Raw genomic sequence first — 191,607 nt, forward strand, 5'->3', positions numbered from 1 at the left:
CGTTGTAGGTCTCGCCGCCGCGGCCCACGCCGACCGGCGCGATGACGGGGACGAACTCCGCGCGCACCAGCGTCTCGATCAGGCCGGGGTTCACCTGCACCGGCTGCCCGACGAAACCGAGGTCGAGCGCCTGCTCGATGCGGCTGTCGGGGTCGCGTTTGGTGCGGGTGAGCTTCTCGCACACCATCAGGTTGGCGTCCTTGCCGCTGAGGCCCACGGCGCGCCCGCCCTGGTGGTTGATCGCCGAGACGATGCGCTTGTTGATGGCGCCGGCGAGCACCATCTCGACGATCTCGACGGTGGCGGCGTCGGTGACGCGCAGGCCGTCGACGAACTCGCTCTGGACGTTGAGCTTCTTCAGCATCGCCGCGATCTGCGGGCCGCCGCCATGCACCACCACCGGGTGCAGGTTGCATTGCTTCATCAGCGTCACGTCGCGGGCGAAGCCGGCCATCGCCTCGTCGTCGCCCATCGCATGGCCGCCGAACTTGATGACCACGATCTGGTCGTCGTAACGCTGGAGGTAGGGCAGCGCCTCGCTGAGCGTGCGGGCGGTGGCGACCCAGTCGCGTTTCATGGCGCGTGACTTCTCCACTGGCGGGGCTCTCCCTTTTGACCAGCGGTGATTAGCGCACGCGCCCGACCACGGCAAACGGCGCAACGTGGGGCGCTCCGAAGCGCGCTCCGCCGCCGGGGCGGCGAAGCGCAGGGCGCCCGCAGTCCTGTCAGGCGGCGGTCGAGACGCTGGAACGGCGCAGGCCGGCGAGCGCCGCGACGCCGGCGATCAGCATCCACGCCGCGGCCGGCAGCGGCACCGGCGCGACGGCCTGGATCTCGCCCGCCGCCACCGGCAGGAACGTCTTGTAGCCGGCGACGCCGTTCGCCTCCTCGACGGGCCGGCCGCTGTCGATGCCGACCGCCCCGAGGAAGCCGCCATGGATCACGATCTCGCGGAAGGTCAGCGGCATGAGGTCGCCCATGTTGAAGCCGTCGCCGAAATTGCCCGACGCCGCGAGGTCGTAGGTCTGCATGAAGCCGATCGAGCCGTCCGGCGCCATCGGGAAGGCCCCGGTCTCGTCGGTGAGGCTGAACAGGATCGGGCCGTAGGCGGGAACGCCCTCCAGCAGCTCGATGATCCCGTCGCCGTCGCCGTTCGGGGCGGCGTCGTCGGCGAGCGTCGGCGTGCGCGAGTCGCCGGGCGTCCCGTCGGCGTTGACGAGGCCGTGGATGTGCTGAACGTGCAGCTGGTTCGGGGCGAGGCCCGAGGCGCTGATCTTCACGGTCAGCGCATTGGTGAGCGTGTCCAACGCAAGATCGGCGCGGCCGGACACGCCAGAGCCGCTCAGCGGCGCGAGGTCCGCAAAGAATTTGATAGTGTTGGCGGCGGCAGGGGTGGTGGTCAGCGTCGCAAGCGCGACGGCGCCCAACAGGGGCGAGAAAACAAAACGCATCACAGGTACTCCACACAGATCACACAAGGCGAACAGCGCCTCGACGTGAGGAAAGCGCGATTCGAGGCTTCGCGCAACCGAAAGATGAATCGTGCGTGAAAATTCGCCCGCGAGCTCTTCGCCGTGCGGGCGATCATCGCAGGGGCGGGACATCGACCCGCCGCCGCGCTAAGACTTCGCCCAAAGGAGAACGCCCATGTCGGAACCCCGCGACCTCGCCGCCAGCGACGCCGGCCCGATCGCCGCACACCAGGCCGCCGCGACGCGCGCGACGGCCGAGCGCGCGCCAAGGGACCTCGGCGACCGCAGTCAGCGCCACCCCGAGAAGGCCCACCGCGCCGACAATCCCAGCCCGCGCAAGCCGCCCTGGATCCGCGTGCGTGCGCCGGGCTCGAAGGGCTATGCGCAGACCAAGGCGATCGTGCAGGAGCATCGCCTCTCGACCGTCTGCGAGGAGGCCGGCTGCCCCAACGTGGGCGAATGCTGGTCGCAGGGCCACGCCACCATGATGATCATGGGCGAGATCTGCACGCGCGGCTGCACCTTCTGCAACGTGGCCACCGGCAGGCCGAAGGCGCTCGACGTGTTCGAGCCGGGCCGCGTCGCCGACGCCGTCGCCAGGCTCGGCCTCAACCATGTCGTGATCACCTCGGTGGACCGCGACGACGTCGATGACGGCGGCGCCGCGCATTTCGCCCAGACGATCCGCGCCATCCGCCGCAAGGCGCCCTCGGCGACCATCGAGATCCTGACGCCGGATTTCCTGCGCTGCGGGCCCGAGGCGCTGGAGGGGGTCGTCGCCGCGAAGCCCGACGTCTTCAACCACAACCTCGAGACGGTTCCGGGCCTCTACCCCGAGGTGCGGCCCGGCGCGCGCTACTTCCATTCGCTGCGGCTGCTGCAGCGGGTGAAGGAGCTCGATCCGGCGATGTTCACGAAGTCGGGCCTGATGGTCGGCCTTGGGGAGACGCGCGGGCAGGTCGTGCAGGTGATGGACGACATGCGCGCCGCCGGCATCGATTTCCTGACCGTCGGCCAGTATCTCCAGCCTTCGGCCAAGCACCACGCCATCGAGCGGTTCTGGACGCCGGAGGAGTTCGCCTCGCTGGAGAAGACGGCCTACGCCAAGGGCTTCCTGATGGTCTCTGCGACACCGCTGACGCGCTCAAGCTACCACGCCGGCGAGGATTTCGAGAAGCTGCGCGCGGCGCGCCTCGCAAGGCTCGCCGCGGGTTGACGGGCTGGGCCGGCGCGCGGTCGCGCGCCGGCCCCGGGCCTGCTCAGGCGGCGCGGCGGCGGATCAGCGCAAGCCCGCCCAGCGCGGCGACCAGCATCGGCAGCGCGGCCGGAACCGGGATCGGCGCGACGTAGCCGTCGACCACCTGGCGGCCGAGATCGGGGTAGTCGGTGAACATCGCGTCCATGCCGAGAGCGATGTACTGGCCGAACAGCGTCTCGGCTGCCTCGATCGAGGTCGGGCGGAAGGTCCAGCCATGGACCTCGAGGCCCAGCGCATGGGCTGCGGCGAAGAAGCCCGCGTCAAGGTTGGGGCTGCCGAGCGTCACGCCGACGCCATGGGCGAAGGTCGCGACCTCCTCCAGCGGCGTGACGGTGTTGTTGGTGAAGTCGAACACGCCGTATACGGAGCCGTCGAAAACCGCCGCGCCCAGCGCGGCCACGGCGTTGTCCATGCCGAGCAGGTTCTGCAGCGCATAGATCTCGCGAGCGCCGTCATGGCTGAAGGTCTGGATGTAGCTGTTCTGGTCGCGGTTCACGAACCCCTTGGCCTGGAGCTCCTCGACGATCTTCACGCTCAGTTCGGACCGGTTGGGAACCTTCGACTCAGGGTAGACGCCGATCTTGTCGCCGGTGGCGGCGTTGTGGGCGTTCACGAAGTCCAGCACCTCGCCGAGCGTCGGCACCATGAACGGCTCGGGGGAGGAGGGGGTGAAGCCCGGATAGGTCGTGGAGGCCGGTCCGGTCGGCTCGACCGTCAGCGTCTTGATCTCGGCCAGCGTGAAGTCGGAGACGTTGTAGGTCCCGTTGCGCGGGGCGAACAGCGCCTCGACGTTGGTGGTGCGCGTCAGCGTCGTGTCGTGCATCGCGACGAGGAAACCGTCCGAGGTCAGCTGCACGTCGGGCTCGACGATGTCGGCGCCCATGGCGATGGCGAGCTCGTACCCGCCCAGCGTGTGCTCGGGCAGATAGGCCGGCGCGCCGCGGTGGCCGATGACCTGCGGCGCGGCGCCGCTCAGGGTGTTGAAGGCGGTGGCCCCGGCGGGCGCGGCGGCCATGAGGGCGGATGCCGCAGCGGCGGCGAGCATGAGGCGAAGCATGGGGGTCTCCTTCACTATGACGCGAACGCGGAGCGTCCCGTGCGCGTAAAGGTTGATTAACGGCGCCGCATGAAGCCTGTACGACCGGTTTGCGACGCTTCAGCAACGGCCGCGGGCGCGCGACGGCGCCCCGGGCGCGTCACATCCAGCGCGCGATCATGTCGTGCTGCACCTGGGCCTGCGCCGCGCGGCGGTAGAAGCCGATCAGGTCGCGGATCGGGTCCGCCATGCGCTGCAGCCCCGACAGGAACGCCACCAGCACGCCCACCGTCGTCTCTCCCGCGATCACGAGGAAGCCGCCGACCGCGAGCAGCCCCAGCGGCGCGGCGGCGTTCAGCAGGTTCAGGCCCGCCTTCATCGCCGCCTTCCACAGCTCGATGGCGATGCGGTTGCGGTAGAGGCTGCGGATCAGCCGGCGCGGCGCCGCGAGCGCCGTCTCGCCCTGCACGCAAGTCTCCGCGACCTCCGACCCGAACTCGCGCGCAAGCGTCAGCTGCCGCGCCATCAGCCGGTTGAGCCGCTGCTGCATCAGCGGCGCGAACAGCGCCTGCGGCGCCACCAGCGCCAGCCCCAGCGCCGCGGCGATCGGGTCGACCCACAGCATGTAGGCCGCCACGCCGATAAGCAGCGAGACGTCGGTGAGCGCCCCGCTCGGCCCCGTCCCCACGAAGCCCGCCAGCTTCTCGACCTCGGCGCCGAGGATCGACACCGCCTCGCCCGGCGGCGCGTCGCGCCCGGCCGAACCCTTTGCGTAAAGCCCGAGCAGATGGCGGCGCGTGTAGGCCGCGGCGCTCTCGGTCAGCCAGCCCTGCGTCGCCTGCAGCAGGAACTTGGCGAGCTGGTGCGCCGCGATCACGCCGGCGTAGATAAGCCCCAGCCGCCACAGCAGCTCGGGGTCCTTGGGCGTGATGGCGTCGTCGATCAGCCGCCGCTGCAACTCGATCGGGGCGAGGTTGAGGGCGGTCACGAGCAGCGCGAGCGCCGCCAGCGCGCACTGGCGCATCCCGCTCATGCGCCAGACATAACCCCAGACATTGGCCGCCGGGGTGTCGTCGCCGGTGCGTGCAACCGGAGCGGGCGTGATCGTGGTCATGGAGCGTCATCAAGCCCGTCGCGCCGGCCGCGGCAAGCTTCTATGACGCTGCCGTGAAGCGAACGGCGCCGATATGGGGAAGGTTCCGGTTGGCCTGCGCGTAGTCGATGCCGTAGCCGACCACGAAGGCGTCGGGGATCTCGAAGCCGATCCAGCGCGCCGAGACCTCGGTCTCGCGCCGCGCGGGCTTGTCGAGCAGCGCGATGATCTCCAGCCGCGCGGGCGCCCGCGCGCGCAGCAGGCGCTCGACCGAGGCGAGCGTGTGGCCAGTGTCGATGATGTCCTCCACGATCAGCACGTCGCGCCCGGCGATGTCGCCGCGGAGATCCTTGAGGATGCGCACGTCGCGGCTCGACGTCGTGGCGTCGCCGTAGCTCGACACCTCCATGAAGTCGATCTCCACCGGGACCGTCAGCTTGCGCGCCAGGTCGGCGATGAAGATGAACGAGCCGCGCAGCAGGCCGACTAGCACCAGCTTGCCGGTGTCGGCGAAGGCGGCGTCGATCTCCGCCGCCAGCGCCGAGACCCGCGCCGCGATCGCGGCCTCGTCGATCAGCGTGTCGATTTCATAAGGTTTCACTGGCATCCCCGACCGATGTTCCGGCGCCCGTTCTTGCGCCGGACGCCATCATGGCCCATCAGTCCGCGCGCCGCGACCGGCGGCGACGCACCGAGAGCGAGACCGTGAGCGCCTGATGCCGACCCACGCCGAAAAACGCCGCATGCCGCATTCCGCCGAGCAGATGTTCGCGCTGATCGCCGATGTGGAGCGCTACGCGGAGTTCCTGCCCTGGCTGGAGGCCGCTCGCGTGCGATCCCGCATGACCCAGCCGGACGGCTCGGAGGTGATCGACGCCGATCTCGTGGTGTCCTTCAAGGTGTTCCGCGAGCGCTTCGCCAGCCGCGTGACCCTGCGCCCGGGCGGAGAGGGGCGCCCCTGGGTGATAGACGTCGCCTATCTCGACGGCCCGTTCCGCTACCTCGACAACCACTGGGAGTTCACGCCCGACGGCCCGGACGCCTGCATGGTGGATTTCTTCGTGGACTTCGAGTTCAAGTCCCGCACGCTCCAGGCGATTATCGGCGTGGTGTTCAACGAGGCGATGCAGCGCATCGTGCGCGCCTTCGAGCGCCGCGCCGAGGCCCTCTACGGCGCCCCTGCCGGCTGACGCGCGCCGGCGCTCCCGCCGGCCGGGGGGATCCGAGTCCCCCGAAAACCCGCGCGGGCCGCGACGCAAACCCTCTCCACCGCTCCCGCTCCGGCTCTCGCGCGGTCACGTTTTGCGGCGTCGGCCCCGCGCCGCCATGCGACGGACGCAGGCGGCTGCTAGTTCTGTGAGGCGCCGCGACGGCGCCGCCTGCGCAGGAGAGGTCGCTCATGTCCCGCACGGATGCAGCAGGTCTGCCGCTAGAACTGGATTCGGCGGCGGCGGTCGACGCCTGGAACGGCTGCGTGCGCGGCTTCCTCGCGCATGCGGCGGAGACGCCGGCCCGCCTCGGCGCGGCGCTGACGGCTGCACCCGGCTTCGCGCTCGGGCATGCGGCGATGGGGTTTTTCCAGTTCCTGCTGGGTCGGCGTGAAACCCATGAGGCCGCGCGCGCGGCTCAGGCCCGCGCCGTGAAGGCGGCGGCCGGAGGCGGCGGCGACGCGCGGACCGCCGCCTATCTCGATGCGCTGGCCGACGCGCTCGACGGGCGGCTGTTCGCGAGCGCCGACCGGCTCGACGCGATCCTGCGGCGCTGGCCCGGCGACGCGCTCGCGCTCAAGCTGGGCCACGCGATCCGCTTTCTGCTGGGCGACGCCGCGGGCATGCGCCGCGCCGTCGAGGCCGCCGCGGCGGGCTTCGGCGAGGGCCACCCCTACGGCGGCTATGCGCTCGGCTGCCATGCCTTCGCGCTGGAGGAGACCGGCGCCTACGCGCAGGCCGAGGCGCAGGGCCGCGCCGGGGTCGCGCTCGCCGCCGACGACGCCTGGGGCCTGCACGCGGTCGCCCATGTCTGCGAGATGACCGCCCGGCCCCGCGACGGGGTGGCGCTGCTGCGCGGCGCCGCCGGGGCCTGGGCGCACTGCAACAATTTCGGCGCCCATGTCTGGTGGCACCTCGCGCTGTTCCATCTCGACCGCGGCGCCTTCGAGCCGGCGCTGCTGCTCTACGACGCCCGCATCCGGGCCGCGCGCACCGACGACTACCGCGACATCGCCAACGCCGCCTCGCTGCTGGCGCGGCTTGAGCTGGAGGGCGTCGGCGTCGGCGCGCGGTGGGAGGAGCTGGCGGAACTCGCCGCCGCCCGCGTCAATGATGGCGGCAACGTCTTCGCCGACCTGCATTACCTCATTGCTCTGGACCGCGCGGGTCGCCGCGCCGAGGCCGCGCGGCTCGCGGCGCGGCTGAAGGCCGACGGCGCGCGCGGGGCTGGCGACATGGACGCCGTGGCCGGCGAGGTCGGGGCCCCGGTCGCCGAGGGTCTGCGCCTTTTCGCCGACGGCGCCCACCGCGCCGCCTTCGCCAAGCTCCATGCGGCGAGCGACAGCCTCCAGCGTGTCGGCGGCAGCCACGCACAGCGCGACGTCTTCGCTCGGCTGATGGTCGCGGCCGCGCTCAAGGCGGGGCTCTGGGCGGAGGCCGAGCGCGCCCTGGCGCGGCGCCCCGGCCTGCGTCCGGCCGCAGGGGCCGACGGCTACATCGCCCGACGCCGCGCCGAGATCGCCCGCGGCGCGGCGCCCGACGCCGCCGGCCGAGACGCCGCCCAGCACGTCTCCCCGGCATACCGTCTGCACGCGTGATGGACGATTTGCACGCATGACGGTCGCCCGCTACCTGGCCGCGTCTTCGCGGCCAGGTAGCGGGCGACCGGCGGCGGACGACAGTTGGCAGGGAGGCGCGTCTCAGGGCGGGCCTCGCAGGGCGCGCGTCTCAGGGCGCGACCCAGCGCCCTGTCCAGCCCTCTCCCCGCACCTGGCCGCGCCAGTCGAACACCGCGCGCCGGTGGCCGCGCGCGGCGAGATAGAGCCATTCCACGCGGTCGACCGTCAGCAGGACGGCGCGGAAATTCTCGCGGCCCGCCTCGAGCGGCGCGGCGCGCATGGCGGCGGTCGGGTCGCCCTCCCGCGGCGCGTTCAGCGCCGCGCCCGGCGGCAGCGCGCGGTAGCAGAGCCGCGAGCCCGGCGACGAGCCCGCCCAGGCCGCGTCCGCCTCCGGCCCGTCGGCGGCGACGACGGCGGTCCCGCGCGCCCGGACCTGGATCTTGGCGCGGGGGTCGTAGGCGCAGAGCTCCACCCGCGCCTCGCGCGCGATCTCCTCGGCCTTGGTCGAGCGCGCGTCGGTGTGCACCCGCAGCCGCCGCGCCGCGCGCTCCGCCCCGCGCAGCACCACCGAGCGCAGCCGCGCGCCCCCGTCGAGGCCCACGCTCGCGAGCTGCGCGACATGCATCGCCGAGCGCCGGTCGGCCGCGCCGCGCGCCAGCAGCCGCCAGGCCTCCGCGAGGCTCTCGTCGAGGTCGTCGTAGAACCGCGCGTCGAGCGCGGCCTGCGGGTCTCGCGGGTTCGGCCCCTGCGGCGGGTTCGCCATCAGTCCCGTGCCGCCAGCGCCTCGGCCAGCACGGCGCGCGCCATGGCGGGGTCGGCGTCGCGCACCACGCGCGTCCGGCCGATGTCGTCGGCCAGCACGAAGGCGATGCGGCCGTCCCGCGCCTTCTTGTCGTTGGCCATCAGCGCCAGCAGCGCGTCGGCGTCGGGCAGCGGCCCCGGAATGTCGGCCAGCCGCGCCTTCGTCCCCATTGCTGCGAGATGCGCCGCCACGCGGCTCGGCGCCTCCTGCGGGCACATCCCCAGCCGCGCCGACATCTCGAACGCCAGCCCTAGCCCCACCGCCACCGCCTCGCCGTGGAGCAGTCGCCGCGAGTAGCCCGTCGCCGTCTCCAGCGCATGCGCAAAGGTGTGGCCGAGGTTGAGCAACGCCCGGTCGCCGGTCTCGAACTCGTCGCGCGCGACGATCTCGGCCTTCATCGCGACGCAGCGCGCCACCGCCGCGACCAGCGCCGCCATGTCGCCGGCCTTCAGCGCCGGCCCATGCGCCTCCAGCCAGGCGAAGAAGTCCGCGTCGCCCAGCAGGCCGTACTTCGCCACCTCGCCGTAGCCGGCGAGGAACTCCCGCGGGTCGAGCGTGCCGAGCGCGGCGGTGTCCGCCAGCACCAGCGCCGGCTGGTGGAACGCCCCGATCAGGTTCTTGCCCTGGGGCGCGTTGATCCCGGTCTTGCCGCCCACGGAGCTGTCCACCTGCGCCAGCAGCGTGGTGGGGATCTGCGCGAAGGCCACGCCGCGCTTCAGCACCGCCGCCGCGAAGCCGGCGAGATCGCCGATCACCCCGCCGCCGAAGGCGACCACCAGCTCCTCGCGCCCCAGCTTCAGGTCGAGCAGCCAGCCGAGGCAGCGCTCCAGCATCGCCATGGATTTCGTGGCCTCGCCCGGCGGCAGCGCCAGCGTCTCCGCCCGCAGCCCGCCGGCGGCGAGGCCGGCCGCCAGCGCCTCGCCGTGCAGCGCCGCCACCGTCTCGTCGGTGATCACCGCTACGCGTCCCGAGCGCGCCAGCGGCGCCAGCCGGGCGCCGGCCTCGGCGATCAGCCCCGGCCCGATCAGGACGTCGTAGGCCCGCGCGCCGAGCCCCACCCGAACCGTCTCGCGCCCCGCGTCGCTCATTCCAGCGCCCCGGCGGCGTCGAGCGCGGCGACGATCTGCGCCACCACCGCGTCGTGCGGCGCGTCCGACGCGCTCTCGACCGTCAGATCGGCCGAGGCGTAGGCCGGGTGGCGCTCGCTCATCAGTCTGGCGAGGATCTCGCGCGGGTCGCCCGCGCGCAGCAGCGGCCTGTCGTTCTTGCGCCCGGTCCGCTCCACCAGCGTGTCGAGGTCGGCGCGGATCCAGACCGAGACGGCGCTCCTGGCGATCAGGGCGCGGGTCTGCGCGTTCATGAAGGCGCCGCCGCCGGTCGCGAGCACATGGGGCGGGCCGTCGAGCAGCCGCGCGATCACCCGCCGCTCGCCGTCGCGGAACGCGGCCTCGCCGAGCTCCCCGAAGATCGAGGGGATGTCCATGCCCGCCGCCGCCGCGATCTCGTCGTCGCTGTCGTGGAACGCCGCGTCCAGCGTCTCGGCGAGGCGCCGGCCCACGCTGGATTTTCCCGCGCCCATCAGCCCGATCAGCACCACGGTGCGGCGCAGCCGTCGCCGCGCGCCGAGGGCGGCGTGCGTCTGGGGGGAGCGGGATGCGGCGTCTTCTGCCAAGATGTTCTCCGGTCGCGTGGCGCTTTTTCCGGCGCCGTTTCCCAAGGCGCGGCTTTCGCCGACCGCCTCGTTCCATGCGGCCTTTCCTGCGCGCATCCTGTGGTGTTACACCCCAAGCCGAGGCAGGTGAAGCCGCCGCGAGGCCGGCCCGCCCGCCGCCAGAATGGCCCGGAGCCGCCATGTTCGGACGTCTGATCCGCTATCTCGCCATCGCGGCCGTGCTCGCCGCGGCCTGCGGCGTGGTGTACGCGCTGGTCGCGGACCTGCCGCCGCCCTCGCGGCAGGTGGTGATCGACATTCCCGACCCGCAACTCAACTGAGTCGGGCGCAGGCGGGAGGCGCGGCGTGCGCGGCTGGATCACGCCTTTTCTGGACGCCATCGCGGCCGAGCGCGACGCCGCCGACAACACCCGCGAAGCCTACCGGCGCGATCTCGACGACCTCGCGGGCTGGCTCGCCGGGCTCGGGCGCGACGGCGCGACGGCGCGGCGCGCGGACATCGAGGGCTGGCTCGCCGCACAGGCGGCGCAGGGCGCGGCGCCGGCCAGCCGCGCCCGGCGGCTCTCCGCGGCGCGCAGCTTCTTCCGCTTCGCGCGCGAGGAGGGCTGGCGCGCCGACGACCCGGCCGCCCGCATCCCCGGCCCGCGCCGCGCACGCCCGCTGCCCGATGCGCTGAGCCCCGCGGCGGTGGAGGCGCTCTTCGCCGCCCTGCCGCGCGCCTTCCGGGGCGACGCGCTGGCGCGGGCGTCCTGCATCCTTGAGGTGCTCTATGGCGCGGGCCTGCGCGTCTCCGAGCTTGTCGATCTGCCGGTCGCAGCGGCGCGGGGCCGGCCCGCGGCGCTGCTCGTCCGCGGCAAGGGCGGGCGCGAGCGCCTCGCGCCGCTGACCCCGCCCGCCCGCGACGCGCTGGCCGCGTGGCTGGCGGCGCGCGACGCCGGGCCGGCCGCCCGCGCCTCGCCGTGGCTGTTTCCCTCGCGCGGGGCCTCGGGCCGCCTGACCCGGGCGCGGGTGTTCCAGATGATGCGCGCGCTGGCCGCGGAGGCCGGGCTCGACCCCGCGCGCGTCTCGCCCCACGCGCTGCGCCACGCCTTCGCCACGCATCTGCTGGAGAACGGCGCCGACCTGCGTGCGATCCAGGAGCTGCTCGGCCACGCCGACATCGCCACCACCGAGATCTACACCCATGTCGTGAGCGACCGCCTGCGCGAACTCGTCGCGCGCCATCCGCTGGCCGAGGACTGACGCCCGCCGCCGCCCGGTCGCGACGTTCCGATCAGCCCGGGCGATCGGGCCCGATGGGCCCGCCGTCCCAACTCCGCGACAGGGCGAAGGCGGCGCCGAGCCCCAGCGCCGCCATCCCCGCGCCGAGCCAGAACATGCCGGCGCTGTAGGCTGGATAAAGCGCCGCCGCGCCGAAGGTGCCGGCCGCCATCGCGGTTCCGCCGATCCCCGGCCCGATCAGGCCCTGCGCGCTGGCCGTCAGCCGCTCCGGCGCCGCGGCCCCGACGAAGGCGATCATCGCCAGATGCGCCGGCGCGAAGCTCAGCGCGTGGCTCGCCTGCCAGAACCACAGCCAGGCGCCCGAGGGCTCCGCCGCCATCGCCAGCCACCGCGCCAGCGCCGCGCCGCCTGCCAGCGCGAAGGCGCCGGCCGGGCCGATCCGCGCGACCAGCCGCCCGCCCACGGTCAGCATCAGCGCCACCTCCAGCGCCACGCCGAAAGCCCAGAGCGCGCCGATGGTCGCCCCGTCCAGCCCCTGCGCCGTCCACATCAGCGAGCCGTAGGCGTAGAGCGGCGCGTGCGAGGCCTGCACCAGCGCGCTCGCCAGCGCCGCCCACAGGAACGGCCGCCGCTGCGCCAGCGCCAGCGCCTCCGCCAGCCGCGGCCGCGCGTCGCGACCGTCCCGCGCGCCGCCGGGGTGCAGCCGCGCGGTCAGCGCCATCGCCAGCAGGCTCGCCACGATCCACCACAGCGCCGCGTCCGCGCCCCACTGCGTCACCGCCCAGCCGCAGCCGAGATTGGCCAGCAGGAACGCCGCCGAGCCGCTGGCGCGCACGCGGGCGTAGTCGAAGCCGTGCCTGCGGGCCGCTGCGGCGCACAGCGCGTCGCTGATCGGGATCGCGCCGGCCATCGCCGCGCCCGAGGCCAGCGTCAGCGCCACCAGAACCGCCGGGCTCGCCGCCGGCGCCATCAGCGCGAACAGCGCCGCGCCCGCCACGCCGAGCAGGACCAGCGCGAGCCGCCGCTGGCCGGTCGCGTCCGCGAACCACGGCGCCGCGACGCCCGCGGCCACGCGCACGCCGACCGCGGCCCCGAGCAGCAGCCCGACCTGCGCCTCGCTCAGGCCCCGCTCCGCCAGCCAGACAGGCCAGAACGGCATGTGCGCGCCGATGGCGAGAAACAGCCCTGCGAAGACGCCCACCGAGGCGAGCGCCGCCTTCGCGGCGCCCGGCGCCGCGCCGCCGGTCACAGCCCGAGGCTCGGGAAGCCGTGAAACGCCACCGGATCGCCGGGCTTCAGGTCGAGCGCGCCGTCGGGCAGCTCCGCCAGCCCCTCGGCCCAGGAAAGCCCGCCGATCAGCCCCGAGCCTTCTGAATGGAACGCCTCGACCGCGCCCGCCTCGGTCAGCCGCGCGCGCAGGAACTCCCGCCGCCCGGCCTTCTTGCGCTTGGCGAAGGCCGCGGGCAGCATCAGCGGCCGCGGCTCGGGCCAGTCCGCGCCGGCCATCACCGCCAGCGCCGGCCTTGCGAACAACAGGGCGCAGACGAACGCGGCCACAGGGTTGCCCGGCAGCCCGAACACCGGGGCGCCGCGCCACATCCCCAGCGCCAGCGGCCGCCCCGGCTTCATCGCGATGCGCCAGGAGCCGAGCGTGCCGGCCTCGCGCAGCGCGCGGCTCATGTGGTCCTCGTCGCCCGCGGAGGCGCCGCCCGAGGCGATGATGGCGTCGGCCCCGGCGGCGCCGCGGTCTAGCGCCGCGCGCACTGCGGCCGCGTCGTCCGGCGCGACGCCGAGATCCACCGGCTCGAAACCCATCCGCGCCAGCATCGCCAGCAGCATCGGGCGGTTGCTGTCGAAGACGGCGCCCGGAGGCGGCGCCGCGCCCGGCGCTGCGATCTCGTCGCCGGTCGAGAGCACGGCCACCCGCAGCCGCCGCCGCGCCCGCACCGCGCCCAGCCCGCCGGCGGCGATCTGCGCGAGGTCGGCCGGCGTGAGCCGCCGCCCCGCCGGCGCCGCCACTGCCCCCGCCGTCAGGTTCTCGCCCGCCCGGCGGCGGTTGGCGCCCGGCTTCAGCCTCGGCTCGAAGCGCAGCACGCCGCCCTCCGCCGTCGCGTCCTCGTCCATCACGACGGTGTCGGTTCCCGCCGGGAGCGTCGCGCCGGTGAGGATGCGCAGCGCCGCGCCGGGCGGCACGACGCCGGAAAAGGGCGCGCCCGCCGCCGCCCTTCCAGCCAGCAGCGGCAGCGCGCCGGCGCCCATCGCGGCGTGGGCGAAGGCGTAGCCGTCGACCGCCGCGTTGGGCTCGGGCGGATGGGCGCGGATCGCCAGCGCAGGCTCCGCCAGGATGCGCCCGTCGGCCTGCGCGAGGGCCAAGTCCTCCGCCTCGCAGACGCAGGCGACCCGCGCCCGCAGCCGCGCCAGCGCGGCGTCCACCGGCTCCCAGTCCACCCCCGGCGGCAGGGCGAAGCAGTCGTCCTTCAGCGCGCGCGGCCCGGGCGGCGCGAACGAGGCGCCGGCGCCGAGGATCCACGCCTCCTCCCGCGCCACCACCGCGCGCTCCTCGTCGGAGAGCCCGGGCCCGGCGGCGAACCGCGCCCCGAGCGCGCCGGCGGCGTCGAGCGCCGCATACGCCCCCGCGACCGCACGCACCTGAGCGGCGTCCTTCACCTCGCCCTCCTTCACCTCGGGCCTTAGCAGGGAGGGATAGATTTCCGCGAAGCACACCGGCGCCGATGGCGGGACCAGCCCGGTCTCGAAGGGCCAGACCTGGACATGGCCCGCCAGCGCCTCGCGACGGCGCAGCCGCTCCAGCGCCGCGACGCCGAGCAGCGCCTGCGAGCCGACCGAGCCGGTCGTGTAGAGCTTCCAGCACGGCTGGGCGCCCTTCACGACAGCTTCGACCAGCCGGCGCTCCGGCAGGCCGTGGCCATCGCGCGCGCGTCCCTTCTCGGGAACGCCCGGATGATCCGCCGTCGCGGGGCGGCCCCAGAACGGCCCGACGCCGGGCAGCTGCGCGTTGAGCCGCTCGGCCACGGCGAAACGGTTGTTGGAGTTGTCCGGCGCGTCCTCGACCGCGTCGGCCAGCCACGCCCAGAGGCCGAGCGCGGCGTCGTCCCCGGTCACGGCCCGCGCCAGCCCGCGCGGCCAGCCGAAGGGGAAGTCGAACCCCGCCAGAACGCGCCGCCCCGCCGCGATCTCCGCGCGCAGGAGCGTCGCGAGCCGGTCGAGACAGGCGGCGCGGGTGCGGAAATACTCGGGTTCGCCGACCTCGCCGCCGCGCGCCGCGGCCATCCACACCGCGTCGGCGGACGGCTTCGGCGGCGTCGGTTTCGCCGCGGCCGACCAGTCCACCATCACGATCATGTCGAACAGGCGGCCCACGGCCTCCTCCCTCACGCCAGTCCCGTCTCGCGCAGGATGAAGTCGGCGACCCGCGCCGGTTCGTCCAGCGGCAGCCACGGCGTCGCGAGGCCGGGCAGCGGCGCCGGGCTCGCCACCGCGCGCACCGTGGGGTCTCCGGTCGCGATCAGCGGTGCGCCGGTCTCGGGCCGATGGGCCTCGACCTTGAAATGCCGGTCGCGCTTGTAGCCCTCCACCAGCACCAGGTCGACCGGCGAGAGCTTCTCCAGCAGCGTCGCCAGCGGCGGCTCCTCCGCCCCGCGCAACTCGTGCAGCAGCGCCCAGCGCGCGCCCGAGCACACCAGCACCTCACGCGCGCCCGCGGCGCGGTGGCGGAAGCTGTCCTTGCCCTCGTGGTCCATGTCGAAGGCGTGGTGGGCGTGCTTGACCGTGGAGACCGAGACGCCGCGCCCGGTGATCTCCGCCACCAGCCGCTCCATCAGCGTGGTCTTGCCGGCGTTCTTCCAGCCGACGACGCCATAGACGCGCAGTCCGCTCACGTCGCGGCCCGTCGCGCCAGCGCCTCGGCGCGCCGCAGGTCGTCGGGCGTGTTGACGTTGAAGAACGGGTCGGGGCGCGGAGTTTCGGGCGGCCCGGCGTCGAAGGCGGCGCGGGCGCAGCCGTGCGCGTCGGTCCAGCGCACCACCTTGCGCAGGCCCGCCGCCAGCGCCGCGCGCAGATCCTGCGCCAGCGCGACCGGCCACAGCCCGAAGGTCGGATGGTCCCAGAGCCGCCCCTCCGCGTCCGGGGTCGCGGCGCAGGCCAGCGGCGTCCCGGCCGCCTGCGCCGCCGCGACCAGCCGCGCCGCGAGGTCGCGCGGGAAGAAGGGCGTGTCGCCGGCGGCGGTCACGACATGGCTCGCGCCCATCGCCGCCGCCGCCGCCATGCCCGCCAGAACGCCCGCGAGCGGCCCGTCTCCGGCGGCCGTCTCGTCGGCGACGACGGGCAGCCCCCAGTCCGCGAAGCGCGCCGCGTCGCCGTTGGCGTTGAGGATCAGCCCGTCGACCTGCGGCCCGAGCCGGTCGACGACATGGCCCAGCAGCGGCCGCCCGCCCGCCTCCAGCAGGCACTTGTCGCCGCCCCCCATCCGCGTGGCGAGCCCGCCGGCGAGCACGACGCCGACGATCCTTCCGGGCGGCGAGAGGCTCATCCGCGCAGGCGCCCCTTGTAGGCGTCGGGCAGCAGGGCGCGCACGCTCGCCAGCCGCATCTCGCCGCCGTCCTCCTCGACGCAGACCAGCGCCTCGGACCCGAAGTCCGTCAGCAGCTCGCGGCAGAAGCCGCAGGGCGGGATCACCTCGCCGCGCCGGTTCACCGCCACCGAGAACAGGATCGGCGCGCCTGGCTCCGCCACCGCAGCCATGCCGATCGCCACCGCCTCGGCGCAGACGCTCGCGCTCGGCAGCGTCGACTGAAGGTTGCAGGCGGTGTAGCGCGCGCCGGCCGTCAGCACCGAGCACGCCACATGGTGCCGCCCCTCCTGCTTCAGCGCCGCGATCAGCGCCCGCGCCGCCGCCAGCGCCTCGACCTGCGCCGCATGAACCTCAGTCGCGCCTTCGGCCATCACCAGCGTCTGGGCCATCCGCTCAGCCGTCATCGAAGCCCTCCTGCGCGCTCTTGCGGCGATGGCGCGGGCTCTCGTCCGCCACCGCGTCGGGGTCTGCGTCCCACACGACGCGCTCGGGGCCGGAGAGGCAGACGAAGCGCCGCCCGCGCATCCGCCCGATCAGCGTCAGCCCCACCTCGCGCGCGATCTCCACGCCCCAGCCGGTGAAGCCCGAGCGCGAAGCGAGCGCCGGGCAGCCCATCAGCGCGGTCTTGATCACCATTTCCGAGGTCAGCCGCCCGGTGGTGTAGAGCAGCTTGTCGCCCAGCTCCACGCCGTTGAGAAACGCCCAGCCGGCGATCTTGTCCACGGCGTTGTGGCGCCCGACATCCTCCATGTAGACGAGCGGCGCGTCCCCCCGGCACAGCACGCAGCCATGGATCGCCCCGGCCTCCAGATAGAGGCTCGGCTGGGTGTTGATGCGCCTGGCGAGCGCATAGAGGTGGCTGGCGCGCACCGTCGTCGGCGGCAGCGTCACGCCCTCCAGCGTCTCCATCATGTCGCCGAACACGGTGCCGACCGCGCAGCCCGAGGTGCGGGTCTTCTTTTTCAGCTTCTCCTCGTAGTTCGTCGCGCGCTCGGTGCGCACCACGACCGTCTCCAGCTCGTCGTCGTAGTCGACCGAGGTCACGACGTCGTCGGCCCGCAGCATCGCCTGATTGCGCAGGTAGCCCACCGCGAGCAGGCGCGGGTGGTCGCCGATGGTCATCGCGGTGACGATCTCCTGCCCGTTGAGGAAGATCGTCAGGGGCCGCTCCTCCACGACGCGGATCTCCACCGCGCGGCTGTCATGGTCCACGCCCGCAACGGCCCGCGTCAGGCGCGGGTCGGCGGGATCGGGCGCGATGAGGAACGCGCCGTCGGGGGGCGTCGCGAGATCGGACATAGGGCATCACCAAAGGCCATTGGCGGGCGGGGTCAAGATGCGTTAGCAGGCGAGAAGTCATCCCGATGGACTTCATGCGGTGTTTCTCAAGGCATTCTGGCGCGGCGCCCTCGCCGGTGCGCCGGCGCAGCTCGCGACTTTCCCGTTCGGCCTGATCTTCGGCGCGCTGTCGGTGCAGGCGGGGCTCGACGTCGGCCAGACCATGGCGATGACGGTGGTGGTGATCGCCGGCGCCTCGCAGCTCGCCGCGCTTCAGCTCATGGCGGACGGCGCGCCGGCGTGGCTGGCCGTGGCCACCGGCGCGGTGGTCAACCTGCGCATGGCGATGTACTCCGCCCACATCGCCCAGAAATGGCCCGGAGCGCCGCTGGCGACGCGCGCGCTCGCGGCCTACACTCTGCACGACCAGTCCTACGCCTTCTCGATCCGCCGCTACGCCGAGGCGCCGGACGAGGGGCTGACGGACCGATTCGGCTTCTATTTCGGCGTCGCGCTGGTCTGCATCGTCGCGTGGCTGGCGGGGTGCCTGACGGGCGCGCTGTTCGGCGCAAGGCTGCCCGAGGCCTGGGCGCTGGAGTTCGCCGTGCCGATCACCTTCATCGCCGTGTTCGCGCCGATGCTGCGCACCGCGCCGCAGGCGATCTCCGCCATGGCCTCGGCGGGCGGCGCGCTCGCCTTCGCCTTCCTGCCGCTGGGGCTGGGGCTGATGGCCGCCGCGGCGCTGGGGATCGCCGCGGGTCTGCTCGCCGAACGGGCGCTGGCGCGATGAGCGGGGCCGAGGCGGGCGCCGAGGCGGCGCAGGGCATGGATGGCGGCTATGTCTGGACGGTGATCCTCGGCCTCGGCCTCGTCACCTACCTGATCCGCTTCTCGGGCCTCGGCCTCCTCGGCGCCGGGGCCCCGCCGCCCTGGCTCGCGCGCGCGCTCGCCTATGTGCCGACCGCGGTGCTGCCCGCGATCATCGCGCCGCTGGTGGCCTTCGACCGCGCGACGGGGGGCGTCGCCGCGCCCCACGCCTTCATCGCGGCGGGGCTGGCGCTGGCGGTGGGCGCATGGCTGCGAAGCCTGCTCCCCGCCATCCTCGCCGGCATGGCGGCGTTCCACCTGCTCAGGTTCGCCGGGCTCTGAGTGCGCATCGGGCGCCACGCCCTGGCCTGGCCGACGTCCCGAGGCGCGCGCCGCCGGCGCGGGAGCGGCCCATGAATTCCGCCGACGCGACATTCCGCCGCCCGCCGCCGCCCGCCGCCGCTGCGGCGCCGACGGCCCTCGCCGTCGCGAACGCTGCGATCCTCGCCTGTCCGGACGCGCCGCCGACGCCGGAATGCCCAAATTTCTCCCGCCCGGCGCCAAGGGGGCTCCACGCGCGGTTGGGACAAAACTGCGGCGACTAATCCATTGCTCCGCTGCGAGGTTCATCATCGGGAAACCGCGTCCTGCGACACCGCGACGTCGGATCAGGATGGGAGCGCCCTGCGATGAAATGGCTGAAGTCGCTGCGCATGGCGCGGGCCGTCTGGCTGGCGCTGGTTCCGCTGACCATCGTGGTCCTGGCGCTGACCGCGCTGCGCGTCGCGGACGCCGTGGCGGAGATCCGCCGGGTCGAGAGGCTGTCCCAGGGACTGCCGGCGACGGTCGCGATGGGCGGCCTCATCGGCGCCCTGCAGAAGGAGCGCGGCATGTCCGCCGGCTTCACCGCCGGCGGCGGCGCACAGTTCGGCGACAAGCTCGCCGCGCAGCGCCGCGATACCGACGCCGCGCTCGACGCCTTCGAGGCGAAGCTCGCCGAACTGGGCGACGGGGCCCTCAGCCCGGCTCAGGCGGGGCGCGTCGAGACCGCCCTCGCCCAGCTTGCGCAGGTCGCCTCCCGGCGCGACGCGGTGGACGCCCTGTCGATGCAGCCGGGCGACGTCGTCGGCTACTACACGTCGATCATCCGCCCGCTGATCGACGCCGTCGGCGCGCCGATCGGCGCCAACGCCGACGTGGACGTCGCCAGGGGGCTCGCCGCGGCGCAGGGCGCCGTCGAGGCGATGGAGCGCACGGGCGTCATGCGGGCGATCGGATCGGCGGGCTTCGGGCGCGGCGCCTTCAGCAGCGGCGAGATCATGCGGCTCGAACGCCTTGCTGGCGAGCGCGACGCGTTTCTCGGCGTCGTGCGACAACTCGGCGGCGCCGGGCAGGTCGCCGCGCTCGACGGTCACGCGGCGTCCGAGGCCGTGCGGCGCAGCGAGGCGATGCTGGCGCTGGCGCGCGGGCAGGGCCTTGACGGGGATCTCTCCAGCCTGAGCGGCGCCGAGTTCTTCGACGCGATGACCGCGCGCCTCCAGGGGCAGGGCGCGATCGAGCGGGCGCTGCTCGACGGGGTCCGCGCGCGTCTCGACGCGATGGCGGAGGCGGCGCGGACCGCGCTGGCGGTGGCGGTGGCGGGAAGCGTCCTGGGCCTGGCGATCTCGCTGGCGCTTGCGATGGTCGTCGCGCACGCGATTCGGAGCGCGCTTGACGCGCTGACCTCCAGCGCGCTGTCGCTCGCCTACGGCGATCTGGACGCGCCGCTGCCCGACGCGACGCCCAACGAGATCGGCGAGATGGGCGCGGCGCTCGGGGTGCTGCGGGACAACGTGCTGGAGGCGGCGGCCGCCAAGCTGGCCCATGACGGCGAGGCGGCCGCCCGCGAGGCGAAGGACGCCGAGACGGCGCGCGAGCGCGAGGCGATGCTGCTGACGATCCAGAACGGCGTCGCCAGCACGCGCGACGCGCTCGACGCGCTCGCCCGCGGCGACCTCGACGCCAGGATCGAAGGCCATCACGATGGAGCCTTCGCCGACCTGCGGCAGAGCCTCGCCGCCACCGTCGCGATGCTTGGCGGCGCGATTTCCGAGATCGGCGACACCTCGGCCGCCATCGTGCGCAGCGTGCGCGACATCGAGAGCGGCTCCAGCAACCTCTCCCAGCGCGCCAGCGGTCAGGCCGCCTCGCTGGAGCAGATCGCGGCGACGATGGAGGAGATGGCCGCGACGGTGAAGACCAACGCCGACCGCGCGGCCGCCGCCGCGGGCCAGTCCGTCGAGGCCAAGGCCGCGGCGGATCGCGGCGGCGAGGCGTTGACGGACGCCGGCGCCGCCATGGAGCGCATCCAGCGCGAGACGGCCCGGATCGCGGAGATGGTGGACGTCATCGAAGGCTTCTCTTTCCAGACCAACCTTCTGGCCTTGAACGCCTCGGTCGAGGCGGCGCGCGCCGGCGAGGCGGGCCGCGGCTTCGCCGTCGTCGCCGCGGAGGTGCGCAGCCTCGCCGAACGCTCGGCCACGACGGCGCGGGAGGTTCGCGAGATCGTCAACGCCGCCGGCGAGCAGGTCGAAGAGGGCTCCCGGCTGATGTCCTCCGCCAGCAAGGCCCTCGGCGCCATCGTCGCGAGCATCGCAAGCGTCGCGGACAATGTCGGCGACATCTCCGGCGCGAGCCGCGAACAGTCGACCGGCGTGCAGGAGATCGCGACGTCGCTGGCCCAGCTCGACGCCACCACGCAGGAGAACGCCTCGGTCGCCGACGCCAGCGCGGCCTCCGCCCGGGGCCTCGCCGAACAGGCCGCGAAACTCGACGCGCTGATGTCCGGCTTCAAGCGCGCCAGGACGGCGCGCCGGGCGGCCTGAGCGCGGCCGTCAGGCCGCGAGCATGGCGTCGAGCCTGCCGGCGCGCTCCAGCGCGTGAAGCTCGTCGCAGCCGCCGATCGGTGCGCCGTCGATGAATATCTGCGGCACCGTGCGCCCGCCGCCCGAGCGCTGCGTCATCTCCGCGCGCTTGGCGGGGTCGGACATCACGTCGAACTCGGTGAAGCTCACGCCCTTGCTGCGCAGCAGTTTCTTGGCCATCGCGCAGAAGCCGCAGATGGGCGTGGTGTAGATCTCGACGGGCTTCATGGGCGGTCTCTCCTCGGGGCGACGCCCGTTGAGATAGCAATGTCGGCCGCGCGCTTAAAGCGCCCGCGCGCGGCCCGCATGCGCCCCGCGCGCGCAGAGAGGCCTGGGACGCGCGTCCTGCGCCCCGAAAGCCGGCGCGGGGCCGGGGTCGAGGCCGGGGCCTGGGACGTGGCCCGGCGTCCCTCAGCCGGTCCCGGGGCCGCGCGGCTCGCCTGCGCGCGCGTCTCCGCCCCGCGCCACCCGCGCCAGCGTCAGCGCGTCCACGCCCGCCGCCCCGGCCGCTCTCAGCGCCTCGGCGCAGGCCGAGAGCGTCGCGCCGGTGGTCAGCACGTCGTCGATCAGCAGCACGCGCCGGCCCGCCAGCGCGCCCGCCCAGCGCCGCCGCACCGCGAAGGCCCCCGAGACGTTCTCTATTCGCCCCGCCCGCGTGCGCCCCTCCTGGCTCGGCGTCGCGCGGGTGCGGCGCAGCAGGTCGAGCGCCAGCGCGTCGCGCCGCCCTGCGCGGATCGCCACCGCCCGCGCCAGCTCCGCCGACTGGTTGTAGAGCCGCCGCATCAGCCGCCAGCGGTGCAGCGGGACCGGGGCGATCAGGTCCGCCGACGCGACGAGGTCCGCCCCGGCGCGCAGCATCCAGCCCGCCGCGGCGGGGGCGACCTCGGCGCGGTCGGCGTGCTTGAGCGCCAGCGCCGCGGCGCGCGCCGCCCCTTCGTATAGCGCCGCGGCGCGGCCCCGGTCCCAGGCCGGGGGGGCATGGCGGCAGGCGTCGCAGGCCGCCTCCGGGGCGTCATGCTGCGCGTTCGGTGCGCCGCAGCGGTCGCAGATCGGCCCGGCGATGAACCAGGCGTCGCGAAAGCATGGCCCGCACAGACCCCCCGCCGCGCCGGTCTCGTCCCCGCACGCGACGCAGGCTGGCGGATAGAGCAGATCGACCGCGCCGCCGAAGGCCGAGCGCAGCGCCGAGCCGAAAGGCCCGCGCCCGCCAACCTCGCGCCCGCCAACCTCGCGCGCGCCAGGCCCGCGCCCGCCGACGTCGCGCATGAAAACCTCGCCCTCGGAAACCTCGCCACCGGAAACCTCGCGCCCGTCCGCGGCGCGCGCCGCGCCGGCGCCGTCGGGATCCCGCCCGCCGCCGCGCCAGCCGCGCCCATCCGCCGCGCCCCCGGTCGCCAAGCCCCGCCCGCCCCGCTATCTGTCGCGCCATGACGCCGATGCTCTTCGACGAGGCCGCACTGTCGCTGCGCGCCGCCCGCGCCGCAAGGCTCTGGCCGCGGGGCGCGTTCCTGCATGCCCGCGCGGCGGAGGGTCTGGCCGAGCGCGCCGCCGACGCCGCCCGGGCCTTCCCGCGCCTGCTCGTCCACGGCGCCGCCGCCGGCCTCTACGCCCACGCCCTCGCCGGCCGCGCCGGGGCCGGGGAGACGGTGCAGATCGAGGCCGCCCCGCTCGCGCCCCTCGCCGCGGCCGGCGCCCCCGGCGCCCGCACGCTGGCGGGAACCGAGCCGCTGCTGGCCGGCGAGGGCCGCTTCGACCTCTCCGTATCGGGCCTCGCCCTGCACCGCATGAACGACCCTGTCGGGGCGCTGATCCAGCTCAGGCGCGCGCTGAGGCCCGACGGCTTCTTCCTCGGCGCGCTCTTCGGCGGCCGGTCGCTGCACGAGCTGCGCGCCGCGCTCGCCGAGGCCGAGATCGCCGAGGAGGGGGGCCTGAGCCCCCGCGTCGCGCCCATGGCCGACGTGCGCGACCTCGGCGGCCTGCTGCAGCGCGCCGGCTTCGCGATGCCGGCGGCGGACGTCGAGCGCGTGACGGTGGACTACGCCGACCCGCTCGCCCTGATGCGCGACCTGCGCGCGATGGGCGAGGCCAATGCGCTGGCCGCGCGCCGCCGCACGCCCCTGCGCCGCGCCACGCTCGCCCGCGCCTGCGCGCTCTACGCCGAGCACTTCTCCCGGCCTGACGGGCGCGTGACGGCGACGGTGGAGATCGTCTACCTCGCCGGATGGTCCCCCGGCCCCGACCAGCCGACGGCCAAGCGCCCCGGCTCCGCGAGCGCCCGCCTCGCCGACGCGCTCGGCGCCGTGGAGCGCCCCGCCGGCGAGAAGGCCGGGTCTTAGCGCGCCGACCCGGGCGGCTCGACCGCCGAGAGGATCATGGCGGCTCGACCGCCGGGGGGATCCGGGCGGCTCGACCGCCGGGGGGATCCGGGCGGCTCAGCCGCCGAGAGGGATCGCGTCGAACAACTCGTAGCGCTCGGCGCCGACGTCGACGAAGCTGAGGTCGGCCTCGCGCCTCACGGAGAACGGCCCGTAGCCGTCGGCCTGGGACATGTCGGCGCCCACCGCCTCGCCATGGATGAAGAAGATCGCGCGCTTCGCGCCGCTCGGCCGGGTGACGATCACGGTCGCGTCGCCCCCGGTCCCGCGGGCCACGCCGAAGGGGCAGGGCGTCGCGGGCTGTTCGGGCGCCTCGGCGCAGGGGATCGTCCCGCTGGCGTTGAATTCGCCCCGGCCCGCGCGCAGCGCCGAATCGTCCTCGCCCATCGGCGTGTCGCCGTTCGGTCCGCGGGCGGGGCGAAGGTAGTCCGCGGCCGCGTAGCCGCGCGGGCCGCCGCGCATCGGCTGGACGTCGCACCACACCCGCCCCTCCGCCGGCGCGCAGCCGAGATTGGACAGGACCGCCCCGCGCGTCAGGCGGGCGAGAACCTCGGCGGACGAACCCGGCGCCGCGCGCAGGGCGAGCGTCCCGCTCTCGACCGAGACCTCGAAGCGCCTCGGCCCGCCTTCGGCGGGGCTCGCCGGCGTGGCGGCGTGCTGCGCGAGGACGGGTGAAGCGGCGGCGACCACGGCCCCGAGAGCGAGGGCGCGGAGGGCGGCGCGGCGCGTCTGCATCGGTCGAACTCCCCTGAAGGGCGGCTTCAGGCCAGCCTACGCCGATGCGGCGCGCGCGCCATCCGCCCCCGGCGCCGCAGCCGATTGCCCCCGGCCGCCCCGCGTCGCATAGTCCCGCCGCCCCGCGCGCGGCCCCGGCCCGCGCCCGATCCACGGACCGCGCCGCCGCCTCGCCTTCGCGAGCGCGCCCCGCGCCAAGCGACAGAGCCCCTCGTGACCGCCCCAGCGCCCGAAACCCTGACCCTGCCGCGCCCTGACGACCTGCACATCCACCTGCGCGACGGTGCGATGCTGAGGGTCGCCGCGCCCGAGGCCGCCGCCGCCTTCGCCCGCGCGCTGGTGATGCCGAACCTCACGCCGCCGGTCGTGACCGCCGCCGACGCCCGCGCCTACCGCGGTCGCATCATGGCGGCGCTGCCCGACGGCGCGGCCTTCACGCCGCTGATGACGCTCTATCTCACCGAGGCGACCGACCCGGACGACGTCGCCGCGGCGCACGCAGAAGGGCTGGTGACGGCGGTGAAGCTCTACCCCGCCGGCGCCACCACCAATTCCGACGCCGGCGTGCGCGACGTCCGCAAGGTCCAGCCCGTGCTCGACCGCATGGCCGAGATCGGCCTGCCGCTCTGCGTCCACGGCGAGGTGACGGACCCGGCGGTGGACATCTTCGACCGCGAGGCCGCGTTCCTCGACCGGGTGCTGAGCCCGCTGCGCGCGCGCACGCCCGCCCTGCGCATCGTGCTGGAGCACGTCACGACGCGGGCCGGCGTCGCCTGGGTGCGCGCGGCCGGCCCCGGCGTCGGCGGCACCATCACCGCCCATCACCTGATGCTGACGCGCAACGACCTGCTGGCCGGGGGCGTGCGCCCGCACTACTACTGCCTGCCGATCCTGAAGCGCGCCGAGGACCGCGCCGCGCTGCGCGAGGCAGCGACCGCCGGCGATCCGCGATTCTTCCTCGGCACCGACAGCGCGCCGCATCTCGACGGCGCCAAGCTCGCCCCTTGCGGCTGCGCAGGCTGCTACACCGCGCCGGTCGCCATGGCCTGCCTCGCGCAGGTGTTCGACGAGGAGGGCGCGCTCGACCGGCTGGAGGGCTTCGCCTGCCGCCACGGCGCCGCCTTCTACGGCCTGTCGCCGAACGAGGGGACCGTCACTCTCGAACGCCGGCCGACCCCGCCGCAGCCCGCCCGAGAGGTGGGCGACGGCCTGCTCACCGTGTTCGACCCCGGCGCCGCCCTGCGCTGGCGCGTCCGCCCGCAGGAAGCCCGCCCATGAGCCGCCAACCCGACCGCACCCCCCGCCAGGCCGAGATCGCCCGCGCGACCGCCCGCATGCTGCTGGAGGTGCAGGCGGTGCATTTCCGCCCGCACGAGCCCTTCACCTTCACCTCCGGCCTGCGCAGTCCGGTCTATGTCGACTGCCGCAAGCTGATCTCCTTCCCCCGCGTCCGCGCCGCGCTGATGGGCTTCGGGGTGGAGACGCTGAACGCGGCCGCCGGCTACGAGCGCTTCGACGCCGTGGCGGGCGGCGAGACCGCCGGCATCCCCTTCGCGGCCTGGATCGCCGACCGCCTCGCCCTGCCGATGCTCTATGTGCGCAAGAAGCCCAAGGGTTTCGGCCGCAACGCCCAGATCGAGGGCGCATTCGCCGAGGGCGCGCGCGTCCTGCTGGTCGAGGATCTTGCGACCGACGGCGGCTCGAAGCTGAACTTCGCCGGCGCCCTGCGCGAGGCCGGCGCCGAATGCGCCCACAGCTTCGTGGTGTTCTACTACGACATCTACCCCGACGCGCTCGCCGGCTCGGGCCTCAAGCTGCACTGGCTCGCGACATGGTGGGACGCGCTGGCGGAGGCGCGCGACGGCGGCGCGCTCGACGCCGCCGCCGTCGCCGAGGTCGAGCGCTTCCTCGGCGCCCCCGACGAGTGGTCCGCCGCCCATGGCGGCGCCGCGCCCGCGCGGGGGTAGCCCGACGCTCCGCCGGCTGCGCCTTCCTGCGACGACCACGCCCGATCCTGCGGCTCGAGCGGTCCGTCGGCGGCGCCGATCGCGCGACTTTCGCCGCCCCTGGGTCGAGGATCGCTTCGATGGCGCAATCCGGGCGATCCCCGCCATGCGCTAGTGATCCTAACGGACGTCGCAGCCGGCAGCGATCAGGGCGCGTCTGACACGTTCCGATTCCGCGCGTTCTTCCCGCTTGTAGCTGATGAACACATCGATCCGGCCGGTCATGATTCTCACTCGGGCGAAGCGGGTTCAAATGGTGACTGGTGCTGTTCGGCGTGGAGCCTAGCGCCTGCCGGCGCGCCTCGCCAGAGCGGCGTTCGACCCGACTGAGGCGGATCCGCCGCGCCACGGCGTCGTCTGGTGACGGACTTCCCGTCGCCGACTGATCCGGTCGGTTCCGAAGACGCTCCGGCGATGCGTCGCGCGTCGACGCCTCCCGCGCCATGTGCTGCGGCCGCCGCGCCGCGACGTACCGCCGACCGGGGAAGGGCGCGATCCCGGCCTCCGTCGCGTCGGCGGCGAAAAACCGCCTCCTGCGCCGGCGCGGCCCGGCGCAGTCTAGGCTGCGGCCTAGGCCGCGGGCCGGTCGTCGCGCGGCGGCGCGTCCTCGGCCGGGCCGCCGCGCAGCGCGTCGTAGAGGTTGCTGCGCAGCTTCGGGATGTCCTGCTGGAGCAGCTCGTCGAGCACCGTGCGATCGGCCCAGCGCATCTTCTTGAAAGACTGCAAACCCCGCTTCTCGGCGACCTCGCGCGCGTGCGGATGCACCTCGTCCCACATCGCGCGCAGGTCCTCCGCCCGGTCGCGCACCAGCAGCTCGCGGTCGTGGAGCTTCTCGAATATCTCGTCGAGCCGCCCGACGATGCGCCGCTTGGCGCCGGGCAGCGTCACGAGTTCGACGAGCGCGACCGCGGCGAGCGCGGCGACCGCCACCGCCGGCAGGGCGATGATCAGGCCGCTGAAGACGGCGCCGCCGGTCAGCGCCGCGAACAGCAGGAACAGGATGGACCGCCAGCGCGCGCGCAGCATGCGGAACCGGCTGGCGGCCGCGTCGAGGACGAGGGCGTGCAGGCGCAGCCGCTCGGCGAACGCCTGTAGCTGCGTGATCTGGTTGTCCATGCGGCGTGTCGGGATCCGCCGGATCTCCTCGATCAAATCCTCGCGCGCTTTCTCGAAATCGTCCATCGGCAACCTGGACTTGGGCTTCCCTTCGCGCGGCACGAAGGTGTTGTAGATCATCGGCAGGTCCTTGCGCTGCACCACCTTGCCGAGGTTCCAGCACAGCGCGCCGTAGGCGCGGGCGAAATCGTGCAGGTTGTCGAACTGGTCGACCTTGTTCAGGATGATCAACAGTTTGTGTTCGATCCCCGCGAGCGACTCCTTGAAGACCCGCAGCGTCTCGCCGGTCGTGCCCGGCTTGTCGGGGTCGAAGAACACCATCACGAGGTCGGCGCGCTCGGCGAACCAGCGCACGACGCCGGGAAAGTCATAGCCTCGGCCGTCCTCCGACTTCGCCTCGTCGATCATGCCGGGGCTGTCGATGAGCGTCACGGTGCGCAGCAGCTCCGCCGGGCGCAGCTTGAGCCGGACATGGGACACGAGCTGATCGCCGAAATGCCGCAAACCCTCATAGGGCAGGTCCGGATTGCTGACGACCGTCGGGCCGTCGCGGTCGGTCGAGACCTGACCGTATGTGACGATGGTGAAGCCGTCATCGGTCGGCGCCACGCCGGTCTTCTGCACCCCGGCCCCGAGCAGGTGGTTCACGAAGGTGGACTTGCCCGACGAGTGGTTGCCGAGCAGCAGCACCTGCGGAGGCCGCTGCAGTTCCCCGACCGTCGGCGGCCGCCGGAACATGAACTGCGTTGCGATGGGGTCCAGGGGGTCCCGATAGCACTCACGGATCTTCTCCGCGAACTGTTCCATCACGTGCTGCAAAGCTGTCCCTCTCGCTCAACCGACTGCGCGTCGACGCTACTCGCGCGACGCGGACCGCGGGCCTGTGAAGCCACAGCTCAGGGTCGGAGACAACCGTCCTCGCCGCTCGAACTGACGGATCGACCCCGAGGCGCCGGCCCCGGCGGCGCCCGCGAAGTCGCGCTCCGGCGATTTCGGCGCTGGCGACGTGATGCGGCGCGCCGCGAAAACGTCAAGGTCTGCGGAAGGCCCGAAGGCCGCCGAACGCCAGATTGCGCCCGAAACCCCGACATATGCGGCCGCAGCGGGCCTGCGCCGGCCCTCGCGCGCGGCCTAGCCCGCGCGCCATCCGCCGCATCCATCGTCCATGACGGAACAGTGGCGTTTCGCGGGCGCCCATGGCATCGTCAGCGCAACGACACGAAACCGAAGGAAGCGCCCCATGCGCCATGCGTCCCTGATCGCCGCAGCCGCGCTCGCCTGCGCCCCCGCCATGGCGCTCGCCGAATCGTCCTGGGACGGGCTGCGCGCCGAGCTCTACGGCGACCGCGCCATCGAGGCCGCCGTCGTATCGCTGCAGGCGCCGCTGCGCGCGACCGACGACCGGGCCGTGCCGATCTCCGTCTCCGCCGCGCTGCCCGACGGCCGCACCGTCCGCAGCGTCACGGTTGTGATCGACGAGAACCCCATGCCCGTCTCCGCGGTGGTCGAGATGCACAGGCCCATGGCGCATGTCGCCTTCGACTTCACCATGCGCCTGAACGGCCCCTCGCCGGTGCATGTCGTGGTCGAGGCCGACGACGGCCGGCTCTACATGGCCGAGCAGATGGTCAAGACCTCGGGCCTTGGCGCCTGCGCCGCGCCTCCCGTCACCGACGATGCGATGGCGCTGGAGACGCTGGGCCGCATGGAGCTCGCCGCCGCCGACCCGGCCGCCGTCGCCGTCAGCCGCCTGCGCGCCGCCGGCGCCGACGGTCGCGCGCGCCTGACCGTCAGCCATCCCCAGCATTCGGGGATGCAGATGGACCAGATCACGCTGCTCTACCGGCCCGCGCGCTTCATCGAGACGCTGGAGGTCTGGGCCGGCGAGGCCCCGCTGTTCACCCTCACCGGCTCGATCTCGCTGAGCGAGAACCCCGAGATCGGCTTCGACCGGCCCGCCGGCGCCGACGGTTCTGCGCCGCTGCGCGTGCGGATGACCGACACCGACGGGGCCGTTTTCGAACGCCGCTTCGGCCTCGAGAGCTGACGAGCCCCCGGAGCTGACGACCCGCAGAGCCGACGGCGAGCGGCTGCGCCGGTCAAACGGGCAGAGCGTCGCGTGGCGACCCCGAACCCCGCCCGACCGGGCCACGGCTCCCGCCATGCCGCGGCGTGCAGGGTTCATGACGCCGCGCTCAGCCCTCCGTCGGGTCCGACTTCGCGTCGAGCCCTTCGCGCGCGATCCGCATCGCCTCGGCGGGGAAGGGCGCCAGCAGCGCCGCCGCGGCGTCCGCGTCCCCGGCGAGCCAGGTCTCCCAGTCGTCGGGCGCGAGGATCACGGGCATCCTGTCGGGGTGGACCGTGCGCGCCAGCGCGTTGGGCGCGGTCGTCAGCATCGCGCAGGTCTCGATGTCCACCAGATCGTCGCGGTACCTGCCGCGATGCCGCTTCCATATCCCGGCGAAGGCGAAGGGCGGGCGCGCCGCCTCGCCGACCATGGCGAACCAGACATAGGTCGCGGGCTTCGTCCCCTTCGCCTCGCAGTAGGACGTGGCCGGCATCAGGCAGCGCCGGGTCTCGAAGCTCTCGCGCCAGAACCGCGAGGCCCGCATCGTGTCGTCGCGCGCGTTGTTGACCGCCTTGGGCAGGATCGGCGCGCCGGTCCGCTTTGAGACCTGCGGCAGCACGAAGCCCCAGTGCGCGAGGCCCAGCCGCCGCGCGCCGTCCTCGCCCCGCCGCACGATCACCGCGTCGTGGCGCGGAAAGATCGCCTCGGCCGGCGCGAAGTTGCCCAGGGCGTCGTCTTCGGGCGAGACGTCGAACAGCCGCCGCATCGCGTCCTGCGGCATCGTGTTGGCGTAGAGATTGCACATGGGGCCCCGCGCTCCGAGATCGGCCCCGCATCAGACACGCCGACGCCGCCAGAGGGCAAGCGCAAGCCGCTAGTGCGCGCCATGCGCCTGTCAAATAACTGATTCAACAAAACAAGTTCAGAGCCGCGCGCCTGTCCGAAGCACGCCCGGCGCTACTTCGTCACGTGGTCGCCATTGCTGAGGCGACGCCACGCAACAGGAGTTCAACCATGCTTCGCAGCACCGTCGCCGCCGTTTTCGGCCTCGCCATGGGCGCCTCGGTCGCCGCCGCGCAGGAGCAGGACATCGTCGAGATCGCGGCCGGCAACGCCGACTTCGAGACGCTCGTCGCAGCGGTTCAGGCCGCGGGCCTCGTCGACACGCTGAAGGGAGAGGGTCCGTTCACGGTGTTTGCGCCCACCGACGCCGCCTTCGCCAAGCTGCCGGACGGAACCGTGGCGAACCTGCTCCAGCCGGAGAACCGCGAACAGCTTGTCGCCGTGCTCACCTACCATGTCGTGCCGGGCAGGGTGATGTCCGCTGATCTCGCCGGCAAGACGCTCTCGCCCGAGACGGTGCAGGGCTCGACCGTGGACATCGACGCGACCAGCGGCGTGACCGTCGATGGCGCCTCCGTCGTCATGGCCGACATCGTGGCGAGCAACGGCGTGATCCACGTCATCGACACGGTGATCCTGCCGGACTGAGCCGGAGCGGGGGAGGGCCCACGCTCCCCCCCGGCCTCACGCTCCCTCCGGCCTCACGCTCCCTCCGGCCTCACGCCCCCGCCGGCCGCGCGCCGCCGGCGGGGCCCCAGCCGCGATCCGCCAGCAGGTCGGTCAGCGCGCCCCCGGCCCAGAAGCCGCAGAGCGCCAGCCACGCCGTCGCGGCGAAGGTCGAGCCGCCCGTGACCCCCGCGCCGATGGCGCAGCCGCCGGCGAGCATCGCGCCGAAGCCCATCAGCGCCGCGCCCACGAGGTAGCGCCGCATCGACGCCGCCCCCTCGAACCCTTCCAGCCGCCACTCGCCCGACAGCCGCGCGGCCGCCGCCGCGCCGATGAACACCCCCGCGATCAGCCCGATGTCGAAGTCGAGCGCGCCCGCCGGCGTCAGCGCAAACATCAGCATGTCGGCGGAGGGGCCGGAGAAGGTCAGGCTCTCCACCGCAACCGGCTCGAACGCCTGCGCCGCGATCTGCGAGGTCATCAGCCAGCCTAGCCCCACCGCGAAGCCCACGCCCGAACCGAACCACAGCGTGCGCCCCGAGACGCCCGCGCGCCGCGCCACCGCCAGCGCCGTCGCCGCGGCCAGCAGCCCGACCGCGAGCCCCGCCCAGTCCGGCAGCCCCAGCGCCGTGGTCAGCACGAGGTTCTCCGGCCCGGTGGTCCACAGTTCCGCCAGCTGGCGGCGCAGCGGCGCCAGCAGCCCGTCCATGCTCGCCTGCGCCGTCACCGCGAACACCAGCCCCGCCAGCAGAGCGCGCAGGTTTCCGCCCGCCGCAAGCACCAGAAGCCGCCCCGAGCAGCCCCGAGCCAGCACCATCCCCGCGCCGAAGATCAGCCCGCCGAGCGCCGCGCCCGAGAGCGAGCCGGTCGCGGCGACCGTCCGGCTCTGCGCCAGCGTCGCCAGCCCGGCGAGGTCGAACGCCTGGGTCCAGACCAGCGCCGTCGCGAAGCACAGCAGCCAGACCGCCACGCGCTCATCCAGCCGGCCGCGCGCGAAGGACACCACCGCCGCGCGCAGGCAGAACCGGCTGCGCTGCGCCGCGACGCCGAAGACGCCGCCGGCGAGCAGCCCCGCCAGCGCCGCGGCGTTGGCGTCTCCGGTCTTGTCCAGCAGCCATGTCAGATCGAACATCCCGGCTTCTCCCCGCGCTCCCGGACTTTGCGTCAGCCCAGCATGCGCCCTGGCGGGCCGCCTTGATCCATGTCAGTCGCGCCGCGAAGAACGCCCCCGAACTCGGTGACGGCCGCACTGATCGCCGGCCGGCGCCGGCGCATCATCGCGGGACGAATCAGATCACAGGAGATGTCGCCATGACCTTCGCGCCCAATATCGGAACCGCCGACCGCGCCCTGCGCCTCCTCGTCGGCCTCGCGCTCGTCGCGCTCGCCGCCACCGGCGAGATCGGCGTCTGGGGCTGGATCGGGGTCGTGCCGCTGGCCACCGCGTTCCTGCGGTTCTGCCCGCTCTACACGCTGATCGGCCTCAAGACCTGCCGCGAGTGCTGAGGGCTCAGGCGGCCGCCGCGGAAGACGCCGCCGCCGCCCGCGCGCGGGGCTGAGCGAACGCCTCGCGCAGCCCCGCCGCAAGCCGCTCGGCCAGCGCCGCCTTCGGCCCCTCGCCGAGATAGAGGTTGACGCGCATCTCGCCGAGGTCGGGCAGCGCCCCGCCATGGTCGATGCGCTCCACCCCCGGCGGAACCGGCTCGCCGCCCATCAGCGCATAGACCGCGAGATCGGCGGCCACCGAGGCCTCCCTCGCGCGCGAGCAGTCAGTCTCGATGCTCATCGTCCAGTCGACGCCGGCGGCTTCCAGAGCGGCCTGGACGATGGGTCTGAAAATGCAGTTGCGGGAATAGGCCAGGGGCAGGGGCCGGCGCCTCCACCCGTCTCCGCCCGCAGCTCCGCACCAGACGAGCGGCGAGAGGTCCAGCGTCTCGCCGCCCGCGTCGACGCTGCGCTCGGTCGTCAGCGCGACATCGACCGCGCCTGCGGCGAGCATCTCCTTCAGCCGCCGGGAATACTCCGACACCAGCGAGACCCGCACCCGCGGATGGCTGCGCGAGAAGGCCCCGAGCACGGCGGGAATGCGCGGATGGATCACGTCATGCGGCGCGCCGAGGCGCAGTTCGCCCTCGAAAGCCTCGCCGGTCATCCGCGTCAGCGCCTCGTCGTTCAGCGCCAGCATCCGCCGCGCATAGCTGAGGAGATGCTCGCCATGGGCCGTCAGCGTCACGCCGCGCCCTGAGCGGTCGAGCAGCGTCTGGCCGAGCGTCCCCTCCAGGCGCTTGATCTGCATCGACACCGCCGACTGCGTGAGGTTGAGCTGACCGGCGGCGCGCGTCACCCCGCCAAGGTCGGCCGCGGTGACGAAGCTGCGGAGCGCGGCGATGTCGAGATTGCGGGGCACTCATCGTCTCCCGTGATGGGCAGGATCACATCAATTCGTTTTTCTTATCGCAACCTCTGGAGCATATCAATATGCGATGGCCAGGCGGCCAGCCATGATTGAACCGGATGCCCCAGGAGGCCGACCATGCCCGCACTTGTCTCTCCCGCGTCCGCAGGGCGGACCGTCCTGCCCGCAGCCCGTCCCGCCGCGCGCCGCAGCTTGTGGCGCCGGCTCGCCGACCGGCTCGACCTGATCCGCCAGCGTCGCGCGCTGGCCGCGCTCGACGCCCGCCTGCTCGCCGACATCGGCCTCTCGCGCGAGGACGCCGAGGCCGAGGCCCGTCGCCCGTTCTGGGACGGACCCGTCCGCGGCTGAGCGCGGGCGGCGCAGGACGAAGGCGCCCGAAACGGGCGGCGTCGGGGCCATTGGCGGTTCGGTGATGTCCCCAGCCGGCCCCGGCCTCAAGCCGATGGTCTGAAACGGCGCTTCAGGATTTTCCCGCAGCCCCGAAGGCGACGCCCCGGCCGCGGCGCGACCCGGGCAGCCGGCAAGTCGCGCCGCGCCGGGGCCATTGTCGCCCCCGATGTTCGGGCCTGCGCCGCCGGGCCGGAGCGCTCCGCCGCTCGGCCGGTCAGGCCGCGCGACGCCGGCGCCCGCCGCGCTGCGGCGTCCGCCCGTTGACCTCGAACAGGCCGGCGAGCTGGTCGGTGATCGCGCCGGCGAGCTGTTCGGCGTCGGTGATCGTCACGGCGCGGTCGTAGTAGCGCGTCACGTCATGGCCGATGCCGATGGCGATCAGCTCCACCGCGCGCCGGCGCTCGATCATCGCGATCACGTCGCGCAGGTGCCGCTCCAGATAGTTGGAGGGGTTGACGGAGAGGGTGCTGTCGTCCACCGGCGCGCCGTCAGAGATCACCACCAGCGTCTTGCGGTGCTCAGGCCGCGCCATCAGCCGCCTGTGCGCCCATTCCAGCGCCTCGCCGTCGATGTTCTCCTTGAGCAGCCCCTCGCGCATCATCAGCCCGAGATTGCGCCGCGCGCGCCGCCACGGCGCGTCGGCGCTCTTGTAGATGATGTGGCGCAGGTCGTTGAGGCGGCCCGGATTCTGCGGCCGGCCCGCCTTCAGCCACGCCTCGCGCGCCTGTCCGCCCTTCCACTGCCGCGTGGTGAAGCCGAGGATCTCGACCTTCACCTGGCAGCGCTCCAGCGTTCGGGCGAGGATGTCGGCGGAGATCGCCGCGATCGAGATCGGCCGCCCCCGCATCGAGCCTGAGTTGTCGATCAGCAGCGTCACCACCGTGTCGCGGAACTCGGTGTCCTTCTCGACCTTGAAGCTGAGCGGCGTGGTGGGGTTGGCCACCACGCGCGCCAGCCTGCCGGCGTCGAGGATGCCTTCCTCGCGGTCGAACTCCCAGGCGCGGTTCTGCTGCGCCTGAAGCCGGCGCTGGAGCCGGTTGGCGAGCCGCGAGACCGCGCCCTTCAGCGGTTCGAGCTGGCGGTCGAGATAGCCGCGCAGGCGGTCGAGCTCGGCCTCGTCGCAGAGTTCCTCCGCTGTCACGATCTCGTCGGCGGCCTTCGAGAAGATGCGGTAATCCCGGCTGGCGAGGCTGTCGGGGGCCGGCGGCGGGGGCGGCGGCGTCTCGCCGTCCTCGTCCTCCGCGCTCTCGGCGTCCTCGTCGGCGTCGTCGAGATCCTCCATCGAGACGTCGGCGGTCGCCTGCCGCTGCTCGCGGCTCTGCTGCTCCTCCGGCGCGCTGTCCTCCTGATCGGACTGCTGCTGGTCGTCCTCGCCGCCGTCCTCGGGCGGGGTCTCGGGCGCGTCGCTCTCCTCGTCGTCCTCGCCCTCGGCGTCGTCGCCGTCGGGGTCGTCGGCGAGTTGGTCGCCGTAGCCCAGATCGGTGATGACCTGCCGCGCGGCCTTGGTGAAGGCCACCTGATCATCCGCCGCTGCGGCCAGCGCGTCGAGGCTGGCGTTGGCCTTGTCGTCGAGAAAGTTCTTCCACAGATCAAGCACATGGCCGGCTTCCGGCGGCGCGTCGCGACCGCTGATCCGCGCCCGCAGCGCCAGCGCCGCGGCCTCCGCCAGCGGCGCGTCGGCGGCCTCGCGCATCTGGGCGTAGCCGCGGCGGCGGGCCTCCTCGCACAGCCTGGCGTCGATGTTGTCGCCCACTCCCGGCATCGCGCGCGCGCCGAGCGCCTCGCAGCGCGCCGTCTCGCAGGCGTCATAGATCGCCCGCGCCATCTCGCCCGAAGGCGCATAGCGGTCATGCGCCGCGTCGCTGTGGTAGCGTCGCCTGAGCGCCGCCGCGTCCGCCGCGCCGCGCGCCTGCATCACCTCGCCGCGGGTCATGCGTCGGCTGATCTGGGGCAGCCGGAGGGTGTCGTTGCTCTGGCCCGGCGGATCGGCGGAGTAGGTCACGCCCATCTCGGCGTCGCCCGCCATGGCGCGGGTCGCCTCGGCCAGCGCCTTCTTGAACGGTTCCGCCGGGTTGTCGGGGCCTTTCGCCATCAGCGCAGTCCTCCTCGCGCGCGCCGCGGCGCGCTCTCGCAGGGGGTCGTCTCCAAGGTCGCCGGATCAGCTGGCGAGGCCAACGGCCGCCCCGATCCCGGCGCATTGCGGCTGCTCCGGGCCGAACGCCTCAACGGGCACGTCGCCGCGGGTGATCCAGCCGTAGCGCGCGCGCAGCTGCGCCAGCTTCTCGTCGCGCGCCCGCGCGACGGCGCGCTCCTGTGCGATTTCGGCCTCCGTGGGGAAGCCCGTGACAAGCCCCCGGTCAGGCGTCGACGCCATGCCGCGGCAGGCCTTCGCCGCATCGGTCAGCACGTCGTAGCGGCGCTTGAGGGACGCCTGCAGCGTCGCCGGCGCCGCCTTCTCCGCCGCGAAGGAGTAGAGGGCCTGCGCCTCGCCGGCGCACTGCGCCGCAAGCGCGAGGTCCACCGCCTCCGGCCCGCAGCTTCGCGCCGACTCGTCCGCGTTAACGCAGCCGAACACCGCGAGGCATCCCGCCAGCAGGGCTGCGCGGCGCGTCACCCGAGCGACACGCTCACGGCGCTCTCCGGCAACTCCTTGCCGAAGCAGCGCTGGTAGAACTCGGCGACGGTCTGCCGTTCGAGCTCGTCGCACTTGTTGAGGAAGGTCAGGCGGAACGCGAAGCCGACGTCGCCGAAGATCGCGGCGTTCTCCGCCCAGGCGATCACGGTGCGCGGCGACATCACGGTGGACAGGTCGCCGTTCATGAACGCCGACCGGGTCAGATCCGCCACCGTCACCATCCGGCTCACCGTCTTGCGGCCCTCGGCGTCCTGCAGCTCCGGGCGCTTGGCGAGTACGATGTTCACCTCGTCGTCGTGCGGCAGATAGTTGAGCGTCGCCACCATGGACCAGCGGTCCATCTGCCCCTGATTGATCTGCTGAGTGCCGTGGTAGAGACCCGTCGTGTCGCCCAGGCCCACGGTGTTCGCCGTCGCGAACAGCCGGAAGAACGGGTGCGGATGGATCACCTGATTCTGGTCGAGGAGCGTCAGTTTTCCGTCCACTTCCAGCACGCGCTGGATGACGAACATCACGTCGGGCCGCCCCGCGTCGTACTCGTCGAAGACGATCGCCACCGGGTTGCGCAGCGCCCAGGGCAGGATGCCTTCCTGGAACTCCGTGACCTGAACGCCGTCGCGCAGGCGGATCGCGTCCTTCCCGATCAGGTCGATTCGGCTGATGTGGCTGTCGAGGTTCACGCGCACGCAGGGCCAGTTGAGCCGGGACGCCACCTGCTCGATGTGCGTCGACTTGCCGGTGCCGTGGTAGCCCTGGATCATCACCCGACGGTTGTGCGAGAAGCCGGCGAGGATCGCGAGCGTCGTGTCTCGGTCGAAGCGGTATGTGTCGTCCCGGGCGGGAACACGGTCGGAACCCTCGGCGAAGGCCGGAACCTTCATGTCCACGTCGAGCCCGAAGGTCTCTCGCGCGTTGACGGTGCGGGAGGGCGCGCTTTCGGGCGTGAGGGCGCCATCGGCCATCTTGATGTTCCTCGTAACGGGGCTGCGGCGCAGCATAGGGCGCGCGCGTGCCAGCGCAAGCCGGCGGGCGTCAGTCGGTGATCTCGCGGCTGGCCTTGATCTGGTCCCACGCCCAGAGCACGCGCCTCAGCCGGCCCTCGTCGCGCCTGTCGCCGCCGTTCATGTCGGGGTGCAGGTCCTTCACCAGCGCCCGGTAGCGCCGCCGCATCTCGGATTTCTTCGCGTCCGGCGAGACGCCCAGCACTTCGACCGCGCTCATCAGGTTCGGCGGCAGCCGCCGCGCCCGCGGCTGCGGCGTCTCCCGGCCGCGCTTGCCGGGGTTGAGCGTCGCGTTGGCCCCGAGCACGTCGAGCGGGTCGGAGAAGCCGAAGCGCTCCCACGCCCGGCCGTCGGCGTGCGGCTGCGCGCCCATCGGCCCTTTCGGCTGTCCGCCCATGCGCCAGGTCGGCCGCTCCCACAGCCGCGCCGACTCCGCCTGCGCCTCGAAGGCGTCCTCGGCGACGCCGTCGAAGAAGTTCCAGCGCGCGTTGTACTCCCGCACATGGTCGAGGCAGAACCAGCGGAAGCTGTCGAGTTCGCTCGGCCCCTTCGGCGCGCGGTAGAGGCCCGGCCGGTCGCATTCGGGGTGCTCGCAGAGCCGCGCGGCGCCGTCCACCGCGCCGGCGAGGCCCGAGCGGCGACGCGCCCGCCGCGCCTTGTCGGCGGACACGCTGACGTCGTATTCGAGGGGCGGTCGATGGCGCACGCGTCGGCTCCGGCAACTCGGTCGCGCGCATTCTAGCGCGCCGCGCCGGCGGGCCAAGCGAAGGATGGATCGAATGGGACAGGTCGCCGACACCATGGCGCGGAAGCTGCGCGAGGCCTTTGCGCCGGAGGCTCTCGACGTCATCGACGAAAGCGAGCAGCATCGCGGCCACGGCGGCTGGCGCGAGGGCGGCGAGACCCATTTCCGCGTCCGCATGACCGCCGCCGCGTTCGACGGCGTGAGCCGGGTCGAGCGCCAGCGTTCGGTCAACCGGGCGCTGGCGGACGAACTGGCGGGGCCCGTCCATGCGCTGGCGCTGGAGCTGCGCGGCGCGGCGGAGTGACCGCCAGCCCCTTCGAGGTGCGGGTGTATTACGAGGACACCGACCTCGCCGGCGTCGTCTATCACGCCAACCACCTGAAATACATGGAGCGTGCGCGCACCGAGGCGCTGCGGAGCGTCGGCGTTGACCAGGGCGTGCTGAAGGCGGAGACGGGGATCGTCTTTCTGGTGACTCGCGTCGCGATCCACTACCTGCGCCCGGCCTTCTTCGACGACCTGCTCGCCGTCGACACCGCCGTGACCCGCCTCGGCTCCGCTTCGCTGACGCTCGGCCAGTCGATACGTCGCGGCGTCGAGGCGGTCGCGACCGCGGAGGTCCGCGTCGCCATCGTCGGAAGCGACGGCCGCGCCGCGCGCGCGCCCGGGCGGCTGCGCGAGGCCCTGTCGCGCTTGTGATGGCCGCCATGCGGCGCCGCGTCATTGATTTTTGCGCGCAGATGAACGATTCTGCGCAGCCAACGGAACACGGCCCGACGCCGTGGAGAAGGCGCGTCAGGGCGACAAGATCCTGCGCGGCATGAGGTTCGAGCGCGTATGGAGACCCAGGCCCTCGAGGCGCTTGGCGGGATAGACTTCTCGCTTGCGTCGATGTTCACCCGCGCGACGATCGTCGTGCAGGCCGTGACCGTGCTGCTCGCGCTCGCGTCGTTCTGGTCGTGGACCATCATCATCGACCGCTCGCTCGCGCTGCGCCGCGCCCGTCGCGACGCCGGGATGTTCGAGGACGCGTTCTGGTCCGGCCAGCCGCTCGACGCCCTCTATGACCGCATCGGCGCCAAGCCGCGCTCCGAGATCGAGCGCGTCTTCGTCGCCGGCATGGGCGAATGGCGGCGCAGCTTCGACAAGACCGGCGCGCTGATCCCCGGCGCGCGAGACCGCATCGACCGCTCGCTCGACGTCGCCCTCAGCCGGGAGACCGAGGCGCTGGGCTCCCGCCTGACGTTTCTGGCGACAACCGGCTCCATCGCGCCCTATGTCGGCCTGTTCGGCACGGTATGGGGCATCATGACCGCGTTCGAGCAGATCTCCATCCAGCAGAACACCAACCTCGCCACCGTCGCGCCGGGCATCGCCGAGGCGCTGGTGACGACGGCGATCGGGCTGGTCGCCGCCGTCCCGGCGGTGATCTTCTACAACAAGCTGACCGCCGACGCGCAGCGGCTTTCGGCGCGGCTGGAATCGTTCGCGGACGAGTTCTCCGTCATCCTGTCGCGCCAGATCATGCGGGGACAGGCGTGAGCCTCGGGGCCTTCGGCTCCATCGACGGCGCCGCCGTCGCCGCGGAGGACGCCGCCGGCGCGTCACGAAGGCGCCGCCGCGGCCGCGCGGCTAGGCCGGTGTCCGACATCAACGTGACGCCGTTCGTCGACGTCATGATGGTGCTGCTGGTGGTGTTCATGGTCGCCGCGCCGCTGCTCACCGTGGGCGTGCCGCTGCAGCTGCCGCGCACCGCTGCGGCGGCGCTGCCCATCGACCGGCAGGATCCGCTGACCATCAACATCGACGTGGAGGGGCGGCTCTTCCTGCAGCGGGATCCGGTTGAATTCTCCGACCTGCTGCCGGCGCTGTCGCGGTTGTCGCAGGAGCTGCAGACCGACCGCGTGTATCTGCGCGCCGACGCCGGGCTCGACTACGGGCGCGTGGCGGAGGTGATGGGGGCGCTCAACGCCGGCGGCTTTCGCAACATCGGGCTGGTGACCGACCCCGCAAGCGGCGGCGGGCGGCCCGCCAGCGCGTTCACGCCGGCGCAGTAGACGCGCCAGAGGCCGCGCGGACGTCGCGGCGCAACGATGTGGGAGGGGCGGCGCGTCGCGCCGGGCAATGCGGACTGGGGCGGTCATCTCCGCAGGCATGCACGCCGCGCTCGTCGCGCTGGCGGTGTTCGGCGCCGACCTGTTTCCGCAGGGCGGGGCGCGGGGGCTTGAGGTCAGCCAGGTGTCGTTGATCTCCTCCGCGGAGTTCGACGCCGCGATTTCGGGCCCGCCCGCGGCGGGGCCCGACGCCTTCACGCCGCCGCCCGTCCCGCAGGCGCCCGATGCGCCGCCGCCGCCGGCCTCGCGCGCCGCGCTTCCGGCGGCGGCGGCGGAGAGCGAGCCCGCGGCGGCGCCCTCGACGCCGCCGGTGGAGCCGCCGCCGACCGCGCAGGCGCCGGACCCCGCGCCCGAGACGGTCGCCGCCCTCGCGCCGCCGCCGGCGCCGCCGGCGCGTCCCGACGCCCCGCGGCCGCCGGCGCAGCGCGAGACCCCGGCCCGGACGCCGGCAGCGCCCGCCGAGGCGCCCGAGGCGCGCACGCCGCCGCAGGCGGCGCCCGTCGACGCCGCCGCGCCGCAGCCGGAGCCGCAGGCCGTCGCCGCCCCGCCCCGGGCGGCCGCCGCTCCGCGCGCCGGGGGCGAGGCGCCGCCTGTGGACGACGACGGCGATCTGCCGCCAGCGCCCGAAGCCCCGGCTCCGCCGCGGGCGTCGCCGGATCTCGCCGTCGCGCCGACGCCTGCGCCGCCGCCGCCGCCGCCGGCACGGCGGCCCGAGCGGATGGCCGAGATCGCGCAGGCGGCGCGCGAGGCCGCCGCGGCGCCGTCGGCCCCGGAGCCTGCGGCCGAGCCCGCGGCGGCGGCGTCGCCTGCCACGCCCGACGCGGATCGGCGCGCCGCAGAGCGCGCTGCGCTCGAGGCGGCGCTCGCTGCGGTCGCCGGGCGACCCCCGGCGGATCGGCCCGCCGCCGCGCCCGCCGCCGCGCCCGCGACGACGCCCGCGCCCGCCGGCGGCGCGAGCGGCCGCGCCGCGCCGATCCCCGGCTCGGTGGTCGCCGGCCTCGTCTCCGGCGTGAGACGCCATTTCTCGCCGGTGCAGGGCGGGCCGCAGGCGGCGGGCACGCGCGTGACCTTCCGCATGCAGATGTCGCCGCAGGGCCGCGTGGTCGGTCGGCCCGAGCTGATCGCGCCGGCGGGCCAGCTCGACCAGCGCCAGGCCGCCCTGCGCCGCGCCGCGCTCCGCGCGCTCATCCTCGCCGACGAGCGCGGCGTGTTCGCGGCGCTGCCGGCGAACGCCTATGATCGCTGGCGCGTCATCGACGTCAGTTTCACGCCCGAGGAGATCAGTTTCCCATGAGACGCCCTCCGCACCGCCCGGCCTTCCGAGCCGGATGCACGCGCCGCGCCGCGATGGCCTTCGGCCTCTCGGCCGCGGCGCTAACGGCGACGCCATGGGCCGCGAGCCGGGCGCTGGCGCAGCAGAGCCCGCTCGAGATCACCATCGCCGGCGGCGAGTTCAGGCCGATCCCCTTCGCGGTCGGCGGCATCTTCGGGGCTGACGCCGACACCCAGATCGTCGCGGACGAAGTGCGCGACATCGTCGAGAGCGACCTGACCAACTCGGGGCTGTTCGCCAATCGCCGCGCAGCCTCGCCCCAGCAGCTCGGCGGCTTCGACGCCCGGCCCAACTTCGAGGCCTGGCGCGGCGCCGGCGTCGAGGCGCTCGCGCTCGGCGACGTCCGCGGCGAGACCGACGGTCGACTGCGCGTGCGCTTCCGCCTCTACGACACCGCGAGCGGCGACCAGGTCGAGGGCTTCCAGTTCCTCATCGACCCCGCCGCGCGCCGCCGCGCGGGCCACAAGGTCGCCGACGCGATCTACACCGCGCTGACCGGCGAGAGCGGCTACTTCGACAGCCGGATCGTCTTCGTCGACGAGACCGGCGGCAAGGGCGACCGCGTGAAGCGCCTCGCGCTGATGGATCAGGACGGCGCCAACCTGCGCACCCTGACCTCGGGCAAGGATCTGGTGCTGACGCCGCGCTTCTCGCCGGTCGAGCAGACGATCCTCTACATCAGCTACGCCAGCGGGGAGCCGCAGGTCTATCTCTACAATCTGGACACCGGCCAGCGCGAGGTGCTCGGGCGCTTCCCCGGCATGACCTTCGCGCCGCGGTTCTCGCCCGACGGACGGCAGGTGGTCATGTCGCTGGCGCAGGACGGCAACACCGACATCTATCTCGTCGATCTCGCGACGCGGCAGATGCGGCGGCTGACCCGCGGCCCGGCCATCGACACCGCGCCGAGCTTCTCGCCCGACGGGGCGCAGATCGCCTTCGAGAGCGACCGCGGCGGCGGTCAGCAGATCTACGTCATGAGCGCGTCAGGCGGGGAGGCGACGGCCCAGCGCATCAGCTACGGCTCGGGCCGCTACTCGACGCCGGTATGGTCGCCGCGCGGCGACCTGATCGCCTTCACGCGCATCGCGAGCGGCCAGTTCCAGGTCGGCGTGATGGGCGTCGACGGCTCCGGCGAGCGTCTGCTCGACGCCACCTTCCACAGCGAAGGCCCCGCCTGGGCGCCCAACGGCCGAGTGCTGACCTTCTTCCGCGAGACGCCAGGTCAGAGCGGCTCGCCCTCGATCTGGAGCGTGGACGTCACGGGCCTGAACCTGCGCCGCCTGCCCACCCCCAACGCCGCGTCGGACCCCGCATGGTCGCCGCTGCTGCCCTGACGCGCGCGGTTGCGCGCGCAGGTGTTATGCCTCGACGCGCGCGGTTGCGCGCGCAGGTGTTATGCCTCAAACCGAAACCTGGGCCGAGACGGGCCCGACACAGGAGTTAGTCGAGTGACCACATCGCGCATCGCCCCCGCCGGCGCCGCCGGTCGCACAGTTCCCGCCCGCATCGCGCTGGCGATGGTCGCCGCGCTGGCGCTCGCCGCCTGCGCGTCAGACCCCGATCCCGCGACGCTCGCCGGGGCCGACGGCCTCAACGGCGCGGGCGGCGCCGGCGTCGGCGCGCTGGACCCGCGCTCGGCCGAGTACTTCAACGTCACCGTCGGCGACCGGGTCTTCTTCGACACCGACAGCGCGACGCTCGACGCAGGCGCCCGCGCCACGCTGACCGCCCAGGCGGCCTGGCTGACGCAGAACCCCGGCGTCGACGTCACGGTTGAGGGCCACGCCGACGAGCGCGGCACGCGGGAGTACAACCTCGCGCTCGGCGCGCGGCGCGCGCAGTCCGCGCGCGACTTCCTCGTGGCTCAGGGCGTCCCGGCGAGCCGGATGCGCACGGTGAGCTACGGCAAGGAGCGACCGGTCGCGCTCGGCTCCAACCCGGCCGCATGGGCGCAGAACCGCCGTGCGGTCAGCGTCGTCGCCGGCGCGCCGATCAGCTGAGCCAATGCGCCGCGCCGTTCTCGCACTCTCGCTGCTGGCCGCGCTCGCGGCCGGCGCCGGCGCGGCGCAGACGCCAGCGCAGCTCCAGCAGCGCATCGACGCCCAGGAGGCGGAGCTGCGTCGCCTGACGGCGCAGGCGGAGCAGCTGGGTTTCGAACTTCGGCGCCTGCGCGAGGCGCAGGAGGCGCGTCTACAGGATCTCGAATTCCGCATCATCGAGCTCGAGGGCGGCGACCCGACGGCGGCGTTCCGCACGGGCGACCAGCCGGAGGCCGCGACGCCGCAGGCCGGTGCGCCCTCTCCCGCGGCGGGGCTGGGCGCGCCCCCTGCGGCGCTCGGCTCCTTGCGGGGCTCGATCGGACCCGACGAGCGCGCGGCCTTCGAGGCCGCGATGCGCGACCTCGAAGGTCTCGGGCCCGATGCCGGCCGCCGCAGCGTCTCCGACTTCCTCTCGGCCTACCCGGACGGCGCTCTCGGCGCGGAGGCGCTCGCGCGCGTGGGCGCCGCCCTGGCCGCCGAGGGCCGGCACCAGGAGGCCGCGCGCGTCTTTCTCGAGGGCGTGCGCGACCATGGCGACGAGCCGGGCGCGCCCGAGGCGCTGCTCGGGCTCGCCCGTTCGCTGGCCGCGCTCGGCGCCGCCGAACAGGCCTGCGCCTCGTTTCGCGAACTCGCCGGCCGCGCCGACGCGCCGCCGAGCCTGAAGGCGACAGGGGCCGAGGCCGCCCGGCGCGCCGGCTGCCTCTGAGGCGGCGGCGCGTGCCCCGCGCGACAACGGGCGATCCGGAGGCCGCAGGGGCCGCCGCGCTCGACGCGCTCCATCCCGGCGGGGCGCTCGGACTGGCCGTCTCGGGCGGCGGCGACAGCGCCGCGCTGATGCGGATCGCGGCGGGGTGGGCGCAGGCGCGCGGCGTCGGCCTGCGCGCGGCCTGCGTCGACCACGGCCTCAGACCGGAGGCGGCGGAGGAGGCGGCGCAGGTCGCCGCCCTCGCCGCATCTCTCGGAATTCCTTGCGATACGCTGCGTTGGCGCGGCTGGGACGGCCGCGGCAACCTGCAGGCGGCGGCGCGCTCGGCGCGCTCGGCGCTGTTGTCGGCCTGGGCCGCCGAGCATGGCCTGTCCGCGGTCGCGCTGGGGCACACCCTCGACGACCAGGCGGAGACGGTGCTGATGCGCATCGCCCGCGGGGCCGGCGTGGACGGCCTCTCCGGCATGGCGCCCGCATCCGGGCGCGACGGCGCGCTGTGGCTGCGGCCTCTGCTCGGCCTGCGGCGCGCGGCGCTCAGGGAGTGGCTTGCGCGGCGCTCGGCGACGTGGATCGAGGATCCCTCCAACGACGATCCCCGCTTCGAGCGGGTGCGCGTGCGCGCCGCGATGACCGCGCTGGAGGCGGCCGGCGTCTCGGCCGACGCGCTCGCCGCCGTCGCCGACCGGATGCAGGCGGCGCGCGGCGCGCTCGACGCCCGCGCCGCGTCGCTGTGGTCGCAGGCCTCGCGCGTGGGGCCCTGCGGCGACGTCGCGCTCTCCCGCGCCGCGCTCGCCGACGCGCCCGAGGAGATCGGGAGGAGGCTGCTCGCCCGCGCCCTGCGACGCGCCGGCGGCGCGTGGACGCCGCGACCACGCGCCGCGGCGCTCGGCGCGCTGCTGGACGCCGCACGGTCCGGCGCGCTCGGGCGCGGCCGGACGCTCGCCGGGTGCGTCGCCTTCGACGCCGCAGACGCCGTGATTTTCGCGCGCGAGCACGCCGCCGCAGCGCGCGCCCGCGCCGAAGCCGATCTGTGGGATGGCCGCTGGCGCGTGCGGACCGACGCCCCCGGCGCCGTCGCGGCGCTCGGAGAGGCCGGCGAGGCGGCGCTGATGGCGGCCGCCCGGGCGGAAGGCTGGCGCGCGCCGCAGGCCTGGCGCGCCGCGCCGCGCGCCGCGCGGCTGTCGACGCCGGCGCTGTGGCGGGGCGAGGCGCTGGCCTGCGCGCCGCTTGCGGGCTACGGTGACGGTCTGATGGCGGTAGCGTATCAGCCCGACGTCGCGAGCTGAGTCGCGGCGTCGGGTCGCCGGCTTCGGCGACGACGCGTTGAATCCCGCCTGCGAGCGATTATCTGCGACGACAGCCGGGAGGAGACCCGGCGCAACGGGAGCATCTGACCGGTGGGCAACGCGAAAAACTTCGCTTTCTGGGCGGTGGCGATCTTGCTGCTGGTCATGCTGTTCAACGTATTCAGCGGAGGCGCGCCGTCATCCGGCGGCAGCCAGCTCGCGTATTCCGACTTCCTGACGCGCGCCGAGAACAACGAAGTGGCCGAAGTGCGCATCGACGGCGAGCGCATCACGGGGCGCCTTGTCAGCGGGGAGGCGTTCACGACCTACCAGCCGATGGGCGCGACGACGATGGACACGCTGCGCGCCACGCAGACGCGCGTCACCGTCGAGCCGCAGAACCAGGGCGGGCTGCTCTCCACGCTCAGCTTCTGGCTGCCCATGCTGATCCTGTTCGGCATCTGGATATTCTTTCTCAACCGCATGCAGTCGGGCGGTCGCGGCGCCATGGGCTTCGGCAAGTCCAAGGCCAAGCTGCTGACCGAGAAGACCGGCAAGGTGACCTTCGACGAGGTCGCCGGCATCGACGAGGCCAAGGAGGAGCTGGAGGAGATCGTCGAGTTCCTGCGCGACCCCCAGAAGTTCTCGCGCCTCGGCGGCAAAATTCCCAAGGGCGCGCTGCTGGTCGGCCCGCCGGGAACGGGCAAGACGCTGCTGGCGCGCGCCATCGCGGGCGAGGCCGGCGTGCCGTTCTTCACGATCTCGGGCTCCGACTTCGTCGAGATGTTCGTCGGCGTCGGCGCCAGCCGCGTGCGCGACATGTTCGAGCAGGCGAAGAAGAACGCCCCCTGCATCGTCTTCATCGACGAGATCGACGCCGTCGGGCGCCACCGCGGCGCGGGCTACGGCGGCGGCAACGATGAGCGCGAGCAGACGCTCAACCAGCTGCTGGTCGAAATGGACGGCTTCGAGGCGAACGAGGGCGTCATCCTCATCGCCGCCACCAACCGCCCCGACGTGCTCGACCCCGCGCTGCTGCGCCCCGGCCGCTTCGACCGTCAGGTGACGGTGCCGAACCCCGACGTGGGCGGCCGCGAGAAGATCCTGCATGTCCATGCCCGCAAGGTGCCGCTGGCGCCGAACGTGGATCTCAAGGTGATCGCGCGCGGCACGCCGGGCTTCTCGGGCGCCGACCTCGCCAATCTCGTCAACGAGGCGGCGCTGACCGCCGCGCGGCTCGGCAAGCGCCTCGTGACGATGGAGGATTTCGAGAGCGCCAAGGACAAGGTGATGATGGGCGCCGAGCGCCGCTCCATGATCATGACCGAGAAGGAAAAGACGCTGACGGCCTACCATGAGGCCGGCCATGCGGTGGTGGGCCTGAACGTTCCGGCGCACGACCCGATCCACAAGGCGACCATCATCCCGCGCGGCCGGGCGCTGGGCCTCGTGCTGAGCCTGCCCGAGCGCGACCACCTCAGCCAGACGCGCCAGATGCTGACGTCGAAGATCGCCATGGCGATGGGCGGCCGCGTCGCGGAGGAGCTGGTGTTCGGCGACGAGCAGGTGACGAACGGCGCCGCGTCGGACATCCAGCAGGTGACGCGCATCGCGCGCGCCATGGTGACGCAGTTCGGCATGTCCGACGAGCTCGGCGCCATCGACTACGCCAACGAGCGCGAGAGTTTCCTCGGCGTGCAGCAGGGCGGCGGCAACATCTCGCCCGAGACGCAGCAGAAGATCGACGCGGAGGTGCGCCGCCTCGTGGACGACGGCTACAAGCGCGCGCGGGAGATTTTGACCGAGAAGCGCGACGATCTGGAGAGGCTGGCGAAGGGCCTGCTGGAATACGAGACGCTGACCGGCGACGAAATCCGGCAGGTGCTCGCCGGCGAGGTCATCGACCGTTCCGACGACAGCGGCGGGGCCCCGCCCCCGGCCGAGCCCGGCGATAAGCCGCGGCTCGCGGCGGTTCCCAAGGTGCGCAAGCCCAGGTCCGACGGCGACGGCGGCCTCGCGCCCCTGCCTCACTGAGCATTCGCCTGACGCGACAGGCGTTCAAGGGCCCGGCGGCAACCTCCGCCGGGCCCTTTGCGCATCGCGCCATCGACGGCGCCGTGACCGTCCCCGCCTGCATCGCGGGATGCGGCGCCCACAAAAGCGGCGCAGCGACCCTCTTTGCGCTTGAAACGGCGCGAAGCCGTTGCGGCGCGGCCGTTTGCTTTGCAAGGATTGCGCGTTCGGCGGCGCGGCGCCGCGTCCGGGCGCGGGAGAAGTTCCAGTGTTCAGCCATACGCTCGCAGGCCAGCGCCACGCGTTCCAAGACCTCGCAACGCTGCTCGCCCGCGCCACGCCGCTGCGGTCGGGGGACTGCCTCGCCGGCGTGGCGGCCGGGACCGACGCGGAGCGCGCCGCCGCGCAGCTTGCGCTGGCCGACCTGCCGCTGAAGCATTTCCTGACCGAAGTCGTCGTCCCATACGAGGACGACGAGGTGACGCGGCTCATCATCGACGGGCACGACGCGGCCGCCTTCGCGCCGGTCTCCTCGATGACGGTGGGCCAGTTCAGGGACTGGCTGCTGTCGGACGCGGCCGACGGCCAGGCGCTCGCCGCGCTGGCGCCGGGGCTGGCGCCGGAGATGGCGGCGGCGGTCTCGAAGATCTGCCGCGCGCAGGATCTGGTGCTCATCGCCCGCAAGGCGGAGGTCACGACGCGGTTCCGCAACACCATCGGACTGCGGGGGCGGCTCTCGACGCGGCTTCAGCCGAACCACCCGACCGACGACGCGATCGGCGTGGCGGCGGCGGTGCTCGACGGCCTGCTCTACGGCTCGGGCGACGCGGTGATCGGCGTCAACCCCGCCACCGACAACGTCGCCGCCGTGGGCGCGCTGCTGCGCCTGCTCGACGACGTGATCCACCGGCACGAGATCCCCACCCAGTCCTGCGTGCTGGCCCATCTCACCACCACCATCGCCGCCATCGAGGCCGGCGCGCCGGTGGATCTCGCCTTCCAGTCCATCGCCGGAACCGAAGGGACCAATGCGAGCTTCGGCGTCTCGCTGGCGACGCTGCGGGAGGGGCGGGAGGCCGCGCTGTCGCTCGACCGCGGAAAGCTGGGCGACAACGTGATGTATTTCGAGACCGGGCAGGGTTCGTGCCTCTCGGCCGGCGCGCATCACGGCGTCGACCAGCAGACGCTGGAGGCGCGGGCCTACGCCGTGGCGCGGGCCTTCGAGCCGCTGCTCGTCAACACTGTCGTCGGCTTCATCGGCCCGGAATACCTCTATGACGGCAAGCAGATCATCCGGGCGGGGCTGGAGGACCATTTCTGCGGCAAGCTGCTGGGCCTGCCGATGGGCTGCGACATCTGCCACACCAACCACGCCGAAGCCGACATGGACGACATGGACGTGCTGCTGACGATGCTGGGCGCGGCGGGCGTGGCCTTCGTCATGGGCATTCCGGGTTCCGACGACGTGATGCTGAACTACCAGTCGACCTCGTTTCACGACGCGCTCTATGCGCGGCGGGCGCTGGGGCTGCGCCCGGCGCCGGAGTTCGAGGCGTGGCTGGAGGCGTCGGGCGTCATGGCTGCCGACGGGCGCTTCACGCCGCTGGAGGGCGGCGGGCGGTTCGCCGGCGCGCTCGCTAGGGCGGGGGCGGCGGCGTGAGCGTCGTCGTCGACCGCTGGTCGGGCCTGCGCCGCCACACGCCGGCGCGCATCGCGCTCGGGCGCGCGGGTGTGTCGCTGCCGACGTCGGAGGCGCTGGCGTTCCGCGCCGCCCACGCCGCGGCGCGCACGGCGGTCCACGCCGCGCTCGACGCCGACGCGCTCGGCGCGACGCTCGGCGCGATGTTTCCCGCCGTCGCGGTCCTCGCCTCGCGCGCCGAGGATCGGCCGACCTATCTGCGGCGGCCCGATCTCGGGCGACGTCTCGACGACGCCTCCCGCGAGGGCCTCGCGCTGGCCGAGCCTAAGGGCGCAGACGTCGCCGTGGCGATCTGTGACGGCCTGTCGGCGCTGGCGGTCGAGCGCAACGCGGCGCGCTTCCTCGCCGCCTTCGCGCCGCACGTTGCGCGGCACGGCTGGCGCCTGGCGCCGCTCGGCATCGCGCTGCAGGGCAGGGTGGCGCTGGGCGACGAGATCGGCGAACTGCTCCGGGCGCGGTTGACGCTGATGCTGATCGGCGAGCGGCCGGGCCTCTCCTCGCCCGACAGCCTCGGGGTCTATCTGACGCATGGGCCGCGCGTCGGGCTCACGGACGCCGCGCGCAACTGCGTCTCCAACATCCGCGACGGCGGACTGGCCCATGGCGAGGCGGCGCACCGCGCCGCCTATCTCTGCGCCGAGGCGCTGCGCCGGGGGCTCAGCGGCGTCGCCCTGAAGGACGAGACGGCGCCGGCGCCCGCGGCGCTCGGCGGCGGCGCCGCGGCCATCGGCCTCTGACGGCCGCAGGCGCGCCGCCTCCGCACCGAACCCGGGCCGCGTCGGCTCAGACGATGTTGTGCGCCGGGCCGTAGGGAAAGCCGGTGACGTTCTCGGCGCCGTCGGGGCCGACCACGAGGATGTCGTGCTCGCGATAGCCGCCGGCGCCCGGCGCACCCAGCGGCGCGGTCAGCATCGGCTCCATGGACACCACCATCCCCGGCGCCAGCGTCGTCTCGACGTCCTCGCGCAGCTCCAGCCCCGCCTCGCGGCCGTAGTAGTGCGAAAGCACGCCGAAGGAGTGGCCGTAGCCGAAGGTGCGCAGGCCGAGCAGCCCGCGTTCGTCGAGAAACGCGTTGAGCTCGGCGGTGATCGCGTCGCAGCGCGCGCCGGGGCGGATCAGCGACAGCCCGAGCTCATGCGTCGCGACGTTCGCCTCCCACAGCTTCAGGGAGGCGGCGTCGGGCTCGCCGAGAAACAGCGTCCGCTCCAGCGCGGTGTAGTAGCCGCAGGTCATCGGGAAGCAGTTGAGGCTGAGGATGTCGCCGGGCTCCAGCCTGCGCGTCGTGACCGGGTTGTGGGCGCCGTCGGTGTTGGGGCCGGACTGGAGCCACACCCAGCTGTCGCGCAGCTCGCTGTCGGGCAGGCGTTCGGCGATGGCGCGCTCCATCGCGTCGCGGCCGGCCATGGCCACGTCGATTTCGCGGACGCCGGGGCGGATCTCCGCCTTGCAGGCCGCGCCGCCGATGTCCGCGATGGCGGCGCCGGTGCGGATGAGGGCGATCTCCGCCGGCGACTTGATCATCCGCTGGCGCATCGCGGCCGCGGCGACGTCGACGGTCTCCGCGGCGCCGAGCGCCTCGCCGAGCGCATCGGCCTGCGCGAGTGTCAGCGCGTCGCGCTCCACGCCGACGCGCCGTGCGCCGCCCGCGACGCTTGCGACCGCGCGCCAGAAGTTGCCGCGCGCCCAGTCGGTGTAGGTCAGCGTCTCGCAGACGGCGCGGCGGAAGGGCTGGCCGTGGTCGATCAGCGCCGCCACGACCACGCAGCGGTCCTGCGTCACGACCGCCGCGTAGGATCTTCCGAAACTGCAGTACAGAAAGCCGGTGTAGTAGGCGACGCAGTGCATCGAGGTCAGCAGCGCCGCCTCGACCCCGGCCTCGGCCATGTGGGCGCGCAGGCCGGCGAGGCGGGCCGCGTATTCCTCGGGCGCGAAGGGCGGCGGCGCCTTGGGGCCGTTGCGGAGCGGCAGGAAGGCGGGACGCGAGGGGCTGGTCATGGGGCTCTCCGGTGCGTCGATCCGGGAGCCATGGGCGCCCGAACCGAAGGTCCGGGCGTGCAGGACGATGCGGCCGACCCCGATGGACCCGCCGCGGGCACGGCTTTCGCCTGAGACGACGCCATCGCCTCCGCCCGGCACCGATCTAGCGCCGCGCCGCCCCGCGAGTCCAGCCTGTCGCGTCGGCGCTCAGCTGGGCAAGGGCAGCGCCGTCTCGGCCTTGATCTCCTCCATCGAGAGCAGCGAGGTGACGTTGTAGATGCTCACCTGCGCGATCAGCCTTTGATAGAAGGCGTCATAGGCGCGCGCATCCGCCACGCGCACCTGCAGCACATAGTCGATCTCGCCCGCCAGCCGGTGCGCCGAGACGATCTCCGGCATCGACTTCACCGCCGTCACGAAACGCTCCAGCCAGCCCGGCTCGTGCTGCGCCGTGCGCACGAGTACGAAGAAGCAGGCGCCCAAGCCCACCGCCTCCGGGCGCAGGACGGCCACCTGGCGGTCGATCACGCCGGCGGCGCGCAGCTTGCGGATGCGGTTCCACACCGGCGTCTTCGAGGCGCCGACCTGACCGGCCAATTCGTCGAGGGACGCGGTCGCATCGCGCTGCAGCGCATCAAGGATTTTCCGGTCCAGCGCGTCCAGCGCGACGGGTTTCCCGGCCTCCGGGTCAGCCTTGGACAATGGTTTCGCGCTCCTGCCTCGCTGCGGACAGCGTTCCTTATTTCCTGCTCCACCTATCAGTTTGGCGAACAAAATTCTAGCTTCTCGTCATCGCCGCAAGGGCGTCGGAGGGCCGGGACATGCGTCATTTTCCTCTCTTTCGCGATCTGCGCGGGCGGCGCGTCATCGTGTCCGGCGGCGGCGAGACGGCGTCGGCCAAGCTGCGGCTGCTCCTTAAGACCGAGGCGACGCTCGTGGTCTACGCCGCCGATCCGGGCGAGGACGTCGCGCGCTGGGCCTCGGAGGGGCGCCTCCGGCTGGTGCGACGGCGGCTGGAGGAAGGCGACGCGCTCTGCGCCGCGCTGGTCTACGGCGCCAATGACGACGTGGCGGAGGATGCGCGCGCCGCGGCGATAGGCCGGCGCGCCGGGGCGCTCGCCAACATCGTGGACAATCTCGACGCCAGCGACTTCATCACGCCGGCCATCGTCGACCGCGACCCGCTGGTGGTGGCGATCGGCACCGAAGGCGCGGCGCCGGTGCTCGCGCGGCGCGTGAAGGCGGAGATCGAGGAGCGGCTCTCGCCTGCGCTGGGCGTGCTGGCGCGCATCGGGCAGGGCTTCCGCCATGCCGCCGAGGCTCTGCCGATGGGCCGTGCGCGGCGGCGCTTCTGGGCGCGCTACTACGACGACGCCGGCCCCCGCGCGCTGGCCGAGGGCGGCGAGACGGCCGTCGCGGCCACACTGCCGCGGCTGCTCGCCGAAAGCCTTGAGGAGACGACCGAGCCGGGGCGCGTCTTCATCGTCGGCGCCGGCCCCGGCGACCCCGAACTGATGACGCTGAAGGCCCGCCGCCTGCTGCATGAGGCCGACGTGGTGATCCATGACCGGCTGGTGCCCGCGGCGATCATCGAGCTTGCGCGCCGCGAGGCGACGATCGTGGAGGTCGGCAAGATCCCCGGCGGCCCTTCGTGGCGGCAGGAGGACATCAACGCCGCCATGGTCGGGCACGCGGCCGGCGGCGCCAGTGTGGTGCGCCTGAAATCGGGCGACCCCGGCGTATTCGGGCGGCTCGACGAGGAGATGGACGCGCTCGATGCGGCGGGCGTGGATTTCGAGATCGTCCCCGGCGTCACCAGCGCCGCCGCGGCGGCCGCCTCGATCCGCGCGTCGCTCACGCGGCGCGGGCGCAACAAGTCGTTCCGTTTCCTCACGGGGCAGGACGTGGACGGCTTCGCCGAACATGACTGGAAGGCGCTGGCGGCGCCGGGCGCGGCGGCGGCGGTCTACATGGGCGTGCGTGCGGCGCGCTTCCTGCAGGGCCGGCTGATGCTCCACGGGGCCGACGCAGGCACGCCGGTGACGGCGGTGGAGAACGCCTCGCGGCCCGATCAGAAGGTCGTGGCCGCCGCGCTCGACACCCTGCCCGAGGCGCTGGCGGAGGCGGGCGTGACCGGCCCCGCGATCCTCTTTGTCGGTCTGGCGCCGCGCGGCGCCATGGCGGCGCTGGAGAGGGTCGAGCCCTCGACCCTCTCGCTCGCGCTTGCGGCGGGAGCCTGACCGATGGCCAGGAGCTTCGTTCCCAGCATCGTCAGCGCCAACGACCTGATGATCGGCGACGTGGTCTATCTCGACGCGAGCGGCGGCTGGACGCGCAGCCTCGCCGAGGCCGCCGTCGCCCATGACGCCGAGACCGCCGAGCGCCTCGCCGCGCTGGCCGACCAGCCCGGCGCCGTCGTCGGCCCCTATCTCGCGGACGTGGCGCTCGACGGTCCGGTTCCGCGGCCCCTGCATTTCCGCGAGGCGTTCCGCGCCAGCGGCCCGTCCCACCGGCCCGATCTCAAGCGTCATTCGGAGTAAACCCAATGTATCGCTACGACGAATTCGACGCGGCCTATGTCCGCGAGCGCGTCGCGCAGTTCCGCGACCAGACGCAGCGGCGCATCGACGGCCGGCTGACCGAGGACGAGTACAAGCCCCTGCGGCTCCAGAACGGGCTCTACCTCCAGCTTCACGCCTACATGCTGCGCGTCGCGATCCCCTACGGCACGCTGTCGAGCCGGCAGATGCGGGCGCTCGCCGAGATCGCCGAGCGGTGGGATCGCGGCTATGGCCACTTCACCACCCGCCAGAACATCCAGTTCAACTGGACGAGGCTGAGCGACGTGGGCGACATCCTCGACCACCTCGCCGCGGTCGAGATGCACGCGATCCAGACCAGCGGCAACTGCATCCGCAACGTCACAGCCGACCATTTCGCCGGCGCCGCCGCCGACGAGATCGAGGATCCGCGCCCGACGGCGGAGCTGATCCGCCAGTGGTCGACGGCGCATCCCGAGTTCGCCTTCCTGCCGCGCAAGTTCAAGGTGGCCGTGACCGGCTCGCCCAACGACCGCGCCGTGACCAGGTCCCATGACATCGGCCTGCGGATGCTGCGCGACGCGAACGGCGCGCCCGGCTACGAGGTGATCGTCGGCGGCGGCATGGGCCGCACGCCCATGGTCGGCAAGGTGATGCGCGGCTTCCTGCCGCGCGCCGAGCTGCTGCCGTATCTCGAGGCGATCCTGCGCGTCTACAACCTGCACGGGCGGCGGGACAACAAGTACAAGGCGCGCATCAAGATCCTCGTCCACGAGACCGGCGAGGCGGAGATCCGCGAGCAGGTCGAGGCGGAGTTCCGCTCGATCCTCGCCAATGGCGGCGCCGCGCATCTGCCGGGCGAGGCGGAGCTGGCGCGGATCGCGGCCTATTTCGCGCCGCCCGCCCTGCCCGAGCGGTCCGCCGTCTCCGACCGCGAGGAGGACGCGCGCACCTTCGACCCCGTCTTCGCCGCCTGGGCGGAGGTCAACACCACGCCGCATGGCGTCGCCGGCTACGCCATCGCCACGGTTTCGCTGAAGGCCATCGGCGCCTCGCCCGGCGACGCGACCGCGAGCCAGATGCGCGCGCTCGCCGACATGGCCGACCGCTACAGCCAGGGCGAGCTGCGCATCAGCCACGAGCAGAACGTGATCCTGCCCCATGTCGCGCGCGACGACCTGCCGGCGCTGCACGCGGCGCTGCTGCGCGAGGAGCTTGCGGAGGCCAATTCCGGGCTGATCTCCGACATCATCGCCTGCCCCGGCCTCGACTATTGCGCGCTGGCGACGGCCCGCTCGATCCCCATCGCGCAGGACATCTCGCGCCGCTTTTCTGACGGGCCGCGGGCGCGGGCCATCGGCGAGTTCCGCATCAAGATCTCGGGCTGCATCAACGCCTGCGGCCATCACCACATGGGCCATGTCGGCATTCTCGGGCTCGAGAAGGCGGGCGTGGAGAGCTACCAGATCACGCTCGGCGGCGACCACACGGAGAACGCCGCCATCGGCGAGCGCGTCGGCCCCGGCCTCGGCGCCGAGGAGGTCGGCCCGGCGATCGAGCGGCTGGTGGACGCCTATCTCGACCTGCGCGCCAGCCCCGAGGAGCGCTTCGTGGACGTCTGCCGGCGGCTGGGACTGGCGCCCTTCAAGGCGGCGATCTACCGGGAGGACAAGCGCGATGCGGCATGATCCGACGCTCGGCCGGCGGCCCGGCCCCGACGATTACGAGCATCTGGGCGCGCAGGATGTGCTGGAGCGGGCGCTGCGGCGGGACTTCCCGGGGCGGATCGCGCTCGTCTCTTCCTTCGGGGCCGAGTCCGTCGTGCTGCTGCACATGCTGGCGCAGGTGGATCGCCATGCGCCGGTGCTGTTCGGGCAGACGCAGATGCTCTTTCCCGAGACGCTGGCCTATCAGCGCGAGGTCGCCGAGACGCTCGGCCTGACCGACGTGCGCCACATGACGCCCGACCCGGCGGAGACCGCCGTCCACGACCCCGACGGCGGGCTCAACCGGCGCGATGACGACCTGTGCTGCCACATCCGCAAGGTCGCCCCGCTGGAGCGGGCGCTGGCGCCCTTCGATGCGTGGATCACCGGGCGCAAGCGGGCGCAGTCGGCCACGCGGGCGGCGCTCTCGGTGATGGAGACCGACGCGGCGGGTCGGGTGAAGCTCAATCCGCTGGCGGACTGGCGGGCGGACGACCTGCGCGCCTACATGGCCGCGCACCGGCTCCCGCCGCATCCCCTGGTCGCGCAGGGCTTCCCCTCGATCGGATGCCTGCCCTGCACGACGCGCGTCGCGCCGGGCGAGAACCCGCGCGCCGGCCGCTGGCGCGGGCGCGACAAGGAGGAATGCGGCATCCACATCGTCGACGGGCGCGTGGTGCGCGCGCCCGGGGACGCAGGGCCGATGGACCGGCTGTGATGGAGACGCCCATGCTTGTCGTGACCGACGACGCCATCGCGGAGGACGCCGCGCCGCTCTCGGCGCCGCAGGACGCGCCCGCGGAGGGGCCGCTGCGGCTGGCGCTGCCCAATGACGCCGACCTCGCCGCGCTCGCGCCGCTGCTCGCCCGCGCCAGCCTCGTGGCGGTGGTGTTTCCGGGCTTTTCCGACGGGCGCGGCTTCAGTCTCGCAAGGCGGCTGCGCGCCGCGGAGTACAGGGGCCGCCTGCGCGCCGTGGGCGCCCTCATCCCCGACCAGTTCGCCTATGCAAGGGCCTGCGGCTTCGACGAGGTGGGGCTGACCCCGGCCCTGCTCGCGCGGCAGGGCGAGGGGGCCTGGGCCGCCGCCTCGCGGACGCCTGCGCCGCCCATGGCGCGGCGTCGCGCAGGCTGAGCGGCCGGTGCGGCGGCGCCGCAAAGCCGCGTGACTTCTTGTTGCGCTGCGGTATGATCGGCGGATGAACAGCATCCCGCCGCTCAACGCTGCGACGCACATGGCCCGCGAGGCCCGCGAGGCCCCAGAAGTGGTGGCGCGTCAGGTCGCGGAGGGCCTGCCCGCCTACCGCGAGATCGGCGCGCGGCTGCGCGCAGCCGATCCGCGCCTCGCGCTCACCTGCGCGCGGGGCACCTCCGACCACGCGGCCACCTACTTCCGTTATCTTTGCGAGATGCGCGCCGGGGTGCCGGTCGCGACGGTCGGCCCCTCCATCGGATCGGTCTATCGGGCGCCGCTGCGCCTTGAGGGCGCCTTGTGCCTGACGGTGTCCCAGTCCGGCGGAAGCCCCGACCTCGTCGCGCTGCAGGGGCTGGCGCGGGAGGGCGGGGCGCTCGCGGTCGCGCTGCTGAACACGCCGGACAGTCCGGTGGGGGCCGGCGCCGACATGGTCGCCCCGCTGCTCGCCGGCCCGGAGAAGGCGGTGGCCGCCACTAAGAGCTACATCGCCTCGCTCGTCGCCATCGCCGCCATCGTCGCGGAGTGGACGCAGGACGCCGCGCTGTCGGACGGTCTGGAGCGGCTGCCGGAGGCGGTCGGGCGGGCGATGGCCTGCGACTGGTCGGCGGCGATGACGCCGCTGGCGGGCGCGACCTCGGTCTTCACGCTGGGCCGCGGCCTGTCGCTCAGCGTCGCCAACGAATCGGCGCTGAAGTTCAAGGAGACGTGCCGGCTCCACGCCGAGGCCTACAGCGCGGCGGAGGTGCGGCACGGCCCCATCGCGCTCGCGGAGCGCCGCTTCGCCGCGCTGGTCTTCGGCGCGCGGGACGCCGGCCGCGAGAGCCTCGTCTCGGCGGTGACGGCCGTGCGCGAGGCCGGCGCCCGCGCCTTCTTCGCCGATCCCGAGGCGTCGGGCCCCGACGTGCTGCCGGTGGTCGCCGCGCCGCACCCCGCGCTCGACCCGATCTGCCAGGCGGCGACCTTCTACCTTTTCATCGAGGCGCTCGCGACGGCGCTGGGCGAGAATCCCGACGCGCCCAAGCACCTGAAGAAGATCACCGAGACGCTCTGATCCGGCTCAGCGGCGCGGCCCTCCGCCGCGCGGGACGCGCGCGGGCAGGGTGGTCGGGCGACCGGGCCGCACGCCGGGCGGCGGGCGCGGCCGATCCGGCAACGAGACGTCGACATCGTGATGGTGGTGGACCGAGTAGATCCCGTAGCGGAAATCATAGTCGTAGTAGGGATCGTTGTGGACGTAGCCGCCGCCCGACGAGCAGGCGCCGGCGAGCCCAAGCGCGATCGCCGCGAAGGCCGCGCGCCGCGAAGTCACCGTCCCGCCTCCGCCGGCGCGATGGAGTCGAGCGTGGCGGCGAGGGCGTCGCGATGCGCTTCCCGCGCGCCGGGGTCGCCGATGAACGCCGCCACCGCCACGCGCGCGCCCAGATCGACCGTCGCGATGCTGAAGGAAAGCGGCCGGCCCGCCCGCGCGCCTTCGCCGAGATAGAGCCTTCCGGGCAGCCCGCCCACGGCGATGTCCCGCGTCTCGGCCACCTCGGCCTCGTCCATCACGCCGGTCTTCAGCGCGTCGAGATAGGCGCCGGCGGCGTCGAGGCCGTCGATCGCCGGCGGCGACCACAGGCCCACCCACATGTCGCCGTCGCCCGCCTCCGGCATCAGGCTGACGACGCGCGGCGCCGGGACGACGCCCTCCGGCATCTCGTCGGGCGACGTGTCGACGCCGGTGCGCAGGGTCCAGCCCTCCGGCGCCGCGAAGGTGAAGATAGCCGCGCCCTGCGTGACGTAGGTCACGGGAAGGCCCTGCGCGACGGCGACGGACGAAGACGCCGCCACGGCGAACAGCACTGGGGCGAACAGCGCGGGGGCGAGCCGTGCAGCTGACGTCATGGAAACCCTCCCAAGCTTGCGCAGCCCACAGTCCACGCCGAGGCCGCGCCGCGCAAGCGCGCTGGCGTCCGCGCGCAGGACGTCTAGAGTGGCGCAATCCTGATGCGGAGCGCTCCATGGCCTACGCCGTCGCCAGACCGCTCGACGCGGCGCTGATCCCCGTCATCGACATCGGCCCGCTGCGCGACGGGTCGGACCCCGGCGCCGTGGCCGTCGCCCTGACGAAGGCGAGCCGGGAGGCCGGGTTTCTCTATGTCGTCAACCATGGCGTGGACGAGGCGCTGATCGACGCCGCGCGCGAGGAGGCGATGGCGTTCTTCCGCGCCGATCCCGCGGTCAAGGCCGAAGCGGCGGTCAGCGCGAAGCACCGCGGCTGGCTTGCGACGGGCGGCGCCCGGATGGCCGACGACGCGGCGCCGGACCTGAAGGAGAGCTTCGTCTGGGGCTACGAGGATGCGCGCGGACAAACGCCCGACGACCATCCGCTGCGCGGCGCCAACCGCTGGCCCGCGTCGCACCCCGCCCTGCGCACGGCCGCGCAGGCGTGGTTTCTGGAGGCGCACGGCGTCGCCGAGCAGCTGATGCGGGGCTTTGCGCTGGGTCTCGGGCTCGACGGCGAGGCGTTCCTCGAAAGCGTCGCGCGACCGATGAGCCGCGCCTCCTTCGTCTACTATCCGCCCCAGCCCGAGGCGCTCGGCGCAGGCCGGTTCGGGGTCGGGCCGCACACCGATTTCGGCGTGCTGACGGTGCTGGCGCAGGACGGCGTCGGCGGGCTTCAGGTGCAGGACCTCGCCGGCGACTGGGTGGAGGCGCCGCCGATCCCGGGCGCGCTGGTGGTGAACGTGGGCGATCTGCTGGCGCGCTGGACGGCGGGCCGGTGCCGCTCGACGCCCCATCGCGTGGTCAACGCGTCCGGCCGCGAGCGCCTGTCGCTGGTGCTGGCCTGGGACCCCGAGCCGCAGACCATGATCGACGCCGCCGCCCTGCTGGGGCCGGAGGGCGCCGAGGCGCCCATCGCGTGCGGCGACTATCTGGAGGCGCGCTTCGCCCGCGCCTTCGCCTATCGCGCGAAGCCCTAGCGCTCAGGCCCCGGCGTAGTAGCCGACGACGTCGCCCTCTGTCGTCACCCCGAGGCCGTTGAGCTGGCGATTGACATAGTTGAAGTAGCCCACGATCTGGTTCGCCTCGAGGATCTGGCCGTCGTCGAGCCCCGCCGCGCGCAGCGCCGCCACGTCGGCCTGCGCCATGGCGCCGGGCTCTCGGGTGAGCTTGCGGGCGTAGCGCATCAGCGCGAGCGCCGCGCCGTCGAGCGCCTGCTCGGGCGCTTCGGCCGCAAGCGCCGCCTCGATGGCGTCGGCCCGGGCCGCGTCGCCGATGAGATGGCGGGCGTTGGCCCAGTGGTTGGCGAGCGAATAGGGGCAGGCGTTCAGCATCGAGACATAGCTCGCGATGGTCTCCTGCAGCCATGGCGCAAGCGTGTTTGCGTCGTCGTGCAGGCAGGCGCGATAGAGCGCGACATGGCCGAGCAGGGTGGCGGGGCGCAGGCTGTGGACGCGCATCACGTTGTCCACCGTGCCGTGCGGCGTGCGCGCGAGCGCCAGCGCCTCGCGCAGCGCAGGCTCCGCGTCCTCGTCGGCGACCATGGCGATCCAGGCGGTCATGCGCGTCTCCTCATCGGGCGTCCTGCAGCCTGCCTCGCCGCTCCAGCCGCGCAAAGAGCCGCGAGAGGGCGAAGCACAGCGCGAAATACATCGCCGCCACGACGATCCACGTCTCGAAACGGCGACCGGAGGAGACGGCGAGCTCGGTGGCGGTGAAGGTCAGCTCCTGCACCGAGATCAGCGAGACGATGGCGGAGTTCTTGACCAGCATGATGAACTGGCCGGCCATCGGCGGCGTGACCGCGCGAAGCGCCTGCGGCAGCACCACCAGCCGGAAGGTCTGCGCCGCGTTCAGGCCGAGGCTGCGCCCGGCCTCGACATGGGCCGCAGGCACCGACTGCACGCCGGCGCGCACGATCTCCGAGATATAGGCCGCCTCGAACAGCGCCAGGCACAGCACGCCCGCCACGAGGTTCTCGAACAGCGCCGGCGGCCCGAGCAGCAGGCTCACCGCCGCCCGCTCCGCCGGGCCCATCTCGCGCGCCCAGACGTCGAGGCCCAGCGCGGGGGTGATCTGCGAGGAGATGAAGAAGTAGAACACGAACACGAACACCAGCGGCGGCATGTTGCGGATCAGCCCGACATAGGCGCCGGCGGCCAGTCGCGGCAGCAGCCGCCGCATGGTCGAGAGCGCCCCCAGCGCCACGCCGAGCAGGCTCGCCAGCGCCATCGCCCACAGCGACAGGCGGATGGTCGTCAGCAGCCCCTCCAGCAGCAGGTTGGGCTCAAGCCAACCGCCATCCCCCTCCCGCAGCAGAGCCTGCGGGAGGAAGCCCCAGTCCCAGCGGTAGACGAGCACCTCCGACACCCGCGCCGAAACGGCCCAGACCGCCGCGACGAGCGCGGCGACCACCAGCGCGTCGATCGGGCCGATGCGCCGAGGCGCGTCGGGATCGGGATACACCTCAGTTCGACGCGACCTGATCCGCCCAGGGCCTGCCGCCGAACCAGTAATTGTGGGTCTTCTCCAGCCAGCCGTTCGAGCGGTTCACGAGGATCCAGTTGTTGAAGAAGTTCAGCGCGTCCGGGTCTCCCTTGCGCAGGGCGAAGGCCTCGTTGCCCGGATTGATCTTGGCGTCGGTCGGCGCGAACAGCACGTCTGGGTTGTCGTAGACCTGGAAGGCGGGCAGCGGCTGCGAGCCGACGAGGGCGTGGGCGGCGCCGTTCAGCACTTCCTGCACGGTCTGGCCCTGGTCGTCGAACTGCCGCAGCGTCGCCTTGGGGAACGTCTCCTGGATGTAGGCGCAGGGCGTGGCTCCGCGGCGGCAGACGAAGGTGACGTCGGCGGAATTGAAGTCGTCGGGCCACTCCAGCCCGTCGGCCAGCGAACGGTTCGCCATCACGCCCAGCGACGAGTTCGCGTACGGGTCGGAGAAGTTGACCGTGAGGTTGCGCGCCGGCGTGATCGACATGCCGCCGATGATGACGTCGAACTTGCCGGCGAGCAGCGCCGGGATGATGCCGTCCCAGGCGGTCGGCACGAACTCGACCTCGACCTCCATTTCCTCGGCGAGCTTCTTCGCGACGTCGATCTCGAAGCCGATGAGTTCGCCGTTCACGTCGCGCATCGCCCAGGGCACGAAGGTTGACATGCCGACGCGGATGACGCCGCGCTGCTTGATGGTCTCGATCACGCTGGCCTGCGCCAGAGCCTGCGGGGCCTCCTGCGCCGGCGCCGCGGCCGGGGCGGCGAGCGCGGCCGCGGCGAGGGCGGCGGCGATGATGTTGGTCAGTCGCATCGTGTGGGTCTCCTTCTCGGTCAGGCGCTTCTGCGCCCAAGGCGATGTTCCAGCCAGGCGGCGAAGGCCGACAGGCTCACGGTTAGCGATAGGTAGATCGCCGCCACGGCAAGCCACACCTCGAAGCTCATGAAGGTGTCGGCGATGACGTTGCGCGCCTCGTTGGTGAGGTCGAAGATCGCGATGGTCGAGACGATCGCGGAGTTCTTGATCAGGTTCACCACCGCCGAGGTCATCGGCGGCGCCATCACCGGCAGCGCCTGCGGCAGCACGACGTCGCGATAGACGAAGCCGGGCTTCAGCCCGATGGCCGAAGCGGCCTCCCACTGTCCGCGCGGCACCGAGAGCACGCCGCCGCGGATGATCTCCGAGATGAAGGACGCCTCGAACACCGCGAGGCACAGCACCCCGGTCCAGAACCGGTCCACGCCCAGCATCGGCGACAGCACGAAGTAGAAGAGGTACATCTGCACCAGCAGCGGCGTGTTGCGCACCAGCTCAAGATAGACGGTCGCGACCGCATGGCCCGACCATGAGCGCGAGAGCCGAAGCAGGGCGGTGACAAGGCCGATCGCCAGCGCCAGCGGGGCCGCCCAGAGCGTGATCTCGACCGTCACCGTCAGGCCGCGCGCCAGCGGGCCCCAGACGATCTCGCCGTCGATGACGCGATAGACCTGGCGCGGCAGCCGGTACCACTGCCAGTTGTAGCCCATCGACTGCGCGCCGGCGTAGACCAGCCAGCCGAGCATCCCGCCGCCGATCAGGAACCCTGCCCAGTCCAGCAGGCTCCGGCCCGTCCTGCGCGCCGGGGGCGGCGGGAGCGCGGCAGCCATGGGCGCGCCGGCCCCGCCGTCTGTCGTCGCCTGCATCCCGCCGCCGCGTTCTTCGGACCCGATGGGGCGAGTTTTTTGCCTGAACGCGCCGATTGCAAGCTGTTTCGAGGGCCGTGCGCCGACGCGCGACCTGCCGCCGCTCAGTCGAACGCGCCGAGGGCGCGCGTCAGCAGCATGAAGGCGCGGCCCGAGCGCGTGTCGGCGGCGTCCGCCATCACCGCGCCGCCGCCGAGTTCGTCGTGGATGCGGGCGACGAGCCCGTTCCAGCGCCGCGCGAAGACGAGCGCCGCGTCGCGGAACACTGCGTCGGCGCGCAGCAGGGCGCGGGCGGCGTCCAGCCTTTCGGGCGTGCGCACCGCCCCCACGCCGTCGGCCGCGGCGCCGCGCGCGCCCTGCGCATAGGCCGCCCAGGCGCCGAGATCGGCGGGCTCGGGCGACAGATCCTCCATGTGCTGCCCCGAGGTCGCGAGAATGTTCAGCACGTCCTCCGCGGCCTGCAGGAGCTGGGCGATCTGCGGATCGGTCAGCGCGGCGCGCATCGCGCGAAAACCCTCCGCGTCGCCGTCGCTGCGCGGAAAATCGAGGGCGCGCAGGATGTCGGACCATGCGACCGGCTCGACCTGCGCGGCGGCGTCGGCGAAGGGCAGGGCGGGTTCGTTGGGCGGGCGCTGGGTCTGCGGGGCGGTGTGCGAGGGCCCCGGCCGCGCAGATTCTGCGGGCCGCTCGCGCCTCTCGGCGGCGTCCACCCCGGCGATTTCGGTGAGGGCCTTCACGCCGCGGCGGGTCTCCGCCAGCGCGGTCTCCAGCGCGGTCATGCGAACGCTCAGGGCGCGCGCCGTCTCGGCGGCCGCCGCGCGGGCGGCCTCGGTCGCGATGCGGGCCGCTTCTGGCGAGAGGCCGTCCGCATCCCGCCCTCCGAACCGCGGCGCGCGATCCGAGCCCAGCGCGACGACCAGCGCGGCCAGGGCGCCGGCCGGCGCGGCGGCCGCGATCAGCAGCATCAGCGCCGAGCCCGCCCCCGCGCCGGGGGCCGGCGTCGCGAAATAGCCGACCGCGTAGGCGGCGACCGCGGCGAGCCACACCACGCAGGCCGCCGCTCCCGCGAGCGCCGCCGCGTTCATCGGCCCGACCGCCGCCCCGCCCGCCGGCCGCTCAGACGTAGTCGATCTTGAGGACTTCGTAGCAGCGGCCGCCGCCCGGCGTCATCACCTCGACGCTGTCGCCCTCGGCCTTGCCGATGAGCGCGCGCGCCAGCGGGGAGCGGATGTTGAGCTTGCCGTTCTCGACGTCGGCCTCCACCTCGCCGACGATCTGGAACACCTTCTCCTCCTCGGTGTCCTCGTCGACCAGCTTGACCGTCGCGCCGAACTTGATGGTGTCGCCGGCGACCTTCACCGGGTCGATCACGTCGGCGCGCGACATCAGGCCCTCGATCTCCTTGATGCGGCCCTCCACGAAGGACTGCCGCTCGCGCGCAGCATGGTATTCCGCGTTCTCGCTGAGGTCGCCGTGCTCGCGCGCCTCCGAGATGGCCTCGATGATCGCCGGGCGCTCGGTTGTCTTGAGCAGCCGCAGTTCGGCGTCGAGCGCGGCGTAGCCGGCGGCGGTCATGGGCACCTTTTCCATGGCAAGGAGCTCCTCAGGCAACTGGCTCATTCGCTCCGGGCGGCGCCCGCAGCGGTGTTCTGATACAGTGAAGCCGCCCCGGCCCGGAGCGGCTCACATCGACTTGCATGAGCGTATTGCCGCCTCACAGCCTGCGCAAGAGGGGGCTCAGCGCGCCTCGGCGGCGGCGCGCGCGCGCGTCGCGCGGCGCGCGCGGGCCAGCGCGACGGCGAGATAGACCGCCGAAAGCCCCGCCAGCGCCACCGAAAGCCCGTGCGGCTCGATCACGTCCATCGCGGCGCCGACGACCAGCGGCCCCAGAAGCGCGCCGACGCCGTAGGCCACGATCACCGCCGCATTCGCCGAGATGAGCGTGGCCCCGCTGTAGCGCGCGCCGAGCTCGATGAGCGCGACGGTGTAGAGCCCCGCCGCCAGCCCGCCCCAGACGAAGAGCGCGGCCCAGAGCGGCCAGACCGTCCCCGCCAGCAGCGGCAGCAGCGCCGCCGCCGCCACGCAGGTCAGCGCGCAGAAGACGAGCAGCGCCCGGCGGTTGGCCTTGTCGGCGAGCGCGCCGAGCGGGATCTGCAGCGCGACGTTGCCGAGCACCAGCACGGTGACGAGAAACGTCGCCGCGTCGCGCTCCATGCCCGCCTTCACGCCCCAGACCGGCAGCAGCGCCATGACGCCGAACTCAACCACGCCGAACAGGATCACCGCGCCGAGCACCGTCGGGTCGGTGCGCAGGAAGCGCCAGGGCGGGATCGTCGCCACGTCGTCGTCATGGGCGCGCGGCGCGGCGTTCCATGCGGTCAGCAGCGGGGCGAGGCAGATCAGCGACAGCGCCGCGCAGGCGAGAAAGGGCGCGGGGCCGGCGAAGCCGACGCCGGTGACGATCAGCGGCCCCATCGCGAAGCCGAGCGAGAGGACGGTCGCATAGAGCCCAACGACCCGCCCGCGCGCGCCCGGCTCGGCGCCGGCCACGATCCACACTTCCGAGCCGACGAAAAGCGCGGTGGCCGCAGCGCCGTGGACGTAGCGCAGCGCGAGCCAGGCCCAGTAGTCGTCGGTCAGCGGAAACAGCAGCAGGATCGCCGCGGAGAGGATCGCCCCGCCGGTGAGGAACGCCGGCAGCCCGACGCGGCGGATCATGCGCGGCATCAGCGGCGCCAGCGTGAGCGCCGCCAGCGCGACCATCGCGCCGCTCAGCCCGATCATGCCCGAGGACCAGCCTGACAGCTCCAGACGGATCGCGAACAGCGGATGCGTCATGCCCTGCGCGACGCCGAAAAGCGCGATGCAGGCGATCGCGGCGATCAGCCCGCGCCCGTCCGCGCCGAGCCCGCCGGAGGCGACGCCGCCCGGCGCCGGCATCCGCGCGGCCGACGGCTGCGGCGCGTCCTCGCGACGGCCGGTCACGCGAGCGCGTCGATGTAGCTGCGCCCGGCCTCGTGGCGGAAGAACGGCGCGGGGCGGTCGTCGTCGTCGCGCTCCAGCCGCGCCTCGACTTCCGCGAGCACGACGGAGGTGATGAAGGGAAGATCGAGTGACCGGGCCTCGGCCAGCGTCAGCCATTGCAGGTGCGCAAGCTCCTCCTCCGCCCTGGAGAAGTCGTCGAGATCGCCGGCGATGTCGGCGACATCGGCCAGAAAGAAGCGCGCGTCGAAGCGCACCGGGCGGGTCGGCGGCGTCACGGCGCGGAAGATGAAGCGCAGGCGGCCGGTCGCCGGCGCCAGACCCATCGCCAGGAACCCGCGCCAGGCTTCGGGCGCCGCCACGGCCCGTTCGGCGACGCCGGCCTCGGCCGTCCCCAGGGCGAGACCGGCCTCCTCGAAGGTCTCGCGCACCGCGGCGCGGGCCAGCGCAAGGCCGTGGCCGGCGCCCTGCTCCGGCGCCGGCGACAGCGCCAGTCGGCGCGCGCAGGCGGGGCGCAGGCCGCCGCCGATGGACGGATGCGCGTCGGCGGCGTCCAGCGCGCCGCCCGGAAAGACGAACTTGGACGGCATGAAGCGCGCGCCGGCGCCCCGCTGGCCCATCAGCACGCGCGGCGCGCCGCCGTCGCTGCGGACGAGGATCAGGCTGGCCGCGTCCCGCGGGATCGCCGGCGCATCGGGAAGGGGTGACTGCGACATGCCGCGAAGGTCGCCGAGGCGGGCTGGCGTGTCCAGCGCCGCCGCGCCGCATCAGTCGTCGAAGCCGTGCATCCTGTGCGCCCACTGATAGCCCACGACCGCGCCCTTGATCCGCGGCAGCAGCAGCAGGCAGAGCGCGAGCGCGACCAAGGGCCAGCCGAGCGAGTGCGCCCATACGGGCACGTCCTCGAACGTCCGCGCGGCGACGATCGCAGGGACCATGAGGTGCCCGACGATGAGCATGGTCGCCCAGGCCGGCGCGTCGTCGGCGCGGTGGTGGTGCAGCGCCTCGCCGCAGTCGGGGCAGGCGTCCCGCACGGAGAGGTAGCCGGTGAAGAGCGCGCCGCGCCCGCAGGCGGGGCAGCGCCGGCGGAGGCCGCGCCCGAGGGCGGGACCGACGTCGCGGGGCGCGCGCGGAGGTGCCATGGTGTCCATGGAGCGCAAATAGGCCTGCGGCCGCTAGGATGCGCCGCGGCGCAGCGTCGCTGTCTGCCGTCGCGATTCTTCGGCAAGGCGGCGACGGAAACGCCTCGGCCGCGCGTTGAGGGGGGGCGAGGGCGAAGCGCGCCCCGCTGGAGATACGGAGACGATCATGCGGAATACGACCCTCGCGGCGGCCCTCGGCTGCCTCAGCCTCGTGGCCGGCGCCGTCGCCCTGCCCGCCGCCGGCGCCGGGGCCGGGGCCGGCGGCTCTGGCGACCGAGCGGAGGCATGGCGCCTCGACCGGATGTTCGAGCGCCTCGACGCCGACGGCGACGGCCGGCTCGTCAGGGATGAGATCGCCGCGTTCGGCGCGCGCGTCATGGAGGCCGATGCGGACGGCGACGGGCGGGTGACGCGGGAGGAGTTCGCCGCCGCGCGGGGCGAGCGCAGGGCGCAGGCGCGTTTCGGCCGCCTCGACGCGGACGGCGACGGCGCGATCAGCCGAGAGGAGTTTCTCGCGAACGCCGCGCGCGAGGCCGCGCGCGAGGAAGCCGACGTGGACCGGCCCCGCTCGCGCGGCGGGGACGGCGGCCGGGCGGAGCAGGGGGAGCGCCGCGAAGGCCGCGACTGGCGCGCCGACGCCCGACATCGCGGAGACCGGCGCTGCGGGATGGAGCGCGGCCGCGGCGCCGGGCTAGGCTTCGACCGGATCGACGCCGACGGCGACGGCGCGATCGACGCCGCGGAGGCCTCCGCCGCCGGCGAACGGATGGCCGAGCGCATGATGGCGCGTCTCGACGCCGACGGCGACGGCGCCGTGACGCGGGACGAGGCGCGGCGCGCGCGCCGCAAGGACGGCTGACCGCGACGACCGGCGCGGCGTCGTTCCGGAAAACGCGGCGGTGGCGCCGCCCTTCGAGCGCAGCGATCCGCCCGACGACGCGCCGTCGCCGCCGGGGCTGGCCTGCGCGCCTCCCGGTCACGGGGGCGACGCGCTGGACGCGGCGCTGCTCGCGCGCGCGTCGCTGGGCGAGGGCGGCGCGGCGCGGGCGCTGGCGGCCCGGCGCGCGCCGGCGCTGATCGCGGTCGCGACGCGGCTGCTCGGCGATGCGGCGGAGGCGGAGGACGTGGCGCAGGAGGCGTTTCTGCGCCTCTGGCGGGCCGCGCCCGATTTCTCCGGGGCGGGCCGCGAGGCCGGGGGCGGCTCGGTGGGGGGATGGCTGCGCCGGACGACGCGCAACCTGTGCCTCGACCGTCTGCGCCGCCGCGGCCGGCTCGCCCCGATGGAGGCGGCGCCGGAGCCCAGCGACCCGGCGCCTTCGGCGCTGGAGAGGGTGGTCGCCGCCGATCGCGCGGCGGCCCTGAGCGCTGCGATCGCGGCCCTGCCGGACAGGCAGCGCGTGGCCGTGACGCTACGTCACCTGGAGGGGCTGGCGAACCCCGAGATCGCTGAGGCGCTGGGCGTGGGCGTCGAAGCCGTGGAAAGCCTGCTGGCGCGGGCGCGACGCACGCTTGCGGCGCGTCTGGCGGCGCATCGGGAGGATCGGGAATGACCGGCGAAGATCGCAGTGACCACGCATCCGGGCTCGACGCGGCCTTCGCCGAACTCGCCGCGGCGCCGCCGCGGGAGGCTCCGGCGGCGTTTCTAGACGCCTGCGCGGCCGACGCGGCGCGTGTCGCGCTGGAGCGAGGGACGGCGGCGGCGGCCAACGGCCAGGGCGCGCGGCGACAGGCGCGGTTCGGGCGACGGTCCGTCGCTCGACCCTCGCGTGGTCCCTCGCCGCGGTCGCTGGCGATGGCCGCGGCGGCGGCGCTCGGCTTCGTCGTCGGCGCGTCCGGAGCGCTTGACGGCGTCGCCGGCCAGGACGCCGCTCAGGACGCCGCGCTCGCCGCCTTCGAGGGCGCCGACCTGCTGGGAGAGGCCGCCGCGCTGGACCTGACGCTGGAGGACGGATCGTGATCGGGTGGTTGAACAGGCGTCGCGGCGCGGCGCTGGCGGCGTCTCTCGTGCTCAACATGCTGCTGGCGGGCGTCATCGCCGGTCACGCGCTCCGCGGCGCGGCGATGGAGGATCGGCGCGGCCCGCGCTCCGAGGGGCCGGTGACGGTCGAACGTCTCATGCGCGGGTCCGACCGCGAACTGCGCGGCGAGGCGCGCGCCATGCTGAAGGCCCGCGGGCCGCGGGTGGCGGCGGCGCGCGAAGCGGTGCGCGAGGCCTCCGGCGGGGTCGTCTCGGCGGCGGGGTCCGAGCCGTTCGACGCGGCGGCGGTCTCCGCCGCGCTGGAGCGGCTGCGCGGCGCCGAGACGGCGCTCGCCGCCGAGCGTCACGGCGCGTTCGTCGATCTGCTCGCCCTTATGCCGGCCGAGCGGCGCGCCGACGCCATGGCGCGCGCCAGCGGTCGCCTGGAGCGCAAGGCGCGGCGGGGCTGGGGCGAGGGGTGGGACTGAGCGCGGCGGCGAGAGCGCTCTGGAGCGGCGCCGCCCGGCGGCCCGGCCCCGCCGCCTCTCAGGCGGCCGCCAGCGTCACGCGATTGCGGCCGGCGTTCTTGGAAGCGTAGAGCGCCGCATCCGCCCGCTCCATCAGCGCCTCGGGCGTGTCCGCGTGGCCGATGAACTCCGCGACGCCGACGCTCACCGTGACGTCGAGCAACTGGCCGCCGATGTCGAAGCCGGGCGTCTCCACCGCCTTGCGCACCCGCTCCGCCGCGATGCGGGCGTGGTTCAGCGAGGCCTCGGGCATCGCCACCACGAACTCCTCGCCCCCGATGCGCGCCACGAGGTCCACGCCGCGCGTGTTGTCGAGCAGCCGCTGGGCGAACTGGCGCAGCACCGCGTCTCCGGCGGCGTGGCCGTGCCGGTCGTTGACCGACTTGAAGCGGTCGAGGTCGAAGGCCATCAGACACAGCGGCGAATCGTCGTCGACGGCGCGGGCGGCGATGCGCGCGAGGTGCGCGTCGAGGTAGCGCCGGTTGCGCAGGCCGGTGAGGGGGTCCGTCACGGCCTGCCGCAGACCGTCCGACACCTGGGCGCGCAGCTGGTCGGCGTAGGCCTTGTAGCGCAGCTGGGTCCGCAGGCGCGCGGTCAGCTCCGCGGGGTCGAGCGGGTACATCAGGTAGTCGTTGGCGCCGGCGTCGAGGCTGTCGGCCGCGGTCTTGAGGTCGTCGGCCGCCACCAGCGTCAGGAGCGCGGCGCCGCGCGTCTCGGGCCGCTGCCGCAACGCCGTCGTGAAGGCGTTGGTGAAGTCCGCAAAGCCGACGCTGTCGACCAGAAGCGCTTCCGGCGGCGACGCCGCCGCGCTGAGGAAGGCTTCCTTCGCCGTCGTCACGGTCTCGATCCGCACGTCGAGGCGCGAAGCGAGAATGTCCTTTAGCATCGCCCCGTTTGCGTCGGACGTGACGCTGAGCACGCGCGCGCCCGGCGTGGGCATGATGAGGGCCGGCGGCGGGCTGTCCAGCAGTTGACGCATGGTGTCGTCGCGCAGACGCAGCTCGTCGGTCATCGCCTTCATGCGCAGGAGAGAGCGCAGCCGCGCAAAGAGCGCCAGTTCGCGGACGGGCTTGGTGAGGAAGTCGTCCGCGCCGGCGGCGAGCGCCGTAAGACGGTCGTCCTGCGCGCCGAGCGCGGTGACCATGACGACCGGAATATCCGCCAGCTCTGGGTCCGACTTCATCGCCCGGCACAGTTCGTAGCCGTTCATGCCGGGCATCATCACGTCCACGAGCGCCACGTCGGGACGGGTCCGCCGGGCGATTTCAAGGGCCGCGTGCCCATCGCCCGCCTCGTCGACGTCGTAGAACGCCTTGGAGAGCAGGAGCGACAAGAGCATCCGGTTCGTCGCGACGTCGTCGACGATCAGAATCCGGCCAGACATGAGCCCTCCAACCCTCTCGGCCGCCGATTGGCTGACCAGAACGGCGACGAAGCATGGTCTTGCGCCGCATTGCCGTCTTGACGGGAACGATAATCCGCTGACGCTTAACGCAGAGTTGCCCAGGCGGGGCGCCGGAGCGAGGCGGTGCGGATGCGAGGCTCGGATCGGAACGCCGGCGGCGTCGCCGCGGCGGAGGCGCTGGCGCTGGGCGGCCTCGGCTGGCTGGCCGCCGACCCCGAGCGGCTCGACGCGCTGATGGGTGCGGCGGGCCTCGCGCCGGCGGACCTCGCGGCGCGCGCCGCGGAGCCCGAATTCCTCGGCTTCGTGCTGGATTTCATCCTCGCCGACGAGGCGCGCGCGCGGGACTTCGCCGAGGAGAGCGGCCTCGGCCCGGAAGACGCGACGCGCGCCCGCATGGCGTTGCCTGGCGGAGACGTCGCGCACTGGACCTGAAGTCCCGGCGCCGCCTGCCGCCTGCGCAGGCTTGCGCCGGGGCCTGCGAGCGACGACCTTGACGCTATGGCGCTTCCCCCCGGATTCCTCGATGAGCTGCGCGCGCGCGTTCCGATCTCGGAGGTCGTGGGCCGCCGCGTGACGTGGGACATGCGCAAGTCCAACACGGCGCGCGGCGACTTCTGGGCCTGCTGTCCTTTCCACGAGGAGAAGAGCCCGTCGTTTCACGCCGACGACCGCAAGGGCTTCTACCACTGCTTCGGCTGCGGCGCGAAGGGCGACGCCGTCAGCTTCCTGCGCGAGCAGGGCAATCTGGGTTTCATGGAGGCCGTGGAGGAGCTGGCGCGCATGGCCGGCCTCCAGATGCCCGCGCAGGACCCCGCCGCCACGGAGCGGGCGCAGGCGCGCAAGGGGCTGGCGGAGTGGATGGAGGCGGCGGCGGCATTCTTCCGCACCCAGCTCGCCGGCGGACGCGCGGCGGACGCCCGCGCCTATCTCGCGCGCCGCGGGCTTTCGCGCACCGCGCTGGAGCGGTTCGGCCTTGGCTATGCGCCCGGCGACAGAAGGGCGCTGACGGAGCATCTGAGGGGCATGGGCGCGCCGGACCGCGCGCTGGCGGACGCGGGCCTCAGCATCGCGCCGGAGGACGGCGGCCCCGCGTTCGACCGTTTCCGCGACCGGGTGATGTTTCCCATCCGCGACGCGCAGGGCGCCTGCATCGCCTTCGGCGGCCGCGCCATGGGCGACGGCGCCAAGGCCAAGTATCTCAACTCGCCGCAGACCCCGCTCTTCGACAAGTCGCGCACGCTCTACAACCACGGCCCGGCGCGCGAGGCGGCGGGCAAGGCCGGCGCGCTGATCGCGGCGGAGGGCTACATGGACGTTATCGCGCTGTCCGAGGCGGGCTTCGCGCACGCGGTCGCCCCGCTCGGGACCGCCGTTACAGCGCCGCAGCTGGAGATGATGTGGCGCATGGCCGACGAGCCGGTGCTGGCGCTCGACGGCGACAAGGCGGGGCTGGACGCCGCGATGCGCGTGATCGACGTGGCGCTGCCCCTGCTGAAGCCGGGCAAGTCGCTGCGCTTCGCGCTGCTGCCCGAAGGCCTCGACCCCGACGACCTGATCCGCGCCGAGGGCGCCGGCGCCATGCGCGCCGTGCTGGAGGCCGCCGAGCCGCTGGTCGCGATGCTCTGGCGGCGGGAGACGGAGGGCCGGCCCGTCGACAGCCCCGAGCGCCGCGCCGCGCTCGACATGCGCCTGCGCGCCGCGCTGGCGAAGATCGCCGACCCCGACGTGCGCACGCATTACCGCGCGGCGCTGGCGGAGCGGCGCGCCGCGTTCTTCCGCCCGGCGCGCGAGGCGCGGGGCGGCTGGACGCCGGGCAGGCCGCGCGGCGCGACGGGCGGTTTCGGCGGCAAGGGGAGCATGGGGCGCGGCGGGGCCGGACGCGGGGCATGGGGCGCAGGGTTCGTCGACGCCCCGCTGGCCGAGACGAAGGCCAGCGCCCTGTTGCGCGGCGCCGAGACGCGGGCGCGGGAGGCTGCGATCCTGTTCGCGCTGTCGGGGCGCCCGGCGCTTCTGGAGCGCTTCGGCGAACAGCTCGCGGAGCTCTCCTTCGAATCCGCGGACCTCGAGCCGCTGCGCCGCGGGCTGGCGGCGCTCGCGCCGATGATCGCGGACATGGACGCAGAGGCGGCGGCGGCGGCCGTGCGGGCGGTGGTGGATCCGGCGCGGGCGGAGGATCTTGCAAATCGCGCGGGGGCGGCCCATCTCGGCTTCGCCGGGTCGGACTGCGATGCGGCGGAGGCCGAGGCCGGGCTCGCCGACGCGATCGCGCGGTGCGCCGCCGCCGCGCAGCTTCTTGCCGAGGTGCGGGATGCGGAGGTGTCCTTGGGCGAAGATGCGGACGCGTCGCTCGACATGCGGCTCAGAACGGCCTCGGCCATGGCGAATCGCCTGCGCGAAGGGGCGGTCAAGAGCGCCGATTCGGACGAGTCCCACTTGTCTGACGCCGTGCGTGCTGCAATTAGCGGAGAGATATGGGTGAAGAGACCCCGTTAGTCCGGGGTTTTGCGCGAATGATTCGCGCACGCCCCTCGCAACGGTCCGGCGGGACGTGCGACGAAGGCGGCGTGGGAAACAGGACGGAGCAGCGCATGGCGGCGAAAGACGTCGACGAGACTGCGGAGGTCGAGCACGCCGAGGCCCCGAGCCCGATGCTCGACCTCAGCCAGGCGGCGGTCAAGAAGATGATCGCCGCCGCTAAGGCGCGCGGCTACATCACGCTCGACGACCTGAACAAGGCGCTCCCGCCCGAACAGGTGTCCTCCGAGCAGATCGAGGACGTCATGGCGCTCCTGTCGGAGATGGGCGTCAACGTCGTCGAGAACGAGGAGGCCGACCCCGACGATCAGGGAGACGACGCGAAGGCCGAGAGCCGGGAGGTCGTCGCCAGCCAGCCGGCGGCCGCCGAGAACGACCGCACCGACGACCCCGTGCGCATGTATCTGCGCGAGATGGGCACTGTGGAGCTTCTGTCGCGAGAGGGCGAGATCGCCATCGCGAAGCGCATCGAGGCCGGCCGCGCCACCATGATCGGCGGCCTCTGCGAAAGCCCGCTGACGTTTCAGGCGATCACGATCTGGCTCGAGGAGCTGAACGAAGAGCGCATCATGCTGCGCGATGTGATCGACCTTGAGACCACGTTCGGCAAGGGTCTGGAGGACGACGAGGAGGAGGCGGTCGAAGTCGGCGCGGGGGCCGCAACGGCGCCGGCGGCCGAGAAGCCCGAGGCCGAGAAGCCCGAGGCCGACAAGCCCGAGCCGGAACTCGGCGACGACGGCGAGGACGGCGACGAGCAGGCCAACCTCTCGCTCTCGGCGATGGAGGCGGTCCTCCGTCCCCAGGTGCTGGAGAAGCTGGAGCGCATCTCCTCGGATTACGGGCGCCTGCACGAGATGCAGGGCAAGCGCCTCGCGGCCGCGCTGAGCGACTCCGAGGTCTTCTCCTCCACCTCGGAGCGCGAATACCAGCGCCTCCGCTCGGAGATCGTCGAGCTCGTCAACGCGCTGAACTTCCACAACAACCGCATCGAGACGCTGGTCGACCAGATCTACGGCATCAACCGCCGTCTGATGACGCTCGAAGGCCAGCTCGTGAAGCTGGCCGACGGCTACAAGGTCAACCGTCGCGAGTTCATCGACGAGTACCGCAACTCCGAGCTCGACCCGAACTGGCTCGACCGCGTCGCCCAGCTTCCCGGCAAGGGCTGGAAGGCCATGCTCGCCAAGGAGCGCGGCCGGATCGAGGAGATCCGCGAGGAGATCGGCGTCGTCGGCCAGACGGTCGGCGTCGACATCCCCGAGTTCCGCCGCATCGTGCAGACGGTGCAGAAGGGCGAGCGCGAGGCGCGCATCGCGAAGAAGGAGATGGTGGAGGCCAACCTGCGCCTCGTGATCTCCATCGCCAAGAAATACACCAACCGCGGGCTGCAGTTCCTCGACCTCATCCAGGAAGGCAACATCGGCCTGATGAAGGCGGTGGACAAGTTCGAGTACCGCCGCGGCTACAAGTTCTCCACCTATGCGACGTGGTGGATCAGGCAGGCGATCACCCGCTCCATCGCCGATCAGGCGCGCACCATCCGCATCCCGGTTCACATGATCGAGACGATCAACAAGCTGGTGCGCACGGGCCGCCAGATGCTCCACGAGATCGGCCGCGAGCCGACGCCGGAGGAACTCGCGCAGAAGCTCCAGATGCCGCTGGAGAAGGTGCGCAAGGTGATGAAGATCGCCAAGGAGCCGATCTCCCTCGAAACGCCCATCGGCGACGAGGAGGACAGCCAGCTCGGCGACTTCATCGAGGACAAGAACGCGATCCTGCCGCTCGACAGCGCGATCCAGTCCAACCTTAAGGAGACGACGACGCGGGTGCTGGCGAGCCTGACGCCGCGCGAGGAGCGGGTGCTGCGGATGCGTTTCGGCATAGGCATGAACACCGACCACACGCTCGAGGAGGTCGGCCAGCAGTTCTCGGTCACGCGCGAGCGCATCCGCCAGATCGAGGCCAAGGCGCTGCGGAAGCTCAAGCATCCAAGCCGCAGCCGCAAGCTTCGGAGCTTCCTGGACGAGTGAGTCGGTCGCAGGCGTCCGCCCGGCTGTCGCCCCTCCTGTCGATCTGCGTCTCGTTCAGCCCTTCGCCGAGACCGGCATGGGGCGGCTGAGGGGGGTTGGGCGGACGGTCCCCGCCTCCCGTCTGTGGGCCTGACTGACGTTCAGCGCCTTGGTGGCGACCGCCGAGCCGAGGAGAATGACCGTGAGCGCGCCGCCGAAGAAGAACTCCGCGCTCTGCGCCGCGTCGGGCAGCGGCGAGAATGTGGTGTAAACCTCGGCCAGCGCGAGCACGAGCGCCAGCGGCGCGATGCAGACGAGATCCCGGAAGATCACGAACTCCCAGGCGGCCTCGCGGTCCTGTGGCGAGCTTCCCCGCCCCAGCGCGATGTAGAAGTCGAGCGCGAAGTATCCGAAGACGGGCAGCGTCGAGACCCAATAGGCGTTGGCGCTGAACCAGATCAGCGCGATCTGGCCCGCCGGCGCGATCGTGACCATGGCGTGGTCATCCACGACGATCTTCACGACCATCATCAGCAGCACCAGCGCCGAGGCGCCGATGATCGCGAAGTTGATCGCGGAGACCTCGGGGCGATGGTCGATGTCGATGCTCTCCGGCGTCTCCCGGTTGGCGTAGACCAGCGCCAGAAGCGAGACGACCTTGCAGGCCGATACGATGTCCACCAGCGTCGGCGAGGCGACGAACAGCAGAACGAAACCGACGCCCAGGCCATACATCGCCACAAGCCAGATGCTGTGACGCATGACGGCCCCGACCAGCCTCGCCCCACGCTGCATCCCGTCCTCCCGATCCCCGCTCGCGGATAGATACGTCCATTCCGCAGAAATTAAACCTGTCCGTCGATTTTCGCAGGTCGCCGAGCGGCGAAATTTTTGTACCGCTGAAGCATGCGCCGGCGTTTCATCCGTAATCCTGCTTGATCACGAAAACGTAATCGGCGACCGGCTTCTCATGGCTGCGGAGCTTGGTTAACTTCAACGAGCGTGAGTATCGCGCTTGTGTGTGCACCTGTGTCTGGAGTGTGTGATGTATTTTGTCGCAAAGGCCGTTTTCGCGGCCTCTTCTTCCCTTGTTCTGTCGTCAGCCGCCATCGCTGCGCCGATCGGTCTGGCGCTTGGGAACAATGGGTCCACCCTCGTCACCATTGCCGACATCTCGACGGCCAGCGGGCTGTCGGGAAAGTCGATCCGCCTCGCCGACGGCTCGGCGGTGACGCTTGACGACATCGACTACCGACCGGCCACCGGAGAGGTGTTCGGCTACAACGATCAGGACGACACGGTCTATCGTGTCGACGTGTCGACGGGCGTCGCCACGGCAGTCGCGTCGCGGCCGGGCGGGACCAACGTTCCCACCAACGGCTTCGACTTCAACAATGTTCTCGATGCGGCGCGCATCGTGAACACGCAGGAGGCGAACCTCGTGTTCCGCCCCAACGCCACGCCGCCGGACATCATCGGGTCCGAGGCCGGCGTCATGCCGCTGCGCTACAACGACGGCGACGCGAATTTCGGCCGCGATCCCTCGATCTTCGCCAACGCCTACACCAACGCCTTCGCGGGCCCGGCGAGCACGCGGCAGTTCGTGCTGGACAGCGAGTGGGACATCCTCGCCACGCTCGACAACAACGCCGGCACGCTCAACACGATCGGGTCGGTGTTCTCCGACGGGATGGCGCTCGACTTCACCGAGAACGGCGGTTTCGACATCCTCTCCGCGATGATGGGCGAGAATGTCGGCTACGCGCTTCTGACGGACGCCGGCGGCGTGGGCCTCTACGAGATCGCGTTGGCGGCGAACGCCATGGGGCAGGTGGACGCCATGCTTCTAGGCCGCTTCGACGGCCAGTTCGGCGTGCTCGACGGCTTTACGGTGTTCGACGCCGGCGACGTCGCGCCGGTGCCGGTCCCGGCAGCCGCGGGTCTGCTCATCGCCGGCCTCGCCGGCCTCGCGGCCCTTGGTCGCCGCCGCCGGGCGGCCTGACCGCGCTCAGCCGCCGCCGATCGTTAGGTCGGCGGCGGCGCTTCCCGACGCCACCAGCCTTGCGTTCGGAAGATCGTTCTCCTCGATCTTCGCACGCGCCTCTGCGGCCGGGAGCGCCGCCCAGCGGGCTGCGAGCCGTGCGGCGAGAATGCTCTCCTCGCACGCTATCAGCGCTGTCAGGTCGAAGAATTGCGAGAGGCCCGACCAGGGCTCGGCCTTCAGCAGCAGATAATTGCCTTCGACGAGCGCCACCGCGGTCGTGCGCGGCACGAAGCGGGCCGCCGCGCGCGACAGCTCCAGCGAGCGGTCGAAGAGCGGGATGGCGATCTCGGGCTCCGCATTGGCCTTGAGCCGCGCGAGCAGCGCCGCGAGCCCGCCGACGTCGAAGGTGTGCGGCGCGCCCTTGCGCGCCCGCCAGCCTCGGGCGTTCAGGATGGCGTCGTCGAGATGGAAGCCGTCCATCGGCACGACGGCGCAGGTTTCCGGCGCGGCGGCGTTGAGGCGGGCGGCGACGGCCTCCGCGAGGGTGCTCTTGCCCGAACCGGGCGCCCCGGCGAGGGCCGCCAACACCCGCTCGCCGGGCCGGGCCCTCGCCAGCGCGACGAGTCGTTCGGCGAAGGCGTCGGCGGCGTCGATCACGCCGTCAGCGCGGCGGCCTCGGCCGCGAGCGCCTCGATGCGCGCCCAGTCGCCTTCGGCCACCGCATCCTTCGGCGCCACCCAGGAGCCGCCGACGCACAGGACGTTGGGCAGCTTCAGATAATCGCGCGCGTTCTCCAGCGACACGCCGCCGGTCGGGCAGAAACGCAGCTTCGCCAGCGGCGAGGCCCAGGCGCCGAGCGCCTTCGCGCCGCCATTGGCCTCGGCGGGAAAGAACTTCAAGATCGAGAGGCCGCGCTCCGCCGCCCGCATCGCTTCGCCCGGCGTCGCCACGCCAGGCAGCATCGGCAGGCCCTCCGCCTCCGCGGCGTCGAGAACCCGGTCGGTGCAGCCCGGCGACACGCCGAACCTCGCGCCCGCGGCCTTCGCCGCCCTGACGTCCTCGGGCGTCATCAGCGTTCCCGCGCCCACCACGGCGTCAGGCGCGGCGGCGACCATCGCACGGATGACGTCGAGCGCCGCCGGGGTGCGCAGCGTCACCTCGAGCGCGCGCAGCCCGCCGGCGCAGAGCGCCCGCGCCAGCGGCGCCGCGGTGGCGACGTCCTCCACGATCAGCACCGGGATGACGGGGGCGAGACGACAGACGTCCTCGACGCTCGGGTTCATGGCGTGGCGCCTTCCAGCTTGGTTTCGGCCTCCCCCGCCCATGCGCGGGCGAGGATGTCGGCGGTCGCGCGGTTGGTCGCGCAGGGGATGTCGTGGACGATGGCCATGCGCAGCAGCGCCTTGACGTCAACGTCATGGGGCATCGGGGTCATCGCGTCGGCGAAGAAGATGAGCGCGGCGATCTTCTTCTCGGTGATCATCGCGCCGATCTGCTGGTCGCCGCCGAGCGGGCCGGAGGCGACGCAGGTCACATCGAGCTTGGGGCAGAACTCCCGCACGACGCTGCCGGTCGTCGCGGTCGCCACGACGCCGTGGCGCATCAGCAGCGCCGCGTTGCGCGCGGCCCAGGCGGCGAGGGCGGATTTCTTCGCGTCGTGGGCGACGAGCGCGATGCGGCCGGCGTCGGGTCTCATGGCGCCGCGCCCCTTACACGACGACCGCCGCGCCCGTGCCGGCGGGGCCGACATGGGCGCGGAAGGCCGCGAAGAGTTCGCGGCCGATGCCGTGCTCGTTTGCGGAGAGGTCCGGCGCCACCGGCTCGCGCGCGGCGAACGCGGACGCCTCCACCAGCACCTCCAGGCGTCCGGCTGCGGCGTCGAGGCGGATCACGTCGCCGTCGCGCAGGCGGGCGATAGGGCCGCCGTCGGCCGCCTCGGGGCTCACATGGATCGCCGCCGGCACCTTGCCCGACGCGCCCGACATGCGCCCATCCGTCACCAGCGCGACCTTGAAGCCCTTGTCCTGCAGCACGCCGAGCGCCGGCGTCAGCGAGTGCAGCTCAGGCATGCCGTTCGCCTTGGGGCCCTGGAAGCGCACCACCACGATCACGTCGCGGTCGAGTTCGCCGGCCTTCCACGCGGCCTTCACGGCCTCCTGATCGTGGAACACCGCGCAGGGGGCCTCGACGACGTGCCGCTCGGGCTTGACGGCGGAGACCTTGATCACCGCCTCGCCCAGCGGCCCGTCGAGCCGCTTCAGCCCGCCGGACTTCTGGAACGGCGCCGAGACGGGGCGCAGGATGTCGGTCGTCAGGCTTTCGGAGGGACCGTTCTCCCAGACGAGTTCGCCGTCGGGCCCCAGCTTCGGCTCCTGCGTGTAGCGGCTGAGGCCGTCGCCGGCGACGGTGCGCACGTCCTCGTGCAGCAGCCCCGCGCCGAGCAGTTCGCCGATCATGAACTGCAGGCCGCCGGCGGCGTGGAAATGGTTCACGTCCGCGATGCCGTTGGGGTAGACGCGGGCCATCAGCGGCGTCGCCTCCGACAGCGCGGCCATGTCGTCCCAGTCGATCAGCACGCCGGCGGCGCGCGCCATGGCGATGAGGTGCAGGGTGAGGTTGGTGGAGCCGCCGGTCGCGTGCAGGCCGACCATGCCGTTCACGAAGGCGCGCTCGTCCAGCACCTCGGCGCAGGGCGTGTACTCGTTGCCGGCGGCGGTGATCTGGAGCGCCCGGCGCGTCGCGGCGCGGGTCAGCGCCTCCCGCAGCGGCGTGCCGGGGTTCACGAAGCTCGCGCCGGGCAGGTGCAGCCCCATGAACTCCATCAGCATCTGGTTGGTGTTGGCGGTGCCGTAGAAGGTGCAGGTGCCGGGGCCGTGGTAGCTCGCCATCTCGGCCTTCAGGAGTTCGTCGCGGCTGATCTCGCCCTTGGCGTAGCGCTGGCGCACGGCGGACTTCTCATCGTTGGGCAGGCCCGAGGTCATCGGGCCGGCGGGGACGAACACGGCGGGGATGTGGCCGAAGCTCGCCGCGGCGATCACCAGCCCGGGCACGATCTTGTCGCAGACGCCGAGGAAGATGGCGGCGTCGAAGCAGTTGTGGCTGAGCGCGACGCCCGCCGATAGCGCGATGACGTCGCGGGAGAAGAGGCTCAGCTCCATCCCCGGCTGGCCCTGCGTGACGCCGTCGCACATCGCGGGCACGCCGCCGGCGACCTGCGCGGTTCCGCCCGCGGCGCGGGCCGCGTCGCGGATCAGCTTGGGGAAATCCTCGAAGGGCTGATGGGCCGACAGCATGTCGTTGTAGGCGGTGACGATCCCGATGTTGCCGGTCGCCTCGCTGGTCAGCGCCGCCTTGTCGGCGGGGCCGCAGGCGGCGATGGCGTGGGCGAGGTTGCCGCAGGTGAGGCTGGCGCGCACCGGCCCGGCCTCGCCGGCGCGGCGCGCGCGGTCGAGATAGGCGGCGCGGACGTCGCGGGAGCGCTCTCTGATGCGGTCGGTGACGGCGGCGACGGTCGGGTTGAGGCCGTTCGTGGTTGGGGCGGGCATGGTCGCGCCTCCTCTCAGTCGGCGTAAAAGACGGTCAGCGGCTTGGTTCGGGTGAGCAGCACGCGCACGGGCGCGGTCTCCTCGTCGGTCTCGGCCTCGGCGCGGGCCAGCGCCTCGCGTTTCGCCGCGCCGACGATCAGCAGATAGGCGTGCGCGGCGCCGCGCAGCACCGGGGCGGTCAGCGTGACGCGGGGTTCCGGCGCGCCGGGGGCGCGCATGGCGAGCGCGGGCGGCGCGTCGGGGGCCAGCGCCGCGCGCAGCTTGTCGGCGCCGGGAAACAGCGAGGCGGCGTGCAGGTCTTCGCCCATGCCGCACACGACGACGTCCAGCGGCAGGACGAGCCGTTCGAGCGAGGCGCAGACGGCGTCCATTGACTGCGCCGGCTCGGCCGTGGCGCCGTAGAGCGGCGCGAACTCCGCCCCCGCGGCGGGGCCGCGGAACAGCGTCTCGCCGACGAGGCGCTGGTTGGAGCGGTCGGACGAGGTGGGAACCCAGCGCTCGTCGGTCAGCGTGACGGCGACCCGCTCCCAGTTCAGCGGCCTGGCGCCCAGCGCGGTCAGGAACGGTCCCGGCGTGGTTCCGCCGGGGACGGCGAGCGTCGCGCGGCCGCGCGTGTCAAGCGCGGCCTTGAGGTCCGCGGCGATGCGGTCCGCCAGCGCCCCGGCGAGCGCCTCGCGGGAGGGGTGACGTTCGACAGCGGTGGTCATGCGCGGTCTCCCCAAACAGCGTCAAGCCGGCAACCGCAATGGCGTGACGTCGACGCGCGTTCTGTAGACGTCGTTGAAGTCGGCCACGGTCTTTCTGATCATCGCGGGCGTGAGCGCGAACTTGGCGTCGGCGCGGACCGTCACGAGGGACTGCGCCAGCGCCTGGGCCGTGCCGTCGTCCAGCCCGCATGCGTCCTTGAGCAGCTTCACGATCTCCTCCGGCCGCGCCCGGCTCCACTCGAAGGTCGCGGGGTTGGTCTGGAAGCGCCCCGTCAGCGCATCGAGGGTGGTCGCGAGAATGGCGATGCCCTCCGGCGGCGTTCCCGACTGGGTGAGGAAGTCGCCGACCTTTGCATATTTGTCGCGCACCTTCCGGAGATCGGGCATCCCGAGCGCGCCGAACACCGATGCGCCAACCACCCAAAGCTTCTCGTCCGGCGTAGTGTAGGCCAAGAGGACAGCGTTCGGGTCGGTCTGGAACTGACTGTCCTTGGCGTAGGCGGCCCCGAGTTCGTCGCGGATTGACACCGAAAGAATGCTTCCTGGTCCGCCCGAACCCAGCGGGTCCGATCCCACGGCGTAGACAAGCTGGTGGGCGCGAAACGCCCTTGTCACATCCCCCGTCGCGTCGCGCTTGCTGACCAGGTCGCCGGTGCGGGCGTCTCTCTCATGGCCCGCGAAGGCGTAGACCTTCAACTCGATCATGAGGCGAGGCTCGCCGGGCCCGGCCCCGAGGTCGATTGCGATGTTCTTGATTTCGCCGGCCTCGATGAGGCCCTGCTTCACCGCCATCTGGATCACTTCGGAGTTGCGGCCAACCGGGTTGCCCTCAGTGCTGATCTGGTCGATGCCGCGGCGACACATCCACATCATGCGGCTCGCCTCGCCGATCTTCCACGCGTGGCTGCTGGCCCATGCGGAGGTGGCGGAGCCGCCATAGACAAGGACATCATGGCCTTTGGGCGGCTTGGTCTGGTAGTAGGTGACCGCGTCGACGATTTCGGGGTAGTCGCGAGGCTCTGCGTAGGCCTTGCCCAACTCCGCCTTCGCCAATTCGATGGGCGGCAGAGAGTTGGCCGGGCCAAGGCCGCTCGCGACGATCACCGATTTCGCCTCATAGACGTTTCCGCTGGAGGTCTTCACCTCGAAGCCGTTGCCCGCGCGCGCGACGCCGTTTGCGATGACGGTGTCGTTGGTGACGTAGAGCTTGCCATACATCACTTCATTGATCTGCTGACGCATCCGGTCGAGATAGCGGGTGAAGCTTCCCGCTGTTTCGTACTGCGCGGTCGGGAGGCCTGTGGGGCTGGGCGTCTCCGTGGCGGTCGACGGCGCGACGGGGCCGATTCTGCGCTCGAGGATGGCCGGGGTCTGTCCCAGCGCATGACCGCTCGGGGTCTGCGACCAGAGATCGGACTTGCCGATCACCAGAGTCTTGTCGCTCTTGAACTTCGCTTCGGAGCCAAGCATGGCGCTATGGATGAAGTGAACTGCGCTGCTGCCATTTCCGATCACAATCTGGTCGAACATGCGTCCTGTTCCTTTTCGTCTCACGCCCTGATGGGACTGACCTCGCCACTTATGCCCGTAGATGGCGACCGTGTCGCCGACGCAGATCCGACTGCCCTCACGCCTTGATCTCGCGCCAGCGGCGGTGGTCGCGGTGCATGAGCATCAGCGCGTCCTCCGGGCCCGAGGAGCCGATGTCGTAGGGGCGGGGCTTCTCGCTCGCGGCCTCCCACGCCGCGATGGCGGGGTCGATCCAGGCCCAGGCGGCCTCGACCTCGTCGCCGCGCATGAACAGGGTCTGGTCGCCGCGGATCACGTCCATCACCAGCCGCTCGTAGGCGTCGGGCATGCGCGTCATGGCGCCGAGCTTCTGGGCGAAGGTCATGTCGAGGTTCGCGTCGGTCAGGCGCATGCCGCCGGGACCCGGGTCCTTGATGGTCATGGCCAGCGTGATGCCCTCGTCGGGCTGCAGCCGGATCACCAGCATGTTCGGCCGCTCGGCGCCCTCGTCGCCGGGAAAGATCGAGTGCGGCGCCTCCTTGAACACGATCGCGATCTCGCTCATGCGCGCGCGCAGGCGCTTGCCGGTGCGCAGATAGAAGGGCGCGCCCGACCAGCGCCAGTTCGCCACCTCGGCCTTGAGCGCGACGTAGCTCTCGGTGCGGCTGTCGGGGTCGCCGGCGTCGTCGATGTAGCTCGTCGCGTTCCCGCCGTTGCGATACTGCCCGCGGACGATCTCGCGCGGGTCGAGCGGCGCGAGCGCGCGCAGCACCTTCAGCTTCTCGTCGCGCACCGTGTCGGCTGAGAAACGCGCCGGCGGCTCCATCGCGGTGAGGCAGAGCAGCTGGAGCAGGTGGTTCTGCACCATGTCGCGCATGGCGCCGACGCCGTCGTAATAGGGGCCGCGCCCCTCGATGCCGACGCTTTCCGCCACGGTGATCTGCACATGGTCGACGTGGCGTGCGTTCCAGAGCGGCTCGAAAAGGGCGTTGGCGAAGCGCAGCGCCATCAGGTTCTGGACCGTCTCCTTCCCGAGATAGTGGTCGATGCGGTAGATCCGGCTCTCGTCGAAGGCCTCCGCGAGCTGGGCGTTGAGCGCCCGCGCCGAGGCGAGGTCGCGCCCGAGCGGCTTCTCCACCACGATCCGGGCGCCGTCGCCGCCGAGCCCCTGGGCCGCTATGCGCCCGGCGATCGGGCCGAACAGCTTTGGCGCGACCGAGAGGTAGAATGCGCGCGGGCGACCTGCGTCGCAGCTCAGCGCGTCCGACAGCCCGTCCCAGCCGCCGTCGCCCATGGCGTCCACCGCGCGGTAGTCGAGCATCGCGAGGAAGCGCGCCACCGAGGCGCGGTCGCGCTCGGCGGCGGGCAGGAACTCCTCCAGCGCCTCCTCGGCCATGCGGCGGAAGCCGTCCGCGTCCATCTCGCTGCGCGCGGCGCCGACGATGCGGGCGCTCTCGGGCGCCTGGCCGTCGCGCATGCGGTGGTAGAGCGCCGGGATGAGCTTGCGGCGCGCAAGGTCTCCGGTGGCGCCGAACACCACGAGATCGAAAGGGTCGACTGGAACGACGCGGGCGACCATTGCCCTCTCCTCAGTTCTGGGACGAATGCGCGGCGCCGTCCGGCCCGGAGGCCGGCGCGGCGGGTTGCTTCGGCGCTTCGGGAAGCTGCGCGCGCATCGGCAGGTCCGCGCCGCGCTTCTCGCAGGTGAGCGCGGCCGCCTGCACGGCGAACTGCATCGCCCGCCCCAGCGGGCCCGCGTCAAGGCCGGTCAGCCCCTCGCGGCTGGCGAGGCCGGCTTCCGCGAGCGCCGTGACGAGCGCGGCGAGGAAGCTGTCGCCGGCGCCGACCGTGTCGACCACCTCCGCGCGCGGCGGCGCGGCCTCGACGTTGATCTCGTCGGTCCAGGCGCTCGCGCCCTGCCTGCCGCGCGTCACGACGACGAGCCGTGCGCCGCCGGTCAGCCAGCGCCGCGCGAGCGCCGCGGGGCTGACGCCGGGATAGAGCAGTGCGAGATCCTCAAGGCTGACCTTGATGAGGTCGGCGTGGGCGGCGAAGGCCTCCACGCGACTGCGCCAGCGGCCCATGTCCGGCTCGACCGTGGCGCGGATGTTGGGGTCGAGCGTCACCAGCGGCCCGCCCCTGGCCTGCTTTGCATAGTCGAGGAAGCTGTCGCCGGTGGGCTGCGTCAGCAGCGAGAAGCAGCCGAACAGCACGCCCCGGATGTCGTCGTCGAGGGCCGGCAGATCCTCCGGCTTCACAAGCCGGTCCGCCGCCCCGTCCGCGTAGAAGGCGTAGCGCGCGCCGCCGTCGCCGCCCAGCGTCACCAGCGCCAGCGTCGTCTTGGCGGATTTGAGCGCAAGGTGCGTCGTGTCCACGCCCTCCGCCGCCAGCGTCCTCGCGAGCTTCTGGCCCAGAGCGTCGGTCGCCACCCCTGTCACCATGGCGACGGGCTGGCCGAGCCTCGCGAGGCCGATGGCCACGTTGAAGGCCGACCCGCCCACCCGCGCGTCGAGCGCGAAGCCGCTGTCGGTCTCCGCATCCACGAACACGTCGTAGAGCGCCTCGCCGCACACCAGGAACGTCATGCCGTCTTCTCCGCCGTCTGCATCCGCTCGCCCACCAGCGCCGTCGTCCGCGGCGCGTCCTCCTCCACGGTGGGAAAGCGCGGGATCTCGCGCTCGAACTGGTTGTCCGCCCAGTCGTCGTTGACGCTGGAGACCTCGCCGACGACCACCGCGCCGCCTTCGCCGTGGAAGGCGTGCCAGATGTCGGGCGTCAGCGTCACGCTTTCGCCGGGGCGCAGGCGCAGCATACCGTCGGGGTCCGTCCGGCGCGGGCGGCCGTCGCTCAGGGCCTCCACCGGCTCGCCGCGCCTCGGGCCCGCCTCGCCGCCGGGCCAGAGTTCGAGCGCCAGCGTCGCGCCGGCGCGCACGATGATGTCCTCGACCTTGGAGCGGTGGCGGTGCATCGGCGCGAGCTGGCCGTCGCCGACCAGCATCAGCTTCTCCGCGTAGCAGAAGCCGCGGCCGGCGCGCAGCTCGCCGGCGAGGCCGTTGCGCAGCGTGAACAGCGTCAGGCCCAGCGCCTCGAAGGCGCCGCCGCCATAGTCGGTCACGTCCCAGCCGAGGCCGGCGCGCGCGGCGTGGCAGTCGCCCGCAGCGCGCCACTGCGCGTCGGTCCAGTCAGCGAAGGGCGGCAGGGCGAAGCCTACGCGCGAGAACGCCTCGCGCGCCGCCGTCACCGCCGCTTCGATCCTTGACCGCTTCACGCTGCGGCCGCTTCCGGCGGCTGCATCGCGCCGGTCATGATCGCGACGGCGTCCGACATCGTGAAATCCCCCGGCCTGATGACGCAGGCCCGCTTGCCAAGGCGGTGGATGTGGATGCGGTCCGCCACCTCGAAGACATGCGGCATGTTGTGGGATATCAGCACGATAGGCAAGCCGCGGTCGCGCACGTCCTTGATCAGTTCGAGCACCCGGCGGCTCTCCTTCACCCCCAGCGCGGCGGTGGGCTCGTCCATGATGACGAAGCGCTTCGCGAAGGCCGCGGCGCGGGCCACGGCGACGCCCTGGCGCTGGCCGCCCGACAGCGTCTCGACCGCCTGGTTGATGCTCTGCACCGTCATCAGGCCCAGTTCGGTGAGCTTGGCGCGCGCGAAGTCCCGCATGTGCTTCTTGTCGAGCATCCGCAGGTATTTGCCCATGAAGCCGGACTTGTAGACCTCGCGGCCGAGGAACATGTTGTCGGCGATCGAGAGCGCCGGCGACAGCGCGAGGTTCTGATAGACCGTCTCGATGCCGGCGTTGCGCGCCTCTATGGGGCTGCGGAACCGCGTGGGGACGCCGTCGATCTCGATCACGCCCTCGTCGAGCTGCACCGCGCCGGCGATGGCCTTGATGAGGGACGATTTTCCGGCGCCGTTGTCGCCGATGACGGCGAGGATCTCGCCGGGCATGAGGTCGAAATCGGCGTGGTCGATGGCGGTGACGCGGCCGTAGCGCTTCACGAGGCCGCGGCCCCTGACGACGGGGGTGACGTCATCGGTCATGCGGAGACCCTCCTGATCCACTGGTCGAGCGCGACGGCGACGATGATGAGCAGACCCACCGCGAAGCTCTGCCACAGCGGGTCGAAGCCCGAAAGCGAGAGCCCTGAGCGGAACACGCCGACGATCAGCGCGCCGAACAGCGTGCCGAACACGGCGCCGCGCCCGCCGAAGAGCGAGGTGCCGCCGATCACCACGGCGGTGATCGCGTCCAGGTTGCCCTCCGCGAAGCTCTGCGGCGAGGCGGAGCCGACGCGGCCGATGGCGGCCCAGCCGGCCAGCGCGCAGAGCGTGCCGGAGACGGCGTAGACCGAGAGCAGCACCCGGTCGGTGCGGATGCCGGAAAGCTCCGCGGCCTCCTTGTCGTCGCCTATGGCGTAGACGGCGCGGCCCCAGCCGGTCCAGTTCAGGACGTACCAGAGCCCCGCGAACACCAGCACCATCAGGAAGCTGCCATAGGTGAACTGCGCGCCGAGGATCTCGACTCGCAGGCCGAACACCTTGAGCAGCGAGGCCTCGGCGTCGATGCTCTGGCTGCGCACGGTCTGCCCGCCGGAGTACCACAGGCTCAGCGCGGCGAAGATCGACCAGGCGCCGAGCGTGGCGATGAAGGGCGGCAGGCGGAACTGCATCGACGGTCCCGCGGGGAGCTTCCCCGACATCGCCGCGCCGCCGGCCGCGAGCCCGAGCAGGATGCCGACCGGCGCCGCCCAGATCACCGAAAGCCCCGCCAGCGTCAGCAGCGCGACGGTCGCGGCTGCGGTGACGATCACGGGAACCACGCGCATCCGCGTCACCAGCGCGCCGTTGAAGAGGCCGCAGGCGAGGCCTGCGCCAAGGCCGATCAGCACCGCGACGACGTCCGGCGCGCCGCCCTCCACCCCGAGCCGCGCCATGATCATGTAGCTGAGCACCATGATCGCCGCGACGCTGAGATCGATGCCGGCGGTCAGGATGATGAGCGTCTGCGCCGCGCCCAGCAGCCCGATCACCGTCACCTGCTGGATGATCAGCGAGAGGTTGAAGGCGGTGAGGAAGTTGTTGGCCGTGGCGGCGAAGACGGCGACGCTCAGCGCCAGCACCATGATCGGCGCGGCCGTGGGGTTGGCGTGCAGGAAATGCTGGAAATGGTCGAGCGGCGACTTCGCCTTCACGTCGAAGGCGGCGACCGCGCTCTCGCGCGAGGCGGCGGTCTCGTAGTCCTGCGGCGTTCGGCCGGACGCCGGGCCCGGGCCCGATGCTGGGCCCGATGCTGCGCCCGCGGCGGCTGGAGCGTCTGTCATGGCGTCTCTCCCGACGGTTCTGGCGGCTTGGAGGAGGGCGGCGCACCGCCCTCCTCGAGGGTCAGGGCGCGGTCAGCCCCAGCACTTCGTCAGGGCTTCCTCCGAGGTGATCGAGGGCACGCCTTCCACGGGGTCGTCGGTCACCAGTTCGACGCCGGTGTTGAAGAAGTCGAGCCCTTCGGTGTTCTGCGGCTTCTCGCCGGTCTTCGCGTAGCGCACGACCGCCTCGACGCCGAGCGAGGCCATCAGCAGCGGGAACTGCATGGAGGTCGCGCCGATCACGCCGTCGCGCACGTTCTGAACGCCGGGGCAGCCGCCGTCCACCGAGACGATGAGCACGTCGTCGGCCTTGCCGAAGGCCTTCAGCGCCTCGAAGGCGCCGGCGGCGGCGGGCTCGTTGATGGTGTGGACGACGTTGATGCCGGGGTCGCGCTGGAACAGCGTCTCCATCGCGGTGCGGCCGCCCTCCTCGGCGCCGAGCGTCGGCTGGCCACCGACGATGCGGGGGTCGTCCTCGTCGTACATGACCTTGACGTTCTTCACGTCGACGCCGAAGCCCCGCAGGAAGCCCTGGTTGCGCAGCACGTCCACCGGCACCTGGCTCTCGTTGAGGTCGAGCGTGGCGATCTTGGCCGACGCCGTGTCGCCCATGGTCGCCGCGGCCCACTTCCCGATCAGTTCGCCGGCGAGGAAGTTGTCGGTCGCGAAGGTGGCGTCCACCGCGTCGGCGGGGTCGAAGGGCGTGTCGAGCGCGATCACGAGGATGCCGGCGTCGCGCGCGCGGGCGATGCTGTCGGTCAGCGCCTGCGGGTCGGAGGCGACGATCATGATGCCCTTGGCGCCGGCGGCGATCAGGCTCTCGATGCCCTCGATCTGCGCGCCGGTGTCGCCGTCATAGGCGCCGGCGAAGCTGCGCAGCTCGGCGCCCATCTCCTCGGCCTTCGCTTCGGCGCCCTCGCGCATCTTCACGAAGAACGGGTTGGTGAAGGTCTTGGTGACGAGGCCGACCAGCACCTTGTCCTGCGCGGCGGCGGGCTGGCTGGCGAGCGCGGCGGCGGCGACGAGCGCGCAGCCGAGCAGACGGGTTTTCAGCGACATCATGGAGGCTCCCTCCCGGGGGTTGGACCTTCGGCGCGCGTCTCTGGCGCGTCCGGGGCGGGCGTGAGGCCGCGCCCTGGTGCAGAGAACGCTCTCGGTTAATGATTCGTCAATAATTAAATCAATTTGCCTTTTTAAGTCGGGGCGCGCATCATCGGCATGTCGGGCAGGAGGTCGAGGGATGCGCGGGGGAGACGGCGCCGGATTGCGCGCCTATAACGAGCGGCTGATCATCGGCGCGATCCGCCAGTCCGGCGCGCTTTCCAAGGCCGAGATCGCGCGCGCGACCGGCCTCAGCGCGCAGGCCGCCTCGGTCATCGTGAACCGGCTTCTCGCCGAGCGCGTGCTGGAGAAGCGGCCGAAGCTGCGCGGCCAGATCGGCCAGCCGCAGACGCCGATCGCGCTCAACCCCGCCGGTGCCTATTCGGTCGGCGTCAAGATCGGGCGCAGCAGCGTCGAGGCGGTGCTGGTGGATTTCACGGCGAGCGTCGTCGCCCATCGCGTCAGCTGCCATCGCGCGCCCCTCGCGGCGCCCACGCTGGAGACCGCCGCCGCGCTCGTCCGCGCCGTGACGGCGCAGGCGCCGGCCGCGCGCATGGCTGGCCTGGGCGTCGCGATGCCGGGCCACATCCACCTCTGGGCGGAGGAGATGGGCCTTGCGCGCGGGGCGCTCGACGACTGGCGCGAGGCCGACCCCGCCGCCGCGCTCGCCGCCGCCACGGGGCTTGAGGCGACGCTCTGCAACGACGCGACGGCGGCCTGTGCGGCCGAGCTGGCGCTGGGAGAGGCGATCGGGCGGCGCTCGGCGCTCTACCTCTACCTCGGCGCCTTCGTCGGCGGCGGGCTGGTGCTCGACGGCCGGCTCTACGGCGGCGCGCAGGACAACGCCGGCGCTCTGGGGTCGATGCCGATGGCCGAGCGCGGTCGGCAGCTCATCCACGCGGCCTCGCCGCTGTTTCTGATGCGGGCGCTGGAGGCGGCGGGGCTCGACCCCGAGAGCGCCGCCGCGCCGGCGCCGCCGACCGCGGCCGATGGGGTGTTCTCGCAGTGGCGCGACGCGGCCGCCGACGCGCTCGCCCGCGCCATCGCCTCCGCCGCGAGCGTGGTGGACGTGGAGATCGTGGTCATGGACGGCTGGCTGTCGCCGCCCTGGCTGACGCAGGTGGTCGAGGCCACGCAGGCGGCGCTGGACGCCATGAACCTCAGCGGGCTCTCGCCCTTCGCGCTGAGCCGGGGCGGCATCGGGGCCCGGGCGCGCGTGCTGGGCGCGGCGATCCTGCCGCTTCAGGCCAAGTTCGCGCCGGACCCCGACCTCGTGCTGCGCGGGGCGGCCCGCCAGACGGAGGCCGCTCAGCCGGAGCTCGCGACGCCGAGATAGGCCGCCAGCGCCGGCGGCGGATCGGCGAAGAGGTCGTGCGCGGGGCGCGCGCCGTCGATCCGCCCGGCGTCCGGCCCGACCGCTTCGCAGAACGCGGCGAAGTCGGCCGCGCGCGCCTCCTGCGGCGCATGGGTGACCATCAGGGTCGTCGCGCCGGCGCGCCGCGCGGTGTCGCGGGTCAGCGCCAGCATCTCCGCCCGCTGGCCGGGGCCGAGCGCCGCGAAGGGCTCGTCGAGCAGGAGGACCGGGCGTTCGCGCAGCAGCGCGCGCGCGAGCGCCGCGCGCTGGCGCTGGCCGCCTGAAAGCATGTCGGGCCGCCGCGGGCCCAGCCCTTCGAGGCCCACCCGCGCCAGCGCCTCGGCCACGCGCGCCCGCTCCGCCCGGCTCAGGCTCAGCGAGGGGCGCAGGCCGAGGCCGACGTTCTGCTCCAGGCTCAGCGCGGGAAAGAGGTTGTTCTCCTGAAAGAGCAGCGTCACGGGGCGCTCCGCCGGGGGCAGGGCGGCGACGGGGCGGCCGTCGATCTCCGCGGTTCCCGCGATCGGCAGAAAGCCCGCAAGGCCGAGCAGCAGCGTCGACTTTCCCCCGCCCGAGGGTCCGATCACCGCGCAGAACGCGCCGTTCGGGACGTCGAGATCGACGCGCAGGGCGAAGCCGCCCGCCGTCACGGTCGCGTCGCGCAGGGCGATCATGCGCGCCCCAGCCGGTCGAAGACGACAAAAAGGCCGAAGCTCAAGCCAAGCAGCAGCAGCGCCGCCCCGGCGGCGGCGTCGAGCTGGCGGCTGGTCGCGAGCAGGTGCATCAGCAGCGGCAGGGTCGGAGCCTCGGGGGCCGAGAACAGCGCGATCACGCCGAGATCGCCCGCCGAGAGCGCCGCCGCGACGCCCGCCGAGAAGCCCAGCGGCCCGCGCAGCCGCGCAAGGTAAAGTGCGCGCGCGCGTGTCCGGCCGCCGAGCCCCAGGCTGTCGGCGAGCCGGCCATGGTCGGCCAGCGCCGCGCGCAGGGGCGGGGTCAGCATCCGCACCGCATAGGGCGCCGCCATCACGGCGTTGACCAGCGCCGTCAGTGGCAGCGCGAGCGCGGCGGGGTCGGCGATAGGGCGCAGCGCGACGAAAAGGGCGACGCCGAGCACGAAGGGCGAGACGGCCAGCGGCGCCAGCCCGGCCGCCTCCGCCAGCCGCCCCCGCGCGCCCGAGAGCGCGGCGGCGAAGGCCGAGAGCGGCAGGGCCAGCGCCAGCGCCATCGCCGCCGAGGCCACCGCGACGACGAGGCTGCGGGCGGCGGCCTCGCCGATGCTCGCCCAGGTCGCGGGCGCGACGGCCCCGAGCCCGGCGAGCCCCTTCAGCGCCACCGCCGCCAGCGGCGCGCCGAGAAAGAGCGCGGCCAGCGTCAGCGCCGCCGCGTCGAGCGCCCGCGCGCCGCGGCCGCCGCCGTCCCACCGCACGGCCTCGCGCGACAGGCCCGGCGCGGCGGCGAGCGGACCGGCGAGCGCGAGCGCCGCCAGCGCGCCGCCGGCGCAGACGGCGAGTTGCAGCAGCGCCAGCAGTGCGGCGCGGGAGAGGTCGAAGGAATAGGCCGCGGCCTCGTAGATCGCCAGCTCCAGCGTCGTGGCGCGCGGGCCGCCGCCGAGCGTCAGCGCCACGGCGAAGCTCGTCGCGCAGACCGCGAAGATCGCCGCCAGCGCCCCCGGCGCCGCGCCGCGCAGGGCCGGCCATTCCACGGCGCGCCAGAGCGCGCGGCCCTCGAGGCCGAGTTGCGCCGCCGCCCGCCAGCGCTCCGCGGGGATCTCGGCGTAGGCCTGCAGCAGCAGCCGCGCGGCGAGCGGCAGGTTGAAGAACACATGCGCCAGCAGCACGCCCGGCATCCCGTATATGTCGAGCCGCGGCAGGCCCAGCGCCGCCAGCCCGTCGCTGACCCAGCCGGCGCGCCCCCAGACGGCGGTGACGCCGAGGATCGCCACGACGACCGGCAGCAGGAACGGCGCGCCCATCAGGCCGACCATCGCCGCCCTGCCCGGAAAGCGGCGGCGCGAGAGCGCCCGCGCGACCGGCAGCGCGAAGGCGACCGACAGCGCCGCCGAGAGCGCCGCCTGCGTCACGGTGAACCGCGCCGCGCGCCAGTCGGCGGCTGACAGCGCGCCGGCGCGGTCGGCCGCCGCGGCGACGAGCGCGGCGGCGCCCAGCGAGAACGCCGCGATCAGCGCCAGCGCCGCCCAGCCCGCCAGCGCGACGGCCGGGCGCAGCGGCGCGTCGGGCGCGGGAAGGGCCGCCCCGCTCAGCGGCTGAGCCCCTCGCGCCAGGCGGCGACGGCCGCCTCGCGCTCCGCGTCGCCTGCGCCCTGCGGCGTGCCGAGCGTGGTCGGCGGCATCGGCAGGCCCTCGAACGCCGCAGGCAGCCCGCCCTCGGGCGTCACCGCCGGATACATCCAGTTGGTCTCCGGAATGGCCGACTGGAACGCCTCCTCCAGCATGAAGCCGAGGAAGCGCTCTGCGAGCGCGGGCTGACCGCTCGCCGCCAGCCGCCCCGCGACCTCGATCTGCATCGGGTGGCCCTCCTCGAAGATCGCGGCGCGCTTGGTCGCGTCGCCCTCGACCGCGACATGGTAGGCCGGCGAGGTGGTGTAGCTCAGCGCCATCGCGGCCTCGCCGTCGAGGAAGGCGGAATACGCCTCCCACCAGCCCTTTGTGACGGTCACGACGCGGGGCGCCAGCCGCTCCCAGACGTCCGCGGCCCCGTCGCCGTAGAGCGCCTGCACCCACAGCGCGAGGCCGAGGCCGGGCGTCGAGGTCCGCGGATCCTGCAGGATGAGGGTGACGTCCTCAGGCGCGTCGAGCAGGTCTGCGAAGCTCGTCGGCGGCTCGGGCAGGCGCGTCTCGTCATGCACGAAGGCGAACCAGCCCCAGTCATAGGGCAGGAAGATCGGGTCGGCCCAGCGCACGGGCAGCGCAAGCCGGCCCTCAGCCAGCGCCGCCGGGGCCAGACCGTGCGGCGCGAAGAGGCCCGAGGCGACGGCGGCGGGGATGAGGTTCGCGTCGAGCCCGAGCGCGACGTCGGCCTCCGAGCGCGCGCCCTCCAGCTTCAGCCGGCCGAGAATGGCCGCGCCGTCGCCGGCCGCCACGAGCCGCAGGTCGCAGCCGCAGACCGCCTCGAAGGCCGGCTCGACGGCGGGGCCGGGGCCGTACTCGGTTACAAAGCTGTCATAGGTGTACACGGTGAGGACCGGCTTCTCCTGCGCCGCGGCCGGGCCGGCGAAGGTCAGCGCGGCGCAGGTCAGCGCGAAACCGGCCGGCGCGGCGGCGCGCGATACGGTTTTCGAAACGAACGGCGGCGTCATCGGCGTCTCCTCCTGCGGCGGCGGAGAAGGGCGCGGCGCCTGACCGGCCGCGTCGCCTTCCCTCCGCCGGCATGATCCGGGTCAGGTTCTGCGGGTCCGCCGCTTGCGCGACGTCTCAGCCCTTGCGGGCGCCCCGAGGCGGAGCCGACGGTAGCAGCGGCGCGTCTTGGCGCAAGGCCCCGCCCGCCGCGAGCACCCCGCTCCCTTGCAACGCGCCGCCGCCCGTGTTCCGTTCCACCGCGAGAGACAGGGGCGCTTGCGGGCTTCCGCGGGCTGAGACGCACCCTTCGAACCTGAACCGGGTAATGCCGGCGGAGGGAGTCGCTCGGGCGCACTGGTCCTGCGGGATGATCCTCCCCCAAGCCTCTGCGCGCCGCGCGCCGTCCTTTTCCGGCGAAGCGAGGCGCGATGATCGACTGTGCAGACCATCTGGGCGCGATGCGGGCCGCGGCGCCGCTTGTGCACTGCGTGACGAATTTCGTCGCCATGGAGCCGACCGCCAACGCCCTGCTCGCCGCCGGCGCGGCGCCGGCGATGGCGCATGCGGTGGAGGAGGCCGGCGACTTCGCGACGGTCGCCGCGGCCGTCTCCATCAACATCGGCACGCCCTCGCCGCGCTGGGCGGAGGGGATGGCGGCGGCGGCCGGCGCGGCGGCGGCGCGGGGCGCGCCCTGGGTGCTCGACCCCGTCGCGGTCTACGCCAGCCCGTGGCGCGGCGAGCTCGCGGCGCGGCTGCTGGCGCTGAAGCCCACGGCGGTCCGCGGCAACGCCTCGGAGGTGCTGGCGCTGGCGGGCGGGGCAAGCGCCGGGCGCGGGCCCGACGCCGGCGACGCCGTCGCCGCGGCGGAGGACGCCGCGCGGCGGCTGGCGCGCGCGACCGGCGGCGTGGTCGCCGTCACCGGCCCCGAGGATTTCGTGACCGACGGCCGTCGCGATCTGCGCGTCTCGGGCGGCGACAAGCTGATGACGCGGGTCACGGCGCTGGGCTGCGCGCTGTCGGCGATGGTGGGCGCATTCCTCGCGACCGGCAGACCCCCGCTCGAGGCGACGGCGGCGGCGCTGGCGTACTACGGGCTCGCCGGCGCCCGCGCGGCGCGCGAAGCCTCGGGGCCAGGCAGCTTCGCGCCGCTTTTTCTGGACGCGCTGGCGGGCCTCGACCCCGCCGCCGACGCAGGCGCGCTCGCCGCCGCCGTGCGGGAGGGCGCATGATGCGAGGCAGGAGGCTCGGGTCAGCGGAACTGTCCGTCTACGTCGTGCTCGACCCGGATCTCTGCGCCGGGCGCGGGCTGGTCGAGACGGCGCTGGCGGCGGCGCGCGGCGGCGCGACCATGATCCAGCTGCGCGACAAGGCGGACGCGGCCCGCCGCCGCGCCTCGGCCTTCGCGCTGAGGGCCGCGCTGGCGGGCTCCGGCGCGCTGTTCGTCGTGAACGACGACGCGGCGCTCGCCGCCGAGGTCGGGGCGGACGGGCTGCACGTCGGTCAGGACGACATGGCCCCGGCGCAGGCGCGCGCGCTGATCGGGCCGCAGATGCTGCTGGGCCTGTCGGTGGAGACCGAGGCGGCGGCGCGCGCGGCGGACCCGGCGCTGGTCGACCATGTGGGCGCGGGCCCGGTGTTCGCGACGCCGACCAAGCCGGATCACAGGCCGCCGGTCGGCTTCGACGGGCTCGCGCGACTGGTCGCGGCGAGTCGCACGCCCGCCGTGGCCATCGGCGGCCTGAACGCGCGCCATGCGCCCGACGCGGCGCGGGCGGGCTGCGCCGGCCTCGCGGTCGTCTCCGCCGTCTGCGCGGCGCCGGACCCGGAGGCGGCGGCGCGGGCGCTGGCCGAGGCCTGGTGCGCGGCGCGACGGCAAGCGGGGAGGGCCTCCGCATGATCGCGACCGCGCTCAGCGTCGCCGGCTCCGACCCGTCCGGCGGGGCCGGCGTGCAGGCCGACCTCAAGACGTTCTCCGCGCTTGGCGTCTACGGCATGGCCGCGATCACGGCCCTCACTGCGCAGAACACGCGCGGGGTGACTGGCGCGCATGTCGCGCCGCCCGACTTCGTCGCGGCCCAGATCGCCGCGGTGCTCGAGGACATCCGCGTTGACGCGGTCAAGATCGGCGTGGTCGCGAACACGGGCGTGGCCGCCGCCGTGGCCGAAGCGCTGGCGACCTATCGCGGGCCGGTGACGCTCGACCCCGTCATGGTCGCCAAGGGCGGGGCGCGGCTGCTCGCCGAGGACGCCTCGGCCACGCTGGCGTCGCGTCTCCTGCCGCTTGCGACCGTCGTGACGCCAAACCTTGCGGAGGCCGCGGCGCTGCTGGGCGCGCCCGTCGCGCGCGACCGCGCCGCGATGGCCGAGCAGGCCCGGGCGCTGCTCGACCTCGGAGCGCAGGCGGTGCTGATCAAGGGCGGGCACCTCGACGGGCCGGAAAGCCCCGACGCGCTGGTTGCGCGCGACGGGCTCATCTGGTTCGAGGGGGTCCGGCGCGTGACGCGCAACACCCACGGCTCCGGCTGCACGCTCTCCGCCGCGCTGGCTGCCGAACTGGCCAAGGGCCGCGCGCTCGCCGAGGCCGTCGCCGCCGCCAAGGCCTATGTCGCCGGCGCCATCGCCGCGGCCGACCGGCTGGGCGTCGGCTCAGGCCACGGCCCGACCCATCACTTCCATGCAGTCTGGAGCGCGCCGTGAGCCTTCCCCTCGCCGAGCAGGTCGTCATCATTTCCGGCGCCGGGTGCGGGCTGGGCGCCGCCGTCGCGGCCGCCTTCGCGCGGGAGGGCGCGGCGGTGGTGTTGAACTGGCGGCGCAGCGGCGCCGCGGCTGCGGCGCTGGCGGAGCGGCTCGGCCCGCGCGCGCGGGCCGTCCGCGCCGACGTGACCGACCCGGCCGCCGTCGCGGCGATGGTCGCGGAGACCGCGGCGACGTTCGGGCCGCCGACCACGCTCGTCCACAACGCGCTCGCGGACTTCAGTTTCAACGGCTAAGCGCGGGCGACGCTGGAGACGCTGGCCTGGGAGGACGTCGCGGCGCAGGCGCATGTCGCGGTGGGCGGCGCGCTGGCGCTGGTCGCGGCCTGCGCGCCGGCGATGCGGCGGGCGGGCTTCGGCCGGATCGTGACCATCGGCACCAATCTCTTTCGCAACCCCGTCGTGCCCTACCACGACTATGTGGCCGCCAAGGCCGCGCTTCTGGCCTTCACGCGGACGGCGGCGAAGGAGCTCGGCCCTGCCGGCGTCACGGCGAACATGGTTTCCGGCGGCCTGCTGCGCACGACCGACGCGAGCGCCGCGACGCCCGAGGCCGTATTCGATCTCGTGGCGGCGTCCTCGGCGCTGGGCAGGGTGGCGGCGCCGCAGGACGTGGCCGATGCCGCGCTGTTCTTCGCGAGCCCGTGGGCGCGCGCGGTGACGGGTCAGGAGCTCACGGTGGACTGCGGCCTCACCTTCGGCTGAAGCGCCGCGCCCGCGGCGCCCCTCGACCGAGGGCGGAACGCTCCGCCGCCGAGCGCGTTCCCGCTCGTGGACGCTCTTGCGTTCACCTGCCGCGGCGGGTGGAGCCGGTGCCCTTCCGGCCTGTCCCGACCGCCCGACCGCGCACGGGGGCGCCAGGCCGCCGGCGCGAAAAGCGGCGCATCGAACGCCGCATGAAGAGGCCGCCCGTCCTGAAGCGACGCGTCGGCGCTCTTGAAAGGGAGTAGGAATTTTGGCCGGATCCGGAATCGGTTTGATCGACCTTGCGGTTATCCTTTTCTACTTTGCGGCGGTTCTCGCCATCGGCGTCCTTGTAGCCCGCGGCGTCGAGACCGGCGACGACCTTTTTCTCGCCGGGCGGCGGCTGAGCTGGCCCGAGATCGGCGGCTCGCTCTTCGCCTCCAACATTTCGTCCACGACGCTGATCGGTCTCGCCGGCGCGGCCTACACCAGCGGCATCGCGGTCTCGAACTTCGAGTGGATGGCGGGCGTCGTGCTCGTGTTCATGGGCTTCTTCGTGATCCCGATCTTCCTGAAGTCGCGGATCACGACGATCCCCGAGTATCTGCAGCTGCGCTTCGACCGCAGGGCGCGGCTGTATTTCTCGGCGATCACGATCCTGCTCACGATCATCGTCGACACGGCGGGCGGCATCTACGCTGGCGCGGTCGTGCTCCAGACTTTCTTCCCGGACCTGGTGCTGTGGCAGACCTGCTTCGCGCTGGCGCTGGTGGCGGGGCTCTACACCGCCGCGGGCGGGCTTGCGGCGGTGGTCTACACCGACGTGATCCAGACCGTCGTGCTGATCGTGGGTTCTACCATCCTCACGATCATCGTGTTCGGCCAGTTCGGCTACAGCTGGGAGGCGGCGAAGGCGGCGATCCCCGAGGGCCATCTCTCGCTGATCCGACCGCTCGACGACGACAGCCTGCCGTGGCTGGGGACGCTGGTGGGCGTGCCGGTGCTGGGCTTCTGGTACTGGGCGACGAACCAGTACATCACCCAGCGCGTGCTTGGCGCGCGCTCGGTGCGGCATGCGCAGTGGGGCGCCAACCTCGGCGGCCTGCTCAAGCTGCTGCCGCTGTTCATCATGGTGCTGCCCGGCGCCATGGCGATCGGCCTGTTTCCCGACATCGAGAACGGCGACGAGGTGTTTCCGACGCTGGTGAGGGAGATGCTGCCAGTCGGGCTGACGGGGCTGGTGCTGGCGGGGCTCGTCGCGGCGATCATGTCGTCCATCGACAGCACGCTGAACTCCGCCTCGACGCTGGTGATCAAGGATTTCGTGGAGGCGCCGGAGACGCCGATCGAGCCGAAGCGGGTCGGCCGCCTCGGGCGCATCACGACCCTGACGCTGATGCTGGTCGCGGCGGTCTGGGCGCCGCAGATCGCCAGTTTCGGCGGGCTCTGGAACTACCTGCAGCAGGCGTTCTCGATCCTCGTGCCGCCGGTCGCCGCGGTGTTCCTGCTCGGCATCTTCTGGGACCGGGGCGGGCGTCAGTCGGCGATCTGGACGCTGGTCTCGGGTCACATCGTCGGGCTGGCGCTGTTTCTCGCGACCGACGCCGGCTGGTGGCCGCTGCACTACACGGTGAATGTTGGCCTCATGACGGCGTTCAGCGTGCTGGTCTTCGTCGTCGTGGCGCTGAACGAGGGCTACCCCGAGCACGCCAAGACCGATGGGCTGACGTTCGAGCCCGGCATGTCGCCGGAGGACGATCTGGCGTTGTGGAAGAGGCCGGGCGTGCAGGGCTTCGTCATCCTCGCGCTCACCGCAGCCATGATCGTCGCGTTCTGGTGAGCGCGCACGCCGGCGCCCGACGAAGGGGCGCCGCCGCGCTGCGACGGGCCGGCTTGGCGATGGGGCGTTGCATCGGCCGCCGATCATGCGTTGATGGCGGCGGAGGCGCGCGAGACGCCGCGCCGATGAACTTGGGGGGCAGCGAATGGCCAAGGAGATCCTGTGCGGCTTCGGCGTGGACGTGGACGCGGTGGCCGGGTGGCTCGGCTCCTATGGCGGCGAGGATTCGCCCGACGACATCTCGCGCGGCATGTTCGCCGGCGAGGTCGGCTCGCCGCGGCTGCTGAAGATGTTCAAGCGGCTCGACCTGCGCACGACATGGTTCATTCCCGGCCACTCCATCGAGACCTTCCCCGAACAGATGAAGGCGGTGGCCGACGCCGGCCACGAGATCGGCGTTCACGGCTACTCCCACGAGAACCCCATCGCCATGACGCGGGCGCAGGAGACGGCGGTGCTCGACAAGTGCATCGACCTCGTCGAGAAGCTCTCGGGGCGCCGGCCCACCGGCTACGTCGCGCCGTGGTGGGAGTTCTCCACCGTCACCAACGAGCTGCTGCTGGAGCGGGGCGTCAAGTACGACCACTCGCTGATGCACGACGACTTCACGCCCTATTATGTGCGCGTCGGCGACCGCTGGACCAAGATCGACTACGCCGCGCAGCCCGACGACTGGATGAAGCCGCTGGAGCGCGGCCATGAGACGGGGCTCATCGAGATCCCGGCGAACTGGTATCTCGACGACCTGCCGCCGATGATGTTCATCAAGAAGGCCCCCAACAGCCACGGCTTCGTCAACCCTCGCGACATCGAGCAGATGTGGCGGGACCAGTTCGACTGGGTCTATCGCGAGATGGACTACGCCGTGTTCCCGATGACCATCCACCCCGACGTCTCCGGCCGGCCGCAGGTGCTGATGATGCTGGAGCGGCTGGTGGACTACATCCGCGGCCACGAGGGCGTGCGCTTCGTCACCATGGACGAGATGGCCGACGATTTCGCCCGCCGCTCGCCCCGCAAGGGCTGAGGGCGCGAGGGGAGGCGGGGACGATGTGCGCGCTCTGCGGCGTTCTGGGGGTCGAGGACCACTGGTCCGACGCCGTGGCGCGGCCCGGCGTCTACACCCGCAACGCCGACCCGCGGGCGCGCCGGGCCGAGCGCGCCCGGCGCATCCGCGCCGCCAACCGCATCCTCGCCGCCTGGCGCCTCACCCTGAGCGACTGGCAGGGGCGGGCCTACCTGCTCTCGACCGCCACCGGCAGGACCGAGGTGATCGAGACGCTGGCGCATCTGTGGCCGACCGCGGAGGCGCTGGCGGGCCGACCCTTCGACCCGCTCGATCCCGCGCTGCAGGCGCGGATCGGCCCATGAGCGCCGCAGGCGCGGAGCGGACCCAGAGCGCCGCAGGCGCGGATCGGACCCTTTGCGCCGCAGGCGCGGAGCCGGGCGTGAGCGCGGCGGTCGATGCGGCGCCCAAGCCGGCGGCGCCGCCGCCGCGCTTCACGCCGGCGCATCTGCTGACCGGCTTTCTCGGCTCGGGCAAGACGACGCTCCTGCGGCGGATGCTGAGCGACCCCGCGCTCGCCGGCGCGGCGGTGCTGATCAACGAGTTCGGCGAGGTCGGCCTCGACCACGACCTGCTGGAGCGCATCGACGAGACCACCGTGCTGCTGCAGTCGGGCTGCCTGTGCTGCACCATCCGCGGCGAGCTGGCCGACGCGGTGCGCGGGCTGCTCGACCGGCGCGAGAGCGGCGCGATACCCGCGTTCGACCGGCTGGTGATCGAGAGCACGGGGCTGGCGGACCCGTTCCCGATCCTCTCCACCCTGCGCGCCGACCCGATCGCGAGCCAGCATTTCCGCATCGGCGCGACCATCGCGACGGTCGATGCGGTCAACGGGGCGGCCGGGCTGGCGCACCGCGCGGAGCTGCGGCGCCAGGTGGCGGCGGCGGACCGCATCGTGCTCACCAAGTCCGACCTCGTGGCGCCCGAGGCCGCGTCGGCGCTGCTCGCGCGGCTTGCCGCGCTGAACCCCGCCGCCGTGGTGCGCGACGCCCATGACCCCGCCTGCGCGCCCGGCTGGCTGATCGCCGACGCAGACGCGTCGCCGCGCGACGCGGTCGCGCCGGATCACGCCCACGCCCACGGCGTCGGCGCGGTCGCCTTCGCCATCGAGCCGCAGGGCGCGGTCGACTGGACGGCCTTCGGCGTGTGGCTCTCGATGCTGCTGAACCGCCACGGCGACGGCATCCTGAGGGTCAAGGGCATCCTCGCCATCGACGGCGAGGATGCGCCGGTCGCGGTCCACGGCGTGCAGCGGCTCGTCCATGCGCCGACCCACATGGCGGCGTGGCCGGACGGCCGGCGCGCCTCGCGGCTGGTGTTCATCGTGGAGGGGATCGACCCGCAGGCCGTGCGCCGCTCCTTCGCCTGCTTCGTGGGCGGAGGCCGCGGCGTCGGCTGAGGCTGCGGGGCCGAAGCGGCGCTCGGCGTGGTCTGGTGCCCCGGGCCGGACTCGAACCGGCACGCCCTTTCGAGCGTCTGATTTTGAGTCAGATGCGTCTACCATTCCGCCACCGGGGCGCCGGGGGCCTTTGCGCGAGAGCTAACCGGTTTGCCGGCCCTCGCGCAACATCCGCCGTTCAGACGCTCGTCGAGGCGCTGTAGGTCTCGTCGAGCGCATAGCCGGAGGCGCGGACCGTGCGGATCGGGTCGCGCTCGCCGCGCAGGTTCAGCGCCTTTCGCAGCCGACCCACATGCACGTCCACCGTGCGGGCCTCCACATAGACGTCGCGGCCCCAGACGAGGTCGAGCAGCTGCTCGCGGCTGAACACGCGGCCGGGGCGCTGGAGCAGGCAGTCGAGCAGGCGGAACTCGGTCGGACCCAGATGCACCTCGCGGTCGCCGCGGCGCACGCGGCGGGTCTCGCGGTCGAGCATGATGTCGCCGAAGGTCGCCACGTCGCCGGAGAGGGTCGGTCGCGAGCGGCGCAGCACGGCGCGCACGCGCGCCAGAAGCTCGGTCATCGAGAAGGGCTTGGTGAGGTAGTCGTCGGCGCCGGTGTCGAGCCCGCGGATGCGGTCGTCCTCCTCCCCGCGCGCCGTCAGCATGATGATCGGCAGGTCGCGCATGTCGCCGCGGATGCGGATCTGGCGGCAGACCTCGATGCCGGAGACCTTGGGCAGCATCCAGTCGAGCAGCACGAGGTCGGGCTTCTCCTCGGCGACGGCAAGGATTGCTTCCTCGCCGTCCTGGCAGATGGAGACCGCGAAGCCCTCCTTCTGAAGGTTGTAGTCGAGCAGCGCGCTCAGCGCCTCCTCATCCTCGACCACAAGAATGCGTGCGCTCATTCGGTTTGCCCCCCTCCGCAACGAGCCGCCTGCAGGGGCGGAACCTTCGCGAGGGTGAACTATGGTATGTGTGCGAAGCAATTACGTCTGTCCGGTGACTGATTTGCGACACCCGCGGCGCGCTTCGGAAGTTGCGACATGCGGTTCCCGGCTCGCCGCGCGCGACGCGGGGAATCACCCGCGATCCGACCAGCCTTGAGCGCGCCCCAAGTCGTGAAGTTGCCGTCGCCGCGCAGGCCGGTCAAGCCGCCCGCGGCGTCGCGGTTTCGGCGGCGCAGGACGAAGTCGCCGAAGCCGGCGGAGCGCAGTCGCCGCGCCGTCACCACATCTTCTCGCGCGCCTGGGCGGGGTAGCCGCTGTCGTAGCTTTCGCCGTCGAAACCGGGCGTCGCCTCGCGGAGGAACTGGCCGGCGGTCGGCAGGCCCGCGCTTTCGTCGGGCGAGGACCAGAGCCGCGAGCGCATCAGCGCCTTGGCGCACTGGAAGTAGAGTTCCGCGGCGGTGACGACGAGGACCGTGCGCGGGCGCCGGCCGTCGCGCTCGAACAGCGCCGTGGTCCCGTCGTCCGCCGTCACCTGCGCCGCGCCGATCACGCGGACGACGTTATCGCTGCCGGGGACCATGAACATCAGGCTCACGCGCGGGTCGCGGACGATGTTGCGCAGCGTGTCGATGCGGTTGTTGCCGCGCCAGTCGGGCAGCAGCAGCGTCGTCGCGCCCTCGATCCGCACCACCGGCTCGCTGTCGCCGCGCGGGCTCGCGTCCACACCCTCCGGGCCGACCGTGGCGATCACGAGGAAGCGCGACGCCTCGATCCAGCGGCGATAGGCCGGCGTGATCTCGCGCGCCACCTTGGTCAGTGCAGCGGGGACGGGGTCGCCGTAGAGCGCCTGGAGCGCCTCCACGCTGTCGATGAACTGCATGGCGCGCGTCTCCTCCGTCCTCGGATGCGCCGTCGCCCGGGCGGGCGGCGGCGCGGGGTTCAGCCCTTCTTCAGCACCCGTCGGCCCAGCAGCTCGGCGATCTGCACCGCGTTGAGCGCGGCGCCTTTCCGCAGGTTGTCGCTGACGCACCAGAGGTTGATGGTGTTGTCGCAAGTGCTGTCGTCGCGGATGCGGCTGACGAAGGTGGCGTAGTCGCCGACGCACTCGACCGGCGTCGTGTAGCCGCCGTCCTCGCGCTTGTCGACGACCAGCACGCCGGGCGCCTCGCGCAGGATCTCGCGGGCCTCGTCGGCGTCGAGCGGCTGCTCGAACTCGATGTTGAGGGCCTCGGAATGGCCGACGAACACCGGCACCCGCACGCAGGTCGCGGTGATCTTCACCCTTGGATCGAGGATCTTCTTCGTCTCCGCCGCCATCTTCCACTCCTCCTTTGTGGAGCCGTCCTCCATGAAGACGTCGATGTGCGGGATGACGTTGAAGGCGATCTGCTTGGTGAACTTCTTCGGCGCCATCTCCTGCCCGGGCACGAACAGGCCCTTGGTCTGGAGCCACAGCTCGTCCATGCCCTCCTTCCCGGCCCCGGAAGTGGACTGGTAGGTGGACACGACGACGCGGCGGATGGTTGCGCGGTCGTGCAGCGGCTTCAGCGCCACCACCATCTGCGCGGTCGAGCAGTTGGGGTTGGCGATGATGTTCTTCTTCGCGTAGCCCATCACCGCGTCGGGGTTCACCTCCGGCACGATCAGCGGCACGTCGGGGTCCATCCGGTAGAGCGACGAGTTGTCGATCACCACGCAGCCGGCGGCGGCGGCCTTCGGCGCGTAGGTCTTGGTCGGGCCGGAGCCGATGGCGAAAAGGGCGATGTCGCAGCCCGTGAAGTCGAAGTCGTCGATGTCGCGCGTCTTCAGCGTCCTGTCGCCGTAGCTGACCTCCGAGCCCAGCGACCGGCGCGACGCGAGCGCGATCACCTCGTCGGCGGGAAACTCCCGCTCGGCGAGGATGTTGAGCATTTCCCGGCCCACGTTGCCCGTGGCTCCGGCGACGGCGATGCGATAACCCATGATTGACGCCTCCCTGCGGGCGCGACGCTTATCGCGCCGCGCGGCGGAGGGAAAGCGCGCGACGCGGCGCGACCGGGGCGAATCGTCCGGGCGCCCTGATCCGCGGCGCCGGGCCGCCCCGTCCGGCCGCGAAGCCCGCTCCGCCGCGCGGGGCGGGTGCGCGCGCGGGCGATCCGGGCTATGCTCCATGACATGCGCCATGCCGCCGCCCTGCTCGCCCTCGCCGCCTGTCCCGCCTTCGCGGGCGAGGCCGACGTGCTCTCGGCGCGCATCGAGCCTTCGGGCGACGGCTTCCGCGTCTCCGCGACCGTGGCCCATGCCGACGAGGGGTGGGACCATTACGCCGACGCCTTCCGCGTCGTGACGCTCGAGGGCGTCGAACTGGGGGTGCGGACGCTGTTCCACCCCCATGTCGACGAGCAGCCCTTCACCCGCTCGCTGGAGGGCGTGCGCGTTCCCGAAGGCGTGGCCCGAGTGCGGGTCGAGGCGCGCGACAGCGTCCACGGCTGGGGCGGCGAGGGCGTGACGCTGGACGTGCCGCGCTGAGGCGCGCCGCGCTCAGCCAAGCGTCGCGCCGAAGCTGCGCCCCGCCGCCTGCTCGTAGACCGCCAGCGTCGCGCGCTGCATCGCCGAGACCGTGAAGCGGCTGGCGACGCGCGCGCGCCCGGCCATGCCCATATGCGCCCGGGCCGAGGCGTCGAGCGACAGCGCGGCGTCCACCGCCTCGGCGAGCGCTGCGACGTCGCCTGGCGGGTAGAGCCAGCCGGTGCGCCCGTGCTCCACCGTCTCGCGCGCGCCGCCATGGTCGGTCGCGATGATCGGGCGGCCCATCGCCTGCGCCTCCACGGCGACCCGGCCGAAAGCCTCGGGCGCGGTCGACGCCGAGACGACCACGGAGGCGAGCTTGTAGGCGGCGGCCATGTCGTCGCAGCGCCCGCCGAAGCGCACCACGTCCAGCACGCCGAGGCTCTGCGCCTGCCGGAACAGCCTGCCGGCGAGCCCGGAGCCGCCGTCCTCGCCGACGATCAGGAACAGGAAGTCCGGTCCGCGCTTCGCCTTCAGCTTCGCGGCGGCGGCGATGAAGTCCTCCTGCCCCTTCCAGCGCGAGAGCCGCCCGGGCAGCATCACCACCGGCTCCGGGGCCTCGATCAGCGACCATGCGCGCGCCAGCGCGATGGCGCGTTCGGCGCCCACCGCGTCCTCGGAGAACACCGCCACGTCGGCGCCGCGGGGAATGATCACGAGCTGATCGGGCGGCAGGTCGCAGCGCGCGGCGATGTGATCGGCGATGAACTGCGAGATGGCGATGGTGGGGCGCCCCTTCGCCATGACGGCGTTATAGGGCCGCTTCAGGAAGCCCCTGTCGCCATAGACGCCGTGCCATGTCGTGACGAAGGGCGTGCGCGTCCGCCGCGCGGCCATCAGCGCGCTCCAGGCCGGGGCGCGGGACCGCGCGTGGATCACGTCCACGCCCTCGTCGGCGACCACGCGCGCGAGCCGGCCGGCGTTCGCCCAGATGGTGAGGGGGTTCTTGCTGGCGAAGGGGCCCTCGACGAACTCCGCGCCCATGCCCATCAGTCGCGGCCCCAGCCGGCCGCCTGCGCTGGCGATCATCGCCCGTCCGCCCGCCGCCAGCACGGCGCGCGCGATCTCCACCGCGCCGCGCTCGACGCCGCCGAGGTCTAGCCGCGGCAGCACCTGCAGCACGGTGAGCGGCCTGTCGGCGTTGCGCAGCGCGGCGGCGCCGCTAGGCTGGGGCGACCTGTTGGAAGGGCCAGGGGCCATGACGTCTCCAGAAGTTCTTGCGGCCCCCGGCGGCCGCCGCATCGCGTATCACAGAACGCGCGCCGCCGGGGAGGGCGCAAGCCGGCCCGGCGTGATGTTTCTCGGCGGCTATGCTTCCGATATGACAGGGACGAAGGCGACGCATCTGCAGGCCTGGGCCGAGGCGCGGGGCCGGGCCTTCCTGCGCTTCGACTACACCGGCCACGGCGCGTCCTCCGGCGCCTTCCGCGACGGCTGCGTGGGCGACTGGGCCGCGGATGCGGCGGCGGCGCTGTCGGCGCTGACCGAGGGCCCGCAGATCCTCGTCGGCTCCAGCATGGGCGGCTGGATCGCGACGCTGCTGGCGCGCGAAAACGGCGCGCGCGTCGCCGGGATGGTCGGCGTCGCCGCCGCGCCGGACTTCACCGAACTGCTGATGTGGCCGTCCTTCGACGCCGGGATGCGCGCGAGGCTGGCGGCCGAGGGCGAGATCGCCATCCCCAACCCCTATGGCGACGAGCCGGGCGTCGTCACCCGCCGCCTGATCGAGGACGGCCGCGCGCGTCAGGTGCTGACCGGGCCGCTGTCGCTGCCGTTCCCGGTGCGCCTGCTGCACGGGACGGCGGACGCGGACGTGCCGCCATGGCTGGCGTCAAGGCTCCTCGACCACATGGAGTGCCCCGACGCGCGGCTGACGCTGGTCAAGGGCGCCGATCACCGTTTCAGCGGGCAGGTCGAGCTGGGCCTGATCACGCTGGCGATCGAGGAGATCGGCTGAGGGCGGCGGCGACCGGCGCGGCGAGCGCCAGAAGCCCGTCCACGTCGAGATGCGCCTCCATGTGCTCGGAAAGCGCATCGAGCGTCGCGTCGACGTCCCCGGCGTAGTCGAGGCCCGATGTCGCGGCGCCGAGCCGCCGCAGGAACGCCGCGCGAAACCCGTCCGCGCCGAAGATCCCGTGCGCGTAGCCGCCGGCGATCCGCCCGCAGGCGGAGACCGCGCCTTCCGGGCGGCCCTCGATCTCCAGGAACGGGCGCGCGCGGTCGGAGCCCTCGGTTCGCCCCATGTGGATCTCGTAGCCCAAGACCGCCGCGCCGCTGGCGGGGCAGCGGCCCGTCACCGTCGCGAGCCGCTTGTCGCCGCCCATCACGGTCTCGACGTCGAGCAGGCCGAGGCCGGCGCTCTCCCCCGGTTCGCCGTCCACTCCCCCGGGGTCGGCGATGCCGCGTCCCAGCATCTGGTAGCCGCCGCACAGGCCGAGCACCCGCCCGCCGCGGCGCACATGGGCCGCGATGTCGACGTCCCAGCCCTGGTCGCGCAGGAAGGCGAGGTCGCCTCGCGTCGACTTCGTGCCGGGCAGGATCACCAGCGCCGCGTCGCCGGGCAGCGGGCGGCCGGGCGGAACCATCTCCAGCGCGACGCCGGGCTCCAGCCGCAACGGGTCGAGATCGTCGAAGTTGGCGATGCGCGACAGCATCGGGCAGGCGATGCGCAGGCGCCTGCCCGCGCGCTCGCGCGTCTGGACCGCAGGGCTCTCCAGCGCCACGGCGTCCTCCGCCGGCAGCCGCGCGGCGCCCGCGAACCATGGCAGCACGCCGAAGCCGCGCCAGCCGCTGCGGGCCTGCGTGAACGCATAGCCGTCGTCGAACAGGCGCGGGTCGCCGCGGAACCTGTTGACGGTGAAGCCTCTGACCTGCGCGGCGTCCTCGGGGTCCAGCACGGCGCGCGTCCCCACGATCTGGGCGATGACGCCGCCGCGGTCGATGTCGCCGATCAGCGCCACCGGCACGCCCGCGGGCCGCGCGAAGCCCATGTTGGCGATGTCGCGGGCGCGCAGGTTGACCTCCGCCGGCGAGCCCGCGCCCTCCACGATCACGAGATCGGCCGTCGCCGCCGTCGCCGCGAAGCTCTCCATGACGCGGGCGAGCAGGGTTTCGCGCAGGCGGCCGTAGTCGGCGGCCTCAATCGTGTCGAGCCGCCGGCCCTGCACGATCACCTGCGCGCCGGTGTCGGTCTGCGGCTTCAGCAGCACCGGGTTCATGTGTACGCTGGTCGCCCGGCCGCAGGCGCGCGCCTGCAGCGCCTGCGCGCGGCCGATCTCGCCGCCATCGGCGGTGACGGCGGCGTTGTTGGACATGTTCTGCGGCTTGAACGGCGCGACCGATAGCCCGCGCCGCAGCGCGGCGCGGCAGAGGCCCGCCACCAGCAGCGACTTGCCGACGTCCGAGCCGGTTCCCTGAAGCATGAGCGCGCGCACCGCCATGGCCGCGACCCTAGCGCGCGCCCCGGCCCGGCGCCATGCGACGGCGCTGGACATCGCCCGCCCCGAGGCGTTTCTCTCGGGCCCTGTCCCCGGGGAGCGCGTCCATGTCCGACCGAAGCGGCGAGGCCGACGCCAGGAGCGCGCCTGCGGGCGGCCCCGATCCGCTCGCCATGCCCGCGCTCGCGCCCGGGCGAAGCTGGGACGCGATGCGGCGCGACTTCCGCTGGCCGAACCCGCCGCGCCTCAACATCGCCGAGGCGATCTGCGACCGCTGGGCGCGGGCCGAGCCCGAGCGCCTCGCGCTGCGCCACCTCGGGCCGCGCGGCGCGGAGGAATGGAGCTACGGCCGGCTTGCGGCGGCGTCGCGCAGGCTGGCCAATGTGCTGTCGGCGGCCGGCGTGGCGCGCGGCGACCGGGTGGCGGTGCTGCTGCCGCAGTCGCCGGCCGCGCTTCTGGCGCATCTCGCGGCCTATCGCCTCGGCGCCGTCGCCGTGCCGCTCTTCACGCTGTTCGGGGCGGAGGCGCTGGCGTTCCGGCTCGCCGACAGCGGCGCGAAGGCGCTGGTGACGGACGCCGCCAACCGCCCGAAGCTCGACGGGCTCGACCTGCCGGGGCTGACCCGCGTGCTGACGGTGGGCGGCGCCGGCGCCGAGGACTTCGAGCCCGCGCTCGCCCGCGCCTCCGATCTTCACGAGATGGTCGCGACCGGCCCGGAGGATCCCGCCTTCATCTCCTACACCTCCGGCACCACCGGCCCGCCCAAGGGGGCGCTGCACGCCCATCGCGTGCTCATCGGTCATCTGCCCGGCGTGCGCCTGGCCCATGAGTTCCTGCCGCAGCCCTCCGACGTGATGTGGACGCCGGCGGACTGGGCGTGGATGGGGGGGCTGTGCAATGTGATGATGCCGGCGCTGTGTCTCGGCGTTCCGCTCGTCTCGCACCGCTTCGAGAAGTTCGACCCCGAGGCCGCCTTCGCGCTGATGGCGCGGGAGGGCGCTTCCTGCGTCTTCGCCCCGCCCACCGCGCTGCGTCTGATGCGGCAGGTCGAACGGCCGCTGCGCTTCTGGGAGGGCGCGCCCCGCCGGCTGCGCACGCTCGCCTGCGGCGGCGAGGCGCTGGGCGCTGAACTGCTCGACTGGGGCCGCGAGGAGTTGGGCCTGACCATCAACGAGTTCTACGGCCAGACCGAGTGCAACAAGATGATCGCCAACGCCGCCTGTGCGATGGCGGTGAAGCCGGGCGCCATGGGCCGCGCCGCGCCGGGCTTCGAGGTCGGCGTGATCGACGGCGAGGGGCGCGCGCTGCCCCCAGGCGAGAGCGGCGAGATCGCGGTGAAGCGCGGCGCGGCGCCGATGTTCCTCGGCTACTGGAACCGGCCCGACAAGACGGCGGAGAAGTTCGCCGGCGACTGGATGCGCACCGGCGACGAAGGGCGGATGGACGCGGAGGGCTATTTCTTCTTCGCCGCGCGCTCCGACGACGTGATCACCTCCAGCGGCTACCGCATCGGCCCGTCCGAGATCGAGGACTGCCTCTGCCGCCACCCCGCCGTCGCGATGGCCGCCGTGGTGGGCGAACCCGACCCGGTGCGCACCGAGGCCGTCGTCGCCCATGTCGTCGCCCGGCCCGGCTTCGCGCGCGACGACGCGCTGGCCGCCGCGCTGACGGACCATGTCCGCACGCGCATCAGCGCCCATGTCGCCCCGCGCCGCGTCGTGTTCGTGGAGACGCTGCCGATGACCGCGACCGGCAAGATCATGCGCCGCGAACTGCGCGGAACGGGTTGAGGCGGCGAACGGCGTCGGCCCCTTCTGCCGCCGCCGCGCGCAGCCCCAGCCGCGGCGACGGCGCGTCGCCCGAGGCGCTGTCGATGCTCCGCGGGTCGCCCGTGATCCCGCTATGTCGCCTGGTCATGTTGCGCCCTCGCCATCCCGCGCCCGCAGGCCGTCGGAGCAGGTCGGGCGGAACTGGATCACGCTGTCCGGCCTGTCCGGATGCATCACGCAGTCCATGGCGCCGTAATCGCAGCGCCCGCCCCGCCTGTCGTCGAGATGCGCATTGGCGGCGCCTTCGGGCGTGGTCGCGGGCGCAAGATCCGGCGCACGCCCCCGTCCGGTGGATCGAGGGCCGCGGTGGTCGTTGATCGCCCTCAGCCGCGCCGTCAAACCTCGGGCGGAAGCGGCGGCGGTCTCCGGCGCAGCGCGACAGGATCGCGCAGGTCGTTTCGCTCCATCCCTGCCCGTCGGCCGTCAGCACGGCGCCCTGAGCGCCCCAGGTCGGACAGAAGTTCGTGCGACACCCTGATAATGGGGCCGGCACCTCGCCGCGACGGGCGCGAGGCCAGGGGCCGAAGCCGCGGTCAGGAGACGCCGGCGATGATCTGGCGCAGGCGCCAGCGGCGCCCTTGCCTGCGCGCGATCTCAGGCTGCGCGGCGCTCCATGGCGATGATCGTCTTGCCCCCGGCCTCGTCGCGCTCGCCATAGAGCACGCCGTCCTTCACCCAGTAGACGAGCGAGGTGTCGCCGTAGCGCAGCCTGAGCTTGCCGTCCTTGCCGATCGTGGCGCGGCGGGTGAAGGCTGTGGCGCGCTTGCCCCACGGCGCGTAGGGCGCGTAGGTCTCGACCACCTGAACCTCGCCCGTCGGGGCGATGTTCAGAACATAGAGGTCGTGGCACCACTCGCCGGCCCACTTGCCGCCGCCCCAGCGCCCGGAGAACGCCTTCCAGTCGCTCGGCACCGATGGCGCCGGCGGCGTGATCTCCACATCGGTGAACAGATCCACCGTGTAGCAGCTGGAGTCGCGCGTGTGGGCGTAAGGATCGACCTCCGCCGTCTTCTCCCCGCCGGCGCAGCCGGCGAGCGTCGCGGCGACGGCGAGCGCCGCCGCGTATTTCGTCATTCTAGCCGGCCGCATGGATGCCCCCGCCTGCCTGTCCCATTTTTTCGGGAACTATAGGGCAAAGACGGGAGGCTTGCGAGCGGCAAGGCTGCCCAGAACTGCGCTCAGCGCTTCACGGTCATGCGCGTGAGCACGTCGTCGCGGTCGATGAGATGGTGCTTCAGAGCGGCGCCTGCGTGGATCGCGAGGAGAGCGGCCAGCGCGACGGCCGCGGCGGTGTGGATGGAGCTGAACACGCCTTCCAGGCCGCGGTCGCCGGGCACGAACGGATCGGGCAGTTCAAAGAGCCCGAACACCATGTTCTTCACGCCATACATGTCCTGCAGGTCCGAGGCCGAGGCCATCAGCCAGCCTGAGACCGGCATGAGGAACATCAGGAGATAGAGCGCGCCGTGGCTGACGCGCGCCGCCAGCTTCTCCCATGGCCTGCCGGCGGGCTCGGTCGGCGTTGGGTTCGCCAGCCGCCAGGCGACGCGCGCCAGCGCCAGCGCGAACACGACGAAACCCCAGCTCTTGTGGGTCTGCGTCAGCGCGAAGCGCGCCGCGAGATCGTCCACCCCGGTCATGTATGTCCCGACGATGAGCTGGAAGGCGATGATGAAGGCCATCGCCCAGTGCAGCGCCCGGGCGGGCCAGCCCCAGAGGGTCTGCGTGTTGCGAAGCGGCATGCCGTCGTCTCTCCACATTCTGTCCGGTCGCGCCGTCATTCTTCGCGGCGCGCGATGATCTCGAAGCTCACCGACGTCTCCGCGCCGATCGAGACGAAAAGCGTCGAAGGGCCGACGCCGACGCCGAACTCCCGGCGGTCGAAGGTCAGGGAACCCGTGGCGCGCGCCGCGTCGCCCTCGAAAGTCACCGTGACCGGGGTGCGGACGACCTTGAGGGTTCCCTTGATCGTGAGATCTCCGAGCGCCTCGAAAGTCGCGCCTTCGCGTTCCTGGAGCCGCGCCAGACGATAGCGCGCCACCGGGTGATTCTTCGCATCGAACCAGTCCGCTCCCTGCGCGAAACCGCTCTCCAGCGGGTCGCCGAGATCGAGGCTCGACACGTCGATGTCGAGCGTCAGCCGCGCGCTTGACGGATCGTCGGGGTCGAAGCGCGCCGATCCCGAGACCTCGGAGAAGCGCCCCTCGCGCGGCGCGCCCTCCACGGTCAGGTCGAACCTCACGACCGAGGCGGCCGGATCGATCCGCCACGTCGCCGGCCCCGCCGCGGCGGCCCCCGCCGCGGCGAGCGCGCCGATGAAGGCCGCCAGCGTGAAAGCCGCCGGCGTCGCCGCGCCCGCGCCCGCGCGCGCCCGCGCGTGCCGATCCTTCGTCCGGCCGCCGGCCACGCGGCGCGCCGCCGCCGCGATCAAGACGGGTTGGCCGGACTGATCTCGAGGTCGACCCGCACCGGGATCCGCGCGGCGAACGCGTCGCCGCCATAGGTCATGCCGAAGTCGGCGCGGGTGATCACGCCCTCGATCACGAAGCCGGCGATCGTCTGGTCGGGGTTGAACGGCGACGGGCCGAGCTTGTTCAGCGTGGCCTCGAAGCTGACCTCGCGGGTTTCCCCGATCATGGTCAGGTCGCCGGTTATGGTGGCGGTGTCGTCGCCGGTCTTCTCGACGCCGGTGGAGACGAAGGTGATCGTCGGATGCTCGGCGACATTCAGGAAATCCGCCGAGCGGATGTGCTCGTCCCGCTTCGGCCAGAACGTGTCGACGCTGGCGGCCTGCACCGTGAAGCTGACCTCGGTGGCCTCGATGTTCTCGGGGTCGAACATGATGTCGCCGTCGAACTCGCGGAACTGGCCCTGCACGACGGAGAAGCCGAGGTGATCGGCCTGGAACGAGATGTGGGCGTGGCTCTTGTCGATGTTCCACCGCTCGGCCGCGAACGCCGGGGCGGCGATGACGGCGGCGGCGAGGGCGGCGGCGCCGAGGGCGGCGGCGAGGGAGTTGGGACGCATGCGATGTCTCCTGCTGCGGGTGTCGTTCGAAGCCCTACATAGCCTGGGACCGGTCCGCTACAAACCGCCGCAGCGACCAACAGATCGTCATCAGATCGGGATCAATCGTGAGGATCGCGACGGTGCGTTCACGAAACCGCCACATCGCCGCATCGCCGCGCTTGAGCGGGCCGGGGGAAGGGGGTAGCGCTGGGGCATGGCCGATACGCACCCCGTCGAACGCGTGCGACCGGACGGCGAGCCCGCCCTCCTGTTCGTCTGCGACCACGCCAGCAACGCCGTGCCGCCGGAGATCGGCGATCTCGGCCTGCCGGCCGCGGACATGGCGCGTCACATCGCCTGGGATGTCGGCGCGCGGGGCGTGACGCTGGCGCTGTCTGACGCGTTCGACGCGCCGGCGGTGCTGTCGCGGTTCTCGCGGCTGGTGATCGACCCGAACCGCGGCGAGGACGACCCGACGCTGGTGATGAAGCTCTATGACGGCACGATCATCGCCGGAAACCGCCACGCCGACGCGGCCGAGGTGTCGCGGCGGCTTGAGCACTATCACCGGCCCTATCATGCCGCGGTCGCCGCGGCGCTCGATCGCGCGGTCGGGACTGGCGCGACGCCTGCGGTGATCGCCATCCATTCCTTCACGCCGCAGCTCAGGGGGCGGGCGCCGCGGCCATGGCATGTGACGGTGCTGCGCAACGGCGACGACCGCATCGCCGACCCGCTGCTGGCGCGTCTCAGGGCCGAGGATGAGCTCGTGGTCGGCGACGACGAGCCCTACACCGGATATCTGGAAGGCGACACCATGGCCCGGCACGGGCTGGCCCGCGGCCTGCCGCATGTGCTGATCGAGCTGCGCAACGATCTCATCGCCGACGCCGAGGGGCAGCAGGCCTGGGCGGCGCTGCTGGCGCGGTGCCTCGCCGACGTGCTCGACCTCGATCTCGCCGAGGCGGCGCCAGACATCCCGCGTTGACGGCCGGCCGGACCTCGCCCGACGGGCTGCGGCCCGGCGTCGGCCCGGCCCGCCCGCGCCGGGCCGGCTGACGGCGTGGCCGTCTTCGCCGACACGCCCGGCGCCCGCATCGCCCGCGGCGTCTGCCGCTGGCTGAGCGACGCAGGCGCAGCCCCGCTCACCGAGTTCTCGCCGGCGCCGGGCCTGCGCGTCGACGTCGCCGCGCTGGGGCCGGACGGGACGGTGTCGGTGATCGAGTGCAAGTCCTCGCTCGCCGACTTCCGCGCGGACCTCAAGTGGCGCGGCTACCTGCCCTGGTGCGACGCGTTCTGGTTCGCGGTCGGGCCGGAGTTTCCGGTGGAGGCGCTGCCGCAGGACGAGGGCGTGCTGGTCGCCGACGACTGGGGCGCCGAGCCTTTGCGCCTGCCGACGCCGCGACCGCTGGCGCCGGCCCGTCGGCGCGCGCTCACCCTGCGCATCGGCCGGGCGGCGGCGCTCAGGCTGCGCCGCTTCGAGGACCCGGGCGCGCCGCCGTCCGTTTGAGCGTCAGCGGCGCCTGCCGCCCTTCGGGCCGTCGCCGGCCTGTCGCGCCGCGGCCGCGGCGGCGGTCAGTTCCTCGGCGATGGACTCCGCTTCCTCGGGCGTGAAGTCCATCGGCCAGCCTTCGGGCCCGCGCTCGACGTAGAGCCTGACCATGCCGAGCGTGGTGGGGCCGATCTGAAGCGTGGCCTCCGCGTCGCTCTCGTCGTTGATGCCCATGGGCGGAACCTTTCGGCGGATGGATCAGGGCGCGCCCATCGCGGCGAGGGCGGCCTCGATGCGGGGGACGTCCACGGGATTGTTCAGCTCCCAGAACACGCGGCCGGGGGCGGAGACCTCGACGCAGGCGACCGGGACGCCGTTCTCCAGAAAGCGCAGCTGCTCCAGCCCCTCCAGCGTCTCCAGCGTCGCCTGCGGCCATTCGGCGTAGGCGGTCAGCGCGTCGGGACGGTAGGCGTAGAGGCCGACATGGTGGAAGACCGGGATCGGCCCGGCGGCGGGGTCCACGCCGTCGGAGAACGGCAGCACCTCCTTGGAGAAGTAGAGCGCCCGGCCGCGCGTGTCGAAGACGGCGGTCGTGCCGCCGACGCGGCCCTCGCGCCGGTCGGCGCGGAAATGCGACAGCGTCTCGGCGTCGCAGCGCAGCACGGGCGTCGCGACCGCCATCGACGGGTCGCCCGCCATGGCCTCGACCAGAGCGGAGACGAAATGCGGCGGCGTCAGCGGCGCGTCGCCCTGCAGGTTCACCACGAGGTCGGGCGCGGGGTCGAGCTGGCCGAGCGTCTCGGCGCAGCGTTCGGTGCCGTTGCGGCGGGCGGGGTCGGTCATCGAGACCTTGGCGCCGAAGTGGCGCGCATGGTCGGCGATGCGGGCGTCGTCCGTCGAGACGATCACCTCGGCGACGCCGGGAACCTCGCAGGCGGCGTCCCAGCTCCGCCGGATCAGGGATCTGGCCGCGCCGCCGGCGCCGCGCAGCTCGACCAGCGGCTTGCCGGGATAGCGCGCGCTCCGGTAGCGCGCGGGGATGACGATGACGGTGCGCATGGGCCTTCCTCGGTTCTGGCGAGGGTTTGGCGCCGCGGCGCGCCCGGCGCAAGCGGCGCCGTCACGTCCGCAGGCCGCGACGTCGGGACGCCCGCGCCTGCGGCCGGGCTAGGGGTCGGACTCGGTCTCGGGGCCGGGCTCGGGGCCGGGCTCGGGGCCGGGCTCGGGACGGGCGCCTCACGCGATGACCGCCTCGATGACGAACGGGCCGGGGCGCCCGGCGGCGTCGGCGATCGCGTCGCGCAGGGCGCGGGCGCAGTCGATGCGGACGCCGTCGACGCCCATGCCGCGGGCGAGGGAGACGAAGTCCACCGCAGGCCGGGCCATCTCCAGCAGGTCGAGCGCGCTGCGGCCGGGGTTGGCGCCGACGCGCAGCAGCTCCTGCTTCAGGATCTCGTAGCCTCGGTTGGCCAGGACGACGGTGGTGACGTTCGCGTTCTCGCGCGCGTGGCTCCAGAGCGCCTGGAGCGTGTACATCGCAGAGCCGTCGGCCTGCAGCGCCACGACCGGCCGGCCGCCGCCGCCGAGCGCCGCGCCGAGCGCCAGCGGCAGGCCGATGCCGATGGCGCCGCCGGTGATCGCCAGCCAGCTCATCGGCGGCGCGCCGGCGCAGGCGGCGTAGACGTCCCGCCCGGCGGTGATGCTCTCGTCGATGATGATCGCGTCGTCCGGCAGCGCCGAGGCGACGGCGGCGGCGAGCGTCCCGGCGGTGATCGGGCCCGGCAGGGGCGCGGCGGGGCGCGGCGCGTCGGACGCGGCGGCCGGTTTCACGCCGAGCGCGTCGGCCAGCGCCCGCAGCGCCGCCCGCCCGTCGCCGCGGGGACCGGCGAGCGTGGTCACGGCGCAGTCGGGCCGCAGCAGGAGGCTGGGCTTGTCGGGATAGGCGAAGAAGGCGACCGGCGGCGCCGCCTCGACCAGCACGGCGCGGTCGAAGGGCGCGAGGGCCTCAAGCGCCATGTCGACGGGGTAGGGCAGGCGCGCGACCTGCGCCCGGCCCGCGCCGTGCTCGATGCGGCGGTTCGAGGTGGGCGCCATGAGCCTCGCGCCGCAGGCCGCCGCGATCCCCGCCGCAAGCGCCAGCGACGCGGCGTCCTCCAGCGTGGAGCCGCCGACATGGAGCAGCGCGCCGGGCCGGCGCAGGGCGGCGACGGCGGCCTGCGGCGCGCCGGGCTCCATCGCGTCGCGGGGCGCCGGCGCGACCGGGGCGGCGACGACGCCGCCGGGGTTCCAGCCGATGTCCGCCGGCGAGACGAGCGCCGCGCCCTGTCCGCCGCGCGACAGGCTCGCCGCCAGCGCCGCGGCGGCGTCGGCGCCCAGCGTGGCGGGGTCGGTCGCCGTGCGCGTCCAGTCCGCGAAGGGGCGGGCGGCGCCGGCGACGTCGGCGGTGAGCGGCGCGTCGTGGACGAGGTGGCGCACGGCGTGGTCGCCCACCAGGGTCAGCATCGGCGTGCGCGCCTTGCGGGCGTTGTGCAGGTTGGCCGCGCCGTTGGCGAGGCCGGGCGCAAGATGCAGCAGCGTCAGCGCCGGCAGGCCCGCCATGCGCGCGAAGCCGTCGGCCGCGCCGGTCGCCACGCCCTCGTAGAGGCACAGGCAGCAGCGCATCAGCCCCGTGCGGTCGAGCGCGTCGACGAACTGCATCTCCGAGGTGCCGGGGTTGGCGAAGCACACGTCCACCCCGGCGCCATGCAGCGTGCGCACGAGCGCCTCTGCGCCGTTCATCGTGGAGGAGGCGACGTCTTGCATCGGGGGAACTCCGGGGGAGGGCTGACGCCCGCGATGAAGCCCGCGCGGGCGGCGCCGGTCAAGCGGCCCGGCGCTGCGCGGACGATCCTCCGCCCGGTGGGCGGCGCCCTCCCTCAAAAACCCCTTGCGGCGAGCCAGGCGGCGATCTGTTCGATCTCGCGGGTCTGCGTCGCCATGATGTCGCTTGCGAGTGCGCGGGTCTCGGGGTCAGTCCCGTGGTCGAGCACGATGCGCGCCATGTCGATCGCGCCCTGATGATGGGGGATCATGCCCCGCATGAAATCCACGTCGGCGTCGCCGGTCAGCGCGATCGCCATGTCGTGGTGCATCCTGTCATTGGCTTCGCGGAAGGCGCGCGACGCGGCAGACTCCTGGCCGCCTGTGGCGGCAGCGCCTGTCGAGGCCGCCATGTGCGAACCGTGTCCGGCGTCGCGCCCGGCCCCATGCGCCGAGCCGTGCGCCGGCTGGGCGCCTTGCGCATGCGCCGCGCCCGCCCCCAGAAGCCAAAGCGCCGCCGCCAGCGCCGCCTGCCGCTTGCCCATGCCCGTTCCCTCCCCGACGACGCCGCGACCTGCGTCACGCCTCGTCAGGCAAGGTTCGGGCTTCCGGCTGGAGGAAGGTCAAGCGGGAGGCTAGGTCACGTTTGCGCGATCTCGCGGCGCTCGCGCGGGCGGCGTCGGCGGCGGCCGCCGTGGCCGCCGTCGCAGGGCGCCGCATTCGCCGGGAGCCGGCCCGGCGCAAGCGGTTGGCGACGGTCCGACGCGTCAGGTCTCCGCAGCAGCCATCTCGTCGAGAAGACCCGCGTCGCAGGCGAGGTCGGCGAAGCTGAAGCGGTTGCGCATCTCGTGGGCGTGGCGCACCGCCTCGCGCCAGAAGTCTCGCGGGACGCCGAGCTCCCGCGCTGTCGTCGCGCCGCCGGCCGCCGCCAGCAGGCGCGTCATCTCGGCGACGGGGATGGTCATGGCGCCGCATTCCTCGCGGAGTTCCGGCCAGATCGCCTCCAGCCGCGCGTTGAGCTTCGCCGCGCCGTCAGCGTCGAGCGCCTTGGCGCGGTACTCCTCCAGGCACTGCCCGGAGATGGCCGGCCCCATGCGGCGCGCCATGTCCGCCGCGTCGATGTGGGTGGGCTTCAGTTTCGGCGGCGTCTCGCTGGCGAGCATCGCCTGCTGGATGCGGGCCATGGTCAGCGACGCGACGCCGACCTGCTGGCCGTGCAGCGTGCCCGGGTGACGCTCCCGCGCGAAGCAGTCGATGTAGTGGCTGATCTGGTGCTCGCCCATCGAGCCGTGATGCGAGACGCCGGTGAAGGAGATGCCGAGCCCGCAGAGCGTCAGCACCCGGTAGAGATAGCCGATGGCGACCGGGTCGCCCGCGCCGACGCCGGCCGCGCGGGCGTTCAGCGCCGCCTCGTCGGGCATCTCGATGAGGTAGGGCTCATGGTGGTAGGCGGCGCCGAGCAGGCGATGCGCCATCCACCAGTCCACCTGCGCCACCGAGCGGCAGAGGCAGTCGCCGAAGCCCGCCGCCGCCAGACGGCGGGGCGCCGCGGCGCTCACGCCGAGGTCGACGAAGAAGCCCGCCGGCGCGTGGGCCGGCAGCGACACCTTGAGGCCGCTGTCCAGCGTCATCGAGGCCGTGGTGGAGGTGTAGCCGTTCATCGATGCGGCCGTGCCGAAGACGGCGTAGCGCCGGCCGTCCTGCGCGGTGACGTATTTGGCGAGGTCGTTGATCGTGCCCGAGCCGACGGCGACGACGCCCTCGGCGCCCTTCAGCCTTTCGGCGAGCTTCCGCGCGGCGGCGAGGTCGGCGTGGGGGTGGTCGAGCAGCACCGGCTCCACCGGCCCCAGCCGTGCAAGCGCCGCGGCGACGCGCGCGCCCATCGCTTCCCAGGTGGCCCTGTCGGCGACGACGGCGAAGGGCGACCGCAGCCCGAGCGCGTCGATCAGCGCGGCCTCCTCGCCCTCCAGAGACCCGGCGATGACGATGCGCTCATAGGGCGCCGGCGGGGCCGTCGCGCCCGTGAGCGGGCTGACCCAGCGGCCCGCGAGCAGATCGTCGATCAGCGCCGTCCAGCCGCCGGGCGGCGGCCCGTCGCCGCCGATCGCGCCGCGTGTCCCCTCCGCCTCCGGTTCGCCCGCCATGCGTTCCCTCCGCGATGTGTTCATTTGAACACGAGCATTGCCTTTGTTCGAGTGCGAACGCCAGTCCCGCGTTGACGCGGGCGCGGCGGCGGGCCGAGCATCGCCGGAAAAACCGCGCCGACGCGGCGGCGCGAGCGGGAGGGAGGCGGCGCATGGCGCGCGATCTGGTGATCGGGCTCGACAGCTCGACGCAGTCCACCAAGGCCGTGGCGTGGAGCCGCGAGGGCGAGCCGGTCGCCGAGGGCCGCGCCGCGCATGCGATGCTGACGCCGAGGGCGGGCTGGAACGAGCAGGAGCCCGACGCATGGTGGTCCGCCGCCTGCGAGGCGCTGCGCGCGGTCGCCGGGGCCGTCGGCGCGGACCGTGTCGCCGGCCTCGCCATCTCCAACCAGCGCGAGACGACGGCGTTTCTGGGCGCCGACGGCAGGTCGCTGCGCCCGGCGATCCTGTGGCTCGACGAGCGCGGCCGCGAGCATCTCGCCGGGGTCGCCGCGGCGTTCGGGGCCGCGCGGCTCCACGAGATATCCGGCAAGCCGGTGGACCTGACGCCGGCGCTCTATCGGCTGGCGTGGATGCGCGAACATGAGCCGGCGACGCTGGACGCCGCGATGGTGCTCGACGCGCACGCCGCGCTGGTCTGGCGGCTGACGGGCCGGCCGGCGGCGAGCTGGACGAGCGCAGACCCCTCCGGCCTGTTCGACATCTCGGCGCGGGACTGGTCGCAGCCGATCCTCGACCATCTCGGGCTGAGGCCTGGCCAGCTCGCGCCCGTGGCGCGGCCGGGCGCCGGGGTCGGCGCGGTCGCGCCGGACGCCGCGGCGGCGACTGGCCTGCGCGCCGGAACGCCGGTCTTCGCCGGCGGCGGCGACGGCCAGTGCGCCGGCCTCGGGGCGGACGCCGCGCGGGCGGGCCGGGTGTACCTCAACCTCGGCACGGCGGTGATCGCCGGGGCCTGGGCGCCGGGGCCGACGCTCTCGCGCAACTGGCGCACGATGCTGTCGCCGACGGGCGAGGGCTATTTCCTGGAATGCTGCCAGCGCGCCGGGGCCTATCTCGTCAACTGGTTCGTGGACGGCTTCGCAGGCGGGCGCGCCGATCCCTCCGTCTTCGACCGGCTGGAGGCGCAGGCCGCAGCCCTGCCCGTGGGCAGCGAGGGCGTCGCCGTCTGCCCCTATCTGACCGGCTGCATGGACCCGCACTGGGACGTCTCGGCGCGCGCGAGCTTCACCGGCCTCGGGCCGGGCCACGGCGTCGCGCACCTCTACCGCGCCATGCTCGAGGCGATCACGCTGGAGAGCGCGCGCGGCGTCGCCGCGATGGCGGCGGAGGGTCTGGCGCCGGAGCGGATCATCGCCGTCGGCGGCGGCGCCCAGTCGGCGCTCTGGATGCGCATGGCGGCTGACGCGACCCAGCTGCCGGTCACGCGCAGCGCCTCGGTCGAGGCCTCGGCGCTCGGGGCGGGGATCTCGGCCGCGGTCGGCGCAGGCTGGTTCGCGGGCTTCGGCGAGGCGGCCGCCGCGATGTGCCGCGAGGGCGGGACGGTGGCGCCCGACCCCGGCGCGCGGGCCGCCTGGGCGCGCGCCGGCGCCGCGCAGGCGGCGGCCTACCGGCCGGGCGGCGCCGGCCCCGGCGGGACCAGCCCGGCCGACGCCGCGACGGGCTGAGACTCAGGTGGTCTCCACGATGAAGTCAGGGACGATCCCGGTCTCGCGGATCAGCGCGTGGTGGTCCAGCGCGCGCAGCAGGCCGTGGGCGCGCACCAGCACGGTGCGCCAGCCCTGCGCGGCGCCACCGAGGATGTCGGTGTGCAGCGTGTCGCCGACCATGGCGACGCGCTTCGGGTCGGTCCCCGCCGGCAGGCGCGCCGCGACCATGGCGAAGGCGTCCCGATAGGGCTTGCCGTGGAACTCCGGCGCCGCGCCGGTCTCGTCCCATAGCGCATGGGCGTAGAAGCCCGGCTCCAGCGACAGCCCGTTCTCGCGTGGGGCGACGAGGTCTGGGTTGCCGACCAGAACGGGCCGGGGCCTGTCCTTCAGCGCCGCGACCAGCAGCGCCTGCCGCGCGGGCGTCCAGTCGTTGGCGCTCAGCAGCGCGAAGCCCGTCGCGCGGGCGTAGTCGGCGGGGTCGTCGCCGAGCGCGAAGCAGCCCGGCCCGATCTCGTCGAGCTCCGAGGCCGCCGTCGCCGCCACCCCCCAGTTCAGCCGATCGGAGCGCCGGGCCATCGCCGCGGCCATCGCGTCGCGGCTGGAGACGATCTCCTCCGCCGCGAACCGCATCCCGAGCTTCCCGTATTTCCGCGCCGTCTCGCGGCTGGGCTGGGTGGCGCTGTTGGTCAGCACGACGAGGCGGCGCCCCCGCGCGCGCAGCGCCGCCATCCGCTCCGGCGCGTCGGGGACGGGCGCCTCGCCGATATTGAGCACGCCGAAGCCGTCGAGCACGAAGACGTCGATCTCGTCGGCCAGCGCGCCGAGATCGGCCAGCTCGACCGCGGCGGCGGGAAACCGCGCCTGCGGCAGGCGGGGACGAATCGCCTCGTAGCGGGCGCAGGCCCCGGCGGCGTCGAGGCGCGGTCGCGCGGTGGCTGCGTCGCTCATCGAAGGTCTCCGTAAGGCGCAGGCGCCGCTGGCGCGCGCGGGGGGTGGAGGCGGCGGCGTCGGGCGCGCAAGGGGCGCCGAACGCGGCCCTTGCGTCAACTCCTTCCTTGACATGGTGGACGATCTGAAAAAACATTCATATCAGAAAAAAAATGCAGGCCATGACCTGCCCATGACCTGCCGCGCCCTGGGGAGGGACGATCGACGTGACTGCTGACGGCGTCACACGTCTGGAGGCCATCGACGAGGACGAGATGTCCGCGCGCGCCGCATGGCTGCATCACGTCGGCGGCATGACCCAGAGCGCCATCGCCAAGCGCTTCGGCATTCCCGTGACCCGCGCCCACCGCATGATCGCCCGCGCCGCCCGCGACGGGCTCGTGCGCGTCTTCGTCGACGCCGAGGTGGCCGGCTGCATCGCGCTGGAGCACCGGCTCACGGAGCTCTTCGCGCTGCGCAGCTGCGTCGTGGCGCCGGAGCTCGGCGAGGGCGGGGCCATCCCGCTCAAGGCGCTGGGCGTCGCCGGCGCCAACCTGCTGATGGGGCTGATCGAGGGTGGCGAGCATCGCGTGATCGGCGTCGGCCACGGCTCGACCATGGCCGCGGCGGTGGCGATGATGCCGCGGCGCGAGGCGCGGGACGCGCGTTTCGTCTCGCTGCTCGGCGGGCTGACGCGGCGCTTCGCCGCCAACCCCTACGACGTGATCTTCCGGCTGGCGGAGCGCACCGGCGCCGAGGCGTTCCTGATGCCCGCGCCGCTGTTCGCCAACAGCGCCGCCGACCGCGACATCCTGCTCGCGCAGCCCGGCGTCGGCGAGGTGAGCCGGATGTGGGCCGAGGCGTCGGTCTGCCTCGTCGGCGTCGGCGCCGTCGACATGGCGGGCAGCATCGCCCGCGCCGACGTGTTCGATCCGGAGAACTCGCTGCGCGACCTGCGGGCGCAGGGCGCGCGCGCCGAGATCCTCGGCCAGTTCCTCGACGCGGAAGGCCGCCTGATGTCGACGCCCTATGACGGGCGGGTGATCGCGGCCGACCTGTTCTCGCTGAAGGGCCGCGAGGCGCACGCCATCGCCGGCGGCGAGACCAAGGCGCCCGCGCTTTCCGCCGCGCTGAAGAGCGGCGTGTTCACGGGGCTCATCACCGACGAGGCGACCGCGCGTCGTCTCATCGCGATCGCGGAGGGCGCCGCCCCCGCGGAGGAAGACTGCGACCAGAAACCATAAACGACGGAGGAAACGACGTGTACGAGAAGGAAAAGGGCCTCATCGACGCCTTCATCCGCGGCGATCTCAGCCGCCGCGGGCTGCTGCGCGGCCTCGCGGCGACGGGCGTCAGCGCCTCCGCGGCGAGCGCGCTGGTCAACATGGCCCAGAGCCGCGCGCTGGCCGCCGACTTCGACTGGAAGAAGCACAGCGGCACTGGCGTCAAGCTGCTGCTGAACAAGCACCCCTACGCCGACGCCATGATCGCCAACATCGAGACCTTCAAGGCGATGACTGGCATCGACGTCAGCTACGACGTGTTCCCCGAGGACGTCTATTTCGACAAGGTGACGGCGGCGCTCGCCTCCGGCTCGACCGAGTACGACGCCTTCATGACCGGCGCCTACATGACGTGGACCTACGGCCCCGCCGGCTGGACGGTCGACCTCAACGAATACATCATGGATCCGGCGAAGACCGCCCCCGGCTACAACTGGGACGACGTGCTGCCGGGCCTGCGCGCCTCGACGGCGTGGAACGGCGTTCCCGGCTCGGCGCTCGGCACCGAGGACGCCAAGCAGTGGTGCATTCCGTGGGGCTACGAGCTCAACAGCCTCACCTACAACCGCCGCATGTTCGACCAGGCCGGCGTGACGCCGCCGGAGAACATGGAGGGGCTGATGGAGGCCGCCGCCAAGCTCGGCCGCGACATTCCCAACGCCTATGGCGTCGGCGTGCGCGGCTCGCGGAGCTGGGCGACGATCCATCCGGGTTTCCTCTCGGCCTACGCCAATTTCGGCCAGAAAGACCTCAACGTCGGGGCCGACGGCAAGCTCTCCGCCGCGATGAACACCGCCGAGTCTAAGGCGTTTCACGCCCAATGGGTGAAGATGATCCAGGACAGCGGGCCGCGCGACTGGTCCACCTACACCTGGTATCAGGTCGGCACCGACCTCGGCGCCGGCGCCTCGGCGATGATCTACGACGCCGACATCCTCGGCTACTTCATGAACGGCGGCGACAACGCGGAGGCCGGAAATCTGGGCTTCGCCGCCTTCACGCCGAACCCCGCCGCCAGCGCCCCCACGCCGAACGTGTGGATCTGGTCGCTGGCGATGTCGACGTTTTCCACGAAGAAGGACGCCGCATGGTACTTCATGCAATGGGCCAGCGGCGTGGAGCACGGAACCTTCGGCGCGACCAAGATGGACTTCGTGAACCCGGTGCGGAAGTCGGTCTGGTCCAACGAGGACTTCCGCAACCGGCTGGAGGCGAGCTATCCGGGCTATGTCGCGCAGCATGACGCCTCGGCGCCGGGCGCGACGATCTACTTCACCGCCCAGCCGCTGTTCTTTGACCTGACGACCGAATGGGCGGCCACGCTGCAGCAGATGGTGGCGGGCCAGGCGCCGGTGGACGAGGGGCTCGACCAGCTCGCCGCCAGCGTCGACCGCCAGCTGAAGGAGGCCGGCCTCGGCTGAGGCCGCGCCGCTTCTCGCCCGCCGCCCGGCGCCTGCGAGGACCGGGCGGCGGTCCCGCACCCCTGCCAGTCGCCGCCCCGCGGCGCCGGAGAGGCCATGACCGCCGCTGACCCTGACCTGCAGAGCTTCGCGCCGCGCCGCCGCTTCCGCGTGGGCGCCCGCTGGCTGCCCTATCTGCTCAGCCTGCCGGCGCTGCTGGTGTGCATCGGCATCCTGATCCCGTTCGGCACGGCGGTCTTCTACTCGCTCCAGCGCTACCGGCTGAGCCAGCCCTGGGCGCGGCAGATGAACTGGGGCGAGAACTACCTCAACTTCATGAGCGACCCCGCGTTCTGGAACACGCTCCAGGTCTCGCTGACCTACGCCGGCCTGACGGTGTCGCTGGAGCTGCTGCTGGGCCTCGGCATCGCCATGCTGCTGCGCGAGAGCAACCGGCTCAACAACGCCATCTCGGTCATGCTGCTGCTGCCGCTGATGACCGCCCCGGCGCTGGCGGCGCTGATGTGGAAGCTGATGACCAACCCGAATTTCGGCGTGCTGAGCTACGGCGCCCGGCTGATCGGGCTGGAGGAGTTCAAGTGGGCGTCCGACCCCTCCACCGCGATGCTGACCGTGGTGATCGTCGATATCTGGGTCTACACGCCCTTCATCATGATCCTGCTGCTGGCGGGGCTGCGCTCGCTGCCCAAGCAGCCCTTCGAGGCCGCTGCGCTCGACGGCGTGCCGCCGCTGTTCGTGTTCTGGCGCATCACCCTGCCGATGCTGACGCCCTACATCCTCACCGCGACGCTGTTCCGCCTGCTGGAGAGCATCCAGCAGTTCGACATCATCTATGCGATGACCCAGGGGGGGCCCGGCGACACGCTGACGGTGTTCCAGGTCGAGGCCTACCTGAACTTCTTCCAGTCGACGAACGTGGGCCGCTCGGCGGCGCTGCTGATGATCCTGTGGGCCATCACCTATTTTCTGTCGTCGATCTTCATCAAGAACTGGCTGCGGCTGCGCGAACGCGCCCGCGGCGACGCGTGAGGGAGGCGAGCATGGACCACGCATCCCCGATGACGCGCTGGCTGAAGGGCCTCGCCCTGACGCTGGTGGTGATCTTCTTCATGTTCCCGATCCTGTGGATCGTGCTCATGAGCTTCCAGACCAACGAGACCATCCTGCGCATGCCGCCATCGGTGGTCTTCACGCCGACGCTGGAGAACTATCAGGCGCTGATCACCGGCAAGCTGGTCAGCAGCGCCGGCGTTCTCGAAATCCAGTTCATGCGCAACCTGATGAACTCGGTGATCCTGTCGGTGTGTTCGGTGGCGCTGTCGCTGCTGCTGGGCGTGCCGGCGGCCTATGCGTTCGCGCGCCACAAGTTCCGCGGCAGCGAGGACATCGCCTTCACGCTGCTGAGCTTCCGCTTCGCGCCGCCGCTGCTGGTGCTGCTGCCGCTGGCGCTGTACTTTCAGGATCTGGGACTCGCGAACACCTATATAGGGCTGATCTGGGTCTATCAGCTCATCTGCCTGCCGCTGATCCTGTGGATCGTGCGCGGCTATTTCGAGGACATCAGCCCGGACGTCGAACACGCCTACCGGCTGGCGGGCCATTCGTGGTTCTCGACCTTCCGCAGGATCGCGCTGCCGCTGGCGGGGCCGGGGATCGCGGCGGCCGGCCTGCTGGCCTTCATCTTCGCGTGGAACAACTTCGTCTTCGCGCTGGTGCTGGCTTCGGCGGACAAGCAGCCGGTGACGGTGGGCGCGCTGGCCTTCGTGACGGCCTCGGGCATCCAGTACGGCCAGATCGCGGCGGGGATCGTGCTGTCGATCGCGCCGACGCTGGCGCTGGCGCTCTATGCGCAGCGCTACCTTGTCGAGGGCCTGTCGCTCGGCGCGGTGAAAGGATGAACGCCATGACGGAGCGCAAGCCGCCGGCCATCGAGATCGACGCCGTGACCAAGCGGTTCAAGACCGACGTGGCGCTAGACGCGGTGTCGCTGAGCGTGGCCGAGGGCGAGACGCTGGCGCTGTTCGGCCCCTCGGGCGCCGGCAAGACGGTGCTGCTGCGGGTGATCGCGGGGCTCGTCGAGGCCGACGCGGGGCGCATCCGCATCGGCGGGCGCGATATGGACGACGTGCCGCCGGAGGAGCGCGGCGTCGGCATGGCGTTCCAGAACTTCGCGCTGTTCCCGCACATGTCGGCCTTCGACAACATCGCGAGCCCGCTGACCGCGCGGCGGCAGTCGGGCGAGGCGCTGCGGGCGGGCGTCGAGAAGCTGGCGACCATGCTGAAAATCGGCCATGTGCTCGGGCAGGCGCCGAAGGCGCTCTCGAACGGGCAGAAGCAGCGCACGGCGCTGGCGCGGGCGCTGGCGGGCGGGCCGCGCACGCTGCTGCTCGACGACCCGCTGCGCAACGTGGACGCCAAGCTGCGGTTCGAGATGCGGCTGGAGCTGCCAAGGCTGCTGGCGCGCGAGAAGGCGACGACGATCTACGTCACGCAGGACTATCGCGAGGCGATGGCGCTGGGCGACCGCATCGCGGTGCTGGAGGGCGGACGGGTGACGCAGCTGGGCACGCCCGAGGAGGTGTATCTCGCCCCCGCGACGCTCTCGGTCGCGCGGCTGTTCGGCGACCCGGCGATCAACACGCTGAAGGTGACGCCGCAGACCGACGGGCAGGGCCCCTTCGTGCTGCTGAGCGACCTGCGCGCGCCGCTCGACGACGGCCTCTCCCACGCCGCGGGGCGGCCTTGCGTGCTCGGCCTGCGGCCCGAGGCTGTGCGCTTCACCGAGGCGGGCGCGCCGGGGGCGGTGGCGGTGACGGTGGAGGCCGAGACGCCGCTCAACGAGAAGACCGTGACGCTGGTGACGACCAAGCGCGGCCGCGAGATTCTCGTCTCGCGCCCCGCCGGAACCCCCGGCCCCGCCGAGGGCGCGGCGCACATCGCGGTGGACAGCGCCCACGCGCTGCTCTTCGACGCCGAGACCGGCGCCCGCATCGCGCCGCGAGAGACCACGCGCAGGGGGGCCGCGGCATGAGCGCGCCGGCGCTGGAACTCGACCGCGTCTCCAAGATCTACGGCGCGAAGGCCGCGAGGCCGGTGCGCGCCGTCGATGCGGTGAGCATGTCGGTCGCGAAAGGGGAGATCGTGGCGCTGCTCGGCTCCTCGGGCTGCGGCAAGACCTCGACGCTGCGGATGGTGGCCGGTTTCGAGACCGTCAGCGAGGGCGCCGTGCGCATCGCGGGGCGCGAGGTCAACCGCGTCGCGCCCGCGAAGCGCAACGTCGCCATGGCCTTCGAGGGCTACTCGCTCTACCCGCCGCTGACGGTGCGCGAGAACATCGCCTTCGCGCTGAAATCCGCCAGGCTGCCGCGCGAGGAGGTGGCGCGGCGCGTCGCCGAGATCGCGCATCTGCTGGAGATCGAGCCGATCCTCGACCGCTACCCCGCCTCCATCTCCGGCGGCCAGCAGCAGCGCGCGAGCCTCGGCCGGGCGCTGATCCGCGAGGCCGACCTGCACCTGCTCGACGAGCCGATGGGGCAGCTTGAGCCGGCGCTCAGGGCGCTGCTGCGCGGGCGCATCAAGCACTTCGTCAAGGAGCGCGGGCTGACCGCCGTGCTCGTCACCCACGACCAGACCGAGGCGAACGCCCTGGCTGACCGCATCGCGGTGATGGAGGGCGGCGTGCTGCAGCAGTTCGCCAGCCCCGCCGAGCTTAAGGACCGTCCTGCGAACCTCTTTACGGGCACGTTCATCGGCGAGCCGCCGATGAACGTGTTTCAGGCGCAGGCGCGGGCGGAGGGCGACGCGCTGCGGCTGGGCTTGGGCGAGGGCGTGGCGCTTGACTACCCGGCCGCGGGCTTCGAGCCGGCGGTGCGCGAGACCATCCTCAAGCGCGGGCGGGTGACGCTGGGGGTCAGGCCCCATGCGGTGCGGCTCGATCCCGCCGGCGCGCCGGCGGAGGTGGCGGCGAACCAGTGGCTCGGCGACCAGTCCCACATCGCCGCGTCCTTCGCCGGCGGCACGCTGGTGACGGTGGAGCACGACCGCGCGCGGCTGCGGCCCGGCGACCGCATCGGCGTGCGCTTCGAGCCCGCCGATCTGCATGTCTTCGACGGCGAGACCGGCGCCGCCCTCAGCCATGGCGGGAGGGCGGCGTGAACGGAGAAGCCCCCGCCTTCATCGGGCTCGACGCCGGCACCTCCGTCATCAAGGCGGTGGCGTTCGAGGCGGACGGGCGGCAGATCGGCCTCGCCAGCCGCCCGAATGCCTACGCCGTGCTGGAGGGCGGCGGCGTCGAGCAGGACATGGCGCGCACCTGGGCCGACGCCGCGACGGTGGTGAGGGCGCTGGTGGACAAGACGCCTGGGCTGGCCGCGCGCTGCGCCGGGCTCGCCGTGACCGGGCAGGGCGACGGGACGTGGCTGGTGGACGCCGCGGGCGAGCCGGTCCATGACGGCTGGCTCTGGCTCGACGGTCGCGCGGCGCGCGAGGCGCGCGAGATCGTCGCCGGCGAGGGCGGGGGGCTGATCTTTGAGACGACCGGCGCCGGCGTCACCGTCTGCCAGATGCGCACCCAGCTTGTCTGGATGAAGCGCCACGCGCCGGAGCTGCTCGCCCGCGCCGCGACCGCGCTGCACCCCAAGGAGTTCCTCTACCTGCGCCTGACCGGCGAGCGCGCGACCTGCCCGACCGAGGGCGTGTTCACCTTCGGCGACTTCCGCACCCGCGCCTATTCCGACGACGTGATCGAGGCGCTGGGCCTGAGCGACCTGAAGCGCCTGCTGCCGCCCATCGTCGACGGCGCGCAGACCGCGCATCCGCTGACGGCGGCGGCGGCGGAGATGACGGGGCTGAAGCCGGGCCTGCCGGTGACGCTCGGCTATGTCGACGTGATGTGCTGCGCCTTCGGCGGCGGGCTGCACGACGCGGGCGCCGCGCCGGGCATGACCATCCTCGGCTCGACCGGCATCCACATGCGCTTCGTCCCAGACGCCGCCCAGGTGAGCCTCAGCCCTGCGCGCACGGGCTACGTGATGGCGTTCCCCGGCGGGGCGCTGGCGCAGATGCAGCTCAACATGGCGGCGACGCTCAACATCGACTGGATGCTCGACGCGGGGCGCGAACTGCTCGCGGCCCATGGCGTGAGCAGGGAGCGGGCGGAGATGCTGGCGGGGCTAGACGCGGCGGTGATGGCGGCGCGGCCCGGCGCGGCGCTCTACCACCCCTACATCTCGCCCGCCGGCGAGCGCGGCCCTTTCGCCGAGCCCGACGCGCGCGCCAGCTTCACCGGGCTGGCGCAGGGGACCGGCTGGTTCGACATGACGCGCGCCGTCTTCGAGGGCCTCGCCTTCGCGGCGCGCGACTGCTACGGCGCGATGGGGCCGGTCCCTGCCGAGGTGCGGCTTTCCGGCGGCGCCGCGCGCTCCGGCGCAATGCGGAGAATCCTCTCCGCCGCGCTCGGCGCGCCGACGCGCGGCGTGGCGCGGGAGGAGGCGGGTGCCGCCGGCGCCTGCATGATCGCCGCGCTGCGCGAGGGCCTCCACCCTGACGCGCAGTCCTGCGCCGACGCCTGGGTGGCGCCGCATCTGGGCGCGCTCGAGCCGCCCGACGCGCGGCTTGCCGACATCTATGCGCCGCTGTTCGAGGCGTTCCGCGCCACGCGCGAGGCGCTCGCGCCGGCGTGGGGCGCGCTCGCCGACGTCCGGAGGGGATCATGACCGTCGAGATCGCCGTGATCGGCGACCGCTTCATGCTGTCGTCGATGTTCGAGAGCGCCATCCGCGAGGCCTGCGGCGACGCCGTATCCTGCCGCCTGCTCGACCTGCCATGGCCCGACGAGCCGATGGAGCACGGATACGCGAAGCCGGGCATGGACGGGCTCAAGGAATACATGGGCGAGCCTGACGACGTGATCGCCCATGTCGGGAACGCGCCGATCCTCGTGACGCATCTCGCGCCGCTCTCGGCCGCGATGTTCGAGGCGATGCCGGCGCTGAAGCTGGTGGCGGTGTCGCGCGGCGGGCCGGTCAACATCGACATGGCCGCCGCCCGCGAACGCGGCGTGACGGTGGTCAACACGCCGGGCCGCAACGCCTCCGCCGTCGCCGAGTTCACCCTCGGCGCCATCCTCGCCGAGACCCGCAACATCACCCGCGGGCACGACGCGCTGCGGCGCGGCGAGTGGCGCGGCGATCTCTACCGCGCCGACGAGACCGGCGAGGAGCTGTCGGAGATGACCGTCGGCGTCATCGGCTACGGCGCCATCGGAACCCGCGTGGTGAAGCTGCTGCGCGCCTTCGGGGCGCGGGTGATGGTGGCCGACCCCTATGTGCAGCTCAGTGCGGCCGACGCGGCGGACGGGGTGAAGCTCGTCAGCCGCGAGACGCTGCTGGCGGAGGCCGACGTCGTCACCCTGCACGCCCGCGTCACGCCCGAGACCACGGGCTTCATCGACGCGCAAGCCTTAGCCGCCATGAAGCCGGGCGCAGTCTTCGTCAACACCGCCCGCGGCCCGATGGTCGACTATCCCGCGTTGACGGCGGCGCTGGAGAGCGGCCACTTGCGCGGCGCGATGCTGGAGACCTTCGCCGTGGAGCCCGCCGGCCCCGACGAGCGGCTGCTGTCGCTGCCCAACGTGACGCTGACGCCCCACATCGCCGGAGCGTCGCTCAAGACCGTGAAGATCGCCGCCGCGCAGGCGGCCGAGGAGATCCGCCGCCGGCTCGCGGGCGAACCGCCGCTTAACCCCTGTTGAGGACGCCATGAAGAAAGACGAGCTGAAGCTCCGCGAGGAGATCATCGCCCAGGCCCGCTGGATGAACGCCAGTGGTCTCAACCAGGGCACCAGCGGCAACATCTCCGCCCGCCATGGCGACACGATGCTGATCACGCCTTCGGCGACGGCCTATGACGCGCTGGAGCCGGAGATGATCGCCGCCATGCCGCTGGAGGGCGACTACGGGGCGTGGGAAGGCCCGCTCAAGCCTTCGACGGAATGGCGCTTCCACCTCGACATCCAGCGCGCCAAGCCGGAGGTGGGCGCGGTGGTCCACACCCACTCGACCTACGCCACGGTGCTGGCTATCGCCGGCAAGTCGGTGCCGGCCTGCCACTACATGATCGCTGCCTTCGGCGGCATGGAGATCCGCTGCGCGCCCTACGCCACCTTCGGCACCAAGGCGCTGTCGGACCACGCGCTGACCGCGCTCGACGGCCGCACCGGCTGCCTGCTCGCCAACCATGGCATGATCGCCACGGGCGCCAGCCTCGCCAAGGCGATGTGGCTGGCGGTGGAGCTCGAGACCATCGCCAAGCAGTACTACATGAGCCTGCTGATCGGCGGCCCGAACCTGCTGAGCGAGGCGGCCATCGCCGACACTGCCAAATCCTTCGGCAGCTACGGCCTGCAGGACGACGCGGGGAAGGCGAAGAAACCCGCGAAGGCGTCGGCCAAGGCCGGCAAGGGCAAATGAGCGCGGCGGGCGCGGCGGCGGTCGGCGCGGCGGCTGGCGGGGCCGTCGATCTGCTCGTCGTCGGCGGCGGCGTCAACGGCGCTGGCGTCGCCCGGGACGCCGCGGGGCGCGGCCTCAGCGTGATCCTGTGCGAAAAGGGCGATCTCGCCGAGGGCACCTCCTCGCGCTCGGGCAAGTACATCCACGGCGGCCTGCGCTACCTCGAATACTACGAGTTCCGGCTGGTGCGCGAGGCGCTGATCGAGCGCGAGGTGCTTCTGGCCGCCGCGCCGCACATCACCTGGCCGCTGCGGCTGATCCTGCCGCACAGCCCCGAGCAGCGGCCGCGCTGGCTGATCCGGCTGGGGCTGTTCCTTTACGACAACCTCGGCGGCCGCAAGCGCATTCCCGCCACGACGTCGATCGACTTCCGCCGCGACCCCGAGGGCGCCGCGATCCGCGACGCTTTCCGCCGCGGCTTCGCCTATTACGACTGCTGGGTGGACGACGCGCGCCTCGTCATCCTCAACGCCGTGGATGCGGCGCGGCGCGGCGCGGAGGTGCTGACGCGCACCCGCGTCGTCTCCGCCCGGCGCGAGGGCGAACTGTGGCGCGCGGTCCTGCGCGGGCCGCAGGGCGAGCGCGAGGTGACGGCGCGGGCGGTCTTCAACGCCGCGGGGCCCTGGGTGGAGGAGGTGCTGGGCAATGTCGCCGGCGTCAACGCGCAGCGCCATGTCCGGCTCGTGAAGGGCAGCCACATCATCGCGAAGAAATGGTGGGACGGCCCGCACGGCTACGTCCTGCAGAACGACGACCGGCGGCTGATCTTCGTGAATCCCTATTTCGACGACCTCGCGCTGATCGGCACCACCGACATCCCGTTCGAGGGCGCGCCGGAGACGGTGACGGCCGGCGAGGACGAGGTCGCCTACCTCTGCCGCGCGCTGAACCGCTACTTCCGCCATCAGCTGACGCCCGAGGACGTGGTGAGCAGCTATTCCGGCGTCAGGCCGCTGTTTGACGACGACAGCGCCAAGGGCGCCTCGGCGGTGACGCGGGACTATGTGTTCGACGTGGACGGCGGCGACGGGCGGGCGCCCATCGTCTCGGCCTTTGGCGGCAAGATCACCACTTTCCGCAAGCTCGCCGAGCACGGGCTGCATCGGCTGAAGCCGTTCTTTCCGGAAATGCGCGGCGACTGGACCGAGCGCGCGCCACTGCCCGGCGGCGCGATGCCGGGGGCCGATTTCGACGCGTGGTTCGCCGGCTTCCGCGCCGCGCGGCCGTGGCTGCCGGACGATCTCGCCCGCCACTACGCCCGCGCCTACGGGACCGACGCGGAGACGCTGCTGGAGGGCGCCGAGGGGCTCGACGACCTCGGCCGGCATTTCGGCGGCCTGCTCCACGAGCGCGAGGCGCGCTGGGCGATGGAGCGCGAATGGGCCTGCGCCCCGGAGGACGTGCTGTTGCGCCGCGGCAAGCACGGGCTGTTCCTCAGCGAGGCCGAGAAAGCAGGGTTCGAAGACTGGTTCTCCGGCCAGAGGGTTGCGGCGTGAGCGCGGCGGAGCGCTTCGCGGCGCTGCGCGCCGACCCCGCCTTCGCCCGGCTCAGGGCCGTCTCGGCGCGCCTGGGGGCAGACCCGCTGCAGGTGCAGGGCGCCGGCGGCAACACCTCGTTCAAGCGCGGCGACGCGATGCTCATCAAGGCGTCGGGCCTGTGGCTGGCGGAGGCGGAGGCGCGCGACGTGTTTGTTCCGGTGGACCTCGCCGGCCTGCGCGCCGCCGTCGCGCGCGACGACCCCGGCGCGGAGGCGGCGCTGGCGCAAGTGCCCCCCGAGGCCAACCCGGGCGGGCTGCGCCCATCCATCGAGACGACGGTGCACGCCGTCTGCCCCGCGCCCGTCGTGCTGCACACCCATTGCGTCGCGACCATCGCGGCGGCGATGCGCGCGGACGGCGAGGCGGTCGCCATGGCGGCGCTCGACGGTCTCGGCGCGATGTGGGTTCCCTACGTCAAGCCGGGCCTGCGGCTCGCGCGCGAGATCGCAGGGCGGCTGCGGCCCGACACGCGGCTCATCGTGCTCGGCAATCACGGGATTGTCGCCTGCGCGGACGACGCGGGCGAGGGCGAGTCGCTGCTGGCGGAGGCGGCGGCGCGCCTTGCTGCGCCGCTGGCGTTCGGGGGCGCAGCGCCGGCGCCGGGCCTCGCGGAGGCGCTTCGGGACGTGGACTACCGTCCGCTTGACGCGCCCGCGACGCAGGCGCTGGCGCGGGATGCGACGCGGCTGGCCCGCGCGGCGGCGGGGTCGTTCTGGCCCGACCATGTGATCTTCCTCGGGCGCGGGCTCGCCTGCGCCGCGCCGGGCGAGACGGCGGCGCAGGCGGCGGCGCGGCTCGGCCGGCCGGCGCTGCTGTTCCTGCCGGGCCTCGGCGCCGCCATGCGCGAGGACGCCTCCGCCGGCGCGCAGGCGCTCGCGGCCTGCGTCGGCGACGTGTTCGCGCGGGTTGCGGACGGCGCGCCGCTCAGGCCCTTCACCGCGACGGAGGAGGACGCGCTGCTGAACTGGGACGCCGAGAAATACCGCCAGAGCCTCGACGCCGGAGGCGCCGCGTGAGCGGCGATCTCGCGCTCGGCGTCGATCTCGGCACCGGCGGCGCGCGCACGGCGCTGATCGACCGCCACGGCGCCCTCATCGCGGCGGCGAGCGCGTCGCTGGCGGAGATCTGCCCCGACCGCCGCGACCCCGCCACATGGGAGGGCGCGGTCGCGCTGGCGCTCTCCCGGCTCGGGACGGAGGCCGACCTCGGCCGCGTCGGCGCGCTGGCGGTCGATGCGACCAGCGGGACGGTGCTGGCGCTCGACGCCGGCGACGCGCCGGTGGGAGCCGCGCTGATGTACGACGACGCGGTGGACGACCCCGCCATCCCCGCCGCCGTCGCCGCGCTCGCCCCGCGCGAGAGCGCCGCGCACGGTCCCGCCTCGGCGCTGGCTCGCGCCATCGTCCTGCAGGACCGGCCGGGCGTCCGGCGCATCGCGCATCAGGCCGACTGGATCGCCGACCTTTTCTCCGGCCCCGGCGGCCCCTCCGACGAGAGCGACGCGCTCAAGACCGGCTACGACCCGGTGGCGCGGCGCTGGCCCGACTGGCTCGCGCGCTCGCCGCTGCGCGCGGGCCTGCTGCCGGCGGTGCTGCCGGTCGGCGCCCGGCGCGGCGCGGTGACGGCCGCCGCGGCGCGCCGTTTCGGGCTGCCGCAGGGCGCGCCGGTCGCGGCCGGCCTGACCGACGGCTGCGCCTCGTTCCTCGCCACCGGCGCCGGGCGGCCCGGCGACGGCGTGACCGCGCTCGGCACAACGCTCACGATCAAGCTGCTCTCGGACCGCCCGGTGTTCGCCCCGGAATACGGGATCTACAGCCACCGCATCGGCGAGATCTGGCTCGCCGGCGGGGCGTCGAACACCGGCGGCGGGGCGCTGGCGGCGCAGATGGCGCCGGAGCGGATCGCCGAGCTTTCCGCGCGCATCGACCCCGAAGCCGACAGCGGGCTCGACTACTACCCGCTGGCGAAGCCGGGCGAGCGTTTTCCCGTCGCCGACCCCGCCTTCGCGCCGCGCCTGACGCCGCGCCCCGACGACGACGCGGCCTTCCTGCACGGGCTGCTGGAGGGCGTCGCGCGGGTCGAGGCGCTGGGCTACCGCCGCCTCGCGGAGCTTGGCGCGCCGCCGCTCGCGGCGATCCGCAGCGTCGGCGGCGGCGCGGCCAACGCGGTCTGGACGCGGATGCGCGCCCGCATCCTCGGCGTTCCCGCGCTGGCGGCGGCGTCGGACGCCGCGGCGGTCGGCGCCGCGCGCGTGGCCCTGCCGCTGCTGGCCGCGCCATGACGCCGCGCATCGCGGGCCTGCGCGAGATCGCCGACCGGTTCGACGCCGTGCTGCTCGACCAGTTCGGCGTTCTGCATGACGGGCGGACCGCCTTTCCGGGCGCCGTCGCCTGCGTGGCGGCGCTGAAGGCGGCGGGCAGGCGGCTCGCCGTCGTCACCAATTCCGGCAAGGGCGCGGGGCCCAACCGCGACCGCCTCGCCGCGCTGGGCTTCGCGCCGGACCTCTTTGACGCGGTGATCACGTCGGGGGACGTCTGCCGCGGCGCGCTGGCTGCGCTGCCGCAGAGCGCGTCGGTCTTCGTGATCGCGCGCGACGGCGACCGTTCGGCCCTCGCGGGCCTCGCCCTGCGGGAGACCGCCGACCCGCGCGAGGCGGACGCGGTGCTGCTCGCCGGCGCGGAGCCCGAGCGCATGACGCAGGACGGCTACCGCGCGCTGCTGGCCCCGGCGGCGGCGCGCGGCGCGCCGCTCTTCTGCGCCAACCCCGACCTGCGCATGTACGTCCGCGGCGGCACGGCCTTCGGCGCCGGCGCGGTGGCGCGCGACTACGCGGCGACCGGCGCACCGGTGCGCTGGTTCGGCAAGCCGCACCCGGAGATCTTCGCCGCCGCCCTCGCGGCGCTGGACACTGCGCCCGCGCGCGCGGTGATGGTCGGCGACAGCGCAGCGCATGACGTCGGCGGCGCAAAGTTGGCCGGTTGCGCATGGGTGCTGGTGGAGGGCGGCGTCTACGCGGGGGCCGCGCAGGACGTCCCCGAAAGCGGCGGCTGGGCGATGGCGTCGCTGGCCTGGTGAAGGCCCCTATGGGCCGCTGATGGGGGCGCTACTGGGCCGCCGTCCGCGAGCCGTCGCGCAGCGCGTCGGTCGCGGCCAGCAGCTCCGCCGTGATGCCCGGCTCGCTCAGGGCGTGGCCGGCGTCGCCCACCATGCGCAGCTCCGAGGCCGGCCAGGCGCGGTGCAGCATGAACGCCGAGGCCGGCGGGCACACCATGTCGTAGCGCCCCTGCACGATCATGCCGGGAATGTCCCGGATGCGGTCGATGTCGCGCAGGATCTGGCCGTCGCTTTCAAGAAAGCCGCGGTTCTGGAAATAATGGCACTCGATGCGGCTGAAGGCGCGCGCATAGGCGGCGTCGGAGAAGCCCGGCCTGAGCGACGGCTCGGCGCGCAGGGTGGCGGTCGCCCCCTCCCAGCGCGCCCAGATGCGGGCGAAGTCGGTCTGCTGCGCGAGGTCGCCCGACATCAGGCGGCGGTGGTAGGCGGCGATCAAGTCGCCGCGCTCGGCGGGGGGTATCGGCGCGACGAACTCCTCCCACAGCTCGGGGAAGAACTGCGCGGCGCCGCCGCCATAGAACCAGTCGAGCTCGCGCTGGCTCATCAGGAACACGCCGCGCAGGATCAGCTCGCTCACCCTGCGCGGGTGCGCCTCGGCGTAGAGCAGCCCGAGCGCGGCGCCCCAGCTGCCGCCGAACACCGACCAGCGCTCCACGCCGATGCGGCGGCGGATCGCCTCGATGTCGTCGATCAGGTCGCCGGTGGTGTTGCGCTCCACGCTGGCGTGGGGGCGCGAGCGCGCGCAGCCGCGCTGGTCGAACAGCACCACATGCCACGCCTCGGGGTCGAAGTAGCGGCGCATTCCCGGCGAGCAGCCGCCGCCCGGCCCGCCATGCAGCACGACCACCGGCTTCGCCCCGCGCGTGCCGCATTCCTCGACATAGAGGTCGTGGCCGCCCGGCACGCTCAGGCGGAAGCGGTTGAACGGCTCGATGGCGGGATAGAGGGCTCGGCGCACCGGCGTCATGCAGATTCCTCGGCTCGCCCATCCTCCATGGCTGTTCTATGTCATAGGGCGCGCAGGGGGGGAAGCCCACCGCCGCGCGGCATGACGATCACGCAAAGGGAGCGCGCGCATGGCCACGGTCGACGCTGCGGAAGTCGCCAAGTTCGAAGCGATGGCCGCCCGCTGGTGGGATCCGGAGGGCGACGCCGCGCCGCTGCACCGCCTCAACCCCTGCCGGCTCGACTACATCGCCGAGCAGATCGCGGCGCAGTTCGGGCGGGACCGCCGCGGCCGCTCGCCGCTCGCCGGGCTGTCGCTCGTCGACGTGGGCTGCGGCGGCGGGCTGATGGCCGAGCCGATGGCGCGGCTCGGCGCGACGGTGACGGGGCTCGACGCGGCCTCTGGCGCCGTCGCCGCCGCGCAGGCGCACGCCGCGGCGTCGCGGCTGGAGATCGACTACCGCGCCGAGACGGCGGAGGCGCTGGCTGCGTCGGGCGCCGCCTTCGACGTGACGCTCGCGCTGGAGATCGTGGAGCATGTGGCGGAGCGCGAGGCGTTCTTCGCGGCGTTGTCGGCGCTGACGAAGCCCGGCGGGCTGGTGATCCTCTCCACGCTGAACCGCACCGCGGCGAGCTTCGCCAAGGCCGTCGTCGGGGCGGAGTACGTCCTGCGCTGGCTGCCGCGCGGCACCCATGACTGGCGCCGCTTCGTCACGCCGGACGAGCTGGCGGCGGCGGCCCTGGCGGCGGGACTGACGCCGGTGGACCGCATGGGGATGGTCTTCTCGCCGCTCTCGGGCCGCTGGCGGCTCAGCCCCGAAGACCTGTCGGTGAACTACCTGCTGACCTGCGAGAAACCCGGCTGAGGGCCGGCGCGACCCGCGCCCTCACACCGTCAGCAGGCGCTTCACTTCGGGCGCGTCGAGCCCTGTAGCGTCGCCTGACAGGGCCACCTCGCCGCGGTCGAGGATGTAGAAGCGGTCGGCGAGCTCGCGGGCGAAGTCGAAATACTGCTCCACCAGCACGATGGCCATGTCGCCGCGCTCGCGCAGGTAGCGGATGGCGCGGCCGATGTCCTTGATGATGCTCGGCTGGATGCCCTCGGTCGGCTCGTCTAGCAGGATGAGCCGCGGTCGCGTCACCAGCGCGCGGGCGATGGCGAGCTGCTGCTGCTGGCCGCCGGAGAGATCGCCCCCGCGCCGGCGCATCATCTCCCGCAGCACCGGAAACAGGCTGAAGATGTCGTCGGGGATCGAGCGCTCAGTGCGCTTCAGCGGCGCATAGCCGGTCTCGAGGTTCTCGCGCACGGTAAGCAGCGGGAAGATCTCGCGGCCCTGCGGCGCGATGGCGACGCCGCGCCGCGCGCGCTGGTGCGGCGACAGGCCGTCAAGCGCCGCGCCCTCCCAGGCGATCGACCCGGCCGAGGCGCGTTGCTGGCCGATGATCGCCCGCATCAGCGAGGTCTTGCCGACGCCGTTGCGGCCCAGCACGCAGGTCACCTCGCCCGGCCGCGCCTCCATGGAGACCCGGCGCAGCGCCTGCGCGGCGCCGTAGTGCAGGTCGATGGCGTCCACCTTCAGCATCGCTCAGCGCCCCAGATAGACATCGACGACCTCCTGCACGGCGCTGACATGGTCGATGGAGCCCTCCGCCAGCACGGCGCCCTGGTGCAGCACCGTCACCTTCACGCCGAGCGCGCGCACGAACTCCATGTCGTGCTCGACCACCACCACCGAATGCGCGCCGGCCACCGCGCGCAGCAGTTCGGCTGTCTGCATCGTCTCGGCGTCGGTCATGCCCGCCACCGGCTCGTCGACAAGCAGCACCTTGGGGTCCTGCGCCAGCAGCATGCCGATCTCCAGCCACTGCTTCTGGCCATGGCTGAGATCGCCCGCGAGATCTCCGCGCCGCGCCTCCAGCCGGATCAGCGCCAGCAGTTCGTCGAGCCGCGCGGCCTCCTCGCCGGTCCGCTTCGCGAACAGCATCGCATAGACGTCGCGGCGGCCCTTCAGCGAGAGCAGCAGGTTGTCCTCGACGGTCTGGGTCTCGAACACGGTCGGCTTCTGGAACTTGCGCCCGATGCCGAGCCGCGCGACGCCCGCCTCGTCCTGCTTTGTCAGATCGACCTGGCCGTTGAACAGCACGTCGCCGCGATCGGGGCGGGTCTTGCCGGTGATGATGTCCATCATCGTGGTCTTGCCGGCCCCGTTGGGGCCGATGATGGCGCGCATCTCGCCGGGCTTCAGGATCATCGACAGGCCGTTGATCGCCTTGAAGCCGTCGAAGGCGACATGGACATTATCGAGATAGAGGATCGAGCCAGCCGCCTGGATCGCCATCGCCCCTACTCCGCCGCCGCCGGGGCGGTCGTGGCGGGTTCCGCCCGGGCCGCGCGCCTGCGCCGCCTCAGCAGCCCGAGGATGCCGTTCGGCAGGAACAGCGTCACCGCCACGAACAGCGCGCCGAGGAAGAACAGCCAGATCTCGGGGAACCACCCCGTCAGCAGCGTCTTGGCGCCGTTCACGGTGAAGGCGCCGAGCGCCGCGCCGACCAGGGTGCCGCGCCCGCCCACGGCCACCCAGATCACCGCCTCGATCGAGTTGGCCGGCTGGAACTCGCTGGGGTTGATGATGCCGACCTGCGGGACGTAGAGCGCCCCCGCGACGCCGGCCATCATCGCCGACACGACGAAGACGAACAGCTTGTAGTACTCCACCCGGTAGCCGAGGAAACGCGCGCGGCTCTCGGCGTCGCGCACAGCGATGAGCACCTTGCCGGCGCGCGACTGCGTGACGGCGCGGCAGATCAGGTAGCCGCCGCCGAGCGCGAGGCAGGAGAGCGCGAACAGCGTCGCCCGCGTCCCCGGCGCCTGGAGGTCGAAGCCCAGCACGTCCTTGAAGTCGGTCAGGCCGTTGTTGCCGCCGAAACCCATGTCGTTGCGAAAGAACGCCAGCAGCAGCGCGTAGGTCATCGCCTGGGTGATGATCGAGAAATAGACGCCGGTGACGCGCGAGCGGAACGCGAACCAGCCGAACACGAAGGCGAGCAGGCCCGGAACCAGCAGCACCATCGCGCAGGCGAACCAGAACATGTCGAAGCCGAGCCAGAACCACGGCAGCGCGTCGTAGTTCAGGAACACCATGAAGTCGGGCAGGACCGGGTTGGCGTACACGCCCCGGTCGCCGATCTCCCGCATCAGGTGCATGCCCATGGCGTAGCCCCCCAGCGCGAAGAAGGCGCCGTGGCCGAGGCTGAGGATGCCGCAATAGCCCCAGATGAGATCCACCGACAGCGCCAGCAGCGCATAGGTCAGATACTTGCCGAACAGCGACACCGCATAGCTCGGCAGGTGCAGCGCCGAGCCCGGCTCGGCGAGCAGGCTCATCATCGGCACGATCGTTGCGAAGCAGGCGAGCAGCAGCAGGAACACCGCGCCGCGCAGGTCGATCAGCCGGGCGATCATGCCCGGCCTCCCGCGCTGCCATGCGGTCGGCGGGCCGCGCCGCGCGCCGCGGTCAGCGGCTGGCGAGCGTCACCGAACCGGGGGTGAAGGCGCGCACGTCCAGCAGGCACTGCGCGCCCTCGACCGTGAAGACGAACACGTGCTCCTGCCCGTTCGCGCCGGCCACCAGCCGGCAGAAGCGCGAGGGGCCCTCGAGTTCCGCGGGACAGGTCGCGAGGTCGTCGTGCCTCACCGCCGCGTAGAACTGCGGATAGGTGATCGGGCAGGGCTGCGCGGCGCCGGCCTGCGCCATCGCGGCGTGGCTTGGCGCGGCGAGCAGCAGCAGGGGGGCGAGGGCGACGAGACGGTTCATGGCCATACTCCGGCGAACATACACGCGCCGCAGTCTGCGCCCCGCCGGTAAAGGCGTCGTTCATGTCCGGCCTCATTGCTCGACCGCCCGGCCCTTGAGCGCGAACAGCCCGCGCGGGCGCTTCTGAATGAAGAGGATGATGAAGACGAGCACCAGGATCTTGGCCATCACCGCGCCCGCGAAGGGCTCGAGGAACTTGTTGGCGACGCCCAGCGTGAAGGCGCCCGCGAGCGCGCCCCACAGGTTGCCCACGCCGCCGAACACCACGACCATGAAGCTGTCGACGATGTAGCTCTGGCCGAGATCGGGCGAGACGTTGTCGATCTGGCTCAGCGCGACGCCGGCCACGCCCGCCACGCCGGCGCCCAATCCGAAGGTCATCGCGTCGACCCAGCCGGTGCGCACGCCCATCGCGTCGGCCATGCGGCGGTTCTGGGTGACGGCGCGCATCTGCAGGCCCATCGGCGTGCGCTTGAGCAGAAGCGTCAGCGCCGCGAACACCGCCAGCGCGAACAGCACGATCCAGAAGCGGTTCCACGTCACCTGCATCTGGCCGATCTGGAACGCGCCCGACATCCAGTCGGGGTTGGAGACGGCGCGGTTGGTGGCGCCGAAGATCGACCGCACCAGCTGCTGCAGGATCAGCGAGACGCCCCAGGTCGCCAGCAGCGTCTCCAGCGGGCGGCCGTAGAGAAAGCGGCAGACGCCGCGCTCGATCGCCACTCCCACCGACCCCGATACGAGGAAGGCGAGCGGCAGCGCGAAGGCCAGCGTCCATTCCGAGAGCCAGGGGGCCGAGGCGACGATGGCCTGCTGCACCGCGAAGGTCGTGTAGGCGCCGAGCATCACCAGTTCGCCATGGGCCATGTTTATCACGCCCATCACGCCGAAGGTGATCGCCAGCCCGATGGCGGCGAGCATCAGCACCGAGCCGAGGCTGATCCCGAACCAGACATTGCGCGCGGCGTCCCAGAACGCCAGCACGCGCTCGATGGCGTCGCGGGTGTCGCCGGCGGCGGCGGCGACCTCGGGGGCGGGATCATTCTGCGCGGCGATCGCCAGCGACAGCGCGGCGCGGTCGCCGCGCGCGGTCAGGGTGTCGAGCGCCGCGACCTTGTCGGCTGGCGCGGCGGCCCCGTCCGCCAGGATCGAGGCGGCGCGGGCCTCGGCGATCAGCTTCGCGATGGCGGGGTCGGTCTCGGCCGCGAGGGCCGCCGAAAGCGGCTCGATCTGTTCGGGGTCGGGGCCGGAAAAGGCGGCCTGCGCGGCGGAGATGCGCACCGCGGGGTCGGGGCTGCCCAGGGTCAGCACGCCCACGGCGCTGCGGATGGCGCGGCGCACGGCGTTGTTGACGCGGATGCGCTCCGAGGCCCCGCGGCCGAGCGGGCCGATCTCCTCGCCGGTCAGCGCGTCGAAGGCGACCTCCTGCCGGCGCGGGCCCGTGACGCGGACGATGCGCCCGTCGGCGTTGAGGCGCTCCAGCTCGCCCTCCAGCAGCGCGTCGAGCAGGGCCGCGGCGCGGGGGTCCGAGGTCGCGGCGATGCGCGAGACGATCCCGGCGCGGTCGTTGAAGTCGCCGTCGGGCAGGCGGGCTGCGAGCGCTTCGAGCGTGGCGCCGCCCGTCTCGGCGGTCTGCGCGAGGATCGGCGCCGCGGCCATCAGGAGGAACAGGCTCGCGAGCAGGGCGAGGGCGCTGCGCATGGGTCTTGCCTTCGGGCGAGGGGTGCGGGGCCGGGAAGGGAGGAGGGCCTTCCCGGCCCCGCTGCGGTCAGGACGGCGGCGAACCTATTACTGACCCACGCCGCCGCACTGCCCGGTCTCGGTGTTGAAGTTCCCGCATGACATAGGCGCGCGCCAGTTCGCGATCAGCGGCGCGGATTCGGGCAGGTAGTCGGACCAGGCGTCGCCGAGAACGAGGCCGGAGGTCTCCCAGACGACCTCGAACTGGCCGTCGTCCTGGATCTCGCCGACCAGCACCGGCTTGGTGATGTGGTGGTTGGCGCCCATCGCCGAGTAGCCGCCGGTCAGGTTCGGCACCGCGACGCCGATCATGGCGTCGATCACGGCGTCGGGGTCGGTCGTGCCGGCGGCCTCGACGGCCTTCACCCACATGTTGAAGCCGATGTAGTGCGCCTCCATCGGGTCGTTGGTGACGCGGGCGGCGTCGCCTATGAAGGCGTGCCAGGCGTCGATGAAGTCGGCGTTCACGTCGGTGTCGACCGACATGAAGTAGTTCCAGGCGGCGAGGTGGCCGACGAGCGGCGCGGTGTCGATGCCGGCCAGCTCCTCCTCGCCCACGGAGAACGCGACCACGGGAATGTCCTCGGCGGAGACGCCCTGGTTGCCGAGCTCCTTGTAGAACGGCACGTTGGCGTCGCCGTTGATGGTGGAGACGACGGCGGTCTTCTTGCCGGCGGAGCCGAAGGCCTTGATGTCGCTCACGATCGTCTGCCAGTCGGAGTGGCCGAACGGCGTGTAGTTGATCATGATGTCCTCAGGCGCGACGCCCTGCGCCTGCAGGTAGGCCTCGAGGATCTTGTTGGTCGTGCGCGGATAGACGTAGTCGGTGCCGGCGAGCACCCAGCGCTCGACGCCCTCGTTCTCCATCAGGTAGTCGACGGCGGGAATGGCCTGCTGGTTCGGCGCCGCACCGGTGTAGAACACGTTGCGCTGGCTCTCCTCGCCCTCGTACTGCACCGGGTAGAACAGGATCGAGTTCAGCTCCTCGAAGACCGGCAGCACCGACTTGCGGCTCACCGAGGTCCAGCAGCCGAACACCGCGTCGACGTCGTTCACCTCGATCAGCTCGCGCGCCTTCTCGGCGAAGAGCGGCCAGTCGGAGGCGGGATCGACCACGACCGCCTCGAGCTGCCGGCCGAGCAGCCCACCCTTCTTGTTCTGCTCCTCGATGAGCATGAGCATGACGTCCTTCAGCGTCGTCTCCGAGATCGCCATGGTGCCGGAGAGCGAGTGCAGGATGCCGACCTTGATGGGGCCCTCCTGCGCCGCGGCCGCGGTGGCCAGCGAGAGCGCGAGCGCCGTGGACGAGAGAATGCGCATCATGTGGACTGTCTCCTTGTCAGGTCGCACCCCGCGCCGGCGGAGCGTTAACATTTCATGCCCAACGAAACGCCATCGCTGCGCCGCAAGAAAGGGCGCCTGACGGATTCTGGCCTCGGGCGGCAAAAATGATTATCATTTGGGCATGAAAGCGCCGGATCGGCCTGCGGCGAGCGCAGATCCGTCCCGACTCACTGCGATGGTCGGGCGGCCGGCGGCGGGCGGGCTGTTGATCCCGCGCCCGGAACCCGGCAAGGAAGACGCGTCCCTCGCAGCCGACGGAACGTCCATGCGCCGCCTCTATCACCTCACCCTCTGCCCCCGCAGCCGCAAGATCCGCCTCGTTCTCGGGGAGAAGCGGCTGGAGGCGGAGCTGATCGAGGAGAAGACCTGGGAGAAGCGCACCGACTTCCTGCGCCTCAACCCCGCCGGCGACGTGCCGGTGCTGGTCGAGCCCGACGGCCGCGCGCTCTGCGACAGCGCCGCGATCTTCGAGTATCTCGAGGAGACGGGACCGGAGCCGCGGCTGCTGCCGTCGGACCCGATCGACCGCGCCGAGGCGCGGCGGCTGGTCGGCTGGTTCGACGGCAAGTTCAACGCCGAAGTCACCGAGAACCTCGTCGCCGAGCGCGCGATCAAGCGGCTCTCGCGCTCGGGCTACCCCGACAGCGGCAAGATCAAGGCCGGGGCCAGGGCTGTGAAGCAGCATGTCGAGTATGTCGGCTGGCTGGCGGAGCGCCGGCGCTGGCTGGCGGGCGACGCGCTCTCCATCGCCGATTTCGCCGCCGCGGCGCATCTGAGCTGCCTCGACTTCATCGGCGACGCGCCGTGGGAGGTCAGCGACCCGGCGAAGGAATGGTATGCGCGGGTGAAGTCGCGCCCGGCCTTCCGGCCGCTGCTGTCGGACCATCTGCCCGGCTTCTCCCCGCCCGACCACTACGCCGACCTCGATTTCTGATGGCGGCGCCCGATCTTCGGGCGGCGCTGGAGGCGGAGGCCCGGAGCTTGGGCTTCGCGGGGTTCGGGGTCTGCGCGCCGGAGGCGACGCGCCCCGCCGGCGAGGCCCTGCGCGCCTGGGTTGGCGCGGGGCTGCACGGCGAGATGGCGTGGATGGCCGAGCGGCTCGCCTGGCGGGCCGACGCCTCTGCGCTCTGGCCCGAGGCGCGGTCGGTAGTCATGCTCGCCGAGCCCTACCCGCCCGGCGACGACCCGATGGTGGCGCTCGTGATGCGCGACCGCGCCGCGATCAGCGTCTATGCGCAGGGCGCAGACTACCACGACGTCGTCAAGCGCAAGCTCAAGAGGCTCGGCCGCTGGCTGATCGACCGCGCCGGCGGCGACATAAAGGTGTTCGTCGACACCGCGCCGGTGATGGAGAAGCCGCTGGCTGAGGCCGCCGGCCTCGGCTGGCGCGGCCGCCACACCAATCTCGTCAGCCGCGAGCTCGGCTCGTGGTTCTTCCTCGGCGCGCTGTTCACGACGCTGGAGCTGGCGCGCGACGCGCCTCACGCGGACCGCTGCGGCTCCTGCCGCGCCTGCCTCGACATCTGCCCGACCGCCGCCTTCCCGGCTTCCGGCGTGCTCGACGCCCGGCGCTGCGTCTCCTACCTCACCATCGAGCTGAAGGGGCCGATCCCGCGCGAGATGCGGCCGCTGATCGGCAACCGCATCTACGGCTGCGACGATTGCCTCGCCGTCTGCCCGTGGAACAAGTTCGCCGGCCGAGCGCGCGAAATCGCCTATGCGGCGCGGCCCGAACTGGCGCGGCCGCGGCTGGCCGATCTCGCGGCGCTCGACGACGCGGCCTTCCGCGAGGTGTTCGCCGGCTCGCCGGTCAAGCGGATCGGGCGCGACCGCTTCCTGCGCAACGTGCTCGTGGCGATCGGCAACTCCAGCGATCCCGACCTCGCCGAGAGCGCCTGCGCGCGACTTGCCGACGCCTCGGCGCTGGTGCGCGGCGCCGCCGTCTGGGCGCTCTGGCGGCTCTGGCCGGCGGCGCGACTGGCGGCCCTGCGCGCCGACGACCCAGATCCCGACGTCGCCGCGGAGTGGGCGGCGGCCCTCGGTCCGTCCTGAGAACGGCGCCGCGCCGCCGTTCTGCGACCCCATCACAAAGACTTCGCTGGATCGCCGCGGCGCGGGCGGCCATGCTCCGCTCAGGTGAATTCTTCGGGAGAACCCATCATGCGCCGACTGCTGACCCTCGCCGTCCTCGCCCACTGCGCCGTGCTTGCGCCGGCCTTCGCCGACCCGATCGAGGATGCGATCAAGGCCCGCCAGGGTTACTTCACCCTGCTCGGCGCCAATATCGGCCCGCTCGCCGCGATGGCGAAGGGGGAGATAGAGTATGACGCCGAGGCGGCCGCGACGCACGCCGGCAACCTCGAGACGCTGGGCGGCTACATGGCCGCGCCGCATTTCCCAAAGGGCAGCTCCAACGCCGACAAGCCCGGCGATACGCGCGCCCAGCCGGCGATCTGGAGCGACTTCTCCGGCTTCACCGCCAGGTACGGCGACTACAAGGCTGCGGTGGCGGACCTGCCCGCGAAGGTCTCCGGCGGCCGCGCCGAGCTGGGCGCGGCGCTCGGCGCCGTTGGCGCAACCTGCAAGGCGTGCCACGACGACTATCGCGCCAAGGACTTCTGATGGCCGAACCGGTCGAGCGGGCGCGGGTGTGGGACCCCGCACTCCGCGTCTTCCACTGGGCGCTGGCCGCGGCGGTCGTCACGGGATGGGTTCTCGGCGAGTTCGGGCCTGCGATCATGACCTGGCATTTCTGGTGCGGCTACGCTGTCGGCGCGCTGGTGCTGTTCCGCCTCGTGTGGGGGTTCGTCGGCCCCGAGACGGCGCGGTTTGCGCATTTCCTGCGCGGGCCGCGCCCGGTGCTCGCCTATCTGCGGGAGATGCCCGAGCGCCGGCCAAGCCGCTGGCGCGGCCATGCGCCGCTCGGCGGCTGGGCGACGGTGGCGCTGCTGGCGCTGCTCGCGGCGCAGGTTGCGACGGGGCTCTTCGCCGACCCCGACGACTACATCAACGTCGGTCCGCTGGCGCATCTCATCCCGGCGGGGGACCGGCTGACGGCGGCGGCGCTGCACGCCCTCATCGCCAAGGCGTTGCTGGCGATGGTGCTGCTCCACCTCGCCGCCGTCGCGTTCTACGCGTTCTGGAAGCGCGAGGATCTGGTGCGGCCGATGATCGACGGCCGCAAGCTGGTGCGGCGGCGCGACTGAGGCTCAGCCGAGCGTTTTGCGGCCCATCTCAAGATACTTGCGCCGCCGGTCCGCGCGCAGGGCGGCGGCGTCCTTGCCGTCGAGATCGGCCAGCATCGCCGCGACGGCGCGGCCGGTCTCGGCGATGGCCTCCAGCGGAGCGCGCTGGGCCCCGCCGAGCGGCTCGGGCACGATGCGGTCGATCACGCCGAGCTTCATGAGATCCTGCGCCGTCAGACGCAGCGCGGCGGCGGCCTCGCGCATCTTGTCCGCGTCCTTCCACAGGATCGAGGCGCAGCCCTCCGGCGAGATGACCGAATAGACGGCGTGCTCCAGCATCGCCACGCGGTTGGCCGTGGCGAAGGCGACCGCGCCGCCCGAACCGCCCTCGCCGATCACCACCGAGACGAGCGGCTGGCCCAGCGCAAGACAGGCCTCGGTGGCGCGCGCGATGGCCTCCGCCTGGCCGCGCTCCTCCGCGCCCTTGCCGGGATAGGCGCCGGGCGTGTCGATCAGGGTGATGACGGCGAGGCCGAACTTGTCGGCCAGCCGCATCAGCCGCACCGCCTTGCGATAGCCCTCCGGCCGCGCCATGCCGAAATTGCGCGTGAGGCGGCTGCGGGTGTCGCGGCCCTTCTCGTGGCCGAGCACCACCACCGGCCGGTCCTGGAAGCGCGCCAGCCCGCCGACAACGGCGGCGTCCTCCGCGAACGCGCGGTCGCCGGCGAGCGGGGTGAACTCGTCGAACAGCGCCTCGATCATGTCGAGCGCGCGGGGCCGGTCGGGGTGGCGGGCGATCTGGCACTTCGCCCACGGGTCGAGGGTCGCATAGAGCTCGCCGAGCATCTTGCGCGACTTCGCGTCGAGCTGCGCGGCCTCGTCGCGCACGTCCATGGCGGGGTTGCGCGCGGCCAGCGCGCGCAGCTCGGCCGCCTTGCCCTCAAGCTCGGCCAGTCCCTTCTCGAAATCGAGATAATGCCGCAAGCCGCCCCCGCACCGCTCTGGCCGGTCGCCCGGCCCGGTTCCCGGTCCCGTCGCCGTTCCCGCCCGCGCGACTTAAGGCGCTGCGGCCGCGAATGCAATCTGGCCGCGGGTCGCGGGCGGGCCCGGCCGCATGCGCCCGCCGCAGGCTGCACGCCGGAGGGGCGGCTGGCCCGAAGCGGCCCGGCGGGCTAGGACTGCGGGCGCAGCTTCCGGAGTCGTCCCATGCCGATCATCGCGTTCCTCGCCGTCCTGCTCGCCGCGGTCGTCGGGCAGCCGAGCCTGGCGCAGACCGGACCCTCGCCCGTCCAGCCGCAGGCCGCGCCCGCGGCGGCGGCGCAGCCGGCCGGAGACGGGGCGCTGCGGGCCCTTCTGGAGGCGCTGCGCGACGACGCCGCGCGCGCGCGGCTGGTGGACGAGTTGGAGCGGCTGACCGGCGCGCGGGCGGACGCGGCGTCGCCCGAAGGCGGCGCGCAGCAGCCGGCCGCCGCCGAGGGCGCGGCGCCGCCGGCGGCGGACGCCCCCGCCCCCTCTCAGGCCCCCTCTCAGGCCGCGTCCGAGGCCGCCGCGACGCCCGGATCGCCGTCGCCCGACGCGGGCGAGACCGGCGCCCAGGAGGGCGCCCCCCAGAGCGTCGGCCGCGCCCTCGCCATCCTCACGCGCGAGATCTGGGACGAGGCGCTGGAGCGCAGCGAGGCGTTCCTGAACGGACTGAGCGCCACCGAGCGGCGGCTGCGCGCCATCAGCGGAGAGCGCGGGCAGGCGCTTCTCCAGGCCGGGCGCGAACTGGCGACGCTGATCGTCGCCACCGTGGTCGTCTACATCGCCCTGCGCTGGCTGGCGCGGCGGATGTTCGCGGGGATGCGGGACGCGGCGCGCGACGCGACGCTGCCGGGGCGCGGGGCGCTCTGGGTGGGCGGCGTGCTGATCGACGCGCTTACGGTCGTCATCGCCTGGGCGATCGGCAACGCCATCTCCTATTTCGCCATCGACAGCGCCGTGAACGACGGCGTACGAGGACCGCTCTACCTCAACGCCTTCCTGATTGTGCAGATGGTGAAGGTCGCGATCCGGTCGATCACCTCGCCCGAGATAGGCGCCCTGCGCCTCGCGCCGTTCGACAACGCCGCCGCGCGCTACTGGACCGGGCGTTTCAGCGGGCTGGTGAGCATTCTGGGCTACGGCCTGCTGCTGGTGACGCCCATCGTCAACGAGACGGTGTCGATCTTCACCGGCCGCGCCGTGCAGGTCGTCGTCTATGCGCTGGTGCTGATTTGGTCGATGGCGCTGGTGATCCGCCACCGCAAGGCGCCGTCGGCCTGGCTGCGCGCGAAGGCCGAGGCGGCCGGCGGCGACGCCACGCTGCGCGTGATCGCCGCGGCTGCGTCGCTGTGGCACTGGCCGGCGATGGCGTTCCTGCTGCTGCTCTTCACCACGGCCGTCTCCAGTTCAGGCGCGGTCGAGCCGATCCTCGCCGCGTCCGCCCGCGTCGCCGCGGTGCTGGCGCTCGGCGCCGGGGCCGGCGTGCTGGCGGCGCGCGCGGCGCGTCACGGCGTCCGGCTGCCGGAGAACGTCTCCACAGCCGTGCCGCTGCTGGAGGGGCGGCTGAACGGGTTCCTCGTGCAGTTCCTCGGCGTCTTGCGGTTCCTGCTGACGATCGCCACGATCGGCTTCGCCATCGACATCGCCGGGCTCTACGACGTCGGCGGCTGGTTCGCGCGGCGCTTCGGCGAGGACTTCGCCTCCGCCACCGCCAGCGTGATGATCATCGTGGTGATGGCCTTCCTGTTGTGGCTGGCCATCGCCTCGTGGGTCGACTATCGCCTCAACCCCGAGCGGGCGGAGGCGGCCACCTCGCGCGAGCAGACCTTGCTGACGCTGATGCGCAACGCGGTGACGATCGCGCTGATCATCATCACGTCGATGTTCGTGCTGTCGGAACTCGGCATCGACATCGCGCCGCTGCTGGCCTCCGCCGGCGTGCTCGGCCTCGCCATCGGCTTCGGCGCGCAGAAGCTGGTGCAGGACATCATCACCGGCGTGTTCATTCAGTTCGAGAGCGCGATCAACGTCGGCGACGTCATCACGGTGGCGGGAACGACCGGCGCGGTCGAGAAGCTGACGATCCGCTCGGTCAGCCTGCGCGCGCTCGACGGGACGTTCCACATCATCCCGTTCTCATCGGTCGACATGGTGTCGAACTTCAACCGCGGCTTCGCCTTCCACGTCGCCGACGTCGGCATCGCCTACCGCGAGAACATCGACGACGCGAAGGAGGCGATGACGGCCGCCTTCGACGACCTGCGCGCCGACCCCGCGCAGCGGCCGCTGATCCTTGGCGCGATGGAGTGGTTCGGCGTGCAGGAACTCGGCGACAGCGCCGTGGTGCTGCGCGCGCGCATCCGCACGCGGCCGGGCGCGCAGTGGGGCGTGGGCCGCGCCTACAACGAGGCGGTCAAGAAGCGGCTTGACGCGGCGGGCATCGAGATCCCGTTCCCGCACACCACCATCTGGTTCGGCGAGAACCGCGACGGCACGGCCCCGCCGATGCGCATGGTCTCCGAAGGCGCGGCGCGGCGCGGCGAGGCGCCCGGCGCCCCGACGCTGTCTGTGAAGCCGATCGCGGGCGACATCCCCGACGCCGACGGACCCGAAAGATGACCGGGAGGCCGCACCGCCTGCGCGCGGCGACCGACGCGGACCGCCCGGCCCTCGCCGCGCTGCAGGTGGCGGGCTGGCGGGACGCGTACGCCGCGCTGATCCCCGCCGACTACCTCGCAGGCGCGTTCGCGGGCGACGTCGAGCAGCGCTGGCGCGACCTCGAGATCGGCCCGGACGACGTCGTGCTGGCCGCCGAGGCGCCGGACGGCGCGCTCGACGGCTTCATCACCGTCTGGAGCCGCGCGACGCCCTACATCGACAACCTGCATGTCCGCCCCGGCCTGCGCGGGGGCGGCGTCGGGCGGCGGCTGATGGCGGAGGCGGCGCGACGGCTGGCGGCGCAGGGGCGCGACGCGGTCGAGCTGACCGTGGCCGTGCGGAATCTGCGCGCGCGCGCCTTCTACGCCCGGCTCGGCGGGGTCGAGGGGGAGGAGACCCGCCGGCCGAGCTTCGGGGCGGTGATCTTCCACTGCCTGCCGGTGCGATGGACCAGCCTCGCGCCGCTGGTCGCGGCCGACGCCGCCTGAGCCTGCGAAGGCGCCGCATCGGTGGAGACCGCCGGGCGCGCGGCGCCTAGACCCGCCGCGCCCAGAGGTCGTGTTCGCCCGCCTCGTCGATCTCCACCGACACCATGTCGCCGGGCTTGAGGTCCGCAAAATCTTCGTCGATGAAAACGGCGCCGTCGATTTCCGGCGCCTCGGCGTAGGACCGGCATTCCGCGCCGTCCTCGTCGACCGCGTCCACCAGCACGTCGAGCCGACGGCCGACCTTCTCCGCCAGCTTCGCCTCCGAGATGCGGCCCGCCGCCGCCATGAACCGCTCGAACCGCTCCTGCTTCACCTCGGCCGGCACATGGCCGGGCAGGTCGTTCGCCGCGGCGCCCGAAACGTTCTCATACTGGAAGGCGCCGACGCGATCGAGCCGCGCCTCCTCCAGCCAGTCGAGCAGATGCTGGAAGTCCGCCTCGGTCTCGCCGGGAAAGCCGACGATGAAGGTCGACCGGATCGCGAGGTCGGGGCAGATCGCGCGCCAGTCGCGGATGCGGTCCAGCGTCTTCGCCTCGTTGGCCGGCCGCCGCATCGCCTTCAGCACCGAGGGGCTGGCGTGCTGGAACGGCACGTCGAGATAGGGCAGGACGAGGCCCTCCGCCATCAGCGGGATCAGCTCGCTCACATGGGGGTAGGGGTAGACGTAGTGCAGCCGCACCCACGCCCCGAGCGAGCCCAGGTCGCGCGCCAGATCGGTGATGTGCGCCCGCGCCTCGCCGCCGGACCACCGGCTCGTGGCGTAGCCGATGTCGCGGCCGTAGGCGCTGGTGTCCTGACTGATGACGAGCAGCTCCCTCACGCCGCTCTCGACCAGCTTCTCGGCCTCGCGCAGAACCGCCGCCGCGGGGCGCGACGCGAGCTTGCCGCGCATCGAGGGGATGACGCAGAAGCGGCACTTGTGGTCGCAGCCCTCGGAGATCTTGAGATAGGCGTAGTGGCGCGGGGTCAGGCGCACGCCCGCCGCCGGGATCAGGTCGATGAACGGGTCGGGCGCGGGCGGGACGGCCGCATGCACCGCTTCCATCACCGCCTCGTACTGCTGCGGGCCGGTGACGGCGAGCACCGCAGGGTGCGCGCCGCGGATGGCCGCTTCGTCGGCGCCGTAGCAGCCGGTGACGATGACGCGCCCGTTCTCCGCCAGCGCCTCGCCGATGGCCTCGAGGCTCTCGGCCTTGGCGCTGTCGAGGAAGCCGCAGGTGTTGACGATCACGGCCTGCGCGCCGGCGTAGTCGGGCGCGACGGCGTAGCCCTCGGCGCGCAGGCGCGTGAGGATGCGCTCGCTGTCCACGAGCGCCTTGGGACAGCCGAGCGAGACCATGCCGATGGTCGGCTGGCCAGGGCGGGGCGTGTCCCCTCCTCGCGCGTCAGGGCGCAGACTGGGCGCGGCGCGGTCGGGGCGGATATCTGGCGGGTTGCTCATGGCCGCGCTTCTACGCCGCAAGCGGCGGCGCGGGAAGCGTCGCGTCGGGGCGGGCGTGCGCACCGCCCTGCCGGCGTCGGCGCGCGATCTTGAAGGGAATCGAAGTCGGGCGGGCCTTTGCGCCGTCCGACCGCGTCAGCGTCTTGCGGCGCGTCCTCGCCCGGCGCCGGCCCCGCCAGCGGCGGCCTCCGCCGCGCGATGACCGGCCGCGCCGCCTCCGGCGACGTGCGCGCCCGCTTCATCTCCGCCGCTACGCCGCCTGGCCTGTCGAGCCGCGACGTCGCCGCGACCTGTCGCTCGGCCCCCGTATCGCCGCGAGGCGCATGGAGACGATCCTCGCGAGGATCGCGCCCTGGAGCGGAGGCGCCGCCGCCCGCGCGATTCGCGTTGCGACCCGCCGCGCCGCGCGCGCCTCAGCCGGTCGAGAGCGCCCTCGCCAGGTCGGGTTTGGACGGCGCCCTCGGCGCAAGGTCCAGGCCGGCGAGCAGATCGGCGAGGTGGCGCCGCATGGCCGCCTCGGCGGCGTCGGCGTCGCGTGCGGTCAGCGCGGCGAGGAGGGCGCCGTGGGCGTGGCGCTCGCAGAGCGTGTCGGGCAGCCGGGCGTAGAGCGCCAGCACCAGGGCCGACCGCGCGATCAGGCCGCCGAGCAGCGCCGCGATGGTCTGGTGGCGCGACATCTCCGCGATCACCAAATGAAACCGCCCCGAGAGGTGCACCGCGCGACCCAGTTCGCCGGCTTCCAGCGCGGCGTGCTCCGCCTCGATGTGGCGGGCGAGGCGCGCCAGCGCCTCGGCGTCGGCGTGGCGCGCCGCCGCCCGCGCGACGGCGGGCTCCAGCAGCGCGCGGGCCTCGAAGACCTCGCGGGCGGATTGCGGGCTCGGCGCGGCGACGAAGGCCCCGCGATGGCGCTCGAGCACCACCACGCCGTCATGGCTGAGCGCCTGGAGCGCGGCGCGCACCACCGTCCGGCTAACGCCGCACAGACCGGCGATCTCGTCCTCGGTCAGCTTGGCGCCGGGAGGCAGCCGCTGCTCGAGAACCGCGCGCAGAAGCCGTTCGCGCACGCGGTCCGTCGGCGTCGTCGCGGGCGGCGCGGCGGCGTCAGGCCAGTTCTCGGCGTCCCGTGTCTCCATGCGATGAGCATGCATGGCGCCCGCGTGTCGCGCCAAGAAAAATTTGTGTACAATATTGCGGCAGTTTGTGCACTAAACTGCCCCGTCGGGGGCGCCTTCGGGCCGCGCGCCGCCGTCACTGACGCGAGGATGCGCCGGAAGCCCTGCGATTCAAGGGTTTCGCCGCCGCCGCGCCGCTCTGGCCCGCAACTTGCTCCCTGCCGGGAGATCGGATTCGGAACCGACGACGAAGGAGCCGCAGATGCGTGACGCGCTCGACCTCGAACTGGCCAGTCTGACGAAGCGCTACGGCGCGGCGGCGGCCGTCGATGCGGTCAGCCACGTCTTCGCCTCGGGGCGCTACTGCTGCCTGCTCGGGCCTTCGGGCTGCGGCAAGTCCACCACGCTGCGGATGATCGCCGGCCACGAGACCGCCACCTCCGGCGACATCGTGCTCGGCGCGGACAACATCACCCACGCCCCGCCCGCCGCGCGCGGCACGGCGATGATGTTCCAGAGCTATGCGCTGTTTCCCCATCTCAGCGTGTGGGAGAACGTCGCCTTCAGCCTCAAGATGAAGGGCGTCGAGAAGAACGAGCGCCGCCGGCGCGCCATGACCCTGCTGGAGATGGTCGAGATCGCGCCGATGGCCGAGCGCCGCCCGGCGCAGCTCTCGGGCGGCCAGCAGCAGCGCGTCGCGCTGGCGCGCGCGCTGATCACCGAGCCGCGCGTGCTGCTGCTCGACGAGCCGCTGTCGGCGCTCGACCCGTTCCTGCGCGTGCGCATGAGGGTGGAGCTGAAGCGGCTCCAGCGCGAGCTCGGCGTCACCTTCATCCACGTCACCCACGGCCAGGACGAGGCGATGGCGCTGTCGGACGACATCATCGTGATGAACGGCGGGCGCATCGAACAGTCCGGCTCGCCGCGCGAGGTGTTCGACGCGCCCCGCACCGAATTCGTCGCGCGCTTCATGGGCGGCCACAACGTCTTGGCCAACGGCGCCGGCAAGATCGCCGTGCGCGCGGACCGCACGCGCCTGTCGCGCAGCGGGGAGGGCGCGCTGTCGGCCACCGTCACCGGAGCGGAGTTCCAGGGGACCGTGGTGATCGTCGCGATGCGCGCCGCCGATGGGGCCGAACTCAGCGCCACGCTCAGCGACGCGGCCTTCTACGCCGACCCCTTCGACCCCGGCGCGACCGTCACGGTCGGCTGGGACCATGCCGACCAGCACGCGCTCGCCGGCTGAGATCCGCCCCGCCAGCCAATCAGAACAGGGAGAACGACATGACCGACGAACCGACTCGCATTTCGACGAAAGGCCCCTCGCGCCGACAGCTGCTCGGCGGCGCCGCCGCAGCGGCGACCGCCACGGCCTTTCCCGCCCCGATGATCTGGGCCCAGAACATCAAGGACATCACGCTGCGCCAGTTCGGCACCGGCGTCTCCAACCTCAACGACGTGGCGGTGAAGGTGAAGGAGGATCTCGGCTTCACGCTCGAGATGACCGCGCTCGACAGCGACAGCGTCACCCAGCGCGCCGCCACCCAGCCCGACAGCTTCGACATCGCCGACATCGAGTACTGGATCTGCAAGAAGGTCTGGCCCGCCGGCAACCTGCAGGCGATGGATGTCAGCCGCATCGCGCTCTACGACAAGATCGTTCCGCTGTTCAAGACGGGCAAGCTGACGCCCGAGAGCACCATCGCCCAGGGCACCGCGCCGCACACGGTCGGCTTCGTCGAGGGTCCCGGCTCGAACACCTTCGTTCAGGAGGAGTCGGGCTGGATGACGCTGATCCCGACCATCTACAACGCCGACACGCTGGGCATCCGCCCCGATCTCATCAACCGCCCGATCAGCAACTGGAGCGAGCTGCTGAACCCCGAGTTCCGCGGCAAGGCCTCGCTGCTCGACATCTCCGCCATCGGCATCATGGACATGGCGATGGTCTGCGAGTCGATGGGCGAGATCACCTACGGCGACAAGGGCAACATGACCCGCGCCGAGATCGACAAGACCATCGGCATCTTCACCGAGGCCAAGAAGGCCGGCCAGTTCCGCGCCTTCTGGAAAAGCTTCGACGAGAGCGTGAACCTGATGGCGTCGGGCGAGGTGGTGATCCAGTCGATGTGGTCGCCCGCGATCACGGCGGTGAAGTCCAAGGGCATCCCCTGCGTCTACCAGCCGCTGGAGGAGGGCTACCGCTCCTGGGGCGGCGGCATCGGCCTGTCGAAGAACCTCAGCGGGCTGGAGCTGGATGCGGCCTACGAGTACATCAACTGGTATCTCTCCGGCTGGGTCGGCGGCTACCTGATGCGGCAGGGCTACTACTCCGCCGTGCCCGAGACCTCGAAGAACTTCATGTCCGCGGACGAGTGGGGCTTCTGGTTCGAGGGCAAGCCGGCGCAGGGCGAGATCGTCAACCCGCAGGGCGTGACGATGGAGCAGCCGGGCTCGACCCGCGACGGCGGCTCGTTCTACGAGCGCATGGGCGCGGTCGCCTGCTGGAACGCCGTGATGGACGAGAACCTCTACATGGTCCGCAAGTGGAACGAGTTCATCGCCGCCTGACCCGCTGAGGATCGAAGGCGGGCGGCGCGTTCATCCGGCGCGCCGCCCGCGCCCATACCGTCCCCTCTCCCGCCTGCGGGAGAGGGCAGGGGTGAGGGCCTCGCGCCCCGGCCAAGGAGAACGACCCGCATGACCCTCGCCCGCCTGCCTTCCGCCGTCACCGGCTGGCTTCTGGCGACGCCGCTTGCGCTGGTGCTCGGCTTCTTTCTCGTTCTGCCGATCCTGATGATCGTCACCGTGAGCTTCTGGACCGCGACGGAATGGTCCTACGGCCCCGACTTCAACCTTGAGAACTACGTCTTTCTGCTGACCTCGCCGGTCACGCTGCAGGTCTACATCAAGACCTTCACCTATGTTCTGCTGAGCTGGTTCTTCTGCCTGACGATCGGCTTCACCGTGGCGTTCTTCCTCGCCTTCCATGTCCGCAGTCTCGTCTGGCAGGTCGCGCTTTTCCTGCTCTGCACGATCCCGTTCTGGACCTCGAACATCATCCGCATGATCTCGTGGATACCTTTCCTCGGCCGCAACGGGCTGGCGAACTCGACGCTGATCGAACTGGGTCTGATCGACGCGCCGCTGGAGTGGCTGCTGTTTTCCGACTTCGCCGTGGTGCTGGCCTTCGTCCACCTCTACACGCTGTTCATGGTGGTGCCGATCTTCAACACCATGATGCGCATCGACCGCTCGCTGATCGAGGCCGCGCGCGACGCCGGCGCGTCGGGCTTCCAGATCCTCACCAACGTCATCATCCCGCTGACGAAACCGGGGATCATGATCGGCTCGATCTTCGTGGTTACGCTGGTGATGGGGGACTTCATCACCGTGCGATTCATGTCGGGCGGCAACTCCGCCTCGGTGGGCCGGGTGATCTCCAACGAGATCGCGCTGCTGCAATACCCCGCGGCGGCGGCCTCGGCGGTGGTGCTGCTGATCACCGTGCTCATCATCATCGCGGCGATGCTGCGCGCCGTCGACATCCGCCGGGAGCTTTGAGCCATGGAGCGCCGCACGCGATCCTTCTTCCCGCTGGCGATCTTCTTCGGCCTGTTCGTGCTGTTTCTCTACGGCCCGATCATCACCATCGCCATCCTGTCGTTCCAGGGGCCGCAGGGCGGGCTGACCTTCCCGATGAACGGCTGGTCGACGCACTGGTTCGCCGACCTCTTCGAGCAGCAGGCGGTCGGCGACATCTGGGGCGCGTTCCGGCGCTCGCTGGCGCTGGGCATGATGGTGATGGTGGTGACGGTCGTCGTCTCGGTGATGAGCGGGCTGGCGTTCCGCAAGCGGTTCCCCGGCGCCGGGGCGCTGTTCTTCCTTGCGGTGGCGAGCCTCATCATTCCCTCGATCCTCGTGTCGCTCGGCGTGGGGCTGCTGTTCGACCAGCTCGGCCTGCGCGTGCACTGGGCGTCGTCGGGCTTCGGCGCGCAGCTCACCTGGACGCTGCCCTTCGGCCTCTTGATCATGTTCGCGATCTTCAACCGCTTCGATCCCGCCTATGAGGAGGCCGCGCGCGACCTCGGCGCCTCGCCCTGGCAGACGGTGCGCCATGTCGTGCTGCCGATCATCGCGCCGGCGCTGATCGGCGTCGCGCTGTTCGGCTTCACGCTCAGCTACGACGAGTTCGCCCGCACGCTGCTGGCGGCGGGCAGCTACAACACCCTGCCGCTGGAGATCTACGGCATGACCACCAACGTCACCACGCCGGTGCTCTACGCCCTCGGCACGCTGACCACGGTCTTCTCGCTGGCGATCATCCTGAGCCTGCTGGCGGTGGTATGGCTGATGCGGCGCCGCGCGGGGAGGGCCGGCTGATGCGGTTGCTGATCGTCAACCCGAACGCGACCGAGGCGATGACCCGCGCCATCGCGCGCGGCGCGCAGGCCGCCGCAGGGCCGGGCGTCTCGATCACCGCGCTCACCAACCATGACGGGCCGCCGGCGATCCAGGGCGCGGCGGACGGCGACGCCGCGACGCCCGGCGTGCTGGCGCGCCTCGCCGCGCATCAGACCGAGGCGGACGCCGCGATCATCGCCTGTTTCGACGACACAGGGCTGGAGGAGGCCCGCGCCGCCAGCGGCATTCCCGTGCTGGGCCTCGGCGAGGCGGCCTATCTCGCAGCCTGCATGCGTGGCGGCCGCTTCTCGGTGGTGACGACGCTCGCCGTCTCGATCCCGGTGATCGAGGAGAACTTGCGCCGCTACGCGCTCGACCGCCGCTGCGTCCGCGTGCGCGCCTCCGGCGTGCCGGTGCTGGCGCTGGAGGAGACGCCGGAGGCGGCCGCCGCGCAGATCGACGCCGAGATCGCCCGCGCCGGCGCCGAGGACGGCGTGAGCGCCGTCGTGCTGGGCTGCGCCGGGATGACCGGCGTCCTGCATCTGCTCAACGCGCCGAAGGGCGTCGCGCTGATCGACAGCACCGCCGCCGCCGCCGCGCTGGCGGTCGCCGCGGCGCGGCTTGCGGCGCCGCGCGTTCCCGCCTGAGCCGGACGGAGCGCGGAGACGGCCGCCGGATGGTTCGCGCGGATTTCAGCCATCCGCCCCGCGGCGCCTCTTGAGCGATGAGGGCCGCGCCCTCCCTCGGGTGGGCGCTTTGCGACGGCTGAGCGGCGCGGTTTATGGTGCAAACAACTTCACCGGTTCAGCGGGTTACGCCGTTGCAATGCGCCCTCCCTTGGGGGAGGGAGGGCGCGGCCCGTGCTGGTCGCACGGGCCAAGGGTCGAGCGATGCGACTTCGGTCCACCGGCCGCCTGCCGCGCTTCCCGGCCGGCGGCCGAAGCCCGCGCTAAGCCGCCCCCCGTGGCTCCACCTGTGCGGCCGCGTCGGCCTTTAGCGCCGCATCCAGCTCGCCCGCCGTCGCCGCGCGCGGCTTGGTCAGCCGCGCCAGCAGGTCGAACAGCACCGGCGTCACGAACAGCGTCATCAGCGAGGCGACGCCGAAGCCGCCGAGGATCACCATGCCGATCGCCGCCCGGCTCTCCGAACCCGCGCCCGTCGAGAGCACCAGCGGCGCCGCCCCCAGCAGCGTCGAGAGCACCGTCATCAGGATCGGCCGCAGCCGCCGGACCGCGCCCTCCAGCGCCGCCTCGCGCACCGAGGCGCCGCGGTCGCGCAACTGGTTGGCGAACTCCACGATCAGGATGCCGTTCTTGGCCATCAACCCCAGCAGCAACAGCATCCCGATCTGCGTATAGACGTTGATCGACTGGCCGGTGAGCCAGATCGCCCCCAGCGCCCCCGTCACCGCCAGCGGCGCGCTGAGCAGGATGGTCAGCGGGTCGACGAAGCTCTCGAACTGCGCCGCAAGCACGAGATACACCACCACGCAGGCGAAGATCAGCATGGTGAAGGCGCCCGAGGAACTCTCGACATACTCGCGCGACTGCCCGTCAAACGCGATGCGCGCCTCCGCCGGCAGGCTCCGCTCCGCCGCTTCGCGGACCGCCTCGATGGCCGCGCCCATGTCGTAGCCCTCGTTGAGCGCGCCGGAGATCTCGATGGCGGGCAACCGGTTGAAGCGGTTGAACTCCGGTGAGGCGGTGCCCTCCGCCACGCGCACCAGCGCGGCGAGCGGGATCAGCTCGCCCGTGGTGCGCGAGCGCACGAAGACTTCGGCAAGGTCGGCCGCCGTGCGCCGCGCCTGCTCCTCGGCCTGCAGGATCACCGGGTATTCCCGGCCCCGGTCGAGATACCGGGTCGCCTCTCGCGAGGCGAAGAAGGTCTGCAGCGTCGCGCCGGCGTCGAGGATCGACACGCCGAGATCGTCGGCGAGCGGCCGGTCGATCTCCACCCGCAGCTCGGGCTGCGTCTCCTCATAGTCCATCTCGAGGTCGCGCAGGCCGGGGTTGCTGCGCATTTCGGTCATCAGCGTGTCGGCCCATTCGCGGACGCTGTCGAAGTCCGGCCCCAGCAGCTTCACCTGAAGCGGCGTGCGGGAGCCGCGCAGCCCCAGGCCCGCCGGCATGGTCGGGATCGCCCGCGCGCCCGGCACGTTCGCCATGGCGGGGCGCAGCCGGGCCACGATCTCGCCGGCCGAGCGTCGGCCGCTCTCCCAGTCCGACAGCCGCCCGACGACAAAGGCGCGGTTGGGGTCGCGCCAGCCGATGAGCGAGAAGGTGGTGGTGATCTCGCCGCTCTCGATGAACGGGACGAGCGCCGCCTCGATCTCGCGGGCCTCGCGGTCCATGTAGGCGTTGGTCGCGCCCTGCGGGCCGGTGGCGATGACGAAAAACACCCCGCGGTCCTCCTGCGGCGTCAGTTCGCGCGGCGAGTTCTCGTAGAAAACGACCGACAGCGCGGCGAAGCCCCCCGCCAGCCCCAGCACGACGAGGGGGTAGGCCAGCGCGACGCGCAGGGCCGCGCGGTAGCCGGCCTCCACCCGCGCGAACACCGCGTTGATGCCCCGCTCCAGCGCGCCGCCGGAGCCCTCGCGGAGCAGCTTCCAGCACAGCACCGGCGTCAGGGTCAGCGCCACGAAGGTCGAGAACGCGACCGCGATGGCCATGGTCATCCCGAACTCGGTGAAGAGCTTGCCGACATTGCCCTCCATCAGAGAGATCGGCACGAACACCGAGATCAGCGTGAGCGAGGTCGCGATCACCGCGAAGCCGACCTCGCGCGAGCCGAGCGCCGCGGCGGCGATGGGCGCCTGCCCCTCCTCGATCCGCCGCTGGATGTTCTCCAGCACCACGATGGCGTCGTCGACCACGATGCCGATGGCGAGGATCATCGCGAACAGCGTCAGGATGTTGATCGAGTATCCCAGCGCCAGCATGCCGATGAAGGCGCCGATGAGCGCCACCGGGATCACCACCGCCGGCACCACGGTCGCGCGCGGCGAGCCGAGGAACAGGAAGATCACCAGCACCACCAGCCCGACGGCGATCGCAAGGGTGGTGACGACCTCCGTTATCGAGGCCTGAATGAACACCGCGTCGTCGCTGGTGACGAAAAGCTCCATGCCCTCCGGCAGCGACTGCGACAGGGTCGCGATCTCGGCCCGCACCGCCTGGGAGATGGCGATGGTGTTCGCCTGGGACTGGCGGATGACGCTGAGGCCCACGGCGGTGCGCCCGTCGCTGCGCACGGTCGTGTCGTCGTTCTCGACCCCGATCTCGACGCGCGCCACGTCGCCCAGGCGCACCGGGGCGCCGTCCACCACGCGCAGCACCACGTTGGAGAACTCGTCCGCCGTGCGCAGCCGGGTGTCGGCGCGGAGCTGGAAGCGACGCCAGGTGGATTCGACCTCGCCCGCCGGCAGTTCCACGTTGTTGGCGCGCAGGGCGTCGGTGACGTCGGTCACGGCGAGTTCGCGCGCCGCCAGCGCCTTGGGATCGAGCTGGATGCGCATCGCATAGCGCCGCTCGCCGTTGATGTTCACCGAGGCCACGCCGTCGAGCGTCGCCAGCCGGTCCACGATGTAGCGTTCGGCGTAGTCGGTGATCTCCTGGGCGCTCATCCGCGGCGAGACGATGCCGATGCGGATGATCGGGTCGGCGTCGCTGTCGTTCTTGTAGATGCGAGGCTCGTCGGCCTCCTGCGGCAGGCGGTTCTGGACCCGCCCGACGGCGCCGCGCACGTCGTTGGCGGCCTCGTCGATGTTGCGCCCGGTGACGAAATCGACGCGGACCCGGCTATCGCCGCGCTCCGAGGAGCTGTCGATGGTGCGCACGCCGGCGACCCCGGCGACGGCTGACTCGATGACTTCGGTGATCTGCGCGTCCACCACCTCCGGCGCGGCGCCGGTGTATTCGGTGGTGATGGTGACGGTGGCTGCGTCGACGTCGGGCAACTCGCGCACCGGCAGCCGGCCCATGGCGACGAGGCCGATGACGATGACGAGAAGGTTGACGACCGCGGCTAGAACCGGCCGCCGGAGGCAGATCTCAGGCAGGCTCACGGGCGCCTCCGACGGCGGGGGCGGCGTCTCCGATCGCGCCTGATCCGCTGGTGGGCGGGGCCGAGGTCTCGGGCGGCTCGACGCCGATCACCTCCACGGGGGCGCCGTCGCGCGCCTTCTGCACCCCCCGCACGACGACGCGCTCGCCCGGCGAGAGGCCTTCGAGAACCTCCACCCGGCCGGGCAGGCGCTGGCCGAGCCGCACCTCGCGGCGCTCCGCCCGGTCCTCGGGCGTTACGACGTAAACGTAGCTGCGTCCCCCCTCCGGCGCGACGGCCTCCTCGGGCGCGATCACGCCGTCTCGCGCCTCCAGCACCAGCGTCACCCGCATGAAGGCCCCCGCCGGGATGCGCAGGCCGGGGTTCGGCACCCGCGCCCGCGCCTTGAAGCTCCGCGAGACGGTGTCGATGCGGCGGTCGATGGCAGTCACGAAGCCGGTGAAGGTCTCGCCGCGAAAGATCTCGGTGGTCGCCCGGATCGTCGCACCGTTCTGCACCTCCCCGAAGAACCGCTCGGGCACGTTGAAGTCGACGTCGAGCGCGGAGATGTCGTCGAGCGTGCCGATCGCGTCGCCGGAAGCGACCATGGCGCCGGCGTCCACGTCGAGAAAGCCGACGATGCCGCCGAAGGGCGCGCGCAGGGTGCGGTCGGCAAGCGCCTTTCGCGCCTGCGCCAGCGCCGCCTCGGCGGTGGCGAGGTCGGCGGCGGCGGTCTCGTAGGCGGTCTGTGCGATGCGGCCCTGCTCCTGAAGCGTGCGGGAGCGGTCGAAGGCGTTGCTGGCGCGGGACAGCTCGGCGACGGCGTCCTGAAGCGCCGCGGCCTGCGTCTCCTCGTCCAGCTTCAGCACCACCTCGCCGGCCTCGACGGTCTCGCCGCCCGAGACGGCGCGCTCGACGACGCGCCCCGACGCCGCCGGCGCCAGCCGCACCGACTGCACCGGCGTTGCGACGCCCACCGCCGAGACGGACCGTTCCACCGAGCCGAGCGCGACCTCGGAGACGACGACGCCGGGCGCGGAGCGCGCCCGCTGGGCGGCCTCCTGCGCCGCCGGCCGGGCATCCTGCCAGAGGATCCACCCGCCGTATCCGGCGCCGGCGAGCACGCCGAGCACCGCAAGCTGTCGCATCAGCCCGGCCATGCCGCGCCTCCTCTCTCGGTGACATCCCAGCTAAGTCGCACGAACAGGCCCCGCGTCAAGCCGCCGCAGCGCCTCATGGCGCGCAAATGACGGCGTCAGCGCGGTCCTCACGCCGTCATGATCGAAACTTGAGCAGGGAAGACCGGTGCGGGCGGTCTGTAAGCCGGGTTCTGTCCGGGGGCCTCGCGGCCCCGTGGATGGCCATTCATCTGGACCCGCCGTCGCCGACGGGTTCTTGCGATCAACCCGGGCCGCAGGGCGAAGACGCCCCATGTGCGGCCCCTATGCGATCTTGCTCCCGGCGGGGCTTGCCATGCCGCCCCCGTCGCCGGGGGCGCGGTGGGCTCTTACCCCACCGTTTCACCCTTGCCGCGCCGAGGCGCGGCGGTTTGTTTTCTGTGGCGCTTTCCCTCGGGTTCGGCCTTCGGTCTCCCTCGCGCCTCCCCGGCCGGGCGTTACCCGGCGCCGTGTCTCCGTGGAGCCCGGACTTTCCTCGACGGCCCCGAAGGACCGACGCGGCCATCCAACCGCCCGCGCGCCAGCGGATACAGCGCGCGCAGGCGCCGCGCAATGCGCCTCAGGAGGCCCCGGAGAACTGCGCCTCCAGCGCCTCGCGCGTCGAGTCCTCGATCTTGGCGAACAGGTTGTCGGGCACGGTGAAGGCGGCGCCGGCGGGCAGGGCGTTCAGCGCGGCCGCCGCGCTCTCGGGCCAGCGCGCCTCGGCCTCGGGGTCGAGCCCCAGCGCGCGCAGCATCGCGTCGGCCGCGTCGGGGATGAACGGGCGCGAGACGATCCCGTAGAGCCGCATCAGGTTGAGCGCGCAGCGCGTCGTCGCCGCGGCCGCCGCCGGATCGGTCTTGAACGTCGCCCATGGGGCCGCGCGTTGCAGGTATTCGTTGCCGGCGACCCATGCCGCGCGCAGCTCCGCCGCTGCGCGACGGATCTCGACCGCCTCCATCGCCGCCGCCATCGCGTCGAGCCGGCCCTGAAGCTCCGCGGCCAGCGCCGCCTCCTCCGCGCCGTATTCCCCGCCCTCGGGAACCGTCTCGCCGAACTTCGAGCGGCAGAACTTGGTGACGCGACTGACGAAGTTGCCGAGCACGTCCGCCAGATCCTTGTTCGCGCCGCTCTGGAACGCCGCCCAGGTGAAGTCGGTGTCCGCCGTCTCGGGCGCGTTCGCCAGCAGCCACCAGCGCCAGAAATCCGACGGCAGGATCTCCAGGGCCTGATCCATGAACACGCCGCGGCCCTGCGAGGTGGAGAACTTCCCGCCCTCATAGGTGAGCCAGTTGTAGCCCTTGATGAAGTCGGCGAGCTTCCACGCCTCGCCGGAGCCCATCAGCGTCGCCGGAAAGCTGAGCGTGTGGAAGGGGATGTTGTCCTTGGCCATGAATTCGACGTGGCGCACGTCGCCGGCGCCATCGTCCTCGCGCCACCAGCGCCGCCAGCCCTGCTCGCCGTGGCCCCGCGCGTCGGCCCATTCGGCGGTGGCGGCGATGTACTCGATGGGCGCGTCGAACCAGACGTAGAACACCTTGCCGTCCATGCCCGTCCACGGCGCGCCCTCGAACTGCGCCGGCACGCCCCAGTCGAGGTCGCGCGTGATCCCGCGGTCCTGCAGGCCCTCGCCGTCGTTGAGCCATTTCTTCGCGATGGAGGTGGTGAGCACCGGCCAGCCGTGGCGGGAGCCGATCCATTCCGCGAGCCGCTCCTTGAGCGCCGACTGGCGCAGGAACAGGTGCTTGGTCTCGCGCACTTCGAGGTCGGTCGCGCCGGAGATCGCCGAGCGCGGGTTCAGCAGGTCGGTCGGGTCGAGCTGCTTGGTGCAGTTCTCGCACTGGTCGCCGCGCGCGCGGTCGTAGCCGCAGTTGGGGCAGGTCCCCTCCACATAGCGGTCTGGCAGGAAGCGGCCGTCGGCGGGCGAATAGACCTGCCGCGTGGAGACCTCGTCGATCAGCCCCTCCGCGTGCAGCCGCGCCGCGAAATGCTGCGTCAGCGCGTGGTTGCGGCCAGAGGACGAGCGCCCGAACCAGTCGAAGGACAGTCGGAAGCCCTCGCCGAGCGCCTTCTGCGTCTGGTGCATCCGCGCACAGTATTCCGCCACGGGCAGCCCCGCCTTCGCCGCCGCCAGCTCCGCCGGCGTGCCGTGCTCGTCGGTCGCGCAGATATAGAGCACCTCGCGCCCGCGCAGCCGCATGAAGCGGGCGTAGGCGCAGGCCGGCAGCATCGACCCGACGAGATTGCCGAGATGCTTGACGCCGTTGATGTAGGGCAGGGCGGAGGTGACGAGAATGCGGGCCATGGGCGGTTCCTGAGCGATCACCCGCCTCTTAACCCAGCCATGGCGCCTGCGCGAGTCGCGACCCGTTTTCGTCGGCCCCGCGCGTTGCTATCGTGGTCTGGCGCCGCGCGCCGCGGCCCGCATCATGGAGAACCCGTCGATGACCACCCCCATCCGCGCCGCAGCGCTGGCCCTCGCCGCGCTGCTCGCGCTTTCGGCCTGCAACACCGTCCAGGGCGTCGGCAAGGACGTGCAGTCCGGCGGCGAGGCGATCCAGCAAGGCGCCGAGAAGGTGCAGGAAGGCCTCTGAGCCGCTACTCCGCCGCCCGTGTCGCAGCGTTGGCGCGGGCGGTCGCGAGAAACGGCTCGTCGGGGGGCGCCAGCGCGCCCCGCGCCTTCATCGCCTCCAGCGAGGCGGCCACTTCGGCCCATGTCACCCCGCTTCCCTCAAACCGGGCCAGCCTCCACTGGCTGACCCAGACATCCCGCGCCCACTGCACATTGCCGGGGTCCTGCGCGGCGAGCCGTTCGGCGATGGCCATGCGCGCGCGATGGGCGGCCAGCGCGCCGTCGCGGTCCCCCGAATCCATGAGCGCGTCGCCGATATTCTCGTGCGACAGGGAGAGGTCGCGCGCCCACTGCGCATTGCCGGGGTCCTGCGCGGCGAGCCGTTCGCGGATGGCCATGGCGGCGCGGTAGGATGCCAGAGCGCCGTCGCGGTCCCCCGAAGCCCTGAGCGCATCGCCGATCTTGTTATGCGACACGGAGAGGTCGCGCGCCCACTGCGCATTGCCGGGGTCCTGCGCGGCGAGCCGTTCGGCGATGGCCATGTCAGCGCGGTAGGCGGCCAGCGCGCCGTCGCGGTCCCCCGAAGCCCTGAGCGCGTCGCCGATCCTGTTGTGCGACACGGATAGGTCGCGCGCCCACTGCGCATTGCCGGGGTCCTGCGCGGCGAGCCGTTCGGCGATGGCCATGGCGGCGCGGTAGGATGCCAGAGCGCCCTCGCGGTCCCCCGAATCCATGAGCGCATCGCCGATCCTGTTGTGCGACACGGATAGGTCGCGCGCCCATTCCGCATTGCCGGGGTCCTGCGCGGCGAGCCTTTCGCGGATGGCCATGCTGGCGCGGTAGGCGGCCAGCGCGCCGTCGCGGTCCCCCGAAGCCATGAGCGCATCGCCGATCTTGTTGTGCGACACGGAGAGGTCGCGCGCCCATTCCGCATTGCCGGGGTCCTGCGCGGCGAGCCGTTCGGCGATGGCCATGGCGGCGCGGTAGGATGCCAGTGCGCCCTCGCGGTCCCCCGAAGCCATGAGCGCGTCGCCGATCTTGCTGTGCGACACGGAGAGGTCGCGCGCCCATTCCGCATTGCCGGGGTCCTGCGCGGCGAGCCGTTCGGCGATGGCCATGTCAGCGCGGTAGGCGGCCAGCGCGCCGTCGCGGTCCCCCGAAGCCCTGAGCGCGTCGCCGATCTTGTTGTGCGCCACGGATAGGTCGCGCGCCCATTCCGCATTGCCGGGGTCCTGCGCGGCGAGCCGTTCGGCGATCGCCATGTAGGCGCGGTAGGCGGCCAGCGCGCCGTCGCGGTCCCCCGAAGCCATGAGCGCGTCGCCGATCTCGTTGTGCAGAACGCCCCGGTCGCGCTCGGCCTCAGCCGGCAGGGCGGCGAGCGCGGCCTCGGCGACGGCGAGGGCGGCGGCGATGTCGCCGGCGCGGGCGTGCAGGCGGCCGAGATAGATCGCGTCCCACGGGTCGCTCCCGTCCAGCGCCAGCGCCTTGGCGTAGGCCTCGCGGGCGCGCCCGGTGTCGATGGGAAAGGCGAGCCGACCGATGTTGCGCCAGCGTTCGGCGGCGCGGGCTTCGGCGGCGCGCGCCTCCTGCGCCAGCTTGTCGAGGCCGGCGTCGATCTCGCCGTCGGCGATCAGCGCCAGCGCCTCGGCCTCGGCCGGGTCGCCCGCCTCCGCCGTCTCGCGCACGGCGGTCTCGACCGAGGCCGCCCCCTCGGCGTCGAGCGGCGCCCGGCCCTCGGCGGCCAGCCGCGCCGCAACCTGCGCCGCGATGCTGGCGACGAGCTCCTCGCGCTCGGCGTCCTCGCCGCAGGTCTCGCCCGCAAGGCCCACCCCCTGCGCCATGTCGCAGGCCATTTCGGGAAGATCGTAGAACAGCGCCCGCGAGCCGCCGACGAACGCGATCAGCAGCGCCAGAACCGTCAGCAGCGGATGCCGCGCCAGCCAGCGGCACAGGGCGACGGCGTCCTCGGCGATCCGGTGCAATGCGCGCCTCCCTCGTCAATCGGGCAAGCGTAACACCCCGGCTGCGCGCGCGGTATCCCTCACCACGGCAGCCGGGCGCCGGACCAGTCGTAGAGGCCGCCCGACCAGTCGGGCCCGGCGGCGTCGATCACCGCCAGCAGATGCGCGGCGCTCTCGGCGGGGGTCATCAGCGCCTTCGCGGAGCCCTGGAACGGCTTCGACAGGCCGGTGTCCACCGTGCCGGGCTGGAGCGCGAGCAGGATGGGGGCGCCGCGCCTGCGCGCCGTCTCGATGGCGAGGTTGCGGATCAGCATGTTGAGCGCGGCCTTGGAGGCGCGGTAGCCGTGCCAGCCGCCCACCCGGTTGTCCGAGATCGAGCCGACGCGCGCCGAGATCGCCGCGAACACCGCCTTCGCGTCGCGCCGCATCAGCGGCAGGAAATGTTTCGCGACCAGCGCCGGGCCGATGGCGTTGACCGCGAAGCTGCGCGCCAGCCGGTCGGCGTCGAGCGCGCGCATGTCCTTCTCGGGCTGGAAGTCGCCGTCATGCAGCAGGCCGGTGGCCACGATCACGAGGTCGAGCGCGCCCAGAGAGCGCGCCGCCGCCGCGACGCTCGCCTCGTCGGTCACGTCGAGCCGTTCCGCCGTCATCCCCGTCGGCGCGCGGCCGGAGCGCGAGAAGCACAGCGTCTCCCCCACCGCCGGATCGGCGGTGAGCGCCTCGGCCAGCGCCGCGCCGATGCCGCCGGACGCGCCGATCACCGCCGCGCGCAGCGGCGTCTCGAAGCTCTCCAAGGCCATGCGGACTCTCTATCCTAAGTCGGCGCGACGCCGGGGACGCCAGATGTAGCGGCTGCGGACGGGGCCGCCACCGCCGTCGCCGTCGGCGCGACCCGGATGCGACGCCATGCCTGCGCCGCGCCCGTTGCCCGCAGCCGCCGCTGCGCGATACTTCATCGCCATGACGCACGCGATGAACACAGCCGGGGGCGCGCCGTGAGAAAGAGCGACAGCGCGGCCGAAGATCGGGCCAAGGCGAAGTCCGTCAAGCCGCTCAGGGCGTTATGGCCGTTCCTGCGCCCGCACCGCCAGCTGCTTGCGGCGGCGCTGACGATGCTCGTCGTGGCGGCGGTGTTCACGCTGCTGCTGCCGCTGGCGCTGCGCCGGGTGATCGATCTCGGCTTCGACGCCGAGAACGCCGAGCGCGTGGACCAGTATTTCATCGCGATGATCGTGGTGGCGGGCGCGCTGGCCGCCGCCACCGCCGCGCGCTTCTACTTCGTCACCCGGCTCGGCGAGCGCGTCATCGCCGACGTCCGCAAGGCCGTCTACGACCGCGTGATCGGCCGCAGCCCCGCCTTCTTCGAGCAGATCCAGACCGGCGAGGTGCTGTCGCGGCTGACCACCGACGTCACGGTGATCCAGAGCGTCGTCGGCTCGTCGGCGTCCATCGCGCTGCGCAACATTCTGATCCTGTTCGGTGGGCTCGCGATGCTGATCGCCACCAGCCCGAAACTTTCGGGGTTGGTGCTGCTGACCGTGCCGCTGGTGGTGTTCCCGGTTCTGACGCTCGGCCGCAGGGTCCGCAAGCTCAGCCGCGAGAGCCAGGACCGCGTGGCCGACGCCTCCGCCATGGCGTCGGAGACGCTGCTGGCCGCCCAGACGGTGCAGGCCTACACCCATGAGGCGCGCGCCCGCGCCCGTTTCGGCGGGCTGGTGGAGCAGGCCTTCACGGCGGCGCGCAGGCGCGTCGAGGCCCGCGCGGCGCTGACGGTGATCGTGATCTTCCTCGTCTTCACCGGCGTGGTCGGCGTGATGTGGATCGGCGCGCGCGACGTGATGGCCGGCGAGAAGACCGCCGGCGAGCTCGGCCAGTTCATCTTCTACGCGGCCTTCGTCGCGGGCGCCGTCGGTGCGCTGTCGGAGGTGTGGGGCGAGCTGATGCGCGCGGCCGGCGCCACCGAGCGCCTCGTCGAACTGCTGGAGGCCGAGGACGCGGTGGAGCAGTCCGCGACGCCGAAGCCGCCGGCGACGCCGGCGCGCGGCGCCATCCGCTTCGAGGGCGTGGGGTTCCGCTATCCGGCCCGGCCGCAGGCCGCGGCGCTCTCGGAGATCGGCTTCGAGATCGCGCCGGGCGAGACGGTGGCGCTGGTCGGCCCGTCGGGCGCCGGCAAGACCACGATCTTCCAGCTGCTGCTGCGCTTCTACGACGCCTCCGCCGGCGCCATAACCGTCGACGGCGTCGACGTGCGCGACATGAGCGCGGAGGGCCTGCGCTCGCGCTTCGCGCTGGTGCCGCAGGAGCCGGCGATCTTCGCCGACACCGCGCGGGAGAACATCCGCTTCGGCCGCCCCGGCGCGACCGACGCCGAGGTGGAGACCGCGGCGAAGGCGGCCGCCGCCCATGATTTCCTCATGAAGCTGCCGCAGGGCTATGACAGCTATGTCGGCGAGCGCGGGGTGATGCTGTCGGGCGGTCAGAAACAGCGCATCGCCATCGCCCGCGCGATTCTGCGCGACGCCCCGATCCTGCTGCTCGACGAGGCGACCTCGGCGCTGGACGCCGAAAGCGAGCGCGCCGTGCAGCAGGCGGTGGACCGGCTCTCGCGCGACCGCACGACGCTGGTGATCGCGCACCGCCTCGCCACGGTGAAGCGCGCCGACCGCATCATCGTGTTCGACGAAGGCCGGATCATCGCGCAGGGGCCGCATGACCGGCTGGTCGCTGAGGGCGGGCTCTATGCGCGGCTGGCGCGGCTGCAGTTCAGCGAAGGGGCCATCGCCGCGGAGTGAGCGCCGCGGCATGATCGGGGGATGACGCCCGCCCTGTGTCGCGACTGTCTCGCCCGATTCGACGGGCCCGCCCGGCGCTGCCCGCGCTGCAGCTCGCCGCGCGTCCTCTCCCATCCCGAGCTTGCGGCGCTCAGCGTCGCCCATGTCGACTGCGACGCGTTCTACGCCGCGGTCGAGAAGCGCGACGATCCCTCGCTCCTGGACAGGCCGGTGATCGTGGGCGGCGGGCGGCGCGGCGTCGTCTCGACCTGCTGCTACATCGCCCGGATACAGGGCGTGCGCTCCGCCATGCCGATGTTCAAGGCGCTGGCGCTCTGCCCGGACGCGGTGGTGATCCGCCCGAGAATGGGCGCCTATGTCGAGGCGTCGCGCCGGATCCGGCGGCTCTTCGAGACGTTGACGCCGCTGGTCGAGCCGCTCTCGCTCGACGAGGCGTTTCTCGACCTGTCGGGCACCGAGGCGCTGCATGGCGCGCCGCCCGCCGTCACTCTCGCGAAGCTCCAGAACCGCATCGCCGCCGAGGTCGGCGTGACCGTGACGGTAGGGCTGAGCTGGAACAAGTTCCTCGCCAAGATGGCGTCGGAGCTCGACAAGCCGCGCGGCTTCTCGCTGGTCGGCCGGGCGGAGACGGAGGATTTTCTGGCGCCCCGGCCGGTATCGGCGATCTGGGGCGTCGGCGCGGCGACCGCGAAGGCGCTCGAGTCGCAGGGCTTCCGCCTGATCGGCGACCTGCGCCGGAGCGACGCGGCCGAGCTTGCGGCGCGCTTCGGCGCGCTGGGCGCGCGGCTGCACGCGCTGAGCCGGGGGCGCGACGCTAGGCTCGTGAGCCCGGAGCGGCAGGCCAGGAGCGTCTCCGCCGAGACGACCTTCGACGCGGACATCGCCGCGCGCGACGCGCTGGAGGCGCATCTCTGGCGGCTCTGCGTGCGCGTCACCGACCGGATGAAGGCGCAGGGGATCGAGGGGCGCGTGGCGACGCTGAAGCTGAAGCGCAGCGACTTCCGCCTCCTCAGCCGACGCTCGGCCCTCGCCGCGCCGACGCAGCTCGCCGACGCCCTGCACCGCGTCGCCGCGCCGCTTCTGGTCCGCGAACTGGGGAGCGGGCCGTTCAGGCTGATCGGCGTCGGCCTGTCGGAGCTTCAGCCGGCGGGGGCGGCCGCCGGGGCGCTGTTCGACGGGGATTCGGCGCCGTCGCGCGCCGAACGTGCCACGGACGCCATCCGCGCGCGTTTCGGGGCCGGCGCAATCATACGGGGCAGGGCGCTGGGCGCCGGGCGGGAAGAGTGAGTCGCGATGTTGCGTGGCGTTTATGCAACATGGGCTGTCGGGCGGACAGAATTCCTGAAAAAACAGTGGTTAACTGAAATCGGCAATCGTGATGAAACTGCATTGGTCCCGAATCCCGGCGTCAGGCGCTTGCTTTTGCTGCGGCGCACACCTAATCTCTTTCTCAGCGGCGTTCGCGCCGTCGCCCTTCCTGGGCGTTTCCTCCCTAGACTTGGCCGCCTTCGGGCGGCCTTTTTTTTGTGCGTTCAATCGATTGAAGTCCGAGGAGATCACTCCTCCTCCTCGTCGCCGTCCACCATCTTGAGTTCGCCGCTGCGCGTCAGCTCCCGCACCATGTTGACGACGGCGGTCTGCGCGGCCTCGCCTTCGCGCGGGGACGGGCTGGAGCGCATCTTGAGCTCGCCTTCCAGGCGCTGGGACAGGCGCTTCGAGATGTTGCCGATGAAGAAGTCGATCACTTTCGGCGCGTTCGCCTCGGCGTGCTTTAGCGCAAGCATCATCGTCGGCTCCTCGACCGCCTTCAGCAGCGTGCCGGCGTCGCGGGCGTCCACGCGGCCCGGAATGTCGGCGAAGCCGAACATGACCTTCTGCACCTGCTTGGCGAGCTTCGGCTTCTCCTGCTCCAGCTGCTCCATGAGCGCGCCGCGCTTCGAGATCGCGACCGCGTTCATCATCGCGCCGATGACGTCGGCGGGGCGGCGCGTCGCCTGCTCGCGCTGCATCACGGCGAGGAAATCGCGCTGGAGGACGTCCTTCACGATGTCCATCACCTCGCTGTCGAGGCGCGGCACGCGCGCGAGCCGCAGCACGACGATCTGGGCGAATTCGGCGTCGAGCCGCTCCAGCACCCGCGCAGCCTTCTCGGCGCGCAGCTTGGAGAGGACCACGGCGACGGTCTGCGGATGCTCGTGGCGCAGGTAGGCGGCGAGCGCCTGGTCGGAGCTGTTGGACAGCTTCTCCCAGATCGTGCGGCCGTTGGAGAGGTCGACATCGTCCATGATGCGGCTGACGCTGTCATCGTCGAGCAGCTCGCCAAGGATCTTGCGGGCCTCGGTGGCGCCGACGCGCACCTGGTTGCGGGCGCCGAGCTCGGCGCTGAACTCCTCGATCGCCTGTTCGAGCATCTCGGGCGTCACGGCGCCGATCTTGCTCATCGCGCCGGCGAAGCGGCGGATCGTGGTCTCGCTCATGCCCTGCAGGACGTGCGGGGCCGCCTCGGCGCCGAGCGCGGCGATGATGATGGCGGCCTTCTCCGCAAGCGGCAGCTTGCGCTGGGGCGGCAGCTCGTCGCCGCCGCGGATGGAGCCGGTCGGCAGGGTCGGTCCGCCGAGAGAATCGGCGATCTTCGCCATCGGCATCGCCGGCCGCTGCATCGGAACGGGCGTGTTGGCGCTCACGGCGAATACCCCCTCACAAGCGCGCCGGCGAGCAGCGTCCAGCCGTCGGCGATCACGAAGAATGCAAGCTTGAAGGGCAGCGCCACGACGGCGGGCGGCACCATCATCATGCCCATCGACATCAGCACCGAGGCGATGACGAGATCGATGATCAGGAACGGCATGAAGATCAGGAAGCCGACCTCGAAGCCGCGCTGGATCTCGCTGAGCAGGAAGGCGGGGATCAGCACCGAGGGCGGCGCGCGGTCTCCGGGCTGGAGCGTGTCGCGCAGGGGCGAAGCCTCGGTCATCACGGCGAGCGTGCCGGGGTCGACCCGCCCCTCCATGAAGACGCGGAACGGCTCGAACGCGCGGGAGACGCCCTCCTCCTCCGAAATCGTGCCCTCGATGAGCGGCGAGACGCCTTCGGCCCAGCTCTGCTGCGCGACCGGCTCGATGACGAAATAGGTCAGGAACAGCGCCAGGCTCACGATCATCATGTTGGGCGGCGCCTGCTGCAGGCCGATGGCCTGTCGCAGGATGCTGAGCGTCGTCACCATGAACGGAAAGCAGGTGATCATGATCGCGAGGCCGGGCGCGAGGCTCAGCAGCGTCACGAGCACGAAGAGCTGCGCGAGGCGCGCGCTGAGCGCGCCGCCCTCGCCGATGTCTAGCGTCACCGACTGCGCCGCCGCCGGCGCGGCCAGGGCGGCCGCGCCGAGTGCGAGAACCGTCAGCCCGACGCGCGCGATCCGGGCCGTTTCAGGAGCCATTGCCGAGATCCATGATCTCGGTCAGGCGGACGCCGAGACGGCCGCCCTCCTCCTCCAGCTCCTGCAACTCGCCGCGGGCGATGAGCTGCGGGCCGACATAGATCTCCACCGGATCCTCGATGCGGCTCTCCAGCGGCAGCACCGAATCGCGCCGCAGCGCGACGATGTCCGCGATCAGGGGGCGCGCCTTGCCCACCGACACCGTCACCTCGATCGGCACGCTGTAGATGGCGCGCCCGCGCGACTGCCCGGGCTCCACGCCGGCCAACTTCTCCGCCGCGGCGAAGGTGAAGCCGTCGTCGCTCATAAGCTTTTCTTCATTCGACATTTCGCGCCCTTCCTTCAGCTTCCCCGAAGAAGCGGTCCACCGCGTCGCGGGCCGCCGCGAGGCAGCCCTCGACGTCAAGTTCGGCGCCGCCGTCGATCCACTCCAGTCGCGCCTGCGCGCCGGTCAGCGCGGGGTCCGCCCGCACCTCCAGGCCCGCGCCGAGCCGCTCGGCGACGCCTGCGGTCGCTGCGGGAGACGCGAACGCGACGATCCTCGCGTCTGGCGCCGCGGCAGTCCGCGCCGCGACGGCCTCCGCCAGCGCCGCCGGAAAGGCCGCCGCCGCGGCGTAGGGCGCAGCGACCCGCGCCAGCGCCTCGACCAGCGGCCGCAGCATCGCCGCGCCCTCGGCCCGCGCCGCCAGGCTCGAAAGCTGAAGATCCTGCGCCGACTCCACCAGCGCCGCGATCGCCGCGCGCTCCTCGTCGTCGCCCTGCGCAAGCCCCGCCGCGAGGCCGGCCGCATATCCTTCCGCGCGCGCCTCCGAACGGGCGCGGGCGATCGCCGCCTCGCGCACCGGGTCGAGCCCGCGATCCGCCGCCGCGAAGTCCTCCAGCCGCAACGCCGCCCGCATCACCGCGCCTCGCTTTCGGATTCGATCTGCGCCTGCACGTCGCGCTCGAGCCAACCGCGCAGCACCGTCGCGCTCTCGTCGCGGCGCTCGGCGAACGTGTTCTTGAGCAGGGTGAGGCGGTCGACCTCGATCTGCTGCTGCAGGTCGTTCTGCTGCTGCTCGATGCGCTGCGCCGCGGCCCAGTCGATCGTCGGGCCCTCGGTCTCCGGCGCCATGTTCTGCGTTTCCGCCGCGCGCATGAGGGGGCGCAGCACGAAGAGGCCGAGGCCGAGGGCGATCGCCCCGAGTATCGCCATCTGCGCCAGCATCAGGCCGTTGTCCTCGAAGAACACCAGCGCGGCGTTCGGCGCCGTCGCCACCGCGCCGGCGGTCTGGGCGAACTCCAGCGTCTCGACCGTCACGATGTCGCCTCGGTCCGCGTCGAAGCCGACGGCCGCCTGCACGAGGTCGCGGATCTGGCGCAGCTCCGCCTCCGGGCGGGGGCTCCAGACGCGCTCTCCGTCGGCGCCGACGGCGTTGACGCCGTCGACGAGCACCGCGACGGTCAGGCGCTCCACCTCGCCCGCCGGGATCAGCCTTTCGCGGGTGGTCTCCGAGACCTCGTAGTTGACGCGCTCCTCGGTTTCGGTGCGGGCCGAGGTCGTCTCGCCGCCGCCGCCGTTCTGCGCCTGGGGCAGGTTGGACGCGACGCTCGCCGCGCCGCCGGCGCCGCCGGCGCCGGCGCCCTTGTTGTTCTCCGTCGTCTCGCGGCTGTCAGTGCTGATCGCGACGCGGCTCTGCGGGTCGAACACGCGTTCGGTGACGCGCTCGCTCTCGGTCTTGGCGGAGACGGCGACTGTGACGATGGCCTTGCCCTCGCCCACGCGCGCGGCGAGCAGGCGCTCGACCTCGCGCCGCAGCTCGTTCTCGCGGGCGCCGCCGGGGGTCTCGCCGTTGGCCGTCGCGGTCGCCTCGCCCTGCTTCAGCACCGCGCCATAGGCGGCGTCGATCACCGAAACGGCGGTCGGCGTGAGCCCCGCCACCGCGGAGGCCACGAGATAGCGGATCGCTTCAGCGGCGGCGGGCTCGAGCGGCCCGTAATTGGTCATGACGGTGACCGAGGCGGTGGGCTCGACCGAACGCTGGAATGGCCGGCCGACGGGGTTTGCGATGTGCACGCGCGCGGATCGCACGCCGGGCGCGGCGAGGATGGTGCGGGCGAGCTCGCCCTCCTTGGCGCGCCAGTAGGTCGCCTCGAACATCTCGGTCGTGGTGCCGAAGCCGTCGACGCCGTCCAGCAGCTCGTACCCGGCGGGCCCGTTCCGCGGCATGCCCTCGGCGGCCAGCGCCATCCGGACCCGGTCGCGCTCCGACGCCGGCACGAAGACCGAGCCGGCCCGCATCTCATACGGCACGCCCATGCCCTCGACCGCGCCCGCGACCTCTCCGATCGCCTGCGAATCGAGCCCCGAATAGAGTGTCACATAGGATGGCTTGCTCGCCGTCTGCACGACGCCGTAGATCGCCGCGACCATCGCCGCGACCGCCAGGAACGCTATCAGCCTTTGCCGAGGCTCAAGGGCCGTCCATAGAACGCCGATTCTGCCCACGCGCCTAACCCCGTCATCGCGCCTACTGCGCCTTGAAGTCCCCGGGCCGCCGGCTTGCTCGCCGACCCCGTCCGACGCCGTGAGGTTTGGAGCCTTCCGTTTAACAAGCCGTTTAGCCCTGCCGTCGTAGATCATCCGCAGTGGCCGTATGTGCGGCGGCCGGAAAGCGGGGCGGTTTGTCATGGCCAGTGCGGCGAAAGAAGGCGGCGGCGGCCCGATGATGCTGATCATGGGCGGCGCCCTGGCGCTGATCCTGGGCGGCGCCGGGTTCTACACCGTCTACTCTGGGCTCGTGAATCTGCCGCTGCCTTCGGCCGAGCCCGAAGAGGAGGCGCACAAGGCGGCCGTGCATGCGTTCGAGGCTGCCGCGCCGGCCGCGGAGTTCGTGCCGCTGGAGCCGATTCTGATCACGCTCGGCGGGGGCGACGCGCGCCTGCGCCAGCTTCAGTTCGTCGCCCAGCTCGAAGTCGAGCCCGGCGCGGCGGAAGCGCTGAAGGCGCTCGAGCCGCGCGTGCGCGACGTGCTCAACACCTACCTGCGCGCAGTGCGCGCGGACGACGTCGACGATCCGGCGGCCCTGTTGCGCATGCGCGCGCAGATGCTGCGGCGGATCCAGGTCGTCACCGGCGAGGGACTGGTGCGCGATCTGCTCGTTTCGGAATTCATCCTGCGCTAGAAAGGCTTGGGGTTATGGACATGATCGCTGACGCGCTCCTGATCGCAGGGGCGGCGGGAGCCGCGATGTACTGCCGGGTGCTGGCGAACCGGCTGAACGCCCTCAAGAACCTCGATACGGGCCTCGGCGCCGCGATCGCGGCGCTGTCTCGCCAGGTGGACGAGATGCGCATCTCGCTCGAAACGGCGAAATCGGCCTCAGGCGACCAGACGCGCGCGCTGACGCAGCTCACGGCGCGCGGCGAGATGGCGGCCGGGCGTCTCGAACTCCTGCTCGCGGCGCTGCACGAGAACGGCCGCCGCAAGCCGATCTCGGTGAGCGAGCCGTCGGTCGGCCGCCGCGTGGCGTCGGTGTCGAAGGGCTGGGCGGAGGAGCCGTTCGCGACGCCGCCAGCGTCCGAGGCGGCCGAGCCGGGCGAGGGTGAAGTCCCGCCGAAGCCGGTCTCCGAAGGCGCCGCCGGCGCCGAAGCGGCCGACGTCCTCCCCATGGAGGAGGTCGAGACGCCGGGCGACGCTGGCGCGAAGCCCTCCGCGCAGGTTCTCACGCTGTCGAAGGCGGTGGAGGCCGCCGCTCCCGCCGCCGACGCCTCGCCCGAGTCGCCTGACGCCGAGCTTGACCGCACCCTGGTGCTGCGCTGGAGCGCGGCGCCATGAGCGCGAAAGCCGCGCGGTCCTTCGGCAAGGCGGCCGCCGCGCCCAAATCCGGCGGCGGAGCGCCCGGGCGCACGCTTCTCTTCATAACCATCTGCTTCATCGCCTCCGCCGTGGTGCGGGTCGGCGATGTCGGCGGCGCCTTGGCGCAGAACGCCGGCGTCGATCCGCTGGCGATGCCGGAGCGCACCGCGCTGCCCTCGGTGCCCGCGCCTTCGGCCCGCACCGAGACCAGGCGAGGCTCCGAGGAGCCGGTCGGCAACGCTGACCCCGCCTCCTGCGCGGCGCCGAACGATTCGCTTCTGTCCGCGATCCGCGAGCGCGTCGCGGCGCTCGACGCGCGCGAACAGCGTCTCGCCGACCGCGAGGGGAAGCTGTCGGTCGCCGAAACGCAGGTCCGCGCAGAAATCGAGCGCCTCGTCGAGGCCGAGAAGGCGCTGGCGGCGACGCTCGCCCTGGCCGACGGCGCGGCCGAGCGCGACGTGGCGCATCTGGTGGGCGTCTACGAGACCATGAAGCCCAAGGACGCCGCCAAGCTGTTCACCGAAATGGAGCCCACCTTCGCCGCAGGCTTCCTCGCGCGGATGAGGGCCGAGAGCGCCGCGGGCGTTTTCGCCGCGATGGAGCCCAACGCAGCCTACGCCGTCACGGTCATCATGGCGGGCCGTCACGTCGGCGAAGGCGTGGCCCCCGGCCTGTCGTCGCTCGGCGGCCCGGTCGGCAAGGCGCCCTGAAGCGGGCCCGCCCGCTTCAGACAATGTTCACGCGCCGCCCCGATAACCATGCGGGCAAGGCGCGGCGCTGGCCCGCGACGGGGCCCTTAGAAGAGGGATCGACATGATCGGGATCGCCGGAATCGTCGTGACGTTCGTGATGGTGTTCGGCGGCTTCATGCTCGCGGGCGGCAATTTCACGATCATCATCAAGGCGCTGCCCTTCGAGCTCATGATGATCGGCGGCGCCGCGGTCGGGGCCTTCCTGCTGTCGAACGACGGCCATGTGGTGAAGCAGTCGCTGGGCGCCTGCGGCTCGGTCTTCAAGGGCGCGAAATGGAAGGCGTCCGACGCGCAGGACCTGCTGTGCCTGCTGTTCGAACTCCTGCGCGTCGCGAGACAGGCGCCGGTCGAACTCGAGGAGCACATCGAGAACCCAGACAGCAGTTCGGTCTTCTCGAAATATCCAAAGATCCAGTCCGACAAGGCCGCGGTCGACCTCATCTGCGACACGCTGCGCTCGGCCTCCATGAACTACGACGACCCGCACCAGGTCGAGGAGGTCATGGAGAAGCAGCTCGAGGCCAAGCTGCATCACGGGCTGCACGCCAACCATGCGCTGCAGACGATGGCGGACGGCCTTCCGGCGCTGGGGATCGTCGCGGCCGTGCTCGGCATCATCAAGACGATGGGCTCGATCGACCAGCCGCCCGAGGTTCTGGGCAAGATGATCGGCGGCGCGCTCGTCGGCACGTTCCTCGGCGTGTTTCTCGCCTACAGCTTCGTCGGCCCGATGGCGAGCAAGGTGAAGGCGGTCGTCGAGAGCGACATGCAGTTCTACAACCTCATCCGCGAGGTGATGGTGGCGCATCTGCACAAGCACTCGGTCGACATCTGCATCGAGGTCGGCCGCCAGAACACGCCGCGCGACTGGCGCCCGTCCTTCACCGAACTCGAGGAGGCGCTGAGCAACACGCGCACCGGGGGCGGATCATGACCGTCCGGGCGAGCTGGGCGGCCATCGCGGTCGCGGCGGGCCTGGCGGCCTCCGCTGACGCCGCCGCCGCGCAGACGCTGCGGGTGCGGGCGGGCGAGCATCCGGCCTACAGCCGCGTCGTGATCGACGCCCGACCGGGCGCCGCCTTCGACTGGAGCGTTTCGGGCCGGACGCTGCGCGCGACCGTAAGCGGCGCCGCGCAGTTCGACGTGACGGGCGCGAGCTCCCGCGGGCTCGGGCGCATCTCGGGGTTCTCGGCGGCCGGCGGCGCGCTGGAGATCGCGCTGTCCTGCGAGTGCGGCGCGCGGGTCTCCCGACTCGGCGACGGGCGCATCGTCATCGACGTCGCCGAAGGCGCGCCGCGGCCTGCGGCGCAGCCCGCCGCGGCGGCTGCCGCCGCCTCCGCTCCGGCCACTCCCGCCGCCCGTCCCGCCGCCCGTCCGGCCGTCGCCGCGGCGCAGGCCGGGGACGTTGCGCCGCCCGCCGTCGACGCGGGGGCGGTTTCGCCCGACGAAGTTTCCGATGACGGTCAGCCGTCGATGACCGCAGACACGGCCGCGACGCCCGCGCCGCCGTCCGCCGAGCCGGCGCGGGAGGTCTCCGGGGCGATCGCCGCGGGCGAGCCGCCGGCCGACAGTCCTTCGACGGTCGCGGCGCCGCAGGAATCAGCGCAGGTCGCCGCGCCGCCCGAAGCGGCCGAGCCGGAGCCCGCGCCCGCCGCGCCGAGCCTTCCGGGCGACGCCGCCTCGCGGATCGAGGCCGCGCGCCAGGCGCTGCTCCAGCAGCTCGCGCGGGCGGCGGATGAGGGCTTTCTGGAACTGAGCGACCGCGCGGACCCCTCCGCCATCGCGCGGGAGACCTCCGCGCCAGTCGACACGGACCTGCCGGAGCCGAACCTGCGCGCGCGCACCGCGCTCGACATCGCGCGGGACCGCGACGCGCGCCTGCCCCGCCGGGAGCCGGCGCGGCCCGACAACTGCCTTCCCGCAGCCGAATTCGCGCTAGCCGACTGGGCGGACGACCGGCCTATGGACGAGCAGCTCGCGCCCCTGCGCCGCGCCATGGTCGGAGAGTTCGATCGACCGGACCCCGAAGCCGTGCTCGCCTATGCCCGGCTGATGACGCATTTCGGCTTCGGGGCCGAGGCGCGCGCCGCGCTCGACGCCTTCCGGTCGGGCGTGACCGCGCCGGCCTCGCTCTCCGAGCTCGCCTTCATCGTCGACGGGGAGACGCCGCCCGAGGACGGCGTCCTGCGCCGCGGGATCGACTGCCCCGGTCCCCATGCGCTTTGGGCCGCGTCGGCGGCGGCCTCGGCGTCCGCGCTCGACCCGGCCGACATCCGGCTCGACGACCTGATTTCCCAGATCGGGCGGGTGCCCGAGCGTCTGCGCGCCGCTGTCGTCGCCCCTATCGCGCGGACCGCGCTCGACGCCGGAGACGTCGGCGGCGCCGAGCGCCTGTCCGCGGTGGTGACGCGCGGCGTCGACGATCTGGCGACGATCGACCCGATGATGGCCGTGCTGCTCGCCCGCATCCAAGCGGCGCGCGGGCGCCATGCCGTCGCCGAGGACGCGCTGACGGCTTTGGCGCAGCGCACCAGCCCGGCGGGCGTCGAGGCGATGATTGAGCTCGTCTCCCAGCGCCTCGCCCGCGGGCTGCCGGCGCCGGAGGGTCTCGCGGACAACATGGAGGCGGTGGCTTTCGCGCTGGGCGACAGCGATCTCGGCCGGCGGCTTCTCGTGGCGGCGGCGCGCGCGCGCGCGGCGACCGAGGGGCTCGCGCCGGCGCTCGAGTCGCTGGCGGTGCTGGCGGAGCGCGCCGGCGACGACGCGGCCGCGGGCGCGGCCGCGCGCGAGTTTCTGATCGACCATGTCCCGGACACGGCGCACGGCGTGGAGTACGCCCGCGCTGTGCTGACGCATCTGGCCCTCATCGGCGACGGACCGGAGGCGGACGCCGCGCGCGTCGCGGTGGCGCGCAACTTCGCCAGCGTCGGCGTGGAGAACCTCGGCGAGGCGCTGCTGGCGCCGGCGCTGCGGCGCGGCGACATCGACGCCCGGCTCGCCGCCAGCGACGCGGCGCTCGCCGCCGGCGCGCCGGAGCGCGCGCTCGACCACCTCGACGGCCTGATCCGGCCGGACGCCGCCAAGCTGCGGGCGCTGGCCTACGCGGCGCTGGGGCGCGCGCCGGAGGCGGCGCGGGCGGCCCGGGAATCGGGCGACGCAGAGTTCGCCGCGACCATGGCCTGGCGCGCCGGCGACTGGGCCGGCGCCGCCAAGGCGGGAGACGCCGACCGCCGCATCGTCGCGGCCTGGATGTCCGGCGCCGAAAGCTTGCCCGACGACCTCAGGGCCGCGGCCGACGAGAGCCCGGAACTGGGCGTGCTCGCCAAGGCGCTGCCCGAGGAGGGCGCCGCCGAGGCGGAAACCGTGGTCGGCGAGGCCGAGGCGGCGCTCGCCGCCTCGCGGCGCCGGCGGGAAGCAATGGGGGGTCTTCTGACCGATGGATAATCCCGGCTACATCGGCGTCACGCGCATGAACGGCCTCGCCGACGAGTTGCGCGCCATCGCCAACAACATCGCCAACAGCTCCACCGCCGGCTATCGCGCCGAAGCGCTGGTTTTCGCCGAGGTGCTCGCCGAGGCCGACGTCGAGGGCGGGGCCATCGCGATGTCGGCGCCGCGCGCCCACTACACGCTTGAGACGGGCGGCGCGATGAAGGCGACCGGCGGCGACCTCGACCTCGCCATCGACGGCGAAGGCTATTTCCAGGTGACGACGCCCGACGGTCCGCGGCTGACCCGCGCCGGCGCGTTCACGCTCTCGCCGGAGGGCGAGGTGCTGACGCCGGACGGTCATCTGCTGCTCGATCAGGGCGGCGCGCCGGTCAACATCCCGCCGGGGTCGGGCAAGATCGCCATCGGTCCCGACGGCGCGGTGTCCGCCGACGGGGCGCCGGTGGCGCAGATCGGCCTTTTCGCCGCCGACGCCGGCAAGATGCTGCGCCAGGACGGCGTGCTCTTCCGCATCGACGGCGACCCGGAGCCCGCCCAGGGGGCCAAGGTGGTCCAGGGCTTCATCGAGGGCAGCAATGTCCGTCCGATGGTCGAGATGTCGCGGCTGATCGAGGTGCAGCGCGCCTACGAGGCCGGCCAGTCCATCCTCGACATGGAGGACAACCGCCTTCGCAAGGCCGTCGAGACCCTAGGCCGAGTGGGCTGAACCCGAAACCGAAATCCAGAAAGGAGTCCGGAGAGATGCGCGCACTATCCATCGCCGCGACCGGCATGCAGGCCCAGCAGACCCGCGTCGAGGTCATCTCCAACAACCTCGCGAACATGGGCACGACCGCCTACAAGCCGCGTCGCGCGGAGTTCGCCGACCTCATCTACCAGCAGCCGCGCGTCGCCGGCGAGATCAACGCCGCCGACGGCACGGTGCTCCCGGGCGGCATCCAGCTCGGCATGGGCGTGCGCATGGTCTCTGTCGGCTACGACATGATCCAGGGTTCGCTGCTGCAGACCTCCGGCGAGCTCGACCTCGCGATCCAGGGCGGCGGCTGGTTCGAGATCGAGCTGCCCACGGGCGAGACGGCCTACACCCGCGACGGCAACTTCAAGCGCAACGCCGACGGCCAGATGGTGACGTCGGAGGGCTATGTTCTCCAGCCCGAAATCGTCATTCCCGACGAGACGGTGAAGATCGCGATCAACGCGCAGGGCGAGGTCTACGCCTCGTTCCAGAACCAGGTCGAACAGCAGCTTCTCGGCGCGATCACGCTGGCGGACTTCGCCAACGACCGCGGGCTCGAGCCGATCGGCGGCAACCTGCATCTGGAGACCGAGGCCTCCGGGCCCGCCAACATCGGCGAGCCGGGCGCCGACGGTCGCGGCGCGCTGCGGCAGGGTTATGTCGAAGAAAGCGCGGTCGACGCCGTGCGCGAGATCACCGAGTTGATCGGAGCGCAGCGCGGCTACGAACTGAACTCGAAGGTCATCACCGCGGCCGACCAGATGCTCGCCGCCACCGTGCAGGTGAGGTGAGCCGCCCATGACCCGCAACGCAGGCCAGAATGGCCGCGCCCTTGTCGCACTGGCGCTTGCCGCCGCGTTCTTCGGCGCATCGCCCCGAGAGCCCGCGGCCGCGCAGGAGGCCGCCAGCGCGGGCCAGACGGTCGTCGCGGCGCGGGCGATCCGCGCCCGTTCCCTGATCGGCCCCGCCGACGTGGCGGTGGAGGCGGGCGAGACGCCCGGCGCGCTCTCCGCGCTCGATCAGGCGATCGGCATGGAGGCGCGGGGATCGATCTATCCCGGCAACCCGCTGCGCATGGGCGACGTCGGCCCGCCGGCGCTGGTGGACCGAAATTCGATCGTCACGATGCGCTACCAGCTCGGCCTGCTGGAGATCGAGGCCGAGGGCCGCGCGCTCGGCCGCGCCGGGTTTGGCGAGCGGGTGCGCGTGATGAACCTCGACAGCAAGGCCACCGTCACCGGCCGGGTCGCCGGACCGAACGTCGTGGAGGTCCGCTGATGGCCCGCCAGCGATCCCGCCTGCCGGCGCTGGCGAAGGGCCTCGGCTGCGCCGCGGTCGCGCTGAGCGCGCTCGGCGGCTGCGCCGAGCGGCTCGACCATCTCGGCAAGCCGCCGACGATCACCGGGCCGGGCGCGCAGAACGCGCCCCTGCCGCCGATCTCCGAGGCCCGCCGCGCCATCGCCCGTCCGGCGCCGATCGCTGCGCCCGAAGCCTACGCTGTCGCCTCGACCTGGCGCTCCGGGCCGTCGTCGCTCTTCGGCGACCGGCGCGCCAGGACCGTCGGCGACATCCTGACGGTGGTCATCGACATCTCCGAAGAGGGAACCATCGACAACACGACCAACCGCTCGCGCTCCGGCTCCGAGAACATCGGCGTTTCGGCGCTGCTCGGCCTGCCGTCGGTGGCCGCCACCGTGCTGCCAGCGGGAACCGGCATCGACCCGGCAGTGGATCTCTCCGGCAGTTCGGCCTCGGCCGGCGCCGGCAACATCTCGCGCTCGGAGGAGATCACGCTGCGCGTCGCCGCCACGGTGGTGGACGTGCTGCCCAACGGCCATTTCGTGATCGAGGGCAGCCAGGAGCTGCGCGTCAACTTCGAACTGCGCGAACTGCTCGTGGCCGGCGTGATCCGCCCCGAGGACGTCAGCCGCCGCAACGAGATCACCTACGACAAGATCGCCGACGCCCGCATCAGCTATGGCGGCCGCGGCCAGATCACCGACCTGCAGCAGCCGCGCTACGGCCAGCAGGTTCTCGACGTCATCATGCCGTTCTGAGCCGCGGAGGCCGTCGCCCATGAAGAAGTTCGTGCTTCCCGCCGCGTTCGCCGTCGTCGGCCTCGTCGGGGGCGCGGCCGCCGGCTGGTTCCTCAAGCCGCCGCCGCCGCCCGAGCCCTGCCTCGACGACGAGGGCCACGAGCTAGACGAGGCGGCCTGCGCCGCCATGGAGGCGAAGAAGGCGGCTGAGGCCGAGGAGCTCGCCCCGCCGCCCGAAGATCTGAAATACGAAACGCCGTCCGAGTTCGTGGCGCTCGAACGCCAGTTCATCGTGCCGGTGATGGGCGAGACGCGGGTCGAGGCGATGGTGATCCTCAGCCTCACCGTCGAGGTGGGGCAGGGGGCCACGGACTCGGTGCTGAGCCGCCAGCCCCGCGTGCGCGACAGCCTGCTGCGGGTGCTGTTCGAGCATGCCTATTCCGGCGGCTTCGACGGGGCCTTCACCGCCGAATACGTCATGCGAGACCTGCGGCGGAACCTTCTCAAGGCCGCTCGAAAGGCCGTCGGCCCGGAAGTGCGCAACGTGCTGATCGCCGACATCATCCGCCAGGAACAGTAGGCGCGCGCCTCCCGAGACCTTGCGGCTCAAGGCGTTGCGGTCCTAGGCGTTGCGGCCCGCCTTCCGGAAGGAAGGCGGGCCGCGGTCGTTCAGAGCTCCGGGCGCGCGCCGTTTGCGTCAGGGGCCATCGCCGACCCGCAGCGCCGTGACGTCGTTCGCCTTCACGGTGAACCCGCCTGCCAGCGTGAGTTCCGCGCCCGCGTCGCCGCGGCGCGCCTCGGTGACGCGGCCCCAGGTTTCGGCCGGCGCCGTCTCGGCTTCGCCGCCCGGCAGCAGATAATTGGCCTCGAAGCGATACGCGCCGGGCGCCGCTTCGCCGCCGTCGGCGCGCTTGCCGTCCCATGTCACCTCGGTCTCGCCGGGCGTGAAGTCGATCTCCCGGACCGCGAAGCCGGTGTCGTCGAGAACCGTGATCCGCGCCTTCGTCGCGTCGGCGGGCGCGCCGGTGGGATAGATCTCCACCGCCCCGCCATTGTGGACGACGCCGCCGGCGGCGCGCACCTCGCGGCCGAGCCAGCTTCCCAGCGCCCCGACGTCGGAGCCCCCGAGGGCCTCAAGGATCGTCTCCAGCGTCCGGTTGCCGGCGATCTGCTGCTCGACGGCGGAGAACTGGGCGAGCTGGGCGACGAACTCGGTGGATTCGAGCGGCTGGAGCGGATCCTGGTTCTCCATCTGCGTCGTGAGCAGCTTGAGGAACGTGTCGAAGTCCGCCGTCAGCGCGCTCGAGGCCGAGTCGCTCTTCGAGGTTGCGGTTGCGGGCGACGGCTTGTTGACGGATGCCGCGACTGTGGCTGCGTCCATGGGGGTTCTCCCTGTCAGAGGCGGATGTCGAGCCGGTCGCCCGGGGAGCGCCTTGCGGCGACCGGCGCGGCCGAGGCCGACTGTTCGGCGTCGCGGGCGTCGCGAGCCATGCTGATCGGGGCTTCCGCCTGCTGGCGGCGCTGCCCGGAGAAGTCGAGGTCTGCGCGCCCGAAGCCCGCCGCCTGCAGCTCGCGCTGCAGAATGTCGGCGTTGCGGCGCATGAGGTCGAGCGTTTCGGGCCGGTCGGCGGTGATCTGCGCGCTTAGCGCCCCGTCCTCGATGCGCATGTGGATCATGACGCGGCCGAGTTCGGGCGGATCGAGGCGAAGCTCGACCCGGTCGCCGTCGCCAGCGGCGGCGATGGCCTGCGCCGCGGCGCGCAGCTGCGCGTGCGGCGGGCCGGTGAGCACGACCGGCTGCGGCGGATCGAGCCGGCCGGCGCCGGTCTGTGGCGCGCTGAGCGCGGGATCGACCGCCGCCGCATGGGCGGTGAGCGCCTCGCCCCCCGCGCCTGCGGGGACTTCGCCTGCGACCGGCCGCGCCGGCGGCCTGGGCCCCGCCGCGCCGCCGGTGAGCGCATAGCCGCCGGCCGCGGCGCTCGTCAGGGCGCCGCGCTGCGCGACGGCGGCCGTGGCCGCGGCCGCTGGGCGAGCCGGCTCGAGCGGCGGGCCTTCGGCGCGATCGCGCCGCCCCTCCTCGCGGCCGGACATGCCCGGCGCGACGGTCTCGGCGGAGGGGGACGGCGCGGCGGATGTCGCCGCCGGCGAGGCGGAACCGTGGACAGGCGACGCCGTTCGGGCTGCGCGCGAGCCCTGATGCGCCGCGGTCTCGGGCCGCGCCGGCGTCTCCGGGGCGTCGGCGAGGTCTGGTCCTCGCCGTGTCGCGGGCCCGACCGCCCCCCCGGGGCCTTCAACTGTCCGCGACGGAGTCGCAGAGGCGTTCCCGTTTTCGGGCGCGACGGACGCCGCCGCGCCGGCGGCGCTCCGCCCGGCGTCTTCTGAAGCGGGCGTCGCCGCTGCGCCGGCGGGTCGACCGACGGTCGGCGTTTCGCCAGTTGCGGGCGCGGCGCCATGCGCTGCGACGCGCCGGCCGTCCGCGACGGCGCCGCCGCCTTGCGCTCCGGGGCCAGATCCCGACGGCCGCGCGGCGTCGCGCGCGGAAACCGGCGTCGCGCCCGGGCCGCCGCCGGCGTCGGTTCCGGGTTCGTCGGCGGGGCGGGCGGACTGGGCGGCGGTCCGGGTTTCCTGCAGGCGGAAAGCGTCACCGCCATCTGCGACGGTCTGGGCGGCGCTCGGGCCAGCGCTCGGGCCAGCGCTCGGGGCCGCATTCGGGCCGGCATTCGGGGCCGCATCCGGGGCGGGCGTCGGAGCTTCTCCTGCGCCCGGCGCCGCGGTGGCCGCGGTTCCGGGATCGAGGCGCCCCGCATGGGTCGGCAGGGGCTGCGCCATCGTCCGCGTCCACCGGCCGTTCATGGCCGCCGGCCCGGCGGCCGCGACGTCGCGCGGCGCGACGGCCGCGCGGGTGGCCGCGTCCTGTGGCGACGCCTGCGCGATCGTGGCGACCGCGCCCGGCGGGGTCTCCTCAGCGGCGCCGTCGGCGTCGCCCGGTTCGTCGGTTCCTGCGCCAGGCGCTTCGGTCGTCGCGAACGTCGTCCACCGGGGCGCGCTTGCGCTGGACGCCGAGGCCGGCGTCACGTCTGACCGCGCCGCATCGCTCTCGCCGCCCTCCCCGTCCTGCGCCCGGCCGCCTTCAGCCAGCACGTCTGAGAAGCGCCGAGGCTCGTCGCGCTCGCGCTGCGGTTCGGCGGCGTCGCCTTTCGGTCTGTCTCGCTCTTCAGCCGTCTGCGACCCTTGAGGGGCGTCGCGACGCGAATCGGCGCGGGTCGGAACGCCGGCCGTCCGGGCCCTGGCGTCTGTGTCGAACGGCGTCAGCCTTGCGGCGTCCATTGGGGTCCTCCCCTGAAAAGCTGGGGAAACATCGCCCAACAGCCCTTACAGATCGTTTACTCCGGTGCGCGATGCTCTGCGCGAGCCAATGGAGGAGACCCATGAACCCGCTGTCCCCGATCGCGACGCCGCAGCCCGCCCGTCCCGCCGACGATGCGACGGACGCCGCGCGACGCGCCGCCATGCGCGAGGCGGCGGTTGAGTTCGAAGCCGTTTTCATCGCCCAGATGCTTGAGCACAGCGGCGTGGGTCGCGCGCCGGAAGGCTTCGGCGGCGGCGCCGGCGAGGACGCATTCCGCTCGCATCTTCTCGGGGAGCAGGGGCGAATCATGGCGCGGAGCGGCGGCCTCGGCCTCGCTCAGGAAGTCTATGAGGCGCTGCTCAAGCGCGAGGGCCTGTCCTCGGAGAAGGCGCGATGAGCGCATCCTCGCTCTGGCGGCGCACGCCCGATCCGCTCCGCGCCGTGGCGGCGGCGGAGCACGCGCTGAGCGAGGAGCGGCGGCTGCTGTTCAGCGGCGATCTGCCTGCCGTGGTGGAGGTGGCGGATCGCCGTGTGGCGGAGATTTCGGCGCTGGAGCGACTGCTCGCCGCCGAGCCGGCGCATCCCGAGAGACTGGCCGAAGGGCTCAGGAAGTTCCGCGCCCGCGCCGAACGCCACGCAAAGCTTCTTGAGGCCGCGATGTCCGGCGCGCAGGCCGCCCGCCGCAAGCTCAAGGCGATCGACGACGCGCGCACCACGCTGCCGGGTTACGACGCCAGCGGCGCCCCGCGCGCGCGCAGCGTCAGCCAGGGCCTTGGCCGCAAGGCGTGAGCGGGGCGCTAACGCGGCGTTAGAGATTTTCGGCCAGAAAAGTATCACGCGCAGAATGCGGACCAAACCGTAAATGGTGTAATACACGTCAGAAGACGTCTCTCCCGGATCAGGAAAAACCCTGTCCGATAGCGCAATCGTGGCGACGAGTATTCGTCACATGCAATCAGGAAGAGACAAATGTCGTCCATTCTTACCAACAACTCGTCGATGGTGTCGCTGAATACGCTGCGCAGCATCAACAAGCAGCTCGGCGAAGTGCAGGGCAACATCTCCACCGGCAAGAAGATCGCCAACGCCCGCGACAACGCGGCGATCTGGTCGGTGTCGGCGGTGATGAACTCCGACGTCACCGGCTTCAAGGCGATCACCGACTCGCTGGCGCTCGGCCAGTCGACGCTGAACGTCGCCCGGACCGGCGCCGAGACCGTCAACAAGCTGCTCGACGAGCTCAAGGGCCGCATCGTCGCCGCCCAGTCCGACAACGTCGACCGCTCCAAGATCCAGGCCGACGCCTCTGAGCTGCGCAGCAACATCAACGCCACCGTCGTGGCGTCGCAGTTCAACGGCCTCAACGTCCTGCAGCGCAGCGTGACCGACGGGGTCATCGAGGTCGTCGGCTCGCTCGACCGCGACAGCTCGGGCAACGTGACCGCCGCCACCATCGACGTGTCGCGCGCCACGCTCGACGCGGGCGTCGCCGGCACGGGCAGCGGCGTCGCCAACGGCGCGGTGGAGTCGGTCGCGGCCACCGCGCTGGCGACCACGAACCTCACCGGCGCCATCGGGGCCGGCACGACCTACGCGGTCGGCGACAAGATCGCCATCTCGCTCGTCGGCACGGACAACGGCCGCGGCATCATCCTCTCCTACGAGGTCACCGCGACCGACACCGGCGCCGACGGCAGCACCGCCGCGGACGCAGCCACGATGCTCCTTCGCGCCACCCGCGCCATGGCGGTCCAGCTGGAGGCGTACGCCACCGCCGAGACTGGCGCGGCTGCGACGACGGACCTGGCCAACATCTCAACGCAGGCCAACA

The 191,607-nt window shown here is 72.8% G+C and carries 189 protein-coding genes, 1 tRNA gene, 1 other RNA gene, 1 pseudogene and 2 riboswitches (1 of these 194 only partly in view); of the genes and pseudogenes, 98 read left to right on the forward strand and 94 right to left on the reverse strand.

The features are described from left to right. Positions 1 to 577: the 5' portion of an acetylglutamate kinase gene (gene argB / locus BLW43_RS11465; protein ID WP_093253489.1), read on the reverse strand. The gene continues 308 nt to the left of window position 1, outside the view; 577 of the gene's 885 nt are visible here — the first part of the coding sequence; the start codon lies at positions 575 to 577; the stop codon falls past the left edge of the window. A 148-nt stretch (positions 578 to 725) separates the two neighbouring features. Next, complete coding sequence (locus BLW43_RS24315) at positions 726 to 1,451, reverse strand: VPLPA-CTERM sorting domain-containing protein (protein WP_245731020.1); 726 nt, start codon at positions 1,449 to 1,451, stop codon at positions 726 to 728. Between the two features lie 196 nt (positions 1,452 to 1,647). Here BLW43_RS24315 and lipA point away from each other — a divergent pair, with 196 nt between their 5' ends. Then, the gene (gene lipA / locus BLW43_RS11475) at positions 1,648 to 2,688 is read left to right on the forward strand and encodes a lipoyl synthase (protein WP_093253493.1); all 1,041 of its coding nucleotides are present in this window, start codon (positions 1,648 to 1,650) and stop codon (positions 2,686 to 2,688) included. 43 nt (positions 2,689 to 2,731) lie between these two features. Here lipA and BLW43_RS11480 read toward each other — a convergent pair whose 3' ends face one another. The 3 genes from BLW43_RS11480 to hpt form a co-directional block, all read right to left on the reverse strand. Further along, positions 2,732 to 3,787 carry a glycerophosphodiester phosphodiesterase family protein gene (locus BLW43_RS11480; RefSeq protein WP_093253495.1) on the reverse strand — a complete coding sequence of 352 codons (1,056 nt, stop codon included), beginning with the start codon at positions 3,785 to 3,787 and terminating at the stop codon, positions 2,732 to 2,734. A gap of 139 nt (positions 3,788 to 3,926) precedes the next feature. Then, entirely contained in the window at positions 3,927 to 4,880 is a 954-nt protein-coding gene (locus BLW43_RS11485) for an ABC transporter transmembrane domain-containing protein (protein ID WP_093253497.1), read from the reverse strand. Positions 4,881 to 4,920: 40 nt separating this feature from the next. Next, positions 4,921 to 5,466 (reverse strand): hypoxanthine phosphoribosyltransferase, encoded by a 546-nt coding sequence (hpt, locus tag BLW43_RS11490; protein WP_093253499.1) that lies wholly within the window; start codon positions 5,464 to 5,466, stop codon positions 4,921 to 4,923. Between the two features lie 109 nt (positions 5,467 to 5,575). Here hpt and BLW43_RS11495 point away from each other — a divergent pair, with 109 nt between their 5' ends. Both BLW43_RS11495 and BLW43_RS11500 read left to right on the forward strand, forming a co-directional pair. Further along, entirely contained in the window at positions 5,576 to 6,049 is a 474-nt protein-coding gene (locus tag BLW43_RS11495) for a type II toxin-antitoxin system RatA family toxin (RefSeq protein WP_093253502.1), read from the forward strand. A gap of 209 nt (positions 6,050 to 6,258) precedes the next feature. Continuing rightward, positions 6,259 to 7,665 (forward strand): tetratricopeptide repeat protein, encoded by a 1,407-nt coding sequence (locus tag BLW43_RS11500; RefSeq protein ID WP_093253503.1) that lies wholly within the window; start codon positions 6,259 to 6,261, stop codon positions 7,663 to 7,665. 130 nt (positions 7,666 to 7,795) lie between these two features. Here the strand turns inward: BLW43_RS11500 and BLW43_RS11505 are convergent, their stop codons facing one another. From BLW43_RS11505 to BLW43_RS11515, 3 genes are read right to left on the reverse strand one after another with little or no spacing between them, the layout of a single operon-like run. Beyond that, positions 7,796 to 8,449 carry a pyridoxamine 5'-phosphate oxidase family protein gene (locus BLW43_RS11505; protein WP_093253505.1) on the reverse strand — a complete coding sequence of 218 codons (654 nt, stop codon included), beginning with the start codon at positions 8,447 to 8,449 and terminating at the stop codon, positions 7,796 to 7,798. Further along, positions 8,449 to 9,576 carry a 3-dehydroquinate synthase gene (aroB, locus tag BLW43_RS11510; protein ID WP_093253508.1) on the reverse strand — a complete coding sequence of 376 codons (1,128 nt, stop codon included), beginning with the start codon at positions 9,574 to 9,576 and terminating at the stop codon, positions 8,449 to 8,451. The genes BLW43_RS11505 and aroB overlap by 1 nt, the downstream gene beginning before the upstream one ends. Then, positions 9,573 to 10,160, reverse strand: a complete 588-nt coding sequence (locus tag BLW43_RS11515) for a shikimate kinase (RefSeq protein ID WP_245731021.1) — start codon at positions 10,158 to 10,160, stop codon at positions 9,573 to 9,575. Before BLW43_RS11515 ends, aroB begins: the two co-directional genes overlap by 4 nt. 179 nt (positions 10,161 to 10,339) lie before the next feature. Here BLW43_RS11515 and BLW43_RS23515 point away from each other — a divergent pair, with 179 nt between their 5' ends. Together BLW43_RS23515 and BLW43_RS11520 are read left to right on the forward strand one after the other, a co-directional pair. Next, positions 10,340 to 10,480 carry a hypothetical protein gene (locus BLW43_RS23515; RefSeq protein ID WP_175478866.1) on the forward strand — a complete coding sequence of 47 codons (141 nt, stop codon included), beginning with the start codon at positions 10,340 to 10,342 and terminating at the stop codon, positions 10,478 to 10,480. Positions 10,481 to 10,505: 25 nt separating this feature from the next. After that, positions 10,506 to 11,402 carry a tyrosine recombinase gene (locus tag BLW43_RS11520; RefSeq protein ID WP_093253511.1) on the forward strand — a complete coding sequence of 299 codons (897 nt, stop codon included), beginning with the start codon at positions 10,506 to 10,508 and terminating at the stop codon, positions 11,400 to 11,402. 31 nt (positions 11,403 to 11,433) lie between these two features. Here BLW43_RS11520 and BLW43_RS11525 read toward each other — a convergent pair whose 3' ends face one another. Genes BLW43_RS11525 through BLW43_RS11550 form a run of 6 tightly spaced genes read right to left on the reverse strand, consistent with a single transcriptional unit; the run spans position 11,434 to position 17,271 of the window. After that, the gene (locus BLW43_RS11525; protein WP_093253513.1) at positions 11,434 to 12,630 is read right to left on the reverse strand and encodes an MFS transporter; all 1,197 of its coding nucleotides are present in this window, start codon (positions 12,628 to 12,630) and stop codon (positions 11,434 to 11,436) included. Continuing rightward, a complete protein-coding gene (locus BLW43_RS11530; protein ID WP_342741609.1) occupies positions 12,627 to 14,762 on the reverse strand; it encodes a molybdopterin-binding protein in 2,136 nt (711 codons plus the stop codon). Before BLW43_RS11530 ends, BLW43_RS11525 begins: the two co-directional genes overlap by 4 nt. A gap of 11 nt (positions 14,763 to 14,773) precedes the next feature. Then, a complete protein-coding gene (mobB, locus tag BLW43_RS11535; RefSeq protein WP_093253888.1) occupies positions 14,774 to 15,271 on the reverse strand; it encodes a molybdopterin-guanine dinucleotide biosynthesis protein B in 498 nt (165 codons plus the stop codon). A 5-nt stretch (positions 15,272 to 15,276) separates the two neighbouring features. Beyond that, positions 15,277 to 15,930: a molybdenum cofactor guanylyltransferase MobA gene (mobA, locus tag BLW43_RS11540; RefSeq protein WP_093253516.1), complete on the reverse strand. Its 654-nt coding sequence runs from the start codon at positions 15,928 to 15,930 to the stop codon at positions 15,277 to 15,279. Then, a complete protein-coding gene (locus BLW43_RS11545) occupies positions 15,927 to 16,376 on the reverse strand; it encodes a cytidine deaminase family protein (protein ID WP_093253518.1) in 450 nt (149 codons plus the stop codon). Before BLW43_RS11545 ends, mobA begins: the two co-directional genes overlap by 4 nt. Then, on the reverse strand, positions 16,366 to 17,271 hold the full coding sequence (locus BLW43_RS11550; RefSeq protein ID WP_093253521.1) for a formate dehydrogenase accessory sulfurtransferase FdhD: 906 nt from the start codon (positions 17,269 to 17,271) through the stop codon (positions 16,366 to 16,368). The genes BLW43_RS11545 and BLW43_RS11550 overlap by 11 nt, the downstream gene beginning before the upstream one ends. A 79-nt stretch (positions 17,272 to 17,350) precedes the next feature. Here BLW43_RS11550 and BLW43_RS11555 point away from each other — a divergent pair, with 79 nt between their 5' ends. The 3 genes from BLW43_RS11555 to BLW43_RS11565 all read left to right on the forward strand — a co-directional run bounded on the left by BLW43_RS11555 (position 17,351) and on the right by BLW43_RS11565 (position 20,921). Then, positions 17,351 to 18,040 (forward strand): AzlC family ABC transporter permease, encoded by a 690-nt coding sequence (locus BLW43_RS11555; protein ID WP_093253523.1) that lies wholly within the window; start codon positions 17,351 to 17,353, stop codon positions 18,038 to 18,040. Beyond that, positions 18,037 to 18,399 carry an AzlD domain-containing protein gene (locus BLW43_RS11560; protein ID WP_245731022.1) on the forward strand — a complete coding sequence of 121 codons (363 nt, stop codon included), beginning with the start codon at positions 18,037 to 18,039 and terminating at the stop codon, positions 18,397 to 18,399. Before BLW43_RS11555 ends, BLW43_RS11560 begins: the two co-directional genes overlap by 4 nt. A 347-nt stretch (positions 18,400 to 18,746) precedes the next feature. Next, positions 18,747 to 20,921: a methyl-accepting chemotaxis protein gene (locus tag BLW43_RS11565; protein WP_093253526.1), complete on the forward strand. Its 2,175-nt coding sequence runs from the start codon at positions 18,747 to 18,749 to the stop codon at positions 20,919 to 20,921. Positions 20,922 to 20,930: 9 nt separating this feature from the next. On the opposite strand, the gene grxC is transcribed toward BLW43_RS11565, so the two are convergent. Together grxC and BLW43_RS11575 are read right to left on the reverse strand one after the other, a co-directional pair. Further along, the gene (gene grxC / locus BLW43_RS11570; protein ID WP_093253528.1) at positions 20,931 to 21,188 is read right to left on the reverse strand and encodes a glutaredoxin 3; all 258 of its coding nucleotides are present in this window, start codon (positions 21,186 to 21,188) and stop codon (positions 20,931 to 20,933) included. A gap of 183 nt (positions 21,189 to 21,371) precedes the next feature. Further along, positions 21,372 to 22,358 (reverse strand): ComF family protein, encoded by a 987-nt coding sequence (locus BLW43_RS11575; protein ID WP_245731023.1) that lies wholly within the window; start codon positions 22,356 to 22,358, stop codon positions 21,372 to 21,374. 29 nt (positions 22,359 to 22,387) lie between these two features. Between BLW43_RS11575 and BLW43_RS11580 the strand changes: the two genes are divergently transcribed. Beyond that, positions 22,388 to 23,296, forward strand: coding sequence for a methyltransferase domain-containing protein (locus BLW43_RS11580; RefSeq protein WP_093253531.1), 909 nt, complete (start codon positions 22,388 to 22,390; stop codon positions 23,294 to 23,296). 96 nt (positions 23,297 to 23,392) lie between these two features. Here BLW43_RS11580 and BLW43_RS11585 read toward each other — a convergent pair whose 3' ends face one another. Next, a complete protein-coding gene (locus BLW43_RS11585) occupies positions 23,393 to 24,070 on the reverse strand; it encodes an SH3 domain-containing protein (protein WP_093253533.1) in 678 nt (225 codons plus the stop codon). A gap of 213 nt (positions 24,071 to 24,283) precedes the next feature. On the opposite strand from BLW43_RS11585, the gene pyrC reads away from it, so the two are divergent. Beyond that, positions 24,284 to 25,348 carry a dihydroorotase gene (gene pyrC, locus BLW43_RS11590; protein WP_093253535.1) on the forward strand — a complete coding sequence of 355 codons (1,065 nt, stop codon included), beginning with the start codon at positions 24,284 to 24,286 and terminating at the stop codon, positions 25,346 to 25,348. Beyond that, positions 25,345 to 26,037 carry an orotate phosphoribosyltransferase gene (locus tag BLW43_RS11595; protein ID WP_093253537.1) on the forward strand — a complete coding sequence of 231 codons (693 nt, stop codon included), beginning with the start codon at positions 25,345 to 25,347 and terminating at the stop codon, positions 26,035 to 26,037. Before pyrC ends, BLW43_RS11595 begins: the two co-directional genes overlap by 4 nt. Positions 26,038 to 26,646: 609 nt before the next feature. Here the strand turns inward: BLW43_RS11595 and BLW43_RS11600 are convergent. Next, positions 26,647 to 27,999: a dynamin family protein gene (locus tag BLW43_RS11600; RefSeq protein WP_093253540.1), complete on the reverse strand. Its 1,353-nt coding sequence runs from the start codon at positions 27,997 to 27,999 to the stop codon at positions 26,647 to 26,649. Positions 28,000 to 28,432: 433 nt separating this feature from the next. Between BLW43_RS11600 and BLW43_RS11605 the strand changes: the two genes are divergently transcribed. Then, positions 28,433 to 29,239, forward strand: coding sequence for a quinoprotein dehydrogenase-associated SoxYZ-like carrier (locus BLW43_RS11605; RefSeq protein WP_175478867.1), 807 nt, complete (start codon positions 28,433 to 28,435; stop codon positions 29,237 to 29,239). A 148-nt stretch (positions 29,240 to 29,387) separates the two neighbouring features. Here BLW43_RS11605 and BLW43_RS11610 read toward each other — a convergent pair whose 3' ends face one another. Beyond that, positions 29,388 to 30,065 carry an SOS response-associated peptidase gene (locus BLW43_RS11610; RefSeq protein WP_093253544.1) on the reverse strand — a complete coding sequence of 226 codons (678 nt, stop codon included), beginning with the start codon at positions 30,063 to 30,065 and terminating at the stop codon, positions 29,388 to 29,390. A gap of 209 nt (positions 30,066 to 30,274) precedes the next feature. Between BLW43_RS11610 and BLW43_RS11615 the strand changes: the two genes are divergently transcribed. After that, positions 30,275 to 30,751, forward strand: a complete 477-nt coding sequence (locus BLW43_RS11615) for a fasciclin domain-containing protein (RefSeq protein ID WP_093253546.1) — start codon at positions 30,275 to 30,277, stop codon at positions 30,749 to 30,751. 70 nt (positions 30,752 to 30,821) lie between these two features. On the opposite strand, the gene BLW43_RS11620 is transcribed toward BLW43_RS11615, so the two are convergent. After that, complete coding sequence (locus BLW43_RS11620; protein ID WP_093253549.1) at positions 30,822 to 31,901, reverse strand: YeeE/YedE family protein; 1,080 nt, start codon at positions 31,899 to 31,901, stop codon at positions 30,822 to 30,824. A gap of 179 nt (positions 31,902 to 32,080) precedes the next feature. Between BLW43_RS11620 and BLW43_RS11625 the strand changes: the two genes are divergently transcribed. Further along, positions 32,081 to 32,275 carry a YgaP family membrane protein gene (locus BLW43_RS11625; protein ID WP_093253551.1) on the forward strand — a complete coding sequence of 65 codons (195 nt, stop codon included), beginning with the start codon at positions 32,081 to 32,083 and terminating at the stop codon, positions 32,273 to 32,275. A 4-nt stretch (positions 32,276 to 32,279) separates the two neighbouring features. Here the strand turns inward: BLW43_RS11625 and BLW43_RS11630 are convergent, their stop codons facing one another. Next, on the reverse strand, positions 32,280 to 33,176 hold the full coding sequence (locus BLW43_RS11630; RefSeq protein WP_093253552.1) for a LysR family transcriptional regulator: 897 nt from the start codon (positions 33,174 to 33,176) through the stop codon (positions 32,280 to 32,282). A gap of 126 nt (positions 33,177 to 33,302) precedes the next feature. Here BLW43_RS11630 and BLW43_RS11635 point away from each other — a divergent pair, with 126 nt between their 5' ends. After that, complete coding sequence (locus BLW43_RS11635; protein WP_093253555.1) at positions 33,303 to 33,533, forward strand: YjiS-like domain-containing protein; 231 nt, start codon at positions 33,303 to 33,305, stop codon at positions 33,531 to 33,533. A 256-nt stretch (positions 33,534 to 33,789) separates the two neighbouring features. On the opposite strand, the gene cobT is transcribed toward BLW43_RS11635, so the two are convergent. The 4 genes from cobT to BLW43_RS11655 form a co-directional block, all read right to left on the reverse strand. Continuing rightward, positions 33,790 to 35,667: a cobaltochelatase subunit CobT gene (cobT, locus tag BLW43_RS11640; protein WP_093253557.1), complete on the reverse strand. Its 1,878-nt coding sequence runs from the start codon at positions 35,665 to 35,667 to the stop codon at positions 33,790 to 33,792. Between the two features lie 66 nt (positions 35,668 to 35,733). Beyond that, positions 35,734 to 36,189: a hypothetical protein gene (locus BLW43_RS11645; RefSeq protein WP_093253560.1), complete on the reverse strand. Its 456-nt coding sequence runs from the start codon at positions 36,187 to 36,189 to the stop codon at positions 35,734 to 35,736. Next, complete coding sequence (gene cobS / locus BLW43_RS11650) at positions 36,186 to 37,208, reverse strand: cobaltochelatase subunit CobS (RefSeq protein ID WP_425441176.1); 1,023 nt, start codon at positions 37,206 to 37,208, stop codon at positions 36,186 to 36,188. Before cobS ends, BLW43_RS11645 begins: the two co-directional genes overlap by 4 nt. A gap of 34 nt (positions 37,209 to 37,242) precedes the next feature. Continuing rightward, the gene (locus BLW43_RS11655) at positions 37,243 to 37,917 is read right to left on the reverse strand and encodes a J domain-containing protein (protein ID WP_245731024.1); all 675 of its coding nucleotides are present in this window, start codon (positions 37,915 to 37,917) and stop codon (positions 37,243 to 37,245) included. Between the two features lie 73 nt (positions 37,918 to 37,990). On the opposite strand from BLW43_RS11655, the gene BLW43_RS11660 reads away from it, so the two are divergent. The 12 genes from BLW43_RS11660 to eutC all read left to right on the forward strand — a co-directional run bounded on the left by BLW43_RS11660 (position 37,991) and on the right by eutC (position 49,886). Beyond that, positions 37,991 to 38,260 carry a BolA family protein gene (locus BLW43_RS11660; protein ID WP_093253567.1) on the forward strand — a complete coding sequence of 90 codons (270 nt, stop codon included), beginning with the start codon at positions 37,991 to 37,993 and terminating at the stop codon, positions 38,258 to 38,260. Beyond that, a complete protein-coding gene (gene ybgC / locus BLW43_RS11665; RefSeq protein ID WP_093253569.1) occupies positions 38,257 to 38,655 on the forward strand; it encodes a tol-pal system-associated acyl-CoA thioesterase in 399 nt (132 codons plus the stop codon). The genes BLW43_RS11660 and ybgC overlap by 4 nt, the downstream gene beginning before the upstream one ends. Positions 38,656 to 38,793: 138 nt before the next feature. Further along, positions 38,794 to 39,498, forward strand: a complete 705-nt coding sequence (gene tolQ / locus BLW43_RS11670; RefSeq protein WP_093253571.1) for a protein TolQ — start codon at positions 38,794 to 38,796, stop codon at positions 39,496 to 39,498. After that, positions 39,495 to 40,013, forward strand: coding sequence for a biopolymer transporter ExbD (locus BLW43_RS11675; protein ID WP_245731025.1), 519 nt, complete (start codon positions 39,495 to 39,497; stop codon positions 40,011 to 40,013). Before tolQ ends, BLW43_RS11675 begins: the two co-directional genes overlap by 4 nt. Before the next feature lie 67 nt (positions 40,014 to 40,080). Continuing rightward, the gene (locus BLW43_RS11680; RefSeq protein WP_139284039.1) at positions 40,081 to 41,364 is read left to right on the forward strand and encodes a hypothetical protein; all 1,284 of its coding nucleotides are present in this window, start codon (positions 40,081 to 40,083) and stop codon (positions 41,362 to 41,364) included. Continuing rightward, positions 41,361 to 42,740 carry a Tol-Pal system beta propeller repeat protein TolB gene (tolB, locus tag BLW43_RS11685; protein WP_425441177.1) on the forward strand — a complete coding sequence of 460 codons (1,380 nt, stop codon included), beginning with the start codon at positions 41,361 to 41,363 and terminating at the stop codon, positions 42,738 to 42,740. Before BLW43_RS11680 ends, tolB begins: the two co-directional genes overlap by 4 nt. Before the next feature lie 114 nt (positions 42,741 to 42,854). After that, positions 42,855 to 43,406: a peptidoglycan-associated lipoprotein Pal gene (pal, locus tag BLW43_RS11690; protein ID WP_425441178.1), complete on the forward strand. Its 552-nt coding sequence runs from the start codon at positions 42,855 to 42,857 to the stop codon at positions 43,404 to 43,406. A 4-nt stretch (positions 43,407 to 43,410) separates the two neighbouring features. Further along, entirely contained in the window at positions 43,411 to 44,151 is a 741-nt protein-coding gene (locus tag BLW43_RS11695) for a tol-pal system YbgF family protein (RefSeq protein WP_093253576.1), read from the forward strand. Between the two features lie 11 nt (positions 44,152 to 44,162). Further along, positions 44,163 to 45,437, forward strand: coding sequence for a tRNA lysidine(34) synthetase TilS (gene tilS, locus BLW43_RS11700; protein WP_245731026.1), 1,275 nt, complete (start codon positions 44,163 to 44,165; stop codon positions 45,435 to 45,437). Positions 45,438 to 45,548: 111 nt separating this feature from the next. Then, entirely contained in the window at positions 45,549 to 47,471 is a 1,923-nt protein-coding gene (ftsH, locus tag BLW43_RS11705) for an ATP-dependent zinc metalloprotease FtsH (protein ID WP_093253579.1), read from the forward strand. Between the two features lie 247 nt (positions 47,472 to 47,718). After that, positions 47,719 to 49,110 carry an ethanolamine ammonia-lyase subunit EutB gene (locus tag BLW43_RS11710; RefSeq protein ID WP_093253582.1) on the forward strand — a complete coding sequence of 464 codons (1,392 nt, stop codon included), beginning with the start codon at positions 47,719 to 47,721 and terminating at the stop codon, positions 49,108 to 49,110. After that, the gene (gene eutC / locus BLW43_RS11715; RefSeq protein ID WP_093253584.1) at positions 49,107 to 49,886 is read left to right on the forward strand and encodes an ethanolamine ammonia-lyase subunit EutC; all 780 of its coding nucleotides are present in this window, start codon (positions 49,107 to 49,109) and stop codon (positions 49,884 to 49,886) included. Before BLW43_RS11710 ends, eutC begins: the two co-directional genes overlap by 4 nt. A gap of 46 nt (positions 49,887 to 49,932) precedes the next feature. Here eutC and BLW43_RS11720 read toward each other — a convergent pair whose 3' ends face one another. Both BLW43_RS11720 and BLW43_RS11725 read right to left on the reverse strand, forming a co-directional pair. Beyond that, positions 49,933 to 51,144 (reverse strand): aminopeptidase P family protein, encoded by a 1,212-nt coding sequence (locus tag BLW43_RS11720; RefSeq protein ID WP_093253585.1) that lies wholly within the window; start codon positions 51,142 to 51,144, stop codon positions 49,933 to 49,935. A gap of 189 nt (positions 51,145 to 51,333) precedes the next feature. Next, positions 51,334 to 51,828, reverse strand: a complete 495-nt coding sequence (locus tag BLW43_RS11725; RefSeq protein WP_093253587.1) for an Lrp/AsnC family transcriptional regulator — start codon at positions 51,826 to 51,828, stop codon at positions 51,334 to 51,336. A 119-nt stretch (positions 51,829 to 51,947) separates the two neighbouring features. Between BLW43_RS11725 and cysG the strand changes: the two genes are divergently transcribed. The 6 genes from cysG to BLW43_RS11755 all read left to right on the forward strand — a co-directional run bounded on the left by cysG (position 51,948) and on the right by BLW43_RS11755 (position 57,614). Further along, positions 51,948 to 53,366 carry a siroheme synthase CysG gene (gene cysG, locus BLW43_RS11730; protein WP_093253589.1) on the forward strand — a complete coding sequence of 473 codons (1,419 nt, stop codon included), beginning with the start codon at positions 51,948 to 51,950 and terminating at the stop codon, positions 53,364 to 53,366. 3 nt (positions 53,367 to 53,369) lie between these two features. Then, a complete protein-coding gene (locus BLW43_RS11735; RefSeq protein WP_093253591.1) occupies positions 53,370 to 53,666 on the forward strand; it encodes a DUF2849 domain-containing protein in 297 nt (98 codons plus the stop codon). Positions 53,667 to 53,671: 5 nt separating this feature from the next. Next, positions 53,672 to 55,354: a nitrite/sulfite reductase gene (locus BLW43_RS11740; RefSeq protein ID WP_093253593.1), complete on the forward strand. Its 1,683-nt coding sequence runs from the start codon at positions 53,672 to 53,674 to the stop codon at positions 55,352 to 55,354. Then, a complete protein-coding gene (locus BLW43_RS11745) occupies positions 55,344 to 56,090 on the forward strand; it encodes a phosphoadenylyl-sulfate reductase (RefSeq protein WP_093253595.1) in 747 nt (248 codons plus the stop codon). Before BLW43_RS11740 ends, BLW43_RS11745 begins: the two co-directional genes overlap by 11 nt. A gap of 11 nt (positions 56,091 to 56,101) precedes the next feature. Further along, the gene (locus BLW43_RS11750) at positions 56,102 to 56,503 is read left to right on the forward strand and encodes a DUF934 domain-containing protein (protein WP_093253598.1); all 402 of its coding nucleotides are present in this window, start codon (positions 56,102 to 56,104) and stop codon (positions 56,501 to 56,503) included. Positions 56,504 to 56,567: 64 nt separating this feature from the next. Further along, complete coding sequence (locus BLW43_RS11755) at positions 56,568 to 57,614, forward strand: SIS domain-containing protein (protein WP_217632162.1); 1,047 nt, start codon at positions 56,568 to 56,570, stop codon at positions 57,612 to 57,614. Between the two features lie 6 nt (positions 57,615 to 57,620). Here the strand turns inward: BLW43_RS11755 and BLW43_RS11760 are convergent, their stop codons facing one another. After that, complete coding sequence (locus BLW43_RS11760) at positions 57,621 to 57,872, reverse strand: hypothetical protein (RefSeq protein ID WP_093253600.1); 252 nt, start codon at positions 57,870 to 57,872, stop codon at positions 57,621 to 57,623. Beyond that, the gene (locus tag BLW43_RS11765) at positions 57,869 to 58,447 is read right to left on the reverse strand and encodes a hypothetical protein (RefSeq protein ID WP_093253602.1); all 579 of its coding nucleotides are present in this window, start codon (positions 58,445 to 58,447) and stop codon (positions 57,869 to 57,871) included. The genes BLW43_RS11760 and BLW43_RS11765 overlap by 4 nt, the downstream gene beginning before the upstream one ends. 116 nt (positions 58,448 to 58,563) lie before the next feature. Between BLW43_RS11765 and BLW43_RS11770 the strand changes: the two genes are divergently transcribed. Continuing rightward, positions 58,564 to 59,526, forward strand: a complete 963-nt coding sequence (locus BLW43_RS11770; protein ID WP_093253604.1) for an isopenicillin N synthase family dioxygenase — start codon at positions 58,564 to 58,566, stop codon at positions 59,524 to 59,526. A gap of 3 nt (positions 59,527 to 59,529) precedes the next feature. On the opposite strand, the gene BLW43_RS11775 is transcribed toward BLW43_RS11770, so the two are convergent. The 9 genes from BLW43_RS11775 to BLW43_RS11815 all read right to left on the reverse strand — a co-directional run bounded on the left by BLW43_RS11775 (position 59,530) and on the right by BLW43_RS11815 (position 66,849). Beyond that, positions 59,530 to 60,108: a peroxidase-related enzyme gene (locus tag BLW43_RS11775; RefSeq protein WP_093253606.1), complete on the reverse strand. Its 579-nt coding sequence runs from the start codon at positions 60,106 to 60,108 to the stop codon at positions 59,530 to 59,532. Between the two features lie 10 nt (positions 60,109 to 60,118). Further along, positions 60,119 to 61,012 carry an amino acid ABC transporter permease gene (locus BLW43_RS11780; protein ID WP_093253608.1) on the reverse strand — a complete coding sequence of 298 codons (894 nt, stop codon included), beginning with the start codon at positions 61,010 to 61,012 and terminating at the stop codon, positions 60,119 to 60,121. A 1-nt stretch (position 61,013) separates the two neighbouring features. Next, a complete protein-coding gene (locus BLW43_RS11785) occupies positions 61,014 to 61,847 on the reverse strand; it encodes a transporter substrate-binding domain-containing protein (RefSeq protein WP_093253610.1) in 834 nt (277 codons plus the stop codon). Positions 61,848 to 61,867: 20 nt separating this feature from the next. Beyond that, a complete protein-coding gene (locus BLW43_RS11790; RefSeq protein WP_093253898.1) occupies positions 61,868 to 62,680 on the reverse strand; it encodes an amino acid ABC transporter permease in 813 nt (270 codons plus the stop codon). Positions 62,681 to 62,820: 140 nt separating this feature from the next. Then, entirely contained in the window at positions 62,821 to 63,801 is a 981-nt protein-coding gene (locus BLW43_RS11795) for a hypothetical protein (RefSeq protein WP_093253612.1), read from the reverse strand. Positions 63,802 to 63,832: 31 nt separating this feature from the next. Continuing rightward, a complete protein-coding gene (gene greA, locus BLW43_RS11800; protein ID WP_093253614.1) occupies positions 63,833 to 64,306 on the reverse strand; it encodes a transcription elongation factor GreA in 474 nt (157 codons plus the stop codon). Between the two features lie 147 nt (positions 64,307 to 64,453). Next, entirely contained in the window at positions 64,454 to 65,701 is a 1,248-nt protein-coding gene (locus BLW43_RS11805) for an MFS transporter (protein ID WP_093253616.1), read from the reverse strand. After that, on the reverse strand, positions 65,698 to 66,414 hold the full coding sequence (locus BLW43_RS23520) for an NUDIX hydrolase (protein WP_093253618.1): 717 nt from the start codon (positions 66,412 to 66,414) through the stop codon (positions 65,698 to 65,700). The genes BLW43_RS11805 and BLW43_RS23520 overlap by 4 nt, the downstream gene beginning before the upstream one ends. 51 nt (positions 66,415 to 66,465) lie before the next feature. Further along, entirely contained in the window at positions 66,466 to 66,849 is a 384-nt protein-coding gene (locus BLW43_RS11815; protein ID WP_093253621.1) for a DUF983 domain-containing protein, read from the reverse strand. 157 nt (positions 66,850 to 67,006) lie between these two features. On the opposite strand from BLW43_RS11815, the gene BLW43_RS11820 reads away from it, so the two are divergent. The 4 genes from BLW43_RS11820 to BLW43_RS11835 all read left to right on the forward strand — a co-directional run bounded on the left by BLW43_RS11820 (position 67,007) and on the right by BLW43_RS11835 (position 69,285). Then, positions 67,007 to 67,699: an EF-hand domain-containing protein gene (locus BLW43_RS11820; RefSeq protein WP_093253624.1), complete on the forward strand. Its 693-nt coding sequence runs from the start codon at positions 67,007 to 67,009 to the stop codon at positions 67,697 to 67,699. Between the two features lie 97 nt (positions 67,700 to 67,796). Next, positions 67,797 to 68,390 carry a sigma-70 family RNA polymerase sigma factor gene (locus tag BLW43_RS11825; RefSeq protein WP_093253900.1) on the forward strand — a complete coding sequence of 198 codons (594 nt, stop codon included), beginning with the start codon at positions 67,797 to 67,799 and terminating at the stop codon, positions 68,388 to 68,390. Then, positions 68,387 to 68,797 (forward strand): hypothetical protein, encoded by a 411-nt coding sequence (locus tag BLW43_RS11830; protein ID WP_093253627.1) that lies wholly within the window; start codon positions 68,387 to 68,389, stop codon positions 68,795 to 68,797. Before BLW43_RS11825 ends, BLW43_RS11830 begins: the two co-directional genes overlap by 4 nt. Continuing rightward, positions 68,794 to 69,285, forward strand: coding sequence for a periplasmic heavy metal sensor (locus BLW43_RS11835; protein ID WP_093253629.1), 492 nt, complete (start codon positions 68,794 to 68,796; stop codon positions 69,283 to 69,285). Before BLW43_RS11830 ends, BLW43_RS11835 begins: the two co-directional genes overlap by 4 nt. A gap of 58 nt (positions 69,286 to 69,343) precedes the next feature. On the opposite strand, the gene BLW43_RS11840 is transcribed toward BLW43_RS11835, so the two are convergent. Continuing rightward, entirely contained in the window at positions 69,344 to 70,708 is a 1,365-nt protein-coding gene (locus BLW43_RS11840; protein WP_093253632.1) for a PleD family two-component system response regulator, read from the reverse strand. Between the two features lie 150 nt (positions 70,709 to 70,858). Between BLW43_RS11840 and BLW43_RS11845 the strand changes: the two genes are divergently transcribed. From BLW43_RS11845 to rpoD, 3 genes are all read left to right on the forward strand, one after another. Continuing rightward, complete coding sequence (locus BLW43_RS11845; protein WP_093253634.1) at positions 70,859 to 71,161, forward strand: DUF3572 family protein; 303 nt, start codon at positions 70,859 to 70,861, stop codon at positions 71,159 to 71,161. A 66-nt stretch (positions 71,162 to 71,227) separates the two neighbouring features. Continuing rightward, positions 71,228 to 73,222, forward strand: a complete 1,995-nt coding sequence (dnaG, locus tag BLW43_RS11850) for a DNA primase (protein WP_093253637.1) — start codon at positions 71,228 to 71,230, stop codon at positions 73,220 to 73,222. A gap of 95 nt (positions 73,223 to 73,317) precedes the next feature. Continuing rightward, positions 73,318 to 75,297 carry an RNA polymerase sigma factor RpoD gene (gene rpoD / locus BLW43_RS11855; RefSeq protein ID WP_093253639.1) on the forward strand — a complete coding sequence of 660 codons (1,980 nt, stop codon included), beginning with the start codon at positions 73,318 to 73,320 and terminating at the stop codon, positions 75,295 to 75,297. A gap of 54 nt (positions 75,298 to 75,351) precedes the next feature. Here the strand turns inward: rpoD and BLW43_RS11860 are convergent, their stop codons facing one another. Beyond that, entirely contained in the window at positions 75,352 to 76,071 is a 720-nt protein-coding gene (locus BLW43_RS11860; protein WP_093253641.1) for a hypothetical protein, read from the reverse strand. A 250-nt stretch (positions 76,072 to 76,321) separates the two neighbouring features. On the opposite strand from BLW43_RS11860, the gene BLW43_RS24320 reads away from it, so the two are divergent. After that, positions 76,322 to 77,278: a DUF4394 domain-containing protein gene (locus BLW43_RS24320; RefSeq protein WP_093253644.1), complete on the forward strand. Its 957-nt coding sequence runs from the start codon at positions 76,322 to 76,324 to the stop codon at positions 77,276 to 77,278. Positions 77,279 to 77,284: 6 nt separating this feature from the next. On the opposite strand, the gene BLW43_RS11870 is transcribed toward BLW43_RS24320, so the two are convergent. The 12 genes from BLW43_RS11870 to BLW43_RS11925 all read right to left on the reverse strand — a co-directional run bounded on the left by BLW43_RS11870 (position 77,285) and on the right by BLW43_RS11925 (position 89,452). After that, the gene (locus tag BLW43_RS11870) at positions 77,285 to 77,917 is read right to left on the reverse strand and encodes a nucleoside/nucleotide kinase family protein (protein WP_245731027.1); all 633 of its coding nucleotides are present in this window, start codon (positions 77,915 to 77,917) and stop codon (positions 77,285 to 77,287) included. Next, on the reverse strand, positions 77,914 to 78,543 hold the full coding sequence (eda, locus tag BLW43_RS11875; protein WP_093253646.1) for a bifunctional 4-hydroxy-2-oxoglutarate aldolase/2-dehydro-3-deoxy-phosphogluconate aldolase: 630 nt from the start codon (positions 78,541 to 78,543) through the stop codon (positions 77,914 to 77,916). Before eda ends, BLW43_RS11870 begins: the two co-directional genes overlap by 4 nt. Continuing rightward, positions 78,540 to 78,956 carry a methylglyoxal synthase gene (locus BLW43_RS11880; RefSeq protein ID WP_093253649.1) on the reverse strand — a complete coding sequence of 139 codons (417 nt, stop codon included), beginning with the start codon at positions 78,954 to 78,956 and terminating at the stop codon, positions 78,540 to 78,542. The genes eda and BLW43_RS11880 overlap by 4 nt, the downstream gene beginning before the upstream one ends. 13 nt (positions 78,957 to 78,969) lie before the next feature. Further along, on the reverse strand, positions 78,970 to 80,805 hold the full coding sequence (edd, locus tag BLW43_RS11885; RefSeq protein WP_093253651.1) for a phosphogluconate dehydratase: 1,836 nt from the start codon (positions 80,803 to 80,805) through the stop codon (positions 78,970 to 78,972). Positions 80,806 to 80,819: 14 nt separating this feature from the next. Then, a complete protein-coding gene (pgl, locus tag BLW43_RS11890) occupies positions 80,820 to 81,512 on the reverse strand; it encodes a 6-phosphogluconolactonase (protein ID WP_093253654.1) in 693 nt (230 codons plus the stop codon). Between the two features lie 21 nt (positions 81,513 to 81,533). Beyond that, positions 81,534 to 83,042, reverse strand: a complete 1,509-nt coding sequence (locus BLW43_RS11895) for a Rossmann-fold NAD(P)-binding domain-containing protein (protein WP_093253656.1) — start codon at positions 83,040 to 83,042, stop codon at positions 81,534 to 81,536. Positions 83,043 to 83,139: 97 nt separating this feature from the next. Beyond that, a complete protein-coding gene (gene zwf / locus BLW43_RS11900) occupies positions 83,140 to 84,600 on the reverse strand; it encodes a glucose-6-phosphate dehydrogenase (protein WP_093253659.1) in 1,461 nt (486 codons plus the stop codon). Between the two features lie 10 nt (positions 84,601 to 84,610). Continuing rightward, a complete protein-coding gene (locus BLW43_RS11905; RefSeq protein ID WP_093253661.1) occupies positions 84,611 to 85,606 on the reverse strand; it encodes a carbohydrate kinase family protein in 996 nt (331 codons plus the stop codon). Further along, positions 85,603 to 86,289, reverse strand: a complete 687-nt coding sequence (locus BLW43_RS11910) for a D-lyxose/D-mannose family sugar isomerase (protein ID WP_093253664.1) — start codon at positions 86,287 to 86,289, stop codon at positions 85,603 to 85,605. Before BLW43_RS11910 ends, BLW43_RS11905 begins: the two co-directional genes overlap by 4 nt. After that, positions 86,286 to 87,071: an ATP-binding cassette domain-containing protein gene (locus BLW43_RS11915; RefSeq protein WP_093253667.1), complete on the reverse strand. Its 786-nt coding sequence runs from the start codon at positions 87,069 to 87,071 to the stop codon at positions 86,286 to 86,288. The genes BLW43_RS11910 and BLW43_RS11915 overlap by 4 nt, the downstream gene beginning before the upstream one ends. Beyond that, positions 87,068 to 88,351 (reverse strand): ABC transporter permease, encoded by a 1,284-nt coding sequence (locus tag BLW43_RS11920; protein WP_245731028.1) that lies wholly within the window; start codon positions 88,349 to 88,351, stop codon positions 87,068 to 87,070. Before BLW43_RS11920 ends, BLW43_RS11915 begins: the two co-directional genes overlap by 4 nt. Positions 88,352 to 88,423: 72 nt before the next feature. Then, complete coding sequence (locus BLW43_RS11925; RefSeq protein ID WP_093253670.1) at positions 88,424 to 89,452, reverse strand: sugar ABC transporter substrate-binding protein; 1,029 nt, start codon at positions 89,450 to 89,452, stop codon at positions 88,424 to 88,426. 178 nt (positions 89,453 to 89,630) lie between these two features. Here BLW43_RS11925 and BLW43_RS11930 point away from each other — a divergent pair, with 178 nt between their 5' ends. After that, on the forward strand, positions 89,631 to 90,827 hold the full coding sequence (locus BLW43_RS11930; protein ID WP_093253672.1) for an ROK family transcriptional regulator: 1,197 nt from the start codon (positions 89,631 to 89,633) through the stop codon (positions 90,825 to 90,827). Here the strand turns inward: BLW43_RS11930 and BLW43_RS11935 are convergent. From BLW43_RS11935 to thiB, 3 genes are read right to left on the reverse strand one after another with little or no spacing between them, the layout of a single operon-like run. After that, positions 90,800 to 91,516, reverse strand: a complete 717-nt coding sequence (locus tag BLW43_RS11935; RefSeq protein WP_093253675.1) for a thiamine ABC transporter ATP-binding protein — start codon at positions 91,514 to 91,516, stop codon at positions 90,800 to 90,802. The genes BLW43_RS11930 and BLW43_RS11935 overlap by 28 nt on opposite strands. After that, on the reverse strand, positions 91,513 to 93,123 hold the full coding sequence (locus BLW43_RS11940) for an ABC transporter permease family protein (protein ID WP_425441180.1): 1,611 nt from the start codon (positions 93,121 to 93,123) through the stop codon (positions 91,513 to 91,515). Before BLW43_RS11940 ends, BLW43_RS11935 begins: the two co-directional genes overlap by 4 nt. Further along, positions 93,099 to 94,157, reverse strand: coding sequence for a thiamine ABC transporter substrate binding subunit (gene thiB / locus BLW43_RS11945; protein WP_093253906.1), 1,059 nt, complete (start codon positions 94,155 to 94,157; stop codon positions 93,099 to 93,101). The genes BLW43_RS11940 and thiB overlap by 25 nt, the downstream gene beginning before the upstream one ends. Before the next feature lie 41 nt (positions 94,158 to 94,198). Beyond that, positions 94,199 to 94,303, reverse strand: a riboswitch (TPP riboswitch). 92 nt (positions 94,304 to 94,395) lie between these two features. Next, positions 94,396 to 94,494: riboswitch (TPP riboswitch) on the forward strand. 71 nt (positions 94,495 to 94,565) lie between these two features. Between thiB and thiM the strand changes: the two genes are divergently transcribed. The 8 genes and pseudogenes from thiM to BLW43_RS11985 all read left to right on the forward strand — a co-directional run bounded on the left by thiM (position 94,566) and on the right by BLW43_RS11985 (position 101,879). After that, positions 94,566 to 95,366 carry a hydroxyethylthiazole kinase gene (thiM, locus tag BLW43_RS11950; RefSeq protein ID WP_093253677.1) on the forward strand — a complete coding sequence of 267 codons (801 nt, stop codon included), beginning with the start codon at positions 94,566 to 94,568 and terminating at the stop codon, positions 95,364 to 95,366. Further along, entirely contained in the window at positions 95,363 to 96,034 is a 672-nt protein-coding gene (thiE, locus tag BLW43_RS11955) for a thiamine phosphate synthase (RefSeq protein ID WP_245731030.1), read from the forward strand. The genes thiM and thiE overlap by 4 nt, the downstream gene beginning before the upstream one ends. Next, positions 96,031 to 96,834 carry a bifunctional hydroxymethylpyrimidine kinase/phosphomethylpyrimidine kinase gene (thiD, locus tag BLW43_RS11960; RefSeq protein ID WP_093253907.1) on the forward strand — a complete coding sequence of 268 codons (804 nt, stop codon included), beginning with the start codon at positions 96,031 to 96,033 and terminating at the stop codon, positions 96,832 to 96,834. Before thiE ends, thiD begins: the two co-directional genes overlap by 4 nt. Further along, positions 96,831 to 97,595, forward strand: a pseudogene (locus BLW43_RS11965) (3-oxoacyl-ACP reductase). Before thiD ends, BLW43_RS11965 begins: the two are co-directional and overlap by 4 nt. A 271-nt stretch (positions 97,596 to 97,866) precedes the next feature. After that, on the forward strand, positions 97,867 to 99,414 hold the full coding sequence (locus BLW43_RS11970; protein WP_217632163.1) for a sodium:solute symporter: 1,548 nt from the start codon (positions 97,867 to 97,869) through the stop codon (positions 99,412 to 99,414). Between the two features lie 145 nt (positions 99,415 to 99,559). Next, on the forward strand, positions 99,560 to 100,441 hold the full coding sequence (locus BLW43_RS11975) for a polysaccharide deacetylase family protein (RefSeq protein WP_093253685.1): 882 nt from the start codon (positions 99,560 to 99,562) through the stop codon (positions 100,439 to 100,441). Between the two features lie 23 nt (positions 100,442 to 100,464). Continuing rightward, positions 100,465 to 100,785 (forward strand): hypothetical protein, encoded by a 321-nt coding sequence (locus tag BLW43_RS11980; RefSeq protein ID WP_093253687.1) that lies wholly within the window; start codon positions 100,465 to 100,467, stop codon positions 100,783 to 100,785. Positions 100,786 to 100,862: 77 nt separating this feature from the next. Continuing rightward, complete coding sequence (locus tag BLW43_RS11985; protein ID WP_245731031.1) at positions 100,863 to 101,879, forward strand: CobW family GTP-binding protein; 1,017 nt, start codon at positions 100,863 to 100,865, stop codon at positions 101,877 to 101,879. Positions 101,880 to 101,912: 33 nt separating this feature from the next. Here BLW43_RS11985 and BLW43_RS11990 read toward each other — a convergent pair. The 4 genes from BLW43_RS11990 to BLW43_RS12005 form a co-directional block, all read right to left on the reverse strand. After that, positions 101,913 to 101,998 (reverse strand) — tRNA-Leu (locus BLW43_RS11990). A gap of 59 nt (positions 101,999 to 102,057) precedes the next feature. Then, complete coding sequence (gene phoB, locus BLW43_RS11995; RefSeq protein WP_093253692.1) at positions 102,058 to 102,765, reverse strand: phosphate regulon transcriptional regulator PhoB; 708 nt, start codon at positions 102,763 to 102,765, stop codon at positions 102,058 to 102,060. 319 nt (positions 102,766 to 103,084) lie between these two features. Next, positions 103,085 to 103,687: a pyridoxamine 5'-phosphate oxidase family protein gene (locus BLW43_RS12000; RefSeq protein WP_093253695.1), complete on the reverse strand. Its 603-nt coding sequence runs from the start codon at positions 103,685 to 103,687 to the stop codon at positions 103,085 to 103,087. Between the two features lie 59 nt (positions 103,688 to 103,746). Further along, positions 103,747 to 104,769 carry an aspartate-semialdehyde dehydrogenase gene (locus tag BLW43_RS12005; protein ID WP_093253698.1) on the reverse strand — a complete coding sequence of 341 codons (1,023 nt, stop codon included), beginning with the start codon at positions 104,767 to 104,769 and terminating at the stop codon, positions 103,747 to 103,749. Between the two features lie 180 nt (positions 104,770 to 104,949). Here BLW43_RS12005 and BLW43_RS12010 point away from each other — a divergent pair, with 180 nt between their 5' ends. Then, positions 104,950 to 105,315 carry a hypothetical protein gene (locus tag BLW43_RS12010; protein ID WP_093253700.1) on the forward strand — a complete coding sequence of 122 codons (366 nt, stop codon included), beginning with the start codon at positions 104,950 to 104,952 and terminating at the stop codon, positions 105,313 to 105,315. A gap of 12 nt (positions 105,316 to 105,327) precedes the next feature. Here the strand turns inward: BLW43_RS12010 and BLW43_RS12015 are convergent, their stop codons facing one another. Next, positions 105,328 to 106,554, reverse strand: coding sequence for a glycosyltransferase family 4 protein (locus tag BLW43_RS12015; protein WP_093253703.1), 1,227 nt, complete (start codon positions 106,552 to 106,554; stop codon positions 105,328 to 105,330). Between BLW43_RS12015 and BLW43_RS12020 the strand changes: the two genes are divergently transcribed. Beyond that, a complete protein-coding gene (locus tag BLW43_RS12020; protein WP_093253706.1) occupies positions 106,553 to 107,311 on the forward strand; it encodes an alpha/beta hydrolase in 759 nt (252 codons plus the stop codon). The genes BLW43_RS12015 and BLW43_RS12020 overlap by 2 nt on opposite strands. Here the strand turns inward: BLW43_RS12020 and BLW43_RS12025 are convergent. Continuing rightward, on the reverse strand, positions 107,283 to 108,788 hold the full coding sequence (locus BLW43_RS12025; protein ID WP_093253909.1) for a cobyric acid synthase: 1,506 nt from the start codon (positions 108,786 to 108,788) through the stop codon (positions 107,283 to 107,285). The two genes, BLW43_RS12020 and BLW43_RS12025, sit on opposite strands and share 29 nt — an antisense overlap. 212 nt (positions 108,789 to 109,000) lie before the next feature. Here BLW43_RS12025 and BLW43_RS12030 point away from each other — a divergent pair, with 212 nt between their 5' ends. Then, a complete protein-coding gene (locus BLW43_RS12030) occupies positions 109,001 to 110,581 on the forward strand; it encodes an AMP-binding protein (protein WP_217632170.1) in 1,581 nt (526 codons plus the stop codon). 633 nt (positions 110,582 to 111,214) lie between these two features. On the opposite strand, the gene BLW43_RS12040 is transcribed toward BLW43_RS12030, so the two are convergent. The 4 genes from BLW43_RS12040 to BLW43_RS12055 form a co-directional block, all read right to left on the reverse strand. Then, the gene (locus BLW43_RS12040; protein ID WP_093253714.1) at positions 111,215 to 111,694 is read right to left on the reverse strand and encodes a hypothetical protein; all 480 of its coding nucleotides are present in this window, start codon (positions 111,692 to 111,694) and stop codon (positions 111,215 to 111,217) included. A 104-nt stretch (positions 111,695 to 111,798) separates the two neighbouring features. Then, entirely contained in the window at positions 111,799 to 112,362 is a 564-nt protein-coding gene (locus BLW43_RS12045; RefSeq protein WP_175478869.1) for a cytochrome b, read from the reverse strand. A gap of 35 nt (positions 112,363 to 112,397) precedes the next feature. Beyond that, complete coding sequence (locus tag BLW43_RS12050) at positions 112,398 to 113,027, reverse strand: YceI family protein (RefSeq protein ID WP_175478870.1); 630 nt, start codon at positions 113,025 to 113,027, stop codon at positions 112,398 to 112,400. A 20-nt stretch (positions 113,028 to 113,047) separates the two neighbouring features. Further along, positions 113,048 to 113,647, reverse strand: a complete 600-nt coding sequence (locus tag BLW43_RS12055; protein WP_093253721.1) for a YceI family protein — start codon at positions 113,645 to 113,647, stop codon at positions 113,048 to 113,050. Positions 113,648 to 113,843: 196 nt separating this feature from the next. Here BLW43_RS12055 and BLW43_RS12060 point away from each other — a divergent pair, with 196 nt between their 5' ends. Both BLW43_RS12060 and BLW43_RS12065 read left to right on the forward strand, forming a co-directional pair. After that, positions 113,844 to 114,617, forward strand: coding sequence for an N-formylglutamate amidohydrolase (locus BLW43_RS12060; RefSeq protein ID WP_093253724.1), 774 nt, complete (start codon positions 113,844 to 113,846; stop codon positions 114,615 to 114,617). 75 nt (positions 114,618 to 114,692) lie between these two features. Then, positions 114,693 to 115,139, forward strand: a complete 447-nt coding sequence (locus tag BLW43_RS12065) for an MmcB family DNA repair protein (RefSeq protein ID WP_093253726.1) — start codon at positions 114,693 to 114,695, stop codon at positions 115,137 to 115,139. A 3-nt stretch (positions 115,140 to 115,142) separates the two neighbouring features. Here the strand turns inward: BLW43_RS12065 and BLW43_RS12070 are convergent, their stop codons facing one another. The 5 genes from BLW43_RS12070 to BLW43_RS12090 form a co-directional block, all read right to left on the reverse strand. Continuing rightward, positions 115,143 to 115,355: a DUF6324 family protein gene (locus tag BLW43_RS12070; protein WP_093253729.1), complete on the reverse strand. Its 213-nt coding sequence runs from the start codon at positions 115,353 to 115,355 to the stop codon at positions 115,143 to 115,145. Positions 115,356 to 115,379: 24 nt separating this feature from the next. After that, positions 115,380 to 116,180: a 3-deoxy-manno-octulosonate cytidylyltransferase gene (locus BLW43_RS12075; protein WP_093253730.1), complete on the reverse strand. Its 801-nt coding sequence runs from the start codon at positions 116,178 to 116,180 to the stop codon at positions 115,380 to 115,382. A 177-nt stretch (positions 116,181 to 116,357) separates the two neighbouring features. Then, positions 116,358 to 117,923 carry an acetolactate synthase large subunit gene (locus BLW43_RS12080; RefSeq protein ID WP_217632164.1) on the reverse strand — a complete coding sequence of 522 codons (1,566 nt, stop codon included), beginning with the start codon at positions 117,921 to 117,923 and terminating at the stop codon, positions 116,358 to 116,360. A gap of 113 nt (positions 117,924 to 118,036) precedes the next feature. Continuing rightward, complete coding sequence (copM, locus tag BLW43_RS12085) at positions 118,037 to 118,465, reverse strand: CopM family metallochaperone (protein WP_093253733.1); 429 nt, start codon at positions 118,463 to 118,465, stop codon at positions 118,037 to 118,039. Between the two features lie 222 nt (positions 118,466 to 118,687). Continuing rightward, positions 118,688 to 120,064 carry an iron-containing alcohol dehydrogenase gene (locus BLW43_RS12090; RefSeq protein WP_217632165.1) on the reverse strand — a complete coding sequence of 459 codons (1,377 nt, stop codon included), beginning with the start codon at positions 120,062 to 120,064 and terminating at the stop codon, positions 118,688 to 118,690. Between the two features lie 152 nt (positions 120,065 to 120,216). On the opposite strand from BLW43_RS12090, the gene BLW43_RS12095 reads away from it, so the two are divergent. Continuing rightward, positions 120,217 to 121,728 carry a xylulokinase gene (locus BLW43_RS12095; RefSeq protein WP_093253739.1) on the forward strand — a complete coding sequence of 504 codons (1,512 nt, stop codon included), beginning with the start codon at positions 120,217 to 120,219 and terminating at the stop codon, positions 121,726 to 121,728. Between the two features lie 3 nt (positions 121,729 to 121,731). On the opposite strand, the gene BLW43_RS12100 is transcribed toward BLW43_RS12095, so the two are convergent. Further along, positions 121,732 to 122,658 carry an HAD-IIA family hydrolase gene (locus BLW43_RS12100; protein ID WP_093253742.1) on the reverse strand — a complete coding sequence of 309 codons (927 nt, stop codon included), beginning with the start codon at positions 122,656 to 122,658 and terminating at the stop codon, positions 121,732 to 121,734. 206 nt (positions 122,659 to 122,864) lie between these two features. On the opposite strand from BLW43_RS12100, the gene BLW43_RS12105 reads away from it, so the two are divergent. The 13 genes from BLW43_RS12105 (at position 122,865) to BLW43_RS12165 (ending at position 137,462) form a co-directional block, all read left to right on the forward strand. Beyond that, complete coding sequence (locus BLW43_RS12105; RefSeq protein ID WP_217632166.1) at positions 122,865 to 123,881, forward strand: sugar-binding transcriptional regulator; 1,017 nt, start codon at positions 122,865 to 122,867, stop codon at positions 123,879 to 123,881. Positions 123,882 to 123,898: 17 nt separating this feature from the next. Further along, the gene (locus BLW43_RS12110; protein ID WP_093253744.1) at positions 123,899 to 125,341 is read left to right on the forward strand and encodes an extracellular solute-binding protein; all 1,443 of its coding nucleotides are present in this window, start codon (positions 123,899 to 123,901) and stop codon (positions 125,339 to 125,341) included. Between the two features lie 96 nt (positions 125,342 to 125,437). After that, the gene (locus BLW43_RS12115) at positions 125,438 to 126,370 is read left to right on the forward strand and encodes a carbohydrate ABC transporter permease (protein ID WP_093253747.1); all 933 of its coding nucleotides are present in this window, start codon (positions 125,438 to 125,440) and stop codon (positions 126,368 to 126,370) included. 11 nt (positions 126,371 to 126,381) lie between these two features. Continuing rightward, positions 126,382 to 127,239 carry a carbohydrate ABC transporter permease gene (locus BLW43_RS12120; RefSeq protein ID WP_093253748.1) on the forward strand — a complete coding sequence of 286 codons (858 nt, stop codon included), beginning with the start codon at positions 126,382 to 126,384 and terminating at the stop codon, positions 127,237 to 127,239. 5 nt (positions 127,240 to 127,244) lie between these two features. Then, positions 127,245 to 128,372, forward strand: a complete 1,128-nt coding sequence (locus tag BLW43_RS12125) for an ABC transporter ATP-binding protein (protein WP_093253915.1) — start codon at positions 127,245 to 127,247, stop codon at positions 128,370 to 128,372. Then, entirely contained in the window at positions 128,369 to 129,496 is a 1,128-nt protein-coding gene (locus BLW43_RS12130; protein ID WP_093253751.1) for an ABC transporter ATP-binding protein, read from the forward strand. Before BLW43_RS12125 ends, BLW43_RS12130 begins: the two co-directional genes overlap by 4 nt. Further along, positions 129,493 to 131,055: an FGGY-family carbohydrate kinase gene (locus BLW43_RS12135; protein ID WP_217632167.1), complete on the forward strand. Its 1,563-nt coding sequence runs from the start codon at positions 129,493 to 129,495 to the stop codon at positions 131,053 to 131,055. The genes BLW43_RS12130 and BLW43_RS12135 overlap by 4 nt, the downstream gene beginning before the upstream one ends. Continuing rightward, on the forward strand, positions 131,052 to 132,092 hold the full coding sequence (locus BLW43_RS12140; RefSeq protein ID WP_093253754.1) for a 2-hydroxyacid dehydrogenase: 1,041 nt from the start codon (positions 131,052 to 131,054) through the stop codon (positions 132,090 to 132,092). The genes BLW43_RS12135 and BLW43_RS12140 overlap by 4 nt, the downstream gene beginning before the upstream one ends. Positions 132,093 to 132,099: 7 nt before the next feature. Further along, positions 132,100 to 132,810: a class II aldolase/adducin family protein gene (locus BLW43_RS12145; protein WP_093253757.1), complete on the forward strand. Its 711-nt coding sequence runs from the start codon at positions 132,100 to 132,102 to the stop codon at positions 132,808 to 132,810. Further along, the gene (locus BLW43_RS12150; RefSeq protein WP_093253759.1) at positions 132,807 to 134,345 is read left to right on the forward strand and encodes a glycerol-3-phosphate dehydrogenase; all 1,539 of its coding nucleotides are present in this window, start codon (positions 132,807 to 132,809) and stop codon (positions 134,343 to 134,345) included. The genes BLW43_RS12145 and BLW43_RS12150 overlap by 4 nt, the downstream gene beginning before the upstream one ends. Continuing rightward, a complete protein-coding gene (locus tag BLW43_RS24580) occupies positions 134,342 to 135,403 on the forward strand; it encodes a class II aldolase/adducin family protein (protein ID WP_217632168.1) in 1,062 nt (353 codons plus the stop codon). Before BLW43_RS12150 ends, BLW43_RS24580 begins: the two co-directional genes overlap by 4 nt. Continuing rightward, positions 135,400 to 136,668 carry an FGGY-family carbohydrate kinase gene (locus tag BLW43_RS12160; RefSeq protein WP_093253761.1) on the forward strand — a complete coding sequence of 423 codons (1,269 nt, stop codon included), beginning with the start codon at positions 135,400 to 135,402 and terminating at the stop codon, positions 136,666 to 136,668. Before BLW43_RS24580 ends, BLW43_RS12160 begins: the two co-directional genes overlap by 4 nt. Beyond that, positions 136,665 to 137,462 carry a TIGR01459 family HAD-type hydrolase gene (locus tag BLW43_RS12165; protein ID WP_093253763.1) on the forward strand — a complete coding sequence of 266 codons (798 nt, stop codon included), beginning with the start codon at positions 136,665 to 136,667 and terminating at the stop codon, positions 137,460 to 137,462. Before BLW43_RS12160 ends, BLW43_RS12165 begins: the two co-directional genes overlap by 4 nt. Positions 137,463 to 137,490: 28 nt before the next feature. Here the strand turns inward: BLW43_RS12165 and pip are convergent, their stop codons facing one another. After that, positions 137,491 to 138,468: a prolyl aminopeptidase gene (gene pip, locus BLW43_RS12170; protein WP_093253766.1), complete on the reverse strand. Its 978-nt coding sequence runs from the start codon at positions 138,466 to 138,468 to the stop codon at positions 137,491 to 137,493. A gap of 109 nt (positions 138,469 to 138,577) precedes the next feature. On the opposite strand from pip, the gene ubiG reads away from it, so the two are divergent. Continuing rightward, positions 138,578 to 139,312, forward strand: a complete 735-nt coding sequence (gene ubiG / locus BLW43_RS12175; RefSeq protein WP_093253768.1) for a bifunctional 2-polyprenyl-6-hydroxyphenol methylase/3-demethylubiquinol 3-O-methyltransferase UbiG — start codon at positions 138,578 to 138,580, stop codon at positions 139,310 to 139,312. Between the two features lie 21 nt (positions 139,313 to 139,333). On the opposite strand, the gene urtE is transcribed toward ubiG, so the two are convergent. The 6 genes from urtE to urtA form a co-directional block, all read right to left on the reverse strand. Continuing rightward, the gene (gene urtE, locus BLW43_RS12180; protein WP_093253771.1) at positions 139,334 to 140,029 is read right to left on the reverse strand and encodes an urea ABC transporter ATP-binding subunit UrtE; all 696 of its coding nucleotides are present in this window, start codon (positions 140,027 to 140,029) and stop codon (positions 139,334 to 139,336) included. A gap of 3 nt (positions 140,030 to 140,032) precedes the next feature. Then, positions 140,033 to 140,785 (reverse strand): urea ABC transporter ATP-binding protein UrtD, encoded by a 753-nt coding sequence (gene urtD / locus BLW43_RS12185; protein ID WP_093253773.1) that lies wholly within the window; start codon positions 140,783 to 140,785, stop codon positions 140,033 to 140,035. 5 nt (positions 140,786 to 140,790) lie between these two features. Continuing rightward, the gene (gene urtC / locus BLW43_RS12190) at positions 140,791 to 141,909 is read right to left on the reverse strand and encodes an urea ABC transporter permease subunit UrtC (protein WP_093253776.1); all 1,119 of its coding nucleotides are present in this window, start codon (positions 141,907 to 141,909) and stop codon (positions 140,791 to 140,793) included. 52 nt (positions 141,910 to 141,961) lie between these two features. Then, a complete protein-coding gene (locus BLW43_RS12195) occupies positions 141,962 to 142,261 on the reverse strand; it encodes a hypothetical protein (protein ID WP_093253779.1) in 300 nt (99 codons plus the stop codon). A gap of 72 nt (positions 142,262 to 142,333) precedes the next feature. Beyond that, on the reverse strand, positions 142,334 to 143,962 hold the full coding sequence (urtB, locus tag BLW43_RS12200) for an urea ABC transporter permease subunit UrtB (protein ID WP_093253781.1): 1,629 nt from the start codon (positions 143,960 to 143,962) through the stop codon (positions 142,334 to 142,336). Between the two features lie 87 nt (positions 143,963 to 144,049). Next, a complete protein-coding gene (urtA, locus tag BLW43_RS12205) occupies positions 144,050 to 145,321 on the reverse strand; it encodes an urea ABC transporter substrate-binding protein (RefSeq protein ID WP_175478876.1) in 1,272 nt (423 codons plus the stop codon). Between the two features lie 289 nt (positions 145,322 to 145,610). On the opposite strand from urtA, the gene fzlA reads away from it, so the two are divergent. The 4 genes from fzlA (at position 145,611) to BLW43_RS12225 (ending at position 148,551) form a co-directional block, all read left to right on the forward strand. Further along, positions 145,611 to 146,279, forward strand: coding sequence for an FtsZ-binding protein FzlA (fzlA, locus tag BLW43_RS12210; protein ID WP_093253920.1), 669 nt, complete (start codon positions 145,611 to 145,613; stop codon positions 146,277 to 146,279). Continuing rightward, positions 146,279 to 147,397 carry a tRNA epoxyqueuosine(34) reductase QueG gene (queG, locus tag BLW43_RS12215; protein ID WP_093253785.1) on the forward strand — a complete coding sequence of 373 codons (1,119 nt, stop codon included), beginning with the start codon at positions 146,279 to 146,281 and terminating at the stop codon, positions 147,395 to 147,397. Before fzlA ends, queG begins: the two co-directional genes overlap by 1 nt. Positions 147,398 to 147,505: 108 nt before the next feature. Beyond that, complete coding sequence (locus tag BLW43_RS12220) at positions 147,506 to 147,967, forward strand: c-type cytochrome (protein WP_093253787.1); 462 nt, start codon at positions 147,506 to 147,508, stop codon at positions 147,965 to 147,967. Further along, the gene (locus tag BLW43_RS12225; protein WP_093253789.1) at positions 147,967 to 148,551 is read left to right on the forward strand and encodes a cytochrome b/b6 domain-containing protein; all 585 of its coding nucleotides are present in this window, start codon (positions 147,967 to 147,969) and stop codon (positions 148,549 to 148,551) included. Before BLW43_RS12220 ends, BLW43_RS12225 begins: the two co-directional genes overlap by 1 nt. 3 nt (positions 148,552 to 148,554) lie before the next feature. On the opposite strand, the gene BLW43_RS12230 is transcribed toward BLW43_RS12225, so the two are convergent. Further along, positions 148,555 to 149,514: an acetyl-CoA carboxylase carboxyltransferase subunit alpha gene (locus BLW43_RS12230; RefSeq protein ID WP_093253791.1), complete on the reverse strand. Its 960-nt coding sequence runs from the start codon at positions 149,512 to 149,514 to the stop codon at positions 148,555 to 148,557. 222 nt (positions 149,515 to 149,736) lie between these two features. Here BLW43_RS12230 and BLW43_RS12235 point away from each other — a divergent pair, with 222 nt between their 5' ends. Both BLW43_RS12235 and BLW43_RS12240 read left to right on the forward strand, forming a co-directional pair. Beyond that, positions 149,737 to 152,172, forward strand: a complete 2,436-nt coding sequence (locus BLW43_RS12235; protein WP_093253792.1) for a mechanosensitive ion channel domain-containing protein — start codon at positions 149,737 to 149,739, stop codon at positions 152,170 to 152,172. Beyond that, complete coding sequence (locus BLW43_RS12240) at positions 152,169 to 152,699, forward strand: GNAT family N-acetyltransferase (protein ID WP_093253794.1); 531 nt, start codon at positions 152,169 to 152,171, stop codon at positions 152,697 to 152,699. Before BLW43_RS12235 ends, BLW43_RS12240 begins: the two co-directional genes overlap by 4 nt. Positions 152,700 to 152,745: 46 nt before the next feature. On the opposite strand, the gene rimO is transcribed toward BLW43_RS12240, so the two are convergent. Both rimO and BLW43_RS12250 read right to left on the reverse strand, forming a co-directional pair. Then, a complete protein-coding gene (gene rimO / locus BLW43_RS12245; RefSeq protein ID WP_093253796.1) occupies positions 152,746 to 154,140 on the reverse strand; it encodes a 30S ribosomal protein S12 methylthiotransferase RimO in 1,395 nt (464 codons plus the stop codon). Between the two features lie 413 nt (positions 154,141 to 154,553). Beyond that, positions 154,554 to 155,273 carry a GntR family transcriptional regulator gene (locus BLW43_RS12250; protein WP_093253797.1) on the reverse strand — a complete coding sequence of 240 codons (720 nt, stop codon included), beginning with the start codon at positions 155,271 to 155,273 and terminating at the stop codon, positions 154,554 to 154,556. A gap of 241 nt (positions 155,274 to 155,514) precedes the next feature. On the opposite strand from BLW43_RS12250, the gene BLW43_RS12255 reads away from it, so the two are divergent. From BLW43_RS12255 to BLW43_RS12275, 5 genes are all read left to right on the forward strand, one after another. Further along, entirely contained in the window at positions 155,515 to 156,498 is a 984-nt protein-coding gene (locus tag BLW43_RS12255) for an ABC transporter ATP-binding protein (RefSeq protein ID WP_093253799.1), read from the forward strand. 38 nt (positions 156,499 to 156,536) lie between these two features. Then, the gene (locus BLW43_RS12260; RefSeq protein ID WP_093253801.1) at positions 156,537 to 157,823 is read left to right on the forward strand and encodes an ABC transporter substrate-binding protein; all 1,287 of its coding nucleotides are present in this window, start codon (positions 156,537 to 156,539) and stop codon (positions 157,821 to 157,823) included. 129 nt (positions 157,824 to 157,952) lie between these two features. Beyond that, positions 157,953 to 158,816 carry an ABC transporter permease gene (locus tag BLW43_RS12265; RefSeq protein WP_093253804.1) on the forward strand — a complete coding sequence of 288 codons (864 nt, stop codon included), beginning with the start codon at positions 157,953 to 157,955 and terminating at the stop codon, positions 158,814 to 158,816. Positions 158,817 to 158,819: 3 nt separating this feature from the next. After that, positions 158,820 to 159,635 (forward strand): ABC transporter permease, encoded by an 816-nt coding sequence (locus BLW43_RS12270; protein WP_093253807.1) that lies wholly within the window; start codon positions 158,820 to 158,822, stop codon positions 159,633 to 159,635. Then, positions 159,635 to 160,303 carry an aspartate/glutamate racemase family protein gene (locus BLW43_RS12275; protein WP_093253922.1) on the forward strand — a complete coding sequence of 223 codons (669 nt, stop codon included), beginning with the start codon at positions 159,635 to 159,637 and terminating at the stop codon, positions 160,301 to 160,303. Before BLW43_RS12270 ends, BLW43_RS12275 begins: the two co-directional genes overlap by 1 nt. Positions 160,304 to 160,605: 302 nt before the next feature. Here BLW43_RS12275 and BLW43_RS12280 read toward each other — a convergent pair whose 3' ends face one another. The 4 genes from BLW43_RS12280 to metG form a co-directional block, all read right to left on the reverse strand. Next, positions 160,606 to 163,719: an efflux RND transporter permease subunit gene (locus BLW43_RS12280; protein WP_093253810.1), complete on the reverse strand. Its 3,114-nt coding sequence runs from the start codon at positions 163,717 to 163,719 to the stop codon at positions 160,606 to 160,608. Continuing rightward, positions 163,706 to 164,857: an efflux RND transporter periplasmic adaptor subunit gene (locus tag BLW43_RS12285; RefSeq protein WP_093253812.1), complete on the reverse strand. Its 1,152-nt coding sequence runs from the start codon at positions 164,855 to 164,857 to the stop codon at positions 163,706 to 163,708. Before BLW43_RS12285 ends, BLW43_RS12280 begins: the two co-directional genes overlap by 14 nt. A 143-nt stretch (positions 164,858 to 165,000) precedes the next feature. Next, an RNA gene (gene rnpB, locus BLW43_RS12290) (RNase P RNA component class A) lies at positions 165,001 to 165,392 on the reverse strand. Positions 165,393 to 165,434: 42 nt separating this feature from the next. Further along, entirely contained in the window at positions 165,435 to 167,159 is a 1,725-nt protein-coding gene (gene metG, locus BLW43_RS12295) for a methionine--tRNA ligase (protein ID WP_093253815.1), read from the reverse strand. A gap of 139 nt (positions 167,160 to 167,298) precedes the next feature. On the opposite strand from metG, the gene BLW43_RS12300 reads away from it, so the two are divergent. Then, on the forward strand, positions 167,299 to 167,448 hold the full coding sequence (locus BLW43_RS12300) for an entericidin A/B family lipoprotein (RefSeq protein ID WP_093253816.1): 150 nt from the start codon (positions 167,299 to 167,301) through the stop codon (positions 167,446 to 167,448). A gap of 4 nt (positions 167,449 to 167,452) precedes the next feature. Here BLW43_RS12300 and BLW43_RS12305 read toward each other — a convergent pair whose 3' ends face one another. Both BLW43_RS12305 and BLW43_RS12310 read right to left on the reverse strand, forming a co-directional pair. Then, positions 167,453 to 169,408 carry a tetratricopeptide repeat protein gene (locus BLW43_RS12305; protein WP_093253818.1) on the reverse strand — a complete coding sequence of 652 codons (1,956 nt, stop codon included), beginning with the start codon at positions 169,406 to 169,408 and terminating at the stop codon, positions 167,453 to 167,455. 59 nt (positions 169,409 to 169,467) lie between these two features. Continuing rightward, positions 169,468 to 170,187, reverse strand: a complete 720-nt coding sequence (locus BLW43_RS12310; protein WP_093253820.1) for an SDR family NAD(P)-dependent oxidoreductase — start codon at positions 170,185 to 170,187, stop codon at positions 169,468 to 169,470. Positions 170,188 to 170,382: 195 nt separating this feature from the next. Between BLW43_RS12310 and BLW43_RS12315 the strand changes: the two genes are divergently transcribed. Continuing rightward, positions 170,383 to 172,179 (forward strand): ABC transporter transmembrane domain-containing protein, encoded by a 1,797-nt coding sequence (locus BLW43_RS12315; protein WP_245731033.1) that lies wholly within the window; start codon positions 170,383 to 170,385, stop codon positions 172,177 to 172,179. Between the two features lie 21 nt (positions 172,180 to 172,200). Further along, positions 172,201 to 173,466 (forward strand): DNA polymerase IV, encoded by a 1,266-nt coding sequence (locus BLW43_RS12320; protein WP_093253825.1) that lies wholly within the window; start codon positions 172,201 to 172,203, stop codon positions 173,464 to 173,466. Between the two features lie 269 nt (positions 173,467 to 173,735). Here BLW43_RS12320 and BLW43_RS12325 read toward each other — a convergent pair whose 3' ends face one another. From BLW43_RS12325 to fliF, 5 genes are read right to left on the reverse strand one after another with little or no spacing between them, the layout of a single operon-like run. After that, entirely contained in the window at positions 173,736 to 174,863 is a 1,128-nt protein-coding gene (locus BLW43_RS12325) for a flagellar motor switch protein FliG (protein ID WP_093253828.1), read from the reverse strand. After that, positions 174,860 to 175,615, reverse strand: coding sequence for a flagellar type III secretion system pore protein FliP (gene fliP, locus BLW43_RS12330; protein ID WP_093253830.1), 756 nt, complete (start codon positions 175,613 to 175,615; stop codon positions 174,860 to 174,862). The genes BLW43_RS12325 and fliP overlap by 4 nt, the downstream gene beginning before the upstream one ends. After that, positions 175,605 to 175,922 carry a FliM/FliN family flagellar motor switch protein gene (locus BLW43_RS12335; protein ID WP_093253833.1) on the reverse strand — a complete coding sequence of 106 codons (318 nt, stop codon included), beginning with the start codon at positions 175,920 to 175,922 and terminating at the stop codon, positions 175,605 to 175,607. The genes fliP and BLW43_RS12335 overlap by 11 nt, the downstream gene beginning before the upstream one ends. Before the next feature lie 10 nt (positions 175,923 to 175,932). Beyond that, on the reverse strand, positions 175,933 to 176,514 hold the full coding sequence (locus BLW43_RS12340; RefSeq protein ID WP_093253835.1) for a hypothetical protein: 582 nt from the start codon (positions 176,512 to 176,514) through the stop codon (positions 175,933 to 175,935). Next, a complete protein-coding gene (gene fliF, locus BLW43_RS12345) occupies positions 176,514 to 178,334 on the reverse strand; it encodes a flagellar basal-body MS-ring/collar protein FliF (protein WP_093253838.1) in 1,821 nt (606 codons plus the stop codon). Before fliF ends, BLW43_RS12340 begins: the two co-directional genes overlap by 1 nt. On the opposite strand from fliF, the gene BLW43_RS12350 reads away from it, so the two are divergent. From BLW43_RS12350 to BLW43_RS12400, 10 genes are all read left to right on the forward strand, one after another. Then, complete coding sequence (locus tag BLW43_RS12350) at positions 178,285 to 178,779, forward strand: flagellar basal body-associated FliL family protein (protein ID WP_093253923.1); 495 nt, start codon at positions 178,285 to 178,287, stop codon at positions 178,777 to 178,779. The two genes, fliF and BLW43_RS12350, sit on opposite strands and share 50 nt — an antisense overlap. Positions 178,780 to 178,799: 20 nt before the next feature. After that, positions 178,800 to 179,432, forward strand: coding sequence for a hypothetical protein (locus BLW43_RS12355; protein ID WP_139284042.1), 633 nt, complete (start codon positions 178,800 to 178,802; stop codon positions 179,430 to 179,432). Continuing rightward, positions 179,429 to 180,163, forward strand: a complete 735-nt coding sequence (locus BLW43_RS12365) for a MotE family protein (protein WP_139284043.1) — start codon at positions 179,429 to 179,431, stop codon at positions 180,161 to 180,163. The genes BLW43_RS12355 and BLW43_RS12365 overlap by 4 nt, the downstream gene beginning before the upstream one ends. Positions 180,164 to 180,266: 103 nt before the next feature. Then, positions 180,267 to 181,139, forward strand: a complete 873-nt coding sequence (motA, locus tag BLW43_RS12370; protein ID WP_093253847.1) for a flagellar motor stator protein MotA — start codon at positions 180,267 to 180,269, stop codon at positions 181,137 to 181,139. Then, positions 181,136 to 183,649 (forward strand): hypothetical protein, encoded by a 2,514-nt coding sequence (locus BLW43_RS12375; protein WP_093253851.1) that lies wholly within the window; start codon positions 181,136 to 181,138, stop codon positions 183,647 to 183,649. Before motA ends, BLW43_RS12375 begins: the two co-directional genes overlap by 4 nt. Beyond that, the gene (locus BLW43_RS12380; RefSeq protein WP_093253853.1) at positions 183,642 to 184,361 is read left to right on the forward strand and encodes a flagellar hook-basal body complex protein; all 720 of its coding nucleotides are present in this window, start codon (positions 183,642 to 183,644) and stop codon (positions 184,359 to 184,361) included. The genes BLW43_RS12375 and BLW43_RS12380 overlap by 8 nt, the downstream gene beginning before the upstream one ends. 35 nt (positions 184,362 to 184,396) lie before the next feature. Beyond that, positions 184,397 to 185,182: a flagellar basal-body rod protein FlgG gene (flgG, locus tag BLW43_RS12385; protein ID WP_093253856.1), complete on the forward strand. Its 786-nt coding sequence runs from the start codon at positions 184,397 to 184,399 to the stop codon at positions 185,180 to 185,182. Between the two features lie 7 nt (positions 185,183 to 185,189). Beyond that, positions 185,190 to 185,669, forward strand: a complete 480-nt coding sequence (gene flgA, locus BLW43_RS12390) for a flagellar basal body P-ring formation chaperone FlgA (protein WP_093253859.1) — start codon at positions 185,190 to 185,192, stop codon at positions 185,667 to 185,669. Beyond that, positions 185,669 to 186,448: a flagellar basal body L-ring protein FlgH gene (gene flgH / locus BLW43_RS12395; RefSeq protein WP_093253861.1), complete on the forward strand. Its 780-nt coding sequence runs from the start codon at positions 185,669 to 185,671 to the stop codon at positions 186,446 to 186,448. Before flgA ends, flgH begins: the two co-directional genes overlap by 1 nt. Before the next feature lie 19 nt (positions 186,449 to 186,467). Beyond that, a complete protein-coding gene (locus tag BLW43_RS12400) occupies positions 186,468 to 187,007 on the forward strand; it encodes a flagellar basal body-associated FliL family protein (RefSeq protein WP_139284044.1) in 540 nt (179 codons plus the stop codon). Between the two features lie 117 nt (positions 187,008 to 187,124). On the opposite strand, the gene BLW43_RS12405 is transcribed toward BLW43_RS12400, so the two are convergent. Together BLW43_RS12405 and BLW43_RS23530 are read right to left on the reverse strand one after the other, a co-directional pair. Further along, positions 187,125 to 187,808, reverse strand: coding sequence for a flagellar hook assembly protein FlgD (locus BLW43_RS12405; protein ID WP_093253869.1), 684 nt, complete (start codon positions 187,806 to 187,808; stop codon positions 187,125 to 187,127). Positions 187,809 to 187,822: 14 nt separating this feature from the next. Beyond that, the gene (locus tag BLW43_RS23530) at positions 187,823 to 188,518 is read right to left on the reverse strand and encodes a flagellar hook-length control protein FliK (protein ID WP_175478873.1); all 696 of its coding nucleotides are present in this window, start codon (positions 188,516 to 188,518) and stop codon (positions 187,823 to 187,825) included. Positions 188,519 to 189,855: 1,337 nt separating this feature from the next. Here BLW43_RS23530 and BLW43_RS12415 point away from each other — a divergent pair. The 3 genes from BLW43_RS12415 to BLW43_RS12425 form a co-directional block, all read left to right on the forward strand. Continuing rightward, positions 189,856 to 190,173 (forward strand): rod-binding protein, encoded by a 318-nt coding sequence (locus BLW43_RS12415; RefSeq protein ID WP_093253874.1) that lies wholly within the window; start codon positions 189,856 to 189,858, stop codon positions 190,171 to 190,173. After that, positions 190,170 to 190,565 (forward strand): hypothetical protein, encoded by a 396-nt coding sequence (locus tag BLW43_RS12420; RefSeq protein ID WP_093253877.1) that lies wholly within the window; start codon positions 190,170 to 190,172, stop codon positions 190,563 to 190,565. Before BLW43_RS12415 ends, BLW43_RS12420 begins: the two co-directional genes overlap by 4 nt. A 180-nt stretch (positions 190,566 to 190,745) precedes the next feature. Then, positions 190,746 to 191,607: flagellin N-terminal helical domain-containing protein (locus BLW43_RS12425; protein ID WP_483880059.1), on the forward strand; the 862-nt coding region annotated here is incomplete at its 3' end.

Source organism: Rubrimonas cliftonensis (assembly GCF_900107585.1).
In the GTDB taxonomy this organism is placed as follows: Bacteria; Pseudomonadota; Alphaproteobacteria; order Rhodobacterales; family Rhodobacteraceae; genus Rubrimonas; species Rubrimonas cliftonensis.

Bases quoted from the DNA above. Each gene is read 5' to 3' on its own strand.
- fliF (WP_093253838.1), bottom strand. From the start codon at position 178,334: ATGATCAGCATCATCGGGCCGCCGCCGCCTTCTTTCGCCGCACTGGCC.
- BLW43_RS11915 (WP_093253667.1), bottom strand. From the start codon at position 87,071: ATGACCGATGACGTCACCCCCGTCGTCAGGGGCCGCGGCCTCGTGAAG.
- BLW43_RS12010 (WP_093253700.1), top strand. From the start codon at position 104,950: ATGCTCCATGACATGCGCCATGCCGCCGCCCTGCTCGCCCTCGCCGCC.
- copM (WP_093253733.1), bottom strand. From the start codon at position 118,465: ATGGGCAAGCGGCAGGCGGCGCTGGCGGCGGCGCTTTGGCTTCTGGGG.
- BLW43_RS11545 (WP_093253518.1), bottom strand. From the start codon at position 16,376: ATGACGGCTGAGCGGATGGCCCAGACGCTGGTGATGGCCGAAGGCGCG.
- fliP (WP_093253830.1), bottom strand. From the start codon at position 175,615: ATGGCTCCTGAAACGGCCCGGATCGCGCGCGTCGGGCTGACGGTTCTC.
- cysG (WP_093253589.1), top strand. From the start codon at position 51,948: ATGCGTCATTTTCCTCTCTTTCGCGATCTGCGCGGGCGGCGCGTCATC.
- BLW43_RS12255 (WP_093253799.1), top strand. From the start codon at position 155,515: ATGCGTGACGCGCTCGACCTCGAACTGGCCAGTCTGACGAAGCGCTAC.
- BLW43_RS11775 (WP_093253606.1), bottom strand. From the start codon at position 60,108: ATGACCGCCTGGATCGCCATGGTCGCCGACGAGGACGCGGAGCCTGCG.
- tolB (WP_425441177.1), top strand. From the start codon at position 41,361: ATGAGACGCCCTCCGCACCGCCCGGCCTTCCGAGCCGGATGCACGCGC.
- BLW43_RS11815 (WP_093253621.1), bottom strand. From the start codon at position 66,849: ATGGACACCATGGCACCTCCGCGCGCGCCCCGCGACGTCGGTCCCGCC.
- lipA (WP_093253493.1), top strand. From the start codon at position 1,648: ATGTCGGAACCCCGCGACCTCGCCGCCAGCGACGCCGGCCCGATCGCC.
- BLW43_RS11480 (WP_093253495.1), bottom strand. From the start codon at position 3,787: ATGCTTCGCCTCATGCTCGCCGCCGCTGCGGCATCCGCCCTCATGGCC.
- BLW43_RS12130 (WP_093253751.1), top strand. From the start codon at position 128,369: ATGAGCGCGCCGGCGCTGGAACTCGACCGCGTCTCCAAGATCTACGGC.
- BLW43_RS11905 (WP_093253661.1), bottom strand. From the start codon at position 85,606: ATGACGTTCCTGGTGTGCGGCGAGGCGCTCTACGACGTGTTCGTGGAT.
- BLW43_RS12355 (WP_139284042.1), top strand. From the start codon at position 178,800: ATGATCGCTGACGCGCTCCTGATCGCAGGGGCGGCGGGAGCCGCGATG.
- grxC (WP_093253528.1), bottom strand. From the start codon at position 21,188: ATGAAGCCCGTCGAGATCTACACCACGCCCATCTGCGGCTTCTGCGCG.
- BLW43_RS12335 (WP_093253833.1), bottom strand. From the start codon at position 175,922: ATGAGCGACGACGGCTTCACCTTCGCCGCGGCGGAGAAGTTGGCCGGC.
- flgH (WP_093253861.1), top strand. From the start codon at position 185,669: ATGGCCCGCCAGCGATCCCGCCTGCCGGCGCTGGCGAAGGGCCTCGGC.
- BLW43_RS12055 (WP_093253721.1), bottom strand. From the start codon at position 113,647: ATGCGTCCCAACTCCCTCGCCGCCGCCCTCGGCGCCGCCGCCCTCGCC.
- BLW43_RS12080 (WP_217632164.1), bottom strand. From the start codon at position 117,923: ATGCAAGACGTCGCCTCCTCCACGATGAACGGCGCAGAGGCGCTCGTG.
- eda (WP_093253646.1), bottom strand. From the start codon at position 78,543: ATGAACCCGAGCGTCGAGGACGTCTGTCGTCTCGCCCCCGTCATCCCG.
- BLW43_RS12040 (WP_093253714.1), bottom strand. From the start codon at position 111,694: ATGACGAAATACGCGGCGGCGCTCGCCGTCGCCGCGACGCTCGCCGGC.
- BLW43_RS11845 (WP_093253634.1), top strand. From the start codon at position 70,859: ATGCGAGGCTCGGATCGGAACGCCGGCGGCGTCGCCGCGGCGGAGGCG.
- BLW43_RS11625 (WP_093253551.1), top strand. From the start codon at position 32,081: ATGACCTTCGCGCCCAATATCGGAACCGCCGACCGCGCCCTGCGCCTC.
- BLW43_RS11635 (WP_093253555.1), top strand. From the start codon at position 33,303: ATGCCCGCACTTGTCTCTCCCGCGTCCGCAGGGCGGACCGTCCTGCCC.
- BLW43_RS11935 (WP_093253675.1), bottom strand. From the start codon at position 91,516: ATGATCGCCCTGCGCGACGCGACCGTGACGGCGGGCGGCTTCGCCCTG.
- BLW43_RS11750 (WP_093253598.1), top strand. From the start codon at position 56,102: ATGCTTGTCGTGACCGACGACGCCATCGCGGAGGACGCCGCGCCGCTC.
- BLW43_RS12145 (WP_093253757.1), top strand. From the start codon at position 132,100: ATGAAGAAAGACGAGCTGAAGCTCCGCGAGGAGATCATCGCCCAGGCC.
- BLW43_RS11925 (WP_093253670.1), bottom strand. From the start codon at position 89,452: ATGATGTCGCTGAAAACCCGTCTGCTCGGCTGCGCGCTCGTCGCCGCC.
- BLW43_RS24315 (WP_245731020.1), bottom strand. From the start codon at position 1,451: ATGCGTTTTGTTTTCTCGCCCCTGTTGGGCGCCGTCGCGCTTGCGACG.
- cobS (WP_425441176.1), bottom strand. From the start codon at position 37,208: ATGCTGCGCCGCAGCCCCGTTACGAGGAACATCAAGATGGCCGATGGC.
- BLW43_RS11830 (WP_093253627.1), top strand. From the start codon at position 68,387: ATGACCGGCGAAGATCGCAGTGACCACGCATCCGGGCTCGACGCGGCC.
- BLW43_RS12400 (WP_139284044.1), top strand. From the start codon at position 186,468: ATGAAGAAGTTCGTGCTTCCCGCCGCGTTCGCCGTCGTCGGCCTCGTC.
- greA (WP_093253614.1), bottom strand. From the start codon at position 64,306: ATGGAAAAGGTGCCCATGACCGCCGCCGGCTACGCCGCGCTCGACGCC.
- thiB (WP_093253906.1), bottom strand. From the start codon at position 94,157: ATGACGCCGCCGTTCGTTTCGAAAACCGTATCGCGCGCCGCCGCGCCG.
- BLW43_RS12000 (WP_093253695.1), bottom strand. From the start codon at position 103,687: ATGCAGTTCATCGACAGCGTGGAGGCGCTCCAGGCGCTCTACGGCGAC.
- BLW43_RS12100 (WP_093253742.1), bottom strand. From the start codon at position 122,658: ATGAGCGACGCAGCCACCGCGCGACCGCGCCTCGACGCCGCCGGGGCC.
- BLW43_RS12225 (WP_093253789.1), top strand. From the start codon at position 147,967: ATGGCCGAACCGGTCGAGCGGGCGCGGGTGTGGGACCCCGCACTCCGC.
- BLW43_RS11585 (WP_093253533.1), bottom strand. From the start codon at position 24,070: ATGCAGACGCGCCGCGCCGCCCTCCGCGCCCTCGCTCTCGGGGCCGTG.
- BLW43_RS12405 (WP_093253869.1), bottom strand. From the start codon at position 187,808: ATGGACGCAGCCACAGTCGCGGCATCCGTCAACAAGCCGTCGCCCGCA.
- dnaG (WP_093253637.1), top strand. From the start codon at position 71,228: ATGGCGCTTCCCCCCGGATTCCTCGATGAGCTGCGCGCGCGCGTTCCG.
- BLW43_RS12380 (WP_093253853.1), top strand. From the start codon at position 183,642: ATGGATAATCCCGGCTACATCGGCGTCACGCGCATGAACGGCCTCGCC.
- BLW43_RS11755 (WP_217632162.1), top strand. From the start codon at position 56,568: ATGAACAGCATCCCGCCGCTCAACGCTGCGACGCACATGGCCCGCGAG.
- metG (WP_093253815.1), bottom strand. From the start codon at position 167,159: ATGGCCCGCATTCTCGTCACCTCCGCCCTGCCCTACATCAACGGCGTC.
- BLW43_RS11930 (WP_093253672.1), top strand. From the start codon at position 89,631: ATGCGCGGGGGAGACGGCGCCGGATTGCGCGCCTATAACGAGCGGCTG.
- BLW43_RS11975 (WP_093253685.1), top strand. From the start codon at position 99,560: ATGGCCAAGGAGATCCTGTGCGGCTTCGGCGTGGACGTGGACGCGGTG.
- BLW43_RS11580 (WP_093253531.1), top strand. From the start codon at position 22,388: ATGACGCCGATGCTCTTCGACGAGGCCGCACTGTCGCTGCGCGCCGCC.
- BLW43_RS23530 (WP_175478873.1), bottom strand. From the start codon at position 188,518: ATGTCCGGCCGCGAGGAGGGGCGGCGCGATCGCGCCGAAGGCCCGCCG.
- aroB (WP_093253508.1), bottom strand. From the start codon at position 9,576: ATGAGCGACGCGGGGCGCGAGACGGTTCGGGTGGGGCTCGGCGCGCGG.
- BLW43_RS11500 (WP_093253503.1), top strand. From the start codon at position 6,259: ATGTCCCGCACGGATGCAGCAGGTCTGCCGCTAGAACTGGATTCGGCG.
- urtB (WP_093253781.1), bottom strand. From the start codon at position 143,962: ATGCGCAGCGCCCTCGCCCTGCTCGCGAGCCTGTTCCTCCTGATGGCC.
- BLW43_RS12075 (WP_093253730.1), bottom strand. From the start codon at position 116,180: ATGCGCACCGTCATCGTCATCCCCGCGCGCTACCGGAGCGCGCGCTAT.
- rpoD (WP_093253639.1), top strand. From the start codon at position 73,318: ATGGCGGCGAAAGACGTCGACGAGACTGCGGAGGTCGAGCACGCCGAG.
- BLW43_RS12265 (WP_093253804.1), top strand. From the start codon at position 157,953: ATGACCCTCGCCCGCCTGCCTTCCGCCGTCACCGGCTGGCTTCTGGCG.
- flgA (WP_093253859.1), top strand. From the start codon at position 185,190: ATGACCCGCAACGCAGGCCAGAATGGCCGCGCCCTTGTCGCACTGGCG.
- BLW43_RS11720 (WP_093253585.1), bottom strand. From the start codon at position 51,144: ATGACCAGCCCCTCGCGTCCCGCCTTCCTGCCGCTCCGCAACGGCCCC.
- BLW43_RS11765 (WP_093253602.1), bottom strand. From the start codon at position 58,447: ATGACGTCAGCTGCACGGCTCGCCCCCGCGCTGTTCGCCCCAGTGCTG.
- BLW43_RS12275 (WP_093253922.1), top strand. From the start codon at position 159,635: ATGCGGTTGCTGATCGTCAACCCGAACGCGACCGAGGCGATGACCCGC.
- BLW43_RS23520 (WP_093253618.1), bottom strand. From the start codon at position 66,414: ATGTCGCAGTCACCCCTTCCCGATGCGCCGGCGATCCCGCGGGACGCG.
- BLW43_RS23515 (WP_175478866.1), top strand. From the start codon at position 10,340: ATGTTCGGACGTCTGATCCGCTATCTCGCCATCGCGGCCGTGCTCGCC.
- BLW43_RS12310 (WP_093253820.1), bottom strand. From the start codon at position 170,187: ATGGCCTTGGAGAGCTTCGAGACGCCGCTGCGCGCGGCGGTGATCGGC.
- pgl (WP_093253654.1), bottom strand. From the start codon at position 81,512: ATGACCACCGCTGTCGAACGTCACCCCTCCCGCGAGGCGCTCGCCGGG.
- hpt (WP_093253499.1), bottom strand. From the start codon at position 5,466: ATGCCAGTGAAACCTTATGAAATCGACACGCTGATCGACGAGGCCGCG.
- BLW43_RS11770 (WP_093253604.1), top strand. From the start codon at position 58,564: ATGGCCTACGCCGTCGCCAGACCGCTCGACGCGGCGCTGATCCCCGTC.
- BLW43_RS11565 (WP_093253526.1), top strand. From the start codon at position 18,747: ATGAAATGGCTGAAGTCGCTGCGCATGGCGCGGGCCGTCTGGCTGGCG.
- BLW43_RS11980 (WP_093253687.1), top strand. From the start codon at position 100,465: ATGTGCGCGCTCTGCGGCGTTCTGGGGGTCGAGGACCACTGGTCCGAC.
- BLW43_RS12300 (WP_093253816.1), top strand. From the start codon at position 167,299: ATGACCACCCCCATCCGCGCCGCAGCGCTGGCCCTCGCCGCGCTGCTC.
- BLW43_RS11895 (WP_093253656.1), bottom strand. From the start codon at position 83,042: ATGTTCGACCAGATTGTGATCGGAAATGGCAGCAGCGCAGTTCACTTC.
- BLW43_RS12415 (WP_093253874.1), top strand. From the start codon at position 189,856: ATGAACCCGCTGTCCCCGATCGCGACGCCGCAGCCCGCCCGTCCCGCC.
- BLW43_RS11595 (WP_093253537.1), top strand. From the start codon at position 25,345: ATGAGCCGCCAACCCGACCGCACCCCCCGCCAGGCCGAGATCGCCCGC.
- BLW43_RS12165 (WP_093253763.1), top strand. From the start codon at position 136,665: ATGACGCCGCGCATCGCGGGCCTGCGCGAGATCGCCGACCGGTTCGAC.
- BLW43_RS11740 (WP_093253593.1), top strand. From the start codon at position 53,672: ATGTATCGCTACGACGAATTCGACGCGGCCTATGTCCGCGAGCGCGTC.
- BLW43_RS12115 (WP_093253747.1), top strand. From the start codon at position 125,438: ATGACCGCCGCTGACCCTGACCTGCAGAGCTTCGCGCCGCGCCGCCGC.
- BLW43_RS12285 (WP_093253812.1), bottom strand. From the start codon at position 164,857: ATGGCCGGGCTGATGCGACAGCTTGCGGTGCTCGGCGTGCTCGCCGGC.
- BLW43_RS11745 (WP_093253595.1), top strand. From the start codon at position 55,344: ATGCGGCATGATCCGACGCTCGGCCGGCGGCCCGGCCCCGACGATTAC.
- BLW43_RS11880 (WP_093253649.1), bottom strand. From the start codon at position 78,956: ATGAGACCCGACGCCGGCCGCATCGCGCTCGTCGCCCACGACGCGAAG.
- BLW43_RS12260 (WP_093253801.1), top strand. From the start codon at position 156,537: ATGACCGACGAACCGACTCGCATTTCGACGAAAGGCCCCTCGCGCCGA.
- BLW43_RS11660 (WP_093253567.1), top strand. From the start codon at position 37,991: ATGGGACAGGTCGCCGACACCATGGCGCGGAAGCTGCGCGAGGCCTTT.
- BLW43_RS11920 (WP_245731028.1), bottom strand. From the start codon at position 88,351: ATGACAGACGCTCCAGCCGCCGCGGGCGCAGCATCGGGCCCAGCATCG.
- thiD (WP_093253907.1), top strand. From the start codon at position 96,031: ATGATCGCGACCGCGCTCAGCGTCGCCGGCTCCGACCCGTCCGGCGGG.
- BLW43_RS12060 (WP_093253724.1), top strand. From the start codon at position 113,844: ATGGCCGATACGCACCCCGTCGAACGCGTGCGACCGGACGGCGAGCCC.
- BLW43_RS11495 (WP_093253502.1), top strand. From the start codon at position 5,576: ATGCCGACCCACGCCGAAAAACGCCGCATGCCGCATTCCGCCGAGCAG.
- BLW43_RS12365 (WP_139284043.1), top strand. From the start codon at position 179,429: ATGAGCGCGAAAGCCGCGCGGTCCTTCGGCAAGGCGGCCGCCGCGCCC.
- BLW43_RS12250 (WP_093253797.1), bottom strand. From the start codon at position 155,273: ATGGAGACACGGGACGCCGAGAACTGGCCTGACGCCGCCGCGCCGCCC.
- BLW43_RS11680 (WP_139284039.1), top strand. From the start codon at position 40,081: ATGCGGACTGGGGCGGTCATCTCCGCAGGCATGCACGCCGCGCTCGTC.
- BLW43_RS11550 (WP_093253521.1), bottom strand. From the start codon at position 17,271: ATGTCCGATCTCGCGACGCCCCCCGACGGCGCGTTCCTCATCGCGCCC.
- BLW43_RS12015 (WP_093253703.1), bottom strand. From the start codon at position 106,554: ATGGCCCCTGGCCCTTCCAACAGGTCGCCCCAGCCTAGCGGCGCCGCC.
- BLW43_RS11605 (WP_175478867.1), top strand. From the start codon at position 28,433: ATGCGCCATGCGTCCCTGATCGCCGCAGCCGCGCTCGCCTGCGCCCCC.
- BLW43_RS12005 (WP_093253698.1), bottom strand. From the start codon at position 104,769: ATGGGTTATCGCATCGCCGTCGCCGGAGCCACGGGCAACGTGGGCCGG.
- BLW43_RS12220 (WP_093253787.1), top strand. From the start codon at position 147,506: ATGCGCCGACTGCTGACCCTCGCCGTCCTCGCCCACTGCGCCGTGCTT.
- cobT (WP_093253557.1), bottom strand. From the start codon at position 35,667: ATGGCGAAAGGCCCCGACAACCCGGCGGAACCGTTCAAGAAGGCGCTG.
- BLW43_RS11620 (WP_093253549.1), bottom strand. From the start codon at position 31,901: ATGTTCGATCTGACATGGCTGCTGGACAAGACCGGAGACGCCAACGCC.
- BLW43_RS12045 (WP_175478869.1), bottom strand. From the start codon at position 112,362: ATGCCGCTTCGCAACACGCAGACCCTCTGGGGCTGGCCCGCCCGGGCG.
- BLW43_RS11860 (WP_093253641.1), bottom strand. From the start codon at position 76,071: ATGCAGCGTGGGGCGAGGCTGGTCGGGGCCGTCATGCGTCACAGCATC.
- BLW43_RS12235 (WP_093253792.1), top strand. From the start codon at position 149,737: ATGCCGATCATCGCGTTCCTCGCCGTCCTGCTCGCCGCGGTCGTCGGG.
- thiM (WP_093253677.1), top strand. From the start codon at position 94,566: ATGATCGACTGTGCAGACCATCTGGGCGCGATGCGGGCCGCGGCGCCG.
- urtC (WP_093253776.1), bottom strand. From the start codon at position 141,909: ATGATCGCCCGGCTGATCGACCTGCGCGGCGCGGTGTTCCTGCTGCTG.
- flgG (WP_093253856.1), top strand. From the start codon at position 184,397: ATGCGCGCACTATCCATCGCCGCGACCGGCATGCAGGCCCAGCAGACC.
- BLW43_RS12375 (WP_093253851.1), top strand. From the start codon at position 181,136: ATGACCGTCCGGGCGAGCTGGGCGGCCATCGCGGTCGCGGCGGGCCTG.
- BLW43_RS11560 (WP_245731022.1), top strand. From the start codon at position 18,037: ATGAGCGGGGCCGAGGCGGGCGCCGAGGCGGCGCAGGGCATGGATGGC.
- BLW43_RS12125 (WP_093253915.1), top strand. From the start codon at position 127,245: ATGACGGAGCGCAAGCCGCCGGCCATCGAGATCGACGCCGTGACCAAG.
- BLW43_RS12270 (WP_093253807.1), top strand. From the start codon at position 158,820: ATGGAGCGCCGCACGCGATCCTTCTTCCCGCTGGCGATCTTCTTCGGC.
- BLW43_RS11840 (WP_093253632.1), bottom strand. From the start codon at position 70,708: ATGTCTGGCCGGATTCTGATCGTCGACGACGTCGCGACGAACCGGATG.
- mobA (WP_093253516.1), bottom strand. From the start codon at position 15,930: ATGAGCCTCTCGCCGCCCGGAAGGATCGTCGGCGTCGTGCTCGCCGGC.
- BLW43_RS12030 (WP_217632170.1), top strand. From the start codon at position 109,001: ATGCGGCGCGACTTCCGCTGGCCGAACCCGCCGCGCCTCAACATCGCC.
- BLW43_RS12070 (WP_093253729.1), bottom strand. From the start codon at position 115,355: ATGGGCATCAACGACGAGAGCGACGCGGAGGCCACGCTTCAGATCGGC.
- BLW43_RS11485 (WP_093253497.1), bottom strand. From the start codon at position 4,880: ATGACCACGATCACGCCCGCTCCGGTTGCACGCACCGGCGACGACACC.
- urtD (WP_093253773.1), bottom strand. From the start codon at position 140,785: ATGGCGATCCAGGCGGCTGGCTCGATCCTCTATCTCGATAATGTCCAT.
- motA (WP_093253847.1), top strand. From the start codon at position 180,267: ATGATCGGGATCGCCGGAATCGTCGTGACGTTCGTGATGGTGTTCGGC.
- phoB (WP_093253692.1), bottom strand. From the start codon at position 102,765: ATGAGCGCACGCATTCTTGTGGTCGAGGATGAGGAGGCGCTGAGCGCG.
- thiE (WP_245731030.1), top strand. From the start codon at position 95,363: ATGATGCGAGGCAGGAGGCTCGGGTCAGCGGAACTGTCCGTCTACGTC.
- BLW43_RS12150 (WP_093253759.1), top strand. From the start codon at position 132,807: ATGAGCGCGGCGGGCGCGGCGGCGGTCGGCGCGGCGGCTGGCGGGGCC.
- BLW43_RS12350 (WP_093253923.1), top strand. From the start codon at position 178,285: ATGGCCAGTGCGGCGAAAGAAGGCGGCGGCGGCCCGATGATGCTGATC.
- BLW43_RS11790 (WP_093253898.1), bottom strand. From the start codon at position 62,680: ATGGCTGCCGCGCTCCCGCCGCCCCCGGCGCGCAGGACGGGCCGGAGC.
- tolQ (WP_093253571.1), top strand. From the start codon at position 38,794: ATGGAGACCCAGGCCCTCGAGGCGCTTGGCGGGATAGACTTCTCGCTT.
- BLW43_RS11820 (WP_093253624.1), top strand. From the start codon at position 67,007: ATGCGGAATACGACCCTCGCGGCGGCCCTCGGCTGCCTCAGCCTCGTG.
- BLW43_RS11785 (WP_093253610.1), bottom strand. From the start codon at position 61,847: ATGCGACTGACCAACATCATCGCCGCCGCCCTCGCCGCGGCCGCGCTC.
- BLW43_RS11600 (WP_093253540.1), bottom strand. From the start codon at position 27,999: ATGGAACAGTTCGCGGAGAAGATCCGTGAGTGCTATCGGGACCCCCTG.
- BLW43_RS11735 (WP_093253591.1), top strand. From the start codon at position 53,370: ATGGCCAGGAGCTTCGTTCCCAGCATCGTCAGCGCCAACGACCTGATG.
- urtE (WP_093253771.1), bottom strand. From the start codon at position 140,029: ATGCTGAAGGTGGACGCCATCGACCTGCACTACGGCGCCGCGCAGGCG.
- BLW43_RS24320 (WP_093253644.1), top strand. From the start codon at position 76,322: ATGTATTTTGTCGCAAAGGCCGTTTTCGCGGCCTCTTCTTCCCTTGTT.
- rimO (WP_093253796.1), bottom strand. From the start codon at position 154,140: ATGAGCAACCCGCCAGATATCCGCCCCGACCGCGCCGCGCCCAGTCTG.
- BLW43_RS12320 (WP_093253825.1), top strand. From the start codon at position 172,201: ATGACGCCCGCCCTGTGTCGCGACTGTCTCGCCCGATTCGACGGGCCC.
- BLW43_RS11610 (WP_093253544.1), bottom strand. From the start codon at position 30,065: ATGTGCAATCTCTACGCCAACACGATGCCGCAGGACGCGATGCGGCGG.
- urtA (WP_175478876.1), bottom strand. From the start codon at position 145,321: ATGCGCATTCTCTCGTCCACGGCGCTCGCGCTCTCGCTGGCCACCGCG.
- pip (WP_093253766.1), bottom strand. From the start codon at position 138,468: ATGACGCCGGTGCGCCGAGCCCTCTATCCCGCCATCGAGCCGTTCAAC.
- BLW43_RS12120 (WP_093253748.1), top strand. From the start codon at position 126,382: ATGGACCACGCATCCCCGATGACGCGCTGGCTGAAGGGCCTCGCCCTG.
- queG (WP_093253785.1), top strand. From the start codon at position 146,279: ATGGCGGCGCCCGATCTTCGGGCGGCGCTGGAGGCGGAGGCCCGGAGC.
- edd (WP_093253651.1), bottom strand. From the start codon at position 80,805: ATGCCCGCCCCAACCACGAACGGCCTCAACCCGACCGTCGCCGCCGTC.
- BLW43_RS12090 (WP_217632165.1), bottom strand. From the start codon at position 120,064: ATGGCGGGCGAACCGGAGGCGGAGGGGACACGCGGCGCGATCGGCGGC.
- BLW43_RS12095 (WP_093253739.1), top strand. From the start codon at position 120,217: ATGGCGCGCGATCTGGTGATCGGGCTCGACAGCTCGACGCAGTCCACC.
- BLW43_RS12420 (WP_093253877.1), top strand. From the start codon at position 190,170: ATGAGCGCATCCTCGCTCTGGCGGCGCACGCCCGATCCGCTCCGCGCC.
- BLW43_RS12340 (WP_093253835.1), bottom strand. From the start codon at position 176,514: ATGCGGGCGGCGTTGCGGCTGGAGGACTTCGCGGCGGCGGATCGCGGG.
- BLW43_RS12240 (WP_093253794.1), top strand. From the start codon at position 152,169: ATGACCGGGAGGCCGCACCGCCTGCGCGCGGCGACCGACGCGGACCGC.
- BLW43_RS11695 (WP_093253576.1), top strand. From the start codon at position 43,411: ATGCGCCGCGCCGTTCTCGCACTCTCGCTGCTGGCCGCGCTCGCGGCC.
- BLW43_RS12195 (WP_093253779.1), bottom strand. From the start codon at position 142,261: ATGAACCGTCTCGTCGCCCTCGCCCCCCTGCTGCTGCTCGCCGCGCCA.
- fzlA (WP_093253920.1), top strand. From the start codon at position 145,611: ATGCGCCGCCTCTATCACCTCACCCTCTGCCCCCGCAGCCGCAAGATC.
- BLW43_RS12020 (WP_093253706.1), top strand. From the start codon at position 106,553: ATGACGTCTCCAGAAGTTCTTGCGGCCCCCGGCGGCCGCCGCATCGCG.
- BLW43_RS11505 (WP_093253505.1), bottom strand. From the start codon at position 8,449: ATGGCGAACCCGCCGCAGGGGCCGAACCCGCGAGACCCGCAGGCCGCG.
- BLW43_RS11795 (WP_093253612.1), bottom strand. From the start codon at position 63,801: ATGAACGCGGCGGCGCTCGCGGGAGCGGCGGCCTGCGTGGTGTGGCTC.
- ubiG (WP_093253768.1), top strand. From the start codon at position 138,578: ATGGCCACGGTCGACGCTGCGGAAGTCGCCAAGTTCGAAGCGATGGCC.
- zwf (WP_093253659.1), bottom strand. From the start codon at position 84,600: ATGGTCGCCCGCGTCGTTCCAGTCGACCCTTTCGATCTCGTGGTGTTC.
- BLW43_RS11615 (WP_093253546.1), top strand. From the start codon at position 30,275: ATGCTTCGCAGCACCGTCGCCGCCGTTTTCGGCCTCGCCATGGGCGCC.
- BLW43_RS12140 (WP_093253754.1), top strand. From the start codon at position 131,052: ATGACCGTCGAGATCGCCGTGATCGGCGACCGCTTCATGCTGTCGTCG.